Raw genomic sequence first — 225,564 nt, 5'->3', positions numbered from 1 at the left:
TCACCATCCGCCACTGGAACGCCTCGATTACGAAACCTGGAACGGAGTTGTCCTTGCGCGTGGTCGGCGAAGGCGTAGCGTTCCCCTTCGGCGACTGACACCCAACTGGGTCGCTAGGCCGGTTTCTTGCGCTGGGGGTACGGGGCTTCGTGCCGGGCCAGCATCTCCACGAAGCCTGCGATTTTCTTCTCCCGGGTCTCCGCCCGCTTCACCAGGTTGGTGCGGTGAATGGGGGCAAAACGATTCTGCGAGGTGAGGACCTCGAACATCGCCTGCGCTTCAGGTACTGCGGCGATCGCAGCGGCCAGGTCCGCCGGAACGTCGATGGTTGCCGGCCCCGCATATGCGGCCTCCCAGCGACCGTCGGCTTTCGCGGCGTCGACGGCGGCCCAGCCCGCGGCGGTCATCTTCCCGGCTTCGTCCAGGCGCGCAACGTGCCCCACATTCCGTGCTGACCAGATGCTCTTCGGGCCCCGTGGGGTCATGCGCTGGAAGTAGCTTTCGGCGTCGCGCTTCTTGACTTGCCCGTCGATCCAGCCGAAACAAAGTGCCTCGTCCAAAGCGGCGTCGTAGTCCAGTTCGGTAACGTTCCCGCCTTTCTTGTGCAGGACCAGCCATACGCCCCTGCTGTCCGAGGCGTGCTGCGACAACCATTCCCGCCACTCATCGGCATCTTTGACAATCAATTCGGCAAGCTCAATGGGCATGGCCCCATTCTGCTGTGAATTCGCCGGCCAGGCATAGGCTTGGACCCGGAAGCCACGAAATCGCGGGAAGTTCCGCGGACGAGCCCAGGAGGAGCCATGCTGCGAGCCCGACCCATCCATTTCACCTCGCGGCTCGAACCGTGGGCGGAATTGCTTGAGGCGTTGGGGCTGGTGGCCACCTCCACGGACCAGGACTGGATGGAGTTCGACGCCGGTTCCGGTCGCCTCGCCCTGCACCGGGCGGCCCACGGCTCGTCGGAAGACGGCGCCACCGTTTTCGCAGTGGAAGTGGGCGTGCTGGACGAATTTGCGCGCCGGACCCGCGAGGACGGCACCATCGCCGAAGTCACCGAGGCCGCGCACGGAGAAACAGTCCAGGTTACGGCCCGGGACGGCTTCACCTTCCTCGCGGACCCGGCGAAGCGGGCATCGGACGGCACCTGGGCAACCTCCGGCCAAGCCGACCCCGCCCTCACGGTGGTTGCCACCTGGGTGAGTCCCGACGTCGTAAATGCCGCCCAGGAACTCCGCAACATCGGTGCCCGTCCGCGGACGTCGGACGACGAATCGGCGACGTTCAGCACCAAGAACGGCGGCATCCTGCGTGTGGTGCACGGCGCGGAAGCGGAGTCCGGCGATCTCGCTTTCGAGTACGACGGCGGACTGGAACCGCTGCTGGGCCGGCTCCACGATGCCGGGATCGACGCCCGGATCGAAGACGAAGTCCTGTACGTCGCCAACCCGGATGCAGCGGGTGGAGCGGCGCCGGCGTCGGTGGTGGTGACGGCTGCCTAGCCTTCCAAAGCCCCGGCGCAGAGCCGTCGGACCACTTCGGTGAGCATCGCCAGCCCGGCCACAATATCCTCGTCCGTGGTGTATTCGTGCTCGTTATGGGAGATCCCGTCAACGCTGGGCACAAAGAGCATCACGGTAGGAACAAGGTCCTTCATGTTCGTGGAGTCGTGCCCGGCGAGCGTCATGACCTCTTTGTTGGACAGGCCCAGGTCGGCAGCGACCTTGGCCGCCAACTCCACCCCTTCGGGCTGGTACGGTGTGACGGCCCAGGAGTGCGAATGATGCTTCTCCACTGACACATTGGCCAGTTGTTCGATTTCCGCGATCCGTTGGTGCAGGAGCCCATCCGCTTCGGCCAGCACAGCCTCGTCGGCGCTGCGCAGGTCAAGGAGCAGATTCACACGGGAGGGCACCACTACGGGTGAATTCGGGTAGACGTTGAGCTGGCCCACGGAGGTATGCAGGACGCCGGGGAAACGGTCAGCCAGTTCACGGGCCGCAACCACGAGCATCGAGGCGCCCAGCAGGGCATCCTTGCGGTCCGCGATCACTGTTGAACCGGTGTGGGCTTGCTCGCCATGGACCACGAATTCGTACTTGTTGGCGGCCCAGTTGGAGTGGACCAATCCGATGGTGATGCCTTCGCGTTCCATGCTGCGGCCTTGCTCGATGTGGATCTCGGCGCAGAAAGCGGCTTCGGGCCCCTCGAAATCCCCACGGCAGCCGATGGCGTCCAGCGCGTCCCGCACGGAAATACCGGCAGCATCCTTGGTGTTGAGCGCTTCCTCGAGTGCCAGCTTGCCGGTGTAAACGGAAGAGCCCATCATGGACGGCTTGAACCGGCTGCCTTCCTCGTTGAACCAATTGACGACGGCGAGGTTGAACTTTGGTGCCTCGACGCCGGCTTTCCAGCGCTCAACCAAGCGGAACGCGGCGTGGGCAGCAGCCAGGACGCCATACGCGCCGTCGTACCGTCCCGCCGTCGGCTGCGAGTCCATGTGCGAGCCGACCACCACGAACGGCGCCCCCGGCACCGCTTCGTAGAGGCCCCACTGGTTGCCGGCGCGATCGAACTTCACCGTGAAGCCGTGCTCTTCGAGGAGGCCGGTGAGCCAGCGGCGCTGTTCGCCATCGGGAACGGTTGCGGCCTGCCGGTCCACGCCGCCGTTGTCCGTGGCACCAAACGCGCTCATGGTCCGGAAGTCCTGTACGAAGGCGGTGTCCTGGGCGGTGAAAGAAGTGGTGAGAGTCATGGTCGCCCCTAATTGCTCTGGTGGGATTGGCCGGAATGGACGAGTGCCCCCGGCGCGGCATGGAAGTCTGTTGATTGGTAGGTGAAGCGGCCTCCGACGGCGGTGGCCAGGACACGCAGTTGGCTGATGTCGGGTGCCTCCAAGGGCGACGCCGACAAGACAGTGAAGTCCGCCAGCTTGCCGGTGGTCAACGTGCCCTTTTCGGCGAGCGAACCCGTGGCGGCAGCGGCACCGCTGGTGTACGCCGCGAGGGCCTGCAGCGGGGTGAGACGCTCGGCCGGGTTGCCGAACACCGCCCCTGTGGCCGTCCGACGGTCCACGAACGCCTGCATTCCGCGCAGGACGTTCCCGTCCGCGACAGGGCGGTCGGAACTGCCGGCGAGCGTGACCCCGGCGTCGAGGAAGCTCCCTGCGCGGTAGGCCCAGGGCAGGCGCTCCGGCCCAAGTGAAGCGGTCATTCCGTCCCCTCCGTCGCGGAAGAAGCTGGCCTGCGGTGTGACGGCGATACCTGCCCCGGCAAGCCGGGCGAGTTGTTCAGGCCGCGTCATGGAGGCGTGCTCGATCCTGTTAGGCAGGCGCCGCGGCCCGTACTTCGCCTCGCAGTCGGCGATGATGTCCAACGCCAGGTCGATGGCCCTGTCCCCGATGGCGTGCGCCGCGATCGACCATCCCCCTGCATAGGCCGACTCGATGCGTTCCCGCAACTGGGCAGGATCCGCTTGGAAGTAGCCGACGTTGCCGCGGTTGTCCTTCTGGCCGTGACTGCAGAACTCGTGGCTCACGGCAGCGGTCTCTCCGAGGAGTGAGCCGTCCAGGAAGACCTTGGCAGGACCGAGGGACAAATACTCATTTCCGAACCCACTGCAGATCCCAAGGTCCAAACCGGCGGGAGCTACCCCGGTGCTGTCGGCGCTGTGCCCGTCCAAGCCGTGCAACACATCGAGCACGGGCATGACCTGCGCCCGAGCGTGCAGCCGGCCGTTGGCAGATGCGCGTTGGTAGGCGGCGAGTTCGGCCGGGCTGTGCCCGATCCATCCCCCACCGACTCCGGCCTCGGTGAAACTCGTGATGCCTTCGGAGGCGTAGTACCGGGTGGCGCGGTCCAGTGCGGCCTCGATGTCCTCCAGCGCGTACGGCAGGATCAGTTGCTGGATGAGTTCCTGTGCCGTCTCCTGGACGAGTCCTGTGGGACGTCCCGCCGCGTCGCGGACTATCGCTCCGCCGTCGGGATCGGGGAACGACGGCGACTCGGCACCGGCCAGCCGCAGCGCGGCTGTGTTGACCACTGCCATGTGCCCGGAATTGTGGCGCATGAACAGCGGCCGGTCCCCCGTGATGCTGTCCAGTTCGACGATGTCCGGGAAGAGCCCGCCGTGCTGGGTTTGGCTGAAGCCGGTGGCGAAGAGCCAACCCTCGCCGCCCGTGACCGCGTCCCGTAGCAGCGAATACAGTTCCTCCAGGCCCCGGGCACCGGACACGTCCAACTCCGCGAGTCCCAGCCCGAACCACGTGGTGTGGCAGTGGGCATCGATGAAGCCCGGCGTTACCGTGGCCCCGCCGAGGTCAAGGACCTGAACCGCGTCAAGGCCGGCAACGTCCTCGTCGAGGCCCACGATCCGGCCCTTCCAGATGCCCAGTGAATTTGCGGTGGGCCGCTCCGGGTCCATGGTGATGATGTCTGCGTTGCGCAGGAGAAGATCGAGTTTCATGTCTGTTTCTAGCGGTGTGACGTGGTGACGGACTTGATGCGTGTGTAATCCTCGAGGCCGAAAACGGAGAGGTCCTTGCCGGTGCCGGAATGCTTGAAGCCACCGTGCGGAGCTTCCGCCGGGATCACCTGGTGGCAGTTGATCCACACCGCTCCGAAGTCGAGCTCATTGGAAACGCGAGTCACCACACCATGGTTTTCGGACCACACGCTGGAAGCCAAGGCGTACTTGGTGCCGTTGGCGAGTTCCAGGGCCTCCTCTTCCGTGGCGAAGGGCTGGACGGTCAGCACGGGGCCGAAGATCTCGTCGCACACCACCTCGTCAGTCTGGAAAACGCCGTCGATCACCGTCGGCTCGAAGAAGTACCCGGTTCCGGTCCGCTTGCCACCGGCCAGGACCTGGGCATTCGCCGGGAGGCGGGACATGAAGCCCTCCACGCGCGCCAACTGGGCAGCGCTGTTGAGGGGACCGAGGTCTTCACCGACCTTCAAAGCCGAAGCGGCGTCGGCAAGGGCTGCAGCAAATTCGGTATGGATGTCCTGGTGCACCAGGACACGGGTTACCGCCGTGCAGTCCTGCCCGGCATTGAAGAAGGCGGCCAGCGCGATTTGGCTCGCGGTCCGCTGGATATCGACGTCGGCAAACACTACCGCGGGGGCCTTGCCGCCGAGCTCCAAGTGGACATCCTTGAGGGTCTTCGAGGCCGCGGACATGACCTGGGCACCGGCCCGGGTGGAACCGGTGATGGACACCATTTCCGGAATCTCGTGGTCCACCATGGCAGCACCGGCTTCGCGACCACCGCACACAACGTTCACGACACCCGCCGGGTACACCTGCTGGGCCAGTTCAGCCAGGACCACCGTGGACCACGGGGTTGTGTCGGCAGGCTTGAGGACCAGGGTGTTTCCCGCTGCCAAGGCAGGGCCGATCTTCCAAATAGCCATCATAAACGGGTAGTTCCACGGAGTAATCTGGGCGACTACGCCGATCGGTTCCCGCCGGATGGTCGAAGAGAATCCCTCGACGTACTCGGTCTGCGCCGTTCCAGAAACCACCCGGCAGGCTCCTGCGAAGAAGCGGAGTTGGTCGGCACCGCGGAGAATTTCGAGCTCGCGGGTGAGGGCCGCCGGCTTGCCGGTGCAGGCAACTTCTGCCTCAAGTAGCCGGTCAACATTGGCCTCGATGAGGTCCGCCAGCTGCAACAGCAGCGACTGTCGCGTGCCCGGCGTCGTGCGCTTGTAGCTCTTGAACGCTGCGGCGGCGGCCTGGAAGGCGGAATCCACGACGGCGGTATCACTGTCCGGGGCCGTGCCGATCTGTTCGCCGGTGGCAGGGTCGAAAAACGGGAGCGACTGCCCGGCGGGTACGGATTCTCCGTTGATGATGTTCTGAAGCTGAATCACGAAAAAAGTCCTGACTCTAGTTGGACGTCTTGGGCGAACGCGTCGCGGGGTCCTGCGGAAGGTGCAGCAAGGCGGGCAGGCCGGAGTCGACGGCGCGGCGGAATGCCGCCGCGAAGTCCTCCGTTCGTTCCACCCGTTCCCCGAAGCCGCCGTAGGAGCGGGCAAGCGCGGCGAAGTCGGGGTTGGTCATGTGCGTGCCCGATGGACGGTCCGGGTAGTGCGCTTCTTGATGCTCCCGGATGGTGGCGAAGATGCCGTTATCCACCACCAGCACAATGAACCGTGCACCATAGCCCATGGCCGTGGCGATCTCCTGGCCGTTCATCATGAAGCAGCCATCGCCGGCAACCGAGATCACCTGGCGGCCAGGGTAAGCGAGGGAAGCTGCCACGGCTGCCGGGATGCCCATGCCCATCGCGCCGTTGCGCGGTGCCGCGAGCGAGTTCGCTGTGTTGTGCTCCAAGTAGCGCGCGGGCCACAGGGCGTGGTTCCCGGCACCGAAGGTGAGGACGGCGTCGTCGTCCATCTCCTTCTTGAGGACCTCCATGGCGACGCCGAGGTCGACGCCGATGCCGCCGTCGGGCGTTGGCGTGGAGAACTTGAGGTAGTCGGCTCGGGCGGTAGCGAACCAGCCTTCCTCGCGTTCGCCGGTGACCTCGACGTCGGCCAAGGCAGCCGCGAAGGCAGTGACATCGGCAATGATGTGCCGATCCACGCGGCCGAAGTGCCCCAACAGGTTGGCATCCGCGTTCACCACAACCGTCTCGGCGGAGAGCCCACGCTTGTAGCCATCGGACAGGACGTCGCCGCGGACGCAGCCCACGAAAATCAACAGGTCGGCGTCATCCAGGCGCTGCGCGTTGGCATCACTGCGGCCGTAGCCCAGGAAACCGGCGTAGGCCTCGCTGCGGTGCGGAACGGCGTCGTAGGCTCGGAAGTCCGCCACCACCGGGATGCCGTGACGGCTGGCCCAGGAGGCCAGCTGCTCACCGGACTCCTGCGTCCAACCTTCGCCGCCGACGACGATGAGCGGCTTGCGTGCCTTCTCCAGCTTCTGCTTCAAAGCGGCAAGGTCCGAGACGGTGGGCTCCGGCCGCGCCACCGTGCGCGGCTCCACCGTGGCGTCATCAACGACATGCACCAGCACGTCCTCCGGCAGCCCGATGACCACCGGACCGGGGCGGCCACTGAGGGCGGTGAAGATCGCGTCGTCCACTACCCGGGCGGCGGAGGCGGCGTCGTCGAGCGTGACCACCTTCTTTGCGGTGCTGCCGAACCAGGCGTTGATATCGAATTCCTGGAAGGACTCCCTGCCGCGGTCCGCTACCGGGATCAGGCCAACGAACAGGATCAGCGGCGTGGCATCCTGGTACGCCGTGTGGACCGCGATGAACGCGTTCGCCGCACCCGGTCCCCGGGTCACCATGGCGATTCCGGGGAGTTCGGTCAGCCGACCTTCGGCAAGGGCCATGAACCCGGCACCGCCTTCCTGGCGTGCCACCACGTTGCTGATGGATGAGCCGTGCAGTCCGTCCAACACATCAAGGAAGCTCTCACCGGGAACGGTGTACACCCGCTTGATGCCTGCCCGTTCGAGCTGGCCGACAATCAGGTGGCCGGCGGTGGTGGTGCTCAATGCTTCATTCCTTCTTCTTCGATGGAAAGGCTGGGGAGGAACAGTCCGGAGAGTGCCGTCAGAGCGGAGACGACCAGCAGGATGATGGCGCCAGGCCAGAAGGAGTTGTTGGTGGCCACCAGGGCCGTTGCGATCAGTGGCACGAAGCCGGAGATGACGCCTGCGGTGTTGGAGGTAATGGCGACGCCGGTGTACCGCACCTTCGTGGCGAAGAGGGCAGTGAGGGCAGTACCGGAGACTGCATAGGGAATGGAAAGAACAGCCACGCCGATCATCATGCCCATGACAACCAGCACGGGATTGCGGCTGTCGATGGCCAGGAATACCGGGACTGCGATAAGGGCCGAGGCAACGCCACCCCAAAGGATGACTTTGCTGGCGCCGAATTTCTCGCCCAGGCGGCCGGCCCAGATGAGGGCGCCGATTTCGAGTGCAGCGGCGAGCAGGGTGCCCAAGAGCAACAACTCGGAGGGCAGCTTGAGGACCTTGGTGCCGTAGAAGACCACAAAGCTGGTGATGAGGTAGAAGCCGCCAATGCCCAGGAGGGCCGAGCACATGCCCACCAGGATCTGCCGCCAACTGTTCTTCAGGACGCCGCGGATGGGTGCGTGCTCTGTTTCGCCGGATTCCATGAGGGCTTCGAATTCGGGTGACTCGCTGAGCTTGCTGCGGATCCACAGGGATACGGCCAGCAGCGGGATAGCTGCGATGAACGGAATGCGCCAGCCCCAGGCGTCGAAGTTGGTTTGGCCCACCAGGAACAGCATGCCGAAGAAGCCACCGGAGGACAGGATGGTGCCGATCGGCGAACCGACCTGGGGAAGGGCCGCGTAGCGGGCGCGCTTGGCCACGGGAGCATTTTCGACGGCGATAATCACCGCGCCGCTCCACTCGCCACCGACGGCGAGCCCCTGCACAATGCGCAGCGCCACCAGGAGGATGGGCGCGGCCAGGCCGATGGTCATGTAGTTCGGAAGCAAGCCGATGAGCCCGGTGACAATGCCGATGCCGACGATCGTGACCATGAGGATTTTCTTCCGGCCCACCTTGTCGCCAAGGGCGCCGAAGATGAAGCCACCGATCGGGCGGGCAACGAAGCCCACCGCCAGCGTGGCGAAAGAACCCATCGCCGCAACGAACGGATCCTGCGAGACGAAGAACTGGGCGTTGAACACCAAGGCAGCGGCCGTGGTGAAGAGGAAGAAGTCGTACCATTCCAACGCCGTGCCCACGAGGGCGGCCAAGGCCACCTTCTTGGTGACGCTTTCGTCGATGACGCGATCTGCCGATGGGCTAACGCCCGTGGCTCCGCTGACGGTGCTTGCCATTGATGCTCCAAAAAGTGCGAACGGACCGGGTGTCGGGATCCGGGACGATGATGTGGATAGCTTGTGAGGGGACTCACTCCACAGTGACTCATTCCATAGTGCCAGTAGTTTTTCCCAAAATAACTAGCGATACATCACGCAAACAGATGGCTAGGATGTGTGAATGCACAATGTTGAAACCTCGGGACTCAGTACCCGCTGGAGCGAACTCGTGGATCAGCTGGACGGTCGACTGGACGAATTGGCCCGCGCCTTCACCACCCGGGTTCGGGAAATCCCCGAGTACGGTGAAAGCCAGGTGACCATCCAGGAGATCACCGAGACGGCACGCGAAACCTTTCGGCGCCTCATCCGCGGACTCAAGGCCGGGCATCCCAACAGCCAGGACGGGCTCCTGGACTTCGCCTCAGATCTGGGCTCCAAGCGCGCCAGGGCAGGAATTCCACCGGAATCACTGACGTCCGCCGTGCGCCTGGACTTCACGATCCTCTGGGCGGAACTGCTGGAGATCGCCAAGCCTGAGGACGCCATGCTGCTCGCCTCCAGGGTGGATCAGGTGTGGCGCGTAGTGGACGAGTTCGCCACCCGGACACACACCAGCTACCTCACCGAACGCGTGCGCATGGCACAGGAAGAATCGAGCATCCAACGCGAATTCATCGCCCGCCTCTTCAACCAGAGCACGCCGTCGCTGGAAACGTCGGCGCAAGTGGCGTCGGCCCTGGGCATCAACCCGGACTCACGTTTCGCGCTCGTGGCAGCCAGCGGCGAGCCCGGAGCGCAATTGAGATCCGCCGTCACTCGGTTGGGCGCCGCACGGCCCAAGCTTTTCCTCCATGAATCCGGCGGCAACACCTACGTCTTCTGGCCGCTTTCTACTAGCCGGAGCAGCGGCACAAGAGCCCGGAGCGCCATCCCGGCGGCACTCTCCACAGTCCCCTGCGGTTATGTACCCGAGGTTCTCGGGCTTCGGGCACTGCCCGCGGCTGCCCGGACAGCGGAAACCCTAGCCGCCTTGCTCCGGCCGCGCGACGCCGGGCCGCTCTCCGCGGATTCAGCGTGGGCCCGGCTGGCACAGCAAAATCTGCAGGATGCCGGACTGGACCTCGCGGCGGAACTGGAAGAGGCCTTGGCCGAGTGCAAGGGCGGCGAGCGCGAGCGCTTGCTGGAAACGGTGCGGCACTACCTGACCACCGGCAACGTCACCCTGACATCCGAGCAGTTGTTCTGCCACCGCAACACCATCCTCAACAGGCTCAACCGCTTCCAGGAATTGACGGGAATCGATCTTGCAGTGCCGGCGAGCGCAGCCCGGCTGGTGGTGGCTTGGGCATAGCTACCGTATCTGTACCCGCGAATAGCCGGATGTGTGTTTTCACATTCCAGGCTGGTTTTTGCTGGGATTTATGCCATTGAAGCTGTGATCGGCAACACAGAATAGTTGTAGCTACCTTGCACCGGACACTCGTCCCCGCACCCCATCCGGAGATTCTGATGGCCCAAACGGTAGATACCGCTTCCATTTCCGCAGCCAGGCTGGACTTGGCGAAAATGCGCAAGATTGCCTTCGCCAGCGTTATTGGCACCACCGTCGAGTGGTACGACCTTTTCGTTTTCGGAACAGCGTCCGCGCTGGTCTTCAACAAGATCTTCTTCCCCAGTTTCGACCCCATCGTGGGCACCATGCTGGCCTTTGGCACCTTCGCCTCGGCGTACATCGCACGCATGGTCGGTGCCATTATCTTCGGGCACTTTGGTGACCGCCTCGGCCGTAAGTCGATGCTGCTCGTCTCGCTCCTGACCATGGGTGCGGCCACCTTTGCCATCGGCCTGCTGCCCGACTACCAGAGCATCGGCATCATGGCTCCGCTACTTCTCCTGCTGCTCCGTGTCATCCAGGGGTTGGCCCTCGGCGGCGAATGGGGCGGTGCTGTCCTGATGACTGTCGAGCACGCTCCACCGGCCCGGCGCGGCTTCTTTGGTTCCTTGGTCCAGGTTGGTGTCCCCGCCGGCACCCTCATAGCCAACGTAGCCTTCCTGATAGTGGCGTCCTCCATGAGCACCGAGGCTCTGCACGCCTGGGGTTGGCGCATTCCTTTCCTGGCCTCAGTCCTCCTGGTGGCGGTGGGCATCTACATCCGCCTGAACATCGAGGAAACCCCGTCCTTCAAAGCCGTGAAGACCGCCGGCGCCAAGGCCAGAATGCCGTTTGCCGCACTCATGGCCAAGTACTGGAAGCAGGTTGTGCTGGGCGGCGTAGCCACGCTCTCCACAGGCAGCACATTCACGCTCTTGGTGGCGTCGGGCGTCTCGTACGGCAAGAAAGAACTTGGCCATTCGGAGAGCCTCATGCTGTGGGTGGTCCTGGCCGCCTGCGCCTTGTGCTTCGTCCTCATCCCGTTCTTCGGCAGGCTTTCGGACAAATACGGCCGCAAGCCCATCATCTACGCCGGAGTCGCGGCCGAGGCAGCCCTTGCCTTCCCGATGTTCTGGCTCATGGACACCAAGTCCGTGGCACTGCTCTTCGTGGCCTACCTCGCGATGATGACGGCGTTCGCGGCAAACTACGGCCCCATCGCCACTTTCCTGGCCGAGCTCTTCGGTTCCAAAGTCCGCTACTCCGGACTGTCAGTGGCGTACATGCTCTCCGGGCTCCTGGGCAGCGCCGCCACGCCGTTCATCACCACCTGGCTCCTGGGCATGACCGGCCAGAGCTCCTCAATCGCCTGGTACATCATGGCGGCGGCCATCCTTTCCCTGGCAGCGCTCTTCGTCCTCACCGAGACCCGGCACGGCAACATCGACGCCGTCGACCAAGCACCGGCTGAGGCGGCAACGTCCGAAGCGGCAGCCAAATGACCACAACCACCATCGAGCGCCTGGCCGGCATCCCCGGCCAGGCGCCCGCCGTCGGGCCGTTTTCGCCGGCGGTCATTGCCAACGGATTCGTCTTCACTTCCGGCCAGATCCCCGCGATCACGGGCTTGGATGACCAGCCCGCCACCTTCGAGGGGCAGGTCCGCCAGACCATCGAAAACCTCGCAGGGGTCCTGGAAGCGGCCGGATCAAGCCTGCAGCACGTGGTCAAGGTCAACACGTACCTGACCAACGAAGACCAACTGGAGGAGTACAACCGCGTGTACGTCGAATACTTCGGCAGTGCAAAACCGGCAAGGACCACTGTCTGCGTCGGTCTGTGGGGCGTGTCCCTGGAGATTGAATGTATAGCCGTCCTGGCTGGGAGCGGGGAAGCACCCCGATGATCAGCACCCTCCTCCAGGCCCTGTCAGCCGTGAGCTACCCCACCATCGGCCACTTCCTCGAAGACGGCTTCGTGGACCCGGCCATCCAATCCCTGCTTTCCGATGTGAAAATTGCCGGGCCGGCCGTCACTGTGCGGGTGGCCGACTACGACGCCATCGCCATGAACCGCGCCCTGCTGGCCCTGCAACCCGGCGACATACTGGTGGTGGACATGCTCGGCGACCACCGCCATGCACCCATCGGTGCCGTGACGGCCGCCGCGGCGATCGCCCAAGGTGCTGCCGCCGTCGTGGTTGACGGCGTGGCGACGGACGTTCTCGAGCTGCGTCAGGCAGGGTTGCCCGTCTTCGCCCGCGGCACCACCTCTCTGACCACCAAGCGCAAATACGGCACGGGATCCGCCATAGAAGTGCCCGTCCTGTGCGGCGGAGTGGAAGTCAACCCGGGCGACCTTGTGCTCGGCGACGACAACGGGGTGATCGTACTGTCCCCGGACGCGTCCCGTGGAGTCCTGGACAAGGCGCTGGCATCGGACGCAGCCGAGCCGGACATCCTCGGCCGGATCAGCGCCGGCCACCCACTCGAGTCAATCCTTGCGCTGTAATACCGCCGAGAGCGTAACGCCCCTGCGCCCGGCAAGGCCTCCACGGAACTTCGGCCGGGGATGCGGTAGAACTTAACCATGAGCGTACGTACACCCGACCCATATCCCGGCTGGCTTTCGGACGAAGACCTCTTCGAAGCGCGAGGGCGCCTTCCCATGGTCTACGTGGAGGCTGTTCCCGTCCGCTTGGATCCGCTCGGGTACGTCAATGAGGTGGGTTCCCTCCTGCAGGGCGACGCCGACGGCAACATGGTCCGCTACCTCGTCTCCGGCCGTGTCCTGTACCGCGAAACCATCCGGGCGGCTCTCCTGCGCCACATGGAAAAGGACCTCGGTCCCCTCGCCTTCCCGCAACTGCCCATCAGCCCGGTCCCGTTCACGGTTGCCGAATACTTCCCCGCGCCATCCCAGACCGGCTTCACGGACGATCGCCAGCACGCCGTGTCGTTGGTCTTCGTCATCCCCGTCACCGGCGAATGCGAGCCCCGCCAGGACGCACTGGAACTCACGTGGATGACTCCCCAGGAGGTACTCAGCGACGGCGTCCAGCAGGAGTTCGAGGGCGGCCGCGGGAACCTCGTGCGGCAAGCGCTGGCTTTCTCCGGCATCGTGGTCTAGGGCGGGTCCGCGGGCTTGGGGCAGCCCGTTTTTGTAGACTGGACGGCGGACCGCAAGAGAACCAAAGGACTTCCGATGACTCACAGCCCAGCCTCACAGCAATACCGCGAAAAGCAGGCTGGGGACCTGCAGCCCGGAGACTTTGTGTACCTTCCCGGCGACGGACCGGCCGAGGAAATCGCTTCCGTGGAAGTCCAGGACGACGATTACGGCGTCCCGGCCCTCCTGTTGGTGGCAACGCACGACGGCGGCTCCGTCCGGATCGCCGTCGGGTCCAGCGTGCCCGTGGGCGACGGCGTTCCCCGCGGCCCGGGTGGGGACGGCGGCACCGGCTCCAGCACCCCGGCGGAAGCCGAGGACGACGCGCCCGCGGAACCCGCCGTCGTCGTGCCTCCACGTCCCGCGACGCCACCCGCGCACACGGGCCCCACCCCCGAAGAACTGGCGCTGATTCCCGAACCGGACGGAACTCCAGAGTCCGTGGTTCGCAATGCCGTGGCAGGCCACCAGGGCAAGAAAGCCGTCCAGGCGCTGGCCGAAAGGTTGGCCAAAGGCATCAACACCAAGTCGGGAAGCTGCCTGCGGGACTTGAGTGACCTGGCCTTCGATTTGTGCATCACGCTCAAGGACCCGGACCGCTCCCTGGAGGTCGCGGACCTGTTGAACGTGCTGCCCTTCGATGGCAACCTGGACCGCTGGGCGTCGATCGAGCGGGCGCTCTCCCTGTCCAGCTTCATCTGCCGCGAAACCGGCCAAACGGAACGCGCTGCCGTGTACGAGAAGCTGCTCCGTGCGCCCGAATCCCAGGAAGACGACCCCTTCAAAGCCTTAGTCAATGCCCGCGTCCGGCAGAGGGCCCTCAATGAGCCCAATCTTTACGACAAGGAAATCTTCCGCGCAATCGACAACGGCAACCAGGAAGCCGAGCGCGAGTGGCGGCTCCTGCGCCTCGAAGCCCTCCTGTTCCTCCGGGCACACGGGGGGTCCAAGACCATCGCCGAAGATGAGCTGGGCCGCCGGATCGCCGGCGAACTGGAAGCCGTCCGCGCCTAGTCCTCCTCAGCGGGAAGTTCAAGGCCTGTTGCGGGCACCCGAACGGCGGTAAATTCGGGCCATGACGAACAATCTGAGCGTTGTGGTAAATGCCGACGCGCAGCAGGTTTGGACAATGCTGCGCGAACCGTCGCTGGTGGCCCAATGGCACGGCTGGGAAACCGACGAGCTGACCGACGAAATCAAACAAATCTACTTCGATCCGAGCGTTGTCGAAGGGCCCGATCACACCAAACTGACCGTTCGTGGCGGCGATGAGTTCGAGCTGCATCCCGTCTCCGGAGGCACGGAAGTCAAGGTCACCCGCGCCGCCCTGGACCACGACTCCGAGTGGGCTGAATGGGACGAGGACATTACCCAAGGCTGGCTCACCTTCCTGAACCAACTCCGTTTCGCCCTTGAGCGCCACCCTCATGGCAAGAGGCGGACGCACGTCGTCTCCGTTTCGGGCGGCGGTTCGGCCATAGAAAAGCTGGGGCTCGGCGATCTTCCGCCCGTCGGCGACGAATACTCGCTCACCCTGTCCACGGGAGAGAAGATCTCCGGAAAGGTCTGGTTCAAGAGCCGGCACCAAGTGGGAGTCACGGTCCACAGCTACGCCGAACACGGTGACGGGCTGCTGATCGTCGCCGAGCAATTGGCAATTCCGGAAAAGCGGCCCGACGGCGGTGCCATGGTGATTGCCTCCACCTACGATCTGGGGGCCCACACTCTCGCGGACATCCGGGCATCGTGGGACAAGTGGAAGGAATCGTCCTCCTAGTCCGCCCCCGAGCGGAGTCAGGTTACCCGCGGTAAAGCTGGCACACTTGGTAGCGTGCCAGCTTCCGTTTCCTTGCCCTCGTCTGCTCCCGTTACCTCCGGATTTTCGTTCTCCGTCGGCCAGCGCCTGGCCGAAACTTCGGCGCCGTCGTCCTCACTTGTGGAGGCGAACGGGGGCGACTTCCTGGGGCGGACCGGAACCATCCAGACGCCGCACGGAACCATCCAGACGCCCGCTTTCATCGCCGTCGGAACCAAAGCCACTGTCAAGGCCGTGCTGCCGGAGTCCATTGCCGACCTCGGCGCGCAGGCTGTCCTCGCCAACGCCTACCATCTGTACCTCCAGCCCGGGCCGGAGGTCCTCGACGCAGCAGGCGGGCTCGGTGCGTTCATGAACTGGCGCGGCCCCACGTTCACCGACTCCGGCGGATTCCAGGTGATGAGCCTTGGCTCGGGATTAAAGAAGGTCATCGACATGAAAAATGTTGATACTTCAGGTCCGGATGATGCCGTGGCGCCGGGTAAGGAACGGCTGGCGCACATCGACGACGACGGCGTCTGGTTCAAGTCCCACCTCAACGGCGACAAGCACCGCTTCTCCCCCGAGATCTCCATGCAGGTCCAGCACCAGATCGGTGCGGACATCATGTTCGCCTTCGACGAGCTGACCACGCTGCAGAACTCGCGGGCGTACCAGGAAGAATCCCTGGAGCGGACCCGGCTTTGGGCCCTGCGTTGCCTGGAGGAGCATGCTTCCTTGACCGCATCGAGGGTGGGGAAGCCGTACCAAGCATTGTTCGGGGTGATCCAGGGCGCCCAATACGAGGACCTGCGCAGGAAGGCCTGCCGGGACCTCGGTGCCATGCCGTTCGATGGCTACGGCATCGGCGGGGCCTTGGAGAAGGAGAACTTGGGGACGATTGTCCGCTGGTGCAACGAGGAACTCCCCGAGGACAAACCGCGGCACCTCCTGGGGATTTCCGAGCCGGACGATATTTTCACGGCCATCGAGAACGGCGCCGATACCTTCGACTGCGTCTCCCCCACCCGGGTTGCCCGCAACTCTGCGTTCTACACGCCGTACGGCCGGTTCAACCTGTCCGGCGCCAAGTACAAGAAGGACTTCGGGCCGCTGCAGGAGGGCTGCGACTGCTACGCCTGTGCGAACTACTCGCGGGCCTATATCCACCACCTGTACAAGGCAAAGGAAATGGTCTCCGCCACGCTCATCTCCATCCACAACGAACGCTTCGTGGTGAAAATGGTGGACGACGCGCGGCGGGCCATCGAGTCCGGGGACTTCTTCGACTTCAAGGCGGAGACGCTGGGGCGATACTACTCGTAACTGCGCCGAGTTCGCCGGAAACGTGCGACGGCGTTGGGAAACTCCCAGCGAAACGGCACGTTTCCAGCGAATTCGGCGAAAGGCTACGCCGCGACTGCCCCATAGCTCGGCTCGCGCTTCTTGATCCAGCCCACCACCAGCACCGTGATCGGCACGAATATGAACTCGACGCCGGTTTTGTACAGGAAGCCCACCAGGACGTAGTTCACGAACGAGCCGACATCCGAGATACCGATGACGGACGCTGCGATGCTGCAGAAGATCAACGTGTCCACGAACTCGCCCACCACGGACGAACCCATAAGCCGGGCCCACAGTGTCTTCTCGCCCGTCCGTTCCTTCATCTTCACGAGGATCCAGGAGTTGATGGTCTGGCCGGCCAGGAATGCCAGCAGCGACGCCAGGACGATCTGCGGCACGGGGCCCAGTGCGCCTTCTATGGCGGCCTGCTTGGCAACGCCGTAGTCGTCATCGAAGCCGGGCAGGATGATGATCACCCAGTAGCACAGGGACGCGAACGCAGAGAGGGCAAACGAGGTGATGATGGCCTTCCGGGCCACCTTGAAGCCGTAAACCTCGCTCATGACGTCGCCCAGGATGTAGGCCAACGGGAACAGGAAGAACCCGCCGTCGGTAATGATCGGGCCGAGCACCACACCCTTGGAGGCGCCAATATTGGACAGGATCAGCACCACGGCCATGACCGCGAGCATGATGCCGAAATAAGGGGAACCGATCGAGGCGAAGCGTGGCGTGGGCTTGCTCAACGTGCTGGAGCCTGAGGGCGAGGGCATGGGCCATCCGTTCGTAGTGGTTCGCGCAGGCGCTCGTTTCTGGGCCGCCCCGCTGTATTAGCACTGAGTTTGGTGGGGCATCCTGCCCGGCACCAGCTATATTGTCCCACCTCCCCGGATCCTCACCCACAACCCACCCACCGGGCGGGCCGTGAGAGAGGAACCACCGGCACCGGGCGGGCCGTGAGAGAGCGCCAACGGGAAACCTAAGGAAGTGTTAGGAAATCCCCTCCCGCGTTGGCTGTGCCGTGCATCACCCATAGGTTGGATACGTCCTCTTCACCCCCAAGAGGGCCTTTCTTAGTCACGAAGAGCCATGTGCAACGACGCCATGCGCACGAGCTTCATGGACAGAACGATCTCATGAAAGACACGGCTGCCACGTGCGCAGCCGGCCAGGAAGGTTCATTGATGAGCACCCAACAAGCTGCGCCCCTCAGCGAGGCGGCGCAAACCCGCAAAGCTGTGGGCAACATTCTCAAAGGCTCCGCGGGCAACCTCGTGGAGTGGTTCGACGTTTACGTGTACACGGCATTCGCAGCGTACTTCCAGTCGCACTTCTTCAATTCCTCGGACGATCTCCAGGCCGGCCTGGAAGCGATGGCCGTCTTCTCGACGTCGTTCCTTATGCGCCCCATCGGCAGCTGGTTCTTCGGCCGTTACGCGGACCGGAAGGGCCGCAAGGCCGCATTGACTTTGAGCGTGACCATGATGTCGGCCGGTTCGTTCGGCATCGCCATCCTTCCAACCCAGGACGTCATTGGACTGTGGGCGCTCATCCTGTTGGTTTTCGTGCGGGTGGTCCAAGGCTTCTCGGTGGGCGGTGAGTATGGCACCAGCGCCACGTACATGTCCGAGGCAGCAACCGCTAAACGCCGCGGCTTCTTCTCGAGCTTCCAGTACGTGACGCTCGTGGGCGGCCAGATGCTGGCCCTCCTGGTACTCGTGATCCTGCAGAACACCATGACCAAGGAAGCCCTGACCGAGTGGGGCTGGCGTATTCCGTTCGCTATCGGTGGCGTGGCGGCTCTGGTGGTCCTTTGGCTCCGCCGTTCCATGGAAGAAACCGTCTCCGCCGACCAGATCCGTGCCGCCCACGTCAAGGTCGCGGGTGAGGCACAGCCCGGCACCATGAAGCTCCTGTTTACCAAGCACTGGAAGCCGCTGCTGATCTGCATCGGCATCACGCTCGGCGGCACTGTAGCGTTCTACACGTACACCAACTTCATCCTGAAGTTCATGAACGATACGTCCGGCATCCCCAAGACCGACACCTCCGTCATCAACTTCTGGGCGCTGTTCATCTTCATGCTCCTTCAGCCGGTCTATGGCCTGATTTCGGACAAGATCGGCCGTAAGCCGTTGCTGGTGTGGTTCGGCGTGACGGGTGTCCTGTTCACGTGGCCATTGCTCTCCATGCTCGCCGGCACCAAGGATCCGTTCATGGCCTTCCTGCTCATGATGGGCGGGCTGCTGATGGTCGGCGGTTACACCTCCATCAACGCACTGGTGAAGGCCGAGCTCTTCCCGGCGTCCATCCGTGCACTTGGCGTTGGGCTGGGCTACGCGATCGCCAACTCCCTGTTCGGCGGCACGGTTCCGCTGATCGGCGCGGCGCTTCAGAAGGTCGGCCAGGAGAACCTGTTCTTCACGTACGTCACGGCAGCCATCTTCGTCTCCCTGCTGGTCTACGTCTTCGCGCTGAAGAACAAGAAAGCCACGCACTTGGACACGGAACAGGGTCACGCGTGGACTGGCAAAGGTGACGACAAGAAAGACCTGATCGACGCCTAAGGTACCCGATTTGTGAGGCCCGCTTTGCGCCCTTTGGCAGCCCCGAAGAACGCAGAGCGGGCCTCACAGCGTTAAGCTCAAAGAGCGAACCCGAAAGAAAACCCGAAGGACCAACCGTGCACGTGCTCATTGTGGAGGACGACGACGCCATGGCCTCGGCCCTCGGTGCTGCTGTTGCTTCGGCCGGCCACAAACCCACGCGGGTTTCCCGGGGCGAGGACGCTCTGCTGGACCACAGGAACCACGAGGTGATCCTTTTGGACCTCGGGCTGCCGGATCTGGACGGCCTGGATGTACTAAGGAAGCTCCGTCAGGTCACCGCGGTCCCCATCCTGATCCTTACGGCGCGGGACGACGAACGCAGCGTGGTTCTGGGGCTCAGGTCCGGAGCCGACGACTACCTTGTAAAGCCGGTCAAACTCGTCGAACTGCTCGCGAGGATCGAAGCGGTCACCAGGCGCACCAACCGTTCCGGGCCCAGCGCTCCGCAGCAGATCGTGGTTGGGCCCCTCGCCGTAGACCTCGACCGCAGGGTAGCCGCCGTCGAGAACCGCGAACTGTCGCTGACCGCCACCGAATTCGACCTCCTCGCCCTGCTGGCAAAAAACGCAGGATCCGTGGTCACGCGCGAGCAGATCCTCGACGCCCTCTGGGGAGATGCGTTCCTGGCGCACTCCCGCTCGCTGGACGTCCACCTCACCGGCCTTCGGGCCAAGCTCAAACTGCCCGGCTTCATCATCAACGTCCGCGGCGTGGGCTACCGCGTGGAGCAAGGATGAAAGTCCGCGTCCTGGGCATCCTCAGCGTTATCGCAGTGCTCATTGTGGTCACTGTGTCCAGCGTGATCCTCACCTCCGCGGGCCGCGAGTTGACACAGGAAGTCCAAATCAACCGCGTTGCCGCCCTCAACCGCTTTGCCCAGCTGGCCAACGATGCTTCCGCTGACTACGACACCACCCGGCTCCAACGCGAAATGGACAGATACTCCGAGCTGTACGGTGAAGGGGTCCTGGTCCGCCTCCAGGACAGGACCCTCAGCTCCGGCGGCTTGGACGCGGACGCCCCGGGGACCAAGGACGCGCTCAACCGTGCAAGCCTCAACCTGAACGACACCACCATCGGAACTGTCCACCCCTTCGACACCGGCACGGACGTCATCTCCCGGTCTTTTGGAACGGCCAGCCAGGTCCTCGGTGAGGCCGTTCTGGAAGTAAACCTCGACGCCGCCCGAAGCAGGCTGCGGGAGCGGTGGTTCGTCGTCGGGCTCGCTGCCGTGGCAATGTGTGCTCTGCTGTTGCTGGCGGCGGCGCGTCTCACCGGCTGGGTCCTGCGGCCGGTCCACCGGCTAAGCAAGGCCGTGCACCAACTTGAAGCCACGGGCAAGACCAGCCAGCTCCCCGAGGCCGGTCCGCCCGAGCTGCGGGAGCTCAGCCGCTCGTTCACGGCCATGGCCAATACCCTCAGTGAAAGCATGGATTCGCAACGCCGCCTGATCGCGGACACGTCCCACCAACTCCGCAACCCGGTGGGCGCCCTGCGGCTGCGGATCGACCTGTTGCAGCTGGAACTGCGGAACGCACCTGAGAAGGCTGCGGCGGAAGGAGTTGTCGCGGAGCTGGAACGCGTTGAGCAAATGCTCGACGGCGTGCTGAAGCTGGCTGCGGCGGAACACCGCGCCGTTGCGGGGGCTGCTGGAGCCCAGGGGGATTCGGAGCACAGCCGCCAGACGGTGATTGATCCCTTCCCCGTCCTGCAGGGCGAGGTGGAGCGTGCAGGGCCAGCGGCGAAGCTTGCCGGGTCCACCATCACGCTGAAGCCATCCGAATCGCCACTCGCCATCCGGTGCGACCCCGACGAGCTGGCGCAAATGATCGGCGAACTGCTGGCCAACGCCATCAAATACGTCCCCCACGGCCACATCACTGTGGCGATGACGCCGACCAAAGGAGGTGCCGCCGTCGAGATTTCCGACGACGGTCCGGGCCTTTCCGATGAACAGCGCACAGCCTCCACCATCCGGTTTTGGCGGGCACCGCAGCACAGCAGCATCCCCGGAAACGGCTTGGGCATGACCATTGTGGAACGCCTGGCCGAAGCGAACGGGGGCCGCTTGTCCCTTGAGGCACGCGAACCGCACGGATTGACGGCAAGGCTGGAACTCCAGGGTGGTCCTGATGCGTGACGCGGTGGCGCGCCGCAGCCTTCTCAAAGCCGGGCTGGCACTCGGCGCGAGCGGACTTCTGTTGCCCGTGGCTGCCTGCACGCCGGAGCCGAAGCCGCAACAGCTGACCGTGGCGGGCGGCGAGTCGGGCGGTTTCTATCTTGAATTCGCCACTCTGTTGGCCGGACTGCTGCAGCGTGAAGGCGTCGCCGGGTCGGCCACGCCTGTGGTGACCGGAGGAAGCCTGGAGAACATCAGGCGGGTGATGTCCGGCGAGGCGACGTTCGCCGTCGCGCTGGCTGACACGGCGGCCGGACCGGACGCCTACGTCGCTGCCCCGCCGGGTGGAAGGCTCGTGGCCCTTGGCAAGGTCTACGAGAACTATGTGCACTGCCTGGTGCGCGCGGACAGTGGTATCAGTACGTTCGAGGACATTGCCGGGAAGGCTGTGGGTGTTGGTGAAGCCGGCTCGGGTACGTCGCTGACGGCACCGAGGATCATTTCCACGGCCGCGCTGAGCCCGCCACCCCGACAGCTCAACCTTGGCCTCAACCAGGGACTCGCGGCGTTGCGTGAACGGTCCGTGGACGCGCTGTTCTGGTCGGGCGGGGTGCCAACCGCCGCCATTGCCACCACGGCGCAGGGGCTGGCAGTCAAGCTCATCGACCTGTCCCGGCACATCAAGACCCTGCGCGGGGAACATGGGGACTTCTACGACCGCGTCCTCATTCCCGCCAACACGTACGGCAACGCACCCGCCGTCTGGACAGTTGGGGTGGCCAACCTCCTGCTTTGCCGCAGCGACCTCGCTGATTCCCTGGTCCGGCGGACCGTAGAGCTCCTTGTGGGACATGCCCGGGAGCTGGTTCCGAAGTCGAGTACGGGCGTGCAATTCCTCAGCCCTGAGACCCTCATTAACACTGCAGGAGTTCCATTGCATCCGGCGGCGGAGGCGGCGTACCGGAGCCTGCACGGCTAGCCCCGTTAGGAGTCGCGCCGGGGCAACTGCCAAAATGAAAACATGACTTCAGCCGTTTCCCCTGCCATTGCACTGACCATCGCCGGCTCGGAAGCGACCGGCGGCGCCGGCGCGCAAGCCGACCTCAAGACCTTCCAGGAACTGGGAGTCTTCGGCATCGTCAACCTCACGTGCATCGTTTCGTTCGACCCCAATGACAACTGGAACCACCGCTTCATGCCGGTGGACCAGCAGGTCATCGCTGACCAACTTGAAGCCACGACGGCGGCCTATGGTGCCGCTTCCGGCGCACCTTCGGTTCTGGACACCGTGAAGATCGGAATGCTTGGGAGCCCGGCGACGATCAGCACGGTTGAGAAGGCGTTGTCCGCCGGTTCGTTCGCCAACGTGGTTCTGGATCCGGTCCTGATCTGCAAGGGCCAGGAACCCGGCCACGCCTTGGACACCGACCAGGCGTTGAAGGCCCAGATCCTTCCCCTCGCCACATTCGTCACGCCGAACCACTTCGAGGCCGAGTCCCTGTCCGGGCTCACCATTACCGACGAAGAATCGCTGAAGGCCGCCGCCATCCGCATCCACGAACTCAGCGGCGCAGCAGTCCTCGCCAAGGGTGGTGTGCGGCTGGAAGGTGCTGACGCCGTCGACGTTTTCTACGACGGCGAGACGCTGGAAGTCCTGCGTGCACCGAAGGTGGGCGAGGTCGCGGTCTCCGGTGCAGGTTGCTCACTCGCTGCGGCCGTGACTGCCGAACTGGCCAAGGGTGCAACCCCGCTTGAAGCGGCCCGGACTGCGAAGGCTTTCGTGACCGAGGGAATCCGCAACCGCGTGGCCTCCGGCGCCCCGTTCGATGCCTTGTGGCAGGGCGGTGCGCTGAGCTAGCGCGAAACCTTGCCCATCAGCGAGGCGATCGGGCGGAGGAAAAGCGGCTGTGCCAGGAACCACGCTGCGGCTGTGACGATGATGGACGCTGCGAAGATTCCGAAGCCCCACCAGCTGTAGTCGTTGTTGGACGCGTACATGTGGTTCAGGTTGTTCAGGGCGCCCGTAGCCAGGACCAGCGTCACGTGGACGATCACGAACGCCACGAAGTAGATCATCACCGGGAAGTGGATCTTGCGGGCCAACTCGATCGGGTAGAACTTGTTGATCGCGGCTTTCTTGGGCCAAGCCCCGGACATCCGAATACCGGTGATGATGGCCAGCGGCGCGGCGATGAACACCGTGATGAAGTAGGTCAGCAACTGGAGCGAGTTGTAGTTGTTCCAGCCGTTTTCAACCGGCCAGTTCAATGAGGCGTATTGCAGCCCTGCCGAGACGGCGTTCGGGAACACGTCCCAGCTGGTGGGAACGATCCTGAGCCACTGGCCGGTGGCAAAGAGCAGCACGATGAAAATGATGCCGTTCAGTACCCACAACGCATCCAGCGTCAGGTGGAACCAGAGGTCCAGGCTGATCTTGGTGGGTGCGTTCTTGGTCTTGATGAAGCCCTTGTTGTTCCTCGTCCAGTACGCCGGCGGCCGGGTGGTGGTGCGCACCTGCCAGCCGGACCGGATGATGAGGACCAGGAAGAACATGTTGAGGAAGTGCTGCCAACCCAACCATGCAGGGAATCCCGTTGGCGTCCCTTCAGGAATGGCCGAGTGTCCCGGGTAGTCCGCCAGGAACTGCTTCACCGGGTCAAGGGTGCGCAACCACTGGGCGATCAGCACCAGGATCAGTGCGATCACCAAGGCTCCAGCGGTGACGACGACGGGCTTGAACCACCTGTTCGACGTGATCCCGGACGACTTGCTTGAAACGGACATCAGGCCGCGTTCCTCTCTTGCTTTGTTGGCGTGCGACCAGTTGGCGCGCTCATAGCGATTCAACCAGTTGCTGCCCGACGGTGAAAACGGCACCCGGGTTTTGGGGCGTTCGACGTCAAAAATCGCAGCATTTGGTTACATACTGCAATACAAATTTCTAGAACAGACTTCCAGAATTATTTCCTGTAGTTTGGGGCTTGGTCAAGGATGCACTGCCACTTCAGCCCCTTCCGGCGCTGCGGAATTCCAGGAAGTCGCCGAACGACACACCGATGACGCGAACAGGAGGTCCCATGGTTCGAAAAACATCCGACGCCGGCGTCCACGCTGGTTCCTGGCAATGGTCGCGAACAGCTGCAACCAGGCGGAACCTGCTCGACGCGGCCTCGTCGGTGTTCTGCGAACAGGGCTTCACGGACGCCGGCATCTCCGAGATCGTGGCCCGCTCAGGATCCAGCGTCGGCAGCCTCTATCACCACTTCGGCGGCAAGACGGAGCTGTTCCTGGCCCTCTGGGACGACTACCAGAACGAACACGAACGCTTGGTCGCGGCTGCGGTAGCCAAGGCCCGCAAATCTGGAGAAGCCGACCCCCTGGCCCTGTTCAACATCGGGAGCCGCAGCTACTTCGAGTACACGTGGAAGCACCGCGACCTGGAGCGGGTCTTCATCGAGGGCGACACTCCCCCGGGCTTCGAGGTCCTCCGCCGCGAACGCGGCCGTGAGTGGGTCCGACAAAACTCCGTGCTGCTCGGCACCAGCGAGGACACCCTGGGCCGCCTCACGGTCGCAGTGATCACGGACATCATCACGGTTGCCGGCCACGAGGTCGCCTTGAGTGCCACCAAAAAGGCGGCGGACGACGTCGTGAACGCTGCGGCAGTCTTGGTGGCGCGGCTGGTTCCCTAGCGGCGGACGCCGCGAGCCCCCCGGGTGAAATCGCGAGTTCGCGGGAAACCGGCGAGTTCGAGCGGAAGCTTCCAGCGACCCCGCACGGTTCCCGCGAACTCGAGCGCAGGCCCCCAGAAACTCAGCGCCCGGAGTGGGCCTCCAGGAAGCTGTACACCTCGGTCTCGTCCACGCCGGGGAATGCCCCGGGCGGCATGGCAGCAAGCAGGTGCGAGTGGGCACGCGCCGACGGCCACGCGTTTCCGGCCCACTCGTCCGCCAACGCGGCCGGCGGACGCTTGCAGCAATTGGGATCCGGGCAGGTCGACGTCGCACGCGCGGTGGTTTCACGCCCCCGGAACCACTTCACGTGCTGGTACGGCACGCCGATGCTCAGGGAAAACTCCCCCGAGGCCGAGCGCTCGGTGCGGGCCGTGCACCAGTACGTCCCGGAAGGCGTATCCGTGTACTGGCTGTACGCGCTGAACTTGTCGGGCACATCGAACACAGCCCGCGAGGTCCACGCCTTGCACGACGGCTGCCCTTCGATGGCGCCGGTGTGGTCCTGCGGGAACGTCACGCCGTCGTTCTCGTAGGCCTTGTAGATGATGCCGGACTGGTGGGTCTTCTGGAAGTGCGTGGTGATGCCCAGATGCTTGGTTGCCAGATTGGTGAAGCGGTGTGCCGCGGTTTCATAGGACACGGCGAAGGCGTCCCGGATGTCCTCGACGGCGATTTCCTTGGCAGCCTTGGCCTTTTGCAGGAACTCCACGGTAGCGTGCTCGGGCAGCAGCAAAGCCGCAGCGAAGTAGTTGGTAGCCACACGCTGCGCCAGGAAGTCGCCGTAGTTCCGCGGAGTTTCATGCCCCAAGACGTAGTGCCCCAGCGCCTGCAGCAGCACAGAACGGGGGTCGTGGTCCTGCCGCTGGTTCTGGGTCAGATAAATTCTGCGGTTCTTCAAATCCGTCACGGAACGCGTTGAATGCGGCAGATCGCCCACATGGTGCAGCGAAAATCCGAGGTTCTCCGCGATGTCCGCAATGACGTGCTGGCTCAGCGGACCCGTGGTGTAGCCAACCCCTTTGAGGACCTTCTGCGCCTCGGCCTCATACTCAGGGAAGTAATTACCGCGCTCGCGCATCATGGCACGCAACTCACCGTTCGCGCGGCGGGCCTCTTCCGGCGTCGCGGCTTGCTCGTTAAGTTTGCGCTCGAGCTCCTGAAGCAGCCCCACCTGCGACTCCAGCACCTCCAGCGGAAGCCGCGAGCTGATGCGGATTTTCGGCAGGTTCAGCGACTCGTACAGGGGTCCGCGCTGGTACCGTTCCAGCTCGATTTCCAGGGCAGCGCGGCGGCTCGGCGGCTCGGCTCCAAGAAGCTGGTCGATGCTCACGTTCAGGGACGCGGCCAGTTGCTGAAGCAGTCCCAGTTTGGGCTCGCGCTTGCCGTTTTCGATCAGGCTCAGCTGGCTGGGCGCGGTCCCGACGGCGGCACTCAGGTCATCGAGCGTCAGCCCGGCTTGCTTGCGCAAGTGGCGCACGCGGCGGCCGAGGCTGATGACGTCCAGTTCGGGGGACGGGGCGGACGACGACGGCGACGCGACGTCTCGATTCCAGCTTGAAGGCGACATTTCTTGAGAATACGCGAAAAACTGCATTTCTTTCCATACTTTTCCTCTAGAAAGCCCCTTGAAAGTGCAGAAAAGTAGTTCTCACGAAAAAGAAATACAGACCCCGGTCAGCCGGCCGAAGCAGCAAGGAAGCTGTGGAGGCCGGCCCGGGGAGCCCGCCAGGAAATTAGGAGACATGCAATGACCGCATCGTTTGAACCAGAGTTGACCGCAGAAGAGCAGGCCGCAGCACTGGAACTTGAATGGTCCGCCAACCCGCGCTGGGAGGGCGTCACCCGTGATTACTCGGCTGCCGACGTCGTCCGCCTCCGCGGCCGCGTCTCCGAAGAGCACACCCTGGCCCGCCGCGGTTCGGAGAAGCTCTGGAAGCAGCTCACCGAGGAAGCTCCCACCGGCGGCTACACCAACGCTTTGGGCGCCCTGACCGGCAACCAGGCCGTGCAGCAGGTCAAGGCCGGCCTGCGAGCCATTTACCTCTCCGGCTGGCAGGTTGCAGCCGACGCCAACCTCTCGGGCCACACCTACCCGGACCAGTCCCTGTACCCCGCCAACTCGGTCCCACAGGTTGTCCGCCGCATCAACAACGCACTGCTCCGCGCAGACCAGATCGAATACGCCGAGGGCGTCAAGACCGTTGAGGACTGGCTGGTCCCGATCGTCGCCGACGCCGAGGCCGGCTTTGGTGGCCCGCTCAACGCCTACGAGCTCATGAAATCCATGATCACCGCCGGCGCCTCGGGCGTTCACTGGGAAGACCAGCTCGCATCCGAGAAGAAGTGCGGACACCTCGGCGGCAAGGTCCTGATCCCCACCCAGCAGCACATCCGGACCCTGAACGCAGCCCGTTTGGCAGCCGACGTGGCCGGCACCCCGACGGTCGTCATTGCCCGCACCGACGCCGAAGCTGCAACCCTGATCACCTCGGACGTTGACGAGCGAGACCGCGAATTCATTACCGGTGAACGCACGGCCGAGGGCTTCTACAAGGTCCGCAACGGCATCGAACCCTGCATTGCCCGCGCCAAGGCCTACGCTCCGTACTCCGACCTCATCTGGATGGAAACGGGCACCCCGGACCTGGAGCTGGCCCGCAAGTTCGCCGAGTCGGTCAAGGCCGAGTTCCCGGACCAGATGCTCTCCTACAACTGCTCCCCGTCCTTCAACTGGCGCAAGCACCTGGACGACGCCACGATCGCCAAGTTCCAGCGCGAACTCGGTGCCATGGGCTTCACGTTCCAGTTCATCACCCTGGCCGGCTTCCACGCCCTGAACTACTCGATGTTCGACCTCGCCCACGGCTACGCCCGTGAAGGCATGAGCGCCTACGTCGAGCTCCAGGAAAAGGAATTCGCCTCCGAATCACGCGGCTACACCGCCACCAAGCACCAGCGCGAAGTCGGCACCGGCTACTTCGACGACATCGCCACAGCGCTCAACCCGAACGCCTCCACTTTGGCCCTGGTGGGATCCACCGAAGAAGGCCAGTTCCACTAAATTTCCCCAACCAAGTAGCAGCAGATGTCGTTTTGAACGTCCAAAACGGCATCTGCTGCCACCCAGTTGGGTTCCTGAAAGGACAATCCAATGAACAGCTTCACCGACAACTTCACTATCAACGGGATTACTCTGACCGCGCAGCCCATCTCGCGGCAGAACGAGGTCCTCACTCCGGATGCGCTTGAGTTCGTCGGCAAGCTGCACCGTGCTGTTGCTGACCGTCGGCAGGAGCTGATGCAGGCACGGCACGCACGGCGAAACGCTATCTCCAGCGGCCAGGACCCGCGGTTCCTGCCGGAGACAGAGGGTATCCGCAATGACCCGTCGTGGCGCGTCGCTCCCCCGGCTCCTGGCCTGGAGGACCGCCGGGTGGAAATTACCGGTCCTGTGGATAAGAAGATGACCATCAACGCCTTGAACTCCGGCGCCAAGGTGTGGCTGGCCGACATGGAGGATTCCTCCACTCCGACCTGGCGCAACGTGATCCAGGGCCAATTGAACCTGACCGATGCACTGGAGCGCCGGATCGACTTCACGTCGCCTGAAGGCAAGGAGTACAAGCTCAAGGCCGCCGAGGACCTGCCCACCATCGTCGTCCGCCCCCGTGGTTGGCACCTGCCGGAGAAGCACATGCTGATCGACGGCAAGCCGATCGCCGGCGGAATCGTGGACTTCGGGCTGTACTTCTTCCACAACGCCCGCCGCCTGCTCGCCCAGGGCAAGGGCCCGTACTTCTACCTGCCCAAGATCGAGAACCACCTGGAAGCACGCCTGTGGAACGACATCTTCATCCTGGCCCAGGACCTGCTCGGCATCCCGCAGGGCACCATCCGCGCAACCGTGCTGATCGAAACCATCACGGCCGCATTCGAGATGGAAGAAATCCTGTACGAACTGCGTGACCACGCGTCAGGCCTGAACGCCGGCCGCTGGGACTACATCTTCTCGCTGATCAAGAACTTCCGTACCCGGGGCCCGCGCTTCGTGCTCCCGGACCGCGGCCAGGTGACCATGACCCAACCGTTCATGCGTGCCTACACCGAGCAGCTGGTCCGGGCCTGCCACCGCCGCGGAGCCATGGCAATTGGGGGCATGGCAGCAGCGGTTCCGAACCGGAAGGACGAGGCCGCCAATGCAGCTTCCTTCGAAAAGGTCCGGGCCGACAAGACCCGCGAAGTCAACGACGGTTTCGACGGCTCCTGGGTTGCCCACCCCGACCTGGTGCCCGTGGCCCGCGAAGTCTTCGATTCGGTGCTTGGCGAGAAGCCGAACCAACTCGCCAAGACCCGCGAGGACGTCATCCCGGACGACCGCGCCCTGATCGACATCTCCACCACCCAGGGAACCATCACCGAGGCCGGAATCCGCTTGAACATCGAGGTGGGCATCCGCTACATCGAGTCCTGGCTTCGGGGCAACGGCGCAGTGGCCATCCACAACCTCATGGAAGACGCGGCCACCGCCGAGATCTCCCGCTCCCAGCTGTGGCAGTGGATCCACTCCCACGCCATCACCGAGCAAGGTGACATCATTTCCCGGGAATGGGTGGAGGACATGCTCGACGAGGAATTCGCCCGCCTGGAACGCTTCGACGGAGACCGGTTCGCAGACGCCCGCAGCATCTTCGAGGAAGTCACCCTGACGGAGGAATTCCCCACGTTCCTGACCATCCCCGCCTACGCCCGCTTCCTCACCGAAGCCAAGGAAGAGGCAACCGAAGAAGAACTGGTCGCCGCCTAGCCAAAGCAACCAACAAGCCCCGACGCTGGGCTGCCTGCACTCTTCGCAACAAGTGACCCCGAAGGCCGGGGAGGCAGCCCAGCACCGGAAAACCACCCAACTGGGGGACAGCAAACGTTCCACTGAGCGCTCAGTGGAACGTTTGCTGTCCCCTAGTTTGGCTGGCGGGACACCCAGCGGACGGACACCGTGGTGCAGATGCAGAAAGTCAGCACGGAGCCGAGGATCACGAGCAGGGGAACGGTCCAGCCGCCAGAGGCATCGTGGACGTAACCAACAATCGTCGGCGCCAAGGCCGCGAAGCAGTAGCCGACCCCTTGCACGACGGCGGACATCTTCCCCGCCGCTGCCTGCGAATGGGCGAACTTGATGACGGCAATGAAGATGACCGTGATGCCACCTCCCTGGGCTACACCGCCCAGCGAAGACCACAGCCACCACCACGACGGCGCCAGCAACAGGCCAAGGGGAACCGTCAGCCACAAGGCACTCAAGGTGGCCGCGACCGTCGTCGTACTTGAGAAGCGCGCCAGCAGCGGTACACCCAAGCCGCCGATAATCGCGAAAATCTGGAACAGCGAGGAGCCCGCACCGGCCTCGGCGGTGCCCATGGAGAGTTCGTCGGACAGGAAACTCGGCAGCCAGGCGGTGACCCCGTAGTAGGAGAACGCCTGCCCCGCGAAGCCAAGCGTCAGCCCGGCAACAAGCCACCCCACTCCACGGCCGGGCCCCGGAGCAGAGGTGGCAACCGGCGGAACCGGCGAGGGAACAAGCGCGCGGCGAACCCCCACAGTGGGAATCCAAAACACGATCGCCGCCAAGGCCAGGAGCGCGCTTGCAGCCAAGGACAGCCTCCACCCCACCAGGTCGGCCAAGGGCGCAGTCACCACCGAGGTGAGGAAAGAGCCGATGTTCAGGGCAGCAGTGTAGACGCCCATCGCGGTGGCCTGGCGTCGCGGAGCGAAGTCCCGGCGAATGATCAGGGGAACCGCGATGTTGCCAATCGTGATGGCCACGCCAATAAGGACCGTGCCAACCATCACGGGAACGCCACCCCCGCTGGAACGTATCACGACGCCGGCCAGGACACCGAGCAGAGTCAGCATGATCGCGAACTCGGCACCGAAACGGCGCCCGGCCATGGACGCCAGCGGTGAAGCGAGCGAGAAGCAAAGCACGGGAATGCCCGTCAGCAGCCCGAGTTCAACAGGTGAGAATCCGAGGTCGTGGCGCAACGAATCCACCACGGGAGCAACCGCCACAAAGGGCCCGCGCATGTTGAGCGCAATGAGCCCGATGCAGGCCAGGATCAGCCAACCGCGCGGTACTTTGGCAAGGAGTTGGCTCACTGGACAGGCCAGGACGTGACAGGAAACGTTTTCATCACCTTCATTGCTATCACGCCTGCCACCGGCAAAGCGCCGGAATACGGGCCTAACCCGTTGCTTGCAGCGTGGCTTCGATCACGGCAGGCGAAAGGACGTACCGGGTCACCATCTGGCTCGCGCCAAGGATCGCGGAACGCTCGCCGGCCATGGAAATACCGATGCGGAGGTGCGTCGTGGCCAGCGGCAGCGATCTCCGGTAGACCACCTCGCGGATGCCGGCCACCAAGTGCTCGCCCGCCTCTCCAACGCTGCCGCCAATGATGATCATGGAAGGGTTCAGCAGGTTGACCACGGTGGCCAGGACGTCCCCCACGTCGCGCCCCGCCTGCCGCAACGCCTGGATTGCCTGCAGGTTACCCTCACCCACCAGGCGCAGCACGTCGGCGCCGTTGCTGGCCTCCAGCCCTTGCGTCCGGAGTTGATGCGCGACGGCGGGCCCCGACGCGAGTGCCTCAAGGCACCCGTAGTTGCCGCATCGGCAAAGGACGTCGTCCCCGCGGGGAACACGGACGTGGCCGAGGTCGCCGGCGGTGCCGTTGGCGCCACGCTGCAACTCGCCGCTGCTGATGATGCCCGCACCGATGCCGGTGGCGACTTTGATGAAGAGGAAGTTGTCGTGGTCCGGCCAGTACGCGGTCCGTTCGCCCAGCGCCATGATGTTGACGTCGTTGTCCACCAAGACGGGAACAGGCAGCGAGCGCTGGACGTAAGTGACGACGTCGAACCCGTCCCAGCCGGGCATGATCGGCGGCTTCACGGGCCGTCCCGTGTCGTGCTCCACTGGGCCCGGCAGCCCGATGCCCATGCCTGCGAGGTCTGTAAGCTCCCGCCCTGCTTCGGCCAGCAGCTCCCGGCCCGCGGACACCACACGACCCAGGACTACTTCGGGCCCGTCGGCTACTTCCTGCTTCAGCCGGCGCTCGGCCAGGACGCTGCCCCCAAGGTCGGTGACGGCGACAATCATATGGGTCGCTCCGACGTCGACCGCCAGCACCACGCGCGCGGCGGGGTTGAAGGCAAAGCGCGACGGCGGCCTGCCGCCACTGGAGCTTGCCTCCCCGGCCGGACCCACCAGGCCGGAATTGATGAGGGCGTCGATGCGCGAGGCAACGGTGGAACGGGCCAGCCCCGTGGTGATGGCCAACTCGGCACGTGTCCGGGCCTGGCCGTCGCGGAGAAGTTGGAAGAGATCCCCAGCGCGCGACAGATTGCCGGCCTCTAAGACCGGGGCGTTTCCGGCGTCGTTTGCGGGTGCTGGAGTCATGCACTTAGTGAAGCACGATTGCTTATGCGTGTCATGCAATGAAAGTTTGTCGGCCATAATTCAACTTTTGCTTGACCGCCGACAAAAGTCCCCCTAGGTTGTGATGAGCAGCACATCACGACCGCAGATGGTGGTTATCACCCCGGCCGATCCGTACTCACCAACAATGACGAGGAGAGACAGTGTCATATTCGATCCAGCTCTACACGGTCCGAAAGGCCTTGGAAGAGGATCTTGCTGGAACCATCCAGCGACTGGCAGAAATTGGCTTCACCATGGTGGAGCCTTACCGGTTTGTCGCCAAGGCCGCTGAGCTGAAGCAGGCATTGGCAGAAAACAACCTCACCGCCCCCTCCGGCCACGCTCCGTTGCTCAGCGACGATCAAGACGCAATCTTCGCTGCCGCGCAGCAGTTGGGAATCGGCACGGTCATCGATCCGCACGTTCCCATCGACCGCTGGAACACCATCGAAGACATCAAGGAAACCGCCAGCCAGCTCAACTCCGCCGCCGCCAAGGGTGCGGAGTACGGAGTCCGCGTCGGCTACCACAACCACTGGTGGGAAGTTGAGTCGGTCATCGACGGGAAAACCGCCATTGAGCACCTCGCCGACCACCTGGATCCTGAGGTGGTCCTTGAACTCGACACCTACTGGGCAGCCGTTGGTGGCCAGAACCCGGCCGAACTCCTGGCCCGCCTCGGTGACCGGGTGAAGTTCATCCACATCAAGGACGGCCCCGTCACCTCCGATCCGTCCCAGCAGTTGGCTGTCGGCGACGGCAAGATGCCCATCTGGGAGGTTCTTGACGCAGCCGGTTCGCTTGAGGCCGGCGTCGTCGAGCTCGACGACTTCGACGGCGACATGTTCGAAGCCGTGCGCGACAGCTATAACTACCTCAGCGCTGGAAAGGTCAACGCATGAGCCACGCAACAGGAGCATCCTTCGGCCCCGTGGGCTCCGGCCCGGTGGGAGTCGGCATCATCGGCGCCGGCGTCATCAGCAAGCAGTACCTGGACAACCTCACCAGCTTCCCGGACGTCAAGGTGGTTGCCATTGGGGATCTGTTCGAAGAAGCGGCGGCCGCACGCGCCGCCGAGTACGGAATTGAGAAGCACGGTGGGGTCGACGCCGTCCTGGGTGATCCCGACGTCGAAATCGTGGTCAACCTGACCATCCCTGCCGCCCACGTTGAAGTAGCTACCCAAGCGGTCAACGCCGGAAAACACGTCTGGAGCGAAAAGCCCTTCTCCCTGGACCGCGAAAGCGGACTTGGCCTGCTCAAGGTCGCTGATGCTGCAGGCGTGCGCCTGGGATGCGCGCCGGACACCTTCCTGGGCGCCGGCCTCCAGACGGCCCGCCGCATGATCGAGCGCGGCGACATCGGCACCCCGCTGACCGCCCTGACGCTCATGCAGTCCCCCGGCCCTGAGTCCTGGCACCCCAACCCCGCTTTCCTCTTCCAGGACGGCGCGGGTCCACTGTTCGACATCGGCCCTTACTACCTGACTACCTTGGTTCAGACCTTCGGCAGCATCCGCCGGGTTGCGGCCTTCGGTTCGAAGTCCCGCGAGACCCGGGTCATCGGTTCCGGCCCCAAGGCAGGCGAAGTCTTCGACGTCACCGTTCCCACGCACGTCAGCTCCATCCTTGAGTTTGAAGGTGGCGAGTCCGCGCAGAGCATCTTCAGCTTCGATTCCCCGCTCAAGCGGGCAGGGTTTGTCGAAATCACGGGAACGGACGCCACCATCGCGCTTCCGGATCCCAACATGTTCGACGGCGACATCAGGATCTGCGCGCTGGGTTCCGACGATTGGACCACCGTTCCGTCAGTGGGCTCAACCGCGAGCCGGGGCGCCGGCGTACTTGAAATGGCCCGCGCTATCCGCGAAGGCCGTCCGCACCGTGCACAGGGCGAGTTGGCCTTCCACGTCCTGGACACGATGGCCTCCATTTCGGAGTCGATCGACAACCGGGCCTTCGTCGACGTCGAAAGCTCCGCCGACAAGGTTCCCGCTCTCCCCGAGGACTGGGATCCCACCGCAGCAACGCTCTCCGCCTGATCAACAGCAATCACCAGCCCCAATCAACATAGCCCCAGCTCGACGACGAGAAATCGGAGCAATAATGAAGAACCCCCTGAAAGTCCTTTCGGCTTTTGCCGCTACAGCCGCCCTGGCCCTCAGCATGAGCGGCTGCGGTGGAGGCGATACGCCCCAGGCCTCCAGCGACACCATCACCTACTGGGCCTCCGACCAGGGCAACAGCCTTGACGACACCGCGGCCAAGTTGAAACCAACCCTTGACCGCTTCACCGAGAAGACGGGCGTCAAGGTCAAGCTGGAAGTCATCGGCTGGACCGACCTCTACAACCGTATTCTTACGGCAGTCACCAGTGGAGACGGCCCCGATGTCCTGAACATCGGCAACACCTGGGCCGTGACGCTGCAGGAAACGGGAGCATTTGAGCCTGTCGAAGGCGATCTCCTCAACGCCGTCGGCGGCAAGGACCGCTTCCTGCAGACCAGCTGGTCGACCGGTGGCGCCGAAGGCAAGACGCCGACGTCGATCCCTCTGTATGGCTTGGCCTACAACCTGTACTACAACACCAAGATGTTCAAGGAAGCCGGCATTGAAAAGGCGCCGGTCACCTGGGACGAGTTCGTGGCCGACGCCAAGAAATTGACCAAGGACGTCAACGGCGACGGCAAGCCTGACCAGTGGGGCTTCACCGCAGCCGGCGCTTCAGTTTCGGCCAACTCGCACCAGGCGTTTGTTCGCGGTCTCCAGAACGGCGGCACGCTCTTCGACAAGGACGGCAAGCCGACGTTCGACAGCGACCCCCAGGTCCAGGGCGTCAAGCAGTTCGTTGACCTGATGGCCGTGGACAAGGTGATGTCGCCCTCTGACGCTGAACTGAGCCAGGGCAGCCAAAAGGTGGACAACCTCATCAACGGCAAGGCAGCAATGATGTTTGACCAGAGCCCGCTGAAGAACTTCGCAGCCCGTGACTTCAAGGACTGGGGCGTTGCCGCCATCCCGATGATGACTGCTGATGCAACGGGCGACCGCGCCACCCAGAGCCACGTGGCCGGTATCAACCTGAGCGTATTCAAGAACAGCAAGAACAAGGCAAACGCCATCAAGCTCGCCGCTTTCCTGACAAGTGACGAGGAGCAGGTGGCCCTGAACAAGGCCTACTCTTCCCTGCCCGTGGTCAGCGCCGCATCCAAGGATGCCGCTTTCCAGACCGAGGAGGTCAAGGCCAAGAACGAAGCCCTGTCCAACCACTCCCTGCCGATGCCGCTGATCGCCAAAGAAGGACAGATGGAGACCCTGACGGGTACCGCGATCAAGAACCTCTTTGCCAAGGCAGCAACCGGAACTGTTTCCGAAGACGACATCAAGGCGGCCCTCAAGGACGCCAATAACCAGATGGCCGCGGCCCAGTAACCATGCCCTGAGGGTGGAGGCGTCACCTATGGTGGCGCCTCCACTCCGGCAAAGGAGTTTCCATGTCACATTCAGCGCTGGACAGCGGAAAAGCCGCTGCGGGCAGCACAACGGCCGCCCATCCTGAGCCCGACGGGCCCACCCCTTCGACGCCGATCCGCAAACGGCGCCGGTCCTTCCTCCCCTACGGCCTGATCGCTCCGGCCGCCATCCTCGAACTCCTCATCCACATCGGCCCCATGCTCCTGGGGGTGTGGATCGCGTTCATCTCCTTGACCCAACTCAACCTCACGAACTGGCTCAACGCCCCTTTCGTGGGCTTGCAGAACTTCATCAACGGCCTCAACCCGGAAAGCACCATCGGCCAGGCTTTCTTCAGCACCGTTGGCCGTACCCTGCTCTACACCATCCTCGTGGTCGGCTTCTCGTGGGTACTAGGCATGGCCGGAGCCGTCTTCCTTTCCTCGAACTTCAAGGGCCGCGCCCTTCTGCGGACCTTCTTCCTGGTCCCCTACGCACTTCCCGCCTACGTCGGAACCATCGCCTGGGCCTTCATGTTCAACCAGCGTGACGGCGCGGTAAACCAGATCCTGGTGGACACGCTCCATCTCTTCGGTGACCACCGCCCCTTCTGGCTCCTCGGCGAGAACTCGTTCGGAGCAATGGTGGTAGTGAACGTCTGGCAGCTATGGCCCTTCGCTTTCCTCATGCTGATGGCGGCACTGCAGAACGTTCCGAACGACGTCTACGAGGCCGCAGCCATCGACGGCGCCACCCTCTGGCAGCAGTTCCGGACCATTACTTTGCCCATGGTCCGCCCGGCCAACGGAGTGCTTCTGATGGTGATGTCCCTGTGGACGTTCAACCAGTTCAACATTCCCTTTGTCCTGTTCGGTGCCACCTCCCCCAAGGAAGCCACGCTCATCTCGCCCCTGATCTACCAAAACTCGTTTGGCAGCTGGAACTTCGGCCTCGGCGGAGCAATGAGTGTTCTCCTGCTGATCGCACTCTTTATCGCTTCTGTCTTCTACATCCGCATGGTGCTGCCAAAGGGAGCCGACAATGATTGAGACCCGCAACTTCCGGATCCTAAGAAATGTGGTCCTGACCATCCTTTCCCTCTGGGTGGCAATACCGCTCTTCGTGGTGGTTTCGACGTCGATCAAGCCGTTGAAGGACGTCGCCGGACTGTTCCAGTGGATTCCGCGCGAGATCACCCTGGCTCCGTATTTTGATATCTGGACCACGGTGCCGTTGGCCAAGTACTTCCAGAACAGCCTCATCATCACCGTCGCGGCCACTGCGTGCTCCGTCACCGTCGCCGTGCTTGCCGCCTACGCGATCGCCCGGCTGCCTTTCAAGGGCAAGCGGGCCTTCAGCCTCACGGTCCTGTCCACCCAGATGTTCCCGGGCATCCTGTTCCTGCTGCCGCTCTACCTGATCTTCACCCAGATCCGGAACATCACCGGCCTTCAGCTGCAGGGTTCCTACCTCGGCCTGATCATCACGTACATGACATTCACGTTGCCTTTCGCCATCTGGATGCTGAGCGGTTACTTCGCTTCGATTCCCAAGGAGTTGGAGGAAGCTTCCATGATTGACGGCACGGGCCGCATGGGCGCTCTCTTCCGCGTCATCCTTCCGGTTGCCAAGCCGGGCATCATCGCGGTTGCAGTGTACTCATTCATCTCGGCGTGGGGTGAGGTGCTGTTTGCCTCCGTCCTCACCAATGAGTCGACCAAGACTCTGTCCTTGGGCCTGAAGGCTTACGCCAGCGAATCGGATGTGTTCTGGAACCAGCTCATGGCCGCCTCCGTGGTGGTCAGTTTGCCGGTCCTCATCGGATTCATCCTGGTCCAGCGGCACCTTGTGGCCGGTCTTTCGGCCGGCGCCGTCAAGTAGCTGCAGACCACCCCGCCTCCGGGCACCGTCCCGGACCACCGCCCCCTATTTAGGAGCATCACAATGAACACGGCGCAGACGCCCGCACTGTCGAAGGACAGCACCGACCGCCCCCTCGGCGTGGCCGCCATCGGCTATGCCTTCATGGGGAAGGCCCACTCGAATGCGTGGCGGAATGTGGCCAGTTTCTTCGACGTCCCGGCCTTCGAGCAGAAAGTGCTCGTGGGCCGGGACGCCACCCAGGTAGCGGAGGCCGCAGCCAAGTACGGTTGGGCTGAATCGGCCACCGACTGGCGTGAAGTCATCGAGCGCGACGACATCGACATCATCGATATCTGCGCACCCGGCTGGATGCACGCCGAAATAGCCATCGCCGCCCTCGAGGCAGGCAAGCACGTACTTGTGGAGAAGCCGCTGGCCAACACACTGGGCGAAGCCGAGCTCATGACCGCCGCCGCCGCCAAGGCCCGCAAACGCGGCGTCCAATCCCTGATCGGCTTCAACTACCGCCGCGTCCCCGCCCTCGCCCTGGCCCGCGAGTTGATTGCCGAGGGCCGCCTCGGGACAGTCCGCCATATCCGGGCCGCCTACCTTCAGGACTGGCTGTCCGACGCCGAATCCCCCATGACCTGGCGGCTGCGGAAGGAAACCGCCGGCTCGGGTGCGCTCGGCGACATCGCCTCGCACGCCATCGACCAGGTCCTCTATCTGCTGGGTGATGCCGTCACCGAAGTCACCGGCCGCCTGCACACCTTCGTCGACCAGCGCCCCGGAGTTGACGGCTTGGAAGACGTAACGGTCGACGACGCCGCCTGGGCCACGCTGACCCTCGCCTCCGGAGCAATCGCCTCGGTGGAAGTCAGCCGTGTGGCCACCGGCCGGAAGAACTCCCTCACCCTCGAAATCTACGGCGACAAGGGCACCATCCTGTTCGACCTCGAGGCGTTGAACGAACTCGGATTCCTTGATGCGACAGTCCCTGTGCGGGAGCAGGGTTTCCGGCGGATCCTGGTCAACGAGCCTGAGCACCCGTACCTTGAAGCATGGTGGCCGCAAGGGCACATCATCGGCTGGGAACACACCTTCACGCACCAGATCCGGGACTTCCTGGCCGCCATCCGCGACGGAAGCCAGCCGTCGCCGTCGTTCGAGGAGGGCCTGAACGTCCAGCACATCCTGGCCGCCGTCGAAGAGTCGGCGGCCGCCAAAAGCTCTCTGATCCAGCTGTCCCCCAAGCCAATCAACACCGCAACCGAAGGAGCCTGACCATGCCCCGCCCGTACACCCTGTTCACCGGCCAGTGGGCCGACCTCCCCCTTGAGGAAGTCGCCAAACTTGCCTCGGGCTGGGGCTACGACGGCCTGGAAATCGCCGTCTCCGGAGACCACCTTGATGCCTGGCGCTGGGACGAACCCGGCTATGTCGAGTCCAAGCTCGAACTCCTGGACAAGTACAACCTGAAGGTCTGGGCCATCTCCAACCACCTCAAGGGCCAGGCCGTCTGCGATAACCCGATCGACTTCCGCCACGAAGCCATCGTCGGCTCGCGTGTGTGGGGCGACGGGGAACCCGAAGGCGTCCGCCAACGCGCCGCCGAGGAAATGAAGCACACCGCCCGCCTCGCCAAGGCCCTCGGTGTGGACACCGTGGTGGGCTTCACCGGCTCCTCCATCTGGCAATACGTCGCCATGTTCCCGCCCGTCCCCGAGAAGGTCATCGAGGCCGGATACCAGGACTTCGCCGACCGCTGGAACCCCATCCTGGACGTCTTCGACGAAAACGGCGTCCGGTTTGCCCACGAAGTCCACCCCTCCGAAATCGCCTACGACTACTGGACCACGGTCCGCACGCTGGAGGCGATCGGGCACCGGGAAGCGTTCGGCCTGAACTGGGACCCGTCCCACATGATGTGGCAGGGCATCGACCCTGTGTCCTTCATCTGGGACTTCAAGGACCGGATCTACCACGTGGACTGCAAGGACACCAAGGTGCGCCAGACCGGCCGGAACACCGTCCTCGGCTCCCACTTGGCCTGGGGCGACCCGCGCCGTGGCTGGGACTTCGTCTCCGCCGGACGCGGCGATGTGCCCTGGGAGGCGTCCTTCCGTGCCTTGTCCGCGATCGGCTACGACGGACCCATCTCCGTTGAATGGGAAGACGCCGGCATGGACCGACTCCATGGCGCCCCCGAAGCCCTCGCCGCCCTGAAAAAGTTCGACTTCCCGGCGTCGCAAACCTCTTTCGACGCCGCCTTCAGCAGCAAAGACTAAGGACCCGCAGACGTGATCCGCACCTTGCAAACAGGACAACGCTGTGAGGTGCGGATCGCGTCGGTCTCCAGCCGCAGCGAACTCCTTTACAGCACCGGGGATATCCTCCTCGAAGCCGCCAACTGGACCCTTGACGGTCAGGCCCTGATCCTTAACGGGGACGGGAAGCTTTGGAAGCTGGACGTGGACTCCGCGCAGCTCTCCGAGATTCCGCTCACCGGGATCGCTGACCTCAACAATGACCACGTCCTGGCTCCCGACGGCGAAGGCATCTTCCTCTCCGCCAACGACGGCCACATCTACCACGCCCCGTTGGAGGGCGGCGCCGCCACGCGCGTCACCAAGGACGACGGCTACTTCCACTTCCTCCACGGCGTGAGCCCGGACGGCGCAGAGCTGGCGTACGTGGGGATCGAAGCAGGCGACTTTTCGCGGCCCGGTCGCCTCATGGTCATGGCGTCCGACGGCGGTGCTGCCGCCCGCATCGACGTCGGTCCGGGACACTGCGACGGGCCGGAGTACTCGCCTGACGGTGCATGGCTGTACCTGAACACCGAATCCTTCAGCACGGCCAAAGGCCACGCACAACTCGCCCGTGTGCGCCCGGACGGCAGCGGTTTCGAGCAGCTGCTCCAATCCGAATCCGTTGACTGGTTCCCGCATCTTTCCCCCGATGGCCGCTATGCCAGCTACCTCCGGTTCCCCCGCGGCACCGTAGGCCACCCGGCGGACCTGCCGGTCGACGTCGTACTTGTCTCCACCGCGGACTGGGGCGCCCCGCTGAGGACGTGGCCACTTTCCGGCGGTCAAGGTACCCTCAACGTCAACAGTTGGTCGCCGGATTCCGCGTGCTTTGCGTTTGTGGCGTACCCGCTTACTGACCCGGCAAAGGACCAAGCACGTGACGCTTAGCAATGGCACATCCGAGGGCACCATCCGCTGGGGAATTCTCGGCACCGGCTTCATCGCGGACCTGCAAACGCGCGACCTGAAAGAGAACGGATTCACCGTGCAGGCCGTCGGTTCGAGGTCACTGGATACCAGCCGGGCCTTCGCGGAAGAGCATGCGGTAGCCACGGCGCACGGCAGCTATGAAGACCTGGTGGCGGACCAGTTGGTGGACGTGGTCTACATCGCCACGCCACACCCCATGCACCATGCCAACGCGCTGCTGGCACTGAACGCGGGCAAGCACGTTCTGGTGGAGAAGTCGTTTACCATGAACGCCCGCGAAGCACAGGAGATCGTTGATCTCGCGGCGTCCAAGGGACTGGTCGCGCTGGAGGCCATGTGGACGCGCTTCCTTCCCCATATGGTCAGGATCCGCGAGATCATCGCCGCCGGGACAATTGGCGAGGTCCGGAAAATCATCGCCAGCCACAACCAGAGCCTGCCCAAGGATCCCGCCCACCGCCTCAACGATCCCGCGCTTGGAGGCGGCGCGCTCCTGGACCTGGGCATCTACCCGATCTCCTTTGCGTTCGACATCCTCGGAGCACCGTCGAAAATCCGCGCCAGCGCGTCAATGACTGCTACCGGAGTTGACCGCCAAACGGCGGCGATCTTCGATTACGACGGCGGTGCGCAGGCTGTGGTGGACTGCGAACTTGACGCAGCCAGCGCCAACCGCGCCTTGGTGATCGGCACCGAGGGGTGGATCGACGTCGAGCACACTTGGTACAACCCCGTTCCGTTCACGGTTCACGCCGTAGATGGCAGCGTCGTGGAGCGGTACGACCAGCCAGTGGACGGCCGCGGAATGCAGTACCAAGCTGCCGAAGTGGAACGCCTGGTCAGGGAAGGCTCCACTGAAGGAACCATCTTGCCCCCGGGGGAGAGTGTGGCCATCATGGCAGCCATGGACGAAATCCGGCGGCAGATCGGGCTGGGCTACGAGGCTGATCGAGCATGACTGAGTCACCGCGCCTGGCCGAGCTCCAGGCCCAGGAAGAGGAACTGACCTTCGCTTCATTCGATAACCACGATGTCTGGCGCTTGGGCTCGTTGATCGCCAACCACGCCATCAGCTCAGGGTTCGGAGTGGCCATCGACATCCGGCGCCACAACATCGTCCTCTTCCGTTGCGTCCTTCCCGGTGCCACGTCCGACCAAGAGGAATGGATCCGCCGGAAGTCGAACTCAGTGCTGCGCTTTGAACACAGCACGGCGTTGTTGTCCGAGCAGTTCTCCGCTCTCGGCCACAACCCCCTGGGCGGCGGCTGGCTCAACCACGATGACTACGCCCTTGCCGGGGGCTCCTTTCCCATACGGGTCCGGGGAGCCGGTGTCATTGGGGCCATCACGGCCTCAGGGTTGGCTTCCGACGAGGACCACCAACTGGTGGTGGACGGCCTCCGGGACTACCTGAAGACTGTGGGGGCATAACTCCCACGTTGCGAGGCCCGCTCTACGTGCTAAATCCTGAGTTTGAGGCGCAGAGCGGGCCTCACAGCGGCAGCTCCTCGATGGTAGCTAAGCCATGAGCCAGGCAGCGCCCAGGCCGAGTGCTGCGATCAGCGCCCACGCGCACAAGGCCATGAGCAACGACCGTGGTCCGGCGTGCAGGAGTTCCCGCACCCGGACTGCGGAGCCGAGGCCAAACAGGGCCGCCCCCAACGCCACTTCCTGCAGCAGGCCGCCGAGATCCAAGATCACCGGCGGGGTCCATCCCAGGCTTCGAAGGACCATCATGCCCAGGAAGCCCAGCACGAAGAGCGGCACGATCGGCGGGAACTTGCCGGCGTCAGCCTGAGCCGCAGTGCGCACGTGACGGCGCCGCTCCCACAGTCCAGCCATGGCAACGATAGGTGCCAGCAGAACCACCCTGGTCAGCTTAATGACCACTGCAGCGCCCAGGGCCACAGCGCCGGCGGTCTGGGCTGCGGCCACCACCTGCCCCACGTCGTGCACCGACGCTCCCACCCACCGGCCGAACGTCACGGCATTCAGGCCCAGCGGATGCATAAGCAACGGCAAGGTGCCGATGGCCAGGGTCCCGCAGAGCGTCACCAGTGCAACGGGAAGCACGGTGTCCTGGTGCTTGGTTCCCCTGACTGCCGCCATGGCCCCGATGGCAGAGGCGCCACAAATAGAGAATCCGGTGGCGATCAGCAAAGGAGCATCGCCCGGAAGCTTGAAGAGCCTGCCCAAGGCATAGGTCCCGGCGAAGGAGAGCAAAACCACCGCGACAACCAGCCCGAACGCCCCCCAGCCCAGCGCAGCGATATCTCCCAGGCTGAGCTTCAGGCCCAGGAACACAATCCCTGTGCGCATCAGGTGCTTGCCGGCAAATCGAAGGCCGGGTTGCCACGCGCCACCCACCAGGCCGGACAGGCCGGGCACATTGGCCGAGACGATGCCCAGCACTACGGTCAGGGTCATCGCCGGAAGGGAGGGCAAGAGTGCGTGAACCGCGAATGCCAAAGCCACCGCAACGGAGCATGCTGCCAGGCCGGGCACCAAGGAGCGTGCGGCTTTGGAGGCCCGTCGGACGCGCTTGCCGGCGCCGGGCTCGGCCGCGCCGGATCCTTGTGCTGCGACGGTTCGCGTCCTGGCTGTGCTCATACTTCCACCATCCTCCCCCAACGCGGCTTGCGGTAGCCGCCCCTTGAGCCTCAACCCATGCTTAATTGACATGGGCAATGAAGCGCACATATCGTCCAAGCATGAGCAGCCGACCCGACCTGACCGCCCTCGAGATCCTCGTATTGGTGGCGGAGACGGGGTCGCTCGGCGCGGCCGCGCGCCGCATGGGCCTGGCCCAACCGAATGCCAGCCGCGCACTCGCACGCCTGGAACGGCAACTTGGCCTCACGTTGGTGGTGCGGACTCCTGCGGGTTCGCGGATGACCACCGAGGGCGAGGTTGTCACGGCCTGGGCACGCGAAGCCCTTGGCGCCATGGACCGAATGATCCTTGGCGCCCGTTCCCTGGTCGCGGAGCAGGCTGCACACCTGACAGTGGCGGCCAGCCTTACCATCGCCGAGTACCTGGCCCCGCGCTGGCTGGCCCGTTTCCGGAGGGCGCACGCGGACCTCCACGTCAGCCTGGCGGTCGGGAATTCCGGCGAGGTCCTTGAGCAGGTTGCTTCCCGCAAGGTTCCCCTGGGTTTCGTGGAGACGCCCGCACTGCCCGGAACTGTCGCTTCGACCACGGTGGCCCGCGACGAACTGGTTGTGGTGGTGGGAACCACCCATCCTTGGGCACGGCGGCGTGCCCCCGTTGAACCAAACGAACTGATTGCCGCCGACCTCGCCCTGCGGGAGGTCGGTTCCGGGACCCGCGACACCCTGGTCAAGGCCCTCGCACGCGCAGGAACCCCGCTCCTCGAAGCCCGTATGGAACTCGCCAGTACCGTGGCCGTAAAGGCCGCCGCAATCGAAGGTGCGGCCGTAGCGGTGTTGAGCGAGCTGGCCGTGACCGCGGAACTCGCCACGGGTCAACTCATCGCCGTTCCCGTCAGCGGCCTGGACCTTACGCGAGCGCTGCGTGCCGTGTGGCTGCCTGAGCGCAGGCCGGACGGCAGCGCTGCGGAATTGATCCGCATCGCCAAGGCCAGCAACTGATACGGCTCACCTCGCCTTGAGCACGTACCGCCGCTCGGGACGTCCGACGCCGTACTTCAGCTTGACGTCCAAGGCGCCGGCATCGTGGAGGTACTCAAGGTAGCGCCGGGCGCTCACCCGCGAGGTGCCCAATTGCTCGGCAACCTCTGCGGCGGACAAGTCGCCCGGTGCCGCCTTCAGGGTGGCTTGGACCAGTTCCAATGTCTCCACGCTGCAGCCTTTGGGTAACGAGCGGTCGGAAACGGCCAGGCCGAAGACCCTGTTGACGTCGGACTGCTCCGCTTCCGATTTACTTGCGTCCAGGCCGTGGTAGGCATTCAGGTAATGCTCCAGGCGTTCCTGCAGGTCGGCTTGGGAGAAAGGCTTGATGAGGTAGTGCACAATTCCGCCTCGGAGCGCCTTGCGTACGGTTTCCACCTCCCTGGCGGCACTGATCACCAGCACATCAAGGTCCGGGGCAACGTCGCGGAGCTTGTGCATGAGGTCCAGTCCGTTGGCGTCAGGCAGGTGTATGTCCAGCAGCACCAGGTCCGGCTGCAGCCGTTGCGTTTCCAGCAATGCCTGGGCGCCTGTGTGTGCCACCCCCAGGACCGCAAAGCCCGGAGTCCGCTGGATGAACCCTGCGTGCACCTTGGCCACCATGAAGTCGTCATCGACAATCAGGACCTTGATCATGGCAGCGTCGCCCCTTTCATGAACCGCGCGGCGAACACGGCGCCGTCGTCGTTTGAAACCGTCAATCCGCCGCCGGTGCGCCGGCAGATGACCCGGGAGATGGCCAAGCCAAAACCCCTGGCATCACCCGGCCCTTGGCCCTTCGTCGAAGAAGCCGACTCCTTCGTGGAAAAGCCCTGCTGGAAGATTTCTTCGGCAGCACCCTCGGGGACACCCGGTCCATTGTCCCGGACCGTGACCCTGACTTCGTCTCCCGTGTCCTCCACGAGCACGCTGACCGTCGCACCGGGAAGTCCGGTCACGGCGTCGAACGCGTTATCCACCAGGTTCCCCGCCACCGTGGTGAGGTCGCGCGAGAGTTCCTCGGGCACGCGGGGCAACGCGGACCGTGGATCGAGCCGGAGTTCGACTCCGCGTTCGGTGGCAAGGCTGGCTTTCGCGATCATCAAGGCTGCGAGCGCCGGGTCCTGGATCCTGCTGGTGACCTCATCGTTGAGCCTGGTCCGGTCCACCGTGGCTCCGTTGACGAACTGGATCACGGATTCGTACTCCTCCAACTGCAGCAGCCCGGAGATGACGTGGAGCTGGTTGGCGAATTCGTGGGCTTGGGCGCGCAAAGTGTTGGTGACCGTGCGGGTTGCCCCGAGCTCGCGCTCCAGGGATGACATCTCGGTCCGGTCCCTCAAGGTGGTGACCGAACCCATGTCCCGGCCATGTGACTTCAGCGCCACCCTGTTCATGACCACCAGCCTGTCCCCCACCAACACCAGTTGGTCCGGCTCCGGTTGTTCACGGGCGAGGACAACCTTCAGCGCGGGGTCGACGGGAAGGGTGCCGAGCCGCTTTCCAACACAGTCGTCCGGGAGGCCCAGGATCATGCGCGCACTTTGGTTGGCCACGGTGATCCGCTCGTGGGGATCCAGCGCGACCACGCCCTCTTTGAGGCCCTGGAGCATTGCTTCGCGGTTTTCCACGAGGCCGCTGATCTCCCGGGGTTCCATGCCGAGCGTTTGCCGTTTGACGCGGCGGGACATCAAAAGGGAGCCCGCGATACCCAGGACGCTGGCCACGCCGAGGTAAGTGAGGAGGTTGGGGGCGGCATCTCCCAGCCTTTCGAGGGTGGACGGAAAGTTTCGGCTGATGGACGCGATGCCAATCATTTTGCCCGAGTCGTCCAGGACCGGTACGTGGGCTGAGAGGACGGAACCGTTTCCACTGCCGAGCACCCCGGTCCAGGCCCGGCCCTCCATCACGCGGCTGTCGCCGAGTGGCAACGATTTGCCCAGAAGGTCGGGATCGGAGGCCGTGACTACCGTGCGGTCCAGTTTCGCGAGCGCCACCTGGGCAGATCCCGAGACTGTCCTTACCGATTCCGCTACTGCCGGAAGGGACGAACCGGCCCGGGGTTCCGCCGTCGGGAGCAGTTCCCGCACGGTGGGGTTGTTGCCGAGGGCCTCGGCGGCGGACAGGGCCCTGCGCCCTTCCGTGCGCTCGAAGCTCGCGGCCGATTCTGCGAGCGAGATTGCCGCGACGGCCACCAGGACTGCCAGCACGATCAGCAACTGCAGCACAAGGTATTGTCCTGCGAGGGACATGCCTCTTCTTCGAGTCAATGCCGGTCCTTTGAATGATTGTCCAGGTTGTCGAACGCTGCTGGGGTCCTCAATGCGTTCCCGGGCTGTCCGCGATGGAGTACGGGAACTATACCCCAGCGCGGGCTTTAAGCCGTGGGGAGCGTGAACGCAATGAACTTAAAGATCACTGCGAACACAAGAGTGATCCCCGTCACGGCTAGACCTAGCATCGACCGCAGGGCAGGAACCCCCAACGGAGCCTGCACAGAGATTCGACGAAGAATTTTCACACTGAGAAGAGGAACACCATGCGCCAGATCCGCGCATTGCGAATTGCCGCCGTTGCAGCCGGCATCGCCCTGATGGCCACCGGTTGCGGTGCCACCAGCAAGAGCTCGACAGGTTCGGAAAGCTCCGGCGCCGCCAAGCCCATCAGTGGGCTGCAGATCATGGTCCCCAATACTCCCGGTGGCGGCTATGACACCACAGCGAGGGCAGCGGCCAAGGTACTGGATGACGAGAAGATCACCAACAACACCGAGGTCTTCAACCTGGCCGGAGCAGGCGGCACGGTTGGCCTGGCACGCGTGGTCAATGAAAAGGGCAACGGCGATCTCGCCATGCTCATGGGCCTTGGCGTCGTTGGCGCCAGCTACACCAACAAGTCCGAGTCGAAGCTGACCCAAACCACCCCGCTGGCACGGCTGATCGAAGAACCCGGCGCCATCATGGTGGGCAAGGACTCCCCGTACAAGACCATCGACGACCTGGTGAAGGCCTGGAAGGCCAACCCCGGATCCATCTCCGTGGGTGGCGGTTCTTCGCCGGGTGGACCGGACCACCTCCTGCCCATGCAACTGGCAGGTGCCGTTGGCATTGACGCCACCAAGGTCAACTTCGTTTCCTACGACGGCGGCGGCGACCTGCTTCCCGCGATCCTCGGCAACAAGCTCGGCTTCGCGGCTTCCGGAGCCGGTGAATACCTGGAGCAGATCAAGTCCGGCGAGGTCCGGGTCCTTGCCACCAGTGGCGAAAAGCGGCTCGACGGCGTTGACGCTCCCACCCTCAAGGAGTCCAACATCGATCTCGTCTTCACCAACTGGCGCGGCATCGTAGCCCCTCCGGGCATCAGCGAGGACGACAAGAAGTCCCTGATCTCCGCGCTGGAAAAGATGCACCAGTCCGCAGGTTGGAAGGAAGCCCTGAAGACCCACAGCTGGACCGATGCCTTCATCACCGGTGACGAGTTCAAGACGTTCCTGACCGACCAGGACAAGCGGGTGGCAGACGTCCTCACCAAGCTTGGCCTGGCGTGAGCACTGCAGTAAAAGGCCTCAAGGGCCGCGCCGAGCTGGGGGTTTCCCTCCTGCTCGGCGCGGCCGGGGTCCTGGTCTTCCTGGACGCCAATGGCCTGGTAACCCCCTATTCGAAGTCGGATCCCGTAGGGCCCAAGACTGTCCCGTTTGTCGTTGCCGGACTCTTGGTGGTCTGCGCCGTGTTGCTGGCCATCAACGTCCTCCGCGGCGGCAAGGGTGAAGCGGAAGGCGGCGAGGACGTGGACCTGGCACATCCCGCCGACTGGAAGACCGTCCTGCCGTTGGCCGGAGCGTTCATCCTCAACATCCTGCTCATCGATTGGGCGGGCTGGGTCATCTCCGGAACCGTGCTCTTCTGGGGCAGTGTCCTGGCCCTTGGGAGCCGCCGCTACGTACGGGACGGCCTGATCGCCCTTGCGCTCTCGCTGCTCACCTTCTACGGCTTCTACCTCGGCCTCGGCATCGCCTTGCCGGCCGGGCTTCTGGAAGGAATCCTCTGATGGACGTCATGTCCTCCCTGATGGACGGCTTCGCCACCGCCCTGACCCCCATGAACCTCCTGTACGCCATGATCGGCGTGCTCCTTGGCACAGCGGTCGGCGTGCTCCCCGGCCTGGGTCCGGCCATGACCGTGGCCCTGCTGCTCCCCGTTACCTACGCCCTTGAACCCACCAGCGCGTTCATCATGTTCGCCGGCATCTACTACGGCGGCATGTACGGCGGTTCCACTACCTCGATCCTGCTCAACACTCCCGGCGAATCGTCATCAGTGGTGACGGCGATCGAGGGCAACAAGATGGCGAAGGCCGGGCGCGCCGCCCAGGCCCTGGCAACTGCCGCCATCGGATCCTTCGTTGCCGGAACCATCGGCACCGCCTTGCTGGCAGTGTTCGCCCCGATCGTGGTCAAGTTCGCCGTCAGCCTGGGCGCGCCCAGCTACTTCGCGATCATGGTCCTGGCCCTCTTGGCAGTCACCGCCGTTTTGGGTTCGTCCCGCCTCCGAGGCTTCGCTTCGCTGGCCCTTGGCCTGGCGATCGGCTTGGTGGGAATGGACTCGGTGACCGGGCAGCGCCGCTTGACGTTCGGTCAGCCACTGCTGGCGGATGGCCTGGACATCGTGGTGGTTGCCGTGGCGATCTTCGCCGTCGGCGAAGCCCTCTGGGTCGCCGCCCACCTCCGCCGTTCTCCCATGCACATCATCCCCGTGGGACAGCCGTGGATGGGTAAGAAGGACTGGGGCCGCTCCTGGAAGCCATGGCTGCGCGGCACCGCATTGGGCTTCCCCTTCGGTGCACTGCCCGCAGGCGGGGCCGAGATCCCCACATTCCTCTCCTACGTCACGGAGAAGCGGCTCTCCAAGCACCCGGAGGAATTCGGCCACGGCGCCATCGAAGGCGTAGCCGGCCCTGAAGCTGCCAACAACGCAGCCGCCGCAGGAACACTGACCCCCATGCTGGCCCTCGGCCTGCCCACCAACGCGACTGCCGCCGTCATGCTCGCGGCCTTCACCAGCTACGGCATCCAGCCGGGGCCGCAGTTGTTCTCCAGCCAGGGACCACTGGTTTGGGCCCTCATCGCGAGCCTGTTCATCGGAAACCTGCTGCTCCTGCTCGTCAACCTTCCGTTGGCTCCGGTCTGGGCGAAGCTCCTGCAACTCCCCCGGCCGTACCTTTACGCAGGCATCCTGTTCTTCGCCACCCTCGGCGCGTACTCGGTCAACCTGCAAGCCTTCGACCTGGTGATCCTGCTGGTCCTCGGCGCCCTGGGCTTCATGATGCGGCGGTTCGGGCTTCCCGTACTCCCGTTGATCCTGGGCGTGATCCTCGGCCCACGCATCGAAGGCCAACTCCGCAAGACACTGCAGCTCTCCGCCGGCGACCCCGCGGGACTGTTCAGTGAGCCGATCGCGATTGTGGTTTACATCATCGTGGCGATCGTGCTGGCGTGGCCTTTCGCCTACAAGCTCATCAAACCCAAGCGCCAAGCCAAAGACCCGCTGCTCCCCGCCAACTCCGGCGCCGGCGACTACAGCGCCTGAAACCCCGCAAACAGGAGAACCCCATGACCATTGTGGTGGGATACGTCCCCACGCCCGAGGGCGAGGCCGCGCTGACGCAGGCCATCGCCGAGGCCAAAAAGAGCAACAACCACCTGCTCGTCATCAACTCTTCCAAGGGCGATGCCCTGGTGGACAACCGCTACGCCCAGGAGCCGGACATCCAGACCGTGGAGGACCGCTTGGCCCAGGAAGGGATCCAGCACACCATCACCCAGCCGGTCCGCGGACACGACGCCGCTGCCGAGGTACTGGACGCAGCCGACGAGCACAACGCGGACCTCATCGTGATCGGTCTGCGCCGCAGGAGCCCGGTGGGCAAGCTCATCATGGGCAGCGTCTCCCAGCGGATCCTGTTGGAGGCCGACTGCCCCGTGCTGGCAGTCAAGGCCGGCTAGGAGTTTGCGCACGGTAAATGCCCCTAAGATGCGTTCTTGGGGGCATTTTCCGCATTCGATTCAAAGGGGGACCCACATGGTGGAAACCATCCGCACCGCAACAGCACACGACGCCGGGAAGCTGGCTGAGCTCGCGGCCGCCACCTTCCCGCTGGCGTGCCCGCCGGGGGCCTCGCCGGAGGACATCCAGGCCCACCTTGAACGCACCCTCAGCGAGGCCAACTTTGTGGAGTACCTCGCCGATGCGAACATCACCATCCTGGTGCTCGACGACGGCGGGCAGCTGAACGGCTACACGATGCTGATTGCCAAACCGGCAAGCGACCCGGACGTCGCCGCTGTGCTGTCCGCGCTGCCCTCAACTGAGCTCAGCAAGTGCTACGTCCACCCGGACCATCACGGCCAGGGTGCAGCTTCAAGGCTGATGACTGCCTCGCTCGCCCACGCGGCGGACAAGGGAGCAGCCGGCGTCTGGCTGGGTGTCAACAGCGAGAACGCCAAGGCCATCCGGTTCTACGGGAAGTCCGGATTTGAACGAGTGGGCACCAAGTCCTTCAAGCTCGGTGACTCCGTTGAGCACGACTTCGTCATGGAGCACACCCTCTAGCAAAAGGTGCCTCAGCCGAAAAGGTCACCGGCCAGCGGGGGCCGAGGGTCGTCGCGCAACTGCAGGCCTTCCGGCAGCCCGCTGACAGTTCCCGTCGAACCGGAAGCCCGCACAGTCAGCCGGGAACTCCCCAGCAGCACATTTTCAGCCGTGAATTCCCCGAACGACTCGGGCAGGATAGGCGCCAGGTGCAGGACGTCCCGGGTGAAGTCCGGATCGAACCGCAGCAGGATCCTGGCGAGCTGGACGGGAGCCGCGGCCGCCCACGCCTGCGGGGAACACGCCGTCGGATACGGGACGGGCTCCGGAAAGTCTCCGCGGTCAAAGCCGCAGAACAACTCGGGAAGCTGACCGCCAAAGTGCTGGGCGGCGTCGAACAATCCACTGGCAACCCGGCTGGCCTCCTCCACAAAGCCGTACCGCATGAGGCCGGTGGCCGCGAGCGCGGTGTCGTGCGGCCACACAGAGCCGTTGTGGTAGCTGACCGGATTGTAGGCGCCCATGTCGGAGCCAAGGGTGCGGATGCCCCACCCGGTGAACATCTCGGGCGACATCAGCCGCTCGGCAACCAGCGGTGCCTTGTCCTCGTCCACGATGCCCACCCACAGGCAGTGGCCCATATTGGACGTACAGGAGTCCACGGGCTTCTTGTCCTTATCCAGCGCCAGGGCAAAGTAGCCCTTGTCCGGCAGCCAGAATGTCTTGTTGAAGGCCTCCTTCAGCTCTTCGGCGCGGTCAGCGCAGCGGCGTTCGACGGCGGTATCCCCCGCTGCACGGGCCAACAGGGACCGGCCCACGTAGGCCGCGTAGGCGTAGGCCTGGACTTCGCAGAGCGCGATCGGGGCCTCCGCCATCCGGCCGTCAGCAAAGTTGATCCCGTCCCACGAGTCCTTCCAGCCCTGGTTCACCAGCCCGTGCTCGTTGGGCCGCTTGTATTCGATGAACCCGTCGCCGTCGCGGTCGCCGTATTTTTCCATCCACTCAATGGCGCGGTCCGCGTGCGGCAGGAGGGATTCGATGATGTCCTCCCCGAGCCCCCAACGGCTCAGCTCGCCCAAGGTGGAGACGAAGAGCGGAGTGGCATCGGCGGTGCCGTAGTACGCCGTGCCGCCCAAGGAGAGCCCGGCGGCGATCCCCAGCCTGACCTCGTGCGGCATGCGCCCCGGTTCTTCTTCCGAGTCGATATCCACCTTGCTGCCCTGGAGGCCGGCCAGGGTCTGGAGGGTCCCGGCAGCCAGGCTCGGATCGATCATGAGGGACATGTAGGAAGCCAGGAGTGAGTCCCTGCCGAACAGGGCCATGAACCAGGGCGCTCCGGCGGCAACCGCGGCCCGGCCGGGATGTTCGTCGTCGAAAATCCGGAGGGAGCCAAGGTCACGCTGGCTCTGGTCAAGCACGTCGGTGACGTTGGCATCGGTAACCGTGATGCGGGGAACGTGTTCTTCCCACTGGATCTGCCGGCGGGCGCCCGTGCTGTGCTGGAGGGGCGTTCCCGGGGTGAAGCGGTCCTCCGGTGCTTCGCCGTTGACCAGCGGCAGGGCGATGACGGTGGTGGACCAGTGCTCACGGGCAGGGATGGTGACGTTGAAGGTCAGCCCTTCCTCGGTGACTTTCGCCTCCGCCGCCTGGAACAGCACCCCGCGTTGCTGCCCGCTGGAGTGCAGGGAGTCGATGTAGAGTCCGTCTTCCCGCGCCGCCCGGATGGTTTCTTCCGCGGTTCCCACCCTGCCGCCCTTGACGTCGAAGAGGTCGGAAAGGTCGGCGTCCAGGAGCAGTTCAATGGTGCAGGTTGACGGCGTGCCGGAATAGTTGGTGATGGTGATGTCATCACGTACGCCGGAGCCGATGCTGCGCTGGTGCCGGACCAGCAAGGGGCTTTCGAATCGCCCGTCCTCGGTGCAGGCGCGGCCCACGAATTCAGCTTGGAAGGCGGCAGGGTTCCTGGCAACCAGTGGCTCGCGCGGCTCGCCGTTGATGCGGAGAACCCACCGCGACACAATACGGGTGTCCTGGTAGTAGGCCCCCTGGGAACCGCCGCCGTGGACGTCACCGGAGTGCGCCGATATGCAAAAGGAAGAACCTTCGACGACGGTCACTGCCCCGAGCTCGGACGCGCCGGCTTCGGTGTCTGCATTCCAGGCTGTCATCAGCAGCGGGCTCCTTCAGGGTTGGGCTTCGGGGGCCCGGCTACCTCGTCTACCGGCCCTGTCTCTGATTCTCTTGCACGTACGCGCCGCCCGGAACCCCCTTGCTGCTGAATTGTTGGATGACGCGTGAATAAAGGTCCAGATGGTCCGCAGCCATGCGACCGGCACTGAAGTACTCTTCAACGGCACGCCTGCAGCCGACCCGGTCCAGGTTCGCGGCTGCTTTGACGAAGCCGGCAAGTTCCTCCGGACCGCCCAGGAAGCCGGTCTTCCCGTGCCTGACGATTTCCGGTGCGGCGCCCATCGGAGTGGCCACCACGGGCGTTCCCGTCGCCAGCGATTCGATCATCACCAGCCCGAACGGTTCGGGCCACTGGATGGGGTTGATCAGTGCAATGGCACCACCCATGAGTTGGTACTTCTCCGGATCGGAGAGTTCACCCAGGTACTCTTCGTTCGGGCCGAGTGCCGGTTGGACCACTTCCTTGTAGAACCGCACCTCGTCCTTCGCGTGCATCTTGGCCGCGATCTTCAGTGGGACATCGGCCTGCCGGGCTATATCAACCGCTTCCATGAGGCCCTTGTCCGCGCACATGCGCCCCACAAAGCACGCGTACCCGCCGTCGCCCGTTCCGGGGGAAACTGTGGACAAATCGAGCCCATGGTGGATGACCGCGGCAATCCTGAGCCCCGGCACGATCGATCTCTGGTTGTGGGAGATCGACACGATGGCGGTGTCCTGAGCCATCGCCCGGTACAGCTCAACCGATTGTGCCGTCAGCTGGTTATGGATGGTGGTGACCACTGGAATGTCCGGCGGCCGGTGGGCATAGAGCGGGCCGGCGAGCGTATGGTCGTGGATGACGTCCACTCCACCCATCCCGCGGTAGGCCTTGATGACGTGGTTGAGTTCGCTGAGTGTCTCGCCGAGCTCACCGGGCCGGCTGGGGCCGAGTCCTTTCACCTGGGGTACCGGACAGGAGCTGTCCGATGCCGCGGCCAAAAGGACGTCATGCCCCGCATCGGACAATGCCCGGGCCAGGGCATCCACAACGCGTTCGGTTCCGCCATAGCGTTCCGGCGGGACGGTGAACCAGGGTCCAACAATGAGTCCAATGCGCATTCCGGGCCTCCGCGCATAACCCCCCGTGAGGTGGGCTGGCTTCATAACCCTCCTCAAGGCTATTCGCGCAGTGAGGAAAATAACAGCTTGCATCCGGAATGCTGCCGTGCATATCCGGGTTGACGGAATCATGAAGATTGAGATCTGGTCCGACGTCGCCTGCCCGTGGTGCTACATCGGCAAGCGCCGCTTTGAAACCGCCCTGGCACAGTTCCCGCACCACGAATCCGTGGATGTTCAGTGGAAGAGCTACCAGCTGGATCCCTCCGTCCCCGAGCACTACGACGGCACGGAGCTGGACTACCTGAGCAAGCGCAAGGGTATGGCTCCGGAGCAGGTCAAGCAGATGTTTGCCCACGTTACGGACACTGCCAAGGGCGAGGGTCTGGATTACCACTTCGACAAGGTGGTGGTTGCCAACAGCTTCACCGCCCACCGCCTCATTCACCTCGCTGCCACCCACGGGAAGCAGGACGCCGCAAAGGAGCAGCTGCTCAGCGACCACTTTGAGCACGGCAAGGACATCGGCAACCAGGAGTACCTGCGCGCACTCGGTGTTTCCCTGGGCGTTCCTGCCGAGGAAGTGGATGAGCTCTTCAGCACGGACAAGTTCACCGAAGAAGTGAACCGGGACATCAACGAGGCCCGCGCCATCGGCGTGACCGGCGTACCGTTCTTCGTCATCGACCGCAAATACGGCATCTCCGGCGCCCAGCCGGCCGAGCTCTTCAGCCAAGCCCTCAACCAGGCGTGGCAGGAAGCCAATCCGCTCATTCCCGTGGGCGCCTCCGACGCCGAGGCCTGCGGCCCGGACGGCTGCGCGATCTAAGTAGCCCCCGCCGTCGTGCTTTAACCCGCCGCTAGGCTTTGGCGACCTCAAGCTCGATGACGGCCCAAGACAACGCGGGCAGCGTCAGGCGCAGCTCCGAGCCGGTGGCCTTGACGTTCTCCAGGGGCTTCAAACCCACCCGGTCCTGCTGTTCCTGGCTGTTGATCGTGAAGCGGTCTCCGCCGTCGGGAATTTCAAGGACCTCGGCGCGCACCACCTGCCGGGCGTCGAACCCGCGCAGTGCGGTCTCGACGTCGGCCGCTTCATCCAAGCCGCGGTTCGCGAAGAACAAGGCGACCCGCCCGGTTTCCTCGTTCCACGTGGCGCTGACATCCACGAGGTCGGTGTCCCCGAAACGGTCGTTAGAGTACTTGTCCGAATCCACCGCGAGCCGCAGGATCTGGCCCTTGGCGAGCTCGGCCATCCGCGCGAACGGGTGGAAGATGGTCTGCTTCCACGCAGGCCCGTTCTCCTCCGAAAGGATCGGCGCGATCACGTTGACCAGCTGTGCCTGGTTGGCAATCTTGACCCTGTCGCCGTGCCGGAGCAACGAATTGAGCAGCGTTCCAACCACCACGGCATCGGTGACGTTGTATTTGTCCTCGATGACCCGCGGGTGCTCGCGCCACGGACCCTTGACGATGTTGCGCAGCTGGTCCTCGGTATCCCGGCCGCGCTGGTACCAGACGTTCCACTCGTCGAAGGACAGGTTGATGTGCTTCTTGTGCTTTCCCTTGGCCCGGACGGCGTCCGCTGTGGCAATGACCGACTCGATGAAGAAATCGGTATCGACGGCGGAAGCCAGGAAGCTTCCGACGTCGCCTTCTTCCTCGAAGTAGTAGGCGTGGAGGGAAACGTAGTCCACCTCGTCATAGGTGTGGGTGAGGACGGTCTGTTCCCATTCGCCGAACGTGGGCATCGCGGATTTCGAGCTGCCGCATGCCACGAGTTCAATGGACGGATCCACGTAACGCATGGCCTTGGCAGCTTCCTGGGCCAGGCGGCCGTATTCATCGGCCGTCTTGTGCCCGATCTGCCACGGCCCGTCCATCTCGTTGCCCAGGCACCAGAGCTTGATGTCGAACGGATCCTTGTGGCCGTTCTTCGCCCTGAGGTCCGACCAGTACGTGCCTGAAGGATGGTTGGAGTACTCAACAATGGCGCGGGCTTCTTCGACGCCCTTGGTGCCCAGGTTGATCGCCTCCATGATCTCCGTGCCGGCCTGCCGGGACCAGTCGACGAATTCATGCAAGCCAAAAGCGTTGGTCTCCACGGTGTGCCACGCGCCATCGAGGCGGCGGGGCCTGCTTTCCCGCGGGCCGATCCCGTCCTCCCAGTTGTAGCCGGAGACGAAGTTGCCGCCCGGGTAGCGGATGACGGTGGCGCCGAGTTCCTTGACGAGCTTGAGGACATCCTGGCGGAAGCCGTGCTCGTCTGCTTCGGGGTGTCCGGGTTCGTAGATTCCGGTGTAGACGCAGCGGCCCATGTGCTCCACGAAGGAGCCGAAGAGGCGGTGGGGTACTTCTCCGACCGTGAAGTCGCGGTCGAGGGTGATGCGTGCGCGGGACATGGTTCTCCTTAAGTTTGTGATGGCTGAAAAGCTGCGGGTCTCAGGTGCCGGCAAGCCCGGTGGTGGAAATGCCCTTGATGATCTGGCGCTGGAAGAAGAGGAAGACGACGATCAGCGGCAGCGCGGCCAGCAGTGCCGACGCCATGTTCTGCGCATACTGCACGCCATACGCGCTCTTGATGGTCTGCAGGCCCACGGGAAGGGTCAGAAGGCCGTCGTCGTTGGTGGAGATGAACGGCCACAGGAAGTTGTTCCACGCACCGATGAACACAAAGATTGCGACGGCGGCCAGGATCGGCCGGGACAACGGCAGGATAATCTGCACAAAAATCCTGAGCCTGCTTGCCCCGTCCATCACCGCCGCTTCCTCGAGTTCATGCGGAATCTGGTCGAAGAACCTCTTGAGCACAAACACCATGGCGGGGTGGATCACCTGCGGCAGCACGATGGCCCACGGCGTATCGATCATCTTGAACGCGAGCATCTGGTAGAAGAGCGGGATCATGAGCACCGGCGGCGGCACGATGATGCTGGCGATGATGGCCGTCATCAGCACCTTCTTGCCCTTGAACTCGATCCGGGACAACGCATAGGCCACCAGGGCGGAGATCACCAGGGTGATGAGGGTGATGGCCGCCGAGGTGTAGAGCGAGTTCCACGTCCAGAGCGGGATGTTGCCGGCCTGGAACACGCTGGCGAAGGCATCGAACGTAAAGCCCGACGGCGGGAACCAGCTGACCTTCGACGCTGAGGCGTCCGCTTCGGACTTGAAGGCGGTGACAGTCGCCCAGGCGAAAGGAACCAACCAGAGAACGGCCAGGACGGCGGCCACCACGACGGCGACGACCTTGCCCGCAGTCAGTTTCTTGCGCGGCTTGCGGATAACCTGGCCGGAACCGGTGCTCGGGATGGAACGGGTGAGGGTTGTAGTTGCCATGGCTATGCGCTCCTGCGACGGGTGACGACGAACTGCAGGGCGGAAACCAGCACGATCAGTCCGAAGAAAATGTAGGAGATGGCTGCGGAGTATCCCAGCCGGTATCCGGTGAACCCGGTTTCGAAGATGTACTGGACCACCGGACGGGTGGATCCACCCGGGCCGCCGGAGGTCATCTGGTAGATCTGGTCAAACACCTTCAGCGAGGCGAGGATCTGAAGCAGAACGATCATCACCGTGGTGGGGGTGAGCTGCGGCAGCGTGATGGAGAAGAACTGCCGCCATGCACCGGCACCGTCAAGCGATGCCGCTTCGTAGTGTTGGGCGGGGATGTTTTGCATGGCTGCCAGGTAGAGCAGGAAGTTGAACCCTACCGTCCACCAAAGCGTCGCGATCACGATTGACCACATGGCCACATTGGGATCGTTGAGCCACCCGATCTTCGGGATGCCGAACTTGGACAGGAAATCGTTGATCAGGCCAAGCTGCGGGTTATACATCCAGACGAAGAACAATGAGACGACCGTGGAAGCCAGCAGGAACGGGGCAAAGTACGAAAGCCTGAAGAGCCACTGGGCCGGAAGGCCGATGTTCAACAGTGCAGCCATGACCAGTGCAATCAGCACCAGCGGCACCGTGCTGATCACCGTGAAATAGAGGGTGTTGCCCAGGGAACGCCACATTCCGGCGTCGGCAAAGGCTTCGGAATAGTTGGAAAAACCGATGAGTGCGTCGTTGGCGCCGGTGAGGGACTTTCCTGTCAGGCTCATGTAGAAGCCATACAGGATGGGCCAAACGAGGAAGACCAGGAAGAACACGAGGAACGGGGCCGCGAAGGCCCAACCGCTCACGTTGTCCCTGCTCCTGCGCAGGGTGGGGCCGGCCTTGATGCCGGGTGCAGTTGGTGTCCGTGCTTGGCGGGTCTGCCGGGACACAGTAGAGGAACTCATGAAGGACTCCTTTGTCGCTCGGTGTGTGGTGCCGGTCAGACCGGGTTGGGACGGGATAGGAGGTCATTGGTGCGGGCCACGAACCCGTCCCACCCGTCCTGCGCCTTGCTGCGTCCCAGAAGTACGTTCTGGATGAACTCGGCGAAATAGTTCTGCCAGTCCGAGCCGGATCCACTGAACCAGGCCTCGGGGTCGTAAGCGATGATGTCCGCCGCGTTGGCGTAGTGGACTTGCGGGGTGAGCTCCTTATAGGCCTGTGACTGCACCACTGGCTGGTACGCGGGGATGTGGCCCGCCTCGGCCCACGACAACGAACCTTTGAGGATGTCGCTGACGAACTTGTAGGTGTCCCTGCGCTTTTCCTCATCGACCGCGAGCTGCCGTGGGAGGACGAACGAGTGCGAATCGGCGTAGGAAGCGGGGGTCCCGTAGAGAGTGGGAATGGTGAGCGCATCAACGGGCAGCTTTGCCTTCTTCATGGTGGGCAGTTCCCAACCGCCACTGAAAAGCATTCCCGAGTCACCCCGGACGAACTCCGCGATGCCCGTGTTGATGTCGTTGCCCTTCGCCGCGATGGTGTCGTCGAACAGGGAGGCCATGAACTCCAGCGACTCGATGGCAGCGTCCCGGTCCGCTTGCATGGCTTGCCCCGGAGTCACAACGATCTCGGCCCCGTGCTGCTTGTAGAGCGTGTAGAACAGACGCCACATCTGTGCGCCGAGGTTCAGGTAGCCGAAAGACAAGCCGTGGGATTTGGTGACCTTTTGCATCTCCAGCGCCACGGCCTTGAACTCCGCCGGTGAGCTCACATCGCGCAATTGGCCATTGCTTTCCAACAGCCCGGCCTTGCCCGCGATATCGGTGTTGTAGAACATGATGAAGGGGTGGGAATCCAGTGCCAGGGAGAACACTTTTCCGTTTTGTTGGCTCTTTTCCCAGATGCGCGGAGCAAAATTCTCCGGCGTGATGCCGTGCTCCGCCAGCAGGCCCAGGTCCCAGGGCTCGATGAGGCCTCCGGGGGCATATCCGGGCACGCGGCTTGCGTGCATGATGGCCACTTCCGGCGGCCGTCCGCCTGCTGACGCCATGGCGAGCTTGGTGTAGTAGGGCGCACCCCAGGCCAGCACCGTGGGGTGGACTTTGAAGCCCGGATTGGCGCTGTTGGCGTTGGCGATCATGGCCTGCATCTTGGTGCCGTCTCCACCGGAGAGGAGATGCCAGAAGTTGATGGTGGGCACCGATGCCGCTCCGGCGGGTCCGCCACAAGCCGTGAGGCCGGAGGCCAGAAGGCCGCCGCCAAGCAGCGCCGAGCCCGTCAATAGCTGTCTCCGGGACAAACTTCTCCCGGTCAAGGATTCAAACTGCTTCACCCGTCACTCCTTTGGAAGGGTCCGCTGAAAGGTCAATGCTTCGTCGCACATTCCGGTTCCGGTGCATCCCGTACCCGGGTAAAGGGTGGCCCGACGGTGACGCAGGTCTCACATTACAACGATGTAATGAACAGAGCAAGAGACAATTGTTAGCGCAAACATTTTTCAAAGATCCACTCACATCAACGGCGGGAGTTCCTAACTCCCGGTACTGGCCCGCTCCACGATCGCGTACCCCAGCTGGACGACCTGTTGTGGCCGCCCCCGGTTGGCCATGCGCTCCGTCAGCAAACGGATCGCTTCGGATGCGATCGCGCGCTTGTCGAAGGACACCGTGGTGAGTGGCGGTACGGCAAAGCGCCCGTCGGCGATGTCGTCGAACCCGGCCACGGCAACGTCATCCGGCACGCGCAAGCCGCGCTTCCACAATTCGTTAAGGGCACCCAGCGCCAGAGAGTCCGTGAAACAGAACAAGGCCTCCGGGACGGGATGCGCGTCCAAATACTCGCCCAGCGCCGAGGCAGCCGATTCTGTCGTCCACTTTTCGCAGCGGATCAAGAGGTCGTCGTCCACGGGGATGCCCAGCGATTCCAGGGCGGCTTCATAGCCGGCGGCCCGGTGGATGGCTGTGGACGAATGCCGGCCCCGGTTGACTCCCAGCGCGGCTATCCGTCTGCGCCCGGGCCTGGCCAATGCGAGGGTGATATCACGGGCCGCGCCGAAACTGTCCACGTAGACCCGGTCCGCCAGGTGCTGGGTCACTTCGCCCAGCAGCACCACTGGCGGCAGGGATACCCCCACCTTTACTGCACTCTCGTCCAGCACCACCGGGTTGAGGATCAGGCCATCGATCAGTTGGGCCCTGGCGCGGGTCATCAACTCCTGCTCCCGGTGCGGGTCGGAGCCGGTTTCCTCGATCTGGACGTTCCAACCTTTCCCGTGGGCCACCTCCACGATGTGGTGTGCAAGCTCGGCGGAGAAAGGAGTAGCAAGGTCGGGCAGCGCCAATCCGATCACGCCCGAGCGACCGTTCCGCAGCCCACGGGCTGACAGATTGGGAACGTAGTCGAGTTCCAGCATGGCCTGTTCAACCCGCAGGCGCGTCGATTCACTAACCGGCACGATCCCGTTCATGACGTTCGAGACGGTTTTCGGCGAAACCCCAGCACGACGCGCTACATCCTTGACCGTTGCCCGCAACAGTCCCCCTCACCCTTTTGTGGACCATTGATATTCCCCCGATGCTACGCGAGTAGCATTCCAAAAACCCCGGATTTGAACGGCCGCCAAGCACCACACGCGCGCAAACCGGCGCAATTTGCTGACAGATCACGGTAAAGTGTCTATATGCCAAGGATCACGGCCGCCACGAATGCTGCCCAACGCGCCGAGACCCAACGACGGATCCTGACTGCCTTCGGGGAGCTCCTGTTCACCCATGGCCTACCGGGGCTCACCATGACCGACGTCGCACGGCACGCAGGCGTGGGCCGCACGGCTGTCTACAACTACTACGCAGACATGGAACAGCTCCTCATCGCGTACGCCCTGGATGAGACAGAGCGGTTCATCGTGGATCTCCGCGAATCCCTGGCCGCCTTGGAAAACCCCGTGGACCGCCTCGCGCTATACGTCCGTGCGCAGGTGGAGGACCTTAGCCGCCGGCACCTGCCTCCCGGGCCCGCCATGGCAGCTGTCCTCTCCCCCGGCTCCTTCGCGAAGCTCGCCGACCACGTGGGCGAGCTCAACGTCCTGCTGGAGGACATACTCAACGACGGCGTCCGCCAGGGCTACCTTCCGGACATTGATGTAGCGCAGTTGGCACGGCTCATCCACGGAACGCTTTCCGCCAGTGCCGCCCGACGCAACCGGACGCCCGACGGCGACGCTCCGGTCCCGGCGCCGCTCGCCGACGTCGAAAGCGCCACAGCCCAAACGGTGCGGTTTATCCAGCTGGGTGCCGGAGCACAATTCGATGCCACCGGCCGGCCGGTCCGCGGCGGTACGGTCCGTAACGGGGCGAGCGACGCACTCGCCGGTTAGTTCCCGGACGGGTTGGTGGGGATCACCGGCCACTTGGCATTATCGGCAATCCGTAGATCCTCACGGGGGCAGCTGAGCTTTCCGGGAGTTTGATCCACAAGCTCCGGCGCCACCAGTCCCTCGTAACCCGGCGTGAGGACGACGTCCACCGACTCGTCCTCACGGTTGTCCTGGTAGTAGTCCGTCCCGGCAAGGTTCCGCTGGACGTTGAAGGCTGCCGCCTGGCCCTTGACACCGGAAATGACGACGCCGACGCCCGAGTAGGCGGTATTGCTGTTGTCCACTGAACCCATCTTGTAGCCCCGCGCCGCGAACTGATCCGCCACGGTGCGGGCCAGCCCGCCGCGGGATGTGGCATTGAAGACGTTCAGTGTCACGGTGGTGTTGGGGACGTAGTCGAAGGTGGTGGTGGGGCAAAGGCTTGCGGGCGCCTTGCTGGCAACGGCAACAGGGACCTTGATGACGCCGTTCATGACCGCCCACGCCCCCACGGCGCCGGCTGCAATCACCCCCACCAGGAGGACCAGGACGATCGCGTGGAAGACCCGCCGCCCGAACCCGCTTCCCTTGGCTTCTTCGTCTTCGGCGAACGTCGCGCGAAGCTCGTCCCCGGTCACCACATGGTGGCCGTGCAGCTGCGTCACATCCTTGGGACGCCGCCCTTGCTTAGCCATCGATAACCAATACGCGTGCGTGGATCGCTGTCCTCTGGTGCAGGGCGGTCCGGACGGCCCTGTGCAGCCCGTCTTCCAGGTACATCACGCCCTGGTACTCCACCACGTGCGGGAACAAGTCACCAAAGAACGTGGAATCCTCGGCCAGCAACGCCTCCAGGTCCAGGGTCCGTTTGGTGGTTACCAGCTCATCAAGCCTTACCGGGCGTGGCGGGAGGGCTGCCCAGTCACGCGGTGCAGTGTATCCATGGTCAGGGTACGGGCGTCCCTCGCCCACAGCTTTGAAGATCACCCTGCAAGCCTATGGAAGTTCCTGCGCTAACGGAACTTGTGAGCCCCGGCACAGGCAGGTTGTAGCCAAACGGTGACTATCCTTCGCCGTGCGTCACAGCTGTGGAGCAGGCCGCCGGGACTGACAGAATGGTGGCATGACTGAACCGATCCCAGGCACTGCCCGGAAAGCCCCGGCGCTCGCGCTCCTGCTCGACGTCGATGGCCCCATCGCCAGCCCTGTTACCCGGGACGTCAAACCGGACATCATCGCCGACCTGGTGGCACTGGCCTCGGCAGGAATCCCGGTGATCTTCAATACCGGGCGTTCGGATGCCTTCATCGCCGAGCAGGTCATGCAGCCCATGATCGCCGCGGGAATGCCTGCCGATACCGTGGTCCATGCCATTTGCGAGAAAGGCGCAGTCTGGTTCAGCTACACGGCCGCAGGCCCGGGGCCCATCCACGTTGACCATGAACTCGCCGTGCCCAAAGCCTACGGAGACGATATCCGGAGGCTGGTCGCGGAGGACTACTCGTCGCACATGTTCTTTGACGAAACCAAGCGGGCCATGGTGTCCGTGGAGCAGCACCTGGACGTAGCCAGCGAGGACTACCTTGCGGAGCAGAAGCTCTTCGACGCCGACGCCCTGGACATCATGAACCGGCACGGCCTGAACGCAGCCCTCCTGGACCACCACGCGCCGGAATCCGACGACACGGCGGACTACCGGCTGGATCCCACCATCATCTCCACGGACATCGAGTCGGTTCGGCTCGGCAAGGACCTCGGAGCCAGCCGTGCCGTGGAATTGCTGGCGGCGCAAGGTATCACCCCTGTTTCGTGGCGCACCGTGGGTGATTCCCGGACCGACTACGCCATGGCAGACTGGCTCCACCATAACGACCATGACGTCAAACACGTGGATGTCCGCCCGGCCGACGGCGTCCCCGTGAAGCCCTACACCATCCTGACCGCCACCGACCTTGGGCTGGCGGACGACGTCATCCACAACGATTCAGGCGGAGCCTTCCTCCGCAGCTGGCGCGAGGCCCTCGCCATCTAGCCGGCCACCCCCCCGCATCCAAAACCCGGAAGATCACGGAGAACAGCCATCACTCAAGTACAGGTCGATCAGGTTTACCACGGCAGCCCCACCGTTGAAGAGGACGCGATCACCGAAGCGGTGTCACCCGCCGTCGTCGCCCACCTCAAACACAGGCCCGACGTCGTGCGTCACCGCGGGCGGTACGCGCTGCTTAACCAGGACCTCACGCCGCAGCAGGCCATGGTGGCGGACCTGCTGGCCGTACGTGGCGCCCTGGACGAGGCCGGCGTCGATTTCATCCTGGTGCGCGGCAACGACGAGAGGCCCGTAATCGCCGTCGACTGGGAATCGCGCAAATCCGTACGCGACGCCCTGGTGAAAGCGTTTAAGAACGAGCCGTTCTACTCCATGACCGTGGACGCCAAGAAGAAGACCTCTGTGCTGGTGGCTGACGGCGAGCTTTCGGCCAACCGCAAGTCCCGCATCTTCCGCCTGTATCGTCCCCGGGTGGAGACCGAAGGCGGCCTTTGGTACGGACCGGCATTGGGTGTGCAGCTGGAATTGTGGCGGTTCGACGGGGACCGGCTGGAGCTGCCCGTGGAGAACTCCCTGACGCGCCGGACGTTGTTGCGGCAGGATGCCGTCCGTGGTTCGGTGCAACGTCACGGCTTGGAGTGGCCCACCATCGAGAACATGTTCGCGGACCACGCCAGCGACATCGACTTCGACGTCGACATCGTCTTTTCGTGGGTGGACGGTACCGATCCGGCCTACATCGCGGCACGGCGTGCACAGCAAGCGGACGCCGTGCTCGGTGAAGGTGACGACAACGAGGCCCGCTACCGGCAGATCAACGAGCTCAAGTACGCCCTGCGCTCGGTGCATATGTTCGCGCCCTGGATCCGCCGGATCTTCATCGCCACGGACTCCCCTGCTCCGTCATGGTTGGCGGAGCACCCCAAGGTGACCATTGTCCGCAGCGAGGAGTTCTTCGCCGATCCCTCGGTGCTGCCGACCCACAATTCACAGGCCGTCGAATGCCAGCTCCACCACATCGACGGGCTCTCGGAGCACTTCCTCTACTCCAATGACGACATGTTCTTTGGCCGTCCCGTAGGCCCGGACATGTTCTTCACCCCGGGCGGGATCACCAAGTTCATCGAAGCGAACACGAGGATCGGTCTGGGCGAAAACGACGCCGAACGCAGCGGTTTCGAAAACGCTGCCAGGGTTAACCGGAAGCTGCTGTGGGAGCGCTTCGGCCGGATCACCACCCGGCACCTTGAGCACACCGCGGCTCCCATCCGCCGGAGCGTAGTGGCGCAGATGGAGCAGGAGTTCCCGGCCGAGTTCGCAAAGACCGCGGCCAGCCGTTTCCGCGCCGCCGACAACATCTCCGTGACAAACTCGTTCTACCACTACTACGCCCTCCTCACCGGACGGGCGGTTACGCAGGAGAACGCCAAGGTCCGCTACGTCGATACCACCATGTGGTCAGGCCTGCACTACCTGCCCAAGCTGCTGGCCAAGCGCAACATGGACCTGTTCTGCCTCAACGACGGCAGCTTCCCGGAGGTCCACGCCGACGAACGCGCGGCACTGGTCACGGACTTCCTCGAAAAGTATTTCCCGGTCAAGGCACCCTGGGAGAAGTAGCCCCCTGGGGAGGGACCGTAACGCGGGGCTTGCTGGTCCTGCTGGTCCGGGAGTGCTTGGGGATGGTGATGCCGGCCGCGGCGAGCCGCCGCTGGACCTCCTCGGCGTCCGCAGGCTCGCCCACGGTCACTCCGCCGGACATCGGCACTACCGAGTGCACAATCGTGTGTTCGTACACGTGGACCATGTTGTAGGACTGCGCACCGTCCCGCCCACGCTGGCCTCCTGCACGGACGCCCAGGTCCTGCGTGTAGCAGGTCGCGGAGGCCACCGAGACGGGGATGCCGGCAAAGCTCGCCGTCGTTGAGTAATGCAGGTGACCGCCAAGGATGCTGCGGACGTCCGTATTGCGTACGACGGCGGCAAGCTCGGACTGGCCACGCAGCTCCACCAACACGGCGAGGTCCTGCACGCAAGGCACCGGCGGGTGATGCAGGGCGAGGATGGTTCCGTCCGGGGCCGGCGTGGAGAGCTCGCCCGCGAGCCACTCCAATTGGTCCTCGGACAGTTCGCCATGATGGTAGCCCGGCACCGTGGTGTCCAGGGTAATGATCCGCAGCCCGTTGACGAAGTAGCTGCGGTCCACGGGGTCCTCAGGCCGGCTCTTCTCAGAGGCATCGGTGAAGGCGGAGCGGAAGTTGGCCCGGTTGTCGTGGTTCCCCATGGCCCAGATGGCCTTGGCTCCGAGGGCCTCGCAGACCGGTTCGATCATGTCCCGGAGGCGTTTGTATGCCTCCAGCTCGCCTTTGTCCGCGAGGTCTCCGGTGAAGATGATGGCTTCGGGCTTGAGCCTGGAAGCGACGATCTGGTCGCAGATCTCCTGCAACCTCGCAGAGCTGTCTACGGATCCGTACAGCGTGCCGGGCCCTTCGACCAGGTGAAGATCACTCAGGTGCAACAGCACGTGACCTGGTTTCGGGTACTCGGCCTCGATGAGCTCCATAGCTGCCTTAGCGTTTAGTGGGAGACGGCGCCTCCCGTGTCAACCCCAGTAGGACCAATCCAACCAGACAGAAAGCCAACAACCGGCTAACTCCCGGCGGAATGTTGGAAAATTACCTTCCTCCTTCCTGGTTTTGATGGCTTACGCCAGCGCCTTTTCCACTGCTTCCATAAGGTCTTCGGAGTCGGGTTCCACCGCGGATGGGAACCGTGCCACCAACTCTCCGGAGCGGCTGATGACGAACTTTTCGAAGTTCCATTTCACCTTCACCGGCTCGCCCGCATGGTCACGGGTGAGTTCGGCGAAAAGTGGATGCTGCTCTTTCCCCAGCACATTGGCCTTGGCGGTCAGCGGGAAGGAGACACCGAAATTGCGTTCGCAGAATTCCGCAATTTCCTGGTCCGTTCCCGGTTCCTGCCCGGCGAACTGGTTGCACGGAACGCCCAGCACTTCCAAACCTTCGGCGCGGTACTTTCCGTAGAGCTCTTCAAGCCCGGCGTACTGCCGCGTGTAACCGCACTTCGAAGCGACATTGACCACCAGCACTGCTTTCCCTTCGTACCTGCCGAAGTCGGCTTCCGTGCCGTCATTGAAGGTGAGGGGAATGCTGTAAAGGGTGCTCATGGATCGCTTCCTGACGTCGTCGGCCGGCGGGATCGCCGCCATTCGAGCTTACGGGAGCTTCCGCGAGGCCATGAAACGCAGGGTAGCTGCGTTTCACTGCCCTACGGGGTGGGAAGGATGAGGCTGGACAGCGGCACTGTGGTGCCGTCGGGTTTCCGGACCAGGCCCGGAGCGATCAGGACGTATCCAGGCGGCAGGACCACCGTTGGCAGCGTAGCCGCGAGCGTCGGCGCCGGACTCGGGGCAACAGGCGCGGCCGGCTGGGTCGCCACCGGAGCCGGAGCCACTGCTACCGGGGCCGGTGCAACCACGGCCGGAGCGGGTGCAACCACGGCGGGAACCGGAGCCGCCGTGGCCGGAGGCACGACGACGGCAGGCGCCGGAGGAGCGATGGCCGGCTGGGTAGCGGGCGCTGTGGTGGCCGCTGGAGCGGGTGTGGTGGCAGGCGTCGTAGGCGTGGCCGTCGGACTCGGCGTGACGGTAGCGGACGGCGTAGGCGTACCAGTCGCCGTCGGGCTCGGCGTGACGGTAGCGGACGGCGTAGGCGTACCAGTCGCCGTCGGACTCGGCGTGGCAGTGGCCGTCGGCGTCCCCGGCGTGGTGGCGCCAGGCGAACTGCTGCTCGGCGAACCGGCCGTGCCGCTGGAAGTGCCCGGGTTGGCGGGGGTCAAGGAGACGGGCGGCGCTACGTCCTCTTCGTGTTCCCCGCCGATCACGGCGCGGTTAGTGCCGTCGGAGATGGGAACGGCCCACTGGGGCGTGCTCGAGCCGGTACCAACCCCAGGCTGGTAGCTGACCATGGTGATCGGCTGCAGGGGATCGATCTGCTTGATGGGCAGGAGCTGCCACTGGTTGGGGTTGGTGTGGAGGCCGTTGACGATTGTCTCGAAGTGGAGATGGCAGCCTGTTGACCAACCAGTAGTGCCGACTTCCGCGATGACCTGGCCCACCCTGATGGTTTGCCCCTGGGTTACCCCGATGGCCTGAAGGTGGTTGTAGGTGGTCACGAGTCCGTTGCCGTGCTCGATCTCCACCCGGTTGCCACCACCCCAGATGTGCCAGCCAACGGCTTTCACCACGCCTGCGTCGGCGGCGTAGACCCGGGTTCCGCAGGGGGCGGCGTAATCCTGGCCCCAGTGGAATTCACCCGGCAACCCGGTGATCGGGCTGTACCGGTAGCCGTAGGGCGAGCTCGGGTTGAGCACTTCGAGCGGCGCATACAAGAAGCCTGCGGGAGGTCGCGGCAGCCCGGCAGAGGCAACGGTCAGCGACCCGGAACCATCCGCGCCCACGGCGCGGACAACGGCACGGTCGAAGAAAACCATGGGCGGGCCGGGCTGTTGCTGCGGAGGTTCCGGCAGATTGTCGAGCACCAGCGTTTCGGCTTCGGGCGGAGTGAGGCTGCCCAGGGCGCTCGGTCCCACCACGCCTTGTGCCGAGGCACCGTTAAGCGAAGTGGACGACGCAGAAGTCAGCGGCTGGAACCCGAATGCGAAGAACGCCACCACCGCGAGGGTCGCGGCGTAGAAAACGCGGCGGAAACCCTCGGTGCGCACCAGGATTGCTACCCGGTCTGATTCATGATGCTTGCCCACAAAAACACTCCCCAAAAGCCAGCGGCACCAAACCCCAGCCTGGCGTGCATGCACCATTGTTGCCGGTCTCAGGGTGAAAATAAAGGCTTCCAGGTTGCCTGCAAGTGAAAGGTTGGCTCAGTTTTTCCTCAAGAATCTTGAGGTTTGGGCGTGCTCCGGTCAGGCCAGGTTTTCCTTGAGCAATGCACGGTGCTCCACAGCGGCGGAAGCATGCAGTTCCCGGCCGGCGTCGGTGAGTTCCAGGAAGAGGGACCTGCGATCGTCGGCACAGGTTTGGCGCGAGACCAAGCCGGCCTTTTCGAGCCGATCCACCACCTTGGACACGGCACTCTGCGTCATGGGGGTGCGCTCCCCCAGTTGCTTCATGCGGCAGGCCGCATCCGTGCTTTCGGCCACGAGGTCCAGGATCTCGAACTCGTTCAGGCCAATGTTGAACTTCGCTTCCAGTGCGCGGTCGAGGGCTCCTGCAGTGCGGAAGTAGGAGTCCTGGATGCTGCGCCAATGCTCAACAAGCTGGCGGTCGCGCGTCGTTGCCATGTTCAGATTCTAGTTCATCACGGCGTTCAAATCCACGTCATAAGATGATGCGTCATATTCCTTGTCATTGAATGACGCGTCATATAGATTGGTCGCATGACATCACCCACCACTCTTCAAAGACCTGCCGATGCCCTTGTTTCGGCCGTGCGCTGGACGCGGGCGCAGTGGCTTCTGCTGATGGTCGTTTGCACCGTCCTTGCACTCGACGGCCTGGACGTCTCCATGGTCGGCGTCGCCCTGCCCTCCATCGGCCATGAACTGAGCCTCGGTACCGATTCCCTCCAATGGATCGTTTCCGCCTACGTCCTCGGTTACGGAAGCCTGCTGCTCCTCGGTGGGCGGCTCGCAGACCTGTTGGGACGCCGTCGTATCTTCCTCATTGCCCTCACGGTCTTCGCCGCAGCGTCCCTCCTGGGTGGGCTGGTTGACGATCCCGCCATCCTGATCGCCACCCGGTTCGTGAAGGGCCTCGCCGCAGCCTTCACCGCGCCCACGGGCTTCTCCATCATCACCACCAACTTTGCCGAGGGCCGCGCCCGCAACAAGGCGCTCTCCATCTTCACCACCTTCGGCGCCAGCGGTTTCTCCCTTGGACTGGTGGTCGGCGGCCTCATGACGAGCCTCAGCTGGCGCTGGACGTTCCTGGTTTCGGTCCCGATCGCCGTGGTGGTCGTGTTGCTGGGCATCAGGTTCATCCCGAAAGACAAGCCGTCAGCCGAAAACAGCGGGCACGATATCTGGGGCGCCGTGACCCTTGCACTGGGCATGCTCGGCCTGGTCTATACCTTGGTTTCCGCACCCGAACAGGGCTGGGGATCTGTGGCAACAATCGCCGGATTCGCAGTCTCCGCCGCCGTATTGGCAGCCTTCGCGATCATCGAGAACAAGGTGAAGCACCCGCTCATCCGCTTCGGCATCCTCAAGGAAGGCTGGGTGGCTCGGGCCAACCTCAGCGCCGTCGGATTGTTCGGTTCGTACCTGAGCTTCCAGTTCATCGTCACCATGTTCCTGCAGTCGGTGCTTGGCTGGACCCCGCTGGGGATGGCCCTTGCCTTGTTGCCGGCCGGACTGCTGGTGGCCACCAGTGCGCCGTTTGCTGACAGGCTCATCGAGAAATTCGGAGCCACGCAACTCATCCTCACCGGACTCACAGCCCTCGGCCTGGGCTACGTCCTCTTCCTGCGGGTGGGAACCACACCCAACTACGCGCTGGACATCCTTCCCTCTGTTGTCCTCCTGGGCATCGGCTTCGCCCTGGCCTTCCCATCCATCAACGTGCAAGCCACGGCCGGCATCAGGGATTCGGAACAGGGCCTGGCAGCGGGCCTGATCCAGACCAGCACGCAGGTGGGGGCCGCCCTCGTCCTCGCGGTGACCACAGCCTTGGTCAGCGGACATGGCCACACGGAAGGGACAGTCAGCGCACAGGCCATGCTGGACCAGTACCGACCGGGACTCATCCTGAGTGCCGCCGTCGCCATCGCCGCCCTGCTGGTGGCAGCGGCACCTGCCAAGCGAAGGAACCGCGTGTAATTTGTAAGTCATGAGGAACTATCTCCTCGACTACCGCCATGAACTCCAGCGGACGTTCACGGGAACGTCCGGAACACCACCGGAGTGGGTGCCGCGCCTTGCGGAAGGAAACGACGCCGGATATTACCTTCCTGGGTCGGCGGTCTGGGCCGTTCATGGTTCAATGTCCACGATTGTCGCCGGAATCCGGGTGCTCCTGATGCAGGCCCTGCATCCAGGAGCACTCGCCGGCGTCTACGAGCACTCCGGATTCAAGGACGATCCCCTCGGCCGGCTCGCCACCACCATCCGCTGGATCTTCACCGTTACCTATGGGTCCACTGAGGCAGCGGAGGCGGCGAGTGGCCGGGTCCGGAAGATCCACGAGCACGTCCGCGGCTCGTATGTGGACGGGAACGGGGTCCGGCGCGACTATTCCGCCAACGACCCCGAACTGCTGCGATGGGTGCACGTAACCTACGCCGATTCGTTCCTTGCGGCCCATCGCATTTTTGGCGGGCCCATCCCGGGCGGTCCCGACGCCTACGTCCACGAGTGGGCCACAGCCGGGCGCCTCATGGGCGTGAAGTATCCGCCACTCACTGAGGCGTCCGTTCACCGGGAAATCGAGGAGTGGCATGCCTCCGGGGTGCTCCGTTCGGACGAACGCCTCGCAGAAACCGTTGCTTTCATCCGCCATCCCCCGCTCAGCCCCCTGCTGCGGCCCGGCTACCGAATACTGTTCGCTGCCGCCGTTGCAAGCCTTGAACCCAAGTACCGCGGGCTGCTCGGTCTGGAACGCGCCCGGCTGGGCCCGGTACCGCTCCCGGCAACCACCGCGGCGAAGATCGTCCTGGGCTTCGTCCACTTGGCCCTCGGCCGGCGCGGCCCCAGCGAACTGGCGGCCCGCAGCCGGCTCGAGCGGCTGGGGTGGCCGGACTAGCCGGCCGGGAATAACAAAAGCCGGGCAGGTCGGAGTGCATCCGTCCTGCCCGGCTTTTGTGGGTGTCGATCAGATCAGGTGGTCCGAGAGGTGGTTCGGGGTGCCGAAGCGGTGGGCGGTGATGGACACTGCCTGCTCGCGGAGGAACGGGAGCATCTCAATGCGGCCGGCCTGGGTCACGGCGCCGTGGTACACGGCCACATCCGGTCGCCCACCCATGGCTCCGCTCAGCGCGGTGAAGTCGCCACCGATCAGGCGGATGCGGCCGCCGTCGAACGATGCCGCACGGGCCAGCCACGCGGCGTCGTCCTCAACCCGCACGCTGACGCCCAGGTTCGCGAACACGGTCACCACGGCGTCGGGAAGTACGACGGCGGAGCTCACCTTCAGGGCCGAGCCCGCCACTGCGCCCGCAGCCACAACCCGCAACAGCTCTGCGAGCCGCTCACCTTCGGAGAGCCGGATGGTCACGGGGAGGGAGCGGTAGCGGAAGACGTTGCGCTCAGCGGTCAGTGCCGAGACGTCCTTGCGGGTGCCGAACTCGGTTGCCCAGGCCTCGGCATCGCTGAAGAGCGACTGCTGAAGGGTCTGGAGTTCCTCGGCGGTGACGTCGGCCGACTTGGCCGCAGCAAGGATCTGCGAAGCTGCCCCTTCAAGGACGTTGCCGCGCTTGGCCTTGGCTTCAGCGGGGACCCAGCTGCCCAGGCCGATGAGGTAGTTCGGTCCACCGGCCTTGGTTCCTGCACCTACGGCCGACTTCTTCCACCCACCGAACGGCTGGCGCTGCACGATCGCGCCGGTGATGCCGCGGTTGACGTACAGGTTTCCGGCCTGGATCTTGTCCAGCCAGACACCCATTTCAGCGGAATCCAGCGAGTGCAGGCCGGCGGTCAGGCCGTACTCGATCTCGTTCTGGATGGCGATGGCTTCCTCAAGGGTCTCTGCGGTCATGACACCGAGGACCGGTCCGAAGAACTCGGTGAGGTGGAAGTATGAGCCGCGCTTGACGCCCGAACGGATGCCCGGGGACCACAGGCGGCCCGTCTCGTCGAGGCGCTCAGGCTTGATGGCCCAGGTTTCGCCGTCACCCAGGGTGGTGAGGGCGTTGAGGAGTTTGCCGTTGGCGGGCTCGATGATCGGGCCCATCTGGGTCGTGGCGTTCTCCGGGTAGCCCACCGTCAGGGAGCGGGCAGCATCAATGAGCTGGTTGTGGAAGCGGGCAGACTTGGCCACCGAACCAACCAGGATCACCAGGGACGCAGCGGAGCACTTCTGGCCGGCGTGGCCGAACGCGGAATACACCACATCCTTGGCTGCGAGATCAAGGTCGGCGCTCGGGGTCACGATGATCGCGTTCTTGCCTGAGGTTTCCGCGAGCAGCGGCAGGTCCTGGCGGAAGGAACGGAACAGCTCGGCGGTTTCGTAGCCACCGGTCAGGATCACGCGGTCAACGCTCGGGTGCGAGACCAGCTGGGTGCCAAGGTCACGCTCTTCGAGCTGCACGAGTGCCAGTACGTCCTTGGGGACACCGGCTTCCCAGAGGGCATCCACCATGACGGAACCGGAGCGGCGGGCCTGCTTTGCGGGCTTGATGACGACGGCGGAACCTGAGGCTAGTGCCGCGAGGGTCGAGCCGGCGGGGATCGCCACCGGGAAGTTCCATGGCGGAGTCACAACGGTGAGGTTGGCTGGCACGAAAGTGGCGCCGTCGACCGTTTCCAGGTCCTTGGCACGCTCGGCGTAGTAGTGCGCGAAGTCGATTGCTTCGCTGACTTCGGGGTCCCCCTGGTCGATCGTCTTGCCGGTTTCGGAGGCCATGACCTCCAGGAGTTCGGCGCGGCGGGCTTCGAGGACTTCACCGGCGCGGTGCAGGATGGCTGCACGCTCCGCGGCGGGGCGTGCGCCCCACGCCTTGCCGGCTTCGACCGCCGTGGTGATGATCTGCTCAAGTTCGGCGGCGTCGGAGACCTTGGTGGACTCGACGATCTTGTTGCCTGCCGTGGAACCGGGGATCCGCCCCAGGATGTCACGGCCCCAAGCACGGTTTGCCGGCAGGGCGGGGTCGGTGTCCGGGGTGTTGCGGAAGCCCTCGGTTGGCGCGGGCTCGGCCGGGAGGCGGCGGTCCTGCCGGCGGTTAGGTCCGGGGACCGTCTCGCTGAGGTTCGCCAGGGAGTTCAGGAAGCGGTTCTTTTCCCGTTCAAACAGCTCTTCGTTCTCACTGAGTTCGAAGACCGCGGACATGAAGTTTTCCTGGCTGGCACCCTCTTCGAGGCGGCGGATCAGGTACGCGATGGCGACGTCGAACTCGCCCGGGTGAACCACCGGGGTGTAAAGGAGCAGGCTGCCAACGTCCTTGCGGACAGCCGTGGCCTGGCCGGTCGCCATGCCCAGGAGCATCTCGAATTCGATCGCTTTCTGTCCCTGGCCGGCAATCCCGCGCTGCTTGGCCAGCAGCCACGCGAAGGCGACATCGAAGAGGTTGTGGCCGGCAACGCCGATGCGGACAGCGTCAACGCGCTCCGGGGTGAGGGCGTAATTGATGACGTTCTTGTAGCTGGTATCGGAGTCCTGCTTGGTGCCCCACGTTGCCAGCGGCCAATCGTGCAGCGAGGCCTCAACCTGCTCCATGGGAAGGTTGGCGCCCTTGACCACGCGGACCTTGATGGGCGCGCCGCCCTGCGCACGGCGTGCTGCCGCCCACTCCTGCAGTTCCTGCATCGCACCGAGGGCATCCGGGAGGTAGGCCTGGAGGACGATGCCGGCCTCGAGGTTCTTGAACTCGGGCATGTCCAGGATCCGCTTGAACACAGCGATGGTCATGCTCAGGTCCTTGTATTCCTCCATGTCCAGGTTGATGAACTTGGGCTTGGTGAAGGAGGCGGCGAGGCGGTACAGCGGGGTGAGCTTTTCCACCACGTGGTCCACGGCTTCGTCGAAAGCCCACGGAGAGTGGGGTGCCACGGTGGAGGATTCCTTGATGGAGACGTAGTCCACGTCCTCGCGGGCAAGGAGCTTCAGGGTGCCGTCGAGCCGGCGCTGTGCTTCATGCTCACCCAGGACAGCTTCGCCCAGGAGGTTCACGTTCAGGTGGACGCCGTCCTGCTTGATCTTCGCGATGGCCGGGCCAAGCTTGGCGTCCGTGGCATCCACGATCAGGTGCCCCACCATTTCACGGAGCACCCGGCGGGCGATCGGAATGACCACCTGCGGCATGATCGGCGCCATGACCCCGCCCACGCGGACGGCGCTGCGCATGTACCAGGGGAGGAACGCAGGTACCTTGGGGGCCAGCTCGGCGAGTTTCCGGGCAGCGACCGAGAGGTCCTCGGGGCGGATGACGCCGTCGACGAATCCTACGGTGAAGTCCAGTCCGTTCGGGTCCTTCAGAACCCCGGCGAGGCGCTGCGCGGAAACATCGACGGGGATTTTGGCGGCTTCGGTCAGCCAGTGGCGAACCAGTGCGATGGCTTCTTGGGCCAGTGCGTCGAACTGCCCGGATTCCTGGGTACGCGATGAGCTCGCATCCGGGAGGGTGCTGGTCATGGGGGCTCCTTCTGTGGCGGAGAAGTTTGTTTGTTTCCATCAGTATGGATCTACAATCCCATTAGGAAAAGCGACCTTTTCTGACGAATAATCATTACCCAACCCGAAGGTTTGGAGGCCACCGTGCTGGACGTCCGCAGGCTCCGTTTGCTGCACGAATTGAAGATCCGCGGAACCCTCGCGGAAGTGGCCGACGCCATGCAATACAGCCCTTCATCCGTGTCCCAGCAGCTGACCCTGCTGGAGAAGGAGGCGGGCGTCGAACTGCTCCGGAAGGCCGGCCGGCGGGTGCAACTGACGCCTCAGGCCGAGATCCTCGTGGCGCACACAGCCGCCCTCCTGGAAACATTGGAGCGCGCTGAAACGGAACTCGCGGCATCCCTCTCCACGGTCACCGGAACTGTGCGGCTGGCAGTCTTCCAATCCGCCGCCCTCGCCCTGCTCCCCGACTTCCTTACCATCATGCGGCAGGAGTACCCCGAGGTCCGGGTGGAGATGACGCAACGGGAGCCTGAGACCGCACTCTACGAAACCTGGGCACGGGACTTCGACATCGTGGTGGCGGAGCAGTATCCCGGGCACGCCGCGCCGCACCACCCCGGCCTCGACCGGGCTACGCTGACCACCGACGCCATCCGCTTGGCCACTCCCCCGGTAGGCCTGGGTGGTGAGCACGTTACCTCGATCGAAGACACTGCATCCCTGCCCTGGGTCATGGAGCCGCGGGGCGCCGCCTCCCGGCATTGGGCTGAGCAGGCCTGCCGATCCGCCGGCTTCGAGCCCGATGTCCGCTACGAAACCGCCGACCTCCAAGCGCAGATCCGGCTGATCGAATCCGGAAACGCCGTGGCGCTCATGCCGGACCTCGTGTGGACCGGGCGGAGCCGGACCGTCCAGCTGCTGGATCTTCCAGGCCTGCCCAAGCGAACCGTATTCACCTCCACCAGGACGGCCGGCAGGATCCACCCGGCCACGGCAGCGTGCCGCGAGGTATTGGAAAGAGTGGCGGAAGCGCAGCAGCAGGATGCGGAGCAACAGGCTGACGCTTAGACCGCTTTCCCGGAACGCAAAAGGCCCCGGTCCAGTGGACCAGGGCCAAACGCGGAGAATGGGGGATTTGAACCCCCGAGGGCGTTAACCCAACACGCGTTCCAGGCGTGCGCCATAGGCCGCTAGGCGAATTCTCCTTGCTTCCGATTCGAAAGCAGATACTACTGTACCTGAGAATTTCGGCATCGCCCAATCGGGCCTTCCAGGCTGTCCACGAACGGCGGCTTAACGAAAAAATGGACGCCCCCAACGCGCCCATTCTTGCGGTATCACCGTTGAGCTGCCGGGTCCGGCCCCTCTTGCCCAGGCCCCGCAGCTCACAATCGGAGATTGCCCCAATCGGTGTACATACTTATGGTCCGCTGCCACCGGCGGATATGCAATGGGCGGGCGGCTTTTCGGGGTCATTTACTGACAGGATGTGCCCATGAGGCGGCTTCTGCGACACAGCGCGCAACAGTTGGGACAATTTGCGATTTATTAGCCTGGTGCCGGAGACGTGCTCGACGGCGCAGGGCTGGTGTGGCGTCCAGGCCCACCCTGGGGGCCGGATGCACTTTGACGAACAGCCGGCGGGGAGGGTCTGGGCCCCCACATCTGGGTTCCGCCTGCTTGGCCCCCGAAGAGGCAGGACTGCGGCTTAGTTTCGTCCGCCGCTCAACGCGCGTGCAACTGTCGAGATGCTGACGCCCAGTGTGCTCGCAATTTCACTGAGCGTCGCTTTCTTGTTTCGAAGATCCCTGGCCGCCTCGAGCTTGAGCTTGGTCATCGCCGGCGGGCGACCCCCAAGGCGGCCGCGGGCCCGTGCCGCAGTCAGTCCCGCCCTGGTTCTTTCAGATAATCTATTGCGCTCGTATCTACCGATGCACTCGAAGATGTCGAGGATCATCTGGCTGCAGGAACCGCCGGTGTCGAGCCAAGGTTCGGCCAGCACACGGAACCTGATGCCCTTCCGGGCCAGCAAGGCCACAATGTCGGCGAGATCCGCCGCACTTCGCCCAAGCCGCGAGAGATCACTGACCAGGAGGGTGTCCCCGTGGTTGAGTTCATCAAGGCACACACGCCACTGCTCACGGATTTCCGTAGCTCCCGAAGCTTGGTCGTGGTAGATCCTTACCGCCCCGGCGGCCTCAAGCGATGCGATCTGGCACGAAAGAGACGGACCCACCGCACCTTCCCTGGCGTAACCAACCGAAATATTTCCATCAAACAATTTACCGAAAACCTCCCTTTCCCGAGTTTTTCGAGTTTTGATTCAGCAAACGGCTATTGACATTCACTACCTTCCATTCAGAACAACAAAACCGGCGGGAGTCCCATTCTGCGGGTAATGGCTTTGGAGTCTTGATTCCAAGGCCGCAGCGGTAGCCGGACATGGCTGCCGCATGGCCATTATGACACACCAGGAACAAAGCCAGGAGTGGGAGCAAAAAGCCTCCACTACGGAGATTTGCCATGGTTTCGATTACCTGTGAATACTCAATCCGCAGCAGGCAACACAGCCTGCTGAAATTCATTCCTTGAAAGGAGGCATGAAGATGGAAAACAGCTATTCCGCTCCTCGCATTGCCAAGGCAGGTTCCTTCCGCGAGGTCACCAACGGCCTGTGGTGCGGCTGCTACCGCGATCTCTTTGGTGGTCGTTCGTTGTTCAAGTTCCACTGGTTCTGCTAGACCCAAGAAACCACCACATCGGGAGCCCCGTCGATATTCGACGGGGCTCCCTTCTTGCGTACAGGCTGATTCCGCCATCCGCGGGCAATCGCGCCCGTCCCGCGGGGGGCATGCGGCGGGGGCGCGCCGCCGGTGAGGCGCCCGCCCCGCGGGAGGCGTGCCGCCGGCGCTCCGCCTCCGCGCCCTGGCGGACATGCTTCCGGCGTAACCAAGCGACTTAGTTCCACCAGACATTCCCCACCCCGGACAGAACCCGCCTTTTGATTCAGGCAACGGGTTTTGACACGGCACCGCAATCAGTACCACAACGTCCCTCCACCGGCAGGGAAGACGGAATGGAAACCGACTTTTGGCAAATCAATATCGGCGTTCAAAATAAGGAGGCCATGCTGCAGGCAGCTCCAGTATTACATATACCCCATAAAGTAAAAGATTCAAGTGAAGTGTAAACCAATCTTTTGTTGTTCTTTGACACTCATTCCGTAATGCTGAATTCACAACCAGTGAGTGCTGGTTGACGATTCTTTGGAAGGAGGGAAGAGAATGATGAGCAACAGCTATTCAGCTCCCCGCATTGCGCGCATGGGCTCATTTCGCCAAGTCACCATTGAGCCTTCCTACGACTCCAACAGGTGCCACAGTTCCAATGCATGAATACTTCTTCACTCCCACATCCGCTCCAGCGGCGCCACGGGCCGCGTCCCTTCAGACCGCCTTGCCCGGCGACGCCCGGATCGCTTTCCTCGATGCAGGCTCCGCCGCACCGAACACTAGGACGTCGACCCTGGAAAACGGCGAACCGCTTCGAACGCCGTCCGTCCACGGCTCCCTTTCCACGGCACGGACGCTGTACTGGACCTGGGTCAACGGGCAGCCTGTCGCATCAACGTCCCAAGGGGCCCTGCGGCGCCTGGCCAACAGCAAACTTGACGAGGACAGGGTCAGGCTCGCCCTCTGCATGCACCTACCGGGCTTCCTCCGCCAGCTCCCCTACTGGGAGGGCATTCGAACAGTGAAACCGGGTTATGGCCTGACCTTCAGCGAGGGCCGCCCGATACTGCTGGATCCCCCGCCGGCCGCTGGTGAGCCCATCTCAAACCTGCCGGAGGCCGCCATTGCCATGTCCGCCGCGCTGAGAGATTCAGTCCAGCGCCGGATTTTGGCCGGTGGGCCTGTAAGTGCCGATGTGTCCGGAGGCATGGATTCCACCAGCTTGGCATTCCTCCTTGATTCCGTGCAGGAAGGCGGCACTTTCTACCACGCCTCCACGGACGACCAGCACAACCGTGACTCCGAGTACGCGAGACGGGCAGGCTCGGAACTCAAGGGCCGTTTCATCGAACTCGGCTCCCTCACGTCCACGTCCTCTGCCTTTGGCGAACCGGACCAGGACATCCAGGCCTTGGACGAGGGACCCCTCGCCTGGGCCGGGAATTCCCGTCACCTGGGCGCTCTCCTTCGTGACGCTGCAGGCCGCGGCGTCCGGACCCATCTGGCTGGCATTGGCGGCGACGAACTGTTCGATCCTCTCCCCGCCATGGCACTTGGGCTCCTTTCGACGCCGTCGTGGAAGTCCGGAGTGCGCATCCTGCGTCGCCTCGGCAAGATGCAGAGGTGGCCTGTTCTGGAACTGGGCCGGGCGGTCGCAGCCAACGTGGACTTCGAAACCGAGCTCCTCCGCAGGGCCCACAACCAGGGAGGTCCGGTAACGGGACCCGGCGAGGCATTTGCCTGGGCTCCCGGCTTCGGCATTTCAAGGTTTGCCACGCCGCAGGCCGCTGAAGTGGTGGCGCATAAAGTGCGCGAAGGGCTCGACCATGGAGTCCAGTCCCACCATCCCGACCGTTTCAAGCACCAGATGATGGAATCCCTGATGTTCCAGGGAGAGATAGCCCGCCAGGTAAACCACGCCTATGGGCATCTGGGCGTTTCCTGGGAGGCGCCCTTCCTGGACGATGAGTTGGTCCGCTTGGTTCTCGGCCTTCCGGCGGAAATCCTTCTCGGGGCAAGGGAGAGCAAGCCGCTCCTGGCCCGGGCCACCGAAGGAGTCGTTCCCCGGTGGGTCTTCACGCGCGAGGACAAAGGCGAATACAGCGCGGACCTCTTCGCTGAATACAAGACGAAGCGCCAGGAACTGCGACGGCTCTTCGAGGACAGCTACCTCGTGGACATGGGCCACGTGGATCCCGTGGCCATCCGCGACGCACTCAGCATGCCCGTCACGGGCACGGAAGAACTTTTTGAACTCGAACATCTCGCCAGCATTGAGAGATGGGTAAGGAGAGCAATATGAGCAAGGCCAAGGGACGTATCGAGGATACGGACGTCTTTGAGCTCGCGCCGAAGCTCGCGTTCAACATTGACGACGACGGGTTGACGGTTTTCGATGCGCGCGGCGGAATGTACTGGCGCGGCAACGGGACGGCAGGGGATGTCCTGAAAGGCGTAGGAGAAAGGCTTCCCGTAGGCAGCATCATCACCGGCATCCACACGGCCTACGACGTTGACGCCTCCCTTGTGCGCGGTGACGTCCATGTCCTTCTGGCAGATCTGCAAAACAACGGGATTGTCCGGAAGGTACGTCCATGAGCCTTCCGCTTGCTCCCCAGCGCGCCGTAAAGCCGCAGGGCATGGTGCTGCTCAGGACCCGCGTGGTCACGTCAATTGCCTGGACCATGACGTTGATGCCACCGTCCCTCCTCCAGTCGTTCCTCCAATTTGTGGCTCACAAAACCCGTCCATCGACGTCATCGGAAGCCCGGCGGATCAGGGCTGCAGTCTGCGCCGTGAGCGAGCGGTGCGCGGGAGAAGGCTGCCTTCAGCGTTCCATAGCCTCCTTCATCCTGTGCCGGTTGGAGGGGCACTCCCCTTCGTGGAAAACCGGGTACCGGCTGGAGCCGTTTGCCGCCCATGCTTGGATCGAAGTGGATGGGGTTCCGATTGATGAACCACCCAGCGTCGGCAGCTTCGTCCCTGTGTTGTCCGTCCAACAGCCTGAATCGGTGGCTTAAGCGATGGCAGCCACGGCCCCTCAGCCTGCGTCCCGCCGCGCAGGCCTTGCCGAGCTTTTCCGGCACGTAGCCGTTCAACGCGGCCTCGTTGCCGTCATCGTCCTCTTGAGCCTGCTGGGTTCCGCTTTCTCGTTGGTGCAACCACTCCTGGTGGGTGAAGTGATCGACCGGGTCGGCGCTTCGAAGCCGCTGGACATCCTCCCCTTCGCACTGGGCGGCCTCATCCTCGCGGGCGGAGTCCTCGGCGGAGTCCGGCAATACCTGATCCAGCGGGCAGCCGAGACCGCTATCCGGACTTCACGGCACAACCTCATTGACCACATCCTCCATTTGCCGGTACCCACGCTGGACCAACGCCGGGTGGGCGACCTCGTGGCCAGGGTCACCACCGACACCGCCGTCATCCGCAACATGCTCAGCGAAGGCTTCGTGGAATCGTTTGCCGGTGTTTTCACCGTCATCGGGGCGCTCATCGCCATGCTCTTGCTTGACCCGCTGTTGCTTCTGATCGCAGCGGGAGCTGCAGTAGCCGCCGTCGTGGCTGTCGCCTGGGTGACCTCTTATATCGAGCGAGCCAGCCTGGGCATGCAGAATGCCTTGGGGCAACTGGCTGCGTCGATGGATCGGGCAATCAGGGCCACACGGACCGTACGGGCCGCCAACGCCACCGGACGGGAAGCACGCCGAGTCAAGGATGATGCGGGTGCTGTGTGGAGCGTGGGGCTTCGCGTCGCTGCGACAACCGCGTTGGTTTCGCCGATTTCGTCGGTCTCCATGCAGGTCACCTTCCTCGCTGTTGTAGGAGTCGGCGGGCTGCGGGTTGCGTCCGGGGAGATGACTGTGGCGGACTTGGTGTCCTTCATCCTCTTCCTGTTTGTCCTGATCATGCCGCTCGGCCAGCTGTTCGGAACCATGGGTGTCCTGGGTGAGGCGTTGGGAGGCGTTGCACGAATCAACGAAATCCTTGGACTGCCCGTCGAAAGGGACGCACCAGCGGCCGGACGGGCCTCCGCGGAGATCACGGATTCCAGCCTGGTCTTCGAGGATGTGTGCTTCGATTACGGGCAACCTCCGGGACAGGAGGAAGAGCCCATCCTCGGCAATGTTTCGTTCCGCATCGACCCGGGGCAGAGCCTCGCGATCGTGGGACCCTCCGGGGCCGGCAAGAGCACCATCCTGAGCCTCATTGCACGCTTCCACGATGCCAGCCAGGGCCGCGTAGTCTTCGGCGACGCCGATGTGGAAGGTGTTCCCCGGTCCGCAGTCAGGGCCAGGATCGCGTACGTAGAACAGGACGCACCGGCCGTCGCGGGCACTCTGCGTGACAACCTGAGCCTGGGCCGTCCCGACGTTTCCGACGGGGAGATGGTGGCCATCCTTGAGAGGCTGGACCTCGCTTCCCTTTTGCAAAGGTCCGCGAAAGGGCTCGACGCCGAGGTGGGCGAAGGTGCGGTCCTCTTGTCCGGCGGCGAGCGCCAGCGCATTGCGGTGGCCCGGGCGTTGCTGGCCAAACCCTCAATGCTTCTCCTCGACGAATCGACTTCCAACCTGGATGGCGTCAGCGAAGAGAAAGTCAGGGAACTCATTGCCGACCTTGCGTCGGGGTGCACCCTGGTGGTGGTTGCACACCGTCTGGCCACGGTGCAGAGCTCGGACTTGATCCTGGTCCTGGAGAAGGGCCGGGTCGTGGCAAGCGGCACCCACAATGAGTTGCTCAGGAAGTCACCCCTCTATAGGGAACTGGCGCATAACCAGTTTTTGGCCATCGGGGCGGACCGTGGAGAAACAGCTCAAGAACAGAACACCAGTGGATGACGGCCCTGATCGAGCAGGACGATGCCTCTACCGGCACCCCGTCCTGCTGAACACGCTGGGGGGCACGGTGATTGTTGCAGGCCTGTGGTTCACAGTAGTTCCCGCGGACCCGGCAAGCAGGCCGTGGCAGCTCGCCCTCGGCGTCCTGCTGGTTGCAGGCCTCTGTCTTCGTACCAACCGTCCGTGGGCAGCAACTATCTGTACAGGACTGTTGACGCTTTGTGGTTGGTGGTTCGGCCTGACCGGAGATCCGTTCATCGTCACCGCACTCTGCCTCTATGGCGCGGCCGAGCGGTACGGGGAACGGCTGCTTCCCAGGGCATTCCTTCTTCTTGGTGCCGTGCTGATGGGTTCGCTGCTCGTCGTTTCGGCGGAAGGCGCTGAGTCTGCCTTACGGGCTGCGGTCCTCATAACTGTGGTCCTGGGAACCGCCTGGATCTTTGGGGTCCGGACCCGGCGGCTGCGTGCCGAAACCGCGCACGCTGCCAGGACTGGTGAGCGACTGCGCCTCGCGAGGGACGTGCACGACGTCTTGTCCCATTCCCTGGGGAGCATCGGCGTACGCGCAGGCGTGGTGGCGTACCTGAAATCGTCGACGCCGGATCAACTCAGGTCCACGTTGCGGGGAATCGAGGCGGATGCCAGGAGCGCCCTGACGCAGTTGCAGGCGGTGATGCGGCAGGAACGCGGCAGCGACCTCCCGGGCGGGAAACTTACTGATCTGGTCCAGGGTTTGTCCCACTCTGCCGAGCAGACGGGGATAGCGGTCACCATCTCCGCCGCCGATGATGCCAACCACGTCCCGGCAGCCCAAAGAACCACCGCGTACCGCATCGTCCAGGAGTCGCTGACGAACGTCATTCGGCATTCCACAGCGAAGAACTGCCACATCGGACTGGGCATGGAGGATGGAAGCCTGCTGGTCACCGTCGAAGATGACGGTCCTGCACTGCACGGCGAACAACTGCCCAGCGAAGCGGGGCCGGGGTATGGGCTGCAGGGCATGCGGGAACGAGTGGATGCAGTGGGCGGAACTTTCCGCGCAGGAGGTGTGGATGGAGGCTATCTCGTGACGGCCCGGCTGCCACTCGCCGTCGTGGAGGAAAGCGCCCATGAATAGGGTCAGGGTAGCAATCGCCGACGACGATCCCCATCTGCGCGCTTCGCTCCGCCTTCTGGTTGACGACGCCGGGGACATGACTGCGTGTGCCGTGGCGGCTGACGGCGCGGAAGCGGTGGAGGTGATCGTCGAGCTAAAGCCGGACGTTGCACTCCTGGACATCCGCATGCCCCGGATGGACGGCCTGGAGGCCGCGAAGATGCTCGCTGCGCTGGGCTCTCCCACCAAGTTGGTGATGCTCACAACCTTCGATTTGGACCAATACGTCTTCGAGGCCCTCCGCCACGGTGCTTCGGGATTCCTGCTGAAAAACGCTCCGCTGGAAAGTATTCTCGGTGCAATCCGTACCGTTTATGAGGGGCACGCGCTCCTCGCCCCGGAGGTCACCCGCCGCCTGGTGGACCGCTTCAGCGCGGCTCCGCCTGCCGGTGCTGCGCCAACCGCGGGCACAGACCCTACAACTTATCGAGCGATCCAAGGACTTTCAGATCGTGAGCGCGAGACGTTGACGCTAATTGCCCGTGGCCTTTCAAACGACCGGATTGCCGCGGAAATGTTTGTCACCCGGACCACGGCACGCACGTACGTCAGCCGCCTGCTGGCCAAGCTTGAGGCCAGGGACAGGGCCCAACTGGTGGTCATGGCCTACGAGGGCGGCCTGTTGCGTGCCCCGTATCTCCCATGAGCGCGCCCGGCAATTGTCAACACCAGCAGACTGACGGGCGAGGGCCGGGCCTGTTGACTGGATTCCATGCCTTCTTCCCAGCCGCGCCCGGTTGCCGTCGCCGACATCAGCCTCGGCTGGACGTCCACGTTCCTCCGTGCCTCCCGGGCTGAGACCATCAAGCTGCTGAGTCTTCGCTTTTTCCTGGTCACTGCCACGGGTACCGTCCTTGCCTGCGTCCTGCTTTCCTGGGGCTTGACCGCGCTGATCGCGGAAGCCCACCGGGAAGGAAAACCAGAGAATGCCGGAGGGCTGGAAAGCGGCAGTGCGTTCCTTCTTGTCCTTCATTACGGACAAATAGGACTGATCCTCTTGGCGGCGTGGACCATGCACCAGGAAGCCGACGCCGGATCGCTCCGCAGCACGCTGGTGAGCGTTCCCCGGCGTAGCTGCGTTCTGGCGGCCAAAGCAGCGGTGGTTGCCACAGGATCGCTCTGCGTTGCACTGCCAAGCGTGTTTGGCTCCGCCGCAATCCGCTGCGTCCCCATTGATTGCACTGCCTCCGGCAGCGGGCTGGCTCCCGACGCTGTGACCTGGGCGATCCTGTGGGGCGTTGTGGTCTACTGGCTGCTTATTTCCATCTTCACTTTTGCCCTCGCGGTGATTCTCCGGAGCGGACTGACGGCAATGGCCACCGTGTTAGCCCTGGCCCTCATCGTGTCCACCTATTTGCTGCACATAACGCCACTGGCCAAGGCCCTTCCGGACCAGGCCGGAGCGCAGCTCTACCAGCTGCCACCAGTGCCCCCTGGCGACCTCGGCCCAATAGCAGGCGGCTTGATCCTCCTCGCTTGGTCGCTGGCGGCGTTGCTCTTGGCCCTCATCGTATTCCGCAGCCAGCCCGTGCGCGGCTAAGCCTTTTGGAGGAGAAGTACCAGTGATTGAAATCAGGAACCTCAGCAAGCACTACGGCAATAAGGACGGGATCGACGACGTTTCCCTCACCGCGGAGCCGGGTAAGGTGACCGCCTTTCTTGGCCCGAACGGCGCCGGTAAGTCCACCACTTTCCGACTGCTGCTGGGCTTGGACCGGCAGGACAGCGGGTCGGCGCTTGTCGAGGGGATGGAATTACGGAAACTGGCCGCACCGCTTTGGACAGTGGGTGCCCAGTTCGACGGATCCGGCGCCCACAAGGGTAGAACGGCGAAGGCCCACCTCCGCTGGGTGGCGCAGTCCAACGGCATTCCGCATTCCCGCGTTCAGGAGGTGCTGGACCTTGTGGGGCTGAGAGACGCTGCCGGCAAGCGCGTTGGGAAGTACTCCCTCGGAATGGGGCAGCGATTGGGGATTGCCGCAGCGCTGCTCGGCGACCCGAGGATCGTGATCCTTGACGAGCCCACGAACGGACTGGACCCGGACGGCATCCGGTGGATCCGGACCTTGCTGCGTAGCCTTGCGTCCGCCGGTAAGACCGTCCTGGTTTCCAGCCACCTGATCCACGAGGTTGAACACGTGGCCGATCACATCGTCCTGATCTCGCAGGGACGTATTGTCCGCTCGGGCACGGTCCCGGAACTGGTCGCCGGCTACCCGGACCTTGAGACAGCGTATTTCGAACTCACCGGCGGTACCCCTGCAGGGAGTTCGCTGTGAGCGGCGCCGTCGATGCCGGGATGCGCCCTCGCTTGCTCCTGTCCGAGTTCACGAAACTCCTCACTCTCCGCCCGGTGTGGATTACCGCGGTGGCGACCTTCGCCGTCGTCGTCCTTATCGGGTGGTCACAGGCGGGTCCGGTAGGGGACGCCATCCGAAGCAACGATCCCGAGCTGGCCCCAGGCGCCGCACCCGCCACGGTAGGTTTCGATTGGGTGGCCCTGGGCCTGGTGGGGGTTATTGTCATAGGTGTGGTCTCGGCCGGCAGCGAGTACGTCACGGGCCAATTGCGGACGGCTCTCCTGGTGGTCCCCAACCGTGCACGCCTTTATCTGGCGAAGTGTGCGGCCCTGCTGGTCTTCGTGACCGTACTCGGCGTTGTCACCATTCCGCTGTTGAGCCTGCTTTCCCAATCGAGCCTGAAGGAGCTCTCGGTCATCCAGGGAGCCGTACCCGCAGACTTGGTCTTCCGCTGGATCGGAGCCATAGGTTTCTGGGACGCCGTGGCCCTGATCGGATTTGCCTTGGCTGTGTTGTTGCGGCAGTCATTGATACCGCTGTTCCTCCTGATTGTCGTATCGCAGCTTTCGCTGATGCTGCTCTTGCTCAGCCCTGCCTTCGTGTACCTGCCCACCATCGCCGGCATCCTCCTCTTCGATCCGGGGTTGGTCACGGCCTCGTACCCGCAGGCGACCCTCATCCTTCCGGTTGCTGCTTCCCTAACAGCCGCGTGGACCCTGGTTTTGCTCGGTTTCGCGGGCTGGCGGTTCATCAGCCGGGACGTCCGGAACTAGTGCGGACGGCGCCGGCAACGACCCGCCGTCGGACGTTTTCCCCACCCCTCCCCAGCCGATTCGAACCCCGAAGTAAGTTCGGGTAAGCTTGTCGACGGCCCCTCATGTGGCGTCATCCTGTTGAACTCCCCCAGGACCGGAAGGTAGCAAGGGTAGATGGGCTCTGGCGGGTGCATGAGGGGTCTCTTATTTAAAAATGTCAGTCCCTATAGGTAGGTTTCCCCTGTGACTGTTACTACTGCCCTGTACCGAAGGTATCGCCCGGACTCGTTCGCGGACGTTATCGGGCAGGAACACGTCACAGAGCCGCTGATGACGGCGCTGCGCAAGAACCGCGTGAACCACGCCTACCTTTTCTCGGGCCCGCGCGGTTGCGGCAAGACCACGTCCGCACGAATCCTGGCCCGCTGCCTCAACTGCGCCGAGGGCCCTACGGACACTCCTTGCGGCAAGTGCCCCAGCTGTGTCGAACTGGCGCGTGGCGGATCTGGTTCGCTGGACGTCATCGAGATCGACGCCGCCAGCCACGGTGGCGTGGACGACGCCCGGGACCTCCGCGAGCGCGCAACATTCGCACCCGTTCGCGACCGTTTCAAGATCTTCATCATCGACGAGGCCCACATGGTCACCTCGGCCGGCTTCAACGCGCTGCTGAAGATCGTGGAAGAGCCGCCGGAACACATCAAGTTCATTTTTGCCACCACCGAGCCGGACAAGGTGATCGGAACCATCCGTTCCCGCACCCACCACTATCCGTTTCGGTTGGTGCCGCCCGAGCCGCTCATGAAGTACCTCGAGCTGCTGTGCCACCAAGAGAATGTGCCGGTGGCTCCCGGGGTTTTGTCGCTCGTTATCCGCGCAGGCGGGGGCTCCGTACGCGACTCCCTGTCCGTCCTTGACCAGCTCATGGCCGGCGCGGGACCCAACGGATTGGACTACGAGCTTGCCGTGGCACTGCTCGGTTACACCCACGCTTCGTTGCTCGACGACGTTGTGGACGCCGTCGCTGCGGCGGACGCAGCAACTGTGTTCCGCGCGGTGGACCGCGTCATCCAAACCGGCCACGATCCCCGACGCTTCGTTGAAGATCTCCTGGAACGGTTCCGCGATCTCATCATCGTCCAGGCCATGCCCGAAAGCGCCCAGGCGATCCTCCGCGGCATGCCCGAGGACCAGATCGCGCGAATGCGCAACCAGGCCACCAACCTTGGTGCTGCCGAGCTCTCCCGTGCCGCAGACGTCACCAACACCGCCCTCACCGAAATGACCGGTGCCACTTCTCCGCGACTCCACCTGGAGCTCCTCTGCGCCCGCATCCTGCTGCCGAGCTCGGAGCAGACGGAGCGGGGAATTGCCGCACGCATAGACCGCGTGGAACGTCGCCTGAATTACGCGGGCGACGCCGGAGTCCCGGCCGGCGCTCCAGCGGTAGCCTCCGCGGGGACTGCTTCGCCGGTTCCGGCAACCAGCGCGCCCGCACCCAGCGCGCCCGCACCCGCTGCGGCGGCAACCGCCCAGCAACCTGCACCCGCAACAGTGCCGCAGCACGCTGCGGAGGCTGCGCCGGCGCTCACGGCAGCAGCCCAGGAATCCCCCGCGACCGGCCAGGGAACACCCACCGGAGATTCGTCCCGCCCACCGCTCACGGCTCCTCGCGTTTCCACCAACGACTGGCCAGTGGAAGACCGTTCGGGCTCCGGCCAGCAGGTCGCGGCCCGCACGGCCCCCGCTGCAAACCAAGCCCCGGCTGCCCAGCAGGCCCCCGCCGCAAACCAAGCCCCGGCTGCCCAGCAGGCCCCCGCCGCAAACCAAGCCCCGGCTGCCCAGCAGGCCCCCGCCGCAAACCAAGCCCCGACCGCCCAGCAGGCCCCCGCCGCAAACCAAGCCCCGACCGCCCAGCAGGCCCCCGCCCCGCAGCAAGCCCCGGCCGCGGCCCCCGCGCCTACGGCCCCTGTGGAGACTCCGGTCCCCGCCGCGCGGTCCAACGCCCCCACTGCCGGAGACGTTGAAGCCCTTCGTCGTGCGTGGCCGGAAGTTCTGCAAACGCTGACCAAGATCAAGCGCAGCACCTGGGCCCTGGTGGAACCCAACGCTCAAGTGGCGCAGTTCGACGGTCAGGTCCTGACGCTGGCCTTCACAACCAGCGGACTCGCGGGCGCATTTGGCCGCGGCGACCATTCGGAAAACCTTCGCCAGGCAATCCACAAGACCATCGGCATCGATTGCCAGATCGTCGCAGTGGCCGGCGGCAACAGCTCAGCGAGCTCTGAGCCAAACCCAAAAGCACCTACTAGCCGGGAAACCCCGGCCCCCGCACCCACTGCGCAGGTCCCTGCCGCAACACAGACGCCCGGCCCCGCTGCCCCTACTCATCCTGTCTCCTCCGTGGACACGGCGTGGGGGCTTGCGCCGGCCTCCTCATCCCCGGCAGACGCTGGCGCCCAGCCGCGCCCTGTACCCGAGCCGACCCCCACAGCACAGTCAACCCAGGAACTATCACAGCCAGCGTCCGCTGCTCCGTCGCAGCAGGCAGCTCAACCCGAAGAGTCCGTCCCTGCCTCCGCGGGCGATTACTCGTACCCGGACGATGACTGGGGCCCACCGCTGGACGAGGACGCCCCGCCACTGGATGAGGAGCCGCCCTCCGACTGGGAGCCCTCACCCCGCTACGCATTGCCCTCTCCAGGGTCTGGCCAAACTGCACCTGCGCCCGCGGCATCAACAGAATCACGGCCCGGCCCCGCGTCAGCCAATCCCGCTGCGGAGAAGCCATCTACATCGAGCCCCGACCCCTCCCAGGATCCGTGGTCCAGGGCGGTCGAGCATGCGCCCGGCACGTGGGTGGTTGGCACCGAGTCCAACGTTGGCGCCAAAGACAATGCGACCATCGAGCAACCGGCCCCGGCCAGCGCCCCCGAATACGAGCCCGCAACGGCTCAGGCACCCCACGTCCAGGCACCCCAGTCCCAAGCCCCCCAAGCCACGGAGTACGGCCAACCGACCGGGTCCGCACCAAACGGCGCGTCCGGCTGGGACGTCGCTCCGGCGTCGGCTTGGCCCGGAACCACCGTTCCGTCCGCTGCCAACGCTCCCGCGGCCTGGCCCGTCTCGTCAGTGGAACCGCAGGAAGCCCGGGGGTCCGTTGCGACACTTGAGGAGGGCGCGCCGTCGGGCGGTGCCCGGGCCAAGCAGAGCCTCTACCAGCGGCTGACCAACAGCCCGGAAGCCCAGATGGGGCGCGTGCAGGCACCTGTCCGCACCCCGGTCCGGAATGAAGCGGTCCCCGAAGACATCCCCAGCCCCGAGGACGAGACCATCGAGGAATCAAGAGTGTTTGGGCGCGCTGCGGTGGAGCGTATTCTGGGCGGAAAGCTGATCGAAGAGCGGGCCTTGGACGGCTCGCCGCTCCACATGCGCTGATCGGGCATCCCGGCCCACAAGCTAACAAACGAACGAGGAAATAGTGTACGAAGGTGCAGTTCAGGAGCTGATTGACGAGCTCGGCCGGCTTCCCGGCGTGGGCCCCAAATCGGCGCAGCGCCTCGCGTTCCATATCCTCGAGGCGGACCCCGAGGATATGAAGCGCCTGGTTACGGCCATCACCACGGTGAAGGAGCGCGTGAAGTTCTGCTCAGTCTGTTTCAACGTGACGGAACAGGAAACGTGCAACATCTGCCGCGATCCCCGGCGCGATCCGTCAGTGATCTGCGTGGTCGAGGAATCCAAGGACGTCCTTGCCGTTGAGCGGACAAGGACGTTCCGCGGCCGCTACCATGTGCTCGGCGGCGCCATTAACCCGATCGCCGGAGTCGGCCCCGAACAGTTGCGGATCCGCGAACTCCTGACCCGCCTCAACGATGGCGCAATCCAGGAAATCATCATCGCAACAGACCCGAACCTTGAGGGCGAAGCGACAGCGACATATCTGGCACGGATGCTGAAAACCATCGGGATCGCGGTTACCCGCCTGGCCTCAGGCCTTCCGGTGGGCGGCGACCTTGAGTACGCGGATGAAGTGACGCTTGGGCGCGCATTCGAGGGAAGGCGCAACGCCCTGGCGTGATTCAACCCCGCCGGGCAGAGAGTTTCTGTCCGGGGATCAGCACCAGGGCCGCCACAGCGCCCTGAAGCACCATGCCGGTCAAAGCGATGGGGAGCGTTGGTGGAAGGCTGTCGCTGGATTCACCGCCGAGGCAAGGCACGTCCCGTTGGGGTCCGTCAGCAGCCCATTGCAAGCCGGAGAGGACCCAGGCGATCTCGTTGTCCTGGGGAACGGATTCCGCTGCCACGCCGCCATAGATCATTGCGGGGTTGCTCGCCGCTATCCACGCCACGCGGTCCGTGTTGGCCACCTCCACGGTGTGCAGTTGTCCCACACATTCGTACGCGGTGATACGCCCGGTGTTGTCCCGCTCCACGTTCACGGGAACGGAGGCCTGCCCTGTTGTCATGGTGGAAGGCAGCAGGAGAACGGTAGCTACCACGTTCCCCATACCCAGGAAGGCCAGCAGCACGGCTGCCAGGACGGTCCCGGGGATGGCGTGGGCAAAGCACTCGCGGCAACCGGCGCCGATCAGCCCGAACACGGCAACTTCGACCGTGACAACCACGACGGCGGCACCTGCCACTGCGATCGGCCCGCCTGTCGCAACTGCCACCGCAATGAGGATCACTCCGGAGAGCAGGGCAAAAGCTGCACCGCGCAGCAGGCCGGACAACAGTTTGCGCACGACGCCCGGTACGGGACGCCGGAGGCCGTGGAGAGTTCCGATGACTGCGGCGGCGATGGACAGCCAGGCACCCATGAGCAGCGCCACGGCACTGGGAATACTGGTCTCGAACCAGCCATTGGCCTCACCGGCGGCAACCATGCCGGCGGCCAAGGCCCATGACGCGACAATCGCCACTGCGGCCGCCAGCCAGAACCACCAGGACCGGAAGGATCCCAGGGCATCGGACCACGCGGCGAGAGCTGCTGCCCTGACAACCTCTACGAAACCGGGCCGAGGGTCGCCCGCCTTTTCCGGAGCCGCCTCGGCCTGACGCGGGACCTGGTCGTCGATGACACCTCCGCCAATGGCCTCGTAGTCCGGGTCCGGGCGGGAAGCTGAGGGCACTCCGGTCCAGGGACGGGATCCGGAGGGATCGTCAGGAAGCTTGGCCATATCGGCACGCTAGCGTCATAAATTGGATGGTACGCCGGTCAATATGGAGCTGGAACGGTCCATTTGGCCGCCATATGGTCACAATTCCTGTGCCGGCAGTCCACGGCGATAAACTTGCCAAATAAGCTACGCAGGCGTGCTCCAATTTGGAAATCAGCATGCCGCGTTCGAACCCTATTGATGCAGTGAGGGTGCGCGCATGACTATGCCCACTACCGAAGTGAAGATCGAAGAGCTCTCTGGCGGCCCTGCCATTACCAAGCAGCTGATCGTCCAGAAGTTCGGCGGTTCCTCGGTTTCCGATGCTGATGGCATCAAGCGGGTGGCCCAGCGTGTGGTGGATGCGCAGAAAGCCGGCAACGAGGTTGTGGTTGTCGTGTCCGCCATGGGTGATACCACCGACGAGCTCCTGGACCTCGCAGCGCAGGTCACGGATTCGGCCCCCGCCCGCGAGATGGACATGCTTTTGTCCGCCGGCGAACGTATTTCGATGGCCCTGCTGGCCATGGCCATCAACAAGTTCGGCGCGTCCGCCCAGTCCTTCACGGGTTCGCAGGCCGGCATGATTACCGACGGCATCCACGGCAAGGCCCGGATCATCGACGTCGACCCCCACCGCATCCGTACGGCACTGGACAAGGGCCACATCGCAATTGTGGCCGGTTTCCAGGGCATGACCCGCGTTACCAACGAGATCACCACGCTGGGCCGCGGCGGTTCGGACACTACCGCTGTTGCCTTGGCGGCAGCCCTCGATGCCGATGTGTGCGAAATCTACACGGACGTTGACGGCGTCTACACTGCCGATCCCCGCGTGGTTTCCTCGGCCCAGAAGATTGACCGTATTTCCAGTGAGGAGATGCTGGAGCTGGCCGCTTCCGGTGCCAAGATCCTGCACTTGCGCTGCGTGGAGTACGCCCGCCGCTTCGGTGTGCCCCTGCACGTGCGTTCCTCATTCAGCCACCATGAGGGCACCTGGGTCATCCCGGGCGCCGACGAAAAGTTCACGATTCAAGAGGGAGTTGCCTTGGAGCAGCCAATCATCTCCGGCGTTGCACACGACCGGTCCGAAGCCAAGGTCACTGTTGTTGGCGTTCCGGATATTCCCGGTAAGGCCGCCGCGATCTTCCAGGTGATCGCCGACGCCCACTCGAACATCGACATGATCGTCCAGAACGTGTCCACCCACGGAACGGGCCGCACGGACATCTCGTTCACCCTGCCGATCGTGGAGGGTGCTGATGCACTGGCTGCCCTGCGCGCCGCTGAGGGCCAGATCGGCTTCGAAAGCATCGAGTACAACGAGAATGTTGGCAAGCTCTCCCTCATTGGCGCGGGCATGCGTTCGCACCCGGGTGTTTCTGCCACATTCTTCAAGGCTCTCTCCGATTCCGGGATCAACATCGACATGATCTCCACCTCGGAAATCCGCATCTCCGTGGTCACCAGCGCCGACAAGCTGGATGACGCTGTCCGCGCCATCCACAACGCGTTTGAGCTCGACGGCGAATCCGAAGCTACGGTTTACGGCGGCACCGGCCGCTAGCATCGCCGGGCAACGCGCCCAAGTAAGCGACAGGGAGCACCGTAAAAAAGGGGCTATACAGGCTTTCATTACCGTGGTTTTCCCCACATGTGGCTTCTTTACGGTATGGTATGGAATTTTCATGGCATGCTGTACGTTGCATAGCCGTAACTCCCCTATCTGAAGAGGCAAATAAACAAGTGGCAGCCGATTACGACGAACTCCGGACAGACGTCAAAGAAAACCAGGAGCAGTCCCTCCAGGCTCTCCAGTCCGCCAGCGCCCCTACCGCCAAGAGCGTAGTGCTGGAACTCGATGAGACCGATGGCCTTGACGCCAATGGCCCCGGTGGCGAAATCGTCGCCGAGGAACTCGTCATTCAGGTCATTCCGCAGGCAAGTGACGAGTTCACCTGCAACTCGTGCTTCCTGGTCCGCCATCGTTCGCAGATTGCCCGCGAAAAGGATGGCGTCGCCTACTGCACTGACTGCGAAGGCTAAGACGACCACCACCCGGGCGGTCTGATCGTCGTCAGGGAGTGCCGCCGTCGGGATTAAATTGCGGAAGGACCGGAGCATCAGCTCCGGTCCTTCCGCATTTAATCAGCAGTCAGCTACTCATGGTCGGTATCCGGCTCCGCCAGCCGCTCTTCATCCGTATCTTCGGGTGCAATAACGGGGGAAGCGCATCGCCGAGGAGTCCGGGGGTCCCCTCGCCCTTCTCTGCGCCTTCGCCGACGCCGGGAGCCTCGTCAGGTACGTCCGTCATGGCCTGTTCCTCTGTGCCATCGCTGCCCGCCGGCGGTGGTTGATGAGCCTAAGCTGCAGGATGCGGGCTCCGCCGGCGAGCGCCACCAGCACCCCGCCGCCTACAGCGGCGATGAACAGCGTGGTTCCCAGCGCGAGCGACCCCTCAAGACCAAAGAACCTCACAGTGACCATGTCCTGGTTTTGGACGAAGAAGACGATCAGCAGCACCAAGACCACCAGGCTTACGGCAACGGCGACCCATACGGCGGCTGTGCGGGTGGGCCTGCTGTTTTCCGGAGGCGCTACGGGCTGGGCGGGGGCTGCAGTATCCACAGTGCGTGGATTCGCCGGCTGAACCGGCGCCGCGGTTCCGTTTGCGGGAAGGTCGGGCTGTGGTTTGGATTCTCTGTTCGCCGGAATCCTCGCGGCGTCGTCCTGATAAGTCATTCGCGGCCCCCTCGACCCAGACAGAAATTGAACCTGCACTCACATCATAAGCATGCTGATTAGTCTGGTGGAAGAAGCGCACAGCTGGAAGAAGTGGACAGCAAAAAGGGTCGGGACTACCCGACCCTTTCACACACCGTCATCACACGCTGTAGTCGGTGCTCGTTGGTCCCGGGTCATCGTTCCGGACTGCATAGTGATGACCCTCGGAATCAGTTTCGATATCGAAGTGCTTGAGGTCCTCCTCGGAGGCCGCCTCAAAATCATCATGCTTGTGCACCACCGGGGAATCAGTATCACCGCGGGTTGCGGGTCCGAAAACGAACTGCAAACGCTCAGTCACATGCTGGAAGCCATTCAGTGTGCGTCCCATTTTCTTCCACCTCCCTTCCGCAGGAGAAAGAAAAAACGGCATGGCCGGTGCGCGCCGTTCCAGTGAGGCAATTTTACGCCCGAAGGAGAGAAAAGGCGCTGGAAGGGCTGCCCTAGCGGAGGGACTTGTCGTCCGGGTTCCGGGGCACCACGTAGGTGCTGCCATCCGGCCGGCGGACCGTTTCCCACTGCTGCGTCTCGGCCTGGCGCTGGGCAAGGAGCCGGCGGTTGGCTTCGGTCATCTCGTGATCAATTGAGCTGCTGTGGGCAGGTCCGAAAATGACCCGCAACTTCCCCGTTGCGCGCATGAACCTCTGGGCGAAGGATTCCTTTGCCACCGGCGATCGACTCCTTATTTCGACTGATCTACGAGTCCATAGTACGCTAATTATTAGTACACTAACTAATCGCCCGGAAGCATCCGGCCGATCCGGGAGGCAAGTCATGACAGCAGTCAGCGAAGACCAGGAAACAGACGATCTGCTCCTAGAGCGGCAGCTCTGCTTCGCCCTCACTGTGGCGTCCCGCAGCGTGGTCGGCATCTACAAGCCCGTCCTTGAAAAGCTGGGCCTTACCCACCCGCAATACCTGGTGATGCTCGCTCTGTGGGAACGCAGTCCGCGGACCCTGAAGGACATCAGCGACGCCCTCCTCCATGAGCCGGCCACCCTTTCCCCGCTCCTCCGCCGGCTCGAGGAAGCGGAGCTGGTGACGCGCGATCGTGTTCCGGGCAACGAGCGTGCGCTGGCAGTCAGACTTACGGAAAAGGGGGCGGCCCTCCGCGCCCAGGCAACGGCCGTCCCGGGAACAATACGCGAGCGGCTGAACCTCAGCCGCGAGGAAGTGGCCGAGCTGCACCAAGCCATGACCGGGCTCATCGCAGCAACCCAAAGCCGCCAAGCCGGCCACGCAAATCCCACAGCGTAAACTGGACCCATGCGCTTGCGATTCGTTCGACCCGCAGTGGGAGCGCCCGCAGTGGCAGTGCCCGTATTGGCAATCCTGGCCATAGCCGGGCTGGCGGCCTGCACGGGCACCCCCTCCCCCAACAACAGCAGCGCCACCGCGACGAGCAGTTCCACCACCAGCGCAACCCAGGCACCGTCGTCGTCCGCGTCTACCGGCCCCACCCCCACCCAGGTGCCCACCAGCCTCGGCCCAAGCGAACCGAATCCCAGCCTCCCCCCGGCCACGCCCGGCCAAGGCAACGCCGAGCTGTCCATCACGTTCCAGGCTTCCCCGGAAGCCGCACCGCAGACCTACACACTGGTGTGCACGGGCGGCGTACCGGCAGCCGAGAGCAAGCACCCCACTGCGGCGGCAGCCTGCGAAGCGCTCAAAAACCACCCCACCCTCCTGACCGCACCGCTTCCCACTGACCAAAACTGCACCATGCAGTTCGGCGGTCCGGAAACCGCGACAGTGACCGGCGCGGTGGACGGCACCGAAGTCAACAGGAAGTTCGATCGCACTGACGGATGCCAGATCGCACGGTGGGACGCAGCAAGCGTCCTCCTCGGTGCCAGTGGTGGAGCAGCCTAGCCTGCGGCACCTCCCGCAGGAGCAGTGGCTCGGGCTGGAGGCTGCCCATCAAGCCCGCGTCGCCAAGTACGCGGATCCTTACCTGTCCCGACGTTCCGCGGGGCAGAAGCACCCCGTGGAGGATTTCCTCTTCACTTACTACACCCAGAAGCCGGGTCAACTGCTCCGCTGGCATCCCGGCGACGGCATGGTCCTCAGCGGTGAACGCGCTTTGGAACGCGCGGACTGGAAGTTCTACCGCCGGCTCGACGACTCCGGGCTTGCCGACGTCGGACTGCCGCCAGGAACGCCCGCTGTCACTTTTGACCGGCGCGGCTTCGTGGACCAACGCGCCGAGGCTGTACGGTTCGCCGGCATCATCCTGCAGGGCACCGCCCTACGGCCGGCTCAGTTCGGCTGCTTCGGGCTGCACGAGTGGGCCATGGTGTACCGGCAGGAGAAGTTCGAACTCCGGCACGAATACCTTCAGCTCAGGCTTGGCGGCGACGGCACGGACGAGGTGGTGGAGAAGAACCGCATCCGCTGCACCCATTTCGATGCTTTCCGCTTCTATACGCCGGACGCCATCCCCCTCAACGAGCTGACCCCTACCCGCGAAAACCAGCGGAACATCGAACAGCCCGGATGCCTCCACGCCAACATGGACCTGTACAAGTGGGCCTACAAACTGGCTCCGGCGCTGCCCAGCGAGCTGGTGATGGACTGCTTTGAATTGTCGTGGCGTATCCGCGCCATGGACATGCAAGCGTCCCCCTACGACCTCGAAGAATGGGGCTACCCGCCCATCAGGATCGAGACACCGCAGGGCAAGGCCGAGTACGTTGAGTACCAGCGGGCCTTCGCGGCCGAATCCCAGGAGCTGCGGACCCGCGTGCTTGAGGCGGTGCGGCCGCTGCTGGAAGCCCTCCCGGCCGCTGCCTGAGGCACCCGACGCCACCAGCGAAAGGTCACCATGGTTTCAAACAACACGGATTACGACGTCGACCTCACGGTAACGATCAAAGAGACACCTGACGCCGAGCCCAGGGAGTTCCGCCTCAGGTCGGTCGACGGCGTCCTGTCGCCGGACGAAGGATCGTTGGACTCGAACCTTCCGGACGCGCATGCGGCGCTGGCCGCCGTCGAACAGTTCGGCGAGGAAATCTTCTTTCCGGTGCCGCGGCCGGACCGGATCTGCACCCAACAGTACGGCGGACCCCAGACGGCCTTGGTGACCGGCTGGTTCCGCGGCCGCAAGGTGAACAGCTCCTTCAGCCGCACGGACGGCTGCGAGATCGCACGCTGGAAGACCATGTCCCCGCTGCTGGGCAGCACCGGAGGCTCTGCAGGCACCGTGTAAAGGTGTGCCCGCAGAGCCTCCGGGATGCGGTTAGCTTGCTGCCTTGGCCGGGCGGCGGAGGAACAGGGCCACTACCAGGGCCGTGGCCAGGCACAGCGCGGCGTTCACCCAAATGGCCGTGGTGACACCGCTGAGGACGGCCGGAGGGGCATTGTTTCCGATGGCCAGGAGCTGTGCCGTGAAGATGGCGCTCATGATCGGAATGCCCATGGTGATGCCGATCTGCTGGCTCATGGTCGCCAACCCCGTAGCCAGGCCCTGCTCCTCGTCCGGCAAGCCCGAGGTGGCGGTGACCATGAAGCCGACGATGACGACGAGGTTGGCGACGCCGCCGACGAAGGTAGCGACCAGCAGCAGGCCAATCGACGCCGGGTGGTTGCTGAGCAGCACCAGCGCGCCGGTAGCAACGGCCTGCACGATGAATCCGTAGACGATGGCTTTCTTGTTGCCGATCTTTCCGATGACCTTGGGGCCGAGAACTCCGCCAAGTACTGTTCCAAGGCCGAGGACCGCGAAGGCAAGTCCGGCGCCAAGCGGGGTGTATCCGAGCACCTGCTGCAGGTACAGGGTCAGCAGGAATACCAAGGACGTCTCGGTGACGAAAGCAAGAATGCCGGCGATGTTTCCCCAAGCAACCGTGGACCGCTTCAGGATGTCCAGCGGTACCAACGGTGACGCTGTTTTCCGTTCGACCGCCACGAAGGCAACGAACAACACAACGGCTGCAGCGATTGAACCCAAAGTCAGCGGATCGGTCCAGGAATGTTCAGCGGCGTTCGTCAGACCGAAAACAAGGGCCAGAAGGCCGAGGGTCACTGTGATCGCACCGGGAACGTCGAGCTTCAGCTTGGTGGCGGGTTTGCTCTCCCCGAGGACGATCGGGGCAATGATGAGAACAGCGACGGCAACAGGCACGTTGATGAAGAAGGCCCAACGCCAGCTGAGCAGATCCGTCAAGAGCCCGCCGAGGATGGCGCCGGTGGTGAATCCGGCAGCCATCAAGGAACCATTCAGCCCAAGGGCCTTGTCGCGCAGCGGACCTTCGGGGAAGGAAGCGAGCAGCAGGGACAGCGCCGCGGGGACCACGATCGCCGTCGCAATACCCTGGCCAACACGTGCGATCAGCAACAGTGCAGGGTCGGTCGCCAGGCCGCCGGCCAGCGACGCCGCACCCAGCAGTGCCATACCGATGATGAACATCCTGCGACGCCCGGCAATATCGGCAACCCGCCCGAACAGCAGCGTCAGGCCGGCTGCGCAGAGCGCAAAGGCCGTGGCGATCCACTGCAGGTTTTCGAGGCTGAATCCGACGTCGGCGCCGATGGCCGGGAGGGCAACGTTGAGGATGGAGAAATCGACGGCGAGGGTAAAGCTCGCCGCGAGCAGGACAATGAGCGCCAGCCTCTGACGGCCGCTCATCCGCTCGGGAGCCCGTCCCGGCGCCTGGACATCCTCAATCAAGGGCGCAACACCGGGTTCCGTGCTGACATCCGGTTGAGTAGTCATAGAAAGTTCCTTCTCTGGAGGGGCTGCCGTCCGCGGACGGCATCTTCACAACTCCACGTTCATGGAATCCCGCAGGATCAACCACACCCCCTTCTGCCTACCACTGTCAGTGACAGGACAAGGCTGCCCATCACCGGCAGAATGGGGCGCATGAGTAATCCGAGTGAACTTGGAGAGTTCCTTCGCGTCCGAAGGGCTGCCCTGCAGCCAGAGGATGTTGGCCTGCTGAACTATGGCATCCGCCGCGTACCCGGCCTCCGCAGGGAAGAGCTGGCCATGCTGGCCGGCGTCAGCAATACCTACTACACGCGGCTGGAGCAGGGACTCAGCAACAACGCCTCCGAGGCCGTCATGGACGCAATCGCCCGGGCACTGAACCTGAACACCGACGAACGCGCGCACCTTTTCAACCTCGCCCGTCCGGGGACAACCAAGCGGCGGACCCTGACCAAGCCGGACAAGGTTAGGCCAGGCACCCTCCGGCTCATTCAGTCGATGGCCACTACGCCCGCCGTCGTCCTTGGACGCCGCAGCGAGGTCTTGGCGTGGAACCGCATCGGCCACCGGCTGGTCGCCGGCCATCTGGATTTCGCCTCTCCCGAGACACCTTCCACGAGGCCCAACATGACGAAGCTCTTGTTTCTCGATCACCACACCCGGGAGCTGTACACCCGATGGCAGGAAGAAGCTGCCCGGGCCGTGTCCTCACTTCGTTTAGTGGCGGGCCGCGCAACGGAGGATCCCGAGCTCGCATCGCTGGTTGGCGAACTGACACTGAACAGCCAGGAATTTGCCGCTTTGTGGGCACGGCACCCGGTTGAGAACTGCATGTCCGGTCTGAAGTACATGCATCATCCCGAAGTTGGGGATATTGAGCTCAACTTCGAGGTCCTGACCCCGCCGGACGAATCCGGACATCGCATCTTGATGTACGCCGCAGACCCTGGCACTCCCGCAGCCGAAGCAATGCAGTTGTTGGCCTCATGCGATGGCGTGCTGGACGAAACCCAACGTATCCCGGCAAGGTGACCTGAACGCAGCAGTGGCCGGTGGGACATCCCACCGGCCACTGCCGTTGTTCAGGAACCGGGATCAGCCGGCGTTGTTTTCCTGGGTCGGTTCGTCACCACGGATCTTGCCGCGGTTCTTCTTGTCCTTCTTTGGGTCTTCCTCGTCCGGAATCACCACTGCCGTACCCTGGCTCACCACTACTGTGACGAAGCTCGGCTCACTGGTTCCGGCGAAGGTCAGCCGGCCGATGTAGGAACCCGGTTCCAGGTTCTTCCAGTTCAGCGAGATGGTGCCTTGCTTGCCGTTGGCCAGCTTGATCGGGTTCGGCGTCACCGTTGCGTTGCCCTCGTTCGCACCCAGGACGGCAGCGTCAACGGTGGCCTTGGTCGGCTGGTTGTTGGGGCTGGCGTAGAGGTTGGCGAAGATGTAGTAATCACCCGGTGCCGGGTTGGGCACGGTCACGGACTCACTGGCCGAGGCCGTGGCCGACGGGAGCTGCTGTCCGGACGGGGTCAGGACCAGCATGTCGAAGTCCGCTGCGTCGCTGGAGGAAATGACCGAGAATTTGGCCAACGCGCTGCCCTCGCCCACGGTCACCTTCTTCACGAAGTTCGAAGCATTGGTCTCGCCCGCAAACGGACCCGGAACCAGTTCAATGGCCGAGGAATCAGCCTTGGAAAGGCCATCGACTGTGACACCCACCGGCAGGTTAGTGCCGGAGGTGATGTTGATGGTGCCCGAGCCGTTGGGACCGGTTCCCGTGAAGGCGAGCGCCTTGTCCGCGATGACGGACTGCGGCCGGACGGCGATCGGCGAGGTTACGGTCTTGTTCGCTCCCTGCCAGCTCAGCGAGCCCATGGCGAACTGTCCCAGTGCCGCGCTCTTGTTCTCGAACTGCACCTTGAACGAGCGCTTTTCACCGGCCTTGCTGAAGTTCAGCACGGATGGGGTGACCTTGACGTCGACGCCCGGGACGTTGACCGAGGCCCGGTAAAGGCCCGGGGTCAGCGCCGTGACGGTTCGGGTTACCTCGATCTTGCCGGCAAGGTTGCCCAAGGCGAACGACGGGACGTTCACGTCGCGGGCCGCCGTGGTGCCAAGGCCCGGAATGCCAAGGTCCATACCAGTGCCCTGGACGAACTTCAGGTAGTCCTCGGTGGTGTTGTCGTACACGAGGCCCGGGGACAGGACCTTGGCCGGATCGACCTGCCCTGCACCGGTGGCGAAGACATCCGTGTTCGGGGCGCCGTTGGCCAACTTCACCTGCCCGGCCGTGGTCATCATGGCCGATTTCACGGCAGCCGGCGACCACGTGGGGTTCTTGGACAGGATCAGCGCACCAAAACCGGCGACATGCGGCGAGGCCATGGACGTACCGGACAGGAACCCGAAGTTGTCACCTCCGGTTCCGATCGGCGAGACACCTGCAAGGATAGCCACACCGGGAGCGGAAACGTCCGGCTTCAGGAGGTCGGAGTCGGTGGCCAGGAGCGGCCCGCGGGATGAGAAGCCTGCGACCTGCGGCTGTGCCTCAAGAGGCAGCCCGGTGGTGTCTCGGTTGAGCAGTGAGACGGTGATGGCCGGGTTGGCCGTTACCTTGTCCTTGATGGCCTGGGTTGCAGGCGGGTTCACATGGACGGTGGGGACAGCGTGCTTGTCCGTGTCCAGGGAGGATGCTGTGAGGTTCACCAGGATCATGCCCACACCGCCCGCACGCAGGACTTCGGCGCTCTTGGCGGTACGGTCAACAACGCCACGGTCACAGACCACAACCTTGCCGCTCACCTTGGCAGGGTCAAGCGACCCAGGAGCGCAGAGGGCGGCGTTGCCGGTACCGCTGGCGGCATTGGTGGAGAGTACGACGCCGGCCCCGCTCACCTCTTTGTTCATGATGCTCGCTCCGCGGAACTTGCTGCCGTCGGAGAATTCGACCGTTCCCTGCAGTTCCTGCGAGAAGGAGGTTGCGGCAACCGTGGTCAGCCACGGTGCTCCGTGGTTGACCGTGCTGGCGGTCGGACCAGAGTTGCCGGCGGAGGTCGCCACGAAGATGCCGGCTGAAGCGGCTGAGAGGAAGGCCAGGGATACAGGGTCCGTGGTTGAGGTGGTGGAACCCGAGATGGAGTAGTTCAGTACATCCACGCCGTCCAGGATGGCCTGCTCGATTGCGTCGATGGACGAGGAACCGTAGCAGCCGCCCGTGGCGGGGTCGGTGTCTTCCCAGCAAACCTTGTAGATGGAGAGTTTTGCGGCGGGTGCAATACCGCTGGTGGTGCCAAAGCTGCGGCCGTCCACTGTCGCCTCAACGTTGGCGTTACCGGCGGCGGTACTGGCCGTGTGGGTTCCGTGGCTGTCCACGTCAACCGGGGAGATGACTTCCTTGGGATCCCGGTTTTCCGGCGGGACGGTTTCCAGGAAGGCGTCTGCGAAGTAGTGGGTGCTGAGGACCTTGGAGTTGCAGGCGCTGCCGTCATAGTCTGCGCCCGTGCCGGTTCCGGCCTGGCATTCGCCAACGAACGTCTCGCCGTCGGCTTTCAACATGGCGATCTTGCCGTCGTTGGTGCGGTACGGGACCCCCACCTGCGGGTTGCCGACCAGGGGCCCTACCGGCTCGCCGGCGAAGAACGGGTTGGACGGGGTGTAGCCGGTGTCGATGACACCAACAACAGTGCCCTTACCGGCGTTGTCCACGCCACCGTACTGGGTGTTCCAGGTTCCATTGGGGCCACTGAGCTTCAGGAAGTCCGTGGTGGAGTAGTCCGGAGAGTTCTGCGTGTCCGGGGCGACCAGCAACACCTTCGGATCTTTTGCGAGGTTGATGGCCTGGTCCGCTGTCAGGTTGGCGCTGAAGCCATTAACCGCGGTGGTGAACTCACGCTGGATTTTGACGTTTTCCTGTTGCGCAACCTCTTTTTGCTTCTGCTGCAGGTGCGACTGGTACTGCTTGACTTCGTTACTGTCGGCGTCGAGCTTCTTGCCCTCCTCCGGTTTGGTCGGCGCAAGACCCTGGGTACCGCCGTCGTAGGTAGCGGCGGGCTTTTCGGCCAGGACCACCATGTAGCGGCCGTCTTTGTAGGCGTTGGGGTCAAGGTTCTTCTTGGCCACCGCCCCTACGTTACCCGGGGCGTTCTCTGTTGACGGAGCCGCTTGGGCAGGCATCGCCATGGAAGAGAGCAGCAATGGAAGGCCCACGGCCAATGCCGCTGCCTTCCGAAGCCCCCCGCTTCTGACGAAGCTCTTTCCTTGTGGTTTCACGAGTGGTTGCACCTTTCACTGGGGAGGACCGGGCACCATCGCCCTGGACCTGTCAACTGGAGATGGTTGCGTTTTTGACAGGTCCTGTCAAAATGCCGCAACCAACCGAGTCACACAGTACAGAGCGAGAGGGAAATATGACATACAGCACATTGAAAGGAATTTGTCTTGTCACACGCCGCGCGTGAGCCTATGTGAAGAATAAAGAACGGCAGCCGCAGACCATGGTCTGCGGCTGCCCTCCCCAACAATCAGCCCTTCGGCGTCACTTGCAGCCTGTCAAAGGAAACCTGCTTGCCGTCCTGATCCAGCACCACAACATCGTCCCGCCCATTTTTCACATCCGGGGGAAGAATGAATTCAACGGCGTTATCAGTGGTGGGGAAAATCCAGCCAACGCGGTAGCTGTTCTTGTTGAGGTACACGTAGTACCACTGCCCGTATTCCAGGCCTTTCAAAACAACCTTCTGACCGTTGCGGTATTTGTCCGCAGTCCCCAGATCGAACGGTGCAACCTGCCCATCAAGGTCCTGGACAACTAGCGAAGGCTCGTAGGAAGGCTGCGCAGGCTGGACCTTCAATTCCAAGGCGTCGCCGGACGCGGATGCGGCAACCTCCGCAGAACCGTTCCGCGCTGTCACGTCAAAGGCCACCGCAGCCAGCGAACCAGCCGCCACGTCGGTGGCTGTCAGCACGTGCTCACGCGTCGCGGAAACCGTGTCGCCCGCAGCAAGGGCAGCCACGGAAATCCCGGCATCAGGAGCCTCCACCCCTGTCACCGCCACATTCCCGGCATTGCCCACGGTGAACGTGTACGTCACGGGGTCCCCCACGCTGGCGTAGCGGTCACCGTCAGCGTCCGCCCACTCGGCTGCAACGGTAGCTGAAAGTGCAGCGTCCCGTACCTTCAAGTCCACCTCTCCCCCATTGATTTGGTAGGTCTTGGTGCTTTGCCCCGCCGCACTGACTTCCCACGTGGTGGCTGGAACAAAGAATCCCTGCGCAGCCTCGGCAGCGGTTACGGTATGCCGTGGCGTAGTGCACTGGTAGCTCTGCCCTGCGGGCAACGACGAGTACCGGCAATTGCCCGCCCCCTCCGGCAGGAACGGACTGAAGTTACCGGCGGTAGGCACAACCTTCTCCGCAACGGGAGACGTGTTCTTGACGGTGAACGTGTAAGGGACTTGGTCACCCGCCGCATAGGGCTGGGTTGCAAGGTCACGCCCGGTATCGGCACGCGCACCGCTGATGTCCGCTGCCAGGAGCCCGTCACGCAGGGCGACTGCAGCGCCCGTGAACGTCACCGTCTTGGTAAGCGACGGCGTCGTACTGGCCGTGATGCTGAAACTCGCCTCGGGCACGAAGTAGCCGCGGTCGACGTCGGCTGCCGTGATGATGTGCTTGGCCATGGTGCAGTTGTAGCCGGCCCCGGCGGCCAGGTTGTTGTAGCGGCAGTTAGGGGCCGACGGCGGGAGGAAACCGGAGTCGAAGCTGCCGGAAAGCGGTACCGAGTTGGCCGTGACATTGGCGGTGCTCTTGACGTTGAAGTTGTAGGTCAAGGATTCGCCGGCTTGGTAAGGACTTGCCACGACGTCGCGGGCGGGAGCGGTACCCGTGATGGTGAGGCCCACCTGCGGCGCCACCGGTACGGTGGCCGTAAAGGTGTATTGCGAGACCCGGCCGTACGACGTCGTGAAGGCAGCGTTCAGGTTCTGGGGACCGCTGGCGTTGGCCGGGGCCGTGAGTGCGACGTTGACGGTTGTCGAAGCCCCCGGGGCCAGGGACGGCACGGGCACTGTGGTGGCGGTCCAGCCGGAGGGGGTGTAAACCGTCGCGTTGGCACCGTTAAGCGTCGTGGCTTCCTGGTTGGTTACGGTCACCGGGACCTGCTGGGTTGCACCGGGTTGGGTGGTCACAGCCGGGACGGAGAGCGGCGCGCAAACGTAGTTCAGCCAGGCGTCGTCGAAGGTGGCGAACGGCATGTTGTCGGTGTAGTTGCCCTCGTACAGCACCCCGAATTTGCCGTCCTCAAGCCGGCTCACCGTGGAGTAGGCGGAGAACCCGGAGCGGACGGTGCGCACTCCGGGCCAGGTGGCGCCGTCGTCGCAGGACACCCGGGCGGAGACGTTCTCGCGGCCGGTCTTGGAGTTGGCATTGGTGAAGATGAGTTTTTTCGCGTCCGAGGAACCCTGCGGGGCGGTCGGGAACATCCTCGAAATCGAACCATTGTTGGCGGGATCGGGCAGTTCGGTGTCCTGGGTGACGGGACCGTAGGTGGCACCGCCGTCCGTTGAAATGGCCACCTTCCGGTAGCCCTGGTTGGCATTATCCCGGGAGTTCAACAGCACCCGGCCATCGGAGAGCTCCACGGTTTTGTTCTCGTCCATGCGATCGCCGACGTTGGCGCCCTTTTGCCAGGTTGCCCCGTGATCGTCGGAATAGACGCTGTAGGCCTGGATTTTGTTGGTCCCGTCGGCCTGGCGTACATCGCCCGCGTACTGCTGGATCAGCCGGCCCTTGTACTGCCCGTACTTGAGTTGGATGCCCTCACCGGAAGAGGCGAAGTTGGAACGGACATCGCCTGCCGCGGGATTGGCCTTGCTGCTGCCGGGTTTGGTGACGTTGGTGATGAGCCGCGGCTGGCTCCAGGTGATGCCGCCGTCCGTGGATTCGATGACCGCCGAAGAAATGACGTTGCGGTCCGCGTCGTCATTGCCGAACTGGCTGCCGCCAAAACCCTGGTCCTTCGAGTAAACAAAGAAAGCGAACACCTTATTGGCTTCGACATCGTAGACATACGAGGGGTCGCTGTAGCCATACTTCGGGCCGGTTGAATCGGCCACGTGCCCGGCGGCGATGACTTGTACCGGCCCCCCAGGTCCTGCCGCCATCGGTGCTGCGGCGCTGGACGATCGAGTTGGGGTTGGGGGCGTCCGCAGCAGAACCCGGCCTGCCGTCCCACGCTGCGAGAACAACGTTGTTGGCAAGGTAGGTCAGCGCGGGGATGCGGTAGAAGAAGTTGGCTGCCGTCCGGTCGGCGGCGAGGTTGGTTTCGCTGAAGTTACCCGGGGCAATCGAGGGGTCGCTGGGCGGGATGGGGGCGGCCTGGGCCGGGGCCCCAAGGCCGGCGATGAGGCCGGCCGCCAAGGCGCCAACAGCGGATATTCGTACGAAGGAGAGTGCAGGGGATCTCAAATCCAGAGTCCTTTCGAAACGGCGGGATCGATCCAACATGACTATTCGTGTTACGTGCCACGTCGAACGTCCTACAACCATAAAGTGCTTCGCGTCACATTGCCAGACATGACGCAGGCCATGCGACCGCAGAGGCTGTAGGGGTAGCGTCAGGGAGGTACCGGAAATCCCCCAGTAATGGAGCTGCGCAGTGAAGATCCTCGTCCCCAACACCATCGCCCTGGACCTCTCCACGATCGGGGACGACGTGGTCAGCTACCAGGCCGACCAAGCGATTCCCGACGAGCACACGGACGCCGAAGTCCTGGTGGTCTGGCAAAACACCGCGGACAACCTCAGCGACGCCGCCCGGCGCTTGACCCGCCTGCGCCTGGTCCAGACGCTGGCCGCCGGTCCCGACTCGGTCCTCGCCGCCGGTTTCGGTGACGACGTGGCCATCACCTCGGGCCGGTCACTCCACGATGGACCCGTAGCAGAGCACGCCCTCGCCCTGGTACTCGCAGCGGTGCGTCGCCTGGACACCCTGCTCGAGGCACAGAGGTCCTCCACTTGGGACCGCGACTACAACGTGGCACAGTCCGCGCCGGAAACCGAACAGCTTTACACGCTCGACGGCGCCAAGGTCACCATTTGGGGGTTCGGTTCCATCGCCGGGCGGCTCGCACCCTTGTTGGCCGCGCTGGGCGCGAGTGTCACCGGCGTCGCGAATTCCGCCGGGGAACGCTACGGATTCCCGGTGGTCGCTACATCGGAGCTCCACGAGGTCCTAAAGACCACGGATGTGCTGATCTCGATCCTGCCTGCCACTCCGGAAACGGCGAATTCCTTGAACGCGGACGTACTTGCTTCACTGCCGAAAACGGCGGTGTTCGTTAACGTGGGCCGCGGCGCCACCGTGGACGAGGACGCCTTGCAGGCCGCGCTGGCAGAAGGCCGGCTCCGCGCAGCCGCGCTGGATGTCACCAAGACCGAACCATTGCCTTCCCACTCTCCCCTGTGGACCGCCCCCAACCTGATCATCACTCCGCACGTCGCCGGCAACCGCCCCAAGGGCTCATCTGCATTGGTCCTGGCTAACATTGCCGCCCTGAAAGAAGGACGGGAGCTGACCAACCAAGTCGCCGGCTGAGCCCAACCGGGCCGGTGGGCACGAAAAAAGCGGGTACGTCCGCGCTGGACGTACCCGCTTTCGCAGTTGGAGGGTCAGGAGTGCTCGTACGTCAGGCAGTCGGCCGAGTCGGCACCCGGACCAACCCGCACATCGTGTGCCTCGCACATGAGGTTGTTGTTATGGACGCACTCCGAGCGCTGGCAGGCGCCCACGTGGGCCAGGACCTTGGGGAGGCCGCCCATGGCGTTCGTGTCGATGAAGGTGGCACATGACGCGTGGTCCTGGGTTCCACCGATAGTGATTCCAAAGGCGGTGCAGCCGTCGTGGTTGAAGCCGCAACTGCCAACGCTACAGGCGGATACTTCGGCAATGTGGTCGGTCATTGTTCCTCCTGGTTCGGGTCCTGAAGATCCCGGAGTCCGGGACCCGCATGTAGTACCCAAAATACGCCGGTAGTCCGGCGTTTCACCCGCTCGATTAGCGCATTTGTGCGTTGGCTAATTACCGGGCGTCCGGACGGCACGGCTGATTTTCTCCCGGGTCTCCTGGTCCAAAGGTGCCGTGACCAGGTTCTCCCTGGCAGCTTTGTCCGCCTTGATTTTCTGCACGACCATCCGTCCCAACCCGGCAAAAACAGCTGCTGCCATAACGCCCAGCACCATGGATTTCGGTTTCTCAGCCATGCCGTAATCCTAGTGAGGCGCGGCACCTGCTGCCATACCGGCGTCGGGCTTTGCCCGCAGGGAATTTCCCGCGAATCGGCGGGGGCTCCTCGCGGAATCGGGCTGAATAGGGTATGTGCGCCACTCCCGGTAAGATGGGTGTGCAAGCTCGCGGAGCGCCCCCACACCGTTTCAGGACACCGTTTTCAGGACACAGTTCGAACGCGGCTGTACGGCGTGAGACGGCACCCTCCGCGGCAGCCTTATTTAAAGGTTCACCCAACTCACGCACAGGAGTTACCGGATGCCCCGGATCGTCGTTGACGTCATGCCCAAGCCCGAGATTCTGGACCCCCAGGGGAAAGCCATTGTGGGCGCACTGCCCCGCCTCGGCTTCAACAGCTTCAGCGCAGTCCGCCAGGGCAAGCGCTTCGAATTGACCGTTGACGGCGAAGTAACCGAGGCCATCCTGGCCCAGGCCCGCGAAGCTGCCGAGACGCTGCTCTCCAACCCGGTAATCGAAGATGTCGTCAACGTTGAGGTCGTCGAGGCCTGACATGACTTCCATCCCCCTGATTGGCGAGGCCGTGGCCGTCGCCGCAGAGCCCCGCTTGGCAGGCGCCAAGATCGGCGTCGTCACCTTCCCCGGTACCCTGGACGACCGCGATGCCGCCCGTGCAGTGCGTCTCGCCGGTGGCACGGCGGTTTCGCTATGGCATGGAAACAGCGACGCCGATGCCCTAAAGGACGTTGACGCCGTCATCATTCCCGGTGGTTTCTCCTACGGCGACTACCTCCGCGCCGGCGCCATCTCCCGGTTCGCGCCGCTGATGTCCAAGATCATCGATGCCGCCAACTCCGACGCCAAGCTGCCTGTCCTGGGCATCTGCAACGGCTTCCAGATCCTGACCGAGTCGCACCTGCTGCCCGGTTCCATGATCAAGAACGACCACCTGAAGTTCATCTGCCGCGACCAGACGCTGCGTGTGGAAAACGCCAACACCGCCTGGACCGTGGACTACGCCGATGGCCAGGAAATCGTCGTGCCGCTCAAGAACCAGGACGGCCAGTACATCGCTGACGAGAAGACCCTGGATGCCCTTGAGGCCGAGGGCCGCGTGGTGTTCCGCTACGTCGGCTTCAACCCCAACGGATCCCGCCGCGACATCGCCGGTATCTCCAACGCCGCCGGCAACGTGGTGGGCCTCATGCCGCACCCGGAGCACGCTGTTGAGGCAGGGTTCGGCCCGGAATCGCTCGATGGAGCAACCTCCGACACCGACGGCCTCGGTTTCTTCACCTCCGTTTTGACCAAGATTGTGGGAGGCGACAAGTGACCACGGAAACCACCAAGAAGTTCAACATCGACACCGTTGAACATGCTGCCGGGACCCCGGATACGGAACTGCCCTGGGCCGAACTCGGCCTGAAGCAGAATGAGTTCGACGAGATCGTCAAGGTCCTGGGCCGACGCCCCACCGGCGCCGAACTGGCCATGTACTCGGTGATGTGGAGCGAACACTGCTCCTACAAGTCCTCCAAGAACCACCTCCGCCAGTTCGGCGAGAAGGTCACCGAGGAAATGAAGAAGGACATGCTGGTGGGCATCGGCGAGAACGCCGGTGTGACCAACCTGGGCGACGGCTGGGCCGTAACGTTCAAGATCGAGTCCCACAACTCGCCGTCGTTCGTTGAGCCTTACCAGGGCGCAGCTACCGGCATCGGCGGCATCGTCCGCGACATCATCTCCATGGGTGCCCGCCCGGTTGCCGTCATGGATCCGCTCCGCTTCGGCGCGATCGACCACCCGGACACCGCCCGCGTCATGCACGGCGCGGTCGCAGGTATCGGCGGCTACGGCAACTGCCTCGGCCTGCCGAACATCGGCGGCGAAATGGTGTTCGACTCCGTCTACCAGGGCAACCCGCTGGTGAACGCGCTGGCCGTTGGCGTTATGCGCCACGAGGACATCCGCCTGGCCAACGCCTCCGGCAAGGGCAACAAGGTTGTCCTCTTCGGTGCCCGCACCGGTGGCGACGGAATCGGCGGCGCCTCGGTGCTCGCCTCCGAGTCCTTCGATGACTCCAAGCCGTCCAAGCGCCCCGCCGTCCAGGTGGGCGATCCCTTCGCCGAGAAGGTGCTCATCGAGTGCTGCCTCGAACTTTTCAAGGGTTCCTTGGTTGAGGGCATCCAGGACCTCGGCGCCGCAGGCATCTCCTGCGCCACGTCCGAGCTCGCCTCCAACGGCGACGGCGGTATGCAGGTTGAGCTGACCTCCGTCCTTCTGCGCGACCCCACGCTGACCCCGGGCGAGATCCTCATGTCCGAGTCGCAGGAACGCATGATGGCAATCGTCACGCCGGAGAACGTGGAAGCGTTCGAGGCCGTGATGGACAAGTGGGCCGTGGAGTACTCCTGGTTGGGTGAAGTGACCGATACCGGCCGCCTCATCATCACCTGGGAAGGCGAAGTAATCGTCGACGTCGATCCCCGCACCGTTGCGCACGACGGTCCGGTCTACGACCGCCCGTTCGCCCGCCCGGAGTGGCAGGACTCGGTCCAGGCAAACGCCTTCACCGGTTCCGTCGAGGACGCCGGCCGTCCGTCAGCTCCGTCCGAGCTGGCAGCAGCTGTCACCGAGCTCGTTGCCTCGCCCAACATGTGCAGCAAGTCCTGGATCACCAAGCAGTACGACCGCTACGTCGGCGGCAACACTGCCATGGCATTCCCGGATGACGCCGGCGTGGTCCGCGTTGACGAGGAAACGGGCCTGGGCGTTGCCTTGGCCACCGACGCCAACGGCCGCTACACCTACCTGGACCCGTACCAGGGTGCACAGTTGGCACTGGCCGAGGCCTACCGCAACGTCGCCACCTCCGGCGCCGTTCCGATGGCCGTCAGCGACTGCCTGAACTTCGGTTCCCCCGAAGACCCGGACGTCATGTGGCAGCTCGCCGAAGCCATCCGTGGGCTCTCGGATGCCTGCATGGAGCTCGGCGTCCCCGTCACCGGCGGCAACGTCTCCCTGTACAACCAGACCGGCACCACGCCGATCCACCCCTCACCCGTGGTGGCAGTCCTGGGCAAGCTCGACGACGTCGCCCGCCGCACGCCGTCGGGCTGGCGCGAAGATGGCCAGGCCATCTACCTGCTGGGTACCACGGCAGCTGAGCTGGACGGTTCTGAGTGGTCCAACCTGCGCGGACACCTCGGCGGCCTGCCGCCGAAGGTTGACCTCGCGGCTGAGCGTGCACTGGGCGAGATCCTGATCAACGCTTCGCGTGACGGTATGGTCGACGCAGCCCACGACCTCTCCGAAGGTGGCCTAGCGGCTGCCTTGGTTGAGTCTTCGCTGCGCTACGGCGTCGGCGCCCGCATCGCCCTTGAGGAACTCATGGAGCGTGACGGCGTGGACCTGTTCACGGCCTTGTTCTCCGAGTCCCAGGCCCGGGCCATCGTGTCCGTGCCGCGCTCGGAGGAAGTCCGCTTCAAGGACATGTGCACCGCCCGCGGCTTCGCCCACCTCCGGATCGGCGTTGTTGACGCCGCCGGCGGCAAGCTGGAGATCAACGGTGTGGACGAGCTTTCGCTCGACGCCCTCCGCGAGGCACACGAAGGCACGCTGCCCAAGTACTTCGGCTAGTCACAGCCAACGTTGCAAGGCCCCGGCGCTCTCCCAGCGCCGGGGCCTTGCGCGTGTCTGCAGGGGTTTACCCGGGCCACGCCCTCTGGCGCTTCAGCTGCTCCGTGAACTCCGGACCAGGCACAGGGCGCCCGAAGTAATACCCTTGCCCACTGGTACAGCCGATGCTGCGCAGCGCCTCGGCTTGCTCCGCTGTTTCGATTCCCTCCCAGATGCCGTCCAGGCCACATGAACGGATCACTTGCTGGATAGCTGCCAGGAACTTCAATTGCGTTTCGTCTTTGCCCAGGTCCCGCACGAACTCCCGGTCCACTTTCACGTGGTCCACGGGGAGTTTTCGGAGATACCCCATGGAGGAATAGCCGGTGCCAAAATCGTCGATTTCGAGGCCCACGCCCAGCCGGTGCAGGCTCATGAGGGTGTAACGATCCAGTTCGTTATTCTGGATGATGGCGCTCTCGGTGAGTTCAAGGACCAAGGATTCCGGCGGCAGCCCAGCTCCTGACAATGCATCGCGAACATCGTCCACGAACTCCAAGCTTTGCAGGTCCGGAGCCGAAACATTGATCCGCATGGTGAAGTCGTGGTGCGCTGTTTCCGGGTCACGCCGCCAGGTTGCCAGTTGCGCGACGGAACTGCGAAGGACCCAGCGCCCCAGTTTCGCGATCAGGCCGGAGGCTTCGGCGATGGGAATGAACCGGTCCGGCATGATGAGTCCGTGCTCCGGGTGGTTCCAACGGACCAGTGCTTCGCTGCCTTGGAGGCGCCCCGTCGCCAGCTCGACGATGGGCTGGTAGTACAGCACCAACTGGTCAGAGTCGATTGCATGACCCAGTTCGCCCACGATCTGACGCTGGAGTTGGCGGGCAAGGAGGGTGGCGGGATCGAAGTTCTTGACCTTGTTGCGGCCTTCCGCACGCGCTTCTTCGAGTGCCATATCGGCCTCCAGCAGAATGTCGCCGGGCGCTTGATGGGGTTCTGCGACCCGGAGGCCCATGCTGGCCCTGCACCGGACCGTTTCGTTTCCAAGGTCGATATCCGCTTCCAGCGCGGCAAGGATACGGTTCCCGGCCGCGGTCGCCCTGGCAAGTGGGGTGGCGGGCAAAAGCACTGCGAACTCGTCGCCGCCGAGGCGCGTTACGACGTCGTTCTCCCCCACAGCGGAGCTGATCCGCATGGCAACCGTCATGAGGATCTGGTCCGCAGCTGCATGCCCGAGGGACTTCTTGAGATCCCTGAAACCGTCCAGGTCCAGCAGCAGCAAAGCAGGTGCCGGGCTGCCCCGACCTGCGCTTTCCTGGGCTTGGGCTTGCGCCTGGAGCAATGCATCTTCAAGGGCAAGCCTGTTGCCAAGGCCCGTCAGGGAATCCGTAAACCCCTCACGGGTTACGGCCAGGCCCGCCTGGCGAAGCTTGCCCTTGGCGCTCAAGATAGTTCCAACCGGCGCAAGCTGTCGTCAACCACGGACTTGGGCTTGGCCACGGGGTTGCTCCGCTCGTCCAGGAAAAGCCGATACGATGCCACGTCGAGCTTTCCGTCGGGCGCGGCCGCCGTTCCCGAACGGTAAACGTGCGTGATCCACGAGCCGCCCAGGATAGCCTCAATCCAGGCATCGCACTCCGCCAACGGCAGTGCCAGCCGGGTTCCGGTGTTGCGGCGATGACCGGCGATGGAGAGAGTGATGCAGCTTCCCAACAGGCCCTTGTCTGCTGTGAACCACGCCAATCCCTGGACATCCGCGACTATGGTCAGGTTGGCGTTGCCGTCCTCCACAGAGTTGACCGGGTTCATCCGCACCGAGCGCCTGGCCGTGTTCAACGCGGTGGCAGTGCCGGCCTGGTAAGGAGGACTGGTGATGTCCTGGCGGAAGGTGGCCAGTTCCCGGTTGTGCTGGATCTGGATCTTGTTGGTGAGTTGGTTGATGGTCATGACCGTGCCTCATCAGCGATAGTTGCCGCCCCGAGGCGGTCTGCTCCGACAATTCTGTTTCGTCCCTGCGCTTTGGCGCTGTAAAGGGCTGCGTCGGCAACTTCGATCATGAAGCTGAGGTCCGCAGTGGCCGGAGTGCTGGATGTGACTCCGTAGCTGACAGTGGGGAATGCGCCGCCACCGGGCACTTCCATGCTGGACATCCGGCGGCTGATTTCCGCCGCGATGTTTTCTGCCCGTTCCTGGGTGGCTCCGGGCAGGAAAAGTACGAATTCTTCGCCGCCGTAGCGGCCCACCAGGTCAGTGGACCGCACGCTCGCCTTGCAGGCTTCGGCGAAAGCCTTCAGTGCTGCGTCACCGGCACGGTGGCCGTGCTCGTCATTGACCGCCTTGAAGTGGTCCAGATCGGCGAGCACGACGGCGGCGCCCGATTCGGTGCCGTGCAGCCGCTTGAGCTCTGTGCCGGCGAGGTCAAGGAAAGTCCCGCGGTTGAGCAGCCCGGTCAGGTGGTCCCGGCTGGCCCTTTCACGCAGGCCCTTGATCAACTGGTCGCTGCTCAGCGCCGTCATGCTGAAGGAAACCGTGACCAGCAGGACCAGCGAAATCAGGCCCGAGGGGGCTGGTCCGAAGTAGGTCCTGAACGTTGCGCTCCCCGGGCCTTCCATGGTGTAGACGCCCCACCGGCCCAGGTAATAGATGGCCAGGAGGCCAGCCGCCATGGACAAGCCCCTGTGAAGGTGTGAATGTGTTCCCTGGATGAGCCACAAATCGCGGGCAGCGAGGGCTATGCCCAAGGTCATCATCGCCAGGTAGACGGAGCCTCCGGACCACACGTTCGTTGCCGGGTTCTCCAGGACCGAAGCAACAGCGGTGATGGCAGGGGCTACGGCCAACAGCCAGGGTGCGGCTTTGAGGTCCCTTAGGGTCCTGGCTCCTGCCCACACGCTGAAGGACCCGGCCACAACCAGGACGTTGCCCACGGGGTTGGCCCAGAGCTGGTGCGTGGTGCCGTTCAGCAGGAACGCTGCGTTGCCGAGCATGTACTCCAGCAGGGCGATTGCCCACCAGCCCGCGTAGGACGACTTGGTCCGTCGATACGAAGCTATGAACAGCACAAAGAGGGTCAAAGTGACTACTCCAAGGGCTACCCTCACTGAGAACGCGTCGAGCACCATGGTTTAGCTCCTGCCACTTGGTCCCACGCCAATTTCTACCATGGCAATGGTCCTGTCAAAACAGCGCTGTTCCACGTGTTGTACGTGCCGGGAACTGTCCCCATGTTCGCTCGACTCCCCCCTGGGTGATCCGTGGTTTCAGTGTGGGCCGGTTCGCTCAATCTCCCTGCGGCGTTTCCTCAAGATTTGATCAAGAAACGCACGGAAGGGCACAGGATACTTAAGCCATGTGGATCGGCTGGATCGAATTCGACGTGCTTCTGGGCGACGTACATAGCCTCAAGGAAAAGCGCTCACTCGTGCGCCCCCTGCTGGCCGAGCTCAAGCGCCGCTTCGAGGTCTCGGCTTCGGAGACCGGCCTTCAGGACCAACACCGCCGCGCCCTGATTGGCGCGGCTCTGGTGTCACCGGACCACGGTCACCTGGGGGAAGTGCTCGACGCCGTTGAACGGTTCGTGGCCGCCCGGCCTGAGCTTGAGCTGCTCAGCGCCAGGCAACGGGAACTCCACAGCGAGGACTAGTACCCGATGACAGCCCACCGGGTGGATTCCAGGTGCGCATCAATGGCCTGATGAGCGGCTTCAAGGCTGCGGCTGCGGAGGGCGTCCACGATCAACTGATGCTCCCGGAGCACGTCCCCGGCGCGGTCGGTCTCCTGCGTTACAGCGCGGACACCGATCCTGAGTTGCCGCTGCCTCAAGGAGGCGTAGAAGTCGGCGAGGATTGGGTTGGCACCGGCGCGGACCATGAGGGTGTGGAATTCGGTGTCCAGCTCGATGAACCGCGCGGGGTCATCCTTGGCATCCCGCTGCTGGTCAATGATGCGTTGGAAGGCATCGAGCTGGCTCTCCGGCATGGACTCCAGGGCAAGGACGGCCCACTTCTCCACCACTGACCGCGCCTGCAGGATGGCCCGCACGTCCGGGTCCGAGATGGGCGGAACGTACGCGCCCTTGTGCGGAATGCGCTTGACGAAACCTTCCGCCTCGAGCCGCAGAAGTGCCTCGCGGACAGGGGTTCTTGAGGTTCCGGTGGACTTGGCGAGGACTGCCTCATTGAGGAAGGTTTCCTCATCCCGCGGAATCGCGGAGATATAGCTTTTCATCCACTGGTAGGCCACCTCGGGCTGCGACTGTGCAGTGGGAGTCGTCTGGATCATGGAGAGCCTTTCTCGCGATGCCCAGTATACGAGTCGCATTCACGCACATTGGGTATAGACAGGTTGTATACAACTAGTCTACAGTCATAGTTCAGTGATCCCCCTCACTGATTTGGAACCCCTCATCTCCGTGGAAGACCGGCCGAGCCATTCCCCCAGGGCCAGGTCCCCACCCGCAAAAGGATCCCCACATGACCGATTTGAAGGAGGCAGAACTGAGGCAACAGAAGCACTCAAGCCTGCCGGTAGTGGCAGCTTAGAGCCTGGCCGGAACGGCCGTTGAATGGTACGACTTCTTTCTCTATGGCACTGCCGCCGCATTGGTTTTCAACAAGCTCTACTTCCCCACGGACGATCCCCTGGTAGGAACCATGCTCGCCTTGGGTACATTTGCAGCCGGCTTCCTGGCCCGGCCGCTCGGCGCGATCGTGCTGGGCCACTTGGGCGACAAGCACGGGCGCCGGGCAACGCTGGTGGCAAGCCTCATGCTCATGGGAATCGCCACCGCCCTCATTGCCTTCATCCCCGCCTACGCGGCAATCGGCTTGGCAGCACCGTTGCTGCTCCTGCTGCTGCGCCTGGTCCAGGGTTTCGCACTCGGCGGAGAATGGGGCGGCGCCGTCCTCCTCGTCTCCGAGCACAGCAATGACAGCTCCCGCCGGGCGTTCTGGTCATCATGGCCCAACATGGGCCCGCCCCTCGGCAACCTCATGGCAGCCGGCGTCCTGGCTGTCCTGGCTGCCACCATGCCTGAAAGCGAATTCCTTGCCTGGGGCTGGCGTATCGCCTTCGGACTGTCCGCGCTTCTGGTCATCATCGGACTTGTCCTGCGGCTCTATGTCCAGGAAACCCCGCTGTTCAAGGAAGCACAGCGCAAGCGCGAAGCTGAGGCAGCAACGGAACGCAAAATGCCCCTGGCCATCCTGTTCCGCCGCAACTGGCGCGAAATTTTCATCGCCACCGGCAGCCGCATGGGCGAGAACGCCGGTTTCTACATCTACTCGCTGTTCATCATCACCTACGTCACCCAGATCATGGGCCAGCCGCGGCAAACGGGTTTGACCGCCGTCATGATCGGCCAGGCAGTCGCCGTCGTCGCCATTCCCATCCTGGCCCTCTATGCCGACCGGGTGGGCCGCAAGCCCATCATGATCGGAGCCTCGATCGCCACGGTGGTGTGGGCCTTCGCCTTCTTCGCCTTGCTCAACACGGGGCAGGCGTGGGGCATCGTCGCCGCTGCAGTTGGTGGCCTGCTGATCTTCGCCGCGTACAGCTCAGTGATCGGCGCCTTCTTCTCTGAACTCTTCCCTACCGACGTCCGCTACAGCGGCACGTCAGTGGCCTACAACCTGGCCTCGTTGATCGCAGGGTCCCTTTCCCCCATCATCGCCTTAGCCCTCTACAGCGCCTTCGGCACCGGCTACGCCATTGGCATCTATCTGGCCGCGATGGGCGTGATCTCCATGGTCTCGGTGATGTTCGCGAAGGAAACCAAGGGCCTCCGGCTCAGTGACCTGGACGAAAAGCCCGCCAGCGGACAGCCCCTCAGCGAACAGCCCAGCAACACCAAGTAAGGAACAAGCATGAAAATCGCACTCGTCCAGGTAGCAAGCCCGGACACCGAAAGCCGTGAGGACCGGATTGACCGGGTGGAAGCCCTCCTCCGGAACATCACCGGCGCTGAGCTGATCGTGCTCCCGGAACTGTGGAGCGCAGGCTACTTCCACTTCGACGAATACGCCGACCTGGCAGAGACGCTTTCCGGGCCCACCGTTTCCATGTGCTCACGTGTTGCCAAGGACCTGGGCGTGCACCTGCACCTGGGCAGCATCATCGAGGCCGGGGAAAACGGACAGCTCAGCAACACCTCCATTCTGCTGGGACCGGATGGCAGCGTGGTCCACACCTACCGGAAGATCCACGTCTTTGGTTACAAGTCCAAGGAAGCGGAGCTGCTCACGGCAGGAACCTCGCTGCCGGTGGTCTCCTTGCCGTTCGGGGCCACCGCCGGCATTACCTGTTACGACCTGCGCTTCCCGGGACTGTGGATGGAGCTCAGCACGCGCGGCGCGGAAATCGTGATTGTCCCGGCAGCCTGGCCCGCGGCTCGACGCGAACACTGGCGGCTGCTCACCACAGCGAGGGCTTTGGAACACCAGATCTTCGTGGTCGCCTGCAATGCCGCCGGCACCCAGGAAGGCGTGGAGCTGGGAGGCCACAGCCGCATCGTCGACCCGGCCGGGAATGTGCTCGCCGAGGCTGGCGCAGACGAGTCCGTGCTCCTGGTGGACATCGACCCCGCCCAAATCGGCACAGTCCGCGATGAATTCCCGGTGATCAACGATCGCCTGGCCAGCTACCAAGCTTTGACCGTTTAGGAGAACCATGCAAACACAACGACAAGTCCCCCTCACCTTCAGGGTGGTGGACACGGACACAACAATTACGCTCACGGACTTCCACGCAGTGGTGGCAGGCTACACGGGGCGCGATCCCAAGGCCGTGCAGCACCACATCGACGAACTCGCGGCCATCGGCGTGGCACCACCACCGGAAGTGCCCATGTTCTACCGCATGGACTCTGACCTCTTCGAGACCTCCGGGGAGCACGACACCAGCGCCAACCTGACCTCCGGCGAGATAGAGCCCCTGTACATCCGCCACGATGGCAAGTTCTACCTGGGCATCGGCTCGGACCACACCGACCGTGACATCGAGGCCGAGGACATCGGCGATTCCAAGCGGGCCTGCCCCAAGCCCGTCGCCGGTGAGGTGATCGTCGTCGAGAATCTCGACAACCTGGACCTGGACCAATGCACCGCACGTACCTGGGTGGACGGCGAGCTGTACCAGGAAGGTTCCCTGAGCGGCCTGCGCAAGCCGGCCGACGTCGTCGAACGCCTTTTGGCCCGCACGGACATCGGTGACGCCGACTTCATGTGCCTCGGCGGCACCTTGCCCCTGCTGAACGGAAAGTTCGTTGGCGGAACTTCCTGGAAGCTGGAGCTCTCGTTCCCGAATGGGACCACCATTGAACATAACTACAAAATCAAGAAAGGCTCACTCTGATGAGGACCGGAAAAGAGTACCTGAAGTCCCTGAACGACGGCCGGACGGTGATCCTCGACGGTGAGGTGGTCGGCAACGTGCTGGAACACCCGGCCTTCGCCAAGGTTGCCCACACTATGTCCGAGCTGTTCGACATCGCGGCGGATCCCACCAACGGCATGCAGTTCCATTCCGAGGAGATCGACGGGCCGGCCAACCGGACCTTCGGCGCTCCCCGCACGCAGGAGGAACTGGTCCTGCGCCGCCAGGCCATCGAAACTTGGGCCAAGCACACGCACGGCTGGGTAGGCCGCAGCCCCGACCACGTCGGTACGTTCTTTGCAGCATTCGGCTCGCACCCGGAGGTGTTCGCCAAGGACGAGCGCGACTTCGCCGGCAACGTGGAGCGCTACTACAAGAAGGTCCTGGCCGAGAACCTGTACCTTTCCTACGCCATCATTCCCCCGCAGGTCTCACGAGCAACCACAGCGTCAGGCTGGGAAGGCGAATACCTACAGGTCGGCGTCGTGCGTGAAACCGAGGAGGGCATTGTTGTCCGCGGTTCGCAGATGCTGGCCACCGGCGCCGCAATCGCCGACGAAGTCTTTGTCACCTGCATCAAGCCGCTGGGACCGGACGACGTGGACTTCGCCGTCAGCTTCGCCATCCCGGTGGCCAGCGACGGGCTGAAGCTGTACTGCCGCCGCCCGTTCGCACCGGCCGCCACCAGCGACTTCGACTACCCGCTCACCAGCCACTACGACGAGCCCGACGCCCTGGTGGTCTTCGACGACGTCCTCATCCCGTGGGACCGGGTGTTCATCAACCGGAACATCGAGACGCTCCGCCGGCAGTTCTTCGACACCGGCGCCCATGCCCTGGGCAACTGGCAGGCCCAGATCCGGTTCTCCACCAAGCTGAAGTTCATCGCTTCGGTGGCCCGCAAGGTCACGCAGGTCAACGGTACGGACAAGATCCCCGGGTTCCAGGAGAAGCTCGGCGAGCTGGCCGCGATTGTGCAGTCGGTCGAGTCGGCGGTCCTCGCCGCCGAATACACCGCAACGACGGACGACGCCGGCATGCGGGTTCCCGGAAAGGCCGCACTTTACGGGGCCATGGGCTTGCAGTCGGAGACGTACCCCCGCGTTATCTCGATCCTCCGCGACTTGGTGGGCGGTGGCGTCCTGCAGTTGCCCTCGAGCATCGCGGACATGACCAGCAGCGTGACCCGGCCGGACATGGAACGCTACGTACAGTCCCCCGGCGTCGCCAGCGAGGAACGCGTCAAGCTGTTCAAACTTGCTTGGGACATCATCGGCTCCGAGTTCGCCGGCCGCCACCAGCAGTACGAAATGTTCTATGCCGGTGCTCCGTTCGTGGTCCGCGGCGCCTACACCTACCGGAACTACGGCTACGACGCGCTGGTCGCGGAGCTGGATAAGTTCCTGGGTTCGTACAGCATCGACTCCGAATCGGAAGGGATCTAAGCCATGGCCAAGCCCGAATTCGAATTTACCCCTGTTTCCTCGGTGGAGTTCGCGCCCTGCAACCCGCACATTGAGGGCCTGTCCGAGGCCATCCTTGCGCGGGACTCAGACAACGACTCCGTCACCCGGATCCTGAAGTTCGAGCCAGGCACGGACACCTCCCCCAACGGTGTCCTGACCCACGACTTCTGGGAAGAAGTGTTCATTTTCGAGGGTTCGTTCGTGGACCAGCGCCTGGGCAAGACCTTCAAGGCCGGCGACTGGGCCACCCCGTCCGCCGGGCATGGAGCACGGCCCGTGGGTTTCGGAAAACGGCGCCAAGATGTTCGAAGTCCGCTATTACACGGATTCACCCGCAGACCGGAGCAACTGACATGAGCCTCGCACCGCTTTTCACAGTTCCCGATGCCATGGGCATGCGCCGGGCGATGGGCCGCTTCCTCACCGGCGTCGCCGTCGTGACCACCAAGCACGAGGACGAGCTCTACGGGATGACCATCAGCTCGCTCACGTCCATCAGCCTGGAGCCGCCCATCCTGATGATCTCGCTGAACTTCGGCACCCGCACCGGTGAGGCCCTGATGGAAAGCGGCAAGTTCGCCGTCTCCATCCTCGGCTCCAAGCAGGAGTCCATCGCACGCCGGTTTGCGGTGCGGGGCGGAGACCGTTTCGGCGAAGGAGACTTCGACGTCACCGAAAGCGGCTTGCCGGTGATCAAGGGCGCCCTCGCCCAGGCGGACTGCACCGTGGTGCAAACGTACGACGTCGGCGATCACCAGGTCTTCTTCGGACAGGTCACCACGTGCCGGGACCGGGACGGCGAGGTGCTCGCCTTCAAGGCCGGCCGCTTCGGTTCCTTCAGCGACTTCGGCCACGCCGAGATCCCCTGGATGTTCTAGCCGGCCTGCTGGGCCTGTGCCTTCACCACCAACTTTGGCGCACGAACGCCCCCGACAAGCCCCTGGCAGGGCGCGTCGGGAGCGTTTCGAGTTCAAAGTGGGTCGTGGCGGTACGCCCTACGCCTCGACGGTCAGCTCGCCCATGCGGTCCCAGCCGCTGCCTTCGATCTGGCGGCTGATGATCTGGGGCGTCTCGGCGAGGGCCTGCGGCATGTCGGCCATGGCCTTCTTGAAGTGCGCGCTGTTGACGTGGGCCTCGGCGGCGGCGTCCTTGAAGGCTTCCACCAAGACGAACTCGTTGGGGTTGTCCACACTGCGGGACCAATCGAACCACAGGTTGCCCGGCTCCTGGCGGGTAGCTTCGGTAAAGTCGGCCACCAGGTCCAACCAGCGCTCGGACCACTCCGGCTTGACCTTGAATTTGACCACAATAAAGATCACGGGCTTCCAGCCTTTCCTTGGATAATAAGTTCCCTTCCATCCTTCCAGAGTCGGAGGGTCCTTTCGCAAGCAGAGCGACGGCGGTCCGCACCATAGGTGCGAACCGCCGTCGTGCGTTTTAGCTTGCTTGCGCTATTTCAAGGTTCCCGTCCTACTTCATGGTTCCCTGTGAAACAGAACCTTGGAGTTGGCGCTGGAAGATGATGTAGACGATCAGCACCGGCACCACGGTTACGGTGACCGCGGCAAACAAGGCCCCGAAGTCCACGGCGTAACCCATCTGCCCGGCGAAGGCCGCGAGGCCCTGCGACAACACCCGGGGGCCGGCCGCATTGATGGAAACCGGAATAAGGAACTGGTTCCAAAGGCCCAGGAAGTTGAAGATGGCCACGGAAGCGAGTCCGGGCTTGGCCATCGGCAGCATCACTTGGAAGAACGTCCTCCACTCACCCGCCCCGTCAAGTGCTGCAGCCTCCGTGATCTCGTGCGGGAGGGACTTGAAGAACGAGAACAGGAAGAAGACCGTGAACGGCAGGGCGAAACCGACATAAACCAGGATCAAGCCGGGCAGCGTGTTCAGGAGGCCCATGTTCTTCAAGACAAAGAACAATGGCACCATGGCCAGGAAGATGGGGAAGGTCAGCCCCGCCAGCATCAGGTAATAGATCGCCCGGCTTCCGGGGAACGTGTAGCGCGCAAGGACGTAGGCACACATTGCGCCGAGCACCATGACGATCACCAGGGCAGAACCCACCACGATTACCGAGTTCAGGAAGTAGCTTCCGATCCCCGCTTCGCTCCAGGCCTTCACGTAGTTATCGAAACGCCATACGGACGGCAAAGCGAACGGGGAGGCGAAAATCTCGCTGGACGTCTTGAAGGAGGACATGAACGTCCACAAGAGCGGCAGAATCACGATGAGTGACCAGATGGTCAGCGCAGTGTGCGACACCGCACCCACGACCTTGTCGCCCGGGGTTGTGGCCGGCGTCCGCGGTTGGAAGTGGAGGGACTTCATTTCAGGGGTTGCAACCTTGGTGGTCATCAGTTGCTCACATCCTTATCGCCGCCGGTGAGCCTGTTCACCAGGAACACCAGGCCGGAGAAGATCAGGGTGGTAATTGCCAGGACTACGCCCATGGCACTTGCCAAGCCGAACTGGCCCTTGCTGAAGGCCGTGAAGAACAGTTGCTGGGACATGACCAGCGTGGAGTTGTCGGGACCGCCGCCGGAGTTGAGGGCTGCCATATAGACGAAGGCGTCCAGCGCGAGGATGCCCATGTAGATGTAAGCGGTCTGGATGTTGTCGCGGATCAGCGGGATGGTGATGGACACGGCAGTACGGAACCGTCCTGCCCCGTCGATCCTGGCCGCTTCGAAGAGTTCGGCCGGGATACCCTTGATGCCCGCCACGAACAAGACCATGTAGAAACCGACAAAGCCCCACACGATCACGAACATGGTGGCGATCATGGCCGTGTCTTTGTTGCCCAGCCATGCGAAGTCCTTGAACTGGTCCAGGCCGATGCTCCGCAGGATGCCGTTCAAGAGCCCGCCCGAGGGATCGTAGATCTGTCCCCACATGATGCCGATCGCGATCGCGGGGATCGTGTACGGGAAGAAGGACACCACGCGGTAGAAGCTGGAGTTGCGCAGGCCCTTGATCTGGCCCTTGCTGCTGCCACCCACAGTGACCAAGGTGGCCAGGACCAGGCTCAGGATGATGGTGATGATCGGCAGGAAGATGACCAGAAGGATGTTGTTCCCCATGGCCTTCATGAAGATATCGTCCGTGAAGATCTTGACGTAGTTGTCCAGGCCAATGAAGTTCTGGTTGGGCGAGAACCCGGACCAGTCGGTCAACGAGTAGCCGAACGCCTGGATGAAGGGCCAGATCACGAACAAGAGGTATATAACAAGCGGCAGTCCAAGGAACACCGCGAAGAAACTGATCTTGTCCCACGTCAGCGGCTTGCGTCGCCGCTTCACCAGTACCGGCGAAGCCGTGGCCGGAACGACGACGGCGGCAGCACCGTCGTCGTTCCGGCTCTGCTGCGTTTTCACTACGGTCACTTCACTTCAATCTTCTTGACCGAACTGTCGTTACGGACCTTGTCCGTGATGCCCTGAAGGGCCGAGGTCAGCGTTGCCACGTCCGACTTGCCGTCGAGGAACGTGTTCCAAACAACCAGCTGGTCCTTATTGGTGCCGTAAAGGTCAATGAAGTTCCAGGTGTAGATGTGCTCGCCGGCATCCTTGAGGAGCTTGGTCTGTGACACCAGTGCCGTGGAACCGAATCCGTCTTCGGGGACCGTGTCCTTGACGATCGTGGGAGCCAACTTGGTCTTGGCGAAGTTGGTGGCAGCATCCTTGGAGAGCATGACGCGCAGCAGCTCCTTGCCGCCGGCCACGTTCTTGCCCTGCGACGGAACAACAAACGGCTCTCCTGCCGCGCTGTGCAGTGCGGTGTATGGCATCTTGGGGCTTGCACTGACCGACGGGACAGGAGCGCCTGTCATCTTGAAGCCTGCCTTGGTCTGGTCCTTCATCTCGTTTTCGATCCAGGAACCGGACGGGTAGAAGACAGCTTCCTGGGCGTTGCTCCACTGTGCCTGCGCTGCGGTGAACTGGGTGCCCGATCCGCCGGGCTTGAAGAATCCCGCCTTGACGATCTTGTCCAGTGCCGTGAACACGGACTGGATGGCAGGGTGCGACCAGCAATCCGCCTTGAGGTTCTCCAGCGCAAGACGGACTTCGTCTCCGCCCTCCTTAATGGCCGAGGCGATTGCCATTTCCTGGTAGTAGGTGGCTGCTTCCTTGCCCCAGACAAACAGGTACTTACCTTTTGCCTTGGCCTGCTCACCGAGAGCATACATCTCGTCCCAGGTCTTCGGGACCGTCCAACCATTGTCTTTGAGCAGCGCGTCGGAGTACCAAACGGCGTACACGGTGAGCACGTAGTTGAGTGCGGCAAGCTTGCCGTCGAAGGTGCCCGGGGCCAGGACCCCTGTGTAGAGCGTGTCCTTGATGACCTTCCCCTCCAGGTTCTTGGCCTCCACAACACTGTTGAGGTCCTCGAGCTGGGCAAGGATGGTGCTGAAGCCGATTGCCTTGGCGCCGGAGTTGTCGATCAGGTCCGGCGGGTTCCCACCGACGAAACGCGGCTGGAGCTCCTGGGCGATGTCCGTGGAGGGTGCGATCTTGGCGGTTGAGCCATCGTGCGCCTTTTCGAAAGCCTTGCCTGCGAATTCGACGTAGTCGATTCCGTAGCCGCCCTTGAAGATCACGGCATCAACGGTGGACTTGTCCGCCATGCCGAACGGGTTGGTGTCCGAGACCGTGCCCGTGGGACCAGCATTGGTTCCGCCGCCGCCGGCTGCACAGGATGCAATGCTTCCGCCCATGGGGACCAGCACAGCTGCAGCAAGTGCTCCGCGAAGGAATCCGCGGCGGCCAAGGGACTGGTTCTGAATCGTCATTTCAATACCCCTTTGTGACTCGTAAGGCCGACTCCGGCGGCTGGGGCCGTTCAGTCGGTCGGTCTGGGCTGACGCTCTACAGCATCAACCTTCGTGTGACATACTTCACCACGAATGATCGAAAATCAATATTTCTCGGCAGTTTCAATCAAGATTTGTCAAAGTGTGATCATATGTAAGAACCAGTTACCCTCCGGTTTGCACTCTCAATGTAGCTCTATGCAGGCGAATCGGGGAGGGTTTCGGGCACCGAAGGTCAAGGCAGTTTTGCGCTCACGAGTTGCTCAGGCGCGCCCAGCCAAGTTGTTCCTGCTGCCTGCGGCTGAGGGTGGCCACAACCAGGTCATACGAGTCCTCCACCATGTCCCTGATCATGGCGTCGGGAAGTTCTCCATCCAGCCGGACACCGTTCCAGTGAGTCTTGTTCAGGTGCCACGCGCCGGTGATCTCGGGATGTGCCGCCCGCAGCTGTTCTGCCAAGGCAGGCTCGCATTTCAGGCTCACCGACCAGTTGCCCGGGTTCATTGCAGAAAGGGCGAACATCTTGGCTTCATGCCTTGCACCCCCGGCCACGGCAGCGCGGACCTTGAACACCGACAATTCGGGCCCGAAAGGAAAGTCTTCGAACGCGCCCGGGAAGCTGAGGCAGATCTCGCGAAGGCTGGAAACGTCCATGGTTCGAGGGTACTAGCCCGCTACGCCACCCCGAGGAAGTCTTCGAGCAACACCACTTCGAGGCCGGCCGCCAGCTGGGCTTCCCGAAAGGCAGCAAAATCGGCAGCAAACTCGGCACGGAAATGCATCAGCACAATATCGCCCGGACGCAGGGCGTTGCCCACCTGATAGTCCATCTTGCCGGCGTTCGCCTTGGCTTCCCAGGTAATGATCGCCTTCAAGCCGGCAGCCGCCACCGCCTGCCGCATCGCATTCGAGTAGGCACCGCCCGGTGGCCTGAACAACGTCGGCGTCCGGCCATACTGCTGGAGCGCATAATCCTGCATGCCCAGGATGTCGTTGAACTGCTGCTGGTAGCCCCACTGCTGCACCATGTTGATGTTGTGCGTCACCGTATGGTTTTCCACCAGGCTGCCTTGCGCCTCAAAGGCCTTGAAGAACGACGGGTTTTCCGCGATCGTGTTCTTGGTCAGGAAGAGCGACGCCGGATAATCGTACTGCGCCAGGAGCTGGACGGATTCCGGCGTCTTGATGTTGCCGTCATCGATGGTGAGGAATACCACCGGGTGCTTCGTCGGGATTTTGGTGATCACCGGAGCCAGTCCGCCCACCACCGGCGGCAACTGGTAGTCGGGGATAAAGGTGCGGCGAATACGTTTCGTGGCCGTCGGCGTCGGTGTCCGCGAGGGGGAAGCGTCCGATGTCGGGACCTCGCCACCCGGGGCAAATGCGCCATTGGCGCCCGGCACCTCAGGCGCGGTGGAAGGGGGAGCCTGCGTCAGCGCCGGCGTCGTACTATCTCCGACGCCGCACCCGGTAACTCCGGCAAGAAGCGAAGCACCAAGCACCCCGAGAAGAGTGCGCCTGCTGGGCACGGAAAATGGCGTGGCAGGGTGCTGGTCACACACGGCTATCCCCTATGTCTTGAGGAATGATTCAGCTGAAGAGTAGCAGGAGAACAGCCCTGCTCTTTACAGGCCGTAATGCCAGCCTTCACGTGCCGGGCACGAGTTGACCACGACGTCCAGTCCGGCGTCCCGGGCGCGTTGGCAAGCGTCGTCGTCGAACACTCCCAACTGCAGCCAAACAGCCTTTGCCCCAACAGCAATTGCCTGGTCGATCACGGCCCCCACCAGCCCGGAATTGACGAAGCAATCAACAACATCGATGGGGTGCTTCCCGGCAGGGATGTCGGCGAGCGTTTTGTAGCCTTTCTCGCCGTGGACATCCTCGCCCTTGAGGTTCACCGGGATGATCTCCATGCCCATTTTGTCGCGGACGTAGAGGGAGACGTCATAGGCTGAACGCCACTCATTGTTGCTCAAGCCGACGATTGCCCACGTGCCCTTTGTCAGCATCAGCCGCTCTACGACGGCCGGATCGTTGAGACGCATCATGCGCCCAGCCTACTCCCCGGGGTCCAGGACATTCTTCCGGGGCAACAGCCACCCTTTCAACGCATCCACCACGGAGTGGCCGCTGCCATCCGCTTGTTTGTCCGCGCCCTGACCCTGGTTTCCTTGCTTGGCGCCTCGGGAACCGGGCTCCGCCTTGGCAGGCTTGGTAGCGATCACAGGCCCTGGCTTGGCGTGCCCGGGAGGAGTCGGCTTTGCCTGCTCCGGATCGGTTTTCCCGGGCCGGTCAGCATTACCCGGTTGGGCAGCATTATCCGGTTGGCCGGCATTCCCTGGATCGGCAGCAGATTCGCGCATGTCGCCCGCAGAGGAGTCCTTTACCGCTTCTTGTTGGGCCGGCGCTGTGCCCTCGGGGACGTCATGGGTCTCCACCGGGACCGGTACGGACGGAATGGCCGCCGGATCACTCCCCGGAGCGGGCTCGGTAATGACTTTCGGGGCATCCGGGGTTGGCAGCGCCGTGGGGGTGCCCGATTTGTGAGGAGCAAGGTTGGCGAAGAAGTCGCTGATGAAAGCGGACGTCCAACCATGGCCCGAACTCGCGGCAGCCACTCCACTGACGCCCAGGCCCATGGCGGCCACCACCGCAACGCCCACGACGGCGGCACGATGCTTGTGCTTCCAGCGCCGTTTGGCGAGCTCGTCGTGGGGTCCGGCCAGCATGGCGGCAAGCTCGGCGTTGGGCTCGGGCGCCTGCAGCTTGGAGTAAGAGCCCAGGGCGAGCAACGTTTCCCGGAGGTCGGAATCGCCGCGAAGGTCGGCTTCGAGCAGGAGATCCTCGACGATCCCCGTGCGGTCCAATTCCCTGTACGTCATGACGACACGTATTCCTTTACTACCGAATGCTCACGGAGCGTGATCAGTGCACGCCGTTGCAGTTGCTTCACTGCCCCGGCAGATTTCCCCATGATGTCGGCAACCTGTTCAACCGTCAGTCCCGCCACGATGCGCAGCGTGAGAACCTCCCGCTGTTCGTCCCCGAGGCAATCGAGGAGTTTAGCGACCTCCTGCGGCGCCAACCGGTCCAAGGCTTCCGACTCGGCTGAACCGGATTCGCGGGTGTCGCGATCGGCCTCGAACTCGTGCTGCTCGGGCGCCCGGCTTTGCTTCCGGTGCTCATCAACCATGCGGGCATGTGCCACCGAAAAAACGAAAGTCCTCAGCCCGTTCACGCCCCCGTTGAGGTCATCAACGCGGGGCAGGACGGCCAGGAAAACATCCTGCGTGACGGCTTCGGCATCAGGTACCCCCTTGGCCGTCAAGTAACCGAGCACCTGGCCGGCGAAGGCCTGGTAGACGGCGCTGAACAATTCCGCGTTATTGCCCCTGAGTGCAAGAAGCGCTTCATCGGTCAATGCGTCGGTCACTGAAGAGACTTTCGATCGGCGGCAGGTCCGTGGCTTGAGCCAGCTCGTTCGCCACAGCTGGGCTCACGACCTCACCTAGGTTATCTGCTCTGCCAGGCCGACGACGCGACAGCCCACCATGTCTTCCGGAAATCTCCGTCGAACTCCGGAAACCGCCATGGGACAAAGGAAGAGCCGAGCTGGAACATGATGGGGGACAAATTCCAGCTCGGCCCTTTCACAGAGGTAATCGTTCGGGTACGCCATAGGGTTACGCGGGGTACGGACTTTTTTGAAAAGTTTTTGGCGCATTCCAAGTCAGGCAGTCACAGGACCTGCCGTCATGGAATTTCGGACGGTACTGCGGCCGGTACTTTGGTTCGCTGGCGTGGCCGTTTCCCAGTCCTCGATGGTGCTTGAGGGTCCAAGCCTCCCGGCGGGCTGTTCCGCTTTCCTATCGACTTTCCTATCGATGCGTTCCCGTTACCGGGTAGCGGGGGTGCAGTGGATTGGTAGCGGTGGCCGGTGGGGGTTGTGACCTCCACGGCTCGGGATCCTCGTACTCCTGGCTTGGTCTTCCAGCCGGGGTTCTCCTTCGTGTGGTTGCACGCCTCACACAGACCTGCGCCATTGTCCAAGCTCGTGGTCCCACCCGCGTGCCACGCCAGGACATGGTCGTAATGGCGGATGGGCGCGTCACAGTACGGTGTACGGCACGTGTCATCACGGGTCTCGATTAACCGCGGCAGCCCCCTCGGGAACAAACGCGCCCTCGAATCGGTGGCCAGCAGTTCGTCGGCTCCCGGAGCGGTATAGAGCCTTCGGATCCAGACATGGAACTCCGCAGGCGCTTGGGTAGGTTGTTCATCGGGTTGCTCGCTCCCACCGGAGGGAGTCCCCGCAGCAGACGACCCGGCAGGTAGCGGCCTCCCCTCAGTTCGAGACCCGGCTGCGGTTTGCCTCACCAGCGAACCGGTCCCATTACGTTTGACCAGCTCCCTCGCCCAGCCGGCCGGAACAACCCCGTAGCCCTTCAACCGTGCCGGTTCGCTATCGCCCTGCAACAAAGTCCTGTCCGTCATGACCAGTTCAACCTGCACACCCGTAATCCCGCCCGGCGTGCCCGTGAGCCGCTCAACCAGGGTGTCGGCCATGATCTGCCCTCGCAAACGGGCATCCCCACCAGAGCGGGCCGTATCAGCAGCCCGCGACAACGCCGCGTACGCTGCCACACCCTCGGCTACAGGTAACAGTGCCGTCAGATACGTCATCGTGTCCGGGGCAGGACGCAGGCTCACACATCGCTCATTCGCAGCGTGCGCGGCCCGCCGTGTCACCGAACGGGGATCGCGCCGATAGGCAGCGGCCTTCACCGCGGCAACAATCCGCCGATCCCCCGCACCCTCCAAGGTGCCCAGGTCAGGGGCGAGTTCTTCATCCACCGCGCAACGGTCCTCAGCGCTCAGGCAGGCCGTTTCCTTCACCAGCAACGTGGCACGCCACTCGTTCAACTGCCCGTTCTCCAAGGCAGCCAACGTCCGCGGCATCTCCGTCACGAGCGCTTTGGCCAACCCCAGCAGGCGGGACCCCTTATTCGGGGACTCACGCCGCGCCAATGCCACCTGCGCCGCAACCCCCTTACCCCGCTCAGCCACCGGCACTCCCGCCTCGGCCTGCTCCCGCCGCTGGGCCAGATCAAACGCCACAGCCACCCTGGCCTGCGCCGCCGCCACCGCCGACTTCAAATGCTCCAAGCCACGCAACTGATCCACCAACAATCCACTCCCGCCCGTGGGTTCGAGTGCACCAACTGCAGCGATCAACCCCGCAATCGAGGCACGCGCGTCGACGGGCGTTTCAGGGACAGGGACAGGATTATCCGCGGCGTCACCATCGCCACTGTGCTGCCCCGCCGAAATCCCGTCCATGAGAACAGTCTTGCTGCAACCAACCAACAGAAGCAGAGCGCAAAATGCCTATGTGGAAACACCCCCAGAGAATCCCGACCACCCCTCCTCTACAAGTCGCCAAAGTACCCAGGCAGCCCCGACCCGGTGTGAGCGAGTGAGCTTGGCAGCCTCCGCGCATCCACGAAAACTCCTTCTCCAATGCCGGACGGTCACCTTGATCCGGGGGCGCGGGTCAGCAGCGGCGAGTTCGCCGCCGTCGTGAATCCTGCACTAGCCTTCAGCAAGCGCCCCGGCAGCCTTCTCTGTGTAGGAAGCCGAGACGCGTCGATAAACAGGCGTGAGGAAAGCCAAGAATGCCGCAACGATCATGAGGATCCCAGCCACCAGGAAGACCAGGGCGATGCCCCGGGACGTACCTTCACCCAGGAGCGGCGCCAACTTCGCGGATCCTTCTGCCGAGCGGGCATACGGGATGATCCAGAACTGCGCGATCGGAGCAATCAGGAAGGCGGTGACCGGTGCCGCGGCGGACTCGAACGCCATGGCGAATCCGAAGACCCTGCCTTGCCGCGGCAACGGAACCACTTGTTGGATCACGGTCTGTTCGGCCGCCTCGACGATCGGCACGAGCGTCAAATACAGCCAGATCCCGGCGATGTACAACCACGGCCACTCCCGGACGGTGAACACGGCTCCGAGCACACCCATGGCAGCAACGGCCCAGAGCATGGTGCGCAAGGGATTGGCTCCTAACCCGAACTTTCCCACCAAAGCTCCGCCAACGATGAACCCGCTGGCCCCCACGGCGAAAAAGGTGCCCCAAAGCTCCACGGGAAACATCTCCAGGCCATATGGATCCATCAGTGCCATGTACACCCCGCCCACGAAGTTGTTGAACGTGGAGAAGATGATCAGCGCGAACAAGCCGGAAATGGCCATGACGGCTGCAAATGATCCCCGCAGATCGAACCCGCCAGTGGCATCGGTGACCGCTGGCTGAAGCTCTTCGGGCATTCGCAACGTCAGGAGGTGCCCGTAGGCGAGGGCAGTGAGGACCAAGGCCACAACAATCGTCCAGCCCATGCCGACGAGGCCCACGGACAGGCCCGAAAGCACCGAAGTGACGATGAACATCAGGCCTTGGACCATGCCCACCAGCCCGTTCGCGTTGGCCCGGCGTTCAGGCTCAATGAGGATGGTGACCGTAGTAGCCAAGGCGATGTTGCGCATGTTCTCCACCACCGCGCCCACCAGGATGATGAGGGTGAAGGCCCAGAACCAAGGCTGCCCGAGATCCAAGAGCGGGCCGGTGGGCACCAGCAGGAAAACGATGCCCGCCACCGCAAACATCAGCAGGGTGAAGGCGGCCGCGAAACGCATGACCGCAAGCTTGCGGTAGCGGTCCACGAAGGTGCCGAAACTGATGCTCGAGAGGGCGATCAACAGCATGTACGCCCCGCCGACCACGCCCGTGGCAATCACGTTGCGGGTTTCCAGATATACCCAGAACGTCAGGGCAAACCAGAGGTAGCTCGTGGTGATATTTGCCGCAGCGGTGTTGACCAGAATCCCCATGAACGTCCGGGAACGCTCGGCGGGCGTCCGCAGTGATTGGTCAATATGGGCTGCCTGCTCCGTCATTGGTTCCGGCCCCTGTGCATGCGAGTGTCCCCCTGGATGAAAAGCGCGGTGATTCCAGCATCGACCGGTCCTCAAGCATGGGTCAAGTGCCTGATACGGCCAGTTTCGCCAAGAACAACGCTTCCGCCACGATCGCGTTCCTTAACTCCCCGAGGTGCACGGATTCGTTGGCCCCGTGCGCCCGCGAGTCGGGGTCTTCAGCGCCGGTCACCAGGACGGAGCACCCGGGCTGTGCTTCCGCGAGGGTAGCCACGAAGGGTATCGATCCGCCCACGCCCATTGCTACCGGCCCGGCTCCCCAGGCCGTTTCGAGGGACCAGAGGGCTGAACGGATCATAGGGCTATCCAAATCCACGTTGAACGGCTTGCTTCGGGATCCCGGAGTAAACGTGACCGCGGCACCGAAAGGCGTGTGCTTCGCGACGTGGCGCCGCAGGGCGTCCATGGCTTGGTCGGGGTCGTTGCCTGGAGGAAGGCGAAGGCTGAATTTCACGGTGGCCTCAGGGAGGAGCACATTTCCGGCCGAGGCGGTGGGCGGGGCATCGAGCCCTATGAAGGAGAGGGAAGGTGCGTTCCACAAGCGGGCTGTGAGGGAGCCTGCACCTGCCAAGTGCACGCCATCCACAACGCCGGCATCGCGACGGAAGGTATCCTCGTCCATTTCCACGGCCGGAGTCGGGCCTTGAGTCAGCCCCTCGACGGCGACAGAACCGTCGTCGTCATGGAAAGTGCCCATGAGCCGGGCCAGGACGGCGAGCGCGTCGAGCAGTGGGCCACCATATGTTCCGGAGTGCAGGGCATGGTCCAGGACGCGCACGTGGATGGTTCCGTCCACCAGTCCGCGGAGGCTGGTGGTGAGGGCGGGAGTTCCGACGGCCCAGCTTCCGGAGTCGGCAACGATGGCCGCGTCGGCTTGGAGATCGGGACCGAACTCTTTGAGGAACGCGGGCAGCGTGGGCGATCCTGCTTCTTCCTCCCCCTCGATGAACACCCGGATCCCCAGGCCGTTTACGGAACCGATCACGGTGTCCAGCGCATCCACGGCGCCGAGGTGCATGACGATTCCTGCCTTGTTGTCCGCGGCTCCCCGGCCCCATAAGCGGCCGTCGCGGCGCATGGCGGCGAAGGGTGTGGAGGCCCATTCATCCAGTGGCCCGGGAGGTTGGACATCGTGGTGGGCGTAGAGGAGGACCGTCGGCACGCCATGGGCTGCTTTCCGTGCAGCAAGAACACCTGGCGCCCCGCCGGAAAGAGCGCCAGCGTCAGAAGAGTTGGGCCCTGCGGCACTCCGGACGATCCGGACATCCGGAAATCCCACACCCTTGACCAGTCCCTGCACCAGGACAGCGCTGCATTCCAGTTCGGCAGGGTCAAAGCCGGCCCACGTGGATCAGAGCAAAGCACCCATTCTTGACGCCTTGACCGATTACCACCGGATGGACCGTTACGGATTCACCCCGCCGGGCCACCGCCAAGGCCGGGGTGCTGACGTGCGCACCCGCGAAGCTCTCGGGCAGGACACCTTCCATTCGGATGTGCTCTCCACTGCGGGCCTGGATGACCGCAAGTCCTCCAACGGCTACCTCAGCACGGCGGAACAACTGATGGCAGAGGCAGTCGGCGCAGACAAGGCTTTCTTCTCCACATGTGGCAGTTCCCTGTCGGTCAAGGCCTCCATCCTGGCGGTCACCCAAGGAAAGGGTGACCTGCTGATCGGGCGTGACGCCCACAAATCCGTGGTGGCGGGCCTCATCCTGTCCGGTCTGCAGCCGCGCTGGATCAATCCGCAGTACGACTCCGAACTGCACATCGCCCACCCGCCTTCCCCGGAAGAAGTGGAGAAGATGTGGCAGCGGTACCCCGATGCGAGGGCCGCCCTCATCCCCAGCCCCACCCCTTACGGCACCTGCGCAGACATCGCAAAGATTGCCGAAATCTGCCACTCTCGGGGCAAGCCGCTGATCATCGACGAAGCGTGGGGCGCCCACCTGCCCTTCCACGACAGGCTGCCGACCTGGGCCATGGATGCCGGCGCCGACATCTGCGTGGTCAGCGTCCACAAGATGGGCATGGGCTTCGAGCAGGGGTCCATCTACCACCTCCAGGGGAACCTCGTGGACAGCACCAGGCTCAGCCAGTGCGCTGACCTTCTCTCCACCACCAGCGCGAACGTGATGATCTACGCCGCAATAGACGGCTGGCGTCGGCACATGGTGCAGGACGGCACGAACATCCTTGAAAGGACGCTGAACCTCACGGACCGCGTCCGTGAGGACATCGAACAGCTTGAGGGAATCCATGTGCTGGGGCCCGAACTCATCAGGGCGGAGGCCTCCCACGATTTCGATCCCCTGCATGTGCTGATGGACGTCTCCGGGCTGGGAATCAGCGGCTACCAGGCGGCCGACTGGCTCCGCGCCAATTGCCGGCTCGACGTCGGACTCAACGACCATCGGCGGATCGAGGCGACCCTCTCCCAGGCTGACAACGAAGAAACCACCGGCCGGTTGCTTGACGGCCTCCGGCAGTTGATCAAGGCGGCACCCGACATGCCCGAGCCAAAAAAGGTGGAGCTCCCGGAGTGGAAAGACCTTGAGGCAGATGCCGTCATGCTGCCCCGCGATGCCTTCTTCGGGCCAGTCGAGAACGTGCCGTTCGACGAAGCCGCCGGCAGGATTTCCGCTGAACAGATCACACCCTACCCGCCGGGCATCCCCGCAGTGCTGCCCGGAGAACGCATCAACCAGCGGGTTCTGGACTACCTCCGCTCAGGCGCGGAGGCCGGCATGGTCCTGCCGGATCCGGCCGATCCCGGGCTGAAAACCATCCGCGTGGTGGCACACCAGCGGGACAGCTGACGCCACCCGCGCGAATCTTCGGGCCCGTAGCCTCACGCTCCCAAGGGGCGTAGGCTGGCCCCTCCAGCAAGAGGACCGAAACAACGAGTTCCAAGGAGAGATGATGACCCTTCCTCCACAGCACGAACCCGATCCGTTCCCGCCCGAGCCCGGGCCAACGCAACCACCTTCGGAACCTGGGCCGGTGCAACCGCCGCCGGACCCGACGCAACCATTCCCCCCACCGATGCCGGACCCAGGCCCCGAGCCCGGTCCGTTGCCGGTCCCGGACCCAGGTCCGGCAACCCCTCCTCCGCACCCGGACCCGACGTTCGGGAACACGCCCCCGGAGTGAGGCGGCCCGACTGAAGTGAAGTACGACGACGGCTGGTCACCTGAGGTGACCAGCCGTCGTCGTGCGTTGAACGCAAGGCCCCACTGCCGCCTATGCCTTGGACGGCACCGCAACCGAGGCGCGTTCCACGGCCGGGCACTCAATCTTCAGTGCCGAGTCCGCGGGAGCCGTGTCCAGCCCCAGCAGGAGGCGGACGCCTGCGGCGCCCAGTTCGTAGTGCGGCAGGGAGACCGTGGAGAGGGGCGGGCGCAGGTGCGCGGCGATGACCTCTTGGTTGTCGAAACCCACCACGGCGATATCGTCCGGAATGGAAAGCCCGTTCTCCCGGAGGCCGTCGTAGAGGCCCATGGCCATCCGGTCGTTGTAGCAGTAAACGGCGGTGATATCGCGTTTGAGCAATTCCTTGGTAGCGCCGTACCCGCCCTCCTGGTCCGGGTACGCCTCCAGGACAAGGCCGGGATCGAAGGCAATACCGGCGGCCTCCAGTGATTTCCTGTACCCCTCGAGCCGGCCATCCCGGGCAGGCGCAGGGGTGGTGGCATTGATGAAGGCGATGCGACGGTGGCCGCCGCGGATCAGGATGTCCGTAGCCGACTGCCCACCCTGGGCTTCATCCGGAACCACGGCGCGTGCTGCCCCGGGCTCCGGGGAGAAACAGTTGACCAGCACGAAGTCGGCCTCGCGCAGGGTTTCCGGAATCTCGGTGGTCCGGTGGAACCACGTCGAGTACAGGATCCCGCGGACTTTGTATTCGAGCATCATGTTGATCGCATCGTTTTCCAGGTCAAGGTTGCCTTCGGTGTTGGCGATCAGTAGGGCGTACCCGTGCTTCCAGGCTTCGTCCTGTGCACCATGGATGATCTGGCCTGCGAAGGGGGTAGTCGCTACACCGTCAGCCACGAGCCCGATGAACTTGGAGGTGCCGCTGACGAGGGTCTTGGCCATCGCGTTGGGCCGGTAGCCGAGCTTCCGGATGGCATCCTTGACCCGTTGGCGGGTCTCCTCGGCGATGCGCGCGTTTTTCTTCTTGTTGATGACCAGGGAGACCGTGGCCGTTGATACGCCGGCTTCTTCGGCAACTTCGCGGAGGGTCACCGGATGTGCGCGGCCTGTTCCGACAGGAGCGCCGGGGGTCGCCGGCGTGCCTGGATCTTTCTCCTGCGAAATCATCTGCCCTCCATCAGGAGTATATCCATCCGCAGTGGCCGTCATCCCTTGTTCGCTCCGCTCTCCAGGCCCTGGATCATTGCTTTGTTCAGCACCAGGAAGACCAGGAGCAGTGGAGTGATCGTCACGCAAACGGCCGCGAACGTTGCAGTCCAGTCCACCTTGCCCATGGCCCCGATGTAGTTCTGCAGGCCGAGCGGAATGGTCTTCAGCTCCTCCGAGAGAACAAAGGTGTTGGCGAAGATGAAGTCGTTCCAGATGAAGATGCTGTTCACCAACACCACCGTCACCACGGTGTTCAGGGACAAGGGCAGGGTGATCAGGCCGAAGATCCGGTAGGGTCCGGCACCGTCCAGCGACGCCGCCTCATACGTTTCGCGCGGGATGTACTCGAAGAAGGAAGAGAACAGGTAGATGGACATGGGAAGCGCGAATCCGGCCAACGGGATGATCATCGACTGGTACGTGTCCAGCAGGTTCACCGTGGAGTAATCGATGAACAGCGGAACCAGGGCGATCTGGACTGGCACAATGATGCCGATCAGGAACAGTCCCCGGACGAACTTGCTGAGCCGGAACCCGAGGACCTGGATCGCGTAGGCTGCCATCATGCCGAACAGCACGATCAACAGGTTGGCGCCCATGGTGACGATGAAGCTGTTGAGGATGTTCCGGCCCAGGTCCCCCGTTTCGAAGGCCCGCGCATAGTTGTCCCACGTCCATGCCCCGGGCAGGGCGAACGGGTCGCCTGTTGCGAAGTCGTGCTCGGTCCGCAGGCTGGTCAGGAACAGCCACGCCAACGGGTAGACCTGGACGATCACGATCAGCATGATCAGGACCTTGGACAGCGTCCGGTACAGGTTCGGCTTCCGGCGCCTGCGCGTCGCCACGGGCCGCGACGACGGCGGGACCGGCGGGGTGTGGGTGGCAGGTGCTGTCTGGGCGATCATGAGTCAGCCTTTCGCTTGAGCATGAACAGGATGAGGCCCACGGCGACCAGGCACTCGAGCACGATGAACACGGAAATGGTGCTGGCATAACCAAAGTCGGTGCTGGTGAACGCGGTCTTGTACATGTAGGTAGTGAGCAATTCCGAGGATTGCCCCGGTCCGCCGTTGGTCATGAGGTAAGGGATATCGAAGCCGCGCAGGCCGTATGTGGTGGCCATGATGGTGGTGGTGATCCATACTGGCCTGATATAGGGGAATCGGATCTTGGTGAACAGGGTCCACTTCGAGGCGCCGTCCAGGACTGCGGCTTCTTCCAGCTCCTTGGGAACTGCGATCAGGGCGGCGTAGATGATGAGCATGTAGAGACCCGTGAACCGCCAGCCCTCAGGTGCGGAAACGGCGGCCAGCACGGTATTGACGTCGGACAACCACGCACGCTCCAGGTCACCCAAGCCCATCCAGTGGAGCAGCTGGTTGAGCAGGCCGACGGGATCGATCGAGTAGATCCGGACAAAGAGGAAAGCGATGGCAACCGTGGAGATGACTGCAGGAAGCAGGTAGAGGGTCTTGATCAGTTCCCTGCCACGGGTCAGCGAGGTCAGCAGGCTGGCCACCACCAATGCTCCGCCGAGCTGAAGGACCAGGCAGATCGCCAGATAGACCAGCGCGTTGCCAAAGGATCGCCAAAAGATGTCGTCGCCGGTCAGCATCCTGACGTAGTTGGCTAGGCCGACGAACTCCATCTCGCTGATGCCGTTCCACGAAAAGAAGCTCAGGAACAAGGACTGGAGGATCGGGAAGAGCACCGCTGCGCCGTAGAGCAGCAGCGGCGGAAGCAGGAAGACCAGGACTGATGTCTTTGACCTGTTGGGAAGCATGGTGTGGGCCTTTCGGGCGGGGGACCGTGCGATCCCCCGCCGCTGGGATCTACTGGGAGAACTGCCTTACTTGAAGAACTTCGGAGCGTTCTGCTTGATGGTGTCGTCCATGGTGTTGGTGAACTGCTCGGGCGTGATGTTGCCCTGCACCAAGAGGACCAGTTCTTGCTGGAGACGCCCGTTGGTGGTGGGGTCGAGCTGCGTATCCCACGGCATGGCCTGCTTGGAACCGAGGTTGTTGGCCGCATCCAAGGCCTTCTTGTACAGCGGAGTGGCGTTGGCCGGGACGGCGGTCTGCACGTTGGTGGTGGGCGAGAGGGCTCCTGTTGCGGCGTACTCGCTCGGGTACTTCTGCAGGGCGAACTTCAGGAAGTCGCTCACCAGGGGGTCGTAGGTTTTGGCGTTCACGGCCATGCCGATGCCCGACGGCGAGACGAACTCGTTCGCGGCCGTCACCGAATTCGCCGTGGTTGGCAAAGTGAAGAAGTCAACGTTGTCCCGGACTGCCGGGTTCAGCTTGTCCGTTGCGAGGCTGGGGAGTTCCCACGTGCCGATGTTGTACATGGCGGCCTGCCCGGAGGTGAACTGGTTCTGCGCATCGGAGTAGCCTTGGGCGGAGAAGCCGTCCTGGAAGCACTTGGCCTTGCCGAGCTCAGCCATCCAGTTGACGGTCTTCTGCCCGGCGGCATCCTTGAAGGACGCGTCACCCTTCTTCAGTTTCTGCACGAAGTCCGGTCCGGCTTCCCGGAACGGCTGGTAGGCAACATAGCGTTCCAGCGGCCACTGGTCCTGGCCATCGATGGCAATAGGCGTCACGCCTGCAGAGCGCAGCGCCGTGCACATGGCCGGAATGTCGTCGAGCGACTTCGGGACGGAGACGCCGGCTTTCTCCAGCAGCGCCTTGTTGTACCAAATGAATTCCAATTCAAACTGGAACGGAATCATGTACAGCGAGCCGTCGTCGAAGCGCTGGTAGTCCAGGGCTCCGGGCCGGTAGTTGTCGTACAGGCCCAGGGATTTGAGCAGTTTGTCCGCATCGAGCATCTTGCCCTGCTTGGCCAGTTGCTGGGCGAACGGTGTGGCATCGGTATCGAACAACTCCGGCAGCTTGTTGGCCGCGGCCAGGGTTTCGAGCTTCTGGATGTAGGACGGCCGGTCCGGGGTGGTGATGAGGTTCAGCGAGAAGCCCGGGTGGTCCTTGGCGTAGTCATCGGCGAGTTTTTTCATGATGTTAATGACGGCGCCGTCGGCCGGCCTGGAGAGCAACCAGGAGATCTCGCGTGGTTTGATCTCGCCTGTGGGGTTCACGTCGGCCGGGCTGCTGGCATTTCCGCCGCCGCCACAGGCTGTCAGGGCCAGGGCTGCTGCCGCGGCTACGGCAGCGACTCGGAATAGCTTCTTCATGGGGGCAATCTCCCTTGATTGGTCTGGGTGTTGGGGTTGGGGATGTTCAGTTGTCGGTGCGTTGACGGATGTCGAGTTCCACGACGGTTGCGGAACCTTCGCCGGTAAAGACGCCGATCCGGCCGCTTGGGCGGTCATAAATCCTTGCGCTCAGCGCAACTTGGCGGTCGACGACGGCGACGCACAGGTCGCCGTCGACGATGACCTCAAGCGTGTGCTCGCCGGGGGTGAGGTCGCAGGGGCGTTCGAGTTCGATGCTGAAGGGCACATCGCCCGAGACGTGCCACTGCGCATCTCCGGTGACCTTCCGCGGCCAGCGGTCAAAGACCAGGCGGCCACGTTTGGGTTCCAGGCGGACGACGTACGATTCGTCGCCGTCGTGGCCTGACCTGAGCAGGAGCCCGCATTCGGTGGTATTCGGCGCGATGTCGAAGACGGCTTTCGCGTAGAACTGGCTGGGCAACTCTTCCTCGGAAACGATCGCCGCGTAGCCGTCCGGGACATTGAGGGTGACCGGGAGTTCATTGGCGATGGACACCGGCACCTCCTCCCAGAAGCCCTCCACCAGTTCGTCAGCGAACCCGAACCCGAGGGTTCCGTCCGGGTTCTGCCGGGCTTCCAGGACGGACATGGTTCCCGCCCACTGCCACGCACCGTCGTCGGCATTCCCTTCCTTGCTGGCGATCCAGCCGAAGAAGAAGCGGCGATCGTCGCGGCCGGCTGTCTTGGAGGCGTAGAAAGCGCGCCCATCGATGCTGTCCAGGGCCGGAACCTGCCACGGGCCATCCGGACTTTTCGCCATGCGATACCGGGTGGTGAAGGATTCGGAGAACTCGGAGTAGACCATGTACCACCAGTCACCCCATTCGAAGACGTCCGGGCATTCATGGGTGATGTAGCGGCGAGGGTCCCAGAACGGTTCGGCATACTCCCACGTCACCAGGTCCGTGGAGGTGCATTGGGCGATCACGCCGCGGCGCCGTTCCGGACCGTTTGCGTGACGGGCGGCGATCAGCATCCGCCACTGGCCGTTGGCCTCGTCGCGGAAGACGAACGGATCCCGCCAGTCTCCGGACTCGTAGCCTTCCGGAGCTCCGAATGTCAGTTCCGGGTGCTTGGTCCAGCTGCGCATGCCGTCCTGGCTCGTGGCATGCATGACCAGTTGTAGCGGCAGTCCGTCCGCCCCGAGGTGGCGGGGGTTTTGCCCTGTGTAGAACAAGTGGTGGGTACCGTCGTCGTCGGTCACCACGCTGCCGGTGTAGGCGTTGAAGTCGGATTCATGCTCACTGCCGTGCAGCAGGGAGACGCCGTGGTTCTCGAATTGGGTCAGGTCCTTGGTGGTTACCAGGTTCCAGGAGGTGCCTGGCTTGGGGGTGGAGCGTTCTTCGTGGAGGTAGAAGAGCCAGAACTCCCCGTCCTTCTCGAAGGGGATGAGATCGCCAACCCATCCATCGGTGGGCTGGAAGAAGACCGGGCGTTTCATCTGCGCTGATGTCCATTCTGCTAAAGCGTTTGATCACCATGAAGGTAGCGTAGGTCACGTTGGTTGATCAAGCGTTTTAGCAAAGTTAATTTCCGACGAAAACTTTCTTCGCTAAAACGCTTGACCAACAAAACTCCAAACGGCTAACGTCCTTGCTACCGATGGCACACCCGCGCCCCTCGACGCCGAGCGGACGCCTTGAATGATGGCCCCCGGAAGAAGTAATCCCAGCCCTTTGACGGCGCACTTTGGCGTGCCCGGATTCAGCACTGCATCCGGACTCCCATGGCGTTCTCAACCAATGAATGCTTGAGAGGAAACCACTTCATGACGCTCAATTTCTCCCGAAGGACGCTCCTGCAAGGAACAGGTGCCGGTGCCTTGGCCGCGCTGGTGGGCGGCGCCACTGCCGGCGCGGCCCACGCTTCACCCTCGTTGAGGGCGGTTTACCACATGACTCCACCCACAGGCTGGCTGTGCGATCCGCAGCGGCCCGTCTACACGAACGGTGCGTACCAGCTCTATTACCTGCACTCGAGCGTCAACAACGGGCAGGGCGGCTGGGACCACGCCTCCACTACCGATGCCGTGTCGTTCACCCACCACGGCGCGGTCCTCCCCCTCCAACCGAACTTCCCCGTATGGTCCGGTTCAGCCGTGGTGGACACGGCCAACACCGCCGGCTTTGGTGCGGGAGCCGTCGTCGTACTGGCCACCAAACCGACCGACGGCATCCGCAAGTACCAGGAGCAATACCTGTACTGGTCCACTGACGGAGGCTACACGTTCACTCCCCTGCCGGATCCGGTGATCGTGAACACCGACGGCCGGACGGCGACCACACAGGCCGAAATCGAGAACGCCGAGTGGTTCCGGGACCCCAAGATCCACTGGGACGCCGTGCGCGGCGAATGGGTCTGCGTGATCGGACGGGCCAGGTACGCGGCTTTCTACACCTCGCCGAACCTTCGGAACTGGCAATGGAAATCCAACTTCGACTACCCCAACCATGCCCTTGGCGGCACCGAATGTCCGGACCTGTTTGAGATGACGGCGGGCGATGGGACACGGCACTGGGTGTTCGGGGCAAGCATGGATGCGTACAGCATCGGGCTGCCCATGACCTACGCCTACTGGACGGGCACCTGGAACGGCACCGCCTTTATCGCCGACAACCTCACTCCGCAATGGCTCGACTGGGGCTGGGACTGGTACGCCGCGGTGACCTGGCCGTCCGTGGATGCACCCGAAACCAAGCGTCTTGCAACGGCCTGGATGAACAACTGGAAGTACGCGGCCCGCGACGTTCCCACGGATGCCTCCGATGGTTACAACGGCCAGAATTCCATCACGCGCGAGCTTCGGCTCGAGAAGCAGGGCGGCGGCTGGTACTCACTCCTCAGCAGCCCCGTCAGTGCCCTGTCCGGATACGTCACATCCACCACCAGCCTTCCAAACCGAACGGTCAACGGCAGTTACGTACTGCCCTGGAACGGGCAGGCTTACGAGCTGGAGCTGGACATTGCCTGGGACACTGCAGCGAACGTCGGGGTTTCGGTGGGGCGCTCCACCGATGGCTCACGGCACACCAACATCGGGAAATACGGCGGGGACCTCTACGTGGACCGCGCGCCGTCGGACTTGGCCGGCTACTCGCTGGTGCCTTACACCCGGGCGGCCGCGCCGATCGACGCCAACGCCAGGTCGGTGCACCTGCGGATCTTCGTGGACAAGCAGAGCGTGGAAGTGTTCGTGAACGCCGGGCACACGGTGCTTTCGCAGCAGGTCCACTTTGCCGACGGCGATACGGGAATCTCCCTCTACGCCGACGGCGGCCCCGCGACCTTCACGGGAATCACCATCCGCGAGTTCGGGAACCCCATCTGAGGCACTAGTCGAAAAACCCCACGATGTAGCCGATGAAATAAAGCATGGACAACAGGACAACGGCGCCGATCACGGCAAGCCAAAAGACCTGCGTGCCCTTCCTTGTTCCGTGCTCGTCGTGGCCTTGGGGTCCGGCAGTGGAGGCTTCGCCGGGAGGTGTCTCTCCCGGCGGAACTCCGCCGCCGGGTTCCAATCCCGTGATGTTGTCTTCGTACGGATCCGGGTTGGTCCCTGACATGGTTGCTCCCTTGATCGTGGAAGGCGACGCCGCTGCGCCTGCTTGCAGCCCTACCCGCGCAGGGCCTTCTACAACCCCGTACCCAGCGTGGCGTCGATCAAAACCTTCGCAGCCTCCCGGGCCTGGCCTGCGGCCTCCGGGGTGCCAGCAATTGCGGCGGTCGTCTGGGCCCCCTCGGCTAGGATCGCCAGCTGGGCAGCGAGTTGCGGCGGGGCTCCGGCGTCGTTGGCCAGGGACGCAACGTACGCCTGGAACGATTCCTTGTGCTTTCGCGCGTACTCGGCAACTTCCGGGCTGACGGCACCCAACTCCGCGAAGCTATTGATGAAGCCGCACCCGCGGAAGTTGTCCTGGCAGAACCACTGCGACAGGTAATCGAAGATGGCCAACAGCCGGTCCCGGGGGTCCTGGACGGGACGCACGGCCGAGTCGAGCCCCTTTGACCACGTCTCATGCCGCCGCTCCAAGACCGCCATGACAATGCTGCTCTTGGACGGAAACTCCTGGTAGAGCTTCTTCAGCGAGACACCCGCCGCCGTGCGGAGTTCATCCATCCCGACGGACTGGATGCCTTTGGCGTTGTAGAGGCCGTCTGCCGTGGCAACGATCCTGCTCCGCACTTCGGAAGTATCCATTCATCCATTCTACTTGCATAGAGAACGATCGTTCTATACGATGATGAACATCCGGAGAGAACGATCGTTCTCCCTTCGAGGCAAGGAGCAGTTTCATGGGTTTCATCAAGGTCGGCACCGAGAACAGCACTGACATCGAGCTCTACTACGAAGATCACGGATCGGGCCAGCCGGTAGTCCTCATCCACGGCTACCCGCTCGACGGCGGCTCCTGGGAGAAGCAGACGGCAGCACTCCTGAAATCCGGTTACAGGGTCATCACCTACGACCGCCGCGGCTTCGGCAAGTCCAGCAAACCCACCATCGGCTACGACTACGACACCTTCGCGGCGGACCTCAACACCGTTCTTGAAACGCTCGATCTGCAGGACGCCGTACTGGTGGGCTTCTCCATGGGAACCGGCGAGGTTGGCCGGTACATCGGCACTTACGGGGAGGGCCGGATCGCCAAAGCCGTCTTCCTCGGTTCACTGGAACCGTTCCTCCTGCAGACCGAAGAGAACCCCGCCGGAGTGCCGGCCTCCGTTTTCGATGGCATCCGCGAGGCCGCCATCGAGGACCGCTACGCGTGGTTCAGCAACTTCTACAACGACTTCTTCAACACGGACAACTTCCTCGGCAACCGCCTGAGCGAAGACGCGCTCCGCAACGCCTGGAACGTGGCTTCGGGATCCTCCTGGTATGCCTCCTTCGCCGTAGTGGACACGTGGCTGACGGACTTCCGCGGCGATATCGAAAAGATCACCGTACCGTCCCTGATCGTCCACGGAACCGACGACCGCATCCTGCCCATCGATTCCACGGGTCGCGAATTCACCAAGCGGCTCCCCTCCGCCGAGTACGTGGAAATCGAGGGCGCTCCCCACGGCATGCTGTGGACGCACGGTGCGGAGATCAACGAGATCCTGCTGCGCTTCCTCGCCAAGTAGCCACTCACGCGTGTTAAATAACGACGGCGGCAGGTCACCGTTGGTTCCTTTGGGAACCGCGGGCGAACTGCCGCCGTCGGGCGTTAATTCCTAGCTGTTGTCCACCTCAATCACGATCTTTCCGCGGGTGTGGCCTTCCATGTTCAGCCGGAAGGCATCCGCGGCCTGTGCCAACGGAAGTACCTTCGCAACCTCCACGCGGAACTGCTTGTTATCCACAAGGTCAGCCAGCTCCTGCAGATCCTGGCCGACAGGCCTCACCCACATCCACGTCCCGCCGTGCTCCTCCACTTCGCTGTCCGCGATGGACGCGTGCCGGCCGCCTTCATTCAACACCAGCAAAGTGGCCGCAAGATTGCCGCCCACGAAGTCGGCAACGACGTCCACGCCGCCGGGGCTCAGCGCGAGGACCCTGTCCGCCAAGCCCTCGCCATAGCTAACCGGTTCGGCGCCAAGGGAGCGCAGGAATTCGTGATTCTTTTCCGAGGCGGTCGCAATGACCTTTGCACCGAGGGCAACGGCGATCTGGATGCCAAGGGAACCCACGCCGCCGGAACCGCCGTGGATGAGAACAGTCTCCCCCGGTTTCACCTCCAAACGACGCAGAACCTGCAATGCCGTCAGTCCCGTAAGCGGCAATCCGGCTGACTCGTTCCAGTCCAGGGACTTCGGCTTGCGGGCTAGCAGTCGCTCGGGAAGGGCAATGTACTCGGCGAAGCTGCCGCCGTGGACATAATCCTTCCGGCCGTAGGCGATCACCTCGTCGCCTGCCTTGAACTGCGGTGCATCGATCCCGACGGCTTCGACCACCCCGGCGACGTCCCACCCGGGAATCGCGGGGAACTGAAGGTCGATGATGGGGTCGAGGTAGCCGGCCATGATCTTCCAATCCACCGGGTTCACCGACGCCGCCTTCACCTTCACCAGGACCATCCCGGGCCCGACTTTCGGCTTGGGCTGCTCCGTCAGTTCGAGGACATCCGGGTTTCCGTACGTGCTGTAGGTAATTGCCTTCATGGTTAGTGGCAACGGGCAGCGCGGTGGGGGTATTCCGTCAGTCGTTGACCAAGGCCGCCGGTTCATCTGTGGGGGTTGCCACAGCCTCCCGCACTTTCCGGCCGCGAGCATAGCCAACGAGGCCCAGGGCAAGGATGCACCCCAAGGTCCCAAGCGCGAAAGCCTCGAACGTGGACTGCGGAACGCCCCACGTCGCCTCGAAGTCATACGGCAGTCCGAACAAGACATCGAGTGTTCCCGGGAAAATCGCCACCCACGAACCGACGAGGATCCAGGCGAAGCAAATGGCACCAAGGATGCGGAACCCCTGATCGGAGACGGGGACCTTGAAAGGGCGATCGGCGGCTGGGTACTTGCTCCGCAACCGTACGGCCGCCGGGATGGCGAACAGGTAACTGAGCAGGAACGTTGAGATGGCAATGGACAGCACCACTCCGAACAACGCACTGCTGGTTCCGGTGAGCTGCATCGCTGCCACCATGAAGAGCGTGGCTACCACTCCGGAGAGAGTGTTGACGCGGATCGGCGTACCCAGTTTGGGATGGAAGCGGCCGAAGAAGCCACCAAAGAACGAGCCGTCAGCCGCGGCCATGGCCTGCATGCGGTCACTGATGATCATCCACGCCGCGCCTTGGGAGACCAGGACAAAGCAGAAGATGACGGCGGACACGGCCAGCATCGCGTCGGCGGCGGGACCGAACACCGAGTACACCGTGGACACCGCACCAAACAGTCCACCGATGCCCGTGATTTGGTCCAGGGGTACCACCAGCAGGATGGCAAGGACCGGCAGGAGGTAGCTGGCCGCGGCGATCATGGAGGAACGGGCCACTGAGATGGGGACATCCTTGGCCGGATTCTTCATCTCCCCCGCGGCACTGTTGCCCGATTCGAAGCCGAGGAAGGAGAACAGCAGCAACGGCGTGACCCCAAGGAAGCCGGCCAGAGTGGGTGAGAAGAATCCCAGTTCCAGGCCGTTGAAGCCGTGCTGGAGGCCGTAGACCAGCGTGACGATGATGAAGAATGCCAGGAAGACCACCTTGAGGATGGCGCCGAGCGAGGGCAGCCACTTGCCGTGCTTGAGGCTGATGATGGCCGAGGTGACAGTGATCCAGATGAAGGCCAGCTTAAAGAGGTAGTCGCCCGGGCTGCCGGCTTCCACGTGGCCAACATACTCGGACCACGTTTCCACGGCTACGAAGGCCATGGCTCCTCCCACCCAGACCGGCTGGGTGACCCAGGTAAAGAGGGAGGTGATGGCGGCGACGACGCGTCCGAACGCCATCCTGGTCCAAACGTACACGCCGCCCTCCTCAGTGAACGCACCTCCGGTTTCCGCGAAGATCAGTCCGTAGGGAACCATGAACGTGACGGCGAGGATGAGTGTCCAGGTGAATGTCTCTCCACCGAACCCGGAAACCTGTCCCAGCACTTCCACGGAGATAACGGCTGCCACCACCAGCAGCAGGATGTCGAAGCGGCCAAGGGACTTTTGCAGATGCTTGCTCTGCTCCTGGGCCAAGTGCGTTTGATGCATGAGGGGTCCTTTGCTACGGCTTAAGTCTGCTACTGCGCAAGAAGGGGCGGAAGGGGATGACCATCAGCGTAGAGCTGTGTTCTGCATCACGTAAAACATTGAATGCTGATGGCCTTCCCCTGAATTTCCGTTGAAAGGCGTCAGCCGAACTGGATCCACGTGGTCTTGGGCGCCGTGTAGTTGTCAAAGGCATGCAAGGACAGGTCGCGGCCAAATCCGGACTGCTTGAACCCACCGAAGGGCGTCGTGTTGCCCAGCGCGTCCACGGTATTCACGGACACCGTTCCGGCCAGCAAATCCCGCGCCACCCGATGCGCGCGGGACAGGTCGGAGGTCCACACGGAGGCGGCCAGCCCGTAGTCCGTGGCGTTGGCGAGGCCTATGGCCTCCTCTTCGGTATCGAAGGCGTGCAGCACTGCCACCGGCCCGAAGATCTCGTCGCGGTGGACGTCGTGGTCTGCCGCCAGGCCACCCAGGAGCGTCGGTTCCAGGTAGGCATCGGAACCGCGGATCACCCTCCGCTCACCACCGAAAAGTACCCCACCTTCGGCGCGGCCACGCGCGATCCAGCGTCCGACGTCGTCGGTGTGGGCGCTGCTGATCAGCGCGCCGTTGCCATTGAGGCCGGCCAGCGGATCCGCTGGTGCGTAGCCGGCAGCGGCTTCAGTGAGCAACGCTGCAAACTCGTCGTGGATTTCCCGTTGGACGAGGATCCTGGAGTTGGCCGAACACACTTGGCCTTGGTTGTAGAAGGCGCCGAACGCTGCCTTTTCGGCCGCCATCACCAGGTTGGAAGTATCAGCGAAGATGATGTTCGAGCTCTTGCCGCCCGCCTCCAGGCTCAGCCTTTTGAGGTTGCTCCGGCCCGAGGCCTCCAGCAAAGTGCGGGAGACCGCCGTCGAGCCTGTAAACGCCAGAGCGTCCACGTCCATGTGGTGCGCCAGCGCTGCGCCCACTTCCCTGCCGGTACCGGTCACGATGTTCAGCACACCGTCGGGCACCCCGGCTTCGGCGGCCAGGTCGGCAAGCCGCAGCACACTGAGCGAGGTCTGCTCGGCAGGTTTCAACACCAGCGTGTTGCCGGAAGCGAGCGCGGGAGCCAGCTTCCACATGGCGATTTCCAGCGGAAAGTTCCACGGCACAATCGCGGCAACCACTCCGAGCGATTCCCGCGTGACGAGTGCCGTAGCACCGGGCGGGACCGCGGGCAGCTCCCCGTTCTGCTTGTCTGCGGCCTCGGCGTACCAGCGCAGCGTCGAGATGGCTCCTGGAACATCCACTGTGGTGGTCTGGAGGATGGGCTTGCCGCTGTCCAGGCACTCGAGCAACGCCAATTCCTCGGCATGCCTGTCCATGAGCCCAGCGAGCCGCAGCAGAACGGTCTTACGATTCTCCGGGCCCATGCGGGACCATGACGGGAAGGCGCGCCGCGCAGATTCGACGGCCCGGTTCACGTCGGCAGTGCCACAAGCCGCGATTTCGGCCAGGATTCGTCCATCGATGGGGCTGGCAGTTGGACGAACTTTTCCGTCGTGGGCGTCAGCGCGGCGTCCGTTGACGAAGGCCCGGCCGTCGATGGCCAAGGCATCCGCCCGGGCGTGCCAGTCGGTGGAGGTCAGGGTGGAGGTGGGATTCATGATGGCTCCTGGGATGGGTTGTGGTAAATCTGACAGGTCAGGGTTCGACGGCGGCAGGAACCGGAGTGCCTGCCTCCTCGACGGGCCGAGGGGTCTTTGGGCCGGGACGGCCGATGCGAAGCATTACGGAGGCGGCCGCAAGGCAAGCCAACTCAACAGCGATGAGCGTCAACATGCCCTCCCCGTGAGCCGCCGGTGAACCAGTGGCGGCACGTCCGTGGTGCCCGGCATGTCCCGGGTACCCAAGGAGGGCGGTGTGGAACAGGACCATCGCAGCACTCATCACCAGCAGATGGCGGGCAGCCTGTGGCGCACCGCCGCCGGGTGTGCGCGTGGCACAGCTCCGCCCACGCATCAAGGGAAGGAGACAGGCGAGGCAAGCCATTCCCATGGCGGCCATCAGCCAAGCCATGATGCCTGGCGTCCCCACTGTTGCCGCTGCGACATGGGCCGCGGCACTGCCGGAGGCAGCCACGCCGATCACGATGGAGGTCAGGGCACTCCGCCCCGGGAACAGCGCTTGGGGCAGGCGTGATGGCACTCTGAGTGCTTGTTTCATGTGTTTCCTTGACCTGCCGGCCTTTCCCGCTGGGGACTTTACGCCGGGCTTGTGAGGTGAGTAACATCAAAGCGTTGGTTGAACAGTTGTACCATCAAAAATCGACTTCAGGAAGAGCCATGACCCTTCAGACCACCCCCTTGCCCACCGCGCAGGCCCCGGCGTCGCAGGCTGCAGCGTCGCAGCACCCGCTTGAGCAGCTCACGGCCGCGGAAATCGATCAGGCCCGCCGCATCCTTGCCGACGCCGGGCTTCTTGCCGAGGCCACGCGCTTCGCCTATCTGGGCCTGATCGAGCCTTCCAAAGCCGCGCTCCAAGACGGGACCGCAGCCAGTCAGCGCACCGTCCGCGCCATGCTGTGGGACGCCGCCTTATCCCGGTCCCTGGACGTCCGTCTTTCCTTGGCTACGGAGCAGGTCCTCGAACAGCGTGAACTGGATCCCGCCGTCGACGGTCAACTGCCCGTCCTGCTGGAAGAATTCGGCCTCATCGAGGACATCCTGGCCTCGGATCCGCAGTGGACCGCCGCCCTGGCCAGCCGCAACCTGACACCGGAACAGGTCCGCGTCGCACCGCTCTCGGCCGGCGTCTTCGACTATGAAAACGAGGAGGGCAAGCGGCTGCTGCGTGGCCTCGGTTTCCGGCAGGACCACGCCGCCGACCACCCGTGGGCACACCCGATCGATGGCCTGGTGGCCTTCGTCGATGTGGAAAAACGCCGGGTTGACCACCTGATCGATGACGGCCCTGTCCCGGTCCCGGAGATCAACGGCAACTACACCGAACCTGCGATCCACGGCGAGCCCCGCACGGACCTGAAGCCGATCGAGATCACCCAGCCCGACGGGCCCAGCTTCACGCTGGAAGGCAACTTCCTCTCCTGGGCGGGCTGGGACCTCCGGGTCGGGTTCGACGCGCGCGAAGGCGTGGTCCTGCACCAACTCCACCACACGCTGAACGGGCGCCGACGGCCACTGATCCACCGGGCGTCGATCTCCGAGATGGTGGTTCCCTACGGCGACCCGTCCCCTTACCGGAGTTGGCAGAACTACTTTGATTCCGGGGAGTACCTGGTGGGCCGGGACGCCAACTCCCTCAAGCTCGGCTGCGATTGCCTGGGCGACATCACCTACCTGTCCCCCGTGGTCGCGGACGACTTCGGTAACCCGCGCACCATCCACAACGGCATCTGCATCCACGAAGAGGACGCCGGGATCCTCTGGAAGCACACGGATGAGTGGGCAGGCTCCAATGAGGTCCGGCGCAACCGTCGACTGGTGGTCTCCTTCTTCACCACCGTGGGCAACTACGACTACGGCTTCTACTGGTACCTCTACCTGGACGGCACCATCGAATTCGAGGCGAAAGCCACTGGCATAGTCTTCACCGCCGCGCTCCCGGACAAGTCCTACGAATACGCCTCTGAGATAGCCCAGGGCTTGGGCGCGCCCTACCACCAGCACCTCTTCAGCGCCCGCCTGGACATGATGATCGACGGCGACACGAACCGCGTCGAGGAACTTGACCTCGTGCGCCTCCCGAAGGGCCCGGGGAACCCGCACGGGAACGCCTTCACCCAAAAGCGCACCGTACTGGCCCGCGAATCGCAGGCAGTCCGCGATGCCGATGGCAGCAAGGGGCGGGTGTGGCACATCAGCAACCCCAAGTCGCTGAACCAGCTCGGCCAACCCGTGGGCTACAACCTCTACCCCGAGGGCCAGCCCACCCTGGCCATGGCCGACGATTCCTCGATTGCCTCGAGGGCCGCATTCGCCCGGCACCACCTCTGGGTAACCCGTCACGCAGAAGATGAGCTCTACGCAGCGGGCGACTTCGTCAACCAGCACCCGGGCGGTGCCGGCCTGCCCGCTTTCGTGGCGCAGGACAGGGACATTGACGGGCAGGACGTGGTGGTGTGGCACTCCTTCGGGTTGACGCACTTCCCCCGCCCCGAGGATTGGCCCATCATGCCGGTGGATACCACCGGGTTCACCCTCAAGCCACACGGTTTCTTCGACCAGAACCCTACGCTGAACGTACCGGCGTCGTCCGCTGACCACTGCGCAACGACGGCCGTCGACCCGGCCAAGCACTGCCACTGATAGTGTGGCGACGGCTGGGCCCGCGCCTGGCCGTCGCCGTCATCCCGCCCACCATGTACTGCCGCACAACCTAAGGAACCCGATGCCCCGCTTGGTCGACCACCAGGAGCGACGCCGTTCCATCATCGAGACCACGTGGCGGCTCATAGCGGACCAGGGAATCGAGAACGCGAGCATGCGGGACATTGCGCGGGAATGCGGATACGCGGCCCCCGGCGTGCTGGCCCACTACTTTCCCAACAAGGACGCCCTGCTCATGGCTTCCTACGAACTGATCTGCGAGCGCACCAACGAGCGCATCGCCGCGGGGACTGCCGGCCGGCGCGGCCTTTCGGCGCTGCGCAGCCTGTGCCTGGAAATCATCCCGGCGGATCCGCTCACCGTGGTGGAAGCCCGCGTGGCGGTGTCCTTCTGGCAGCGTGCGCAGACGGAGGATGCGCTGCGCGCCGTGGGACGCGAGGCCCTCCTTCACTGGCGGGGCCTGGTGTTGGGATTCCTCGCCCAAGCCGAGCACGACGGCGAGTGCGAACCTTTGGCGGACCCGGAGGCAGTGGCCGATGAGCTGCTGAACATCATGATGGGGCTCCATGTGACGTCGATGCTGGACCCGGATGTGGTGACGGGTTCCCGGCAGCGGCACCTGGTGGAACGGGCGCTGGCCCGGCTCGGCTAGTTCTTCAGCTCCCGAGCGGCCTTGGCTGACACGATCTGCTGCCTTACCGCTTGGGCCACCGCGCGGACCCGCGCGGTGGGCCGGTGGGATTTCAGGTGGGCCAAGACCGTCTTCAGCTCCGGCACGTCGTCGCGGATTTCGACGGCAGCCAGCTTGCCGCCGTCGTAGGTCAACTGGTGCTGCGGACGCTGGTGGAGGATGGAATAGCCCAATCCCCGCGCAACAAAAGTGCGGACCGTCTCATAGCTGGCGGAGCGGAACCTGACATCCGGCTCGCTGCCGCCGAGGCGGGCAATGGCCAGCATGAGGTCCCGGGTGTGGGGCATGTCCAACAGTACGAACGATTCCCGGGCCAGCGCGGACAAGGCGATGGTCCCTGAATCGGCAAGATGGTGCTGCGGGGGGAGCGCCACGTAGGGCCTGACGGTGTCCACCACGGAGCGTGAAATGGATTCGGGGAGGTCCAGGTCATAGCAAAGCGCCAAATCCGCCTGCCCGGTGAGCAGTGCGCTGATGCACCCCGGGGTATCGGTCTCGATGACTTCCACTTCCAAGGAGGGGTGGTCTTCCCGGAGCTTGGTGAGGACGCCTGGGAGCAGGAACGGCGCCAAAGTACTGAAACAGGCAATCCGAATCCGACCCGTCACGCTTTGATGCTCCCCCCTCGCGTGGTCGATGCTTTCTTCCACTTGGGCCAGGATCGCTTGGGCATCACGAACGAAGAGTTCCCCGGCCGGGGTGAGCACCAGGCCTTTGGATCGCTGCCGGATGAAGAACTGGGTGCCTACGTGCCGTTCCAACTGCGCGATCGCCGCCGACACGGCCGACTGGGCCACGTTCAGCCGAAGGGCCGCGCCTGTCATGGACAGCTGGGCGGCCGCTTCCACGAAGTACCGCAACTGGGTCAGGGTGACATCCATGGTTCGAGGATATATTAATCATCGAAAAAAGCGATGAATTCATTCGGAAAGAACTGTTGGACAGATGCAGAGTGTCGACTGGAAGCTGAGGGATACCAACTAAGCACCAAGCGAAAGGCAAGGCCCAGTGAAACACCAGCGCATCCGCACCTTCAACACCAAAGAAACGTACCCCGAGCAGAACCTGGACAATGACCTCTGCCAGGCCGTGGTGGCGAACGGCGTGGTGTACCTCCGGGGCCAGATCGGCCAGGACTTGGACACGCGCGAATCCGTGGGCATCGGGGACGTCGAGGCCCAGACCGAAAAAGCCATGGCCAACATCGACATGCTGCTCAAGGAAGCAGGCAGCAGCCTCGAGGACATCGTCAAGGTGACCGTCTACATCATTGATCCCCGCTACCGCGAGACCGTCTACCGGACCATGGGACGCTGGCTCAAGGGAGTGTTTCCGGTATCCACGGGCATCGTGGTGCAGGCGCTGGCCCGGCCCGAGTGGCTCGTCGAAATTGATGCTACAGCCGTTCTCTCAACGGGAGGCCAGCAGTGACGTTCAGCATCGCCGCCACCGACGGGAACGGCAGGTTCGGCATAGCGGTCTCCTCGTCCTCCCCTGCCGTCGCCGCCCGTTGCGCACACCTACGCGATGGCGTGGGCGCCGTCAGCTCACAAAACATTACGGATCCACGGTTGGGTACCGCCCTGCTGGACCGGCTGCAAGCCGGCTATTCCGCGCAGGAGGCGCTCACCGCCGTCGTCCATGAATCGCCGGCAGTGGACTACCGGCAACTGGTGGTTCTCGACGCCCGCGGAGGGGCTGCCGTCTTCAGCGGGACGCACACGCTGGGTGTCTTCGGCGAAGGGCGCGGCGCTTCCAGCGTGTCAGCCGGCAACATGCTGGGCGACCCGGCCGTGGCACAGGCGCTGTGCGATGCGTTCGAAGCGTCGGACGCTGAATTGGAGGTCCGGCTCTTGGCCGCCTTGCGGGCTGCCCTCGCAGCAGGAGGCGAGGCCGGGCCGGTGCGGTCGGCCGGGATCTCGGTGGTGTCCGGCCACGGCTGGCGGGACACAGACCTCCGCGTCGACTGGAATGACGACCCCATTGCTGAACTTGGCCGCCTGTTGGAGGTCTGGCTGCCGCAGCGGCAGGACTATGTGGTCCGTGGGCTCGATCCCGCATCCTCGGTGGGTTACGGGGTGGCCGGCGATGACCGTTGAAACAATGACCATGCAGCACGCACAGGTCCTGGATTCCGTGGCTTCCCAGCAAGCCGCCTTGGTGGAACTCTCGGAAACTCTCCACGCCAACCCCGAGCTTGGCTGGCAGGAACACCGCGCGGCCGAATGGACCGCCACCTACCTGGCGGGCCGTGGCTTCGACGTGGAACACGGGTACCTGGGATTTCCGACGGCGGTCCGCGCAGTTTTCGGTTCCGGCTCGCGTCGCGTGGGGCTCATGGCCGAATACGACGCTCTTCCAGGGCTGGGCCACGCTTGCGGCCACAACATCATCACAGCCATTTCCTGTGGTGCGGCCGTTGCGCTGTCCCGGTTCGCTGAAGAGCGCAACCTCACCGTGGAGGTCTACGGCACGCCCGCGGAAGAAGGCGGAGGCGGGAAGATCGAACTGTTGAAGAGGGGTGCGTTCGTGGGCCTGGACCTGGCCATGATGGCGCACCCCAGCCCCGTTGACTCCGCCGAGGCCCGGCCCTTTGCCGTGGCCCACAACCATGTCGAATACCGGGGAAAGTCCGCCCACGCGGCGGCGTACCCGGACCAGGGCGTCAACGCGAACGATGCTTTCATCGTTGCCCAGGTGGCCTTGGGGCTCCTGCGCCAGCAACTGCCCGCCGGCACGCGCGTGCACGGGGTCCAAACCAAGGGCGGCGAAGCTCCCAATGCCATTCCCGAAAAGACCGAAGGACGCTGGTACGTCCGGGCTGAATCACTGGCGCAGTTGGAGGTACTCGAAGAGCGGGTCAACCGATGCTTTGAGGCTGGCGCACTGGCCGCCGGATGCGAACTGGAAATCACCCCGGAATCGGAACCATACTCGGAGTTCCGGACGGATGCGCGGGCGTTGGGGCTATACAAGGCGCATGCGGAGTCCTTGGGGCGGACCTTCGACGCGCCTCCCGAACAGGCAACCATGAACCGGGCGTCGACTGATATGGGCAACGTTTCCCAGGTTGTCCCCGCCATCCACCCCTACATCGGGCTCGGATGCTTCCCCGCGGCCAACCATCAACCGGAGTTCGCCGCGCACTGCATCGGCGATGCCGCCAACCAAGCCATCCACGACGGCGCCGCAGCCCTGGCGCTCACGGCACTGGACTACCTGGCGGAGTAGCCCGGAGTCCCCTACCTTCAGGAACAGGACAATGACAGAGCAACTTTCAACTCCGGCGTCCACGATGCGCCGGGAACATGACAGCCTCGGGGACCGCGAAGTCCCCGAGGCTGTCTATTGGGGCATCAGCACGCTCAGGGCGGTGGAGAACTTCCCGGTCAGCGGCAGGCCGATCGGGAAGTCGCGCTCACTGGTGTGGGCGCTGGGCGCGGTGAAATATGCAGCTGCCCAGGCCAATGAACGTCTGGGCCTCCTGGCGCCGGAGAAGTCCGCGGCCATCCAGGCCGCCGCCCGCGAAGTGATGGATGGGCTTTTGGATCATCAGTTTGTTGTCGATGCCATCCAGGGCGGTGCCGGTACCAGCACCAACATGAATGCCAACGAGGTCATAGCCAACCGCGCCTTGGAGTTGCTGGGACGGGATAGAGGCGACTATGCCGCCCTGCACCCCATCGATGACGTCAACCGCAGCCAGTCCACCAACGATGTTTATCCAACCGCCATCAAGATCGCCCTGCAGGTGGACCTGGCCACGCTGTGCGCCGAGCACGCCAGGCTCATCGACGCATTCGACGCCAAGGCCGCAGCGTTCTCCGGCATCATCAAGGTGGGCCGCACACAACTGCAGGATGCCGTGCCCATGTCCCTCGGCCAGGAGTTCGGAGCATTTGCCGAGACCCTGCGCGAGGACGGATTCCGTTTGCGCGAACTCCTGTCGCACCTGGCGGAGTCCAACCTCGGCGCCACGGCGATCGGCACGGGCATCACCGCACCTTCGGGCTATCGGGAAACCGTCATCAGGGAGCTTTCGGAGATCACGGGGCTGCCCCTCACCAGCGCCGCCAACCTCGTCGAAGCCACCAGCGACACCGGGGTCTTCATGCTCGTCTCAGGCGTGCTGAAGAGGGCTGCCGTGAAACTCTCCAAGATCTGCAACGATCTCCGCTTGCTGTCTTCCGGTCCGCAGACGGGATTCGGCGAGATCTTCCTGCCCGCAGTCCAAGCTGGCTCGTCCATCATGCCGGGCAAGGTCAACCCCGTTATTCCGGAAATGGTCAACCAGGTGGCTTTCCGGGTGGTCGGGGCGGACGCCACCGTCACCATGGCGGTGGAAGCCGGACAGCTCCAACTGAACGCCTTCGAACCCGTCATGGTGGACTCCCTTCTGGAGTCCATTGGCTGGCTCACCGCCGCATGCAGGCAACTCCGCACCCACTGCGTAGATGGAATCACGGCCAACACGGCCGTGCTGCAGCAACGCATGCTTGAGTCCATCAGCGTCGTCACCGGCTTGGCGCCGGTGCTGGGTTACGCCGCGGCGGCCGAGCTGGCCAAGGAAGCCCTGGCCACCGGCCGGGGCATTGCCGAACTGGTGCTCGAACGGGGACTGCTGGACCAGCAGCAGGCAGAGTCAGCCCTCTCGGCGGCATCGCTTGCCGGCCTCGGCTGAAAGCCTGCGCCACAGCAAGAGAAGGACCAACAAAAGAGGGACCATGCCCGGGGGGCATGGTCCCTTCTTGTTTGGTGTCTAGACTCCCACCGGCTGAGCCGCCGCCTCATGGTGCTGCAGGTAACCCTGCTGGATGGCGATCTGGTCCGCCACGTACTTGGCGTCATGCCACACGCCCCAGATGAAGCTGGAGCCACGGCGGGATTGCCACGGCAGGCCGAGGAAGTAGATGCCCGGCTCCGGGGACACACCGCGCTGCTGCCGCGGCCGTCCGCGCTCGTCGAAGGCGTCGACATCCAGCCAGCTGTAGTCCTGGACGAACCCTGTGGCCCAAACTATCGACGTCACACCGGCAGCGGCCAGGTCCAATTCCCGGATCGGGTTGCTGAGGCATTCGGGATCCGCGCGCAGACTGCGGGCTTCGGGTTCCTCCGGCAAGTCCAGGCCGTTGCGCTCCACGTAAGCGTCGGCGTCGGCCAGCAGTTTCAAGTAGTTCGCATCCCCGTTCGCGATGTTGGCTTGCAGGTCGCCCGCGAAACGCATGGTCCCGGCGTCGAACGCTTCGGTGCGCCCCACCAGGGTGATACCCGCTTCGGCGAGTTCCCGGAAGTCGACCGTCCGACCGCCGTCGGCCCCGCTGACGGCGATGGTGACGTGCTCGGCACCCTCTGGAGGGGTAGATGCATCCCAGAGCCCCAGGACGCCCAGCCACCAGCAGAAGTCGCGGCCGCGGTAGCTCCGCGGAGGCCGGTCGTGCGGCCCGACGGAAAGGAAGACTTGGCGGCCGGAACGCTGGATTTCGGCCGCGATCTGCACGCCGGAGGACCCTGCGCCCACCACCAACACGGCCCCTTCGGGCAGCTGGCCGGGATTGCGATACAGGCTTGAGTGCAACTGCTGCAACCCTGCCGTTACAGGTACGACGGCGGGAATCACCGGACGCTGGAATGGGCCGGTAGCGGCTACGACGTAGCGGGCGTTGTATTCGCCATCGCTGGTGACCACGTGGAAACCGGGGGCGCCACAGTTGCGGCGCACGGACGTCACTTCCACGCCGGTGCGGATCGGGGCGCCGAAACTCTGCGCGTAGGCAAGGAAGTAGTCCGCCACCTGCTCCTTCGAGGCAAAGGCGCCTGGATCGATGCCGCTGAATTCCAGCCCCGGAAATCGGTCGTGCCAGGCCGGCCCGTTGGCAACCAAGGAGTCCCACCGCATGGAGCGCCAGCGCTCGGCGATGCGGTCCCGTTCCAGCACGATGTGCTGGATTCCTTGGTTGGTCAGGTGCTCGCTCATCGCGACGCCGGCTTGGCCCGCGCCCACGACGAGGACCTCAACCTCTTGGCTTGTCATGCGATCTCCTCCGCTTCAGATGGGCTGTTTGATCCATTTTCGGATGGGCAAACTGCATCTGCATAGCTCATAAAACAGGGTAACGGCATCTGAAATATCGATGATTGGTCGAGGGAATGCTGGCGACGACGGGCAGACTAGCGCGCCCTTGAGTGCCATGCAGTCGCGGCAACCACTCGGGCGAGCGGAGGCAGCTTATGGGCCGAGAGCCCCCAAGTAATTGTTATAAAGATTCGCGTCACGAAATCAGAAAAACTGTTTTCAATGAACAGAATACTTACTTTGCGATTCTTAATTAAATCTCTAAGATCTAATTGACGGACAAGAATGCTGTGCTATTCTGATAGGACATTATCTGTTGCATTGAACTCGGGGGATCATGTGAAGAATAAAGTTCGCGTTGCAGTTATCTCACTTGCCATGTGTGGGACTGCCGCCTTTGGCGTTGTTGGCGCAAGTGCTTCTGACAACAGTCAAGCGAATCAGGCAAACAATGACCGTGAGGTCCAGGGTGACCATCCTGAATGCTACGACAGCAGCAGGATGAATAATCCAGACGACTACTGCTACCGAAATATTGGCCCCTGGAACAGCACAACAGCCTCAGTCTCTGAAGTCCGGGCCCACGTTTCACTGCAGTCCATGATCGAGCAGGACATGCCTGCTTCCGTCATCCAGAAGTACTACCCGGAGTATTCACCAGCAGATAAGTAGTCCACGAAGGACGAATGCGGGATCGATTCATTCTCCACGCTCGTCGGCGTCCTGAAATTATCTACGACCTTGCCCGCCTATATGCCGGCGAACAAGTCGAATCCGCCTTGATTCACCCCACTCAATTCGCTCTGCCATTTTTCCACCCACTAACTGCTGCTGAGAGCTGCACATTGACGTGCCAACTTCACGAGAAAGAGATGCATAGGTGACTAATCTAAGAAACCGAATCGCAGGAATAATTGCTATCACGGCAGTATCCTTAGGGCTCGGCATGGCTGGCGCCTCGGCTGCCCCCACTCCGGCAGCTGACCCACCGGCCGGCAGTGCGGTTGCGGAGGACTCGATGATCGGCCCCGCAAACAGTACGCCGGCCACGGTCGAAGAAGTCCGCAGTCATGTCAGCCTAGAGGATATGGCCCAGCAGGGATTCTCGCTGAAGAACATTCAGAAGTATTACCCCAAAGCGAGCCAGTTAGACATTGTCCAAGCCAACAAAAATGCGAACGCAATCAAGATAAAGAAGAAGGACAAACTCAATCCACTCATTCAGCCTATGATCTCAGTTGCGAACTGCTACATGAGCACTGAGTTCTACGGTGTAGTCCGCGTCGACGGATCCCAGACGTGCTTCGCGTATGCGGGGACTTACAATGGGCTTTACCTTACGATGGCGAAATGGCTCTGTCCCGGAAACAACATGGGACGGGCCCTGTATTCCGACATATACAACAACTTTTACTGGAGCCCCTGGCGCGGTCCGGTGAATCCATTGACGTACTGCTACGGCTTTACTGCGAACGTCACCGTACAGTCCGTACAGATCGCCTAGTTCGTCAACTGATCTTCCTCACCCGCACCGCCTAACCATCCATCGATGCCACAAACGGCGGGCCGCCCCGGTTCCTTTCGAAACCCGGGCGGCCCGCCGTCGTCGTACCTTGACTCAGAGCAGTACCGCTAGAGGTTCTCCACCAGCGAGACGTCGCGAACGGCGCCCTTGTCCGCGGACAGCGCCATGGCGGCGTAAGCGCGAAGGGCCGGGGAGACCTGGCGGTCGCGGTTCTTGGGCTTATAACCCCCGTTGACCAGGAGCTTTTCGCGGCGCTCGGCGAGGATCTCGTCCGAGACCTTCAATTCGAGCGACCGCTGGGTGATGTCGATGCTGATGATGTCGCCGTTCTCCACCAGGGCGATCTCGCCACCCGAGGCAGCCTCCGGGGAGATGTGGCCGATCGACAACCCGGAGGTGCCGCCGGAGAAGCGGCCGTCCGTGATGAGGGCGCATTTCTTGCCCAAGCCGCGGCCCTTGAGGAACGACGTCGGGTACAGCATTTCCTGCATGCCGGGACCACCACGGGGGCCTTCGTAGCGGATGACCACCACGTCGCCTTCCTTGACGGTCTTGTTCAGGATCATTTCCACGGCCTCGTCCTGCGACTCGCATACGATGGCGGGGCCTTCGAACTTCCAGATGGACTCGTCCACGCCGGCGGTCTTCACTACGGCACCGTCCACTGCGATGTTGCCGCGCAGCACGGCCAAGCCGCCGTCCTTGGAGAAGGCGTGCTCGACGGAGCGGATGCAGCCACCCTCGGCATCGGTATCCAGGGAGGTCCACTCGTTCGACTGCGAGAAGGCAGTGGAGGAACGCACGCCGCCGGGAGCAGCGTGCCACAGGGCCTGGGCTTCCTCGGTAGCCTTGCCGCCACGGATATCCCAGTCGTCCAACCAGCCGTCGAGGTCGGCCGAGTGGACGGAGTGGACGTTCTTGTGCAGGAGGCCACCGCGGTTCAGCTCACCCAGCAGCGCGGGGATGCCGCCGGCGCGGTGCACGTCCTCCATGTAGTAGGTCTTGTTCCCGGCAACGTTGGGCGCAACCTTGGCCAAGCAGGGAACCTGGCGGGACTTGGCGTCCATCTCGGCCAGGCCGTAGTCCACGCCTGCCTCCTGCGCTGCGGCCAGCAGGTGCAGGATGGTGTTGGTGGAGCCGCCCATGGAGATGTCCAACGCCATGGCATTGTCGAAGGCCTCGGCAGTGGCGATGTTGCGCGGCAACACGGACTCGTCGTCGCCGTCGTAGTAGCGCTTGACGAGGTCCACGATGGTGGCCCCGGCCTTTTCGTAGAGCGCCTTGCGGGCGGTGTGGGTGGCGAGCACCGAGCCGTTGCCCGGCAACGCCAGGCCGATGGCTTCGGCGAGGCAGTTCATCGAGTTGGCGGTGAACATGCCCGAACAGGAACCGCAGGTGGGGCAAGCGTTCTCCTCGATGAGGTTGATGTCTTCATCGGAGATCGATTCGTCCACGGCGTCGGCAATCGCATTCACCAGGTCCAAGGAGCGGACGGAGCCGTCGGTCAGGGTCACGCGGCCGGCTTCCATCGGGCCACCGGAGACGAAGACCACGGGGATATTCAGGCGCAGCGCGGCCATGAGCATGCCGGGGGTGATCTTGTCGCAGTTGGAGATGCAGACCAGGGCGTCGGCGCAGTGCGCGTTGACCATGTACTCAACGGAGTCTGCGATCAAGTCGCGCGACGGCAGGGAGTAGAGCATGCCCGAGTGGCCCATGGCGATGCCGTCATCCACGGCGATGGTGTTGAATTCTCGTGGCACGGCGCCGGCGGCAAGGATGGCGTCGGAAACGATCCGGCCCACGGGAGCCAGGTGGGTGTGGCCGGGGACGAACTCGGTGAAGGAGTTGGCGACGGCGATGATCGGCTTGCCGATGTCCGAGTTGGCGACGCCGGAAGCGCGCAGCAGTGCGCGGGCGCCGGCCATGTTGCGGCCGTGGGTGACAGTTTTTGAGCGTAGTGCAGGCATGAATACCATCCTGCTGCCTTTGCGGGGTTGGCAGAAGACGGCGCTGATACTAGTAGTAGGAGTACCAGAGTAATAGTATTTTTGGCGTGCATGATTCGGAGAGACGTAAGGAACTTGGCCTTTACCTCAGGGCGCGGCGCGACCAAGCCCTCCGCTCCGAGTACGGGCTGCCGCCTATCTCCCGGAAGCGCGAGCGGGGCTTGCGCCGGGAAGAAGTAGCTTTCCTGTCCGGGGTGAGCGTCACTTGGTACACGTGGCTCGAGCAAGGGCGGGACATCAGCCCGTCCCGCCAGGTACTGGAAGCTATTGCCCGGGCGCTGCACCTCTCCGATACCGGTTTGGCTTACGTGCTCTCCCTGGGCGGCTACGCATCCGCGGTGATATCGACGCCGGTTGCCGGCAGCGCTCCCCCGCACGTCCAGCGCTTGCTCGATGCCCTGGACCCAAACCCGTCCTATGCCCTGTCGCCGGATTGGGGTGTGGCCGGATGGAACAAGGCCTACGCCGCCCTGTACCCGAACATCGCCAACGTTTCCGCTGAGGACCGGAACCTGCTGTGGCTCGTCTTCACTGATCCGTACGTCCGCAACCTTCTCCCCGACTGGGACGTGACCAGCCGCCGGTTCCTTGCCGAGTTCCGCGCAGAAACAGGCCAACGGCTCGGCGACCCCGACGTGAAGTTCCAGGTGGAGCGTTTGAAGGAAGCCAGCCCGGAGTTCCAGGAAAGTTGGGACCAGTACGACATCCTCGGCTTTGAATCCCGCGAGCGGCTCTTCCACCATCCCGCCGTCGGAGTCCTCCACCTGGAGCACCACCAGGTCTCACCTTCGGACCGACCGGACCTGCACCTGGTGGTGTACACGCCCGCTCCGGACAGCGGGGCCGAAGAGCAAATCGCCCGGTTGATGACCTCCCTCGCCTGACAGCGCCGCTTCCAGTGGGACTGGCCAGCAACAAGTAAGCATGCTTAGTATACTGGGGTGCGGCCTCCCGCACCTGGATACTTTTCCTACTCACTCAAGGACGGTCATCATGGCAGGAAATCTCTTGGCCCGCTCGATTCATGATCTGACGGCAGCGGCCTGGTTCGGCGGCTCGCTGATGGGCGCGGTTGGCCTCAACGGAGCCGCGGCCGAAGCATCCGATCCTACGGAACGTACGCGGCTTTCGAGCAAGGGCTGGATGAAATGGGCCCCCATCCAGACCGCCGCATTCTCGGCACACCTTGCCTCGGACCTGGCGATCGCGTGGAATAACAAGGGCCGCATCGCAAAGCAGGACAGCGTGGCAAAGGACACCGTGTACAAGACCGTGGTGACACTCGCCGGCGCAGCCGTGACCCTCTACGCCGGGATCCTCGGCAAGAAGGTTGAGAAGCTGGCAGGCGAAGGGTCCGAGGGAGCCACCGAACCGCGACCGGACGCGTCAGAGGAGCTCAAAGCGGCCCAAAAGCAGCTGAAAGCACTGCAGTGGGCCATCCCGGCCTTCGCCGGGTGGGTCATTGTGCTAGGGGCCAAGCATGGTGAAATGCAGCGGCCCAAGAACGTGCTTGCCGGGCTCGCCAAGCACTAATCGTCAAAGTGGGTCGTGGCCTCTGCGGTGTTGCCCGCGAAGCTCTGGATCATTTCCCGGGCAACATCGTGGAGCTTCTGGTTCCGGTTCTGCGAGGCCTCCAACAGGAAAGCAAATGCATCCTTTTGCGAGCAGCGGTTCTGGGCCATAATCACTCCCGAGGCAAGGTCAATAACCGTCCTGCGCTCCATGGCGGCCTTCAGGTCCTGGGCAAGGAGGTCAGCGGTAGCAATCCGCAAGGCCAGCCTGAGTGCTTGGCTGGCCATATCAGCGAAGACCACAGCCTCCTCCACGGCCTCGGGACTGAAGTTATCCGTGACGTCCGAAAAAAAGTTGAGCCCCGCCGAGGCATCCTTCCCCAGGAACAGCGGAACACCCAAGACACTCCAGGCACCGGCAGTTGCCAGATTGCCGCTGTACTCAGGCCATCGGGTATCTGTGCTTACGTCGGCCAACACCATCGGGACACCCGTGCGCACAGCTTCCATGCAGGGTCCGTCGTCGAGGGACTGCTCTATCCCGTCCAGCAGGATGGCGTCGTCGCTGCTGCCGGCGATGGTAGCCGCACGCTTCCGCCGCAGCAGCGTCACCGCACACTCAACGCGGGCGCCGGTTGCACGCGTCAACACCTTGGCCGCATAGCGGACGGTGCCGTCGAGGAAGCCCTTTAGGTCCGCTGCTCCAGCGATGAGCTGGTGGAGGCGCCGAAAGTCCTCATTCTGGTCGTCGGTTTCCACAGCAAGATTGTAGAAGTAAGAAGCCGATACCGCCATTCACAAGGCAGGTATTGCCGGTGGCACGTATTTCAACCCATCAAATCGCGCAGTGCAGCCTCATCGAGCCCCGAAGCCAGCTGTAGTTCCGCCTTCGGCAGCCCCGCAACGGCGGCGCTGCGGATGGCCAGTGCCAGGGCATCGCGGGCGGCGTCCATCTCCCATTCCAGCGATTCAACGCGGGCCGCGGCGGACCAAATACTCCCCGCAAAATCGCTGATGTCGGCGTCTACCCGGAATCCGCAGGCGCAGGACCACATAGGCCACGCAGGCTCGCTCCCGGCTCCTGCACCAGAAGGGGTCATGGCCAGGCCGCAATGCGTCGGCCCCTGCACCGGAGCGGATGGATGCGGCTCCGTCGCCGCATACTCCCGTACGTTACTTTCGGCCACCGACTGCTCATCCGCGCCCGGTCCCTGCAAAACTGCTGTCATTGCAACCACCCAATCTAGCTAAGCCAAGAAGTAACTTGATAAACTAGTTATATGGGTTTTTAGCTAGTCTGTCCATTCCCCATTTGAACGGCTGGCAAATCCAAGGAGTTGACTGCGCTGGCAAGCCTCAGAAGAAGGGAAGAGGCAGCGGCGGCTTCCTCGGTGCTCATGGATTCCGCTTGGTCACTGAACAGGTGATTCAAGGCAGCAAGGGCCGGGTAGGGCTCAAGGGCAAGCGACGTGGGGCGAAGGATCAAGGCCCGGCGGTCCGTCGGGTGCTGCTCGCGACGCACATGGCCGGATCCCACCAACCGGTCCACCAGCATGGTGGTCGCAGCCGAAGAGATGCCCAGGCGCTCTTTGAGGTCTTTGGGGCTGACGGCGCGGTGCGTTAGCTCACCCTCGAGCAGCAGCTGCAAAGCAAGGAAATCACTCTCGCCAATCCCACTGCGGGACCGACTGCGCCGACGCCAATCCGCCAACGCGCGCTGGAACTCCGAAAGGGCACTGATCACATCAGCGCCGGAGACGTTTTGCGCCCCCAGGTCGAACCACTCACCGGAACCGATATTCCGCGAACCCATAGCTTTCCCCTAGCCAGCCTTGTAAATCGCTTTTCAAGGTTAATCAGGTTAAGAACCTTACCAGCGACCCGTGGCGTCGAGGGTTTCCCGCCCCTCATGGCTGCGGCGCGCATAACCTTTGACGTAACCCAGCTCACGGAATATCATTTATGAATCGATTCAAGATGTAACCCTCCTCACGTTGATGTGCGGGGATAGGTCTTGTTCCTTGCCAATGACGGACATAGGAGACTCACGAATGAGCGTCATGCACCGGAAGGACATCCAGTCCGCCCCGAGCGACACCCTCAACCACAAAGATCCCAGGAAAGCCGCCATGAGCGGATGGATCGGCAGCGCCCTGGAGTATTACGACTTCGCTCTCTACTCCCTCGCTGCCACGCTGCTCTTCCCTACGATCTTCTTCCCCACCGAAAACCCCACGGTGGGCATCATCGCCTCCTTGGCTACCTACGCCGTGGGATACGTATCCCGGCCGCTCGGGGCTGTGGTCCTCGGCGCTTACGGCGACAAGCACGGGCGCAAGAAGGTACTGGTGTTCGCGATGCTGCTCATGGGCTTCGCCACCTTCGCCGTCGGGCTGCTTCCCACGTACGGGCAAGTCGGCCTGCTGGCACCCCTTCTCCTGGTGATCCTGCGCCTCATCCAAGGCTTCGCCGTGGCCGGTGAGCTGGGCGGGGCGAGCGCCATGATCGTGGAGCACTCCCCCGATTCCCGGCGTGGCTTCTTTGCCAGCTTCAGCCTACAAGGCACCCAGGTGGGTTCCATTTTGGCCACGGCCGTGCTGATCCCGCTCGCGGCACTCCTCCCGGACGATCAATTCCATTCATGGGGGTGGCGCATACCGTTCCTGCTGAGCGCAGTGGTGATCATTGCCGGCTACATCATCCGCAGGCGCGTCCAGGAGCCGCCCGCCTACCTGGCGCAGTCACACGATGCTCCGGCCAAGCGCCGCTTCCCCTTCGTAGAGCTGCTCCGTACCCATCCCTGGGTCCTGGTCCGTTGTGTCGCTATGACCTTCACCAACGTGATCGGCATGGCCACCCTGATCTTCGGCGTCTCCTTCGCAACCCAGAAGGGCTACGGCATCGGTTTTTCGAGCAGTGAATTCCTCTGGGTCACCATGGCCGCGAACATCGCCGCAGTGGTCACCATCCCCGTCTTCGGCGCCCTCTCGGACCGTATCGGCCGCCGCACCCTCATGGTGGCCGGTGGACTTGCCGGCGGTCTCCTCACCATGGGCTACCTGTGGGCCATCCAGCTTGGCAGCCTCCCGCTCGTGTTCGTCTGCGTCGTGATTGTGCAGGGCATCTTCTTCCAGATGTGGAACGGCACCTTTGCCACGTTCTTCCAGGAGCAGTTCCCCATGCGCATCCGCGTAACGGGCTTCGCGGTCTCGCAAAACATCGGCCTCATGATCGCCTCGTTCTTCCCCAGCCTGTTCACCGCGATCGCTCCCCCGGGTTCGGCCAACATCCCGATGGTCATCGGCCTTACCACCCTCGGCATCTGCGCCGTATCCGCCGTCGCCACCCTCCTGTCCCGGGACACCAAGGGCAAGTCGCTCGACGAGCTCGAAGCGCACTAAGGCCGGCCCGATGCCGCGGCGAGCTTCCGCAGCCCGCGCCTGGATTGGAACCGTCTTCTTCCTGTTCCTCGCACCGGGGATCGTGGCCGGCCTGGTGCCGTGGCTCATCACGGGATGGCGGCACGCTGATTGGGGCGAGGCCCGCTGGGTTGAACCTGCTGCCTGGCTGGTGATCGGAGCCGGGGCGGCGTTCCTCCTGTACGCGTTTGCGTTGTTCGCCATGCATCGCGGGACGCCCGCGCCGGTGGCGCCCACCGAGACGCTCGTGGTCACCGGCGTCTACCGGTTTGTGCGCAATCCTATGTACCTGGCCGTACTCGCCATCATTTTGGGACAGGCCCTGCTGTTCGCCAATGCGTGGGCGGCGTTCTACGCGGCGTTGGTCTTCATCGCCGTCTTCACATTCGTGAAGGGCTACGAAGAACCAACACTTACCGATACCTACGGCGAGCAGTATCTCGAATACCGGCGCAACGTTCCGGGCTGGTTTCCGCGGCTGACGCCGTGGCGCGGCTAGCCAGGAAAAGCACGACGGCGCGTGGTTGCCGCCCGGCGCTTGGACAGGGCCCCCGGCACACAGGAGCGTGTCAGCAGACCAAGCTGCCCTGAAGCGCCTTCCCCGTCCACATGTTGGAGGTGCCGGGGACCTTGTAGTACCCGCGGATCTCGTAGGTCCAAGTACCGATGTTTCCACGGTTGAAGGCGTAGGTCCTGCCTGAGGGCTGGCTGAGATCACCGGTGAATTGGAGGCTCCCTGAACGGTCAAAGAGCCTCACCTCGTGATAGTTGGCGTTGGCGACGCTGCTAAAGGAGTTCACGGTCACTGTTGCCCTGTTCCCCGAGGTGCAGCTCATGGTGACGTTGGCAGCAGCCGGAGCGTCGAGGCTCGCCGCCGAGAACCGGGGAGCAGCCTGATCCCCGTCCGTGAAGGCGGCGACTGCCGCCGTCGAACCTGAAAAGATTCCCGCCGCCACAACCGCGGCAACAGCCATGCTGCGCAGGAAGCTGAAGCTGCGTTTCATAGCTGGTCCTTTCCCGGGCATGGCTGGCAGTAAACCGCCGGGTCCGGAGCTGTTGGGCATCGAACCGGACCCGGCAGAGGTGGTGGGTTACTTGGTGGTTTGGGTGCGTTGGGTGCCGGTGAAGGAGAACGCGATGGTGGAGGTGGCGCCCTGGAAGGTGTTGTCCGCGGTGGTCGGGAACGCGGTGGTGACCTTCAGGTTGTCGGTCTTGGCCGAGGTCAGGGACGTCAGGTTGTTCAGGACAGTGTTCGCGGTGATCACCGGAGCCGAGGCCAGCACGGTGGTCTTGGTCCCGCCGCAGGTGTACGGGGCGGCAGCACCGGTCCACGGCACGGAGCAGTTCTCAATCGTCAACTGCAGCCCGTTCACCGTGTCCGTGGTCAGCAGCGAAGCGGTGGCCCCGGCGGAGGTGGTCAAGGTGACGTTGTTCAGATCCGAGTTGCCGGTGTTGGAGAGCGTGACGAGCTTTTCGACCTTGTCACCGGGCAGCAGGCCCGCTACCGGGACGTTCAGGGTGTTCGAGGCCCCGGTGCCCAGGGCGATCGTGACGGTGCCTGCCGTGACGGCCTGTGAGGCAGAGGTGGAGGAGGTGAACGCACCATAGGTGCCCATCCCGGCGACGGCGGCAGCGGTGCCGACCAGAGCGACGGAGGCGAGGATCTTGCCGGAGGTGGTCTTGAGGCTGATACCCATCTGAATCGGTGTCCCTTCCAAAGTGGCCACCGTTTCCCCGGACGGCCGTTTCCTGTTTCCAGCCTCTCTGGCTGACAAGAGCAACTTTGGCGGCCGCACCTCAAGACGGAACGCTGTAAATCAACAGCACTGCGTCAGGAAAACCTCAAGACTGGCTCAAGCAGGCAGCTCCAGCCTGAAGCCGCAGCCCAGGCATTGCAGCACCTTGGTACCCAGGCGGACGTCCAGCAGCACCAGCTCGTCCGAACCGGGGACGGGTTTAGCCGTGATGCTGCGCCTCACCTCGATGGGAATGGTGGCCATGGGCTCACCACAGTGCAGGTAGCTGTCGCCGAAAAGGATGAGTCCCTCGAGGTTTGCCTTGGTGTTGAGCTTGGCAGCTACTTCGCGGAAGGGGGTGAAGTGGGAGAGCACGGTCCCGCAGTCAGCGCAGCTGTAGGACACTGCCACGAGCAGCCCTACGGTATGCGCCCGCACGGACTCAATGGAATGGAGCACCAAGTGCTCATCCGAGCAGCATCGGGAGCACCACATCCGCTCCCCCTGCGGCACCGACTTGCCACCAGGTAGACCTGAGTCCTTTCCCATGTCCGCGACCTTCCCTCACAAAGGCTTGGGAACGGCCCTTCCGATCCCACCCCATAATAAGTAGCCTTACTAAATGCTACCGCAGAAGTGGCTTAATGATCCCGAGTTCTTCAAGTTGGGCGGACATGCCGGCGCCGTCAGGCGCGTAGACCCAGGGGACGCCCGGCGTCGGCTGGCCCCCGGTGGACCGACCGCCGGCCAGGACAGCCTCGCCCGCGGACAACTGGCGGATGGCAATGGCGCGCACATTCTCCGGATGCCGCTGGGCAAACTCCGAATAGATCGCCACGTCGTGCTGCCCGTCGTCGCCCACCAACAACCACTTGATGCCGGGAAACTCCTCAGCCAGCCGCTCCAGGCTGCTCCGCTTGTGCTCTTTTCCGCTGCGGAACCAGCGGTCCGTGGTGGGCCCCCAGTCGGTGAGCAGCTTTGGACCGGCCGGATAGAGGTTGCGGGAAAGGAACCTGGACAGGGTGGGCGCCACGTTCCATGCACCCGTGGAGAGATACAGCACGGGAGCGGTGGGCGCCGAGCGGACGATCCGTTCGTACAACACAGCCATGCCGGGAGTGGGAGTCCGGGCGTGTTCGTTCAAGACAAACGTGTTCCAAGCCGCGAGGAAGGGCCGGGGCAACGCGGTGACCATGACCGTGTCGTCAATATCCGAGACGAGGCCAAAATCGGCGTCGTCCGCAACGATTTGAACGGGGGCCTCAACCGGGCCCGACTCCCCCGCCTGCAAGGTAATGGTGTGCCAGCCGGCCGACAGCGTGGCAGGGATGCGCGCATCCACCACACCACCGCGGTCCGCCTCCACCTGATGGACTTCGCCGGCGACCGTGACCTGGACCGCGGCGTGAGCCACCGGTGCGCTCGTGAAGTTCCGCCACCCACGCATGCCCTCGGGGAGCGGACGCCGCGAACCACCCGCTTCACCTGCATCCCTGGGATCGCTCCTGACCACACGGGCCAGCACTCGTACCCATGACGTGCTGCCGTAGCCGGTATGCGGAATCACCGTCACCACCCGGCCCCGCTTGATGGCGAGCCGGGTCTGGAACCGCAACCACGCGTCGTCGAGCATGGTCGCCAGGTGACGGCCGCCGGCTGAAACGGACGACGCCGGCTCGCCGGGCTGGTTGGAATCGGACAGTGTGCGTGGTGTCTGGGAACGGTAACGCATGTGTCCAGTCTGGCACGGGCACGGCGGCCCGTTGCGGACGGCGCCCCGCTTAGGAGGCTTGCGCCGCGCTCCTGCGGAACAAGACGCTGCGCACATTCTCGCGGAGGGTCTTCCGGCTGCGGCGGCTGACCAGGATCACGCAGGCCACCCCGGTCACCAAGACCACCGCACCGCCCGAAGCGACGGCCCAACGGGCCCCGAACTCCGTACCGATCCAGCCCATGAGCGGCGCCCCGATGGCCGTGCCGCCCTGCAGGATCGCCAAGTAGAGTGCCAGGACCCGGCCGCGGAACTGCGGCTCCACTGACAGTTGGATGGTGGTGTTGCAGCTGTTAAGGAACGTGATGGATGCCAGCCCCACGGGAATCAGGAGCGCTGCATAGATCCAGAACGACGGCGCGAGGCTCGCCACGAGGGTGAAAAGGCCCAATGTCAGGGCACCGCCCAGCATGAAGCGAAGGCGTGGCCCGGAGCGGCGCGCGGCAAGCAGCGCACCGGCGAGCGTGCCCACGGCCATGATGGAACCCAGGGCACCGAATTCCTCCGGCCCCATTCCGAACTCGGCGGTGGCCATCAAGGAGTTGGTCACAGGGAAGTTCATGCCGAAAGCACCCAGGACACTCACCATGACCATGATGAGCATCAGGTCCGGCCGCTGGCGGACGTAGGCGAGTCCGTCAAGGAATTGGTGCTTTCCGCGCGCCACGGGTGTTGCTGGTTGCAGCTCCGAGGTCTTGACCCGGAGCAGGGAAATGATCACGGCAACGAAGCTCGCCGCATTGAGGATGAACACGGGTCCGGTCCCGATCCAGGCGATCAACACACCTGCGATGGCCGGGCCGGTGAGCCGGGCGCTGTTGAAGGACGCAGAGTTGAGGGCCACGGCGTTGGAAAGCTTGTCCGGTCCCACGAGTTCGGAAACAAAGGCCTGCCGGGCCGGCGCATCCATGGCTGCGGCGAGGCCCAGGGCGGCGGCGGCCACGTAGACGTGCCAAAGCTGTGCCACACCGGTCACCACCAGCAGCCCGACCACGAGTCCGCAGACTCCCATGGCTGCCTGCGTCCACAGCAGGATGACTCGTTTTCGGTACCGATCAGCCAGGACTCCGGCGTACGGGCCGAAGAGCAGCATGGGAAGGAACTGCAGGGCAGTAGTGACGCCGACAGCCGTTCCGGAATGGTCGGTGAGGATGGTCAGGACCAGCCAGTCCTGGGCTACGCGCTGCATCCAGGTGCCGATGTTGGAAACGAGCGCACCGCCGGCCCACAAGCGGTAGTTAGGGCTCTCCAAGGCTTTGAACATGGCGCTCATTTGGCGCTCATCTCCTGCATGATGCGCGCGGCCCGGCTGAGGGTCAGCCGATCCTCGTCGCTGAGCCCTGCAACGCGCTGCGCCAACCATGCGGTGCGCTGGCTGCGGGCCTCGGCGAGCACTTCCTGGCCTGCCGGTGTGATGCTGATCTGCACCTGGCGGCCGTCGACGGGGTGCGCCTGCCGCGAGACGAAGCCTTGTTCAGTCAACGCATTGACGATCCGGGTCATCGACGGCGCCTGCACGTGCTCGCGTTCCGCCAACTCCCTGAGCGTTTGGGAGGCGGTATTGAGGTGGGCCAGCACGGTGTACTGCCCGGGGGTGATGACGTCGCCGGTGGCTTCGATGCGAAGCCTGCGCGAGGTCCGCATCACGGCCGTACGCAGATCGATGGCGAGGATGTCGGATTGGATGGCTTGTTCGTTCGTTGCTTCCGCTGAAGTCACCGCGTTCGTTGGGCCCACTATGGAGGCGCCTCCTGAGGTTGGCATAATAGTTAGCAGTGCTAATTAGCTCTGCTAACTATTATGCTCCCTCCATCAGCAAGCTGTCCATGGAATGTGAGCGGGCCAACGCCGAGGCTCAGTGGGCGAACCCCGCTGCGGTTTCCGTAAGGCTCTTGCCTTTCGTCTCCGGTGCGAGCCATTGCGAGAGGCCCGCCCCCACGAAGGCAACGCCCGAAGCGATCAGCATGGTGGTCGCTGTGCCCAGGTTCGCCACCGACCACGGCAACAGGAAAGTCCCCAAACCCGCCCCTATCCGACTGAAGGCGGCCCCGAAACCGGTCCCGATGCCGCGGATTTCCGTAGGAAACACCTCCCCCGGATAGATGCCCGTCAGCGTGGCATACACGGCGTTGACGAACGAGAACACCAAGAACAACACGAGGACAATCGCCGGTGGCGCGCCGCCCCAGATGCCAATGACGGCAAGTACGACGGCGGCGGCCCACTGCGGCGGGACGGTCAGGGCGCGCCGGCCTGCCTTGTCGACCAGGAGCACAGCGAACACCACCCCAAAAAGCGCAGCCGCCGAAAGTCCAACGCCGCCGGTCAGCCCGGCATCAAAGCCGTAACCGCTGAGAACGCTGTCCGCGAAGGTCGCGATCGCAAAGTAGGGCGCCACAGCGCAGAACCAAAACATGGAGACGAACAGCGTGGACCGCCAGTATTGCCTCGAGAACAGCATGGAGAACGTCCCCGGCGTGGTGTCTTCGTGTTGCACATCGGCCATTTCTTGGGGGCTCTCCATGTACTTATGCGCCACCGCCATGGCCTCGTCCCGGCGCCCTTGGTTCCAGAGCCAACGGGGCGATTCAGGCAGGCCGACACGGAAGACCAACAGCACCACGGCGATGGCAGTGCTGCTGCCGAGGATGGCCCGCCAGTCGACGGCGGTGAACTCTTCCAGGAGGTAGCCGAACAGGAACGCAATCATGAAGCCCGCGTACCAGGCAATGAGCGTCACGCCCAGGAGACGTCCGCGCAGGCGTGCGGGAGCGAATTCGGACATCAGCGGCCAGCCGACGGAATACTCCACGCCGATCGCAACACCCATGGCAAAGCGGACAGCAAACAGCAACTCCGGCGAATGGACGAAGAATTGCGCCGCAGAGGCCGCCACGAACAGGCACATGTCGATCAGGAACAAGGGCTTTCGTCCGAATTTATCCCCGGCCCATCCGCCAAGAGGAGAGCCGGCCAGGATGCCGAACAGCGGCCCAGCGGCGATCAAGCCTTCCCACAGCGCGGAAAGGTTCAAGTCCGTGGTCATGGAGTGCGACACAGGACCGAAGATGCCCAGAATGTAGCCGTCCAGGAACATACCCCCGGCGAGGACAAAAACGAATCGCCGCATGAAGCGCCTTGGGAAGGCGGTGGAACTATGGACCTGATCCCCCACGGCGTTCTTGGCGTCCCTCATGGCTCGTCCTTGGCTTGAACCGCTTTCTCCTGATGATCGTCCAAGCACGCAGCGAGCGCTAGGTCGCGACGGTGTCCCTCGTCGTCGTTCGCAGGCGATACAAGGAAGACGTCGCCGTGATGTACAGGTCCTGGCCGTCCGGCCCACCGAAACACAGGTTGGAAACGCGTTCCGGGACATCGACCGCGGCCAGGAGGCCGCCGTCGGGCGCGTAGACCCGGACCGAAGCGCCCGCGGAGGTCCAGACGCGGCCTTCTACGTCCACCCGGAAACCGTCCGCGACCCCGTCCTCTTCCAACTCCACGAAAGTCCGGCCGGTACCGCAGGTGCCGCCTGCAACCGGGTAGGCAGCGATGCGGTACGGCACTCCCCGATCAGGTCCAGCCGTATCGGCGATATACAGAACGGACTCATCGGGCGAGAAAGCCAGGCCGTTGGGATGGACCAGGTCCGTGACAACGGGTGTCAGTTCGCGGGTCCGCGGGTCGAAGCGGAAGACGTAGCAGCCTCCGTATTCCTGCTCCCCCTCGTGGCCCTCCACTGTCCCGGGCAGGATCCCGTACGGCGGGTCCGTGAACCAGACACTGCCATCCTTGGCGACCACGACGTCGTTGGGCGAGTTGAGGCGTTGCTCCCCGAACGAGTCGACGATGGGTGACACTACGCCGTCGTGGTCCCGCTCGACGCGGCGGCGGCCATGGCTGCACTGCACCACACTGCCGTCGCGGTCCAGCGTCCGGCCGTTGGTGTATTCGACGTCGGTGGCGTACTCACGCGTCCGGCCGGTCTCCGGGCTGTACTCGAGGATCCGGTTGTTCGGGATATCGCTCCACCGGACCGTCTGCGACTGCGGTATCCAGACAGGACCCTCGGCCCAGATGCTTCCCTCGAAGACCTTCTCCAGCGTGCCCGCGATCAGTTCCATGCGGTGACCTTTCCGTTGTGCCCCGCAATAGAGCCTAATCCTGCGCGCTGGCTCCGCTGGCGGCCGGGGCCGCCTCGGGACTCTTGGCGCCGGCTTCGGGCATGGCGACGACGGCTACCACGGTCAGCACGGCGCACACCAGGACGGCGAAGAACACAGCGCCCGACGCCGAAACGGTCGACTGCGGATTCGGGCCTCCGCTGTTGGCATAGATCGCATTGGCCACTGCACCGAAAACGGCTACGCCGATCGAGCTGCCTATGGAACGGGCAAAGAGGTTGGTTCCCGTGACCACGCCGCGCTCGTTCCACTCGACGCTTGACTGGGCGGCAATGAGGGTGGGCGTCGCAACCAGGCCGAGTCCCAGTCCCACCACGAAGCAGGAGGCAGCCACCAGGAGGACGTTCGGCGAGGAAGCCGTGAGGGCCAGGATGGCTGTGCCGATGACCGTGATGGAGATGCCGATCAGCGCCGTCCTGCGGAAGCCGATGCGCAGGTAGAAGCGACCTGCCTGGGAAGCGCTGATCGGCCACCCCAGCGTCAACGCGGCAAGTGCAAGTCCGGCCAGGACCGGGGAAGTTTTGAGGGAGCCTTCGAGGAAGGTGGGGACGTACGAGGTGAGGCCCAGCATGGCAGCGCCAACTCCGAAAGAGATGAGGGCCGTCGTCGCGAGCAGCCGGCGGGAGACCACCCATGGCGGGAGGACGGGCTCGGCGGCTTTGCGCTCCACAAGAAGGAAGATTGCGAGAAGGACTGCACCGACGGCGAAAACCGTGATGCTCACGGGTGAGTTCCAAGCCCATGCCTGTCCGCCTTCCAGCGCCCCGAGGATCAGCAGGCTCAACGACGTGGTGAGAAGGGCGGCGCCCAGGTAGTCGATGCGGTGTTTGGTCTTTTGGACGTTTTCGTGGAAGGTGCGGACCAGCATCCAGCCGGCCAGGAGGCAGAGCGGGATGTTGATGAGGAAGATCCAGCGCCAGATTTCGAGCGAGGCGAAGATACCGCCAAGGGTGGGACCCACCACGGAGGAGATCGCCCACACGCTGGCCAGGTAACCCTGAACTTTCGCGCGCTCGGCGAGTGTGTAGATGTCTCCCGCAATGGTGATCGATACCGGCTGGACCGCCCCGGCACCCAGGCCCTGCAGCACCCGGAATGCGATCAAGGCAGGCATGCTCCACGCGAGTCCGCACAGGATCGATCCGAGCAGGAACAGCCCTATGCCGCTGAGGATGATCGGCTTGCGGCCAAGGACATCGGAGAGCTTCGCATAAACGGGGACGGACACGGCCTGCGCCAACAGGTAGGCCGAGAACAGCCAGGGGAAGGAAGAGAACCCGCCGATGTCCTCAACGATGGACGGGACTGCCGTGGCCACGATCGTGGAATCGATCGCCACGAGCCCGGTGGAAAGCATCAGGGCAATGAGGATAGGGCCACGCTTGGAACGGAACCCTACGCCGTCGGCAGTCTCTGTAGTCATGTATGTCGTATCCCGTCGCGTTCGTCGTCTGCTTCCGTCCCCTCAAGGAAGTAACCGCGGTGGTGGCGGAATTAGTCCCGGGGTGCGGATGTCGGAAGCAATTAGACTGATGGTATACAAAGCTTGTTGCCCTGCCGTTGGCGCCGATCAACAAACGGGAGACTTTTATTGGGCAATCTGCGGCTCATCGCCTGGCTCGTGCGCTATGAATGAGCGGCGGTGTCGTAAAAATTCACACAACCCCTATTTGACCGCAGCTATTGCTTTGGAATACCAGAACGCATAATCTCCTCTTATCGATCAATCGTGACTATCGTCACAAAAGTGCAAGGGGTGGGTTATGAAGTCCCATACACTGCTTGTCTCCCAAGTGCGCGTGCCGGATGGACTGGTGGAGATGGACCTGCTGATCCGCGACGGCCGGATCGCGGACCTCGGGCCGGCAGGAACACTCGCTGTTCCCGCTGGGACGGCGGTGGAAGACGGGGCTGGCGCCCTGGCGCTGCCGGGTATGGTGGATGCGCATTGCCACGTCGACAAGACGCTGTGGGGCAGCAGTTGGGTGCCACATTCCGCGGGACCCGCGCTCGCGGACCGCATTGCGAACGGCGAGCGGGGACGCACGGAATTGGGCCTTCCATCCCGTGAAGGCGTCCACGCGCTGCTCCGACAGATGGCTGCCACGGGGACCACCCTCGCCCGCACCCACACCGACGTCGACCCCGAAATCGGGCTGCGCGGCGTCGAGCTTGTCGCGAGCGTCGCCGAAGAACTGGGTGACATGATCGACGTCGAACAGGTCGCCTTCCCGCAGGGCGGGCTGTTGACCCGCCCCGGTACTGCGGAGCTGCTCGAGTCGGCCCTGCAGCGCGGACTGGTTGGATGCCTCGGCGGCATCGACCCGGCGGCGCTCGAACGCGACTCGGCACGTCACCTCGACCTGATCTTCGGGCTTGCCGCGACCTACGGCACCAAGCTGGACATCCACCTGCACGAGCGCGGAAGCCTGGGTGCCCACACCATGGAACTCATCATCGAGCGGGTGCTACGGCACGGGCTCGAGGGCAAGGTCGCGATCTCGCACGGCGTGGCCATCGTGGAAGTCGACCGCGCCCAGTCCGAGCAGATCTCCCGTGGCTTGGCCCAGGCGGGGGTCTCCCTGCTGACCGCGACGGTCTACAACACTCCGGTGCTGCCGGTCTCCGAACTGCGGGGCCACGGCGTGAACGTTGGAGCCGGCAACGACGGGGTCCGGGATCTCTGGGGCCCGTATGGCAGCGGGGATATGCTCGACCGCACTTTTCATCTCGCCTACCGCAGCGGTTTCCGCACGGATGAGCAAATCGCCGACGCCTTCGACGTAGCAGTCAGCGGCGGCGCGATCGCACTCGGGCGTGAACCCGCCCGCATTGAGGCCGGCGCTCCCGCCGATCTCTTCCTCATCGATGCCGCAAGCATCGGCGAGGCTGTCGCCGCCCGACCGCCAAGACGGCTCGTGCTGAAACGCGGCAAGGTCATCGCCCGCCACGGGAACCCAGTGGGCGCGAGCTGACCTGTCCAGGCGGACGAAACTCCGCCCGCCTCCCCACCGGACTCCGCATCCCGCGGAATCCTCGCACCGAAAGGCAAGAACAATGTCGTTCTCCCGCTCCACCTTCACCCGGCGCGCTGCGGCCGCCCTCACGGCCAGCGGCCTCGCCATGCTGGCCTTTACCGGTTGCGGCATCTCCGACTCCACAGCCACTGCAGCCGGCGGATCGGAAAAGCCGGCCTCCCTTAACGAAAAGGCGCCACTCTACGACCTGCTACCACAAGCGGTCAAAGACAAAGGCGTTCTCACCGTAGCCACGCAGCCCGACTTCGAGCCGGCCAACTTCACTCCCGCCGGCGAGACCGGCATCAAGGGCTACAACGTCGACCTCATGGAGTCCATGGCAAAGCAGCTCGGCATCCCGGTCAAATGGGAGAAGGTGCCCTTCGACCAGATCCTGATCGGTATGCAGAGCGGCAAGTTCGACGCGGCGATCGCCGGTATGACCGACCGCAAGACGCGGCAGGAGCAAGTCGACTTTATCGACTACCAGTGGGCCGGCACCGTCTTCATGGTGCAGAAAGGGAACCCCAAGGGCGTCACCAGCGCAGTCGATGGTTCCTGCGGCCTCAAGATCGGCGACGTGAAAGGCTCCGATGCCAAGCGCCTCGTGGACATGATGGCCGCGGCCTGCATCGCCAAGGGCAAGCCCGCCACCGAGCTCATTTCCTTCCCGAACTCGAGCGACAAGAACCTCGCGGTAACTTCCGGCCGCATCGACGCCATCTTCTGGCCCGACATGGCGGTCTCGGTCATCCAGCGCGAGACCGGGGACAAGCTTGAGTCCCTGCCTGTCGATTTTGAAGAAAAGGTCTACCTCGGCATGACCTTCAACAAGCAGCAAACCCAGCTCCGGGACGCCTTCCTCAGCGCCCTCAAGGCGATCCACCAGGACGGCACCTACGACGAAGTCCTGAAGAAGTGGCACGTTGAGGTCATCAACCTCGACACGCCGGGCATCAATTTGGCGGCGAAGTGACCATGTCAGACCTCACCCACCCGGCAATCACGGGCCCGGCCCACTACGTCCGCCGGCCAGGCGACGAGCCGCCCGTGCAGGAGGCTCCCGTCCTGGCGAAGCGGCGCCCCCGGTACGGCCAGATCGTCACAGGACTCATTGCGATCGCGCTGGTTGTCCTTTTCATCCAGTCCCAGGCCCGGAACCCCAACATGGAATGGGGCGTCACTTGGGGGTACATGTTCAACCCGGTGGTGCTGCAGGGAGTCGGCGTCACCATCCAGTTGGCGATCTTTGCCATGCTCATCTCGATCGTGCTTGCGTTTGTTGTTGCCCTGATGATCCAGAGCAACAACAAAGTTGCCAGTGTGATCGGCCGCGCCTATGTCTGGTTCTTCCGTGGCGTGCCCATGCTCGTGCAGGTGCTGCTCTGGTTCAACCTGGCGGTGTTGTTTCCCACGATCCTGGGGCACGACACGAACACCCTGATCTCCGGCTTTACGGCCGGCCTCATCGCACTCTCGCTCGCCGAGTCCGGTTACATGGCGGAAATTATCCGTGGAGGCATCATCTCGGTTCCGGCGGGCCAGACCGACGCGGGAGTGAGCATCGGCCTCACGCGCAACCAAGCCCTGGCACGCATCGTGCTGCCGCAGTCCATCCGGGTCATCATCCCGCCCACCGGCAACCAGTTCATCGGCATGCTGAAGGCCACCTCGCTCGTCTCCGTGATCGGCGGCAGCGACCTGCTGACCCGGGTGCAGCTGATCTACGGGCAGAACTTCAAGATCCTTCCCCTGCTCATCGTGGGGGTGCTCTGGTACCTGATCCTGGTGTCCGTCGCCAGTGTGGGGCAGCACTTCCTGGAGCGCCGCTTCAACGCCTCGCAACCCGGTTCGCGCCGGGCGGCCAAAAGCAAAGGCCAAGCGACGGCAAATATCACCCACCCGACCACCACCGGAGGTGCGCAATGATGCAAGTAACCCCTGAGGCAACCGCCACAGCAACGATGCTGCGCATCGCGGGCGTGCACAAGTGGCTCGGCCACAACCATGTGCTGCGGGGCGTGGACATCGAGGTACGCACCGGTGAGATCGTCTGCATACTCGGTCCGTCAGGTTCCGGCAAGAGCACACTCCTGCGCTGCATCAACCACCTCGACCCCGTAGACGGCGGCTCGATAGAGGTCAACGGCGAGCGCGTTGGGCACGAGCTCCACGGCGGGCAACTCTACGAGCAAAGCGAACGCCGTGTGGCCAAGGCACGCCAGCATATCGGCATGGTGTTCCAACACTTCAACCTGTTCGGACACATGACCGCCGTCGAAAACGTCACGTACGGCCCCACCAAGGTGCTGGGCCGCCCCCGCAAGGAGGCGGCCGAGCACGCGCGGCAGCTGCTGGCAAAGGTGGGACTGGCGGACAAGGATGCCTCCTACCCGAGCCAGCTCTCCGGCGGTCAGCAGCAGCGTGTGGCCATCGCCCGTGCGCTTGCCATGGAACCGCGGCTCATGATGTTCGACGAACCCACCAGCGCCCTGGACCCCGAGCTGGTGGGCGAGGTCCTGCAGACCATGCGACAGGTTGCCGAGGAGGGCATGACGATGATCGTCGTCACCCACGAGGTCGGCTTCGCCCGCGAGGTGGCAGACCGGGTGGTGTTCATGGACCAGGGCCGTGTGCTCGAAGACGGTCCCGCCCGGGAGGTGCTCGACAATCCCCGGCACGAGCGCACAGCTGCCTTCCTTCGCCGCGTTCACTAGGTTCGGAAGAAAGAAAGATACAGAATGACTGACAACAAGTTCACCCTGAGGAACGTGCGCCCGTGGGGCGCCGACGCGGTCGACATCGTGATCGACGGGGGCACGATCGTCCAGGTGCTTCCCGCAACCGGGACGACGGACGACGGCGACCTCGACGGCGACGGGCTGCTCGCCGTTCCAGGGTTCATCAACACGCACGCCCACGTCGACAAGAGCTGGTGGGGCAAGCCTTGGGTGTCGTACACCTATTCGGACCATCCAACGGTTGAGGGCTGGATCGCGAACGAGCGCGCCCAACGTGGGAACTACGACATCCCGAACGTGGATTCGGCTTCCGCGGTGTTGCGCGAGTTCATCCGCCACGGCACCACCGCAACCCGCACCCACATCGACGTCGACCTCGGCATCGGGCTCAAGGGCCTCGAATCCGTGCAGGCGGCCGTTGCCGAACTCGATGGAGCGATCCAGGTGGAGACCGTCGCTTTCCCGCAGGACGGCGTACTGCGCAGGCCCGGAGTGATGCAGCTGCTGGACGAAGCTGCCCAGTCCGGGGCCGACAGCATTGGCGGGCTCGACCCGGGGACGATCGACGGCGACGTCGAGGGCCAGCTCGACGGACTCTTCCAGATCGCCGTGGAGCGGGGCGTCGGCCTGGACCTGCACCTGCACGACTTCGGCTCGCTCGGCGCATACGAGTACCGCCAGGTGATTCGCCGCACCATCGACGCCGGGCTGCAAGGCAGGGTGAACATTTCGCACGGCTTCGCTCTGGGCGCGCTGCCGCAGGCCGCACAGGAGGAGATCGTAGAGGGCCTCGCTGAAGCCGGCATCTCGTTGACCACCGTGGCGATGAATGGCACCGCACCGCTGCCTTGGCAACAGATGCGCGAGCGCGGCGTTCCCCTGGGCCTGGGCACTGACGGCATCCGCGACCTGTGGTCGCCGTTTGGCGACGGGGACCTGCTGCGCGTGGCCTTCGCCTTTGCACGGCTTCATGGCTTCCGCCACGACGATAAGCTGACCACCGCCGTCGAGCACGCGACGACACACGGCGCGCCGTTCGTGGGACGGGAGAAGCACGACCTCGTCGCCGGCTCACGCGCCGACATTGTGCTCCTGGACGCCGAGAACGTGCCGGACGTGCTGGTGCGCTGCCCTCAGCGCCGCCTCGTGGTTTCCGGCGGGCGCGTGACCGCGCGCGACGGCGAAGTGCTGGTGTAGCGGGCCCATGACACGCATTCTTACCGCCTCTGTGCTTGAATCGTTGGCCGACATGGAGGCAACTATCGCCGCCGTCGAACAGGGGTTCAGAGACATCGCGCTGGGCACCGCCCACCAGCCCTGCCCGACGTCGCTCCACCTCCCTGGCTCCGACGCACGGTACGTGCTGATGTCCGGGCTGGCGGAAGCCCAAGGGCTCGCGGTAGTCAAGCTCTTGTCCGACATTCCCGCGAACGGGGCCGCCGGGCTGCCTACACAGCGTTCGAGTATCCTCCTGGCCGATCGGCACACGGGGGAAACCCTGGCTGTCCTCGATGGCCGCGTGCCCACGCGGGTGCGCACGGCGGCAGCAAGCGCAGTGGCCAGCAAGCACCTTGCCCGCCCTTCAAGCTCCACGCTGGGGCTTGTGGGAGCTGGTGCGTTGGCCGTCGCCCACGTGGAGGCGATGCTGGCGGTCCTTCCGATCGACAAGGTGGTTGTGTGGTCCCGCAACCGGGCCACGGTGGAGGCCTTCCGGGCCAAAACCAGTCATCACGCCGTTCAGATCGTCGAGGCATCCAGTATCCGAGAGGTAGTGGAGGCGGCTGATGTGCTCTGTACGCTGACTCCTGCCGTGGAACCGCTGATCCAGGGGGAATGGTTCAGGCCCGGGCTGCACGTCAACGCCGTTGGGGCACGCCCACGACCGAACCACCGTGAAATCGACTCCGTCGGCATGGGGCGTTCCGAGGTGTTCGTGGACAACCTGGACACAGCCGTCGAAAAGTCCGGTGATCTGTTGATGGCGGTCGCGGAGGGGGCCATGGCCATCGGGGACGTCCGCGGAGAACTGGGCAACGTGATCACCAAGGATGTGGCGGGCCGCACCACCGACTCGGAGATCACCCTGTTCAATTCCGTGGGCATCGGTGTTCAGGACCTCGTGATCGGACGCCTGCTGTTTGATGCTGCCGTGAGCCATGGCTTGGGGACGGAGATCAACATGGCGCAGTGAGGTGAGTGCCCCTGCCGGCGTCGTACCGCGCGTGAGTTCACGCGGATTGCGGACGGGCGGCGGCGGTATCCAATAATTCATCATTATGCTTACTATTAGGCGTCGTAGGCACGTCAAGGGACGCTGTTCACTGGGGGCAGCAGTAACCGTGCCGGAAATTGGAGCCTGTTGTGAATGATGAATCCGCTGCCAAGGGCTTGTCCGACGAGGAACTGATGGCCGAAGCCGCCACGCCGCTGCCGGACAAGGAAGTCGCCTCGGTCCTGGACCTGAACGCCGATCTCAATCTCGGCATCAGCGCCGCGGCTCCGATCGATCTCGGCGTCGCAGCCAACGCCAACGTCGCAGCGCCGATCGACGCGGCCGCCTCTGCCAACGTTCTGTCCTTCGGATCCGATGCCCAAGCGCTTGCCGACCAAGGGACCCTGATTAACCAGGGAATCACCGGGGATGCCACGGCCCACTCCGTGCAGGACAGCGGCATCGAACAGGGCACCGCTGCACCCGCGGACGGCAGCAGCACCGGTCCCGCCAGTACTCCGACGACCGCACCGGACGCAACCCTTCCCGGGGACACCAGCGGCGGAACTCTGCCTGACGGGGTTCTGCCGCCGGTAAGTTCCCCCGATCCCGGCTCGACCGTAGGAGGGGCCGCGGGTGCCCTCAATGGCAACCTGCTCAACGTCGACGTTAACCTCGACGCCAATGCCGGCATTGCTGCCCCAATCAATGGCGCTGTGGCCGCCAACGCGAATGTGGCTGCCCCGATCGACGCCGCCGTCGCCGCCAACATCGGATCGATCGACAGCAGCGCGACCGCGGTCGCACAACAGGACGCCATCATCAACCAGGACATCAACGGCAACGCAACGGCCGGGGCTGAGCAGCAGTCCACCATGAAGCAGTAACAGTCAATGACAAGCGTTCACGGCGGGCCGAGCAATCCGGTCGGTCCGCCTGCCCCTGCCCCGGCATCCGAAACTTCGGCCTCCTGGCCGCCGCCCGCACTGGCCGACGGCGTGCAATTGATCGGTGAGACCAAGGGATCCGGTTACAAGCAAGCCCCGTCGCTGGTACGGCGCGCCGACGGCCAGACCATCCAACTGACCCGGCTGTTGTACCTGATACTGCAGGCCGTGGATGGTCACCGTGGTTTGGCGGAGATCGCGCAGCATGCAGGGAGCGCCTTCGGCAAGCCGGTCAGCGCGGCCAATGTGCGCGCCCTCATCGAGACGCAGCTGCTCCCGCTGGGACTGTTGCGGCTGGCCGACGGCTCTCAACCCGAGGTCCGCAAAGCCAACCCGCTGCTGGGCATGAGGTTCCGCTATTCCGTCACGGACCCTGAACGCACCCGAAAAATCACAGCTCCCTTCACCACGCTGTTCAACCCGCTGATCGTCGTCGCCGTGACCGCTTCGTTCATCGCCATCTGCTGGTGGGTATTGATGGTCAAGGGGCTGGCCTCCGCCACTCATGAAGCCTTCGCGAGCCCCGGCCTGGTGCTGCTGGTTTTGCTGGTCACTGTCCTGTCTGCGGGCTTCCATGAATTCGGCCACGCCGCGGCAGCCCGACGCGGCGGTGCGACCCCTGGGGCCATGGGGATCGGTCTGTACCTGATGTGGCCGGCGTTCTACACGGACGTCACCGACTCTTACCGGCTGGGCCGGGGCGCCCGGATCCGCACGGATCTGGGCGGCCTGTACTTCAACGCGATCGTGGCTGTAGCAATCATGGGCCTCTGGTGGGCTACGGGCTTTGATGCACTGCTGCTGGTGGTGGTGACACAGATCCTGCAAATGGTTCGGCAACTGATGCCGATGGTCCGCTTTGACGGCTACCACATCCTCGCCGACGTCACCGGCGTCCCGGACCTCTTCCAGCGGATCAAGCCAACGCTGCTCGCCTTGGTCCCTTGGCGCAAGACGGACCCTCAAGCTCAGCTGCTCAAGCCTTGGGCCCGCGCCGTCGTCACGGTCTGGGTGCTGGTTACCGTGCCCCTGCTGGTCTTCAGCCTGGCCACCATGGTCCTCACGCTGCCGCGGATCCTCGGCACTGCATGGGACAACGCCGGGAAGCAACAAGCCGCACTGGTTCACAGCGTGGCCGCCGGGGACGTGGCGGATGCTGCTGTCCGGGCGCTCGCCTTGGCCTGCGTCGCTCTTCCCGTGGCAGCCATTTTCTACATGCTGGTTCGACTGGGCCGCCAGGCCGTTACCGGCCTGTGGCAAAAAACCCGCGGCAAAGCCTGGCAGAGGGCCGCAGCAATGGCCGTCATCGCAGCCGTCACGGCAGGCCTCGCATGGGCTTGGTGGCCAGGCGCCGGGACCTACCGCCCTGTCCAGTCCTACGAGCACGGCACGCTGTTCGACGCCACCACCGCCATTTTCCCGACCGCAGCCGGCCATGACCTGAAGCAGGGCCATACCGGACGGACCGTGGCGCTCTGGCCGGAAGGCGCCCGCAAACCAACCCGGGACGATCCGCAACTAAGCATGGTTCTGGTCCCCCACACCACCCTGGCGCCTCCCGCGGCCTCCAGCGCAACGACGTCGGTCCCGTCCTGGGTATTCCCCTTCGAAAAGCCGCCCGCGCCCGAAGAAGGCGGCAATCAAGCCCTCGCCGTAAACACCACGGACGGATCTGTTGTCTACGACGTCGCCTTCGCCCTGGTCTGGGCCGACGACGGCGAGGACGTGCGGAACGCCAACGAGGCGTACGCCTTCGCCAGCTGCAAAGACTGCGCCGCCGTGGCAGTGGGCTTCCAAGTTATCCTCATCATAGGACAGGCCAACGTGGTGGTTCCGGAGAACCTCTCCGCTGCCGCCAACTACAACTGTGTCCGCTGCCTCGCTTATGCCCTCGCGAACCAACTGGTCCTGACCCTGGACGGACCACTCAGCGAGGAGGGCATGGCCAAGCTGAGTGCCTTGTGGCAGCAGATCGCCGAGTACGGCCGGAACCTGCAGAACGTGCCGCTCTGGGAAATCCAAGGGAAGCTGGAAGACTTCAAGAAACAAATCATTGAGATCGTCCAAACCGACCCGAGCGCCAAACCGGCAAGGAACGGGACGCCCGCACCATCACCGTCACCCGGTTCCACAGGGCCCACGCAGTCCTCGACCCCAAGCCCGGTGGCAACAACCCCTGCCTCGGTGGGCGAAACGGTGCCGCCAGTACCGGCAGCTCCTGCGCTCCCGACCCCGACAGCAGCCTCCGGCCCCGGCTCCGGCTCCGGCCAAACTACCGCTTCCCCGGCAGCCCCCGTTCCCGGCACGGCAGCGCCCGACCCGGGCCTGCAGACTGCACCACCGGCACCACCAACGCCGCCGGGAAACACGACACCCGCCCCGTAACCACGAGGCGGCCCGCCGTCGTCGTAAGTCAGTGAAACTTAGTCGTTGATCAGGTCGTGCACCACGATGGTCTGGTCGCGGTCCGGTCCGACGCCGATCGCCGAGAAGCGCGTGCCGGAGAGCTTCTCGAGGGCCAGCACGTAGTTGCGGGCGTTCTCGGGGAGGTCTTCCAGGGTGCGTGCGCCCGTGATGTCCTCGGTCCAGCCGTCGAAGTACTCGAAGATCGGCACTGCGTGGTGGAACTCGGTCTGCGTCATGGGCATTTCGTCGTGGCGGACGCCGTCAACGTCGTAGGCAACACAGACGGGGATCTGCTCAATGCCCGTGAGCACGTCAAGCTTGGTGACGAAGTAGTCCGTGAAGCCGTTGACGCGGGAGGCGTGGCGGGCCAGGACGGCGTCGTACCAACCGCAGCGGCGGGGACGGCCGGTGTTCACGCCGAACTCGCCGCCGGTCTTCTGCAGGTACACGCCCATCTCGTCGAAGAGCTCCGTGGGGAACGGACCGGCGCCAACGCGCGTGGTGTAGGCCTTGATGATGCCGATGGAGCGCGAGATGCGGGTGGGTCCGATGCCCGAGCCAACGGAAGCGCCGCCGGCCGTCGGGTTGGAGGAGGTGACGAAGGGGTAGGTGCCGTGGTCCACGTCCAGGAACGTTGCCTGGCCGCCTTCCATGAGCACAACCTTGCCCTCGTCCAGTGCGTTGTTCAGCTCCAGGGTGCTGTCGATGACCAGCGGACGCAGGCGCTCGGCGAAGGACAGGAAGTACTCCACGATCTCGTCAGCGACGATGTCGCGGCGGTTGTAGACCTTGACCAGGAGTTCGTTCTTCTGGCGCAGCGAGCCCTCCACCTTCTGGCGGAGGATCGACTCGTCGAAGACGTCCTGGACGCGGATGCCCAGGCGGGCCACCTTGTCCATGTAGGCGGGCCCAATTCCGCGGCCGGTGGTGCCGATTGCGCGGCTGCCGAGGAAGCGTTCGGTGACCTTGTCCAGCACCTGGTGGTACGGCGCAACAAGGTGGGCGTTGGCCGAAACACGCAGGCGGGAGGTGTCCGCGCCGCGGGCCTCCAGGCCATCAATCTCCTGGAAGAGGGCCTCGAGGTTCACCACGCAGCCGTTGCCAATAATCGGAATGGCGTTGGGGCTCAGGATGCCGGCGGGAAGGAGCTTGAGCTCGTACTTCTCGCCCCCGACAACCACAGTGTGCCCGGCGTTGTTACCGCCGTTGGGCTTGACCACGTAGTCCACGCGGCCACCGAGCAGGTCGGTTGCTTTGCCTTTGCCTTCGTCGCCCCACTGGGCTCCGACGATCACGATTGCGGGCATGGGATCCTCCCCCATTCTTTTCGGGCCGGAACGCGATGATCCGGCGCCGTACATGAGAATGCCCCGAGGTTACCGGTGTGGCCATCAAGGACGGCAGCCAACGCAAGAGGTTCGGGGCTCTTACCAGCCAAGTTTAGCCGATCAGCCCTGAAAGTCTGGTGTCAAGGAACGTTCGACGGCGGTCGCGTAAAGATTTGTCGACGGCGGAGCGGTACGCAATCCGGGGACGGCTACCTACGTTCCCGCAGGCAGGTTCCTGCAGTTCCCGCCAAGCCCGGCTATGAGTCCGGCGTTGCTTGCCACGGACGCGGATTTGGAGCTCCACCCGGTGGCCGGGTCCTTGATCACAATCGCCAGTTGGAGCTCTGTTCCCAAGCCAAACAAGCCGCCCAACAGGTTCGTCTGGACGTCCGTCACGTATCCGGACGTGGCATTCCCTGTGGTGTTCGCAGCAAGGTTGTATCCCGTCAGCGGTGCAAGCGCGGAACCCAGTCCGCTGGTGGAAGCCTGCATTTCGGCTTGGGCCAGGGTGTAGCCGGACGGGGGAAGCCAGAAGATCCGCACGTAGGAATTGAGGCCCAGCGGCCCGGAGTTGTACGTGCACTGACCGTTCAGGGTTGGCGCCGGGATGGTGATGGTGCCGAAGGCCCCCGTGCCGTATTCGCTCTTTTGCCAGGCTGCTTCCGTGACAGAGAGCGCGGCCCGGGACAATGGGGCTCTGGACAACGATGCCGCAGTCAACGGGGACGCGGTCAACGGGGCCGCGACCAACGCCAGGGACAGCGCCGATCCGAGCAATGCCGGCAGCTTCCTCATGGCCGCGAACTCCGCATCCGAGCGAGCCCGAAACCCGCCGCAACAGCACATACTCCCAGAAGGGCAAAGCCGCCCAGCCGCGCGCCGGTATCCGGAAGATGGCCCGTGGTGCTGCCAGGACTGCCCGGATCGTCGCCGCTGCCGTGGACGCCCAGGACGATTTGCGTCCGTGTCCCCGCCGCCTCCGGTGGGAGGTCCCCCAAGAGCGCAGCCTTCAGCAGCAAGTGCGTCCCGGTGGATCCCGCGGCGCCGGGGTCGTCCAACTGCACACGCTCCCCCTCGGCTTCCGCGAGCGCGGTGGGTTCCAGAAGCTGTTCCTTGCCGCCGGCGCACGCGCCACCCACCCACGGCTCCCGGCACGCCTGAAGCTCCACGCTGAGGTGGTCGCGGAGCAGGCGCTCGCCGGGCGCGACCGTGGCCGGCTCCACCCAGAATTCCAGTGCCCTGGCCGGCTCACCCGGGGCCAGGACGGTAACCGACCATTCAGCAGTGCCGTCCGGGGCGAGCTGGTGCACTTTCCCGGCCGGACCGGCGTCGAGCTCCAACCAGCCGGAGGGCTGCTCCCGGGCCGGTGCCGCCTGGACGCCTGCCGGGAGCCACACGAGCAAGGCGAGCAACCCGGCCACCACCGCAACGCTAGAGAGCCGCATGCCGCCCGCCTTTGCGCCGGCCCGGGGCCTCAAGGTTTTGCCCTCGCCTTTGCCCTAGCCCTGGCCTCGGCCACAACACCCAGGTCACCAATGCCGCGACGGCCACGCTCGTTGCACCGAGGACCACCGGATTGGCCGCGGCCGCGATCGGGTAGGCGAGTCCCGGAACGGACCATGCCACCAATCGGACCCGTTCCACCACGTAAGGCGCGGGGTCCGGTTCGGAGTTGGCATCGCCCTTCATGGTGATGATCCGTGCCTCCCCCGCGCCCGGCTGGATCCCCTGCACCCGGTGGGTTATGGGCAACTTGCCCGGCCGTTCCACGGTGACGACATCGCCAACCCGGATCTCCGACGCCGGAATCCCGCGGACCACGGCAAGGGAACCCGCCGGGATCGTCGGGGACATGGACCCCGTCTTGAACAAGACCAGGGATACGTTGAACAGCACGGCCGCAATCACAACGAGGATGCAGGCGGCTCCGCCTGCGGCCGCGAGGTTCAGCAGCAGTTCCCGTGCCCGCCCGGCGAAGCTCGGCCGGCTCATGAGCTTGAGGTGGCAGTGAACTGCCAGGTCGCCGTGGCCGTTTGCCCTTGGAGTGCGCTGTTCGCTCCGGCCGGCAGGGTCACCTCGAAACAGAACTGCGTCGGAGTCCCAGGCAAGGTGGCGGTAGCTGCGGCCAGCGGATTGACGACGCCGGCCGCTTGCCCTTGCGTAAACGGCTTGGCTCCGTCGCTGCCCACCACAAAAACGGGCGAGCCGATGAAGGCCGAGGCATCGCACGTGGCTGATCGCACCACCCTGTAGCGGAGTGCGGCACCCAGGTCCGCGCTGCCCGTTCCGCTGCTGGTTACAGAGGGAATGCCCAGGACCACTTCCCCTGCGACTGAGTTTGCCTTGGTGCGGATGGCGAATGGCGCGTACACCACTGTCCCGGGACTCATTGCCGTGGCGGTGAACACCAGGGCGCCGCCCGGGGCAACGTCGTTAGGGCTCCACGTTCCCGCCGCACTGTAGGGCTTGGTCACGTTGGACTCGGTGACGAACACGCTGGCCCCGAACGCACCTGTGGCGAAGTCACTGTCAGTCCACGCAGCCATCGTCACCGAGCCTCCCACGCCCAGCGCCAAGGCCCCTGCCAGGAGTGCCCTGATACGCAGGAACCCCATCCTTCCGGGCATTCCCGAATGGGTTGTTACCAAACGTCGCTTACCCATGGGTCACTGGGACTGCGCCGCGAATTCCCAAGTGGTGGTTCCGGTCTGCGATTGCACCAGATTCGAATCGGCCGTGATCCTGAAGCACAGGTTGACCGGATCTCCCGGGTCCGTTCCCGCACCTTGGGCGAGCGCGAAGGTGACGCTTCCCGGCGTCGAACCCAACGCCTGCCCGGCCGTCACCAAAGTGGCGGTGACAGGCTCGCCGCAACCGAACGCCGTCGATTGGGTGAGCGAGTAGGTCAGCCCGGTGAGGGAACCGGTGGAGGCTTCAGTGGAGACGGTCACCGTGGCGTCGTTGGTGGTGGCGTCGTCGAGCCGCACCGCGAAAGGCGCGGTGACCACATCCCCGGGTGACAGGTTGCCGGGGTTTGCCGTGAAACTCAGGGTCGCCGGGGAGCCCACGGGGTGTTCCGCGAAGGCCGTCCCGTCGGCGCTGCCTTCGAGGTTGAAAGCTCCGGCGGTGAAGGTGCCCTGGGCGAATTCGGAGTCGTTCCACGCGGCCAAGGTGATCACCGCACCTACTCCCAGCACCAGGCCACCGGCCAGGATCGCGCGGATTTTTGGAGCCTTGCCCGGACGCTTGGACGTTTCAACGGACGTTTCTGGTGCTGCAACCACTGTTACCCCCACGGTAGATGTTTGCTGGCGGCCCCTGGGTGGGTCCTTGGCGTGGGGTGCGGTTCCCCCCAAAACCGTTGGGTCCAACCCATCATCCGGATGGTCCAAAGTCAACGGTTTTGGGGATGACCTGCGGAAATATTACTCGCCGCCACCAATTCCGCTGCAGCTTCCGCAAAGGCCGAGACAGCGGCAGCGGGACATTCCGGGCATCATGACCGAAAGCGCGTACCACTACCCACCCAAGTGTCCGGTAAGGTTAACCAGCCCCCAACTGCACCCCTTGAGCGTCGGCAGCGGCATGCCCGCGGCCGGTTCGATTGGTGCGCGCTGTAACACCTAGGAGACCAAACTTCCGATGCAAGACCTGGCGACTGACTCACCCGAACAACTCCTCTGGAACCGCCGTTACGAAGACCACATCGCCGAGGTCAACGGATTGTGCGATTCCCTTAAGGAACAGAAGCCGGGCAGCGAGGTCCTGTACATCGACCCCGCCCACAGCATGGACGACTGCCGCATCGTCAGCCTCTTCTCCAACCAGCGCACCACGTCCGGCGAGGGCTTCATCAAGCCCGGCGACGAAGAAGCCACCACCCGCATGCTCGGAATGCAGTGGCAGCTGGGACTTCGCCCCGAATACGTCATCCCGTGGAACGCCTACCCCTGGATCGAGCCCAACGAGGAACCGGGCAAGCTCACTCCCGCCAACATCACCGAGGGACTCAAGCCGCTCCTGCGCCTCCTGCAGCTCCTGCCGCGCACCTCGGCTTTGGTGGCGCACGGCAACGAGGCACACCGCCTTGCCGATCAGCTCATGAAGGCTGCCCCGGCCAGCATCGCACGCCGCGGTTTCAAGACGTTCAAGGTCCGCTCGCTGGGTGGCCGTTCCTTCGCCGGAACTCCCGAGCGCCAGCAGGAATACCTGGACGCCATCCACGCCGCCTATGCCGAAGCGATGGCGCGCACGGGCATCCCCCGCAAGGCTTAGCCTCTCGCGTTGCGGGGCCTGTTCTGCGCGGCATTTCGCCTACAAAGCACGTAAAGCGGGCCTCACAACGCACATACGACGGCGACCCTCGCCTTTTGGTGAGGGTCGCCGTCGTTGTTTACTGCGTTTGGTCAGCTGCCTTCGATCGCTGCCTTGGCGTTCGGATCCGAGTCGTTCAGGAACTTCTCGATCCGCTCGGGCTCGTCAGCTTCGCCGATCGCAGCCGCAGCACGGCCCAGCGCGTAGAGCGCGCGCAGGAAGCCCTGGTTGGGTTCGTGCTCCCACGGGATAGGTCCGACGCCGCGCCAACCGTTGCGGCGGAGGGCATCCAGGCCGCGGTGGTAGCCGACGCGGGCGTAGGCGTAGGACTCGATGGTCCGGCCCTCGGCCCAGGCTTCCTCGGCGAGGATGGCCCACAGCAGTGACGACGTGGGGTTCTGGGCCACGAGGTCCAGTGCTTCCTTGCCAAGGGCCAGGTGCTGGTAGATCTCGTTCTCGGCGGGCAGGAGCGTGGGCTCCGGCCCCATCAGGTTTTTGCGGAATTCGTCGGACATTAGAACGTCTTGCCGGCCGATCCGAGCTGCTGTGCTGCTTCGACGATGCGCGCTGCCATGCCGGCCTCGGCCGAAGCACCCCAGACACGGGGGTCGTAGGTCTTCTTGTTGCCCAAACCGCCGTCGACCTTCAGTACGCCGTCGTAGTTGGAGAACATGTGCCCGGCCACCGGACGGGTGAACGCGTACTGGGTGTCGGTGTCGATGTTCATCTTGATGACGCCGTAGGAAACGGCGTCGGCGATTTCCTGCTCGGTGGAGCCCGAACCGCCGTGGAAGACGAGGTCGAAGGGGTTGTCCTTGCCGATCTTCGCGCCGACCTCAGCCTGGATCTGCTTGAGCAGTTCGGGCTTGAGCTTGACGTTGCCCGGCTTGTACACGCCGTGCACGTTACCGAAGGTCAGCGCGGTGAGGTAGCGGCCGTTTTCGCCGGCACCCAGTGCCTCGATGGTGGCGAGGGCGTCCTCGGTGGTGGTGTAGAGCTTCTCGTTGATCTCGTTCTCAACGCCGTCTTCTTCGCCACCAACGGTGCCGATTTCGACCTCAAGGATGATCTTGGCAGCAGCAGCGCGCTGCAGCAGTTCGCGGCCGATGCGCAGGTTGTCTTCCAGGGTCTCGTGCGAGCCGTCCCACATGTGCGAGTTGAAGATCGGGTCCTTGCCGGCCTTGACGGCTTCCTCGGAAGCGGCGAGCAGCGGGAGGACGAAGCCTTCCAGCTTGTCCTGCGGGCAGTGGTCCGTGTGGAGGGCGATGTTGACGTTGTAGTTCTTGGCAACCTCGCGGGCGAAAGCGGCGAAGCCCAAGGAACCGGCCACCATGTCCTTGACGGAGGCACCCGACCAGTAGGCTGCGCCACCGGTGGAAACCTGGATGATGCCATCGGATTCGGCCTCGGCGAAACCGCGGATCGCAGCGTTCAGAGTCTGCGACGACGTCACGTTGACCGCGGGGAAGGCGAAGCCGCCAGCCTTTGCGCGGTCGATCATCTCGGAGTAAATCTCTGGGGTTGCAATGGGCATGGTGACTCCTATGCTGAATTCGTCTGTGGGTTGGTAACCCTGGAGTAGACCGCTTACGGCTAGCACCATCCTAGCGACAACCGTCCGGCCGCCGTGTTTCCGGTCACTTGGGCTGGTAACACTGGCGCCAGGATGCCCTTCCGCGCTAGGACACGGGTTGGTTGAACACGTGCCGGCGCACCCAGGCGTGCATCGCGATCGCGGCCGCGGAAGCCGCGTTCATGGACCGAGTGGAGCCGAACTGCTCGATCGAGAGGGTGGCGACGGCGGCTTGGTGCACCTCCGGAGTGAGGCCCGGCCCCTCTTGTCCGAACACCAGCACGCACTTTTCCGGGAGGTCGTAGGTCTCCAGCGGCACGGAATCGGGGAAGATGTCGATCCCGATCACCGCCAGCCCCTCCCCTTCCGCCCATTGGACGAAGTCCTCGACCGTGGGGTGGTGGCGGACGTGCTGGTAACGGTCGGTGACCATGGCACCGCGACGGTTCCACCGCCGTCGTCCAATGATGTGGACTTCCTTGGCGAGGAACGCGTTCGCGGTGCGCACCACGGTCCCGATGTTGAGGTCGTGCTGCCAGTTCTCAATGGCAATGTGGAATTCGTGGCGCTTTGAATCCAGGTCCGCCACGATCGATTCGTGCTTCCAGTAACGGTACTGGTCCACTACGTTGCGGCGGTCGCCGTCGCGCAGCAGGTCCGGGTCCCAGTGCTCGCCCTCGGGCCACTCGCCTTCCCAAGGCCCGACGCCGACCTCCGCCTTCGCTTCGCCCTCGCCTTCCGCCGGGGCCGGGTCCGGTGTTCCGGCAGGGGTGGGCTCAATTGCATCAGCGGGAAGGTCAGTCACCCCGCAATTTTAGCCGCGGCTTCGCACCGGCCCGCTTCAGCTCATCTTCCACTTGTTGATGCGGTACGAGTTGGCCAACTGCTGGAAGAGGCCTGGGTGGGCGTCCCAGTATTCCTTGTGTCCGCTCACGCCGAGCATTTGCGGGGTGCCCCAGGGCGTAACCGAGAAGAGGTTGACTGCCTGGATCTGTTCGCCGCGGGCGTTGGTGCAGGTGAATCCCACCACCACTGCCGCGCCGCGACGGAATTCGCGGATCTCCGGCATGCTGGTCTTGAAGTCGGAGGCACACTTGTGGCCCACAAGGTTCTGCGGCAACTCCGTTGCGGTCATGCCCCTGTAGCGGGCTTCGATGTCTTCGATGGCTTTCTTGACGTCGGCCGGTTCCTTGCCGAACTTGCCCTCTTCCGATTCCGCGAAGAAGGCGTAGGCAAGGGCGATGCCGTCGCCGTCGGTCTCCGCTGTGCCCTGGGCACGCTTCTGGATTTCTTCGCCGGTACTCGGGTCCTTGGTGATGCCGAAGGACTCGTCGTGGGTCCACTCGGCCAAGTACTGGAACGAGGATTCACCCGTCACCCACTTGCTGAAAAGCGGATCGCCGTCGGCGGGAACGTTGCTGGGGCCGGCCAGTTGGTCCCAGCCAGCTGGCAGCGGGATGGCGCCGGCGGGCATGTCGCCGGAACCTGTCGCATCCGCGGAGGGCTGCTCGGAAGGGTCGATTGCCGCGTCGGAGGCCTGTCCGGAGGCTTCCCCGGTGGGCGTAGGGGTTTCCACCGCAACCGGCTTGGTGGCCGACGGAATCAGCCATGCGAACACCACCACCAGGGCAATGACCACGACGACGGCGATTCCGCCGAGGATCAGGAACAGCGCCTTTTTGTTGTGGTCGCCCGGGTTCTGGTTGGGTCCGCCGGGCTGGGGAGCGCCGGAGTAGCCGGGCTGCTGCGTGCCGGGGTAGCCGGGCTGGGCCGTGCCGGGGTATCCGGGCTGCTGGGTGCCGGGGTAGCCGGGCTGCTGCTGCGCCTCCGGCTGGTACAGCGGCTGGGTCTGGTCCGACTGGTACTGCCGGTATTGACCCTGGTCCGTGTTGTAGCGCGGCTGGGGTACGCCGTCGGGATTGTAGGGAGGCTGGGGTGCCCCGTTGTTGTTGGTCATGACAGGCCCTTTCAAGCGCTGGGGCCGGCTGTGGAACTGCCGGCAGGACGATCTGAACAGGGGACCTGCTGAAGCGCCGACGGCCTGGAATTCCACCGTGCCGATCCCCCGACCCACGGTGATGCCGCCCGCGCCGCCACAACACTAGTGCAATCAGTGGCTCCGCCCGCAAGTCAAAAGGCCTTTTCCGCATGGGTACTTCTATCCACGTAGCAAGAACCCGGGATGTCTGGAAGTCCGAATAGTGAAAGACTGGGACGCAGTGCATGAATAATCCCAGCCGGAGGCAAATATGGCAGAAGAATCCACGCCCCAGACGTCCGACTCCGTTTACCGCAACGGCCACGAAATCGAGTGTTGGCTCACGGACATGGACGGCGTCCTGGTCCATGAAAACCAGGCAATCCCAGGAGCCGCCGAGCTCATTCAACGCTGGGTGGACACGTCCAAGCGCTTCCTCGTACTCACCAACAACTCGATCTTCACTCCGCGTGACCTGGCCGCCCGTTTGCGGGCCTCGGGTCTTGAGATTCCGGAGGAGAACATCTGGACCTCAGCCCTGGCCACGGCCCAGTTCCTTAAGGACCAAGTCAGCTCCTCGGACTCCGGAAACCGCGCCTACACCATCGGCGAAGCAGGCCTCACCACTGCCCTGCACGAGGCCGGGTTCATCCTGACGGACACGGACCCTGACTTTGTGGTCCTCGGTGAAACCCGCACCTACTCCTTCGAAGCGATCACCATGGCCGTCCGCCACATCCTCGCCGGCGCACGGTTCATTGCCACCAACCCGGACGCCACGGGCCCCTCCAAGGACGGCCCCCTCCCCGCCACGGGCGCAATAGCGGCAATGATCACCAAGGCCACGGGCCGCGAACCGTACATCGTCGGTAAGCCGAACCCCATGATGTTCCGCTCGGCCATGAACCAGATCGACGCCCATTCCGAGACCACCGCCATGATCGGTGACCGCATGGACACCGACATCATCGCGGGCATGGAAGCCGGCCTGCACACGGTCCTGGTCCTTAGCGGCATCACGCAGCGCGACGAGATCGTGTCGTTCCCCTTCAGGCCCAACCAGATCCTGAACTCCGTAGCCGACCTGAAGAGCCAGATTTAGGGAGATCATCGTGGCCGTGCTCAATCTGCGTCCGCTGGCCGGCGGACGGATCCTCAGGGGGAGCCAGCCATTCGGCCTGGATGCTGCGGCCACTTCGGAATTCCTTGCACAGCACGGCATCCAGGCCATCATGGATCTCCGCAGCGACCTCGAACGCGCTTTGGTCCCATGGTTGTTGCCCGGGAGTGAGGCTGAGCCTGCTTCCGCCGCCGTTCCGGAGAAGGAGCCACGGAACCCGGGCAGCGCCGTCGAACTCATCCAGAACCCGCTGGACCCCAACGCGGTTGCCGGGTCCCTGCAGGCCGTGGAGAAGCCCGAAGACCTGGGTGAGCTGTACCTGGGGTGGATCCGCATTCGCCCCGAATGGGTGGCTGACGCCCTGCGTCCGGTGGCCCAGGGAAAACGCACGCTCATCCACTGTTCGCTGGGCAAGGACAGGACCGGGGTGGTGTCTGCGGTTGCCCTTCTGGCTGCGGGCGAATCCGATGAGGCGGTGGTCAGCGACTACACGGCCACTACGCGCAACCTTCCCCACCTGTTGGAGACCATGGCCGAGACGTGGAGGCTTGTGGTTCCGTCCACCCCGGCGCAGTATTTCAGCCCCGACCTCATGATCCTGCAAAGCCCCGAAGCCGCCATCCGGCACTTCCTGGTTGGCTTTGCGCGCGAGTTCGGCGATGCCCGCAGCTTCCTCCGCGGAGCCGGACTGACCGCCGTCGAGGTTGAGGGCCTGCGCAACGGCGGGTGAGGCCTAAGCCGGGCGGATGATCCGCCCGTTCGGCTCCTTATAGGACGGCTCCACACGGGCAGGCGGCAGCGGCTCCAACTGGTTTTGCACATGCTCCAGCAGGGGACGGTAGACCTCGGGGTTCCATTGCGGGCTGGCATGGGCGGGACGGGCACCTTCGGTGCTGAGAATGGGGAGCTTCATGTTGGCGGCGAACACTTTGCTCCATCCTGCGCGGGCCGTCACATAGTTGACGGTGGCGTCAGCCGAGTTGCCCATGTACGCCATCTTTGCCGGCCCCAGTTTCCCGACGAAGCGCAGGCCGTCGAAGTGGTAGATGTAGGCAGACTCCGTCTGGATCAGCACGCTCGACGGCGCAATCGGCGAGAGCTGCTCAGCCGTTTGGTCAAGGATCTGCCGCCAGGAGCGTTCGTCCTTGTGAACCAGCCGCTCCCCCAGCTCATACCCGCCGCGCAGGACCGAAGGAATGCGGAAGCCGTTCTCGTAGAGGAAAACGACGCCGTCGAACCAACTCTGGTCCAGCACGTCCGCGCGGCTGAAAGGGCTTGAGTCGAGGACGATCAGCTCGGTTTCGACGCCGTGCAACTCCAGCAGGCGGGCGGCGACCTGCGTGGCGAGCATCCCGCCGAAGCTATGGCCGTAAAAGTACAACTTCTCGAGACCGAGTTCGCGAACATGCAGGACGAGTTCGCGGACAACCTCGTCAACGTCCAACCCAAGGTTGGAATAGCCGACGGCGGCGAGGCGTCCGCGTTGGTGAAGCGCCGGACGAAGTGAGTTGAGGATCCACTGGGCCTCCTCCCAGCTGGTCTTGTAGCCGGGAAACAGGATCCAGCTGGACTTCGGGAAGTACAGGTCCGCAAACGTGTCCGGGACTCGGAGGATCTTTGGGACGCGGCGTTCGGCCTGGACATGGCGCGTGAAAAGCATGTCGCCCGCCAGCGCCGCCGATGCTCCGGCAGAGATCAGGAAGTTACGACGAGACGTCTTCTTCAGCCGGGCAGCATAGGGCAGGATCCGGGCCCATGAACCCGGATCCTCCGCTGGCTCCGTCCCTGATCCAGGCTGCGGGCCCGGCTCAGGCGCGGCGGGCAGCGGGAGGTCTTCTTCCACTTCCGGCGGCGCCGGAAGCTTCTCTACCTGAACGCCCACGCAGCAAGCATAGGCTTCGAAGGCATAGCCTTACAGCCCCGTGGAAACTGCACCGCCGATGCCCTTAGGATGCGCCCTTCGTGGCATCGGCAGTGCCTGGTTTTCCTAGTCGAGGCCCAGCTCGTCCTTGCCAAAAGCGAAGAGATACGGCACACCGGTTTCGGCTTCGATCTTTTCCTTGGCGCCGGTGTTGCGGTCAACGATCACGGCTACGGCCACCACGTTGCCGCCGGCCTTGCGGACACCTTCGACGGCGGTCAGCGCGGAACCGCCCGTGGTGGACGTGTCTTCCAGGACCACAACATTGCGTCCTTCAACCGAAGGACCCTCAACCTGGCGGCCCATGCCGTACGACTTCTGTGCCTTGCGGACCACGAACGCGTCGACGGCACGGCCGGCATCGGCTGCTGCGTGCATCACGGCGGTACCCACCGGGTCCGCACCCATGGTGAGTCCGCCGGCGCACTCAACCGGAATCCCGGCGTCGTCGATCATTGCCAGCATCACTTGGCCCACCAGCTTGGAAGCCTCGTGGTGCAGGGTGATGCGGCGCAGGTCGATGTAGTAGTCGGCTTCCTTGCCGCTGGAGAGGATCACCTTACCCCGGACCACCGCCAGTTCTTTGATGAGTTCAAGAAGGCGGGCGCGGGCAACTGAAGTTTCAGGCGAGGAAGTCATGGCTCCTATTCTACGGAAGGCGGACGGCCCGACTTGCCCCCGAAACCCGGGGTGGAACCGTCATGTTCCGCTCTTACGTCATACTTCAAATAGAGGCACCGATATTCGGCAGCCGAACAGGCCCATACAAGAAGGGTGGTGCCCTCATGGCGTTCCCATCGGAATTGGCGTCGGTATTGAGCGGCGCCTCCATGTCCCAGCTGATCCACTGGAGGGCAACTCCCGCACTGCTCGTTCCTGAAGTCGCTTCCCGGCCCCGGGCCCTGTATTCATTCCGGGACATCGTTGCGTTGAGAACATTCGTACGGCTCCGAAGCGAGCTCCCCCTGCAACGAATTCGCACGGCCCTGAGTACGCTTCAGAACTACGACCTCACAGACCATCCCTCGAGCTACAAACTAATTACCGAGCGCAAAACCATCTTCCTCGTCGACGAGGACGGAAGCGATGCAGTCGACCTGGTCGAGAGGAGGGGACAGACACTGCTGCTTTCGATGGCACATGTGTTCGCACCATTTACCAACATGCAGGGGCAGGACGTTGTGGATTTCCGCCAACCACGAGCGAATATCGAAGTTCGTGAACGTCGAATGGGCGGCTGGCCAACCATCGCAGGCACACGGGTAAGGTATGACACGGTTGCCCTGCTGCTTGAGGATGGCTCTGTGTCAGCTGAGGATGCACACTTCTTCTATCCGCAGGTGACACGGCAAGCTGCCTTGGACGCAGTGGACTTTGATTCATCAGTAAGGGATCGGCGGCTTGGCCGTTGAAGCTCTATCTGGACGAGAACCTTCCTTATCAAGCCTTGGTGGAGCCCCTTACCAAGTTGTATCGGAAACATACCTTCCGCCACCCGGACCACGAAACGCTGCGGGGCGTGGAGGACGTCGAACTCTTCGAATACCTGGCTGAGCGTGACTTCGATGCCATCATCACGCAGGATGCGAATCAACTGGTCAACATTGATGAACGTTCGGGCCTGCGGACTGCGGGCCTCCACTGGATCGGTGTTCCGCAGCTCAACGAGGCTGGACTGCACGGCCTCGCGGCAGTCGCGGGAATGGTGATATCAGGCTTGCCGTTTTTCTTGGAAAGCAACGTTGACGGGCCGCATATCTACAGGCTCAAAGCTGCCGCTGCCCGATCCCGGCGTGGCCCCGAAATTGAACCAGTGTGAGTCATCGGCCGCCTCCTTGTTCCTCCGTCGTCAGAAACGGGTGTCGAACGAATCGCAGAACACGTTCTGGTTGAATGTGCCCTGGAATTCGGACTCCCCCTTGATCTTGAGGATGGCCGCGCGGATCGCTTCGCGGGTTCCGGCGTGGGCGTGGATGGCAGTTCTCACCATGGGCACATCGATCAGGTGGTTCGGCTGGTTTAGTGACACGAACACCGTCGGGACCTCCGTGGCGTACCAGGGGACCTCGGCGGCCATGGGTGAGGACCACTTGATGCGGATCACTGCCTCCTGCGCGAAGCCCTTGACGTTGGCGAAGACGAAGGCGGCATCGTACTTATCCGCATAACCGGCGGTGGCTTCCTCGGAGAGGACCCTCATGAAGTTCATGCCGGCTTCCCCTGCGGCTTCGCGCTGCTCGGCGGTCTTGAAGACATGAACCTCAAACCCCGCGGCTTCGAGTTCTTCCCTGACCGTGTCCAGGTAGGCCAGCGGGTCCGCGCGCGTGAAGTCTGCCCCGCCCGAGATCCCGTACAGCCGGACGCGCTTGTGGGTTTCCGGGGTGATGGGAAGGTTGTGGGCCGTGTCCTTGACCAGGGTCACGGTCTTGTCCGCGATCTCGGCAGCGATGGCTCGGTGGGCCTCGCTGCCAATCACCTCCAAAGCATCGGCAGCAGGAACCAAGGATTCCCTGGATGCCGTATGAAGGCCCAGCCTTGCCTTCAACCCGAGTATCCTCCGCAAGGCGTCTTCCAGGCGTGAGTCGGAGATGACGCCCGACTTGTACCCGTCGAGCATGAACCCAAAGTCCTCCTCCGGGTTGCGGAAGAACAGGAACATGTCGCAGCCGGCAGCAATCGTGGCGGGGACCAGGTCGCGGCGCTTCATGGCCCGGGTCAGGCCCACCATCAGAGACGCGTCTGTCAGCACGAGCCCGTTGAAGCCCAGCTCACCTCGCAGGAGGTCCTGAAGCAGTTCGGGAGCCAGCGTCGCCGGACGGATCTCCGAGTCCGGCATCCCCGGACGGAAGTGCCGTGACACCTCGGGTGCGCCGATGTGTCCCACCATGATCGACTGCACGCCATGCCCGATCATTTCGCGGTACACGCGCCCGTACGTGCTGGTCACGCTCGTCGACGCCGGCTACCTCTCCCATGCGACGGGCAATCGACTTGTCCGGGTGCGAACCGGCCTGGAGGTGCGTAGAGACGAACGTGCCGTCGTCGCAGCTTCCTGCGCCACCCATCTCAGGGTTGGAAGCAACAAGCAGCGGGATCCGGGTCCTGGACTGCGCATACCGGATATGTTCCTGCACTGCTGACGACGGGCCCGGCCGGTACCGCATGCCGCCCACGTGGAAGTTCTCCAGCACGTTGTCCAGATACGCAGGCGAGTAGTCGTTGTTGTGATTGATGAAGAGCTGCCCGATCTTCTCTTCAAGCGTCATCGAGGCGATGGTCTTCTCAACCCATTCCGCTGCGGATTCATCGAGGTGGAACGGCGCCGCCTTGAGGTCCACCGGGAACCTCAAGGCGTCATCCCCGGGGCCCAGGAACGACTCCACGGCCCGGTCGGACGTCGGTTCACCAGTCATGGACAGTGCCGTCCACGAGTCGGTTGTAGGGCAGGTAGGCCTGTTGGTAGGGGTAGGCGGCGGCTGCTTCTTCGTTGAATTCGACGCCGATGCCGGGGTTCTCGCCCGGGTGCAGGTAGCCGTCCTTGAAGGTCATGGACTGTTCGAACACCTCGTTGGTCTTGTCCGAGTGCTGCATGTACTCCTGGATGCCGTAGTTGTGGATGGCCAGGCCAACGTGCAGCTGCGCGGCGAAACCTACCGGGGAGATGTCCGTGGGCCCGTGGAAACCGGACTTGATCTGGTACTGGGCTGCGAAGTCCATGACCTTCTTCAACGGGGAGATCCCGCCGAAGTGCGTGGACGCGGCCCGGACGTAGTCGATCAGTTGTTCCTTGATCAGCGTCTGGTAATCCCACACGGTGTTGAAGATCTCCCCGATGGCCAACGGCGTGGTGGTGTGCTGGCGGACCAGGCGCAGGCCTTCCTGGTTCTCGGCCGGGGTGCAGTCCTCAAGCCAGAAAAGATCGTACGGTTCCAGGGCCTTGCCGAGCTTCGCGGCCTGGATGGGGGTCATGCGGTGGTGCCCGTCGTGCAGGAGCGGGATCTCGGGACCGAACTCGTTGCGCACCGCCTCGAACACAGTGGGAAGGTGGCGGAGGTAGGCGCGGGTGTCCCAGTCCTCCTCCTGCGGGAACGCGCCACGGCCGGCGGGCTCGTAGTCATACCGCTCCCCCGAGGCCTGGGCCTGCGCGGCCACACCGTACACGGCCTTGATCCCGGGAATTGCGGTCTGGATCCGGATGGACTTGTATCCGAGTTCCAGGTGCTCGCGGACCGAATCAAAGAGGGAAGGAATGTCCGATCCCGAGGCGTGCCCGTACGCCCGCAAACCGTTGCGGGAGGCCCCGCCCAGCAGCTGGTAGACGGGCAGCCCGGCAACCTTGCCCTTGATGTCCCACAACGCCATATCCACGGCGGCGATCGCGGCCATGGTCACCGGGCCACGGCGCCAGTACGAGGACCGGTAAAGGAACTGCCAGGTGTCCTCGATTCGGTGCGGATCCTTGCCGATCAGCAACTGCGCAACGTGCTCCTTCAAATACGCGGCGACAGCGAGCTCACGGCCATTGAGCGTCGCGTCACCAATACCGGTTACCCCGTCCTCGGTAGTGATCCGCAATGTCACGAAGTTACGGGACGGGCTGGTCACGAAGACGTCAGCGGCGATGATTTTCATGGTCGTTGGTCCTTCCGGAAGGTGTGGGAAATCAATGGGAGGCGTGCGTGGTAGCGGCGGCAAAACGGTCCTGAAGACCGTGCACCAGGGATACAAGCTGCGGTTCAGTTGCGAGCTCGGGGCCGATGAGCCGGAGCAAGGCAGCAGTCCGAGGCTCACCCGTGAGCGCGTTCGCTGCCCTGACCTCGGCTGACAGGGGGTCCTGGAGGTCTGGCTTTACCGCAAGGCATGCAGCCCAGGCCGCGATCATGCCGGCCGCGCCCCGGCCGGTACGTCCCGCGGAGCGCTCGGCCAGCAGCACCGGCACAGCACGCATTCGAAGCTTGGTGGTCCCATCGGCTGCGATTTGGCTGAGGTGGTGGGCGATGCGTGAGTTGCCGAAGCGCTCCAGCAACGCGGCCCTGTACTCAGCTATGTGGAGATCCGGGGCGGTCAGGTGTTTCCCTGCTTCGTCCCAGAACTCCTCAACGGCCTCCCTGCAGACGGAATCTGCGAGGGCCTCCGCCACAGTGGCGTGCCCCCGGACCAGGCCTGCGTAGGCAAGGATCGAGTGGGCACCGTTGAGCAGCCAAAGCTTGCGGTTCTCGTAGGGTTCGATGTCGTCAACGAACACGGCCCCAGCGTCCTCCCACTGGGGGCGTCCTGCGGGAAAGTTTCCGCTGAGGATCCAGTTGTGGAACGGCTCGGTGACCACGGGGGCATCGTCCTGGTAGCCGCAGGAAGAGGCCACCAGTGCGATATCGTCCGGGGTGGTCCGCGGCGTAATCCGGTCCACGGACGTGCTGACGAAGCTGATGTTCGCTTCGATCCACTCCGCCAGCCCGGCATCGAACTCCCCCGCCAGGGACAGCACCGCTTTGCGGGCCACGTTTCCGTTGTCGGAGAGATTGTCGCAACTCACGACGGCGAGCGGTCCGGCGTCGTTCTTCTTACGGGCGGCGAGGCCCGCGACCAAGCGGCCCATCGGCGTCGTAGGTTCCTTTCCGGAGGCCAGCAGCGGAAGGTCCGTGGCACCGGGCCCGTAAGCTGCCTCGGTGATGGTCAGGGTGATGACAGCTGTGGCGGGGGCGGAAACCAGTTCCACCAGCGTCCCCACATCTGCTCCGTCGATGGCCTGGACGATGCTCCCCACCACCTCGAAAGTGTCACCGCTGCCCGAGCGTTCCACCACTGTGAACAGCCCGTCCTGGGCTGCCAAGGCGGTGGCCGCGTTCGGGCGTCTGCCGGTGAAAGCCGCGATCCCCCACTCGCCGGCGTCGCCTGCATGCTGGGTGTACCAGGCCTGGTGGGAGCGGTGGAAGGCGCCCAAGCCCAGGTGCACAATCCTGACTGGTGGTGTGGCGCCGGAAAACGCCAGGGTTCGGTTCAGCCGTGGCAACGCCTCCTGGGAGCTCACAGTTTGAAGACCCTTCTGGGCGAGGAATCCACGACGTCGACAATCAGCTCGTGCGCGCGGTCCTCGCTCACGCGGTGCTCCGCTACCAGCCGCGCGAGGAACGCTGCCTCGATCCGTCGTGATGTGTCGTGCCGGGCCGGGATGGAACAGAACGCCCGGGTGTCATCGATGAAACCGGAAGACCTCGAGAACCCGGCGGTTTCGGTGACGGCCGAACGGAACCGCAACATCGCATCCGGTGCGTCCAGGAACCACCACGGAGCGCCGATGTAAACCGACGGGTAGAAACCGGCCAGCGGTGCCAGCTCCCGGGAGAACACCGTCTCGTCCAGGGTGAAGAGGACCAGGTGGAAGTCCTTGGCCGTGCCGAAATCCTGCAGCAGCGGACGGATGGCCTCGGTGTAATTCACCGCGAAGGGGATATCGTGGCCGGTGTCGGCGCCGAAGGCCTCGAAAGTGGGGCCGTGGTGGTTGCGGTAGGAGCCCGGATGGATGGTCATCACCAGTCCGTCTTCCACTGACATCCGCGCCATCTGGTACATCATGTGCGCCTCGAACGCGTCACGGTCCGCGGCCGTAGCCTGGCCTGCGCGGGCCTTCTCGAAGAGGGCCTCGGCGTCGGCGTCGTCCAATTTGAGGGTCGCCGGGGTCCGCACGCCATGGTCCGCGGATACGGCGCCATGGTCCACGAAATAACGACGCCGGTTTTCCAGGGCCGCGATGTAGCCGCCGTAGCCGGTTGCGCCGTCGGCCGCGGTTTCAATCAGCCGCTCGACATTCGACGCCCAAGACGGGTTAGCGATGTTGATGTACGCATCCGGCCGGAACGTTGGCAGCACCCGGCCGTTGAAGGACGGGTCGGCGGCCAGCGCAGCATGGCTGTCCAGCGAGTCGAGGGGATCGTCAGTGGTGGCAAGGACCTCGATGTTGAAGTCCTTGAAGAGCTGCCGCGGACGGAAGTCCGGCTCCACGAGCCTGGCGGAAATGGCGTCATAGCTGGCGTCCGCGGAGAGCTCGGACAGCTCGGCCCCGAGCTTGAACACCTGCTCGAACTGGGTGCGCAGCCAGTACCCGGACGCGGTGCCCTCGAAGAGCGGCCAGGCTTCGACGAACCGCCGCCAGACTCCCCTGGCGCCCTGTGGATTCCCGCCCTGCAACTGCTCCATGGGTACGCCGGAGGCATGTATCAGGCGCGTGACGTAGTGGTCCGGAGCGACCAGGAGCTCGGCAGGGTCGGGAAAGGGAGTGTTCCGTTCGATCACGGCCGCATCCACGTGGCCGTGCGGGGAAATGATGGGCAGGTCCTGGACCCTGGACAGCAACCCGCGGGCGATCTCGCGGGTTCTTGGGTCCGCTGGAAGGAGCCGGTCCGGATGGGCTGCGATTGACGGGGACATCGGTTCAGCCTTTCGAGAGCAGGTCAGCGGAGTTGCTTCCGCTGACGGTCAGTCCCGCTGCGGCGGCGGCGCGGCGGAGGAATTCCAGGTTTCCGGCGGTGCGGTCGGCCAGTGGAACCTCCGTTGAAAAGTCCTCCACGGTGACCCATTGGTCGTACCCCACGGCCGCGAGCGCCTGGAAATAGGCGAGGACGCTGCCTTGCCCCTCGGCGAGCGGAGCCCACTCATTGACCCAAACGGCAGCGCCTGCCGCGTCGCGTTCCTCCGTGCGGACCCAGCGGGCATTCTTGACATGCACGTGGGAAAGATACGGACCGAGCAGTTCGAGCCCGGGGAGAAGCGACTCCCAGCCCTCGATGAGCAGGTTGCCCAGATCGTGGATGACGCCCACGTGCTGTGGGTCAAGGCCCTCCAGGAGCCTTCGCGCAGATGAAGCGGATGCCGTCACGGTGCCGTGGTGCAGTTCAACGAGCGCTTTGACGCCGTGGTGCGCGGCCCGCTCCGCGACCCATTCGTAGTGCTCACGGGTAGCGGCGAACAGTTCGGGATAGGACAGCCCGCTCGGTTCCTGGCCGCCCATGGTCGAGTTGCCCAGGGCAAGGACGTTGACCCGGACTTGGCGGGCACCCAAAGCCGCCGTCGCGGCGAGAACCCGCTCAACGCCGTCGTGGTCGTCGCAACGCGCATACCCACCCAGGCCGGAGTATTCCAGGCCTGCTTCGCGGGTCAGCCGGGCAATTTCAGGGAGGGAGCCTTCAAGCCCGGTCATGGGCCACGTGGCTTTGTTCCCTGCCCAGAAGCCGGGTTCCGCTGCCTCCGCTTGGTCCGTGACGCGCCATTCGATGCCATGCCAGCCTTGCGCGGCCAGCGTCGTGGCAGCCTCTTCCGGGGTCCATTCCGGGGTGGATGCCGTGAAGACGGAGAATTTCATGCCGTGACCTCCTCAAAGTGGCCGTTTCCGGTGCGTACTTGCACGTCGTTGTACTTGCCTGCCAGGACGTCGGCGATCAGGACCGGCTTGCCAAGGGTTGCCGATACGTACAGCGCCCGGACCGTGCCGAGGGCGGTGACGGCATCCTGGATGGTGACGCCGGGTGCCCTGCGGTTGCGGATGGCATCCACCACATCGCGGTACTGACGGATGTGTCCGGCCGGGTAGACCGTGGGGTCCAGGTTGGTATCCACCGCTGGTTCGTCGAACGTGGCCAGTTCCGCCTCGGCCTGGTTTCCACCGCCGCGGACACCCATCGGATTCTTGTTGACTTCCTCCGGGTCCCCCGCGTGGAAGTACTCAAGATTGTCGTTGTCGATGACGGCCGAACCGGTTGAACCCATGACCTGGAGCCGTACAGTGAGTCCCGGGTAGGCCGCCGTGGTTGCGTGAAGCACCGCGAGCGCGCCGGATTCGAACGTCAGGGTGGCCACCGCGGTGTCCTCGACCTCAACGTCTTTGTGTGCGAGCAACGCCGTCTTGGCGCTGATCTCCACCGGCTTGCCCAGGAACCAGAGAAGGAGGTCCACGGTGTGCACACCTTGGTTCATGACCGCACCGCCGCCGTCCATGGCCCACGTTCCGCGCCACGCGCCGGAATCGTAGTAGCCCTGGCTGCGGAACCAGCTCACCGATGCGATGGCCGAGGTCAACCGACCGAACCGCCCTGCGCGGCGTGCCTTGTCCACCAGGACCGACGCCGGATCGAAACGGTGCTGACTGATGACGGTGGCAACGAGTCCCTTTTCCTCCGCATCTTTTGCTGCGGCCAGGATTTCGTCTGCCCGGTCCAGGTTCACATCCAGCGGTTTCTCGATGACAACGTGTTTGCCGGCGGCCAGCACCTCCAGCGCCTGCTCGATGTGCAGGCCGCTCGGAGTTGCGATGATGACGAGGTCGACGTCGTCACCCGCCAGCGCTTCACGCAGGCTCCCGAAGGTGGCCGGGCGGGCGGCACCGGTGTCTTCGATGTGCTGTGCCAGGGCCGTTGCGGCTTCCTCGATCTCGTCCACCAGCGCCGTGACGCGCAGTTCAGGCAATTCGCCGACGGCGGCCGCGTGCGTCCTGCCGATGCTGCCGCACCCGGCAATGGCTACGTTGATAATCCGGTTCGTATCAGTGCTCACTTGGTTTCCACTCCAGCTTCGTTCACTACTTTTGCAAAGGCACGTGCTGCCATTCCGAACGCGGTGGGTCCGGAGAATCCGCCGAGCCCGTGGGCGCCGGCGAGGTGTGGTTCGAGGCTGGCGAAGCCCACGTAGCCGTCTTCCTTCAGGGCTTTGACTGTCCGGAGGAGATCGCCGTCGCCTTCACCGGAGGGAACCACCACTCCGTCCGCGAACCGGGCGTCCTTGACCTGCAGGTACTCCAGATGGGGCCGCAGCTTTGCGTATCCCTCGTCGAAGGGCTTGACGCCGACCTGGACGAAGTTTGCCGGGTCCCAGGCGACCTTCAAAGCAGGCGAAGCCACCGACTCGATGATGTCCAGGACACGCTCCGGGGTGTCGCCGAAGATGTCCTTTTCGTTTTCGTGAAGAAGGACCACGCCCTGCTCTTCCGCCAGGGCTGCCAAGGCACGCATCCGCACGATGACCTCGTCCCGGATGCTGTCCACAGCCACGCCTTCCCCGTAGTAGAAGGAGAAGATCCGGATGTAGCGGGCGCCCAGCACGTGTGCCGCGTTGGCTGCCCGGCGCAGGCGGTCCAGTTCGTGTTCCACCGGGAGGCTCACATCCACCTTGCCGATGGGAGAAGCGATTGCGGAAACCCCCATGCCGGCGTCCGCAAGGAGGGACTTGAGCTGCTCAAGCTGTCCGGCGTCGAGATCCACGATGTTGGTGCCCCACGCGCTGCGTACTTCAATGTGGTTCGCCCCGAGGGCCTGCAGCACAGCGATCTGGACCACTGGATCATCACTGATCTCATCGCCGAACCCGGAGAGCGTCCACTCGACTTTTGCTGAACCTGTCATTGCTATTTGACTCCTCCGGCGGTCAAGCCGCCCACTAGGTAACGTTGGAAAATCAGGTAGAGAATCACCACGGGCGCCGCACAGACAAGTGAGGCAGCCATCATCTGGCCGTACATGGGGATGGCGCCGCCTTCCTGCGAGGCCCCGAAAATCTGCAGGGCGACGGCAGCGGTCTGGCTGTCCGGGCGGGTCATGACGGAGGCAAACAGGACGTCGTTCCAGCCAAGGAGGAAGGCGAAGATTCCCGAGACCACGATTCCGGGCCAGCTCAACGGCAGGATGATCCGGGTCAGGACGCCCAGGTTGCTGGCGCCGTCGATCCTTGCCGCCTCCTCCAGTTCCCGGGGCAGGCCGCGCAGGTAGGTGACCATCACCCAAGTGGAGAACGGCATGGCGAATGTCAGGTAGGTGATGAACAATCCCCACTGGGTTCCAATGACCTGAATGCCCAGGTAGCTGGCCGCCGAGGAGAACAGCACGAACACCGGGAGGACCATGAGCGTGCCCGGGACAGACTGCAGGGCCAGGAGCCCGCGAAGGATGGTGAGCCGGCCAAAGAACTGGTAACGGACCAGGACGTAGGCGATGGAGACGGACATCGCGGCCGAGACCACTGCGGTTGCCCCTGCAACCAGCACGCTGTTGGTGAGGCCCTTCGCCAGGCCCACACTCGACCAGATCTTGGTGTAGTTCTCCATGGAGAACGTTGACGGCCAGAACTCGCCCCGGGCCACGCCAATGTCAGAGTTCACGGACGCCAGGAAGATGTAGAAGATCGGAATGAGGACTATGGCGCACAGGACCGTCAGGATGATGGCAAGAAGCGGACCGGGCAAAAGCCGTGTTACCTCGTGTTGCCGCCTGGAACCGGGCCTGAACCCGGCCGATGACGCGTCGCCCCTGGACATGCCTCGGACTGAAGTTGTTGAAGTGCTCACTTCTTGCCTCCTGGCGCTTCGGCGTCGTCCAGTTTGACGGCGCGCAGGTAGATGAACAGCGGGATGGCGATCAGGACCAGGGACACGAATGCCATGGCCGCGCTCAGACCAAAGCGGAAGCTCTGGAAACTGGTCACGTAGGTCAGGATCGGGAGGACCTCGACGTCGGATGGTGCGGGGACGCCGAACAGCACGAATGGAAGCGTGAAGTTGTTGATGTGGTGGAGCATCCCGATGAGGAACGCCAGGGAAAGCGGTCCCTTGAGGTAGGGAAACACGACGTACCTGAGCTTGTTCCACCAGAGGGCGCCATCAAGGGCGGAGGCCTCATGCACCTCGTGGTCCACCGACTGGAGACCGGAGAGCGCCAGCAAGTAGATGAACGGCCAGGATGCCCAGATCTGGACCAGGATCAGGGTCCAATAGGTCTGCGGTCCGTTGAGCCAGAGGCCGGGATCGATTCCGACAGTGCCCAAGGCAGAGTCCACAACACCGTTCGGCTGGAACATCGTCCGCCACACTGTTGCCACGACGAAGGAAGGAAGCACGTACGGGATCAGGAAGATCGAACGTATGAGCGCCCTGCCCTTGAACGCGTTCTGGGTGGCAACAGCGGCGGCAATACCGAGGGGAACGGTAACCACCATGGCAATCAGGGAGTAACTGACGCTCAGCCACACGGAGTGCAGCAGCGGTGAGTCTGTCAGGGCCTCAACAAAGTTCTCCACACCGATGAACGGAGCGCTGATCCATTTACGCAGCGAATACTGGTCAAGGTTCAGCGTGGACATGTAGATGCCCAGGATCAGCGGGACAACAATGATGATCAGCATCAGCAGGCCGCCTGGAATCAGCATCCACAACGGACGGTTCCGTTCGCTGATGTTCCGGCGACGGACCGGCTTTTTGGAAGGCCCCTGGCTCCCTACGGTTCCTGTGCCGGCGCTCGCCGTGCTGCCGGCGTCGTGGGCGTCTGCGAAGGTACCGGACCGCGTGAGCTGCTTGTCAGGCACCGGACCGGCCACGGTCCTCATCTCCCTGAACGAATCTGTTGACATGGTGGTTACCGCCTAGGACTTCGAAGCCCGGTCGAGCGAGGCCTGGCCCTTGGCCTGGGCGTCCTTGAGCCGTGCCTCCAGTGCCGCGTCATCGACGCCGCCCTTGGCGAGGTCCGGGATGGACTGCACAGTGACGTTCAGGAGGGCGAGCTGGATGTCACCCCAGGCCCCGGTGAAGGGCGTTGCCTTGGACTTGCCGGCCGTATCGGCGATCGGCTTCAGCTTCGGGTCGGTCAGCGATGAGAGGGCCTCGGCATTGGCCGGAAGCTCACCGAAGATCTTCTGGTAGTTCAGCTGCTCGTCCTTGGAGGTGATGAGCTTGATGTAGGCGAAGGCAAGATCCTTCTGCTGCGAGTAGTCAGCCACCACGACGTTGTCACCGGAAAGGATGCTGGCTGCCTTGTCTCCGTCGCCCTTGGGGCTCGTCTCGCCGGGAGCCACAGTGGGCATGGTGGCGTACGCGTACTTGCCTGCGATCGCGGACTTGTCCAGGGTGGGGACGGAGCTGGAAGTGGTCATCATCAGGTAGCCTGCCTTGCCCGAAGCGAACGCTGCCACGGCATTGCTGTTGCTCCAACCAATGGCTGCCGGGTCCACCACTTTGTCCTTGGTCAGCCATCCGAAGTAGGTTTCGTAGGCCTTCTTGACGGTTGGGTCGTCCAGCTTCAGCTTGTTGCCGTCCACCAGCGGGTTCCCGGCCTGGACGGACATGGCCCAGATGAACTTCCACGGGTCAAAGTTGTCCTTGTAGCCCGTAGCCAGGCCATAGGTTCCTGCTCCGGCGTTGGTGAGCTTCTTGGCCTGCTCGGCAAGCTCATCCCAGGTGGTGGCCGGCTTGTCGATTCCCGCCGCAGACAAGAGGTCCTTGTTGTAAGCCATAACGAAGGGGCGGCTCACGAACGGGATGCCTGCCAGGTGGTCCTTGTCCGGGCCGGAGATGCCCAAGGCGGCAGGGTTGAAGCGGTCCTTCCCGCCTACCTTGTTCCAGTCGTCGTCGTTCAGCGTGACGAAGGCCTTGGTTGCGTAAGCCGTAGGGGTAAACGTGGTGCCGAGGCTGTAGACATCCGGTCCCTGCCCGGAAACCACCGAGGTTTGAATCCTGGTCAGTTCATCATTGGCGGAAGCGAAGGTTTCGAACTCCACGTCCGCGCCGGTCTGCGCCTTGAATTTCGCCGCGATGTCCTTGAACCATTCCTTCTGCTGCTCCGGATATTGGTTGTTGACTCCGGTCAGGACGCTGAGCTTCTTCCCGGTGCCATCTACCGCTCCGCTGGAACTTGTGGAGCTTCCGCCGCCGCCACCTCCGCAGGCGGTCAAAGCGAGCGCGGCTGCCGCGACTACGGCCGCCAGCTTTGCTGATGGTGCAAACCTCATTGTTTCCTCCTTGGTTGGCCAGCCCGCAATGGTGGTGTACGTCACAGGGGCTCGGCATCGAGTCTAGGAGTTGGCAAACGCAGCGGCAAGCGTTTGCCAAAAGTTGCCAAAAGTGCTGCAATTACGTCCATGGCAGATGCAAAAGCCCGGGCGGCAGTGCCCACCATCCGCGACGTAGCCGAGCTGGCAGGAGTGGCCACGTCCACCGTCTCCAGGGCGCTGTCCAACCCCGGACGGGTCAACCACGTGACGCGGGAGCGCGTCGAACAAGCGGCTGCAGCTTTGAACTACGTGCCCAGTTCACAGGCCCGCGGGCTCAGCTCCGGACGCACCAACGCCATCGCCCTGCTGGTCCCGGACGTGACCAACCCCTTCTATTTCGACATCATCCGCGGTACCCAGAACCAGCTGAAAGCTGCCGGATACACCCAGCTGCTGGTGGATACCGAGGAATCGGCCGAGATGGAGGTCGATACCCTCAAGAAAATGCAACGGACGGCGGACGGGTTCATCCTTGCTGCTTCCAGGCTGACCGATGGCCAACTGGCCGAGGCGGCTTCATCCCAGGCGATCGTGACCATCAACCGTTCGTCTTCCAACGCACCGACAGTCATGATCGACACTCCTGGGGCAATCGTCCAAGCAATAGAGCACCTCTCATCACTTGGCCACACGAGGATCTGCTACGTCGGGGGCCCGGCCTCATCCTGGTCAAACGCCAAGCGGCTGAAGACTTTCGAGGACGACTGCCGTGAGCGGGGGCTGGAAACCTCGAGGATTGGCCCCTTTGCACCCAAAACGACGTCGGGCGCGGCAGCTGCAGACGCTGCCGTGCGCACGGGAGCCACTGCCTGCATTGTTTTCAACGACCTCCTGGCCATCGGCATGCTCCAGCGGCTGCGGGAACGGGGGATCCGGGTGCCCGAGGACATGAGCATCGTAGGTTGCGACGACATCTTCGGCGCCGATTTCTGCAATCCGCCGCTGACTACCATCGCCTCGCCGATTGAGCAGGCGGGCCGGGTGGCGGTTTCCATGCTGCTGGCCCAACTGGATCCCCTCCATGCCGGTTCAAGCAGGCGCCTCGCCGTCATGCCTACGCACCTCACTGTCCGCAATTCCACCGGCGCCGCACCCAAGTAAGTCGCAGTTGTGCGCGTCTTGACTGCTCATAACGGGCTTAGCTGCGACTTACTTGGGACTCCGGCGGCAATATGGTTGAGCCTTTGTGACGCGGCTGACTAGTGTTGAACACATGCGCGAACTCCAGGCCAAGATCATCGAGGAAATGGGCGTACAGCCCCGGATCACCCCAGCGGAGGAGGTCCGCAAGCGGGTCTCCTTCCTGAAGGACTACCTGAAGGCAACGGGTACAAAGGGCTTTGTGCTCGGTATCTCCGGCGGCCTTGACTCCACCCTGGCCGGAAGGTTGGCGCAGCTGGCGGTCGAGGAGTTGGAAGCGGAGGGTGTTGACGCCAACTTCGTGGCCGTCCGCCTCCCCTACGGCGTCCAGCACGACGAGGACGATGCCCAGGCGGCCTTGGACTTCATCAACGCCAAGACCGAATGGACCTTCAACATCTCCCGCGCCGTGGACGGCTTCGAGGACGAGTTCAAGAACACCACAGGCGCCGAAATCTCCGATTTCCACAAGGGCAACACCAAGGCCCGCGCCCGCATGATCGCGCAGTACGCCCTCGCCGGCGAACACAACTACCTGGTGATCGGTACGGACCACGGCGCGGAATCCGTGACGGGCTTCTTCACCAAGTATGGCGACGGCGGTGCGGACATCCTGCCGCTGTTCGGACTCAACAAGCGCCAGAACCGCGAAGTCCTGGCCGAGCTGGGCGCCTCTGCACGCTTGTGGCAGAAAGTCCCCACGGCAGACCTTCTTGACGACAAGCCCGGCCGCACGGACGAGGACGAGCTCGGCATCACCTACGACCAGATCGACGACTACCTCGAGGGCCGCGACGTGCCTGAGGGCGTGGCCGAGAGCATCGAGCAGAAATACCTCCGGACCCGCCACAAGCGCACGGTACCGGTCACGATCTTCGATACCTGGTGGAAGTAGCCGCCTAACGGCTAGGCCAGGAATCCACGCAGGAGCGAGGCCGTGCCCTCCAGGTGCTCCATGGTTGCGCGTTCCGCGGCAGGGGCGTCGCCGCGAAGGATGGCCTCGGCGATCTCCGTGTGCTGCTCGTTTGCGTGCTCGAGGTTGGTTCCCAGCAGCGGAATCCGGTCCAGCAAGTCATTGAGCCTGGCCCGGGTCTCCGCCACGGCTGAAACGAGGCTCGCGGAACCGCACATCTCGGCGATGGCAATGTGGAAGCGCGAGTCGCGGGGCCTATAGCCGGCGGCCGGTGAAGCGCACACTTCGGACAAGCAGAGCTGCAAATGCCTTCGTGCTGCTGCCGACAGATCAGCCTTGGCCGCCAGTCCCGCAGCGGCAGGCTCAATGATTGAGCGGAAGAGCAGGACGTCTTCAACCTCGGCCGGGTCCAACGGCCCCTGCTCCGGCTTGCGCTGCACGGAATCAGTGGAAACATACGTTCCGCCGTACCTCCCGCGCTGCACTTCCAGGTAGCCGGCGCTCTGCAGTTCGCCCAAGGCATCACGCAGCGTGGCCCGGGAGACCCCAAGTTGCTCGGCCAGCTCACGTTCCGGCGGAAGTTTTTCGGCCGGGGCAAAGATGCCCAGCTTGATGGTTTGGAGGATGTGTTCGATCGTCTCCTCGAACGCGTTGCCGCCCCTGACTGGGCGCAGCATGGAGAACGACGGGCCAAAGACCGTGTCCGGCACGGCAGCTCCTTTCACCGGAAGCGCATCACCGCCAGGGAGATGCTGCCTTCATGCTACCCATGTCCCACGCCAATGGTCGCGTAAGTAACCATTGGCGTGCTGATTACACCCGACGGCAGAGATTTGCCCGCACTTTCCAAGGAAGTCTTGACGTGCGCCACATCACAGTCCAAACTATGAAGCACGCAATGGACTAAAAACAGTCCTTTAGGATCCGAGGATCCTCCCAATTACTTTCCCACAAGCATTCCTCAAACGTAAGGAACACGCATGGAAACAGTGGAACGGCCGTCCGGTGGCGAGGACGAGTATTTGCAGCATCGGCGCCTCAAACGAGGGGCGGCGGGCTGGGTCCTGCTCGCCGGGCTGGGTGTGGCCTACGTCATCTCCGGCGACTTTGCCGGCTGGAACCTGGGCTTGGCCCAAGGAGGGTGGGGTGGCTTGCTGATCGCCTTCGTCCTCATGGCGGTCATGTACACGTGCATGGTCTTCGGACTTGCCGAACTCTCTTCGACGCTCCCCACCGCAGGCGCCGGCTACGCCTTTGCCCGACGCGCTCTTGGGCCCTTGGGCGGCTTTGCTACCGGAATGGCCGTGCTGATCGAGTACGCAGTGGCACCCGCAGCAATCGCCACTTTCATCGGAGGCTACGTTGAGGCGCTCGGCCTTTTCGGCCTGACCAACTCCTGGCCCGTCTACCTCGTCACCTACGTCATCTTCATCGGCATCCATCTTCGTGGCGTCGGCGAAGCCTTGAAGATCATGTTCGCCATTACCGCCGTGGCCGCAGTTGCCCTGGTCGCAGCCGTGGTTGGCCTTCTCCCCAAGTTTGACGCTGCAAAACTCTTCGACATCGTCCCTGATGGATCAGCAGGCTCCAGCGCTTTCCTCCCTATGGGTGTCAGCGGAATCCTGGCGGCCCTGGTGTACGGAATCTGGTTCTTCCTGGCGGTGGAAGGGGTCCCCCTGGCCGCTGAAGAGACCTCAAACCCCAAGCGTGACATGCCCCGCGGCATCATCGTGGCAGTCATCATCCTGGTGGTATTTGGAGCACTGATGCTGGTCCTGGTCCCGGGCGCTGCAGGTTCCCAGGCAATGAGCGGTTCGGACAACCCCCTGCCCGAAGCCCTCCGGATCGCTTATGGCGGAAACACCTTCCTGGCTGACTTCATCAACTACGCCGGGCTGGCCGGTTTGGTGGCCAGTTTCTTCTCCATCATCTACGCCTACTCCCGGCAGTTGTTCGCACTCTCCCGCGCCGGCTACCTCCCCCGCTGGCTCTCCCTCACCGGCGCACGCCGGACTCCCTACTGGGCGCTGATTGTTCCGGGCACCATCGGCTTCCTCCTCGCGGCAATAACCCACAACGGCGCCCTTCTGATCAACATCGCAGTCTTCGGAGCCACGGTTTCCTACGTCCTGCTCAACCTCTCGCACATCGTCCTGCGCAAGAAGGAACCCAACCTCGAACGCGGCTACCGGACGCCCGGCGGCACCGTCACTACGTCGATCGCCCTGGTTCTTTCCGCCGTGGCAGTTGTGGCGACGTTCGTCGTCGACGTCTTCGCCGCCTCCATTACGGCAGTTATTTTCGCTGCCGCCCTTCTCTACTTCTGGCTTTACAGCCGGCACCGGATCGTGGCGGGCGCGCCCGAAGAAGAGTTCGCCCAACTGGCCATGGCCGAAGCCGAGCTGAAGTAACAACCCCGCTCAAGCAACAACAACGTCCAACCACAAGAACTGCGGAGACACCATGAACGACCAAATCAAAGAAGACTTCCCGGACCAGCAGCTCACCGTCGAGCAGCTGGGGGAACTCGTGGGCCGTGGCGAGATAGATACGGTAATCGTCGCCATCACGGACGCTCTAGGACGGTTGCAGGGCAAGCGCTGCGGAGCGCGTTCGTTCCTGGAAGACGTCCTGGGCCACGGAGCGGAGGGCTGCAACTACCTCCTGGCAGTCGACGTCGATATGAAGACGGTGGACGGCTACGCCATGTCCTCTTGGGAGACGGGCTACGGAGACATGGTGATGATGCCGGACGTCTCCACCTTGCGCCGCGTCCCGTGGCTGGAAGGCACTGCGATGGTGCAGTGCGACGTGCTGTGGACAGACGGTACGCCGGTGGTTGCTTCACCGCGCCAGATCCTGAAGGCCCAGATTGAGCGGCTCGAAAAGCTCGGCTACCGGGCATGCGCCGGCACCGAACTGGAGTTCATCATGTTCGATGACTCCTATGCCCAGGCTTGGGAGAAGAATTACAGCGGTCTCACGCCGGCCACCCAGTACAACGTGGACTACTCCCTGCTGGCCACCGCCCGCCTGGAGCCCGTGATCCGGTCCATCCGCAACAACATGGAAGCCGCAGGCCTGGTGGTGGAGTCGTCCAAGGGCGAATGCAACCTCGGGCAGCAGGAGATCACCTTCCGCTTCGACCAGGCCCTGGCCGCCTGCGACAAGCACACGTTCTACAAGAACGGCGCCAAGGAGATCGCCGACCAGCACGGCAAGAGCATCACCTTCATGTCCAAGTTCAACGAGCGCGAGGGCAACTCCTGCCACATCCACTTCAGCCTCACCGACCTTGACGGGAACCCGGTCCTGGCGGGCGACGGCGAACACGGCTTCAGCCCCGTCATGGAACGTTTTGTGGCGGGCCAGTTGACGGCGCTGCGCGAACTCACGTACTTCCTCGCGCCGAACATCAACTCCTACAAGAGGTACGTGGAAGGCAGCTTCGCCCCAACGGCTGTCGCCTGGGGCCTCGATAACCGCAGCTGCGCGCTCCGAGTGGTGGGACACGGCAAAGGCCTCCGCACCGAGAACAGGATCGGTGGCGGAGACGTGAATCCCTACCTCGCCGTCGCGGCGATGATTGCCGCGGTCATCCACGGCATCGAAAACGACGTTCCCCTGCAGCCCATCACCAGGGGCAACGCGTACGAATCCGACGCCGAGCGCCTGCCCACAACGCTGCGGGACGCCCGCGACCTCCTCGCCGAAAGCAGCATCGCACGGAAGGCATTCGGCGACGACGTGGTGGACCACTACGTCCATGCCGCCACCGTGGAACTCACCGCCTACGGCAGCGCCATCACAGACTGGGAGCGGACCCGTGGTTTCGAACGACTCTAAAAACACCTACCGGCCCAGGATCGCGCTGACCAGTTATCTTCAGGAAGCCTCCTGGGGCGTGTGGAATACGACGGCGGCCATCCTCCCGGCAACGTACGTGGAGGCGGTCGTCGCTGCCGGGGGCACACCGCTCCTACTCCCGCCCGCGGGAACCGACCCTTCGGTGCTGGACCTGGTGGACGGGCTGATCGTGGTGGGCGGACCCGACGTCGATCCTTCCCTTTACGGGCAGGAACCGCATCCCACAACCCGGCCACAGCCCCTGCGGGACGGGCACGATTCCCAGCTTCTGCACGGGGCGCTTGCGCGCGGGCTTCCACTCTTCGCGATCTGCCGGGGCGCCCAGCTCCTGAACGTCGTGTTGGGCGGCACCCTGGTCCAACACATTCCGGACATCAATCCGGATGCTAACTGCCAGCCGGCCCCCGGCGTGTACGGCGAAGCCAGCTTCAGCACCACGCCAGGGAGCCTGATCGAGGATCTCCTGGGCCCCTCTGCCGCATCACCCTGCTACCACCATCAAGCCATGGACTCTGTTCCCGATCAGCTGCGTGTGACTGCCCGCTCCGCCGACGGCATGGTCCAGGCCGTCGAAACCACGGCCGGCAGTTGGGTTTTGGGCGTCCAGTTCCATCCCGAACAGAACCCTCACGATCTCCGGCTCTTCCGCGGCTTCGTGGAGGCCGCCGCCCAATACCGAGCCGACCACACCGCGACCATGAAAGCGATGTCCCCCGCATGACCTCAACTGTCTTTGACGTGATCAATCCGGCCACCGAGGAAGTCATCCAGACCGTGCCCTTGGCTGGATTGGCCGAAACGGATGCTGCCATTGCCAAGGCGGCCGCCGCCTACGAATCCTGGCGTGCGGTTGCTCCCGCCGACCGCGCGCTGCTCCTGCGGAGGTTCGCCGCCGCCGTCGACCATGACCTCGAGAACCTCGCGCAGCTGGAGGTCCGCAACGCGGGGCACACCATCGGCAACGCCCGCTGGGAAGCCGGCAACGTCCGCGATGTCCTCAACTACTACGCGGCGGCTCCGGAACGGCACTTCGGCCGGCAGATTCCGGTGGCCGGCGGGGTCAACATGACGTTCCACGAGCCTCTCGGCGTGGTGGGCGTGATCGTGCCCTGGAACTTCCCGATGCCGATCGCCGGATGGGGTTTCGCTCCGGCCCTGGCCGCCGGCAACACAGTGGTGCTCAAACCTGCGGAAGTCACTCCGTTGACGGCGATCCGCCTGGGCGAGCTCGCCCTGGAGGCCGGTATTCCTGAGGGCGTCTTCCAGGTACTTCCGGGCAAGGGCTCTGTGGTTGGCCAGCGGTTCGTCACCCATCCTGCCGTGCGCAAGGTGGTTTTCACCGGTTCCACCGGGGTTGGCAAGCAGATCATGGCCGGCTGCGCGGACCAGGTGAAGCGCGTGACGCTGGAGCTTGGCGGCAAGAGTGCCAACATCATTTTCGACGACGCCGACCTTGAGCTGGCTGCTGCGGCGGCCCCGGGCGGTGCGTTCGACAACGCCGGCCAGGACTGCTGCGCCCGCTCGCGGATCCTTGTCCAGCGCAGTGTGTACGACCGCTTCCTGGAGCTGCTGGAACCTGAGGTCCTGGGGATGCGCGTAGGCGATCCGGCGGATCCGGCCACCTCCATGGGGCCGCTCATCTCGGCACAGCAGCTGGGTACGGTTTCCGGTTTCGTGCCCGACGGCGCCCCGGTCGCCTTCCGCGGGAAGGCGCCGGAAGGGCCCGGCTTCTGGTTCCCGCCCACCGTGCTGACTCCGGAGCTGGATGCGCCGTCTTTCACGGACGAGATCTTTGGTCCGGTAGTCGCCGTCGTGCCTTTCGACGACGAAGCGGACGCCATCAGGATCGCCAACAACACCGAATACGGCTTGTCCGGTTCGATCTGGACGTCCAAGGTGGATCGCGCGCTTCGCGTGGCACGCGGCGTCGAGTCCGGCAACCTGTCCGTTAATTCCCACTCGTCCGTCCGCTACTCCACGCCGTTTGGCGGCTTCAAGCAATCAGGCCTCGGCCGCGAACTCGGCCCCGACGCCCTGGATGCGTTCACCGAGGTCAAGAACGTCTTCATCTCCACCCAGTCCGCTTAGTCTTTTCCACCGTTACAAAGGAGCAATCATGCAAGCAGTAGTTTCCAACCGTCTCGCAGGCCGCAGCGCAGTCATCACCGGAGGGGCCAGCGGCATCGGCCTGGCCACCGCACGCCGGATGGCGGCCGAGGGCGCGAACGTGGTGATCGCGGACATTGAACCCACCTCGGGCATCGCCGCCGCGAGCGAAGTAGGGGGCCTGTTCGTGAAGGTCGACGTCACCAGCGAGGAAGAAGTCCGCAACCTCTACGCCCAGACAAAGGAGACCTACGGCAGTGTCGATATCGCCTTCAACAATGCAGGCATCTCCCCCGCAGACGACGCGTCCATCCTGGACACCGGCATCGACGCGTGGCGCAGGGTCCAGGAAGTGAACCTGACGTCCGTCTACTACTGCTGCAAGTACGCCATCCCGTACATGCAGGAACAGGGCAAGGGCTCCATCATCAACACCGCCTCGTTCGTGGCGGTCATGGGTGCTGCGACGTCCCAGATTTCCTACAGCGCTTCCAAGGGTGGAGTGCTTTCCATGAGCCGTGAACTCGGCGTGGAATTCGCCCGCCAGGGCATCCGGATCAACGCCCTTTGCCCCGGACCGGTGAACACTCCCTTGCTCAAGGAACTCTTCGCGAAGGATCCGGAGAAGGCAGCCCGCCGCTTGGTGCACGTGCCCTTGGGGCGCTTCGCCGAGCCTGAGGAACTCGCCGCAGCCGTGGCTTTCCTCGCCAGCGACGACGCCTCGTTCATCACGGCCTCCACCTTCCTGGTGGACGGCGGCATCTCGGGAGCGTACGTCACGCCGCTTTCGTAGCTTCGAAAGGCACTTCCCGGACCCACGACGGCGGGTGCGGACTTAGCGATAAGTCCGCACCCGCCGTCGTTCTTTAAACGCCCGCTCACATCCCACCCCCGATCCGCCGAATCCTCTCTCACAACCTCTTGACGCTTCGATATTCACCGATATATCGTTAAGTATCGCCGATACTCCTTCGGTGGAAACTATCGAAAGGACGATGCTGTTATGAAAGGCATCCACGAACACGAACACAACTCTCCTGACTACGGCCCGGGAATGCCCGGTCGCGGACGCTTCGGGCGCGGAGCCGGCCGCCGTGGTCCCGGCGGCCACGGCGGAGGCGGCTTTGGTCCTGGTTTCGGACCCGGGTTTGGTCCGGGCTTCGGACCCGGCGGCTTTGGTCCGCGCGGCTTCGGACCTGGTGGTCCGCGCCGCAACCGCGGCGATGTGAGGGCTGCGATCCTCTCGCTCCTCGCTGAAGCACCCTCAAATGGTTACGGCCTCATCAAGACCATCGCCGAGAAGACCTCCGGCGCCTGGCGTCCCAGCCCGGGCTCCGTCTACCCGACGTTGCAGCAGTTGGTCGACGAAGAGCTCATCGTCGCCTCCGGGGAAGGCCGCCGCACCGAATTCACCCTCACCGACGACGGCCGCGCCTATGTTTCGGAGCATGAGGAGGAACTCGCGAACGCCTGGAACACGGAAGCCGACTCCACAGGGGCTGCCTTCCACCAAAGCGTGGGCAAGCTGATGGGCGTAATCCACCAATTCCGCTCAGCCGCAACCGACGAACAACGGCAGGCCGCCATTGAAAAGCTCGACGAGACCCGCCGCGCGCTCTACCTGATCCTGGCCGACTAATTCCGGATCCACCCCTTGACCTTGACGCAACGTCAACCTCTACTGTCGAAGGAAAGGCACGGGACGGAGGACGGATGGACTGGTCTATCCAGGAAATCGCCAAGATGGCAGGAACCACCAGCCGCACCCTGCGTCACTACGACGACATCGGGCTGCTGAAACCAAGCCGGACCGGAGTTAACGGCTACCGCTATTACGACGGTCCGGCCTTGGTTCAGCTCCAGCGCATCCTTCTCCTGCGCGAGCTGGGCCTGGGGCTGCCGGCCATAGCCGAGGTCCTCGGCCGTGAGACGGACACCGTCAAGGCGCTGAACGGCCACCTTGAGTGGCTCGGGCAGGAGCGAGACAGGTTGGGGCGGCAAATCGCGTCCGTGCAGCAAACAATTGAGGCATTGAAAGGGGATGGAGAGTTCATGGCACAGGATATGTTTGACGGCTTCGACCACACTCAGTACAAGGACGAGGTGGAGGAGCGATGGGGCAAGGAAGCCTACGCAGCCAGCGACAAGTGGTGGCGTGGCATGAGCAGCGAAGAGAAGAAGGAATGGAAGGGGCGGGTGCAGAAGCTGGGGAGTGATTGGATTGCCCTGGCCGGTTCTGATGCGGCTCCGGACAGTGCCGAAGCCCAGGATCTGGCCCGCCGACACGTCGAATGGCTTCGCGGGATCCCGGGAACGCCCTCGGCAACACCGGGCGGGGACATCAAGGGATATGTGATCGGACTCGGCGAAATGTACGTGGCCGATCCGCGCTTCGCGGCCAACTACGGCGGTGAGTCCGGCGCGGCCTTCGTACGGGACGCCTTGCAGGCTTATGCCGAGGCCAACCTCTGAGTTGACCTCTTGTCGGCGCCGCTTCTGTAACAGTCCGTCCCGAACTACAAACTTGTAATTCCCGCACTAGAATCCCCAAGGGCGTTCAGCCACAAGCGTCCTTTATATCGGCCGTCGACTCGCGGTCCGATGTCTCGAAATGGGGATTTGTTGTCTAACCAAACACCGCCCGGAACGGGTTCCTTCCGGCTGCCAACTTCCACTGTCTGCGTCTGCATCATCGCAGTTCTCCTTCTGGTGGTCAGTGCGTTCACGTCCGGATTTGGCGGAATGCTTATCATGCTGGGCCTTCTGGCCCTGCTGACCGGAATCTACATCGCGGCAACCGGGCGACGTTCCTGGGCACTGGTGCCGGGGGGACGGCGTGCCGGCGCCATCGTGCTCACCGGCGCGCTGGTTCTGTTCGTTGCCGGTGGGGCCCTGGTTCCCACTAAGCCCAAGGAACGCCTCGAGGCTTCGCAGGCGGCCGCGGAAGCACAGAAACTGGTCGACGGCGGAACCTCGGCAAGTGCTACGGCGTCGCCCTCACCTTCAGCAACGGAGTCGGGCGCGCCGCTGGACCCCGAAGCCACACCGGAACTGGCTGCGAGTGTTGCCTACAAGGCTCCTCACACCCAGCCCGCCTACGCATCAAAGGCACTCGACATCCTGGCAACGCTGCCTATCAAAGGCAGGGCACCCAAAACCGGCTACGACCGCGCACAATTCGGTCAGGCCTGGGCCGACGTCGACCGCAATGGATGCGACACCCGGAACGACATCCTCAAGCGGGACCTCACAGCGGTCACTTACACCAACAGCGTGCCCTGCAAGGTCCAAAGCGGAACCCTCGCTGACCCCTACACGGGTAACAGGATCGCGTTTATCAGGGGTGCCAGCACCAGCACCGCCGTGCAGATCGACCATGTAGTGGCGCTCAGCGACGCTTGGCAGAAGGGTGCCCAGCAACTGAGCCTTGAACAGCGGACCGCCCTTGCCAACGATCCGCTTAACCTTCAGGCCACTGATGGGCCCACAAACCAGCAGAAGAGCGACGGCGACGCGGCCACTTGGTTGCCGCCGAATAAGGCCTACCGGTGCGAATACGTGGCGCGGCAGATCTCCGTGAAGGCGAGCTACAGCCTCTGGGTAACGCAGGCCGAGCACGACGCTATGGCACGCATCCTTGGTGACTGCCCTGGCCAGTTGGCGCCGACGAACCAGGAGGCTCCCCCCTCTCCTGCGCCGAGCCCTGTGGCAATCCCTGCACCGGCGGCCGAACCTGCACCGGCTCCGGCCCAGGCAGCTGTTCCGGCACCGGTCCCCGCTCCAGCCGCTCCGGCAGCTCCGGCGCCTGCTCCGGCGCCTGCTCCCGCTGTTGTCCCCGCCCCGGCTCCGGCAGCTCCGGCGCCCGCGGCTGCCTATTTCGCCAACTGCGCTGCTGCCAGGGCGGCTGGTGCTGCACCCTTGTACGCAGGGCAACCTGGATACCGCGCAGGCCTGGACAGGGATCACGACGGCGTAGCCTGCGAGTAGCGAGCACAGGCACACGTGACGAAATACCTCCCCAGGAGCCCCCTGCGGAGGTATTTACGTCTAACCAGCCGCTGACTGGGGCAGATGTCTCGGGTTTTCCACATAGGGGTGTTTGTTGGGTTACGGGCGTTGGCTGGCGTGACAGGGTTGATTCATGGGATTTGGCGGGCAGGTGATAGCGGAGCG

214 protein-coding genes, 1 tRNA gene, 1 other RNA gene and 1 pseudogene (1 of these 217 only partly in view) are annotated in these 225,564 nt (G+C 63.8%); 110 read left to right on the top strand and 107 right to left on the bottom strand.

What is annotated here, in order from left to right; translation table 11 throughout:
- Nucleotides 1-98: the 3' end of an ABC transporter ATP-binding protein gene (locus ACIPY2_RS11090; RefSeq protein WP_400266436.1), read on the top strand. The gene continues 1,069 nt to the left of window position 1, outside the view; only the last 98 of its 1,167 coding nucleotides appear in the window; the start codon falls outside the window, past its left edge; it ends in the stop codon at nt 96-98.
- Nucleotides 99-113: 15 nt separating this feature from the next.
- On the opposite strand, the gene ACIPY2_RS11085 is transcribed toward ACIPY2_RS11090, so the two are convergent.
- Nucleotides 114-707 (bottom strand): YdeI family protein, encoded by a 594-nt coding sequence (locus ACIPY2_RS11085; protein WP_400266435.1) that lies wholly within the window; start codon nt 705-707, stop codon nt 114-116.
- 96 nt (nt 708-803) lie between these two features.
- On the opposite strand from ACIPY2_RS11085, the gene ACIPY2_RS11080 reads away from it, so the two are divergent.
- Nucleotides 804-1,502, top strand: coding sequence for a hypothetical protein (locus ACIPY2_RS11080; protein WP_400266434.1), 699 nt, complete (start codon nt 804-806; stop codon nt 1,500-1,502).
- On the opposite strand, the gene ACIPY2_RS11075 is transcribed toward ACIPY2_RS11080, so the two are convergent.
- From ACIPY2_RS11075 to ACIPY2_RS11055, 5 genes are read right to left on the bottom strand one after another with little or no spacing between them, the layout of a single operon-like run.
- The gene (locus tag ACIPY2_RS11075; RefSeq protein WP_400266433.1) at nt 1,499-2,755 is read right to left on the bottom strand and encodes a M20 family metallo-hydrolase; all 1,257 of its coding nucleotides are present in this window, start codon (nt 2,753-2,755) and stop codon (nt 1,499-1,501) included. The two genes, ACIPY2_RS11080 and ACIPY2_RS11075, sit on opposite strands and share 4 nt — an antisense overlap.
- An 8-nt stretch (nt 2,756-2,763) precedes the next feature.
- The gene (locus tag ACIPY2_RS11070; RefSeq protein ID WP_400266432.1) at nt 2,764-4,464 is read right to left on the bottom strand and encodes an amidohydrolase; all 1,701 of its coding nucleotides are present in this window, start codon (nt 4,462-4,464) and stop codon (nt 2,764-2,766) included.
- Between the two features lie 8 nt (nt 4,465-4,472).
- A complete protein-coding gene (locus tag ACIPY2_RS11065) occupies nt 4,473-5,870 on the bottom strand; it encodes a gamma-aminobutyraldehyde dehydrogenase (protein WP_400266431.1) in 1,398 nt (465 codons plus the stop codon).
- A gap of 16 nt (nt 5,871-5,886) precedes the next feature.
- On the bottom strand, nt 5,887-7,506 hold the full coding sequence (locus ACIPY2_RS11060) for a thiamine pyrophosphate-dependent enzyme (RefSeq protein ID WP_400266430.1): 1,620 nt from the start codon (nt 7,504-7,506) through the stop codon (nt 5,887-5,889).
- The gene (locus ACIPY2_RS11055) at nt 7,503-8,834 is read right to left on the bottom strand and encodes an MFS transporter (protein WP_400266429.1); all 1,332 of its coding nucleotides are present in this window, start codon (nt 8,832-8,834) and stop codon (nt 7,503-7,505) included. The genes ACIPY2_RS11060 and ACIPY2_RS11055 overlap by 4 nt, the downstream gene beginning before the upstream one ends.
- A gap of 163 nt (nt 8,835-8,997) precedes the next feature.
- On the opposite strand from ACIPY2_RS11055, the gene ACIPY2_RS11050 reads away from it, so the two are divergent.
- The 8 genes from ACIPY2_RS11050 (at nt 8,998) to tgt (ending at nt 16,480) form a co-directional block, all read left to right on the top strand.
- Nucleotides 8,998-10,170, top strand: a complete 1,173-nt coding sequence (locus ACIPY2_RS11050) for a PucR family transcriptional regulator (RefSeq protein ID WP_400266428.1) — start codon at nt 8,998-9,000, stop codon at nt 10,168-10,170.
- A 158-nt stretch (nt 10,171-10,328) separates the two neighbouring features.
- Nucleotides 10,329-11,693 (top strand): MFS transporter, encoded by a 1,365-nt coding sequence (locus ACIPY2_RS11045; protein WP_400266427.1) that lies wholly within the window; start codon nt 10,329-10,331, stop codon nt 11,691-11,693.
- Nucleotides 11,690-12,097: a RidA family protein gene (locus ACIPY2_RS11040; protein WP_400266426.1), complete on the top strand. Its 408-nt coding sequence runs from the start codon at nt 11,690-11,692 to the stop codon at nt 12,095-12,097. Before ACIPY2_RS11045 ends, ACIPY2_RS11040 begins: the two co-directional genes overlap by 4 nt.
- Nucleotides 12,094-12,702, top strand: a complete 609-nt coding sequence (locus ACIPY2_RS11035; protein ID WP_400266425.1) for an RraA family protein — start codon at nt 12,094-12,096, stop codon at nt 12,700-12,702. Before ACIPY2_RS11040 ends, ACIPY2_RS11035 begins: the two co-directional genes overlap by 4 nt.
- A 78-nt stretch (nt 12,703-12,780) precedes the next feature.
- Nucleotides 12,781-13,320 (top strand): NUDIX hydrolase family protein, encoded by a 540-nt coding sequence (locus ACIPY2_RS11030; RefSeq protein WP_400266424.1) that lies wholly within the window; start codon nt 12,781-12,783, stop codon nt 13,318-13,320.
- Nucleotides 13,321-13,395: 75 nt separating this feature from the next.
- On the top strand, nt 13,396-14,373 hold the full coding sequence (locus ACIPY2_RS11025; RefSeq protein ID WP_400266423.1) for a DUF6707 family protein: 978 nt from the start codon (nt 13,396-13,398) through the stop codon (nt 14,371-14,373).
- Between the two features lie 61 nt (nt 14,374-14,434).
- On the top strand, nt 14,435-15,136 hold the full coding sequence (locus ACIPY2_RS11020) for an SRPBCC domain-containing protein (protein WP_400266422.1): 702 nt from the start codon (nt 14,435-14,437) through the stop codon (nt 15,134-15,136).
- A 54-nt stretch (nt 15,137-15,190) separates the two neighbouring features.
- Nucleotides 15,191-16,480, top strand: coding sequence for a tRNA guanosine(34) transglycosylase Tgt (gene tgt, locus ACIPY2_RS11015; protein ID WP_400266421.1), 1,290 nt, complete (start codon nt 15,191-15,193; stop codon nt 16,478-16,480).
- Between the two features lie 83 nt (nt 16,481-16,563).
- Here the strand turns inward: tgt and ACIPY2_RS11010 are convergent, their stop codons facing one another.
- Nucleotides 16,564-17,274, bottom strand: a complete 711-nt coding sequence (locus ACIPY2_RS11010; protein WP_400266420.1) for a queuosine precursor transporter — start codon at nt 17,272-17,274, stop codon at nt 16,564-16,566.
- Between the two features lie 411 nt (nt 17,275-17,685).
- Here ACIPY2_RS11010 and ACIPY2_RS11005 point away from each other — a divergent pair, with 411 nt between their 5' ends.
- The 5 genes from ACIPY2_RS11005 to ACIPY2_RS10985 all read left to right on the top strand — a co-directional run bounded on the left by ACIPY2_RS11005 (nt 17,686) and on the right by ACIPY2_RS10985 (nt 23,087).
- Complete coding sequence (locus ACIPY2_RS11005) at nt 17,686-19,068, top strand: MFS transporter (RefSeq protein WP_400266419.1); 1,383 nt, start codon at nt 17,686-17,688, stop codon at nt 19,066-19,068.
- 116 nt (nt 19,069-19,184) lie between these two features.
- Entirely contained in the window at nt 19,185-19,847 is a 663-nt protein-coding gene (locus tag ACIPY2_RS11000) for a response regulator transcription factor (RefSeq protein WP_400266418.1), read from the top strand.
- Nucleotides 19,844-21,250 carry an ATP-binding protein gene (locus ACIPY2_RS10995; RefSeq protein WP_400266417.1) on the top strand — a complete coding sequence of 469 codons (1,407 nt, stop codon included), beginning with the start codon at nt 19,844-19,846 and terminating at the stop codon, nt 21,248-21,250. Before ACIPY2_RS11000 ends, ACIPY2_RS10995 begins: the two co-directional genes overlap by 4 nt.
- Entirely contained in the window at nt 21,243-22,208 is a 966-nt protein-coding gene (locus ACIPY2_RS10990) for a TAXI family TRAP transporter solute-binding subunit (protein ID WP_400266416.1), read from the top strand. The genes ACIPY2_RS10995 and ACIPY2_RS10990 overlap by 8 nt, the downstream gene beginning before the upstream one ends.
- Nucleotides 22,209-22,250: 42 nt before the next feature.
- The gene (locus tag ACIPY2_RS10985) at nt 22,251-23,087 is read left to right on the top strand and encodes a hydroxymethylpyrimidine/phosphomethylpyrimidine kinase (RefSeq protein ID WP_400266415.1); all 837 of its coding nucleotides are present in this window, start codon (nt 22,251-22,253) and stop codon (nt 23,085-23,087) included.
- Here the strand turns inward: ACIPY2_RS10985 and ACIPY2_RS10980 are convergent.
- Entirely contained in the window at nt 23,084-24,013 is a 930-nt protein-coding gene (locus ACIPY2_RS10980; RefSeq protein WP_400266414.1) for a cytochrome b/b6 domain-containing protein, read from the bottom strand. The two genes, ACIPY2_RS10985 and ACIPY2_RS10980, sit on opposite strands and share 4 nt — an antisense overlap.
- 293 nt (nt 24,014-24,306) lie before the next feature.
- Between ACIPY2_RS10980 and ACIPY2_RS10975 the strand changes: the two genes are divergently transcribed.
- The gene (locus ACIPY2_RS10975; RefSeq protein WP_400266413.1) at nt 24,307-24,921 is read left to right on the top strand and encodes a TetR/AcrR family transcriptional regulator; all 615 of its coding nucleotides are present in this window, start codon (nt 24,307-24,309) and stop codon (nt 24,919-24,921) included.
- Nucleotides 24,922-25,042: 121 nt separating this feature from the next.
- Here ACIPY2_RS10975 and ACIPY2_RS10970 read toward each other — a convergent pair whose 3' ends face one another.
- Complete coding sequence (locus tag ACIPY2_RS10970) at nt 25,043-26,557, bottom strand: helix-turn-helix domain-containing protein (protein ID WP_400266412.1); 1,515 nt, start codon at nt 26,555-26,557, stop codon at nt 25,043-25,045.
- Between the two features lie 153 nt (nt 26,558-26,710).
- Between ACIPY2_RS10970 and aceA the strand changes: the two genes are divergently transcribed.
- Nucleotides 26,711-28,024: an isocitrate lyase gene (aceA, locus tag ACIPY2_RS10965; protein WP_400266411.1), complete on the top strand. Its 1,314-nt coding sequence runs from the start codon at nt 26,711-26,713 to the stop codon at nt 28,022-28,024.
- A gap of 90 nt (nt 28,025-28,114) precedes the next feature.
- Nucleotides 28,115-29,767: a malate synthase A gene (aceB, locus tag ACIPY2_RS10960; protein ID WP_400266410.1), complete on the top strand. Its 1,653-nt coding sequence runs from the start codon at nt 28,115-28,117 to the stop codon at nt 29,765-29,767.
- 152 nt (nt 29,768-29,919) lie between these two features.
- Here aceB and ACIPY2_RS10955 read toward each other — a convergent pair whose 3' ends face one another.
- Together ACIPY2_RS10955 and ACIPY2_RS10950 are read right to left on the bottom strand one after the other, a co-directional pair.
- Nucleotides 29,920-31,116 carry a CynX/NimT family MFS transporter gene (locus ACIPY2_RS10955; RefSeq protein WP_400266409.1) on the bottom strand — a complete coding sequence of 399 codons (1,197 nt, stop codon included), beginning with the start codon at nt 31,114-31,116 and terminating at the stop codon, nt 29,920-29,922.
- A gap of 85 nt (nt 31,117-31,201) precedes the next feature.
- Nucleotides 31,202-32,419, bottom strand: a complete 1,218-nt coding sequence (locus ACIPY2_RS10950; protein ID WP_400266408.1) for an ROK family transcriptional regulator — start codon at nt 32,417-32,419, stop codon at nt 31,202-31,204.
- A 182-nt stretch (nt 32,420-32,601) separates the two neighbouring features.
- On the opposite strand from ACIPY2_RS10950, the gene ACIPY2_RS10945 reads away from it, so the two are divergent.
- The 10 genes from ACIPY2_RS10945 to ACIPY2_RS10900 all read left to right on the top strand — a co-directional run bounded on the left by ACIPY2_RS10945 (nt 32,602) and on the right by ACIPY2_RS10900 (nt 42,428).
- A complete protein-coding gene (locus tag ACIPY2_RS10945) occupies nt 32,602-33,342 on the top strand; it encodes a sugar phosphate isomerase/epimerase family protein (protein WP_400266407.1) in 741 nt (246 codons plus the stop codon).
- On the top strand, nt 33,339-34,481 hold the full coding sequence (locus tag ACIPY2_RS10940) for a Gfo/Idh/MocA family protein (protein WP_400266406.1): 1,143 nt from the start codon (nt 33,339-33,341) through the stop codon (nt 34,479-34,481). The genes ACIPY2_RS10945 and ACIPY2_RS10940 overlap by 4 nt, the downstream gene beginning before the upstream one ends.
- A 64-nt stretch (nt 34,482-34,545) precedes the next feature.
- The gene (locus tag ACIPY2_RS10935; protein WP_400266405.1) at nt 34,546-35,871 is read left to right on the top strand and encodes an ABC transporter substrate-binding protein; all 1,326 of its coding nucleotides are present in this window, start codon (nt 34,546-34,548) and stop codon (nt 35,869-35,871) included.
- Nucleotides 35,872-35,933: 62 nt separating this feature from the next.
- Nucleotides 35,934-36,941, top strand: coding sequence for a carbohydrate ABC transporter permease (locus ACIPY2_RS10930; RefSeq protein ID WP_144661484.1), 1,008 nt, complete (start codon nt 35,934-35,936; stop codon nt 36,939-36,941).
- A complete protein-coding gene (locus tag ACIPY2_RS10925; protein ID WP_144661483.1) occupies nt 36,934-37,773 on the top strand; it encodes a carbohydrate ABC transporter permease in 840 nt (279 codons plus the stop codon). Before ACIPY2_RS10930 ends, ACIPY2_RS10925 begins: the two co-directional genes overlap by 8 nt.
- 63 nt (nt 37,774-37,836) lie before the next feature.
- Nucleotides 37,837-39,039: a Gfo/Idh/MocA family protein gene (locus ACIPY2_RS10920; protein ID WP_400266404.1), complete on the top strand. Its 1,203-nt coding sequence runs from the start codon at nt 37,837-37,839 to the stop codon at nt 39,037-39,039.
- Nucleotides 39,040-39,041: 2 nt separating this feature from the next.
- A complete protein-coding gene (locus ACIPY2_RS10915; protein WP_400266403.1) occupies nt 39,042-40,043 on the top strand; it encodes a sugar phosphate isomerase/epimerase family protein in 1,002 nt (333 codons plus the stop codon).
- 12 nt (nt 40,044-40,055) lie between these two features.
- Nucleotides 40,056-40,955: a TolB family protein gene (locus ACIPY2_RS10910; protein ID WP_400266402.1), complete on the top strand. Its 900-nt coding sequence runs from the start codon at nt 40,056-40,058 to the stop codon at nt 40,953-40,955.
- Nucleotides 40,945-41,955: a Gfo/Idh/MocA family protein gene (locus ACIPY2_RS10905; RefSeq protein ID WP_400266401.1), complete on the top strand. Its 1,011-nt coding sequence runs from the start codon at nt 40,945-40,947 to the stop codon at nt 41,953-41,955. Before ACIPY2_RS10910 ends, ACIPY2_RS10905 begins: the two co-directional genes overlap by 11 nt.
- Entirely contained in the window at nt 41,952-42,428 is a 477-nt protein-coding gene (locus ACIPY2_RS10900) for a heme-degrading domain-containing protein (RefSeq protein WP_400266400.1), read from the top strand. The genes ACIPY2_RS10905 and ACIPY2_RS10900 overlap by 4 nt, the downstream gene beginning before the upstream one ends.
- A gap of 87 nt (nt 42,429-42,515) precedes the next feature.
- On the opposite strand, the gene ACIPY2_RS10895 is transcribed toward ACIPY2_RS10900, so the two are convergent.
- Entirely contained in the window at nt 42,516-43,607 is a 1,092-nt protein-coding gene (locus ACIPY2_RS10895; RefSeq protein WP_400266399.1) for a YeiH family protein, read from the bottom strand.
- 101 nt (nt 43,608-43,708) lie between these two features.
- Between ACIPY2_RS10895 and ACIPY2_RS10890 the strand changes: the two genes are divergently transcribed.
- Complete coding sequence (locus ACIPY2_RS10890; RefSeq protein WP_400266398.1) at nt 43,709-44,608, top strand: LysR family transcriptional regulator; 900 nt, start codon at nt 43,709-43,711, stop codon at nt 44,606-44,608.
- A 6-nt stretch (nt 44,609-44,614) separates the two neighbouring features.
- On the opposite strand, the gene ACIPY2_RS10885 is transcribed toward ACIPY2_RS10890, so the two are convergent.
- Together ACIPY2_RS10885 and ACIPY2_RS10880 are read right to left on the bottom strand one after the other, a co-directional pair.
- A complete protein-coding gene (locus ACIPY2_RS10885; protein ID WP_400266397.1) occupies nt 44,615-45,283 on the bottom strand; it encodes a response regulator in 669 nt (222 codons plus the stop codon).
- Nucleotides 45,280-46,878 carry an ATP-binding protein gene (locus ACIPY2_RS10880; RefSeq protein ID WP_400266396.1) on the bottom strand — a complete coding sequence of 533 codons (1,599 nt, stop codon included), beginning with the start codon at nt 46,876-46,878 and terminating at the stop codon, nt 45,280-45,282. Before ACIPY2_RS10880 ends, ACIPY2_RS10885 begins: the two co-directional genes overlap by 4 nt.
- Nucleotides 46,879-47,165: 287 nt before the next feature.
- Here ACIPY2_RS10880 and ACIPY2_RS10875 point away from each other — a divergent pair, with 287 nt between their 5' ends.
- From ACIPY2_RS10875 to ACIPY2_RS10855, 5 genes are all read left to right on the top strand, one after another.
- Nucleotides 47,166-48,173: a Bug family tripartite tricarboxylate transporter substrate binding protein gene (locus ACIPY2_RS10875; protein WP_400266395.1), complete on the top strand. Its 1,008-nt coding sequence runs from the start codon at nt 47,166-47,168 to the stop codon at nt 48,171-48,173.
- Entirely contained in the window at nt 48,170-48,673 is a 504-nt protein-coding gene (locus ACIPY2_RS10870; RefSeq protein WP_400266394.1) for a tripartite tricarboxylate transporter TctB family protein, read from the top strand. Before ACIPY2_RS10875 ends, ACIPY2_RS10870 begins: the two co-directional genes overlap by 4 nt.
- Nucleotides 48,673-50,211 carry a tripartite tricarboxylate transporter permease gene (locus tag ACIPY2_RS10865; protein WP_400266393.1) on the top strand — a complete coding sequence of 513 codons (1,539 nt, stop codon included), beginning with the start codon at nt 48,673-48,675 and terminating at the stop codon, nt 50,209-50,211. The genes ACIPY2_RS10870 and ACIPY2_RS10865 overlap by 1 nt, the downstream gene beginning before the upstream one ends.
- 23 nt (nt 50,212-50,234) lie before the next feature.
- On the top strand, nt 50,235-50,627 hold the full coding sequence (locus ACIPY2_RS10860) for a universal stress protein (RefSeq protein ID WP_400266392.1): 393 nt from the start codon (nt 50,235-50,237) through the stop codon (nt 50,625-50,627).
- 76 nt (nt 50,628-50,703) lie between these two features.
- Nucleotides 50,704-51,234: a GNAT family N-acetyltransferase gene (locus ACIPY2_RS10855; RefSeq protein WP_400266391.1), complete on the top strand. Its 531-nt coding sequence runs from the start codon at nt 50,704-50,706 to the stop codon at nt 51,232-51,234.
- 11 nt (nt 51,235-51,245) lie between these two features.
- On the opposite strand, the gene ACIPY2_RS10850 is transcribed toward ACIPY2_RS10855, so the two are convergent.
- Together ACIPY2_RS10850 and ACIPY2_RS10845 are read right to left on the bottom strand one after the other, a co-directional pair.
- On the bottom strand, nt 51,246-53,381 hold the full coding sequence (locus ACIPY2_RS10850) for a glycogen debranching N-terminal domain-containing protein (protein WP_400266390.1): 2,136 nt from the start codon (nt 53,379-53,381) through the stop codon (nt 51,246-51,248).
- 49 nt (nt 53,382-53,430) lie between these two features.
- Entirely contained in the window at nt 53,431-54,504 is a 1,074-nt protein-coding gene (locus ACIPY2_RS10845; RefSeq protein WP_400266389.1) for a glycosyltransferase family 4 protein, read from the bottom strand.
- A 130-nt stretch (nt 54,505-54,634) separates the two neighbouring features.
- Between ACIPY2_RS10845 and ACIPY2_RS10840 the strand changes: the two genes are divergently transcribed.
- Nucleotides 54,635-55,333, top strand: a complete 699-nt coding sequence (locus ACIPY2_RS10840) for a DsbA family oxidoreductase (protein ID WP_400266388.1) — start codon at nt 54,635-54,637, stop codon at nt 55,331-55,333.
- A 31-nt stretch (nt 55,334-55,364) separates the two neighbouring features.
- Here the strand turns inward: ACIPY2_RS10840 and ACIPY2_RS10835 are convergent, their stop codons facing one another.
- The 5 genes from ACIPY2_RS10835 to ACIPY2_RS10815 form a co-directional block, all read right to left on the bottom strand.
- A complete protein-coding gene (locus tag ACIPY2_RS10835) occupies nt 55,365-56,903 on the bottom strand; it encodes an alpha-N-arabinofuranosidase (RefSeq protein WP_400266387.1) in 1,539 nt (512 codons plus the stop codon).
- A 40-nt stretch (nt 56,904-56,943) separates the two neighbouring features.
- The gene (locus ACIPY2_RS10830) at nt 56,944-57,840 is read right to left on the bottom strand and encodes a carbohydrate ABC transporter permease (RefSeq protein ID WP_400266386.1); all 897 of its coding nucleotides are present in this window, start codon (nt 57,838-57,840) and stop codon (nt 56,944-56,946) included.
- Nucleotides 57,841-57,842: 2 nt separating this feature from the next.
- Nucleotides 57,843-58,790: a carbohydrate ABC transporter permease gene (locus ACIPY2_RS10825; RefSeq protein WP_400266385.1), complete on the bottom strand. Its 948-nt coding sequence runs from the start codon at nt 58,788-58,790 to the stop codon at nt 57,843-57,845.
- A 35-nt stretch (nt 58,791-58,825) separates the two neighbouring features.
- Nucleotides 58,826-60,160 (bottom strand): extracellular solute-binding protein, encoded by a 1,335-nt coding sequence (locus tag ACIPY2_RS10820; RefSeq protein ID WP_400266384.1) that lies wholly within the window; start codon nt 60,158-60,160, stop codon nt 58,826-58,828.
- A gap of 198 nt (nt 60,161-60,358) precedes the next feature.
- Nucleotides 60,359-61,360: a LacI family DNA-binding transcriptional regulator gene (locus tag ACIPY2_RS10815; RefSeq protein WP_400266383.1), complete on the bottom strand. Its 1,002-nt coding sequence runs from the start codon at nt 61,358-61,360 to the stop codon at nt 60,359-60,361.
- Nucleotides 61,361-61,507: 147 nt separating this feature from the next.
- On the opposite strand from ACIPY2_RS10815, the gene ACIPY2_RS10810 reads away from it, so the two are divergent.
- Complete coding sequence (locus tag ACIPY2_RS10810) at nt 61,508-62,203, top strand: TetR/AcrR family transcriptional regulator (protein ID WP_400266382.1); 696 nt, start codon at nt 61,508-61,510, stop codon at nt 62,201-62,203.
- Here ACIPY2_RS10810 and ACIPY2_RS10805 read toward each other — a convergent pair.
- Entirely contained in the window at nt 62,200-62,847 is a 648-nt protein-coding gene (locus ACIPY2_RS10805) for a LytR C-terminal domain-containing protein (protein ID WP_400266381.1), read from the bottom strand. The two genes, ACIPY2_RS10810 and ACIPY2_RS10805, sit on opposite strands and share 4 nt — an antisense overlap.
- A gap of 22 nt (nt 62,848-62,869) precedes the next feature.
- On the bottom strand, nt 62,870-63,169 hold the full coding sequence (locus ACIPY2_RS10800; protein ID WP_400266380.1) for a type II toxin-antitoxin system VapB family antitoxin: 300 nt from the start codon (nt 63,167-63,169) through the stop codon (nt 62,870-62,872).
- Between the two features lie 136 nt (nt 63,170-63,305).
- Here ACIPY2_RS10800 and ACIPY2_RS10795 point away from each other — a divergent pair, with 136 nt between their 5' ends.
- Nucleotides 63,306-64,214 carry a hypothetical protein gene (locus ACIPY2_RS10795; protein ID WP_400266379.1) on the top strand — a complete coding sequence of 303 codons (909 nt, stop codon included), beginning with the start codon at nt 63,306-63,308 and terminating at the stop codon, nt 64,212-64,214.
- A gap of 120 nt (nt 64,215-64,334) precedes the next feature.
- Nucleotides 64,335-65,852 carry a stealth conserved region 3 domain-containing protein gene (locus ACIPY2_RS10790; protein ID WP_400266378.1) on the top strand — a complete coding sequence of 506 codons (1,518 nt, stop codon included), beginning with the start codon at nt 64,335-64,337 and terminating at the stop codon, nt 65,850-65,852.
- On the opposite strand, the gene ACIPY2_RS10785 is transcribed toward ACIPY2_RS10790, so the two are convergent.
- The 4 genes from ACIPY2_RS10785 to ACIPY2_RS10770 form a co-directional block, all read right to left on the bottom strand.
- On the bottom strand, nt 65,830-66,795 hold the full coding sequence (locus ACIPY2_RS10785) for a phosphodiesterase (RefSeq protein WP_400266377.1): 966 nt from the start codon (nt 66,793-66,795) through the stop codon (nt 65,830-65,832). The two genes, ACIPY2_RS10790 and ACIPY2_RS10785, sit on opposite strands and share 23 nt — an antisense overlap.
- Nucleotides 66,796-66,936: 141 nt before the next feature.
- Nucleotides 66,937-67,419, bottom strand: coding sequence for a glutathione peroxidase (locus ACIPY2_RS10780; RefSeq protein ID WP_400266376.1), 483 nt, complete (start codon nt 67,417-67,419; stop codon nt 66,937-66,939).
- A 101-nt stretch (nt 67,420-67,520) separates the two neighbouring features.
- Complete coding sequence (locus ACIPY2_RS10775; RefSeq protein ID WP_400266375.1) at nt 67,521-69,014, bottom strand: M23 family metallopeptidase; 1,494 nt, start codon at nt 69,012-69,014, stop codon at nt 67,521-67,523.
- A 159-nt stretch (nt 69,015-69,173) separates the two neighbouring features.
- Complete coding sequence (locus tag ACIPY2_RS10770) at nt 69,174-69,551, bottom strand: MarR family winged helix-turn-helix transcriptional regulator (protein ID WP_400266374.1); 378 nt, start codon at nt 69,549-69,551, stop codon at nt 69,174-69,176.
- A gap of 96 nt (nt 69,552-69,647) precedes the next feature.
- On the opposite strand from ACIPY2_RS10770, the gene ACIPY2_RS10765 reads away from it, so the two are divergent.
- Both ACIPY2_RS10765 and ACIPY2_RS10760 read left to right on the top strand, forming a co-directional pair.
- Nucleotides 69,648-71,087: an MFS transporter gene (locus tag ACIPY2_RS10765; RefSeq protein ID WP_400266373.1), complete on the top strand. Its 1,440-nt coding sequence runs from the start codon at nt 69,648-69,650 to the stop codon at nt 71,085-71,087.
- A gap of 10 nt (nt 71,088-71,097) precedes the next feature.
- Nucleotides 71,098-72,009 carry an oxygenase MpaB family protein gene (locus ACIPY2_RS10760; RefSeq protein WP_400266372.1) on the top strand — a complete coding sequence of 304 codons (912 nt, stop codon included), beginning with the start codon at nt 71,098-71,100 and terminating at the stop codon, nt 72,007-72,009.
- Nucleotides 72,010-72,078: 69 nt separating this feature from the next.
- Here ACIPY2_RS10760 and ACIPY2_RS10755 read toward each other — a convergent pair whose 3' ends face one another.
- Nucleotides 72,079-75,552 carry a bifunctional proline dehydrogenase/L-glutamate gamma-semialdehyde dehydrogenase gene (locus ACIPY2_RS10755; protein ID WP_400266371.1) on the bottom strand — a complete coding sequence of 1,158 codons (3,474 nt, stop codon included), beginning with the start codon at nt 75,550-75,552 and terminating at the stop codon, nt 72,079-72,081.
- Between the two features lie 123 nt (nt 75,553-75,675).
- Here ACIPY2_RS10755 and ACIPY2_RS10750 point away from each other — a divergent pair, with 123 nt between their 5' ends.
- Nucleotides 75,676-76,602 carry a LysR substrate-binding domain-containing protein gene (locus tag ACIPY2_RS10750; protein ID WP_400266370.1) on the top strand — a complete coding sequence of 309 codons (927 nt, stop codon included), beginning with the start codon at nt 75,676-75,678 and terminating at the stop codon, nt 76,600-76,602.
- 52 nt (nt 76,603-76,654) lie between these two features.
- On the opposite strand, the gene ACIPY2_RS10745 is transcribed toward ACIPY2_RS10750, so the two are convergent.
- Nucleotides 76,655-76,739: transfer RNA gene (locus tag ACIPY2_RS10745), tRNA-Ser, on the bottom strand.
- Between the two features lie 503 nt (nt 76,740-77,242).
- A complete protein-coding gene (locus ACIPY2_RS10740) occupies nt 77,243-77,815 on the bottom strand; it encodes a recombinase family protein (RefSeq protein WP_400266369.1) in 573 nt (190 codons plus the stop codon).
- 319 nt (nt 77,816-78,134) lie between these two features.
- Here ACIPY2_RS10740 and ACIPY2_RS10735 point away from each other — a divergent pair, with 319 nt between their 5' ends.
- From ACIPY2_RS10735 to recR, 13 genes are all read left to right on the top strand, one after another.
- Nucleotides 78,135-78,275 carry a keywimysin-related RiPP gene (locus ACIPY2_RS10735; protein WP_400266368.1) on the top strand — a complete coding sequence of 47 codons (141 nt, stop codon included), beginning with the start codon at nt 78,135-78,137 and terminating at the stop codon, nt 78,273-78,275.
- A 646-nt stretch (nt 78,276-78,921) separates the two neighbouring features.
- Nucleotides 78,922-80,568, top strand: coding sequence for an asparagine synthase-related protein (locus ACIPY2_RS10730; RefSeq protein ID WP_400266367.1), 1,647 nt, complete (start codon nt 78,922-78,924; stop codon nt 80,566-80,568).
- Nucleotides 80,565-80,864 carry a PqqD family protein gene (locus ACIPY2_RS10725; RefSeq protein WP_400266366.1) on the top strand — a complete coding sequence of 100 codons (300 nt, stop codon included), beginning with the start codon at nt 80,565-80,567 and terminating at the stop codon, nt 80,862-80,864. Before ACIPY2_RS10730 ends, ACIPY2_RS10725 begins: the two co-directional genes overlap by 4 nt.
- A complete protein-coding gene (locus ACIPY2_RS10720; RefSeq protein WP_400266365.1) occupies nt 80,861-81,286 on the top strand; it encodes a lasso peptide biosynthesis B2 protein in 426 nt (141 codons plus the stop codon). Before ACIPY2_RS10725 ends, ACIPY2_RS10720 begins: the two co-directional genes overlap by 4 nt.
- A 3-nt stretch (nt 81,287-81,289) precedes the next feature.
- Nucleotides 81,290-83,101 (top strand): ABC transporter ATP-binding protein, encoded by a 1,812-nt coding sequence (locus ACIPY2_RS10715; RefSeq protein ID WP_400266364.1) that lies wholly within the window; start codon nt 81,290-81,292, stop codon nt 83,099-83,101.
- Nucleotides 83,094-84,221: a sensor histidine kinase gene (locus ACIPY2_RS10710; protein WP_400266363.1), complete on the top strand. Its 1,128-nt coding sequence runs from the start codon at nt 83,094-83,096 to the stop codon at nt 84,219-84,221. Before ACIPY2_RS10715 ends, ACIPY2_RS10710 begins: the two co-directional genes overlap by 8 nt.
- Nucleotides 84,214-84,906 carry a response regulator gene (locus ACIPY2_RS10705; protein ID WP_400266362.1) on the top strand — a complete coding sequence of 231 codons (693 nt, stop codon included), beginning with the start codon at nt 84,214-84,216 and terminating at the stop codon, nt 84,904-84,906. Before ACIPY2_RS10710 ends, ACIPY2_RS10705 begins: the two co-directional genes overlap by 8 nt.
- 66 nt (nt 84,907-84,972) lie before the next feature.
- A complete protein-coding gene (locus ACIPY2_RS10700; protein ID WP_400266361.1) occupies nt 84,973-85,800 on the top strand; it encodes a hypothetical protein in 828 nt (275 codons plus the stop codon).
- A 22-nt stretch (nt 85,801-85,822) separates the two neighbouring features.
- Nucleotides 85,823-86,539 carry an ABC transporter ATP-binding protein gene (locus ACIPY2_RS10695; RefSeq protein ID WP_400266360.1) on the top strand — a complete coding sequence of 239 codons (717 nt, stop codon included), beginning with the start codon at nt 85,823-85,825 and terminating at the stop codon, nt 86,537-86,539.
- Nucleotides 86,536-87,333 carry an ABC transporter permease gene (locus ACIPY2_RS10690; RefSeq protein WP_400266359.1) on the top strand — a complete coding sequence of 266 codons (798 nt, stop codon included), beginning with the start codon at nt 86,536-86,538 and terminating at the stop codon, nt 87,331-87,333. Before ACIPY2_RS10695 ends, ACIPY2_RS10690 begins: the two co-directional genes overlap by 4 nt.
- 93 nt (nt 87,334-87,426) lie before the next feature.
- Nucleotides 87,427-87,523: signal recognition particle sRNA small type (gene ffs, locus ACIPY2_RS10685), an RNA gene on the top strand.
- Nucleotides 87,524-87,558: 35 nt separating this feature from the next.
- The gene (locus ACIPY2_RS10680; RefSeq protein ID WP_400266358.1) at nt 87,559-90,753 is read left to right on the top strand and encodes a DNA polymerase III subunit gamma and tau; all 3,195 of its coding nucleotides are present in this window, start codon (nt 87,559-87,561) and stop codon (nt 90,751-90,753) included.
- A 43-nt stretch (nt 90,754-90,796) separates the two neighbouring features.
- On the top strand, nt 90,797-91,396 hold the full coding sequence (recR, locus tag ACIPY2_RS10675; protein WP_400266357.1) for a recombination mediator RecR: 600 nt from the start codon (nt 90,797-90,799) through the stop codon (nt 91,394-91,396).
- A gap of 1 nt (nt 91,397) precedes the next feature.
- On the opposite strand, the gene ACIPY2_RS10670 is transcribed toward recR, so the two are convergent.
- Nucleotides 91,398-92,498, bottom strand: coding sequence for a hypothetical protein (locus tag ACIPY2_RS10670; protein WP_400266356.1), 1,101 nt, complete (start codon nt 92,496-92,498; stop codon nt 91,398-91,400).
- Nucleotides 92,499-92,697: 199 nt separating this feature from the next.
- Between ACIPY2_RS10670 and ACIPY2_RS10665 the strand changes: the two genes are divergently transcribed.
- Nucleotides 92,698-94,044, top strand: coding sequence for an aspartate kinase (locus tag ACIPY2_RS10665; protein ID WP_400266355.1), 1,347 nt, complete (start codon nt 92,698-92,700; stop codon nt 94,042-94,044).
- Between the two features lie 179 nt (nt 94,045-94,223).
- Nucleotides 94,224-94,523, top strand: coding sequence for a DUF4193 domain-containing protein (locus ACIPY2_RS10660; RefSeq protein WP_211713967.1), 300 nt, complete (start codon nt 94,224-94,226; stop codon nt 94,521-94,523).
- Nucleotides 94,524-94,632: 109 nt separating this feature from the next.
- Here ACIPY2_RS10660 and ACIPY2_RS10655 read toward each other — a convergent pair whose 3' ends face one another.
- From ACIPY2_RS10655 to ACIPY2_RS10640, 4 genes are all read right to left on the bottom strand, one after another.
- Nucleotides 94,633-94,791, bottom strand: coding sequence for a hypothetical protein (locus ACIPY2_RS10655; protein ID WP_400266354.1), 159 nt, complete (start codon nt 94,789-94,791; stop codon nt 94,633-94,635).
- Nucleotides 94,788-95,219: a lipopolysaccharide assembly LapA domain-containing protein gene (locus ACIPY2_RS10650; protein ID WP_400266353.1), complete on the bottom strand. Its 432-nt coding sequence runs from the start codon at nt 95,217-95,219 to the stop codon at nt 94,788-94,790. The genes ACIPY2_RS10655 and ACIPY2_RS10650 overlap by 4 nt, the downstream gene beginning before the upstream one ends.
- Before the next feature lie 142 nt (nt 95,220-95,361).
- Nucleotides 95,362-95,592 carry a hypothetical protein gene (locus ACIPY2_RS10645; RefSeq protein ID WP_400266352.1) on the bottom strand — a complete coding sequence of 77 codons (231 nt, stop codon included), beginning with the start codon at nt 95,590-95,592 and terminating at the stop codon, nt 95,362-95,364.
- Nucleotides 95,593-95,704: 112 nt separating this feature from the next.
- The gene (locus ACIPY2_RS10640; protein WP_400266351.1) at nt 95,705-95,929 is read right to left on the bottom strand and encodes a hypothetical protein; all 225 of its coding nucleotides are present in this window, start codon (nt 95,927-95,929) and stop codon (nt 95,705-95,707) included.
- Nucleotides 95,930-96,035: 106 nt separating this feature from the next.
- On the opposite strand from ACIPY2_RS10640, the gene ACIPY2_RS10635 reads away from it, so the two are divergent.
- From ACIPY2_RS10635 to ACIPY2_RS10620, 4 genes are read left to right on the top strand one after another with little or no spacing between them, the layout of a single operon-like run.
- On the top strand, nt 96,036-96,518 hold the full coding sequence (locus ACIPY2_RS10635) for a MarR family winged helix-turn-helix transcriptional regulator (protein ID WP_400266350.1): 483 nt from the start codon (nt 96,036-96,038) through the stop codon (nt 96,516-96,518).
- A 9-nt stretch (nt 96,519-96,527) separates the two neighbouring features.
- Nucleotides 96,528-97,133, top strand: a complete 606-nt coding sequence (locus ACIPY2_RS10630; protein WP_400266349.1) for a serine protease inhibitor — start codon at nt 96,528-96,530, stop codon at nt 97,131-97,133.
- Nucleotides 97,111-98,055: a 3-methyladenine DNA glycosylase gene (locus tag ACIPY2_RS10625; protein WP_400266348.1), complete on the top strand. Its 945-nt coding sequence runs from the start codon at nt 97,111-97,113 to the stop codon at nt 98,053-98,055. The genes ACIPY2_RS10630 and ACIPY2_RS10625 overlap by 23 nt, the downstream gene beginning before the upstream one ends.
- Nucleotides 98,056-98,085: 30 nt before the next feature.
- Entirely contained in the window at nt 98,086-98,472 is a 387-nt protein-coding gene (locus ACIPY2_RS10620; protein WP_400266347.1) for a serine protease inhibitor, read from the top strand.
- A gap of 30 nt (nt 98,473-98,502) precedes the next feature.
- Here the strand turns inward: ACIPY2_RS10620 and ACIPY2_RS10615 are convergent, their stop codons facing one another.
- A complete protein-coding gene (locus ACIPY2_RS10615) occupies nt 98,503-99,891 on the bottom strand; it encodes an MFS transporter (protein ID WP_400266589.1) in 1,389 nt (462 codons plus the stop codon).
- A 237-nt stretch (nt 99,892-100,128) separates the two neighbouring features.
- Between ACIPY2_RS10615 and ACIPY2_RS10610 the strand changes: the two genes are divergently transcribed.
- On the top strand, nt 100,129-101,007 hold the full coding sequence (locus ACIPY2_RS10610) for a helix-turn-helix domain-containing protein (RefSeq protein WP_400266346.1): 879 nt from the start codon (nt 100,129-100,131) through the stop codon (nt 101,005-101,007).
- Between the two features lie 63 nt (nt 101,008-101,070).
- Here ACIPY2_RS10610 and ACIPY2_RS10605 read toward each other — a convergent pair whose 3' ends face one another.
- The 3 genes from ACIPY2_RS10605 to ACIPY2_RS10595 all read right to left on the bottom strand — a co-directional run bounded on the left by ACIPY2_RS10605 (nt 101,071) and on the right by ACIPY2_RS10595 (nt 107,436).
- Nucleotides 101,071-104,151: a S8 family serine peptidase gene (locus ACIPY2_RS10605; RefSeq protein ID WP_400266588.1), complete on the bottom strand. Its 3,081-nt coding sequence runs from the start codon at nt 104,149-104,151 to the stop codon at nt 101,071-101,073.
- A 341-nt stretch (nt 104,152-104,492) separates the two neighbouring features.
- Complete coding sequence (locus tag ACIPY2_RS10600) at nt 104,493-107,084, bottom strand: exo-alpha-sialidase (protein ID WP_400266345.1); 2,592 nt, start codon at nt 107,082-107,084, stop codon at nt 104,493-104,495.
- Complete coding sequence (locus ACIPY2_RS10595) at nt 107,014-107,436, bottom strand: hypothetical protein (protein ID WP_400266344.1); 423 nt, start codon at nt 107,434-107,436, stop codon at nt 107,014-107,016. The genes ACIPY2_RS10600 and ACIPY2_RS10595 overlap by 71 nt, the downstream gene beginning before the upstream one ends.
- A 190-nt stretch (nt 107,437-107,626) precedes the next feature.
- Here ACIPY2_RS10595 and ACIPY2_RS10590 point away from each other — a divergent pair, with 190 nt between their 5' ends.
- The gene (locus tag ACIPY2_RS10590; protein ID WP_400266343.1) at nt 107,627-108,565 is read left to right on the top strand and encodes an NAD(P)-dependent oxidoreductase; all 939 of its coding nucleotides are present in this window, start codon (nt 107,627-107,629) and stop codon (nt 108,563-108,565) included.
- A gap of 74 nt (nt 108,566-108,639) precedes the next feature.
- On the opposite strand, the gene ACIPY2_RS10585 is transcribed toward ACIPY2_RS10590, so the two are convergent.
- Both ACIPY2_RS10585 and ACIPY2_RS10580 read right to left on the bottom strand, forming a co-directional pair.
- The gene (locus ACIPY2_RS10585; protein ID WP_400266342.1) at nt 108,640-108,930 is read right to left on the bottom strand and encodes a DUF1540 domain-containing protein; all 291 of its coding nucleotides are present in this window, start codon (nt 108,928-108,930) and stop codon (nt 108,640-108,642) included.
- Between the two features lie 114 nt (nt 108,931-109,044).
- Nucleotides 109,045-109,230, bottom strand: coding sequence for a hypothetical protein (locus tag ACIPY2_RS10580; RefSeq protein ID WP_400266341.1), 186 nt, complete (start codon nt 109,228-109,230; stop codon nt 109,045-109,047).
- 283 nt (nt 109,231-109,513) lie between these two features.
- Here ACIPY2_RS10580 and purS point away from each other — a divergent pair, with 283 nt between their 5' ends.
- Genes purS through purL form a run of 3 tightly spaced genes read left to right on the top strand, consistent with a single transcriptional unit; the run spans nt 109,514 to nt 112,852 of the window.
- Entirely contained in the window at nt 109,514-109,765 is a 252-nt protein-coding gene (gene purS / locus ACIPY2_RS10575) for a phosphoribosylformylglycinamidine synthase subunit PurS (protein ID WP_364156353.1), read from the top strand.
- A gap of 1 nt (nt 109,766) precedes the next feature.
- Complete coding sequence (gene purQ / locus ACIPY2_RS10570; RefSeq protein ID WP_400266340.1) at nt 109,767-110,546, top strand: phosphoribosylformylglycinamidine synthase subunit PurQ; 780 nt, start codon at nt 109,767-109,769, stop codon at nt 110,544-110,546.
- Nucleotides 110,543-112,852: a phosphoribosylformylglycinamidine synthase subunit PurL gene (gene purL, locus ACIPY2_RS10565; RefSeq protein WP_400266339.1), complete on the top strand. Its 2,310-nt coding sequence runs from the start codon at nt 110,543-110,545 to the stop codon at nt 112,850-112,852. The genes purQ and purL overlap by 4 nt, the downstream gene beginning before the upstream one ends.
- A 67-nt stretch (nt 112,853-112,919) precedes the next feature.
- Here purL and ACIPY2_RS10560 read toward each other — a convergent pair whose 3' ends face one another.
- Genes ACIPY2_RS10560 through ACIPY2_RS10550 form a run of 3 tightly spaced genes read right to left on the bottom strand, consistent with a single transcriptional unit; the run spans nt 112,920 to nt 115,956 of the window.
- Nucleotides 112,920-114,281 carry a putative bifunctional diguanylate cyclase/phosphodiesterase gene (locus ACIPY2_RS10560; RefSeq protein ID WP_400266338.1) on the bottom strand — a complete coding sequence of 454 codons (1,362 nt, stop codon included), beginning with the start codon at nt 114,279-114,281 and terminating at the stop codon, nt 112,920-112,922.
- A complete protein-coding gene (locus ACIPY2_RS10555; protein ID WP_400266337.1) occupies nt 114,278-114,781 on the bottom strand; it encodes a hypothetical protein in 504 nt (167 codons plus the stop codon). Before ACIPY2_RS10555 ends, ACIPY2_RS10560 begins: the two co-directional genes overlap by 4 nt.
- Nucleotides 114,778-115,956: a GGDEF domain-containing protein gene (locus tag ACIPY2_RS10550; protein WP_400266336.1), complete on the bottom strand. Its 1,179-nt coding sequence runs from the start codon at nt 115,954-115,956 to the stop codon at nt 114,778-114,780. The genes ACIPY2_RS10555 and ACIPY2_RS10550 overlap by 4 nt, the downstream gene beginning before the upstream one ends.
- 227 nt (nt 115,957-116,183) lie before the next feature.
- Here ACIPY2_RS10550 and ACIPY2_RS10545 point away from each other — a divergent pair, with 227 nt between their 5' ends.
- Nucleotides 116,184-116,477, top strand: a complete 294-nt coding sequence (locus ACIPY2_RS10545; RefSeq protein WP_400266335.1) for a DUF503 domain-containing protein — start codon at nt 116,184-116,186, stop codon at nt 116,475-116,477.
- Here the strand turns inward: ACIPY2_RS10545 and ACIPY2_RS10540 are convergent.
- Entirely contained in the window at nt 116,474-117,115 is a 642-nt protein-coding gene (locus ACIPY2_RS10540; protein ID WP_400266334.1) for a GntR family transcriptional regulator, read from the bottom strand. The two genes, ACIPY2_RS10545 and ACIPY2_RS10540, sit on opposite strands and share 4 nt — an antisense overlap.
- A gap of 320 nt (nt 117,116-117,435) precedes the next feature.
- Here ACIPY2_RS10540 and ACIPY2_RS10535 point away from each other — a divergent pair, with 320 nt between their 5' ends.
- Genes ACIPY2_RS10535 through ACIPY2_RS10510 form a run of 6 tightly spaced genes read left to right on the top strand, consistent with a single transcriptional unit; the run spans nt 117,436 to nt 122,549 of the window.
- Nucleotides 117,436-118,689: an MFS transporter gene (locus tag ACIPY2_RS10535; RefSeq protein ID WP_400266333.1), complete on the top strand. Its 1,254-nt coding sequence runs from the start codon at nt 117,436-117,438 to the stop codon at nt 118,687-118,689.
- 9 nt (nt 118,690-118,698) lie between these two features.
- Entirely contained in the window at nt 118,699-119,493 is a 795-nt protein-coding gene (locus tag ACIPY2_RS10530; protein WP_400266332.1) for a carbon-nitrogen family hydrolase, read from the top strand.
- A 7-nt stretch (nt 119,494-119,500) separates the two neighbouring features.
- Entirely contained in the window at nt 119,501-120,184 is a 684-nt protein-coding gene (locus ACIPY2_RS10525) for a DUF2848 family protein (RefSeq protein WP_400266331.1), read from the top strand.
- Complete coding sequence (locus ACIPY2_RS10520) at nt 120,184-121,650, top strand: 4-hydroxyphenylacetate 3-hydroxylase family protein (RefSeq protein ID WP_400266330.1); 1,467 nt, start codon at nt 120,184-120,186, stop codon at nt 121,648-121,650. The genes ACIPY2_RS10525 and ACIPY2_RS10520 overlap by 1 nt, the downstream gene beginning before the upstream one ends.
- A 3-nt stretch (nt 121,651-121,653) precedes the next feature.
- Nucleotides 121,654-122,028, top strand: coding sequence for a cupin (locus ACIPY2_RS10515; protein WP_400266329.1), 375 nt, complete (start codon nt 121,654-121,656; stop codon nt 122,026-122,028).
- The gene (locus tag ACIPY2_RS10510) at nt 122,025-122,549 is read left to right on the top strand and encodes a flavin reductase family protein (RefSeq protein WP_400266328.1); all 525 of its coding nucleotides are present in this window, start codon (nt 122,025-122,027) and stop codon (nt 122,547-122,549) included. Before ACIPY2_RS10515 ends, ACIPY2_RS10510 begins: the two co-directional genes overlap by 4 nt.
- 117 nt (nt 122,550-122,666) lie before the next feature.
- On the opposite strand, the gene ACIPY2_RS10505 is transcribed toward ACIPY2_RS10510, so the two are convergent.
- From ACIPY2_RS10505 to ACIPY2_RS10450, 12 genes and pseudogenes are all read right to left on the bottom strand, one after another.
- Nucleotides 122,667-122,990 carry a putative quinol monooxygenase gene (locus ACIPY2_RS10505; RefSeq protein ID WP_400266327.1) on the bottom strand — a complete coding sequence of 108 codons (324 nt, stop codon included), beginning with the start codon at nt 122,988-122,990 and terminating at the stop codon, nt 122,667-122,669.
- Nucleotides 122,991-123,141: 151 nt separating this feature from the next.
- Nucleotides 123,142-124,035: a carbohydrate ABC transporter permease gene (locus ACIPY2_RS10500; RefSeq protein ID WP_400266326.1), complete on the bottom strand. Its 894-nt coding sequence runs from the start codon at nt 124,033-124,035 to the stop codon at nt 123,142-123,144.
- Complete coding sequence (locus ACIPY2_RS10495; RefSeq protein WP_400266325.1) at nt 124,035-125,063, bottom strand: carbohydrate ABC transporter permease; 1,029 nt, start codon at nt 125,061-125,063, stop codon at nt 124,035-124,037. Before ACIPY2_RS10495 ends, ACIPY2_RS10500 begins: the two co-directional genes overlap by 1 nt.
- Nucleotides 125,060-126,469: an N-acetylglucosamine/diacetylchitobiose ABC transporter substrate-binding protein gene (ngcE, locus tag ACIPY2_RS10490; protein ID WP_400266324.1), complete on the bottom strand. Its 1,410-nt coding sequence runs from the start codon at nt 126,467-126,469 to the stop codon at nt 125,060-125,062. The genes ACIPY2_RS10495 and ngcE overlap by 4 nt, the downstream gene beginning before the upstream one ends.
- Before the next feature lie 273 nt (nt 126,470-126,742).
- Entirely contained in the window at nt 126,743-127,144 is a 402-nt protein-coding gene (locus ACIPY2_RS10485) for an MmcQ/YjbR family DNA-binding protein (protein WP_400266323.1), read from the bottom strand.
- A gap of 20 nt (nt 127,145-127,164) precedes the next feature.
- Nucleotides 127,165-127,992: a polysaccharide deacetylase family protein gene (locus tag ACIPY2_RS10480; RefSeq protein WP_400266322.1), complete on the bottom strand. Its 828-nt coding sequence runs from the start codon at nt 127,990-127,992 to the stop codon at nt 127,165-127,167.
- A gap of 123 nt (nt 127,993-128,115) precedes the next feature.
- Entirely contained in the window at nt 128,116-128,541 is a 426-nt protein-coding gene (locus ACIPY2_RS10475; protein ID WP_400266321.1) for a CoA-binding protein, read from the bottom strand.
- A 9-nt stretch (nt 128,542-128,550) separates the two neighbouring features.
- The gene (locus ACIPY2_RS10470) at nt 128,551-129,375 is read right to left on the bottom strand and encodes a hypothetical protein (RefSeq protein ID WP_400266320.1); all 825 of its coding nucleotides are present in this window, start codon (nt 129,373-129,375) and stop codon (nt 128,551-128,553) included.
- Entirely contained in the window at nt 129,372-129,926 is a 555-nt protein-coding gene (locus ACIPY2_RS10465; RefSeq protein ID WP_400266319.1) for an RNA polymerase sigma factor, read from the bottom strand. Before ACIPY2_RS10465 ends, ACIPY2_RS10470 begins: the two co-directional genes overlap by 4 nt.
- A 320-nt stretch (nt 129,927-130,246) precedes the next feature.
- Nucleotides 130,247-131,833 carry a DUF222 domain-containing protein gene (locus ACIPY2_RS10460; RefSeq protein WP_400266318.1) on the bottom strand — a complete coding sequence of 529 codons (1,587 nt, stop codon included), beginning with the start codon at nt 131,831-131,833 and terminating at the stop codon, nt 130,247-130,249.
- Between the two features lie 252 nt (nt 131,834-132,085).
- The gene (locus ACIPY2_RS10455; RefSeq protein WP_400266317.1) at nt 132,086-133,456 is read right to left on the bottom strand and encodes an MFS transporter; all 1,371 of its coding nucleotides are present in this window, start codon (nt 133,454-133,456) and stop codon (nt 132,086-132,088) included.
- An 82-nt stretch (nt 133,457-133,538) separates the two neighbouring features.
- Nucleotides 133,539-134,825, bottom strand: a pseudogene (locus ACIPY2_RS10450) (M20/M25/M40 family metallo-hydrolase); the annotation flags it as partial.
- Nucleotides 134,826-134,841: 16 nt separating this feature from the next.
- On the opposite strand from ACIPY2_RS10450, the gene ACIPY2_RS10445 reads away from it, so the two are divergent.
- Nucleotides 134,842-136,314: an aminotransferase class I/II-fold pyridoxal phosphate-dependent enzyme gene (locus ACIPY2_RS10445; RefSeq protein ID WP_400266316.1), complete on the top strand. Its 1,473-nt coding sequence runs from the start codon at nt 134,842-134,844 to the stop codon at nt 136,312-136,314.
- Between the two features lie 424 nt (nt 136,315-136,738).
- Here ACIPY2_RS10445 and ACIPY2_RS10440 read toward each other — a convergent pair whose 3' ends face one another.
- The 5 genes from ACIPY2_RS10440 to ACIPY2_RS10420 form a co-directional block, all read right to left on the bottom strand.
- Entirely contained in the window at nt 136,739-137,818 is a 1,080-nt protein-coding gene (locus ACIPY2_RS10440) for a LacI family DNA-binding transcriptional regulator (protein WP_400266315.1), read from the bottom strand.
- Between the two features lie 38 nt (nt 137,819-137,856).
- The gene (locus ACIPY2_RS10435) at nt 137,857-138,765 is read right to left on the bottom strand and encodes a carbohydrate ABC transporter permease (protein WP_400266314.1); all 909 of its coding nucleotides are present in this window, start codon (nt 138,763-138,765) and stop codon (nt 137,857-137,859) included.
- The gene (locus ACIPY2_RS10430) at nt 138,762-139,643 is read right to left on the bottom strand and encodes a carbohydrate ABC transporter permease (protein WP_400266313.1); all 882 of its coding nucleotides are present in this window, start codon (nt 139,641-139,643) and stop codon (nt 138,762-138,764) included. The genes ACIPY2_RS10435 and ACIPY2_RS10430 overlap by 4 nt, the downstream gene beginning before the upstream one ends.
- A gap of 66 nt (nt 139,644-139,709) precedes the next feature.
- Nucleotides 139,710-141,047 (bottom strand): ABC transporter substrate-binding protein, encoded by a 1,338-nt coding sequence (locus ACIPY2_RS10425; RefSeq protein ID WP_400266312.1) that lies wholly within the window; start codon nt 141,045-141,047, stop codon nt 139,710-139,712.
- A gap of 46 nt (nt 141,048-141,093) precedes the next feature.
- Nucleotides 141,094-142,530, bottom strand: a complete 1,437-nt coding sequence (locus ACIPY2_RS10420) for a GH32 C-terminal domain-containing protein (protein ID WP_400266311.1) — start codon at nt 142,528-142,530, stop codon at nt 141,094-141,096.
- Between the two features lie 327 nt (nt 142,531-142,857).
- Between ACIPY2_RS10420 and ACIPY2_RS10415 the strand changes: the two genes are divergently transcribed.
- Nucleotides 142,858-144,417 carry a glycoside hydrolase family 32 protein gene (locus tag ACIPY2_RS10415; protein WP_400266310.1) on the top strand — a complete coding sequence of 520 codons (1,560 nt, stop codon included), beginning with the start codon at nt 142,858-142,860 and terminating at the stop codon, nt 144,415-144,417.
- A gap of 4 nt (nt 144,418-144,421) precedes the next feature.
- Here the strand turns inward: ACIPY2_RS10415 and ACIPY2_RS10410 are convergent, their stop codons facing one another.
- Nucleotides 144,422-144,655 (bottom strand): DUF6480 family protein, encoded by a 234-nt coding sequence (locus ACIPY2_RS10410; RefSeq protein WP_400266309.1) that lies wholly within the window; start codon nt 144,653-144,655, stop codon nt 144,422-144,424.
- A 68-nt stretch (nt 144,656-144,723) separates the two neighbouring features.
- Nucleotides 144,724-145,290: a TetR/AcrR family transcriptional regulator gene (locus tag ACIPY2_RS10405; RefSeq protein ID WP_400266308.1), complete on the bottom strand. Its 567-nt coding sequence runs from the start codon at nt 145,288-145,290 to the stop codon at nt 144,724-144,726.
- Between the two features lie 95 nt (nt 145,291-145,385).
- Between ACIPY2_RS10405 and ACIPY2_RS10400 the strand changes: the two genes are divergently transcribed.
- Complete coding sequence (locus tag ACIPY2_RS10400; protein WP_400266307.1) at nt 145,386-146,219, top strand: alpha/beta fold hydrolase; 834 nt, start codon at nt 145,386-145,388, stop codon at nt 146,217-146,219.
- A gap of 90 nt (nt 146,220-146,309) precedes the next feature.
- Here the strand turns inward: ACIPY2_RS10400 and ACIPY2_RS10395 are convergent, their stop codons facing one another.
- The 4 genes from ACIPY2_RS10395 to ACIPY2_RS10380 form a co-directional block, all read right to left on the bottom strand.
- Entirely contained in the window at nt 146,310-147,236 is a 927-nt protein-coding gene (locus ACIPY2_RS10395; protein WP_400266306.1) for an NADP-dependent oxidoreductase, read from the bottom strand.
- Nucleotides 147,237-147,273: 37 nt separating this feature from the next.
- Nucleotides 147,274-148,773, bottom strand: a complete 1,500-nt coding sequence (locus tag ACIPY2_RS10390) for an APC family permease (protein WP_400266305.1) — start codon at nt 148,771-148,773, stop codon at nt 147,274-147,276.
- Between the two features lie 140 nt (nt 148,774-148,913).
- Complete coding sequence (locus tag ACIPY2_RS10385; protein ID WP_400266304.1) at nt 148,914-150,410, bottom strand: aldehyde dehydrogenase; 1,497 nt, start codon at nt 150,408-150,410, stop codon at nt 148,914-148,916.
- Nucleotides 150,411-150,447: 37 nt separating this feature from the next.
- Nucleotides 150,448-150,969: a hypothetical protein gene (locus ACIPY2_RS10380; protein ID WP_400266303.1), complete on the bottom strand. Its 522-nt coding sequence runs from the start codon at nt 150,967-150,969 to the stop codon at nt 150,448-150,450.
- Nucleotides 150,970-151,088: 119 nt separating this feature from the next.
- On the opposite strand from ACIPY2_RS10380, the gene ACIPY2_RS10375 reads away from it, so the two are divergent.
- Nucleotides 151,089-153,071 (top strand): primary-amine oxidase, encoded by a 1,983-nt coding sequence (locus tag ACIPY2_RS10375; protein WP_400266302.1) that lies wholly within the window; start codon nt 151,089-151,091, stop codon nt 153,069-153,071.
- 82 nt (nt 153,072-153,153) lie between these two features.
- Nucleotides 153,154-153,744, top strand: coding sequence for a TetR/AcrR family transcriptional regulator (locus ACIPY2_RS10370; protein WP_400266301.1), 591 nt, complete (start codon nt 153,154-153,156; stop codon nt 153,742-153,744).
- Here the strand turns inward: ACIPY2_RS10370 and ACIPY2_RS10365 are convergent.
- Nucleotides 153,741-154,664 (bottom strand): LysR substrate-binding domain-containing protein, encoded by a 924-nt coding sequence (locus tag ACIPY2_RS10365; RefSeq protein WP_400266300.1) that lies wholly within the window; start codon nt 154,662-154,664, stop codon nt 153,741-153,743. The two genes, ACIPY2_RS10370 and ACIPY2_RS10365, sit on opposite strands and share 4 nt — an antisense overlap.
- A 127-nt stretch (nt 154,665-154,791) precedes the next feature.
- Between ACIPY2_RS10365 and ACIPY2_RS10360 the strand changes: the two genes are divergently transcribed.
- From ACIPY2_RS10360 to ACIPY2_RS10345, 4 genes are read left to right on the top strand one after another with little or no spacing between them, the layout of a single operon-like run.
- On the top strand, nt 154,792-155,214 hold the full coding sequence (locus tag ACIPY2_RS10360; RefSeq protein WP_400266299.1) for a RidA family protein: 423 nt from the start codon (nt 154,792-154,794) through the stop codon (nt 155,212-155,214).
- Nucleotides 155,211-155,882: a DUF1028 domain-containing protein gene (locus ACIPY2_RS10355; RefSeq protein ID WP_400266298.1), complete on the top strand. Its 672-nt coding sequence runs from the start codon at nt 155,211-155,213 to the stop codon at nt 155,880-155,882. Before ACIPY2_RS10360 ends, ACIPY2_RS10355 begins: the two co-directional genes overlap by 4 nt.
- Nucleotides 155,872-157,014 carry a M20 family metallopeptidase gene (locus tag ACIPY2_RS10350; RefSeq protein ID WP_400266297.1) on the top strand — a complete coding sequence of 381 codons (1,143 nt, stop codon included), beginning with the start codon at nt 155,872-155,874 and terminating at the stop codon, nt 157,012-157,014. Before ACIPY2_RS10355 ends, ACIPY2_RS10350 begins: the two co-directional genes overlap by 11 nt.
- 31 nt (nt 157,015-157,045) lie before the next feature.
- The gene (locus ACIPY2_RS10345) at nt 157,046-158,464 is read left to right on the top strand and encodes an aspartate ammonia-lyase (protein ID WP_400266296.1); all 1,419 of its coding nucleotides are present in this window, start codon (nt 157,046-157,048) and stop codon (nt 158,462-158,464) included.
- A gap of 78 nt (nt 158,465-158,542) precedes the next feature.
- On the opposite strand, the gene ACIPY2_RS10340 is transcribed toward ACIPY2_RS10345, so the two are convergent.
- Nucleotides 158,543-159,814, bottom strand: coding sequence for a flavin-containing monooxygenase (locus tag ACIPY2_RS10340; protein WP_400266295.1), 1,272 nt, complete (start codon nt 159,812-159,814; stop codon nt 158,543-158,545).
- Between the two features lie 543 nt (nt 159,815-160,357).
- Here ACIPY2_RS10340 and ACIPY2_RS10335 point away from each other — a divergent pair.
- Together ACIPY2_RS10335 and ACIPY2_RS10330 are read left to right on the top strand one after the other, a co-directional pair.
- Nucleotides 160,358-160,528, top strand: a complete 171-nt coding sequence (locus tag ACIPY2_RS10335; protein ID WP_400266294.1) for a hypothetical protein — start codon at nt 160,358-160,360, stop codon at nt 160,526-160,528.
- 208 nt (nt 160,529-160,736) lie between these two features.
- The gene (locus ACIPY2_RS10330; RefSeq protein WP_400266293.1) at nt 160,737-161,360 is read left to right on the top strand and encodes a hypothetical protein; all 624 of its coding nucleotides are present in this window, start codon (nt 160,737-160,739) and stop codon (nt 161,358-161,360) included.
- A gap of 128 nt (nt 161,361-161,488) precedes the next feature.
- On the opposite strand, the gene ilvD is transcribed toward ACIPY2_RS10330, so the two are convergent.
- The gene (gene ilvD, locus ACIPY2_RS10325) at nt 161,489-163,351 is read right to left on the bottom strand and encodes a dihydroxy-acid dehydratase (protein WP_400266292.1); all 1,863 of its coding nucleotides are present in this window, start codon (nt 163,349-163,351) and stop codon (nt 161,489-161,491) included.
- A gap of 86 nt (nt 163,352-163,437) precedes the next feature.
- On the opposite strand from ilvD, the gene ACIPY2_RS10320 reads away from it, so the two are divergent.
- Both ACIPY2_RS10320 and ACIPY2_RS10315 read left to right on the top strand, forming a co-directional pair.
- Nucleotides 163,438-164,274, top strand: a complete 837-nt coding sequence (locus ACIPY2_RS10320; protein WP_400266291.1) for a helix-turn-helix transcriptional regulator — start codon at nt 163,438-163,440, stop codon at nt 164,272-164,274.
- 109 nt (nt 164,275-164,383) lie between these two features.
- A complete protein-coding gene (locus ACIPY2_RS10315; RefSeq protein ID WP_400266290.1) occupies nt 164,384-164,923 on the top strand; it encodes a hypothetical protein in 540 nt (179 codons plus the stop codon).
- On the opposite strand, the gene ACIPY2_RS10310 is transcribed toward ACIPY2_RS10315, so the two are convergent.
- From ACIPY2_RS10310 to ACIPY2_RS10300, 3 genes are all read right to left on the bottom strand, one after another.
- Nucleotides 164,920-165,660 (bottom strand): GAF and ANTAR domain-containing protein, encoded by a 741-nt coding sequence (locus ACIPY2_RS10310; protein ID WP_400266289.1) that lies wholly within the window; start codon nt 165,658-165,660, stop codon nt 164,920-164,922. The two genes, ACIPY2_RS10315 and ACIPY2_RS10310, sit on opposite strands and share 4 nt — an antisense overlap.
- Nucleotides 165,661-165,728: 68 nt before the next feature.
- A complete protein-coding gene (locus tag ACIPY2_RS10305; RefSeq protein WP_400266288.1) occupies nt 165,729-166,130 on the bottom strand; it encodes a hypothetical protein in 402 nt (133 codons plus the stop codon).
- Nucleotides 166,131-166,189: 59 nt separating this feature from the next.
- Nucleotides 166,190-166,714 carry a MarR family winged helix-turn-helix transcriptional regulator gene (locus tag ACIPY2_RS10300; RefSeq protein WP_400266287.1) on the bottom strand — a complete coding sequence of 175 codons (525 nt, stop codon included), beginning with the start codon at nt 166,712-166,714 and terminating at the stop codon, nt 166,190-166,192.
- 238 nt (nt 166,715-166,952) lie between these two features.
- Between ACIPY2_RS10300 and ACIPY2_RS10295 the strand changes: the two genes are divergently transcribed.
- Together ACIPY2_RS10295 and ACIPY2_RS10290 are read left to right on the top strand one after the other, a co-directional pair.
- Nucleotides 166,953-168,302: an MFS transporter gene (locus ACIPY2_RS10295; RefSeq protein WP_400266286.1), complete on the top strand. Its 1,350-nt coding sequence runs from the start codon at nt 166,953-166,955 to the stop codon at nt 168,300-168,302.
- 10 nt (nt 168,303-168,312) lie between these two features.
- On the top strand, nt 168,313-168,819 hold the full coding sequence (locus ACIPY2_RS10290; RefSeq protein WP_400266285.1) for a methyltransferase family protein: 507 nt from the start codon (nt 168,313-168,315) through the stop codon (nt 168,817-168,819).
- A gap of 70 nt (nt 168,820-168,889) precedes the next feature.
- Here the strand turns inward: ACIPY2_RS10290 and ACIPY2_RS10285 are convergent, their stop codons facing one another.
- From ACIPY2_RS10285 to ACIPY2_RS10245, 9 genes are all read right to left on the bottom strand, one after another.
- Nucleotides 168,890-169,324: a hypothetical protein gene (locus ACIPY2_RS10285; RefSeq protein ID WP_400266284.1), complete on the bottom strand. Its 435-nt coding sequence runs from the start codon at nt 169,322-169,324 to the stop codon at nt 168,890-168,892.
- 87 nt (nt 169,325-169,411) lie between these two features.
- Nucleotides 169,412-170,017 carry a TasA family protein gene (locus ACIPY2_RS10280; protein WP_400266283.1) on the bottom strand — a complete coding sequence of 202 codons (606 nt, stop codon included), beginning with the start codon at nt 170,015-170,017 and terminating at the stop codon, nt 169,412-169,414.
- Between the two features lie 156 nt (nt 170,018-170,173).
- Nucleotides 170,174-170,515: a hypothetical protein gene (locus tag ACIPY2_RS10275; protein WP_400266282.1), complete on the bottom strand. Its 342-nt coding sequence runs from the start codon at nt 170,513-170,515 to the stop codon at nt 170,174-170,176.
- Between the two features lie 166 nt (nt 170,516-170,681).
- A complete protein-coding gene (locus ACIPY2_RS10270) occupies nt 170,682-171,788 on the bottom strand; it encodes an App1 family protein (RefSeq protein WP_400266281.1) in 1,107 nt (368 codons plus the stop codon).
- Nucleotides 171,789-171,837: 49 nt separating this feature from the next.
- Nucleotides 171,838-173,100, bottom strand: coding sequence for an MFS transporter (locus tag ACIPY2_RS10265; RefSeq protein ID WP_400266280.1), 1,263 nt, complete (start codon nt 173,098-173,100; stop codon nt 171,838-171,840).
- Nucleotides 173,097-173,471, bottom strand: a complete 375-nt coding sequence (locus ACIPY2_RS10260) for a MarR family winged helix-turn-helix transcriptional regulator (protein WP_400266587.1) — start codon at nt 173,469-173,471, stop codon at nt 173,097-173,099. The genes ACIPY2_RS10265 and ACIPY2_RS10260 overlap by 4 nt, the downstream gene beginning before the upstream one ends.
- Before the next feature lie 211 nt (nt 173,472-173,682).
- Nucleotides 173,683-175,023, bottom strand: a complete 1,341-nt coding sequence (locus ACIPY2_RS10255; RefSeq protein WP_400266279.1) for an MFS transporter — start codon at nt 175,021-175,023, stop codon at nt 173,683-173,685.
- Between the two features lie 58 nt (nt 175,024-175,081).
- Nucleotides 175,082-175,948 carry an SMP-30/gluconolactonase/LRE family protein gene (locus ACIPY2_RS10250; protein WP_400266278.1) on the bottom strand — a complete coding sequence of 289 codons (867 nt, stop codon included), beginning with the start codon at nt 175,946-175,948 and terminating at the stop codon, nt 175,082-175,084.
- 34 nt (nt 175,949-175,982) lie between these two features.
- On the bottom strand, nt 175,983-177,431 hold the full coding sequence (locus tag ACIPY2_RS10245; RefSeq protein WP_400266277.1) for an MFS transporter: 1,449 nt from the start codon (nt 177,429-177,431) through the stop codon (nt 175,983-175,985).
- Nucleotides 177,432-177,771: 340 nt separating this feature from the next.
- Here ACIPY2_RS10245 and ACIPY2_RS10240 point away from each other — a divergent pair, with 340 nt between their 5' ends.
- The 8 genes from ACIPY2_RS10240 to ACIPY2_RS10205 all read left to right on the top strand — a co-directional run bounded on the left by ACIPY2_RS10240 (nt 177,772) and on the right by ACIPY2_RS10205 (nt 187,310).
- Nucleotides 177,772-178,983, top strand: coding sequence for an amidohydrolase (locus ACIPY2_RS10240; RefSeq protein WP_400266276.1), 1,212 nt, complete (start codon nt 177,772-177,774; stop codon nt 178,981-178,983).
- Nucleotides 178,984-179,065: 82 nt separating this feature from the next.
- Entirely contained in the window at nt 179,066-180,001 is a 936-nt protein-coding gene (locus ACIPY2_RS10235; protein ID WP_400266275.1) for an ABC transporter substrate-binding protein, read from the top strand.
- 2 nt (nt 180,002-180,003) lie between these two features.
- Nucleotides 180,004-180,954, top strand: coding sequence for an amino acid ABC transporter permease (locus ACIPY2_RS10230; RefSeq protein WP_400266586.1), 951 nt, complete (start codon nt 180,004-180,006; stop codon nt 180,952-180,954).
- Nucleotides 180,951-181,742, top strand: a complete 792-nt coding sequence (locus ACIPY2_RS10225) for an amino acid ABC transporter ATP-binding protein (RefSeq protein ID WP_400266274.1) — start codon at nt 180,951-180,953, stop codon at nt 181,740-181,742. Before ACIPY2_RS10230 ends, ACIPY2_RS10225 begins: the two co-directional genes overlap by 4 nt.
- Nucleotides 181,743-181,766: 24 nt before the next feature.
- Nucleotides 181,767-182,963: an amidohydrolase gene (locus ACIPY2_RS10220; RefSeq protein ID WP_400266273.1), complete on the top strand. Its 1,197-nt coding sequence runs from the start codon at nt 181,767-181,769 to the stop codon at nt 182,961-182,963.
- 7 nt (nt 182,964-182,970) lie between these two features.
- Nucleotides 182,971-183,957 (top strand): ornithine cyclodeaminase family protein, encoded by a 987-nt coding sequence (locus ACIPY2_RS10215; protein ID WP_400266272.1) that lies wholly within the window; start codon nt 182,971-182,973, stop codon nt 183,955-183,957.
- A 170-nt stretch (nt 183,958-184,127) separates the two neighbouring features.
- Nucleotides 184,128-184,865 carry a peptidoglycan-binding protein gene (locus tag ACIPY2_RS10210; RefSeq protein WP_400266271.1) on the top strand — a complete coding sequence of 246 codons (738 nt, stop codon included), beginning with the start codon at nt 184,128-184,130 and terminating at the stop codon, nt 184,863-184,865.
- A gap of 6 nt (nt 184,866-184,871) precedes the next feature.
- On the top strand, nt 184,872-187,310 hold the full coding sequence (locus tag ACIPY2_RS10205; protein ID WP_400266270.1) for a hypothetical protein: 2,439 nt from the start codon (nt 184,872-184,874) through the stop codon (nt 187,308-187,310).
- 38 nt (nt 187,311-187,348) lie between these two features.
- Here ACIPY2_RS10205 and ACIPY2_RS10200 read toward each other — a convergent pair whose 3' ends face one another.
- The 6 genes from ACIPY2_RS10200 to ACIPY2_RS10175 form a co-directional block, all read right to left on the bottom strand.
- Nucleotides 187,349-188,638 carry an adenylosuccinate synthase gene (locus ACIPY2_RS10200; RefSeq protein ID WP_309996120.1) on the bottom strand — a complete coding sequence of 430 codons (1,290 nt, stop codon included), beginning with the start codon at nt 188,636-188,638 and terminating at the stop codon, nt 187,349-187,351.
- Between the two features lie 234 nt (nt 188,639-188,872).
- Nucleotides 188,873-189,454 (bottom strand): hypothetical protein, encoded by a 582-nt coding sequence (locus tag ACIPY2_RS10195; protein ID WP_400266269.1) that lies wholly within the window; start codon nt 189,452-189,454, stop codon nt 188,873-188,875.
- Nucleotides 189,451-190,104 (bottom strand): hypothetical protein, encoded by a 654-nt coding sequence (locus tag ACIPY2_RS10190; RefSeq protein WP_400266268.1) that lies wholly within the window; start codon nt 190,102-190,104, stop codon nt 189,451-189,453. The genes ACIPY2_RS10195 and ACIPY2_RS10190 overlap by 4 nt, the downstream gene beginning before the upstream one ends.
- Entirely contained in the window at nt 190,091-190,651 is a 561-nt protein-coding gene (locus ACIPY2_RS10185) for a signal peptidase I (RefSeq protein WP_400266267.1), read from the bottom strand. Before ACIPY2_RS10185 ends, ACIPY2_RS10190 begins: the two co-directional genes overlap by 14 nt.
- Nucleotides 190,648-191,286, bottom strand: a complete 639-nt coding sequence (locus tag ACIPY2_RS10180) for a SipW-dependent-type signal peptide-containing protein (RefSeq protein ID WP_400266266.1) — start codon at nt 191,284-191,286, stop codon at nt 190,648-190,650. The genes ACIPY2_RS10185 and ACIPY2_RS10180 overlap by 4 nt, the downstream gene beginning before the upstream one ends.
- A gap of 39 nt (nt 191,287-191,325) precedes the next feature.
- Nucleotides 191,326-191,943: a SipW-dependent-type signal peptide-containing protein gene (locus tag ACIPY2_RS10175; protein WP_400266265.1), complete on the bottom strand. Its 618-nt coding sequence runs from the start codon at nt 191,941-191,943 to the stop codon at nt 191,326-191,328.
- Between the two features lie 358 nt (nt 191,944-192,301).
- Here ACIPY2_RS10175 and ACIPY2_RS10170 point away from each other — a divergent pair, with 358 nt between their 5' ends.
- Complete coding sequence (locus tag ACIPY2_RS10170) at nt 192,302-192,934, top strand: uracil-DNA glycosylase (protein ID WP_400266264.1); 633 nt, start codon at nt 192,302-192,304, stop codon at nt 192,932-192,934.
- Nucleotides 192,935-193,065: 131 nt separating this feature from the next.
- On the opposite strand, the gene ACIPY2_RS10165 is transcribed toward ACIPY2_RS10170, so the two are convergent.
- The 4 genes from ACIPY2_RS10165 to ACIPY2_RS10150 form a co-directional block, all read right to left on the bottom strand.
- Nucleotides 193,066-193,488 (bottom strand): DUF3151 domain-containing protein, encoded by a 423-nt coding sequence (locus ACIPY2_RS10165; protein WP_400266263.1) that lies wholly within the window; start codon nt 193,486-193,488, stop codon nt 193,066-193,068.
- Nucleotides 193,488-194,507: a class II fructose-bisphosphate aldolase gene (gene fbaA, locus ACIPY2_RS10160; RefSeq protein WP_400266262.1), complete on the bottom strand. Its 1,020-nt coding sequence runs from the start codon at nt 194,505-194,507 to the stop codon at nt 193,488-193,490. The genes ACIPY2_RS10165 and fbaA overlap by 1 nt, the downstream gene beginning before the upstream one ends.
- 145 nt (nt 194,508-194,652) lie before the next feature.
- Nucleotides 194,653-195,327, bottom strand: a complete 675-nt coding sequence (locus ACIPY2_RS10155; protein ID WP_400266585.1) for a TrmH family RNA methyltransferase — start codon at nt 195,325-195,327, stop codon at nt 194,653-194,655.
- Nucleotides 195,328-195,387: 60 nt separating this feature from the next.
- Nucleotides 195,388-196,503 (bottom strand): hypothetical protein, encoded by a 1,116-nt coding sequence (locus ACIPY2_RS10150; RefSeq protein WP_400266261.1) that lies wholly within the window; start codon nt 196,501-196,503, stop codon nt 195,388-195,390.
- Between the two features lie 292 nt (nt 196,504-196,795).
- Here ACIPY2_RS10150 and ACIPY2_RS10145 point away from each other — a divergent pair, with 292 nt between their 5' ends.
- Entirely contained in the window at nt 196,796-197,626 is an 831-nt protein-coding gene (locus tag ACIPY2_RS10145; RefSeq protein ID WP_400266260.1) for an HAD-IIA family hydrolase, read from the top strand.
- A gap of 10 nt (nt 197,627-197,636) precedes the next feature.
- A complete protein-coding gene (locus tag ACIPY2_RS10140) occupies nt 197,637-198,374 on the top strand; it encodes a tyrosine-protein phosphatase (protein WP_400266259.1) in 738 nt (245 codons plus the stop codon).
- Between the two features lie 3 nt (nt 198,375-198,377).
- On the opposite strand, the gene ACIPY2_RS10135 is transcribed toward ACIPY2_RS10140, so the two are convergent.
- Both ACIPY2_RS10135 and pyrE read right to left on the bottom strand, forming a co-directional pair.
- The gene (locus tag ACIPY2_RS10135) at nt 198,378-199,526 is read right to left on the bottom strand and encodes an alpha/beta fold hydrolase (protein ID WP_400266258.1); all 1,149 of its coding nucleotides are present in this window, start codon (nt 199,524-199,526) and stop codon (nt 198,378-198,380) included.
- Between the two features lie 105 nt (nt 199,527-199,631).
- The gene (pyrE, locus tag ACIPY2_RS10130; RefSeq protein ID WP_400266257.1) at nt 199,632-200,204 is read right to left on the bottom strand and encodes an orotate phosphoribosyltransferase; all 573 of its coding nucleotides are present in this window, start codon (nt 200,202-200,204) and stop codon (nt 199,632-199,634) included.
- 146 nt (nt 200,205-200,350) lie between these two features.
- On the opposite strand from pyrE, the gene ACIPY2_RS10125 reads away from it, so the two are divergent.
- Nucleotides 200,351-200,977, top strand: coding sequence for a DUF433 domain-containing protein (locus ACIPY2_RS10125; RefSeq protein ID WP_400266256.1), 627 nt, complete (start codon nt 200,351-200,353; stop codon nt 200,975-200,977).
- The gene (locus ACIPY2_RS10120) at nt 200,974-201,384 is read left to right on the top strand and encodes a hypothetical protein (RefSeq protein WP_400266255.1); all 411 of its coding nucleotides are present in this window, start codon (nt 200,974-200,976) and stop codon (nt 201,382-201,384) included. The genes ACIPY2_RS10125 and ACIPY2_RS10120 overlap by 4 nt, the downstream gene beginning before the upstream one ends.
- Before the next feature lie 30 nt (nt 201,385-201,414).
- Here ACIPY2_RS10120 and ACIPY2_RS10115 read toward each other — a convergent pair whose 3' ends face one another.
- From ACIPY2_RS10115 to ACIPY2_RS10065, 11 genes are read right to left on the bottom strand one after another with little or no spacing between them, the layout of a single operon-like run.
- On the bottom strand, nt 201,415-202,452 hold the full coding sequence (locus ACIPY2_RS10115; RefSeq protein WP_400266254.1) for a glycoside hydrolase family 3 N-terminal domain-containing protein: 1,038 nt from the start codon (nt 202,450-202,452) through the stop codon (nt 201,415-201,417).
- On the bottom strand, nt 202,334-202,978 hold the full coding sequence (locus ACIPY2_RS10110; RefSeq protein ID WP_400266253.1) for a hypothetical protein: 645 nt from the start codon (nt 202,976-202,978) through the stop codon (nt 202,334-202,336). The genes ACIPY2_RS10115 and ACIPY2_RS10110 overlap by 119 nt, the downstream gene beginning before the upstream one ends.
- On the bottom strand, nt 202,968-204,197 hold the full coding sequence (gene manD, locus ACIPY2_RS10105; RefSeq protein WP_400266252.1) for a D-mannonate dehydratase ManD: 1,230 nt from the start codon (nt 204,195-204,197) through the stop codon (nt 202,968-202,970). The genes ACIPY2_RS10110 and manD overlap by 11 nt, the downstream gene beginning before the upstream one ends.
- A gap of 31 nt (nt 204,198-204,228) precedes the next feature.
- Nucleotides 204,229-205,593, bottom strand: a complete 1,365-nt coding sequence (locus ACIPY2_RS10100; RefSeq protein ID WP_400266251.1) for a mannitol dehydrogenase family protein — start codon at nt 205,591-205,593, stop codon at nt 204,229-204,231.
- Entirely contained in the window at nt 205,590-206,990 is a 1,401-nt protein-coding gene (gene uxaC / locus ACIPY2_RS10095) for a glucuronate isomerase (RefSeq protein ID WP_400266250.1), read from the bottom strand. Before uxaC ends, ACIPY2_RS10100 begins: the two co-directional genes overlap by 4 nt.
- Nucleotides 206,991-206,994: 4 nt before the next feature.
- Nucleotides 206,995-207,921 carry a sugar phosphate isomerase/epimerase family protein gene (locus ACIPY2_RS10090; protein ID WP_400266249.1) on the bottom strand — a complete coding sequence of 309 codons (927 nt, stop codon included), beginning with the start codon at nt 207,919-207,921 and terminating at the stop codon, nt 206,995-206,997.
- Complete coding sequence (locus ACIPY2_RS10085) at nt 207,918-209,108, bottom strand: Gfo/Idh/MocA family protein (protein WP_400266248.1); 1,191 nt, start codon at nt 209,106-209,108, stop codon at nt 207,918-207,920. The genes ACIPY2_RS10090 and ACIPY2_RS10085 overlap by 4 nt, the downstream gene beginning before the upstream one ends.
- Nucleotides 209,105-209,953: a sugar phosphate isomerase/epimerase family protein gene (locus ACIPY2_RS10080; RefSeq protein ID WP_400266247.1), complete on the bottom strand. Its 849-nt coding sequence runs from the start codon at nt 209,951-209,953 to the stop codon at nt 209,105-209,107. Before ACIPY2_RS10080 ends, ACIPY2_RS10085 begins: the two co-directional genes overlap by 4 nt.
- A gap of 2 nt (nt 209,954-209,955) precedes the next feature.
- On the bottom strand, nt 209,956-210,891 hold the full coding sequence (locus ACIPY2_RS10075; protein WP_400266246.1) for a carbohydrate ABC transporter permease: 936 nt from the start codon (nt 210,889-210,891) through the stop codon (nt 209,956-209,958).
- Nucleotides 210,888-211,949: a carbohydrate ABC transporter permease gene (locus tag ACIPY2_RS10070; protein ID WP_400266245.1), complete on the bottom strand. Its 1,062-nt coding sequence runs from the start codon at nt 211,947-211,949 to the stop codon at nt 210,888-210,890. The genes ACIPY2_RS10075 and ACIPY2_RS10070 overlap by 4 nt, the downstream gene beginning before the upstream one ends.
- A gap of 12 nt (nt 211,950-211,961) precedes the next feature.
- A complete protein-coding gene (locus tag ACIPY2_RS10065; RefSeq protein WP_400266244.1) occupies nt 211,962-213,323 on the bottom strand; it encodes an ABC transporter substrate-binding protein in 1,362 nt (453 codons plus the stop codon).
- Between the two features lie 129 nt (nt 213,324-213,452).
- Between ACIPY2_RS10065 and ACIPY2_RS10060 the strand changes: the two genes are divergently transcribed.
- On the top strand, nt 213,453-214,466 hold the full coding sequence (locus ACIPY2_RS10060; RefSeq protein WP_400266243.1) for a LacI family DNA-binding transcriptional regulator: 1,014 nt from the start codon (nt 213,453-213,455) through the stop codon (nt 214,464-214,466).
- 112 nt (nt 214,467-214,578) lie between these two features.
- Nucleotides 214,579-215,400 carry an ammonia-dependent NAD(+) synthetase gene (gene nadE, locus ACIPY2_RS10055; protein WP_400266242.1) on the top strand — a complete coding sequence of 274 codons (822 nt, stop codon included), beginning with the start codon at nt 214,579-214,581 and terminating at the stop codon, nt 215,398-215,400.
- 11 nt (nt 215,401-215,411) lie between these two features.
- Here nadE and ACIPY2_RS10050 read toward each other — a convergent pair whose 3' ends face one another.
- Nucleotides 215,412-216,128, bottom strand: a complete 717-nt coding sequence (locus tag ACIPY2_RS10050; protein ID WP_400266241.1) for a FadR/GntR family transcriptional regulator — start codon at nt 216,126-216,128, stop codon at nt 215,412-215,414.
- Between the two features lie 270 nt (nt 216,129-216,398).
- Here ACIPY2_RS10050 and eat point away from each other — a divergent pair, with 270 nt between their 5' ends.
- The 8 genes from eat (at nt 216,399) to ACIPY2_RS10010 (ending at nt 225,378) form a co-directional block, all read left to right on the top strand.
- Nucleotides 216,399-217,829 carry an ethanolamine permease gene (gene eat, locus ACIPY2_RS10045; RefSeq protein ID WP_400266240.1) on the top strand — a complete coding sequence of 477 codons (1,431 nt, stop codon included), beginning with the start codon at nt 216,399-216,401 and terminating at the stop codon, nt 217,827-217,829.
- 52 nt (nt 217,830-217,881) lie between these two features.
- Nucleotides 217,882-219,264, top strand: coding sequence for a glutamine synthetase family protein (locus ACIPY2_RS10040; RefSeq protein ID WP_400266239.1), 1,383 nt, complete (start codon nt 217,882-217,884; stop codon nt 219,262-219,264).
- The gene (locus tag ACIPY2_RS10035) at nt 219,245-220,006 is read left to right on the top strand and encodes a gamma-glutamyl-gamma-aminobutyrate hydrolase family protein (protein ID WP_400266238.1); all 762 of its coding nucleotides are present in this window, start codon (nt 219,245-219,247) and stop codon (nt 220,004-220,006) included. Before ACIPY2_RS10040 ends, ACIPY2_RS10035 begins: the two co-directional genes overlap by 20 nt.
- Complete coding sequence (locus tag ACIPY2_RS10030) at nt 220,003-221,373, top strand: aldehyde dehydrogenase family protein (RefSeq protein ID WP_400266237.1); 1,371 nt, start codon at nt 220,003-220,005, stop codon at nt 221,371-221,373. The genes ACIPY2_RS10035 and ACIPY2_RS10030 overlap by 4 nt, the downstream gene beginning before the upstream one ends.
- Before the next feature lie 28 nt (nt 221,374-221,401).
- On the top strand, nt 221,402-222,184 hold the full coding sequence (locus ACIPY2_RS10025) for a 3-oxoacyl-ACP reductase (RefSeq protein WP_280626356.1): 783 nt from the start codon (nt 221,402-221,404) through the stop codon (nt 222,182-222,184).
- A gap of 210 nt (nt 222,185-222,394) precedes the next feature.
- The gene (locus ACIPY2_RS10020; protein ID WP_400266236.1) at nt 222,395-223,030 is read left to right on the top strand and encodes a PadR family transcriptional regulator; all 636 of its coding nucleotides are present in this window, start codon (nt 222,395-222,397) and stop codon (nt 223,028-223,030) included.
- Between the two features lie 74 nt (nt 223,031-223,104).
- Nucleotides 223,105-223,863, top strand: a complete 759-nt coding sequence (locus ACIPY2_RS10015; protein ID WP_400266235.1) for a MerR family transcriptional regulator — start codon at nt 223,105-223,107, stop codon at nt 223,861-223,863.
- Between the two features lie 150 nt (nt 223,864-224,013).
- Nucleotides 224,014-225,378 (top strand): DUF1524 domain-containing protein, encoded by a 1,365-nt coding sequence (locus ACIPY2_RS10010; RefSeq protein ID WP_400266234.1) that lies wholly within the window; start codon nt 224,014-224,016, stop codon nt 225,376-225,378.
- Nucleotides 225,379-225,564: the final 186 nt, after the last annotated feature.

It is taken from the genome of Paenarthrobacter sp. NPDC089675, from assembly GCF_044749185.1.
Lineage (GTDB): Bacteria > Actinomycetota > Actinomycetes > Actinomycetales > Micrococcaceae > Arthrobacter.
This window is presented reverse-complemented; position numbering and strand designations above follow the sequence as displayed.

What these genes read in the sequence shown, in the direction of transcription:
- ACIPY2_RS10435 (WP_400266314.1), bottom strand. Translation starts at nt 138,765, where the DNA reads ATGATCGCCCAGACAGCACCTGCCACCCACACCCCGCCGGTCCCGCCG.
- ACIPY2_RS10230 (WP_400266586.1), top strand. Translation starts at nt 180,004, where the DNA reads ATGTCAGACCTCACCCACCCGGCAATCACGGGCCCGGCCCACTACGTC.
- ACIPY2_RS10390 (WP_400266305.1), bottom strand. Translation starts at nt 148,773, where the DNA reads ATGCATCAAACGCACTTGGCCCAGGAGCAGAGCAAGCATCTGCAAAAG.
- ACIPY2_RS10525 (WP_400266331.1), top strand. Translation starts at nt 119,501, where the DNA reads ATGCAAACACAACGACAAGTCCCCCTCACCTTCAGGGTGGTGGACACG.
- ACIPY2_RS10900 (WP_400266400.1), top strand. Translation starts at nt 41,952, where the DNA reads ATGACTGAGTCACCGCGCCTGGCCGAGCTCCAGGCCCAGGAAGAGGAA.
- fbaA (WP_400266262.1), bottom strand. Translation starts at nt 194,507, where the DNA reads ATGCCCATTGCAACCCCAGAGATTTACTCCGAGATGATCGACCGCGCA.
- ACIPY2_RS10840 (WP_400266388.1), top strand. Translation starts at nt 54,635, where the DNA reads ATGAAGATTGAGATCTGGTCCGACGTCGCCTGCCCGTGGTGCTACATC.
- ACIPY2_RS10335 (WP_400266294.1), top strand. Translation starts at nt 160,358, where the DNA reads ATGAATAATCCAGACGACTACTGCTACCGAAATATTGGCCCCTGGAAC.
- ACIPY2_RS10635 (WP_400266350.1), top strand. Translation starts at nt 96,036, where the DNA reads ATGACAGCAGTCAGCGAAGACCAGGAAACAGACGATCTGCTCCTAGAG.
- eat (WP_400266240.1), top strand. Translation starts at nt 216,399, where the DNA reads ATGGAAACAGTGGAACGGCCGTCCGGTGGCGAGGACGAGTATTTGCAG.
- ACIPY2_RS10470 (WP_400266320.1), bottom strand. Translation starts at nt 129,375, where the DNA reads ATGACGTACAGGGAATTGGACCGCACGGGGATCGTCGAGGATCTCCTG.
- ACIPY2_RS10030 (WP_400266237.1), top strand. Translation starts at nt 220,003, where the DNA reads ATGACCTCAACTGTCTTTGACGTGATCAATCCGGCCACCGAGGAAGTC.
- ACIPY2_RS10620 (WP_400266347.1), top strand. Translation starts at nt 98,086, where the DNA reads ATGGTTTCAAACAACACGGATTACGACGTCGACCTCACGGTAACGATC.
- ACIPY2_RS10405 (WP_400266308.1), bottom strand. Translation starts at nt 145,290, where the DNA reads ATGGATACTTCCGAAGTGCGGAGCAGGATCGTTGCCACGGCAGACGGC.
- ACIPY2_RS10555 (WP_400266337.1), bottom strand. Translation starts at nt 114,781, where the DNA reads ATGACCATCAACCAACTCACCAACAAGATCCAGATCCAGCACAACCGG.
- purS (WP_364156353.1), top strand. Translation starts at nt 109,514, where the DNA reads ATGCCCCGGATCGTCGTTGACGTCATGCCCAAGCCCGAGATTCTGGAC.
- ACIPY2_RS10200 (WP_309996120.1), bottom strand. Translation starts at nt 188,638, where the DNA reads ATGCCCGCAATCGTGATCGTCGGAGCCCAGTGGGGCGACGAAGGCAAA.
- ACIPY2_RS10145 (WP_400266260.1), top strand. Translation starts at nt 196,796, where the DNA reads ATGGCAGAAGAATCCACGCCCCAGACGTCCGACTCCGTTTACCGCAAC.
- ACIPY2_RS10925 (WP_144661483.1), top strand. Translation starts at nt 36,934, where the DNA reads ATGATTGAGACCCGCAACTTCCGGATCCTAAGAAATGTGGTCCTGACC.
- ACIPY2_RS10795 (WP_400266379.1), top strand. Translation starts at nt 63,306, where the DNA reads ATGACTGAACCGATCCCAGGCACTGCCCGGAAAGCCCCGGCGCTCGCG.
- ACIPY2_RS10375 (WP_400266302.1), top strand. Translation starts at nt 151,089, where the DNA reads ATGACCCTTCAGACCACCCCCTTGCCCACCGCGCAGGCCCCGGCGTCG.
- ACIPY2_RS11010 (WP_400266420.1), bottom strand. Translation starts at nt 17,274, where the DNA reads ATGCCCTCGCCCTCAGGCTCCAGCACGTTGAGCAAGCCCACGCCACGC.
- aceA (WP_400266411.1), top strand. Translation starts at nt 26,711, where the DNA reads ATGACCGCATCGTTTGAACCAGAGTTGACCGCAGAAGAGCAGGCCGCA.
- ACIPY2_RS10280 (WP_400266283.1), bottom strand. Translation starts at nt 170,017, where the DNA reads ATGGGTATCAGCCTCAAGACCACCTCCGGCAAGATCCTCGCCTCCGTC.
- ACIPY2_RS10975 (WP_400266413.1), top strand. Translation starts at nt 24,307, where the DNA reads ATGGTTCGAAAAACATCCGACGCCGGCGTCCACGCTGGTTCCTGGCAA.
- ACIPY2_RS10065 (WP_400266244.1), bottom strand. Translation starts at nt 213,323, where the DNA reads ATGAGGTTTGCACCATCAGCAAAGCTGGCGGCCGTAGTCGCGGCAGCC.
- ACIPY2_RS11040 (WP_400266426.1), top strand. Translation starts at nt 11,690, where the DNA reads ATGACCACAACCACCATCGAGCGCCTGGCCGGCATCCCCGGCCAGGCG.
- ACIPY2_RS10040 (WP_400266239.1), top strand. Translation starts at nt 217,882, where the DNA reads ATGAACGACCAAATCAAAGAAGACTTCCCGGACCAGCAGCTCACCGTC.
- ACIPY2_RS10165 (WP_400266263.1), bottom strand. Translation starts at nt 193,488, where the DNA reads ATGTCCGACGAATTCCGCAAAAACCTGATGGGGCCGGAGCCCACGCTC.
- ACIPY2_RS10515 (WP_400266329.1), top strand. Translation starts at nt 121,654, where the DNA reads ATGGCCAAGCCCGAATTCGAATTTACCCCTGTTTCCTCGGTGGAGTTC.
- ACIPY2_RS10255 (WP_400266279.1), bottom strand. Translation starts at nt 175,023, where the DNA reads ATGAGGGACGCCAAGAACGCCGTGGGGGATCAGGTCCATAGTTCCACC.
- ACIPY2_RS11005 (WP_400266419.1), top strand. Translation starts at nt 17,686, where the DNA reads ATGAGCACCCAACAAGCTGCGCCCCTCAGCGAGGCGGCGCAAACCCGC.
- ACIPY2_RS11030 (WP_400266424.1), top strand. Translation starts at nt 12,781, where the DNA reads ATGAGCGTACGTACACCCGACCCATATCCCGGCTGGCTTTCGGACGAA.
- ACIPY2_RS10630 (WP_400266349.1), top strand. Translation starts at nt 96,528, where the DNA reads ATGCGCTTGCGATTCGTTCGACCCGCAGTGGGAGCGCCCGCAGTGGCA.
- ACIPY2_RS11085 (WP_400266435.1), bottom strand. Translation starts at nt 707, where the DNA reads ATGCCCATTGAGCTTGCCGAATTGATTGTCAAAGATGCCGATGAGTGG.
- ACIPY2_RS10990 (WP_400266416.1), top strand. Translation starts at nt 21,243, where the DNA reads ATGCGTGACGCGGTGGCGCGCCGCAGCCTTCTCAAAGCCGGGCTGGCA.
- ACIPY2_RS10860 (WP_400266392.1), top strand. Translation starts at nt 50,235, where the DNA reads ATGACCATTGTGGTGGGATACGTCCCCACGCCCGAGGGCGAGGCCGCG.
- ACIPY2_RS10170 (WP_400266264.1), top strand. Translation starts at nt 192,302, where the DNA reads ATGCAAGACCTGGCGACTGACTCACCCGAACAACTCCTCTGGAACCGC.
- nadE (WP_400266242.1), top strand. Translation starts at nt 214,579, where the DNA reads ATGCGCGAACTCCAGGCCAAGATCATCGAGGAAATGGGCGTACAGCCC.
- ACIPY2_RS10080 (WP_400266247.1), bottom strand. Translation starts at nt 209,953, where the DNA reads ATGACAGGTTCAGCAAAAGTCGAGTGGACGCTCTCCGGGTTCGGCGAT.
- ACIPY2_RS10940 (WP_400266406.1), top strand. Translation starts at nt 33,339, where the DNA reads ATGAGCCACGCAACAGGAGCATCCTTCGGCCCCGTGGGCTCCGGCCCG.
- ACIPY2_RS10825 (WP_400266385.1), bottom strand. Translation starts at nt 58,790, where the DNA reads ATGAGTTCCTCTACTGTGTCCCGGCAGACCCGCCAAGCACGGACACCA.
- ACIPY2_RS10220 (WP_400266273.1), top strand. Translation starts at nt 181,767, where the DNA reads ATGACTGACAACAAGTTCACCCTGAGGAACGTGCGCCCGTGGGGCGCC.
- ACIPY2_RS10540 (WP_400266334.1), bottom strand. Translation starts at nt 117,115, where the DNA reads ATGATCCAGACGACTCCCACTGCACAGTCGCAGCCCGAGGTGGCCTAC.
- ACIPY2_RS11070 (WP_400266432.1), bottom strand. Translation starts at nt 4,464, where the DNA reads ATGAAACTCGATCTTCTCCTGCGCAACGCAGACATCATCACCATGGAC.
- ACIPY2_RS10545 (WP_400266335.1), top strand. Translation starts at nt 116,184, where the DNA reads ATGTGGATCGGCTGGATCGAATTCGACGTGCTTCTGGGCGACGTACAT.
- uxaC (WP_400266250.1), bottom strand. Translation starts at nt 206,990, where the DNA reads ATGTCCCCGTCAATCGCAGCCCATCCGGACCGGCTCCTTCCAGCGGAC.
- ACIPY2_RS10370 (WP_400266301.1), top strand. Translation starts at nt 153,154, where the DNA reads ATGCCCCGCTTGGTCGACCACCAGGAGCGACGCCGTTCCATCATCGAG.
- ACIPY2_RS10240 (WP_400266276.1), top strand. Translation starts at nt 177,772, where the DNA reads ATGAAGTCCCATACACTGCTTGTCTCCCAAGTGCGCGTGCCGGATGGA.
- ACIPY2_RS10755 (WP_400266371.1), bottom strand. Translation starts at nt 75,552, where the DNA reads ATGACCAGCACCCTCCCGGATGCGAGCTCATCGCGTACCCAGGAATCC.
- ACIPY2_RS10385 (WP_400266304.1), bottom strand. Translation starts at nt 150,410, where the DNA reads ATGAATCCCACCTCCACCCTGACCTCCACCGACTGGCACGCCCGGGCG.
- ACIPY2_RS10285 (WP_400266284.1), bottom strand. Translation starts at nt 169,324, where the DNA reads ATGAAACGCAGCTTCAGCTTCCTGCGCAGCATGGCTGTTGCCGCGGTT.
- ACIPY2_RS10115 (WP_400266254.1), bottom strand. Translation starts at nt 202,452, where the DNA reads ATGGTGGGACACATCGGCGCACCCGAGGTGTCACGGCACTTCCGTCCG.
- ACIPY2_RS10780 (WP_400266376.1), bottom strand. Translation starts at nt 67,419, where the DNA reads ATGAGCACCCTTTACAGCATTCCCCTCACCTTCAATGACGGCACGGAA.
- ACIPY2_RS11025 (WP_400266423.1), top strand. Translation starts at nt 13,396, where the DNA reads ATGACTCACAGCCCAGCCTCACAGCAATACCGCGAAAAGCAGGCTGGG.
- ACIPY2_RS10190 (WP_400266268.1), bottom strand. Translation starts at nt 190,104, where the DNA reads ATGCGGCTCTCTAGCGTTGCGGTGGTGGCCGGGTTGCTCGCCTTGCTC.
- purQ (WP_400266340.1), top strand. Translation starts at nt 109,767, where the DNA reads ATGACTTCCATCCCCCTGATTGGCGAGGCCGTGGCCGTCGCCGCAGAG.
- ACIPY2_RS10550 (WP_400266336.1), bottom strand. Translation starts at nt 115,956, where the DNA reads ATGGTGCTCGACGCGTTCTCAGTGAGGGTAGCCCTTGGAGTAGTCACT.
- ACIPY2_RS10420 (WP_400266311.1), bottom strand. Translation starts at nt 142,530, where the DNA reads ATGAAACGCCCGGTCTTCTTCCAGCCCACCGATGGATGGGTTGGCGAT.
- ACIPY2_RS10215 (WP_400266272.1), top strand. Translation starts at nt 182,971, where the DNA reads ATGACACGCATTCTTACCGCCTCTGTGCTTGAATCGTTGGCCGACATG.
- ACIPY2_RS10430 (WP_400266313.1), bottom strand. Translation starts at nt 139,643, where the DNA reads ATGCTTCCCAACAGGTCAAAGACATCAGTCCTGGTCTTCCTGCTTCCG.
- ACIPY2_RS10770 (WP_400266374.1), bottom strand. Translation starts at nt 69,551, where the DNA reads ATGGCAACGACGCGCGACCGCCAGCTTGTTGAGCATTGGCGCAGCATC.
- ACIPY2_RS10810 (WP_400266382.1), top strand. Translation starts at nt 61,508, where the DNA reads ATGCCAAGGATCACGGCCGCCACGAATGCTGCCCAACGCGCCGAGACC.
- ACIPY2_RS10520 (WP_400266330.1), top strand. Translation starts at nt 120,184, where the DNA reads ATGAGGACCGGAAAAGAGTACCTGAAGTCCCTGAACGACGGCCGGACG.
- ACIPY2_RS10090 (WP_400266249.1), bottom strand. Translation starts at nt 207,921, where the DNA reads ATGAAATTCTCCGTCTTCACGGCATCCACCCCGGAATGGACCCCGGAA.
- ACIPY2_RS10610 (WP_400266346.1), top strand. Translation starts at nt 100,129, where the DNA reads ATGAGTAATCCGAGTGAACTTGGAGAGTTCCTTCGCGTCCGAAGGGCT.
- ACIPY2_RS10720 (WP_400266365.1), top strand. Translation starts at nt 80,861, where the DNA reads ATGAGCCTTCCGCTTGCTCCCCAGCGCGCCGTAAAGCCGCAGGGCATG.
- ACIPY2_RS10985 (WP_400266415.1), top strand. Translation starts at nt 22,251, where the DNA reads ATGACTTCAGCCGTTTCCCCTGCCATTGCACTGACCATCGCCGGCTCG.
- ACIPY2_RS10665 (WP_400266355.1), top strand. Translation starts at nt 92,698, where the DNA reads ATGACTATGCCCACTACCGAAGTGAAGATCGAAGAGCTCTCTGGCGGC.
- ACIPY2_RS11055 (WP_400266429.1), bottom strand. Translation starts at nt 8,834, where the DNA reads ATGGCAAGCACCGTCAGCGGAGCCACGGGCGTTAGCCCATCGGCAGAT.
- ACIPY2_RS10890 (WP_400266398.1), top strand. Translation starts at nt 43,709, where the DNA reads ATGAGCAGCCGACCCGACCTGACCGCCCTCGAGATCCTCGTATTGGTG.
- ngcE (WP_400266324.1), bottom strand. Translation starts at nt 126,469, where the DNA reads ATGACGATTCAGAACCAGTCCCTTGGCCGCCGCGGATTCCTTCGCGGA.
- ACIPY2_RS10300 (WP_400266287.1), bottom strand. Translation starts at nt 166,714, where the DNA reads ATGGGTTCGCGGAATATCGGTTCCGGTGAGTGGTTCGACCTGGGGGCG.
- ACIPY2_RS10225 (WP_400266274.1), top strand. Translation starts at nt 180,951, where the DNA reads ATGATGCAAGTAACCCCTGAGGCAACCGCCACAGCAACGATGCTGCGC.
- ACIPY2_RS10875 (WP_400266395.1), top strand. Translation starts at nt 47,166, where the DNA reads ATGCGCCAGATCCGCGCATTGCGAATTGCCGCCGTTGCAGCCGGCATC.
- ACIPY2_RS10125 (WP_400266256.1), top strand. Translation starts at nt 200,351, where the DNA reads ATGGCGTTCCCATCGGAATTGGCGTCGGTATTGAGCGGCGCCTCCATG.
- ACIPY2_RS10440 (WP_400266315.1), bottom strand. Translation starts at nt 137,818, where the DNA reads ATGATTTCGCAGGAGAAAGATCCAGGCACGCCGGCGACCCCCGGCGCT.
- ACIPY2_RS10855 (WP_400266391.1), top strand. Translation starts at nt 50,704, where the DNA reads ATGGTGGAAACCATCCGCACCGCAACAGCACACGACGCCGGGAAGCTG.
- ACIPY2_RS10150 (WP_400266261.1), bottom strand. Translation starts at nt 196,503, where the DNA reads ATGACCAACAACAACGGGGCACCCCAGCCTCCCTACAATCCCGACGGC.
- ACIPY2_RS10785 (WP_400266377.1), bottom strand. Translation starts at nt 66,795, where the DNA reads ATGGAGCTCATCGAGGCCGAGTACCCGAAACCAGGTCACGTGCTGTTG.
- ACIPY2_RS10915 (WP_400266403.1), top strand. Translation starts at nt 39,042, where the DNA reads ATGCCCCGCCCGTACACCCTGTTCACCGGCCAGTGGGCCGACCTCCCC.
- ACIPY2_RS10020 (WP_400266236.1), top strand. Translation starts at nt 222,395, where the DNA reads ATGAAAGGCATCCACGAACACGAACACAACTCTCCTGACTACGGCCCG.
- ACIPY2_RS10760 (WP_400266372.1), top strand. Translation starts at nt 71,098, where the DNA reads ATGAGGAACTATCTCCTCGACTACCGCCATGAACTCCAGCGGACGTTC.
- ACIPY2_RS10110 (WP_400266253.1), bottom strand. Translation starts at nt 202,978, where the DNA reads ATGACTGGTGAACCGACGTCCGACCGGGCCGTGGAGTCGTTCCTGGGC.
- ACIPY2_RS10265 (WP_400266280.1), bottom strand. Translation starts at nt 173,100, where the DNA reads ATGAGCGCCATGTTCAAAGCCTTGGAGAGCCCTAACTACCGCTTGTGG.
- ACIPY2_RS10705 (WP_400266362.1), top strand. Translation starts at nt 84,214, where the DNA reads ATGAATAGGGTCAGGGTAGCAATCGCCGACGACGATCCCCATCTGCGC.
- ACIPY2_RS10880 (WP_400266396.1), bottom strand. Translation starts at nt 46,878, where the DNA reads ATGTCCCTCGCAGGACAATACCTTGTGCTGCAGTTGCTGATCGTGCTG.
- ACIPY2_RS10920 (WP_400266404.1), top strand. Translation starts at nt 37,837, where the DNA reads ATGAACACGGCGCAGACGCCCGCACTGTCGAAGGACAGCACCGACCGC.
- ACIPY2_RS10270 (WP_400266281.1), bottom strand. Translation starts at nt 171,788, where the DNA reads ATGCGTTACCGTTCCCAGACACCACGCACACTGTCCGATTCCAACCAG.
- ACIPY2_RS10305 (WP_400266288.1), bottom strand. Translation starts at nt 166,130, where the DNA reads ATGACAGCAGTTTTGCAGGGACCGGGCGCGGATGAGCAGTCGGTGGCC.
- ACIPY2_RS11020 (WP_400266422.1), top strand. Translation starts at nt 14,435, where the DNA reads ATGACGAACAATCTGAGCGTTGTGGTAAATGCCGACGCGCAGCAGGTT.
- ACIPY2_RS10485 (WP_400266323.1), bottom strand. Translation starts at nt 127,144, where the DNA reads ATGGACGTTTCCAGCCTTCGCGAGATCTGCCTCAGCTTCCCGGGCGCG.
- ACIPY2_RS10830 (WP_400266386.1), bottom strand. Translation starts at nt 57,840, where the DNA reads ATGGCAACTACAACCCTCACCCGTTCCATCCCGAGCACCGGTTCCGGC.
- ACIPY2_RS10950 (WP_400266408.1), bottom strand. Translation starts at nt 32,419, where the DNA reads ATGACTCCAGCACCCGCAAACGACGCCGGAAACGCCCCGGTCTTAGAG.
- ACIPY2_RS10585 (WP_400266342.1), bottom strand. Translation starts at nt 108,930, where the DNA reads ATGACCGACCACATTGCCGAAGTATCCGCCTGTAGCGTTGGCAGTTGC.
- ACIPY2_RS10500 (WP_400266326.1), bottom strand. Translation starts at nt 124,035, where the DNA reads ATGACCACCAAGGTTGCAACCCCTGAAATGAAGTCCCTCCACTTCCAA.
- ACIPY2_RS10015 (WP_400266235.1), top strand. Translation starts at nt 223,105, where the DNA reads ATGGACTGGTCTATCCAGGAAATCGCCAAGATGGCAGGAACCACCAGC.
- ACIPY2_RS10865 (WP_400266393.1), top strand. Translation starts at nt 48,673, where the DNA reads ATGGACGTCATGTCCTCCCTGATGGACGGCTTCGCCACCGCCCTGACC.
- pyrE (WP_400266257.1), bottom strand. Translation starts at nt 200,204, where the DNA reads ATGACTTCCTCGCCTGAAACTTCAGTTGCCCGCGCCCGCCTTCTTGAA.
- ACIPY2_RS10070 (WP_400266245.1), bottom strand. Translation starts at nt 211,949, where the DNA reads ATGTCAACAGATTCGTTCAGGGAGATGAGGACCGTGGCCGGTCCGGTG.
- ACIPY2_RS10295 (WP_400266286.1), top strand. Translation starts at nt 166,953, where the DNA reads ATGAGCGTCATGCACCGGAAGGACATCCAGTCCGCCCCGAGCGACACC.
- ACIPY2_RS10650 (WP_400266353.1), bottom strand. Translation starts at nt 95,219, where the DNA reads ATGACTTATCAGGACGACGCCGCGAGGATTCCGGCGAACAGAGAATCC.
- ACIPY2_RS10350 (WP_400266297.1), top strand. Translation starts at nt 155,872, where the DNA reads ATGACCGTTGAAACAATGACCATGCAGCACGCACAGGTCCTGGATTCC.
- ACIPY2_RS11045 (WP_400266427.1), top strand. Translation starts at nt 10,329, where the DNA reads ATGGCCCAAACGGTAGATACCGCTTCCATTTCCGCAGCCAGGCTGGAC.
- ACIPY2_RS10995 (WP_400266417.1), top strand. Translation starts at nt 19,844, where the DNA reads ATGAAAGTCCGCGTCCTGGGCATCCTCAGCGTTATCGCAGTGCTCATT.
- ACIPY2_RS10580 (WP_400266341.1), bottom strand. Translation starts at nt 109,230, where the DNA reads ATGGCTGAGAAACCGAAATCCATGGTGCTGGGCGTTATGGCAGCAGCT.
- ACIPY2_RS10060 (WP_400266243.1), top strand. Translation starts at nt 213,453, where the DNA reads ATGGCAGATGCAAAAGCCCGGGCGGCAGTGCCCACCATCCGCGACGTA.
- ACIPY2_RS10415 (WP_400266310.1), top strand. Translation starts at nt 142,858, where the DNA reads ATGACGCTCAATTTCTCCCGAAGGACGCTCCTGCAAGGAACAGGTGCC.
- ACIPY2_RS10235 (WP_400266275.1), top strand. Translation starts at nt 179,066, where the DNA reads ATGTCGTTCTCCCGCTCCACCTTCACCCGGCGCGCTGCGGCCGCCCTC.
- ACIPY2_RS10970 (WP_400266412.1), bottom strand. Translation starts at nt 26,557, where the DNA reads ATGCAGTTTTTCGCGTATTCTCAAGAAATGTCGCCTTCAAGCTGGAAT.
- ACIPY2_RS10025 (WP_280626356.1), top strand. Translation starts at nt 221,402, where the DNA reads ATGCAAGCAGTAGTTTCCAACCGTCTCGCAGGCCGCAGCGCAGTCATC.
- ACIPY2_RS10835 (WP_400266387.1), bottom strand. Translation starts at nt 56,903, where the DNA reads ATGTCCCGCGCACGCATCACCCTCGACCGCGACTTCACGGTCGGAGAA.
- ACIPY2_RS10615 (WP_400266589.1), bottom strand. Translation starts at nt 99,891, where the DNA reads ATGAGCGGCCGTCAGAGGCTGGCGCTCATTGTCCTGCTCGCGGCGAGC.
- ACIPY2_RS10715 (WP_400266364.1), top strand. Translation starts at nt 81,290, where the DNA reads ATGGCAGCCACGGCCCCTCAGCCTGCGTCCCGCCGCGCAGGCCTTGCC.
- ACIPY2_RS10670 (WP_400266356.1), bottom strand. Translation starts at nt 92,498, where the DNA reads ATGGCCAAGCTTCCTGACGATCCCTCCGGATCCCGTCCCTGGACCGGA.
- ACIPY2_RS10765 (WP_400266373.1), top strand. Translation starts at nt 69,648, where the DNA reads ATGACATCACCCACCACTCTTCAAAGACCTGCCGATGCCCTTGTTTCG.
- ACIPY2_RS10260 (WP_400266587.1), bottom strand. Translation starts at nt 173,471, where the DNA reads ATGCGGACCTCGCGCAGGCTTCGCATCGAAGCCACCGGCGACGTCATC.
- ACIPY2_RS10510 (WP_400266328.1), top strand. Translation starts at nt 122,025, where the DNA reads ATGAGCCTCGCACCGCTTTTCACAGTTCCCGATGCCATGGGCATGCGC.
- ACIPY2_RS10455 (WP_400266317.1), bottom strand. Translation starts at nt 133,456, where the DNA reads ATGACGGAGCAGGCAGCCCATATTGACCAATCACTGCGGACGCCCGCC.
- ACIPY2_RS10735 (WP_400266368.1), top strand. Translation starts at nt 78,135, where the DNA reads ATGAAGATGGAAAACAGCTATTCCGCTCCTCGCATTGCCAAGGCAGGT.
- ACIPY2_RS10885 (WP_400266397.1), bottom strand. Translation starts at nt 45,283, where the DNA reads ATGATCAAGGTCCTGATTGTCGATGACGACTTCATGGTGGCCAAGGTG.
- ilvD (WP_400266292.1), bottom strand. Translation starts at nt 163,351, where the DNA reads ATGCCTGCACTACGCTCAAAAACTGTCACCCACGGCCGCAACATGGCC.
- ACIPY2_RS10400 (WP_400266307.1), top strand. Translation starts at nt 145,386, where the DNA reads ATGGGTTTCATCAAGGTCGGCACCGAGAACAGCACTGACATCGAGCTC.
- ACIPY2_RS10475 (WP_400266321.1), bottom strand. Translation starts at nt 128,541, where the DNA reads ATGATGCGTCTCAACGATCCGGCCGTCGTAGAGCGGCTGATGCTGACA.
- ACIPY2_RS10250 (WP_400266278.1), bottom strand. Translation starts at nt 175,948, where the DNA reads ATGGAACTGATCGCGGGCACGCTGGAGAAGGTCTTCGAGGGAAGCATC.
- ACIPY2_RS10340 (WP_400266295.1), bottom strand. Translation starts at nt 159,814, where the DNA reads ATGACAAGCCAAGAGGTTGAGGTCCTCGTCGTGGGCGCGGGCCAAGCC.
- ACIPY2_RS11080 (WP_400266434.1), top strand. Translation starts at nt 804, where the DNA reads ATGCTGCGAGCCCGACCCATCCATTTCACCTCGCGGCTCGAACCGTGG.
- ACIPY2_RS10725 (WP_400266366.1), top strand. Translation starts at nt 80,565, where the DNA reads ATGAGCAAGGCCAAGGGACGTATCGAGGATACGGACGTCTTTGAGCTC.
- ACIPY2_RS10205 (WP_400266270.1), top strand. Translation starts at nt 184,872, where the DNA reads ATGACAAGCGTTCACGGCGGGCCGAGCAATCCGGTCGGTCCGCCTGCC.
- ACIPY2_RS10460 (WP_400266318.1), bottom strand. Translation starts at nt 131,833, where the DNA reads ATGGACGGGATTTCGGCGGGGCAGCACAGTGGCGATGGTGACGCCGCG.
- ACIPY2_RS10290 (WP_400266285.1), top strand. Translation starts at nt 168,313, where the DNA reads ATGCCGCGGCGAGCTTCCGCAGCCCGCGCCTGGATTGGAACCGTCTTC.
- ACIPY2_RS10730 (WP_400266367.1), top strand. Translation starts at nt 78,922, where the DNA reads ATGCATGAATACTTCTTCACTCCCACATCCGCTCCAGCGGCGCCACGG.
- ACIPY2_RS11050 (WP_400266428.1), top strand. Translation starts at nt 8,998, where the DNA reads ATGCACAATGTTGAAACCTCGGGACTCAGTACCCGCTGGAGCGAACTC.
- ACIPY2_RS10245 (WP_400266277.1), bottom strand. Translation starts at nt 177,431, where the DNA reads ATGACTACAGAGACTGCCGACGGCGTAGGGTTCCGTTCCAAGCGTGGC.
- ACIPY2_RS10530 (WP_400266332.1), top strand. Translation starts at nt 118,699, where the DNA reads ATGAAAATCGCACTCGTCCAGGTAGCAAGCCCGGACACCGAAAGCCGT.
- ACIPY2_RS10935 (WP_400266405.1), top strand. Translation starts at nt 34,546, where the DNA reads ATGAAGAACCCCCTGAAAGTCCTTTCGGCTTTTGCCGCTACAGCCGCC.
- ACIPY2_RS10315 (WP_400266290.1), top strand. Translation starts at nt 164,384, where the DNA reads ATGGCAGGAAATCTCTTGGCCCGCTCGATTCATGATCTGACGGCAGCG.
- ACIPY2_RS10850 (WP_400266390.1), bottom strand. Translation starts at nt 53,381, where the DNA reads ATGACAGCCTGGAATGCAGACACCGAAGCCGGCGCGTCCGAGCTCGGG.
- ACIPY2_RS10345 (WP_400266296.1), top strand. Translation starts at nt 157,046, where the DNA reads ATGACAGAGCAACTTTCAACTCCGGCGTCCACGATGCGCCGGGAACAT.
- ACIPY2_RS10365 (WP_400266300.1), bottom strand. Translation starts at nt 154,664, where the DNA reads ATGGATGTCACCCTGACCCAGTTGCGGTACTTCGTGGAAGCGGCCGCC.
- ACIPY2_RS10645 (WP_400266352.1), bottom strand. Translation starts at nt 95,592, where the DNA reads ATGGGACGCACACTGAATGGCTTCCAGCATGTGACTGAGCGTTTGCAG.
- ACIPY2_RS10425 (WP_400266312.1), bottom strand. Translation starts at nt 141,047, where the DNA reads ATGAAGAAGCTATTCCGAGTCGCTGCCGTAGCCGCGGCAGCAGCCCTG.
- manD (WP_400266252.1), bottom strand. Translation starts at nt 204,197, where the DNA reads ATGAAAATCATCGCCGCTGACGTCTTCGTGACCAGCCCGTCCCGTAAC.
- ACIPY2_RS10410 (WP_400266309.1), bottom strand. Translation starts at nt 144,655, where the DNA reads ATGTCAGGGACCAACCCGGATCCGTACGAAGACAACATCACGGGATTG.
- ACIPY2_RS10700 (WP_400266361.1), top strand. Translation starts at nt 84,973, where the DNA reads ATGCCTTCTTCCCAGCCGCGCCCGGTTGCCGTCGCCGACATCAGCCTC.
- aceB (WP_400266410.1), top strand. Translation starts at nt 28,115, where the DNA reads ATGAACAGCTTCACCGACAACTTCACTATCAACGGGATTACTCTGACC.
- ACIPY2_RS10895 (WP_400266399.1), bottom strand. Translation starts at nt 43,607, where the DNA reads ATGAGCACAGCCAGGACGCGAACCGTCGCAGCACAAGGATCCGGCGCG.
- ACIPY2_RS10185 (WP_400266267.1), bottom strand. Translation starts at nt 190,651, where the DNA reads ATGAGCCGGCCGAGCTTCGCCGGGCGGGCACGGGAACTGCTGCTGAAC.
- ACIPY2_RS10980 (WP_400266414.1), bottom strand. Translation starts at nt 24,013, where the DNA reads ATGTCCGTTTCAAGCAAGTCGTCCGGGATCACGTCGAACAGGTGGTTC.
- ACIPY2_RS10180 (WP_400266266.1), bottom strand. Translation starts at nt 191,286, where the DNA reads ATGCCCGGAAGGATGGGGTTCCTGCGTATCAGGGCACTCCTGGCAGGG.
- ACIPY2_RS10845 (WP_400266389.1), bottom strand. Translation starts at nt 54,504, where the DNA reads ATGCGCATTGGACTCATTGTTGGACCCTGGTTCACCGTCCCGCCGGAA.
- ACIPY2_RS10195 (WP_400266269.1), bottom strand. Translation starts at nt 189,454, where the DNA reads ATGAGGAAGCTGCCGGCATTGCTCGGATCGGCGCTGTCCCTGGCGTTG.
- ACIPY2_RS10655 (WP_400266354.1), bottom strand. Translation starts at nt 94,791, where the DNA reads ATGACGGACGTACCTGACGAGGCTCCCGGCGTCGGCGAAGGCGCAGAG.
- ACIPY2_RS11075 (WP_400266433.1), bottom strand. Translation starts at nt 2,755, where the DNA reads ATGACTCTCACCACTTCTTTCACCGCCCAGGACACCGCCTTCGTACAG.
- ACIPY2_RS10380 (WP_400266303.1), bottom strand. Translation starts at nt 150,969, where the DNA reads ATGAAACAAGCACTCAGAGTGCCATCACGCCTGCCCCAAGCGCTGTTC.
- ACIPY2_RS10605 (WP_400266588.1), bottom strand. Translation starts at nt 104,151, where the DNA reads ATGGCGATGCCTGCCCAAGCGGCTCCGTCAACAGAGAACGCCCCGGGT.
- ACIPY2_RS10395 (WP_400266306.1), bottom strand. Translation starts at nt 147,236, where the DNA reads ATGAAGGCAATTACCTACAGCACGTACGGAAACCCGGATGTCCTCGAA.
- ACIPY2_RS11035 (WP_400266425.1), top strand. Translation starts at nt 12,094, where the DNA reads ATGATCAGCACCCTCCTCCAGGCCCTGTCAGCCGTGAGCTACCCCACC.
- ACIPY2_RS10930 (WP_144661484.1), top strand. Translation starts at nt 35,934, where the DNA reads ATGTCACATTCAGCGCTGGACAGCGGAAAAGCCGCTGCGGGCAGCACA.